The sequence below is a fragment of the Flavobacterium sp. 1 genome (genome assembly GCF_002797935.1).
In the GTDB taxonomy this organism is placed as follows: Bacteria; Bacteroidota; Bacteroidia; order Flavobacteriales; family Flavobacteriaceae; genus Flavobacterium.
Genome location: NZ_PGER01000001.1, coordinates 576714 through 807399 on the forward strand (window position 1 = coordinate 576714; position 230686 = coordinate 807399).

General features: G+C 33.8%; 205 protein-coding genes and 5 pseudogenes (2 of these 210 only partly in view). 109 read left to right on the forward strand and 101 right to left on the reverse strand.

Annotation, left to right across the window (positions count from 1 at the left end):
- The 3 genes in view from CLU83_RS02500 to CLU83_RS02510 are tightly spaced (at most 8 nt apart) and all read left to right on the forward strand, a layout consistent with a single transcriptional unit that may run on beyond the window.
- Positions 1-287 carry the 3' end of an ABC transporter permease gene (locus CLU83_RS02500; protein ID WP_100430160.1) on the forward strand. 496 nt of this gene lie to the left of the window's left edge, so 287 of the gene's 783 nt are visible here — the last part of the coding sequence; its start codon lies beyond the left edge, outside the window; it ends in the stop codon at positions 285-287.
- A 4-nt stretch (positions 288-291) separates the two neighbouring features.
- Positions 292-1044 carry an ABC transporter ATP-binding protein gene (locus CLU83_RS02505; protein ID WP_100433582.1) on the forward strand — a complete coding sequence of 251 codons (753 nt, stop codon included), beginning with the start codon at positions 292-294 and terminating at the stop codon, positions 1042-1044.
- An 8-nt stretch (positions 1045-1052) separates the two neighbouring features.
- Positions 1053-2024 (forward strand): MlaD family protein, encoded by a 972-nt coding sequence (locus CLU83_RS02510; protein ID WP_100430161.1) that lies wholly within the window; start codon positions 1053-1055, stop codon positions 2022-2024.
- Positions 2025-2026: 2 nt separating this feature from the next.
- On the opposite strand, the gene CLU83_RS02515 is transcribed toward CLU83_RS02510, so the two are convergent.
- Positions 2027-3148, reverse strand: coding sequence for a cysteine desulfurase family protein (locus CLU83_RS02515; protein ID WP_100430162.1), 1122 nt, complete (start codon positions 3146-3148; stop codon positions 2027-2029).
- Between the two features lies 1 nt (position 3149).
- Positions 3150-4073, reverse strand: coding sequence for an EamA family transporter (locus CLU83_RS02520; protein ID WP_100430163.1), 924 nt, complete (start codon positions 4071-4073; stop codon positions 3150-3152).
- Positions 4074-4275: 202 nt separating this feature from the next.
- Here CLU83_RS02520 and CLU83_RS02525 point away from each other — a divergent pair, with 202 nt between their 5' ends.
- Positions 4276-5241: a hypothetical protein gene (locus CLU83_RS02525; protein ID WP_100430164.1), complete on the forward strand. Its 966-nt coding sequence runs from the start codon at positions 4276-4278 to the stop codon at positions 5239-5241.
- 74 nt (positions 5242-5315) lie between these two features.
- On the opposite strand, the gene CLU83_RS02530 is transcribed toward CLU83_RS02525, so the two are convergent.
- The 9 genes from CLU83_RS02530 to CLU83_RS02570 form a co-directional block, all read right to left on the reverse strand.
- A complete protein-coding gene (locus tag CLU83_RS02530; protein ID WP_100430165.1) occupies positions 5316-5864 on the reverse strand; it encodes a Smr/MutS family protein in 549 nt (182 codons plus the stop codon).
- Complete coding sequence (locus CLU83_RS02535) at positions 5854-6060, reverse strand: hypothetical protein (RefSeq protein ID WP_232726946.1); 207 nt, start codon at positions 6058-6060, stop codon at positions 5854-5856. The genes CLU83_RS02530 and CLU83_RS02535 overlap by 11 nt, the downstream gene beginning before the upstream one ends.
- Positions 6061-6348: 288 nt before the next feature.
- The gene (creD, locus tag CLU83_RS02540) at positions 6349-7710 is read right to left on the reverse strand and encodes a cell envelope integrity protein CreD (RefSeq protein WP_100430166.1); all 1362 of its coding nucleotides are present in this window, start codon (positions 7708-7710) and stop codon (positions 6349-6351) included.
- 27 nt (positions 7711-7737) lie between these two features.
- A complete protein-coding gene (locus CLU83_RS02545; protein ID WP_100430167.1) occupies positions 7738-8058 on the reverse strand; it encodes a hypothetical protein in 321 nt (106 codons plus the stop codon).
- Between the two features lie 4 nt (positions 8059-8062).
- Positions 8063-8719: a DUF1361 domain-containing protein gene (locus CLU83_RS02550; RefSeq protein WP_100430168.1), complete on the reverse strand. Its 657-nt coding sequence runs from the start codon at positions 8717-8719 to the stop codon at positions 8063-8065.
- A 24-nt stretch (positions 8720-8743) separates the two neighbouring features.
- Entirely contained in the window at positions 8744-9157 is a 414-nt protein-coding gene (locus tag CLU83_RS02555) for a hypothetical protein (RefSeq protein ID WP_100433584.1), read from the reverse strand.
- A gap of 71 nt (positions 9158-9228) precedes the next feature.
- Complete coding sequence (locus CLU83_RS02560; RefSeq protein WP_100430169.1) at positions 9229-9525, reverse strand: transcriptional regulator; 297 nt, start codon at positions 9523-9525, stop codon at positions 9229-9231.
- A gap of 3 nt (positions 9526-9528) precedes the next feature.
- Entirely contained in the window at positions 9529-10200 is a 672-nt protein-coding gene (locus CLU83_RS02565; protein ID WP_100433585.1) for a YiiX family permuted papain-like enzyme, read from the reverse strand.
- A gap of 90 nt (positions 10201-10290) precedes the next feature.
- Positions 10291-10896, reverse strand: coding sequence for a hypothetical protein (locus tag CLU83_RS02570; protein WP_100430170.1), 606 nt, complete (start codon positions 10894-10896; stop codon positions 10291-10293).
- A 76-nt stretch (positions 10897-10972) separates the two neighbouring features.
- Here CLU83_RS02570 and CLU83_RS02575 point away from each other — a divergent pair, with 76 nt between their 5' ends.
- Positions 10973-11323, forward strand: coding sequence for a DUF1801 domain-containing protein (locus tag CLU83_RS02575; RefSeq protein WP_100433586.1), 351 nt, complete (start codon positions 10973-10975; stop codon positions 11321-11323).
- Between the two features lie 42 nt (positions 11324-11365).
- Here the strand turns inward: CLU83_RS02575 and CLU83_RS02580 are convergent, their stop codons facing one another.
- The 4 genes from CLU83_RS02580 to CLU83_RS02595 form a co-directional block, all read right to left on the reverse strand.
- Positions 11366-12226 (reverse strand): hypothetical protein, encoded by an 861-nt coding sequence (locus tag CLU83_RS02580; RefSeq protein WP_100430171.1) that lies wholly within the window; start codon positions 12224-12226, stop codon positions 11366-11368.
- Positions 12227-12325: 99 nt separating this feature from the next.
- Complete coding sequence (locus CLU83_RS02585; protein WP_100430172.1) at positions 12326-13240, reverse strand: hypothetical protein; 915 nt, start codon at positions 13238-13240, stop codon at positions 12326-12328.
- Between the two features lie 18 nt (positions 13241-13258).
- Positions 13259-14077, reverse strand: a complete 819-nt coding sequence (gene kdsA / locus CLU83_RS02590; protein WP_100430173.1) for a 3-deoxy-8-phosphooctulonate synthase — start codon at positions 14075-14077, stop codon at positions 13259-13261.
- Between the two features lie 259 nt (positions 14078-14336).
- Entirely contained in the window at positions 14337-14786 is a 450-nt protein-coding gene (locus CLU83_RS02595) for a 2-dehydro-3-deoxyphosphooctonate aldolase (protein ID WP_100430174.1), read from the reverse strand.
- Positions 14787-14951: 165 nt separating this feature from the next.
- Between CLU83_RS02595 and CLU83_RS02600 the strand changes: the two genes are divergently transcribed.
- Together CLU83_RS02600 and CLU83_RS02605 are read left to right on the forward strand one after the other, a co-directional pair.
- The gene (locus CLU83_RS02600; protein ID WP_100430175.1) at positions 14952-15509 is read left to right on the forward strand and encodes a YeeE/YedE family protein; all 558 of its coding nucleotides are present in this window, start codon (positions 14952-14954) and stop codon (positions 15507-15509) included.
- 3 nt (positions 15510-15512) lie between these two features.
- Positions 15513-15926: a DUF6691 family protein gene (locus CLU83_RS02605; protein WP_100430176.1), complete on the forward strand. Its 414-nt coding sequence runs from the start codon at positions 15513-15515 to the stop codon at positions 15924-15926.
- Positions 15927-16334: 408 nt separating this feature from the next.
- Here the strand turns inward: CLU83_RS02605 and CLU83_RS02610 are convergent, their stop codons facing one another.
- Both CLU83_RS02610 and prmA read right to left on the reverse strand, forming a co-directional pair.
- The gene (locus tag CLU83_RS02610; protein ID WP_100430177.1) at positions 16335-16610 is read right to left on the reverse strand and encodes an ATP-dependent Clp protease adaptor ClpS; all 276 of its coding nucleotides are present in this window, start codon (positions 16608-16610) and stop codon (positions 16335-16337) included.
- 40 nt (positions 16611-16650) lie between these two features.
- Positions 16651-17484: a 50S ribosomal protein L11 methyltransferase gene (gene prmA, locus CLU83_RS02615; RefSeq protein ID WP_100430178.1), complete on the reverse strand. Its 834-nt coding sequence runs from the start codon at positions 17482-17484 to the stop codon at positions 16651-16653.
- Positions 17485-18071: 587 nt separating this feature from the next.
- Between prmA and CLU83_RS02620 the strand changes: the two genes are divergently transcribed.
- The 3 genes from CLU83_RS02620 to CLU83_RS02630 all read left to right on the forward strand — a co-directional run bounded on the left by CLU83_RS02620 (position 18072) and on the right by CLU83_RS02630 (position 23516).
- Entirely contained in the window at positions 18072-19739 is a 1668-nt protein-coding gene (locus CLU83_RS02620) for a hypothetical protein (protein WP_100430179.1), read from the forward strand.
- Positions 19740-20071: 332 nt separating this feature from the next.
- A complete protein-coding gene (locus CLU83_RS02625) occupies positions 20072-21211 on the forward strand; it encodes a hypothetical protein (RefSeq protein WP_100430180.1) in 1140 nt (379 codons plus the stop codon).
- Positions 21171-23516 carry a hypothetical protein gene (locus CLU83_RS02630; RefSeq protein ID WP_100430181.1) on the forward strand — a complete coding sequence of 782 codons (2346 nt, stop codon included), beginning with the start codon at positions 21171-21173 and terminating at the stop codon, positions 23514-23516. Before CLU83_RS02625 ends, CLU83_RS02630 begins: the two co-directional genes overlap by 41 nt.
- Before the next feature lie 67 nt (positions 23517-23583).
- On the opposite strand, the gene tpiA is transcribed toward CLU83_RS02630, so the two are convergent.
- The 4 genes from tpiA to CLU83_RS02650 form a co-directional block, all read right to left on the reverse strand.
- Entirely contained in the window at positions 23584-24336 is a 753-nt protein-coding gene (tpiA, locus tag CLU83_RS02635; RefSeq protein WP_100430182.1) for a triose-phosphate isomerase, read from the reverse strand.
- A gap of 48 nt (positions 24337-24384) precedes the next feature.
- On the reverse strand, positions 24385-24888 hold the full coding sequence (locus CLU83_RS02640; RefSeq protein WP_100430183.1) for a TlpA disulfide reductase family protein: 504 nt from the start codon (positions 24886-24888) through the stop codon (positions 24385-24387).
- Positions 24889-25104: 216 nt separating this feature from the next.
- Complete coding sequence (locus CLU83_RS02645) at positions 25105-26205, reverse strand: BT_3928 family protein (protein WP_100430184.1); 1101 nt, start codon at positions 26203-26205, stop codon at positions 25105-25107.
- Positions 26206-26252: 47 nt separating this feature from the next.
- Positions 26253-26792: a DUF1599 domain-containing protein gene (locus tag CLU83_RS02650; RefSeq protein ID WP_100430185.1), complete on the reverse strand. Its 540-nt coding sequence runs from the start codon at positions 26790-26792 to the stop codon at positions 26253-26255.
- Positions 26793-26953: 161 nt separating this feature from the next.
- Between CLU83_RS02650 and folP the strand changes: the two genes are divergently transcribed.
- Positions 26954-27769, forward strand: coding sequence for a dihydropteroate synthase (folP, locus tag CLU83_RS02655; protein WP_232726948.1), 816 nt, complete (start codon positions 26954-26956; stop codon positions 27767-27769).
- 2 nt (positions 27770-27771) lie between these two features.
- Positions 27772-28392, forward strand: coding sequence for a hypothetical protein (locus CLU83_RS02660; protein WP_100430186.1), 621 nt, complete (start codon positions 27772-27774; stop codon positions 28390-28392).
- 56 nt (positions 28393-28448) lie between these two features.
- Here the strand turns inward: CLU83_RS02660 and CLU83_RS02665 are convergent, their stop codons facing one another.
- Both CLU83_RS02665 and rlmH read right to left on the reverse strand, forming a co-directional pair.
- Positions 28449-28916, reverse strand: a complete 468-nt coding sequence (locus tag CLU83_RS02665; RefSeq protein WP_100430187.1) for a CHRD domain-containing protein — start codon at positions 28914-28916, stop codon at positions 28449-28451.
- Between the two features lie 229 nt (positions 28917-29145).
- Positions 29146-29619 carry a 23S rRNA (pseudouridine(1915)-N(3))-methyltransferase RlmH gene (gene rlmH, locus CLU83_RS02670; RefSeq protein WP_100430188.1) on the reverse strand — a complete coding sequence of 158 codons (474 nt, stop codon included), beginning with the start codon at positions 29617-29619 and terminating at the stop codon, positions 29146-29148.
- Between the two features lie 443 nt (positions 29620-30062).
- Here rlmH and CLU83_RS02675 point away from each other — a divergent pair, with 443 nt between their 5' ends.
- Positions 30063-30917 (forward strand): sulfite exporter TauE/SafE family protein, encoded by an 855-nt coding sequence (locus tag CLU83_RS02675; RefSeq protein ID WP_232726949.1) that lies wholly within the window; start codon positions 30063-30065, stop codon positions 30915-30917.
- Positions 30918-31091: 174 nt separating this feature from the next.
- Here CLU83_RS02675 and CLU83_RS02680 read toward each other — a convergent pair whose 3' ends face one another.
- The 7 genes from CLU83_RS02680 to CLU83_RS02705 form a co-directional block, all read right to left on the reverse strand.
- Positions 31092-31547: a GNAT family N-acetyltransferase gene (locus CLU83_RS02680; RefSeq protein WP_100430189.1), complete on the reverse strand. Its 456-nt coding sequence runs from the start codon at positions 31545-31547 to the stop codon at positions 31092-31094.
- On the reverse strand, positions 31541-32254 hold the full coding sequence (locus tag CLU83_RS02685; RefSeq protein ID WP_100430190.1) for a DUF4386 domain-containing protein: 714 nt from the start codon (positions 32252-32254) through the stop codon (positions 31541-31543). Before CLU83_RS02685 ends, CLU83_RS02680 begins: the two co-directional genes overlap by 7 nt.
- A 250-nt stretch (positions 32255-32504) precedes the next feature.
- Positions 32505-33041, reverse strand: coding sequence for a hypothetical protein (locus CLU83_RS02690; RefSeq protein WP_100430191.1), 537 nt, complete (start codon positions 33039-33041; stop codon positions 32505-32507).
- 107 nt (positions 33042-33148) lie between these two features.
- Positions 33149-33289, reverse strand: a complete 141-nt coding sequence (locus tag CLU83_RS22000) for a hypothetical protein (RefSeq protein WP_157801973.1) — start codon at positions 33287-33289, stop codon at positions 33149-33151.
- Complete coding sequence (locus tag CLU83_RS02695; protein WP_157801974.1) at positions 33280-33780, reverse strand: hypothetical protein; 501 nt, start codon at positions 33778-33780, stop codon at positions 33280-33282. The genes CLU83_RS22000 and CLU83_RS02695 overlap by 10 nt, the downstream gene beginning before the upstream one ends.
- Before the next feature lie 191 nt (positions 33781-33971).
- On the reverse strand, positions 33972-34436 hold the full coding sequence (locus CLU83_RS02700; RefSeq protein WP_198512234.1) for a hypothetical protein: 465 nt from the start codon (positions 34434-34436) through the stop codon (positions 33972-33974).
- A 164-nt stretch (positions 34437-34600) separates the two neighbouring features.
- Positions 34601-35170: a hypothetical protein gene (locus tag CLU83_RS02705; protein ID WP_100430194.1), complete on the reverse strand. Its 570-nt coding sequence runs from the start codon at positions 35168-35170 to the stop codon at positions 34601-34603.
- Positions 35171-35431: 261 nt separating this feature from the next.
- On the opposite strand from CLU83_RS02705, the gene CLU83_RS02710 reads away from it, so the two are divergent.
- Complete coding sequence (locus CLU83_RS02710) at positions 35432-36433, forward strand: IS110 family transposase (protein ID WP_100430195.1); 1002 nt, start codon at positions 35432-35434, stop codon at positions 36431-36433.
- Positions 36434-36685: 252 nt separating this feature from the next.
- Here CLU83_RS02710 and CLU83_RS02715 read toward each other — a convergent pair whose 3' ends face one another.
- The 25 genes and pseudogenes from CLU83_RS02715 to CLU83_RS02830 form a co-directional block, all read right to left on the reverse strand.
- Positions 36686-38272 (reverse strand): ATP-dependent endonuclease, encoded by a 1587-nt coding sequence (locus tag CLU83_RS02715; RefSeq protein WP_100430196.1) that lies wholly within the window; start codon positions 38270-38272, stop codon positions 36686-36688.
- Positions 38273-38416: 144 nt separating this feature from the next.
- The gene (locus tag CLU83_RS02720; RefSeq protein WP_100430197.1) at positions 38417-39436 is read right to left on the reverse strand and encodes an XdhC family protein; all 1020 of its coding nucleotides are present in this window, start codon (positions 39434-39436) and stop codon (positions 38417-38419) included.
- A 30-nt stretch (positions 39437-39466) separates the two neighbouring features.
- Positions 39467-40993: an alkaline phosphatase family protein gene (locus tag CLU83_RS02725; protein ID WP_100430198.1), complete on the reverse strand. Its 1527-nt coding sequence runs from the start codon at positions 40991-40993 to the stop codon at positions 39467-39469.
- A gap of 47 nt (positions 40994-41040) precedes the next feature.
- Positions 41041-42090, reverse strand: coding sequence for a deoxyribonuclease II family protein (locus CLU83_RS02730; RefSeq protein WP_100430199.1), 1050 nt, complete (start codon positions 42088-42090; stop codon positions 41041-41043).
- Between the two features lie 109 nt (positions 42091-42199).
- Positions 42200-43630 (reverse strand): hypothetical protein, encoded by a 1431-nt coding sequence (locus CLU83_RS02735; RefSeq protein WP_100430200.1) that lies wholly within the window; start codon positions 43628-43630, stop codon positions 42200-42202.
- Positions 43631-43687: 57 nt separating this feature from the next.
- On the reverse strand, positions 43688-48280 hold the full coding sequence (locus tag CLU83_RS02740) for a molybdopterin cofactor-binding domain-containing protein (RefSeq protein ID WP_100430201.1): 4593 nt from the start codon (positions 48278-48280) through the stop codon (positions 43688-43690).
- A 730-nt stretch (positions 48281-49010) separates the two neighbouring features.
- Positions 49011-49507, reverse strand: a pseudogene (locus CLU83_RS02745) (low affinity iron permease family protein).
- 170 nt (positions 49508-49677) lie between these two features.
- Positions 49678-50712 carry a S41 family peptidase gene (locus CLU83_RS02750; protein WP_100430202.1) on the reverse strand — a complete coding sequence of 345 codons (1035 nt, stop codon included), beginning with the start codon at positions 50710-50712 and terminating at the stop codon, positions 49678-49680.
- Positions 50713-50715: 3 nt separating this feature from the next.
- Positions 50716-51153 (reverse strand): MarR family winged helix-turn-helix transcriptional regulator, encoded by a 438-nt coding sequence (locus CLU83_RS02755; RefSeq protein ID WP_100430203.1) that lies wholly within the window; start codon positions 51151-51153, stop codon positions 50716-50718.
- Positions 51154-51374: 221 nt separating this feature from the next.
- Positions 51375-52136, reverse strand: a complete 762-nt coding sequence (trpA, locus tag CLU83_RS02760; RefSeq protein ID WP_100430204.1) for a tryptophan synthase subunit alpha — start codon at positions 52134-52136, stop codon at positions 51375-51377.
- A gap of 34 nt (positions 52137-52170) precedes the next feature.
- Entirely contained in the window at positions 52171-52491 is a 321-nt protein-coding gene (locus tag CLU83_RS02765) for a gamma-glutamylcyclotransferase family protein (protein WP_100430205.1), read from the reverse strand.
- Between the two features lie 172 nt (positions 52492-52663).
- On the reverse strand, positions 52664-53845 hold the full coding sequence (gene trpB, locus CLU83_RS02770) for a tryptophan synthase subunit beta (RefSeq protein ID WP_369828794.1): 1182 nt from the start codon (positions 53843-53845) through the stop codon (positions 52664-52666).
- 39 nt (positions 53846-53884) lie between these two features.
- Positions 53885-54481 (reverse strand): annotated as a pseudogene (locus CLU83_RS22770) (phosphoribosylanthranilate isomerase); the annotation flags it as partial.
- A gap of 92 nt (positions 54482-54573) precedes the next feature.
- Positions 54574-55356: an indole-3-glycerol phosphate synthase TrpC gene (gene trpC, locus CLU83_RS02775; RefSeq protein WP_100430207.1), complete on the reverse strand. Its 783-nt coding sequence runs from the start codon at positions 55354-55356 to the stop codon at positions 54574-54576.
- Positions 55357-55358: 2 nt separating this feature from the next.
- Positions 55359-56039, reverse strand: a complete 681-nt coding sequence (locus CLU83_RS02780) for an SAM-dependent methyltransferase (protein ID WP_100430208.1) — start codon at positions 56037-56039, stop codon at positions 55359-55361.
- Positions 56040-56042: 3 nt separating this feature from the next.
- On the reverse strand, positions 56043-57038 hold the full coding sequence (trpD, locus tag CLU83_RS02785; protein WP_100430209.1) for an anthranilate phosphoribosyltransferase: 996 nt from the start codon (positions 57036-57038) through the stop codon (positions 56043-56045).
- 95 nt (positions 57039-57133) lie between these two features.
- Positions 57134-57964: a cytochrome c family protein gene (locus tag CLU83_RS02790; protein ID WP_100430210.1), complete on the reverse strand. Its 831-nt coding sequence runs from the start codon at positions 57962-57964 to the stop codon at positions 57134-57136.
- 76 nt (positions 57965-58040) lie between these two features.
- The gene (locus CLU83_RS02795) at positions 58041-58607 is read right to left on the reverse strand and encodes an aminodeoxychorismate/anthranilate synthase component II (RefSeq protein ID WP_100430211.1); all 567 of its coding nucleotides are present in this window, start codon (positions 58605-58607) and stop codon (positions 58041-58043) included.
- Positions 58608-58730: 123 nt separating this feature from the next.
- Positions 58731-60131 carry an anthranilate synthase component I family protein gene (locus CLU83_RS02800; RefSeq protein WP_100430212.1) on the reverse strand — a complete coding sequence of 467 codons (1401 nt, stop codon included), beginning with the start codon at positions 60129-60131 and terminating at the stop codon, positions 58731-58733.
- Between the two features lie 288 nt (positions 60132-60419).
- Positions 60420-60989, reverse strand: coding sequence for a YceI family protein (locus CLU83_RS02805; RefSeq protein WP_100430213.1), 570 nt, complete (start codon positions 60987-60989; stop codon positions 60420-60422).
- Between the two features lie 290 nt (positions 60990-61279).
- The gene (locus CLU83_RS02810) at positions 61280-62554 is read right to left on the reverse strand and encodes a hypothetical protein (protein WP_100430214.1); all 1275 of its coding nucleotides are present in this window, start codon (positions 62552-62554) and stop codon (positions 61280-61282) included.
- Between the two features lie 222 nt (positions 62555-62776).
- Positions 62777-63342 (reverse strand): annotated as a pseudogene (locus CLU83_RS02815) (YceI family protein).
- A 48-nt stretch (positions 63343-63390) separates the two neighbouring features.
- On the reverse strand, positions 63391-64023 hold the full coding sequence (locus CLU83_RS02820) for an NAD(P)H-dependent oxidoreductase (RefSeq protein WP_100430216.1): 633 nt from the start codon (positions 64021-64023) through the stop codon (positions 63391-63393).
- 16 nt (positions 64024-64039) lie between these two features.
- Complete coding sequence (locus tag CLU83_RS02825) at positions 64040-64495, reverse strand: MarR family winged helix-turn-helix transcriptional regulator (protein ID WP_100430217.1); 456 nt, start codon at positions 64493-64495, stop codon at positions 64040-64042.
- A 224-nt stretch (positions 64496-64719) separates the two neighbouring features.
- Entirely contained in the window at positions 64720-65181 is a 462-nt protein-coding gene (locus CLU83_RS02830; protein ID WP_100430218.1) for an SRPBCC family protein, read from the reverse strand.
- A gap of 494 nt (positions 65182-65675) precedes the next feature.
- Here CLU83_RS02830 and dnaK point away from each other — a divergent pair, with 494 nt between their 5' ends.
- Positions 65676-67559 (forward strand): molecular chaperone DnaK, encoded by a 1884-nt coding sequence (gene dnaK / locus CLU83_RS02835; protein ID WP_100430219.1) that lies wholly within the window; start codon positions 65676-65678, stop codon positions 67557-67559.
- Between the two features lie 123 nt (positions 67560-67682).
- Here the strand turns inward: dnaK and CLU83_RS02840 are convergent, their stop codons facing one another.
- Positions 67683-68321 carry a carboxypeptidase-like regulatory domain-containing protein gene (locus CLU83_RS02840; protein ID WP_157801975.1) on the reverse strand — a complete coding sequence of 213 codons (639 nt, stop codon included), beginning with the start codon at positions 68319-68321 and terminating at the stop codon, positions 67683-67685.
- Positions 68322-68452: 131 nt separating this feature from the next.
- Between CLU83_RS02840 and corA the strand changes: the two genes are divergently transcribed.
- The 16 genes from corA to priA all read left to right on the forward strand — a co-directional run bounded on the left by corA (position 68453) and on the right by priA (position 94863).
- Complete coding sequence (gene corA, locus CLU83_RS02845; protein WP_100430221.1) at positions 68453-69523, forward strand: magnesium/cobalt transporter CorA; 1071 nt, start codon at positions 68453-68455, stop codon at positions 69521-69523.
- A 91-nt stretch (positions 69524-69614) separates the two neighbouring features.
- Positions 69615-71708 (forward strand): phosphate acetyltransferase, encoded by a 2094-nt coding sequence (gene pta / locus CLU83_RS02850; RefSeq protein WP_100430222.1) that lies wholly within the window; start codon positions 69615-69617, stop codon positions 71706-71708.
- Positions 71709-71735: 27 nt separating this feature from the next.
- Positions 71736-72932, forward strand: a complete 1197-nt coding sequence (locus CLU83_RS02855) for an acetate/propionate family kinase (RefSeq protein WP_100430223.1) — start codon at positions 71736-71738, stop codon at positions 72930-72932.
- A gap of 102 nt (positions 72933-73034) precedes the next feature.
- Complete coding sequence (locus tag CLU83_RS02860; protein WP_100433589.1) at positions 73035-75776, forward strand: histidine kinase; 2742 nt, start codon at positions 73035-73037, stop codon at positions 75774-75776.
- Positions 75777-76018: 242 nt separating this feature from the next.
- Positions 76019-79036 (forward strand): SusC/RagA family TonB-linked outer membrane protein, encoded by a 3018-nt coding sequence (locus tag CLU83_RS02865; RefSeq protein WP_100430224.1) that lies wholly within the window; start codon positions 76019-76021, stop codon positions 79034-79036.
- A gap of 4 nt (positions 79037-79040) precedes the next feature.
- Positions 79041-80498 (forward strand): RagB/SusD family nutrient uptake outer membrane protein, encoded by a 1458-nt coding sequence (locus CLU83_RS02870; RefSeq protein WP_100430225.1) that lies wholly within the window; start codon positions 79041-79043, stop codon positions 80496-80498.
- A gap of 17 nt (positions 80499-80515) precedes the next feature.
- Positions 80516-81418, forward strand: coding sequence for a LamG domain-containing protein (locus CLU83_RS02875; RefSeq protein WP_100430226.1), 903 nt, complete (start codon positions 80516-80518; stop codon positions 81416-81418).
- Between the two features lie 72 nt (positions 81419-81490).
- Positions 81491-82876: a glucoamylase family protein gene (locus tag CLU83_RS02880; RefSeq protein ID WP_100430227.1), complete on the forward strand. Its 1386-nt coding sequence runs from the start codon at positions 81491-81493 to the stop codon at positions 82874-82876.
- 12 nt (positions 82877-82888) lie between these two features.
- Positions 82889-83596 carry a prolyl oligopeptidase family serine peptidase gene (locus CLU83_RS02885; RefSeq protein WP_100430228.1) on the forward strand — a complete coding sequence of 236 codons (708 nt, stop codon included), beginning with the start codon at positions 82889-82891 and terminating at the stop codon, positions 83594-83596.
- Positions 83593-85893 carry a beta-glucosidase BglX gene (gene bglX / locus CLU83_RS02890; RefSeq protein ID WP_100430229.1) on the forward strand — a complete coding sequence of 767 codons (2301 nt, stop codon included), beginning with the start codon at positions 83593-83595 and terminating at the stop codon, positions 85891-85893. Before CLU83_RS02885 ends, bglX begins: the two co-directional genes overlap by 4 nt.
- Before the next feature lie 201 nt (positions 85894-86094).
- A complete protein-coding gene (locus CLU83_RS02895; protein WP_100430230.1) occupies positions 86095-88002 on the forward strand; it encodes a discoidin domain-containing protein in 1908 nt (635 codons plus the stop codon).
- Positions 88003-88113: 111 nt separating this feature from the next.
- Positions 88114-89487, forward strand: coding sequence for a M20/M25/M40 family metallo-hydrolase (locus CLU83_RS02900; RefSeq protein ID WP_100430231.1), 1374 nt, complete (start codon positions 88114-88116; stop codon positions 89485-89487).
- Positions 89488-90006: 519 nt separating this feature from the next.
- Positions 90007-90864: a carboxylating nicotinate-nucleotide diphosphorylase gene (nadC, locus tag CLU83_RS02905; protein ID WP_100430232.1), complete on the forward strand. Its 858-nt coding sequence runs from the start codon at positions 90007-90009 to the stop codon at positions 90862-90864.
- Positions 90865-90868: 4 nt separating this feature from the next.
- Positions 90869-91795: a YihY/virulence factor BrkB family protein gene (locus CLU83_RS02910; protein WP_100430233.1), complete on the forward strand. Its 927-nt coding sequence runs from the start codon at positions 90869-90871 to the stop codon at positions 91793-91795.
- 122 nt (positions 91796-91917) lie between these two features.
- Positions 91918-92349, forward strand: a complete 432-nt coding sequence (locus CLU83_RS02915) for a DUF2147 domain-containing protein (protein WP_100430234.1) — start codon at positions 91918-91920, stop codon at positions 92347-92349.
- A gap of 63 nt (positions 92350-92412) precedes the next feature.
- Complete coding sequence (gene priA, locus CLU83_RS02920; protein WP_100430235.1) at positions 92413-94863, forward strand: primosomal protein N'; 2451 nt, start codon at positions 92413-92415, stop codon at positions 94861-94863.
- A 10-nt stretch (positions 94864-94873) separates the two neighbouring features.
- Here priA and CLU83_RS02925 read toward each other — a convergent pair whose 3' ends face one another.
- Entirely contained in the window at positions 94874-95569 is a 696-nt protein-coding gene (locus tag CLU83_RS02925) for a LytTR family DNA-binding domain-containing protein (protein WP_077370383.1), read from the reverse strand.
- 164 nt (positions 95570-95733) lie between these two features.
- On the opposite strand from CLU83_RS02925, the gene rpsF reads away from it, so the two are divergent.
- The 6 genes from rpsF to CLU83_RS02955 all read left to right on the forward strand — a co-directional run bounded on the left by rpsF (position 95734) and on the right by CLU83_RS02955 (position 100300).
- Positions 95734-96075: a 30S ribosomal protein S6 gene (gene rpsF, locus CLU83_RS02930; protein ID WP_077370382.1), complete on the forward strand. Its 342-nt coding sequence runs from the start codon at positions 95734-95736 to the stop codon at positions 96073-96075.
- Positions 96076-96080: 5 nt separating this feature from the next.
- Positions 96081-96377, forward strand: a complete 297-nt coding sequence (gene rpsR, locus CLU83_RS02935; RefSeq protein WP_007138295.1) for a 30S ribosomal protein S18 — start codon at positions 96081-96083, stop codon at positions 96375-96377.
- A 160-nt stretch (positions 96378-96537) separates the two neighbouring features.
- A complete protein-coding gene (gene rplI / locus CLU83_RS02940; RefSeq protein WP_100430236.1) occupies positions 96538-96981 on the forward strand; it encodes a 50S ribosomal protein L9 in 444 nt (147 codons plus the stop codon).
- Between the two features lie 85 nt (positions 96982-97066).
- Complete coding sequence (locus CLU83_RS02945) at positions 97067-97540, forward strand: DUF6495 family protein (RefSeq protein WP_100430237.1); 474 nt, start codon at positions 97067-97069, stop codon at positions 97538-97540.
- 74 nt (positions 97541-97614) lie between these two features.
- The gene (gene ligA / locus CLU83_RS02950; protein ID WP_100430238.1) at positions 97615-99618 is read left to right on the forward strand and encodes an NAD-dependent DNA ligase LigA; all 2004 of its coding nucleotides are present in this window, start codon (positions 97615-97617) and stop codon (positions 99616-99618) included.
- On the forward strand, positions 99608-100300 hold the full coding sequence (locus tag CLU83_RS02955; protein WP_100430239.1) for a hypothetical protein: 693 nt from the start codon (positions 99608-99610) through the stop codon (positions 100298-100300). Before ligA ends, CLU83_RS02955 begins: the two co-directional genes overlap by 11 nt.
- On the opposite strand, the gene CLU83_RS02960 is transcribed toward CLU83_RS02955, so the two are convergent.
- Positions 100286-101197, reverse strand: coding sequence for a bifunctional UDP-sugar hydrolase/5'-nucleotidase (locus tag CLU83_RS02960; protein ID WP_100430240.1), 912 nt, complete (start codon positions 101195-101197; stop codon positions 100286-100288). The two genes, CLU83_RS02955 and CLU83_RS02960, sit on opposite strands and share 15 nt — an antisense overlap.
- A gap of 68 nt (positions 101198-101265) precedes the next feature.
- Complete coding sequence (locus CLU83_RS02965) at positions 101266-102045, reverse strand: 5'-nucleotidase C-terminal domain-containing protein (protein WP_100430241.1); 780 nt, start codon at positions 102043-102045, stop codon at positions 101266-101268.
- 46 nt (positions 102046-102091) lie between these two features.
- Here CLU83_RS02965 and CLU83_RS02970 point away from each other — a divergent pair, with 46 nt between their 5' ends.
- The 13 genes from CLU83_RS02970 (at position 102092) to CLU83_RS03030 (ending at position 114811) form a co-directional block, all read left to right on the forward strand.
- A complete protein-coding gene (locus CLU83_RS02970) occupies positions 102092-102610 on the forward strand; it encodes a hypothetical protein (protein ID WP_100430242.1) in 519 nt (172 codons plus the stop codon).
- A gap of 8 nt (positions 102611-102618) precedes the next feature.
- On the forward strand, positions 102619-103506 hold the full coding sequence (gene dapA / locus CLU83_RS02975; protein WP_100430243.1) for a 4-hydroxy-tetrahydrodipicolinate synthase: 888 nt from the start codon (positions 102619-102621) through the stop codon (positions 103504-103506).
- Positions 103507-103636: 130 nt separating this feature from the next.
- Positions 103637-104431 carry an outer membrane protein assembly factor BamD gene (locus CLU83_RS02980; protein WP_100433590.1) on the forward strand — a complete coding sequence of 265 codons (795 nt, stop codon included), beginning with the start codon at positions 103637-103639 and terminating at the stop codon, positions 104429-104431.
- Between the two features lie 8 nt (positions 104432-104439).
- Complete coding sequence (locus CLU83_RS02985) at positions 104440-104757, forward strand: DNA-directed RNA polymerase subunit omega (protein WP_026709525.1); 318 nt, start codon at positions 104440-104442, stop codon at positions 104755-104757.
- A 9-nt stretch (positions 104758-104766) separates the two neighbouring features.
- Entirely contained in the window at positions 104767-105978 is a 1212-nt protein-coding gene (gene coaBC, locus CLU83_RS02990) for a bifunctional phosphopantothenoylcysteine decarboxylase/phosphopantothenate--cysteine ligase CoaBC (protein ID WP_100430244.1), read from the forward strand.
- Positions 105971-106852 (forward strand): DUF4835 family protein, encoded by an 882-nt coding sequence (locus CLU83_RS02995; protein WP_100430245.1) that lies wholly within the window; start codon positions 105971-105973, stop codon positions 106850-106852. Before coaBC ends, CLU83_RS02995 begins: the two co-directional genes overlap by 8 nt.
- Positions 106853-106904: 52 nt before the next feature.
- On the forward strand, positions 106905-108557 hold the full coding sequence (gene recN / locus CLU83_RS03000) for a DNA repair protein RecN (protein WP_100430246.1): 1653 nt from the start codon (positions 106905-106907) through the stop codon (positions 108555-108557).
- A 93-nt stretch (positions 108558-108650) separates the two neighbouring features.
- The gene (fabV, locus tag CLU83_RS03005) at positions 108651-109841 is read left to right on the forward strand and encodes an enoyl-ACP reductase FabV (RefSeq protein WP_100430247.1); all 1191 of its coding nucleotides are present in this window, start codon (positions 108651-108653) and stop codon (positions 109839-109841) included.
- 98 nt (positions 109842-109939) lie between these two features.
- Positions 109940-110746, forward strand: a complete 807-nt coding sequence (locus CLU83_RS03010) for an enoyl-ACP reductase (protein ID WP_100430248.1) — start codon at positions 109940-109942, stop codon at positions 110744-110746.
- Between the two features lie 114 nt (positions 110747-110860).
- Complete coding sequence (locus tag CLU83_RS03015; RefSeq protein ID WP_100430249.1) at positions 110861-111859, forward strand: glycosyltransferase family 2 protein; 999 nt, start codon at positions 110861-110863, stop codon at positions 111857-111859.
- Position 111860: 1 nt separating this feature from the next.
- Positions 111861-112457, forward strand: a complete 597-nt coding sequence (gene coaE, locus CLU83_RS03020) for a dephospho-CoA kinase (protein WP_100430250.1) — start codon at positions 111861-111863, stop codon at positions 112455-112457.
- Between the two features lie 59 nt (positions 112458-112516).
- Positions 112517-114100 (forward strand): sensor histidine kinase KdpD, encoded by a 1584-nt coding sequence (locus tag CLU83_RS03025; RefSeq protein WP_100430251.1) that lies wholly within the window; start codon positions 112517-112519, stop codon positions 114098-114100.
- 3 nt (positions 114101-114103) lie between these two features.
- The gene (locus CLU83_RS03030) at positions 114104-114811 is read left to right on the forward strand and encodes a response regulator transcription factor (RefSeq protein WP_100430252.1); all 708 of its coding nucleotides are present in this window, start codon (positions 114104-114106) and stop codon (positions 114809-114811) included.
- Between the two features lie 55 nt (positions 114812-114866).
- On the opposite strand, the gene CLU83_RS03035 is transcribed toward CLU83_RS03030, so the two are convergent.
- The 7 genes from CLU83_RS03035 to CLU83_RS03065 all read right to left on the reverse strand — a co-directional run bounded on the left by CLU83_RS03035 (position 114867) and on the right by CLU83_RS03065 (position 121278).
- Positions 114867-115607: an acyl-[acyl-carrier-protein] thioesterase gene (locus CLU83_RS03035; RefSeq protein WP_100430253.1), complete on the reverse strand. Its 741-nt coding sequence runs from the start codon at positions 115605-115607 to the stop codon at positions 114867-114869.
- A 26-nt stretch (positions 115608-115633) separates the two neighbouring features.
- The gene (gene miaA / locus CLU83_RS03040) at positions 115634-116566 is read right to left on the reverse strand and encodes a tRNA (adenosine(37)-N6)-dimethylallyltransferase MiaA (RefSeq protein ID WP_100430254.1); all 933 of its coding nucleotides are present in this window, start codon (positions 116564-116566) and stop codon (positions 115634-115636) included.
- A 219-nt stretch (positions 116567-116785) separates the two neighbouring features.
- Entirely contained in the window at positions 116786-118147 is a 1362-nt protein-coding gene (locus CLU83_RS03045; RefSeq protein WP_100430255.1) for an exonuclease domain-containing protein, read from the reverse strand.
- Positions 118148-118207: 60 nt separating this feature from the next.
- Positions 118208-118606: a four helix bundle protein gene (locus CLU83_RS03050; RefSeq protein ID WP_369828748.1), complete on the reverse strand. Its 399-nt coding sequence runs from the start codon at positions 118604-118606 to the stop codon at positions 118208-118210.
- A 29-nt stretch (positions 118607-118635) separates the two neighbouring features.
- Complete coding sequence (locus CLU83_RS03055) at positions 118636-119316, reverse strand: YggS family pyridoxal phosphate-dependent enzyme (RefSeq protein ID WP_100430257.1); 681 nt, start codon at positions 119314-119316, stop codon at positions 118636-118638.
- Between the two features lie 19 nt (positions 119317-119335).
- Entirely contained in the window at positions 119336-120223 is an 888-nt protein-coding gene (locus tag CLU83_RS03060; protein ID WP_100430258.1) for a 3-hydroxyacyl-CoA dehydrogenase family protein, read from the reverse strand.
- An 89-nt stretch (positions 120224-120312) separates the two neighbouring features.
- Positions 120313-121278 carry a Gfo/Idh/MocA family protein gene (locus CLU83_RS03065; protein ID WP_100430259.1) on the reverse strand — a complete coding sequence of 322 codons (966 nt, stop codon included), beginning with the start codon at positions 121276-121278 and terminating at the stop codon, positions 120313-120315.
- A gap of 167 nt (positions 121279-121445) precedes the next feature.
- On the opposite strand from CLU83_RS03065, the gene CLU83_RS03070 reads away from it, so the two are divergent.
- A complete protein-coding gene (locus CLU83_RS03070; RefSeq protein ID WP_100430260.1) occupies positions 121446-122087 on the forward strand; it encodes a protein-L-isoaspartate(D-aspartate) O-methyltransferase in 642 nt (213 codons plus the stop codon).
- Positions 122088-122111: 24 nt separating this feature from the next.
- Entirely contained in the window at positions 122112-125861 is a 3750-nt protein-coding gene (locus CLU83_RS03075; RefSeq protein ID WP_100430261.1) for a transglutaminase domain-containing protein, read from the forward strand.
- Between the two features lie 111 nt (positions 125862-125972).
- Here the strand turns inward: CLU83_RS03075 and CLU83_RS03080 are convergent, their stop codons facing one another.
- Both CLU83_RS03080 and fahA read right to left on the reverse strand, forming a co-directional pair.
- Positions 125973-127160: a hypothetical protein gene (locus tag CLU83_RS03080; RefSeq protein WP_100430262.1), complete on the reverse strand. Its 1188-nt coding sequence runs from the start codon at positions 127158-127160 to the stop codon at positions 125973-125975.
- A 141-nt stretch (positions 127161-127301) separates the two neighbouring features.
- Positions 127302-128585 carry a fumarylacetoacetase gene (fahA, locus tag CLU83_RS03085; protein WP_100430263.1) on the reverse strand — a complete coding sequence of 428 codons (1284 nt, stop codon included), beginning with the start codon at positions 128583-128585 and terminating at the stop codon, positions 127302-127304.
- A 107-nt stretch (positions 128586-128692) separates the two neighbouring features.
- Between fahA and glyA the strand changes: the two genes are divergently transcribed.
- The 8 genes from glyA (at position 128693) to CLU83_RS03125 (ending at position 136315) form a co-directional block, all read left to right on the forward strand.
- A complete protein-coding gene (gene glyA, locus CLU83_RS03090) occupies positions 128693-129967 on the forward strand; it encodes a serine hydroxymethyltransferase (RefSeq protein ID WP_100430264.1) in 1275 nt (424 codons plus the stop codon).
- A 137-nt stretch (positions 129968-130104) separates the two neighbouring features.
- Positions 130105-130698, forward strand: coding sequence for a tRNA-(ms[2]io[6]A)-hydroxylase (locus tag CLU83_RS03095; protein ID WP_100430265.1), 594 nt, complete (start codon positions 130105-130107; stop codon positions 130696-130698).
- A 112-nt stretch (positions 130699-130810) separates the two neighbouring features.
- Positions 130811-131851, forward strand: a complete 1041-nt coding sequence (locus CLU83_RS03100; RefSeq protein WP_100430266.1) for a GMP reductase — start codon at positions 130811-130813, stop codon at positions 131849-131851.
- A 28-nt stretch (positions 131852-131879) separates the two neighbouring features.
- Positions 131880-132377 (forward strand): GNAT family N-acetyltransferase, encoded by a 498-nt coding sequence (locus CLU83_RS03105; protein ID WP_100430267.1) that lies wholly within the window; start codon positions 131880-131882, stop codon positions 132375-132377.
- Positions 132378-132496: 119 nt separating this feature from the next.
- Entirely contained in the window at positions 132497-134188 is a 1692-nt protein-coding gene (locus CLU83_RS03110; RefSeq protein WP_100430268.1) for a sensor histidine kinase, read from the forward strand.
- Entirely contained in the window at positions 134181-134927 is a 747-nt protein-coding gene (locus tag CLU83_RS03115) for a LytTR family DNA-binding domain-containing protein (RefSeq protein WP_100430269.1), read from the forward strand. The genes CLU83_RS03110 and CLU83_RS03115 overlap by 8 nt, the downstream gene beginning before the upstream one ends.
- 275 nt (positions 134928-135202) lie before the next feature.
- Positions 135203-135661 (forward strand): VOC family protein, encoded by a 459-nt coding sequence (locus CLU83_RS03120; protein ID WP_100430270.1) that lies wholly within the window; start codon positions 135203-135205, stop codon positions 135659-135661.
- Between the two features lie 168 nt (positions 135662-135829).
- Complete coding sequence (locus CLU83_RS03125; RefSeq protein WP_100430271.1) at positions 135830-136315, forward strand: hypothetical protein; 486 nt, start codon at positions 135830-135832, stop codon at positions 136313-136315.
- Between the two features lie 67 nt (positions 136316-136382).
- Here CLU83_RS03125 and CLU83_RS03130 read toward each other — a convergent pair whose 3' ends face one another.
- A complete protein-coding gene (locus CLU83_RS03130) occupies positions 136383-136952 on the reverse strand; it encodes a pentapeptide repeat-containing protein (RefSeq protein ID WP_100430272.1) in 570 nt (189 codons plus the stop codon).
- Between the two features lie 322 nt (positions 136953-137274).
- Between CLU83_RS03130 and CLU83_RS03135 the strand changes: the two genes are divergently transcribed.
- The 4 genes from CLU83_RS03135 to CLU83_RS03150 all read left to right on the forward strand — a co-directional run bounded on the left by CLU83_RS03135 (position 137275) and on the right by CLU83_RS03150 (position 143567).
- On the forward strand, positions 137275-137658 hold the full coding sequence (locus CLU83_RS03135; protein WP_100430273.1) for a hypothetical protein: 384 nt from the start codon (positions 137275-137277) through the stop codon (positions 137656-137658).
- Positions 137659-137850: 192 nt separating this feature from the next.
- Complete coding sequence (locus CLU83_RS03140) at positions 137851-138933, forward strand: efflux RND transporter periplasmic adaptor subunit (RefSeq protein WP_100430274.1); 1083 nt, start codon at positions 137851-137853, stop codon at positions 138931-138933.
- A gap of 43 nt (positions 138934-138976) precedes the next feature.
- The gene (locus tag CLU83_RS03145; protein ID WP_100430275.1) at positions 138977-142147 is read left to right on the forward strand and encodes an efflux RND transporter permease subunit; all 3171 of its coding nucleotides are present in this window, start codon (positions 138977-138979) and stop codon (positions 142145-142147) included.
- Positions 142137-143567, forward strand: coding sequence for a TolC family protein (locus CLU83_RS03150; RefSeq protein ID WP_198512235.1), 1431 nt, complete (start codon positions 142137-142139; stop codon positions 143565-143567). Before CLU83_RS03145 ends, CLU83_RS03150 begins: the two co-directional genes overlap by 11 nt.
- 110 nt (positions 143568-143677) lie before the next feature.
- On the opposite strand, the gene CLU83_RS03155 is transcribed toward CLU83_RS03150, so the two are convergent.
- Positions 143678-144232 (reverse strand): DUF4142 domain-containing protein, encoded by a 555-nt coding sequence (locus tag CLU83_RS03155; RefSeq protein WP_100430276.1) that lies wholly within the window; start codon positions 144230-144232, stop codon positions 143678-143680.
- A gap of 146 nt (positions 144233-144378) precedes the next feature.
- On the opposite strand from CLU83_RS03155, the pseudogene CLU83_RS03160 reads away from it, so the two are divergent.
- Positions 144379-144534 (forward strand): annotated as a pseudogene (locus tag CLU83_RS03160) (TolC family protein); the annotation flags it as partial.
- A 160-nt stretch (positions 144535-144694) separates the two neighbouring features.
- Here CLU83_RS03160 and CLU83_RS03165 read toward each other — a convergent pair.
- Positions 144695-147793, reverse strand: coding sequence for a metallophosphoesterase (locus CLU83_RS03165; protein WP_100430277.1), 3099 nt, complete (start codon positions 147791-147793; stop codon positions 144695-144697).
- Positions 147794-148514: 721 nt separating this feature from the next.
- Here CLU83_RS03165 and CLU83_RS03170 point away from each other — a divergent pair.
- Positions 148515-149123 (forward strand): hypothetical protein, encoded by a 609-nt coding sequence (locus CLU83_RS03170; RefSeq protein WP_100430278.1) that lies wholly within the window; start codon positions 148515-148517, stop codon positions 149121-149123.
- 64 nt (positions 149124-149187) lie between these two features.
- Here CLU83_RS03170 and CLU83_RS03175 read toward each other — a convergent pair whose 3' ends face one another.
- Positions 149188-150450, reverse strand: coding sequence for an NAD(P)/FAD-dependent oxidoreductase (locus CLU83_RS03175; protein ID WP_100430279.1), 1263 nt, complete (start codon positions 150448-150450; stop codon positions 149188-149190).
- An 89-nt stretch (positions 150451-150539) separates the two neighbouring features.
- Positions 150540-151607, reverse strand: a complete 1068-nt coding sequence (locus CLU83_RS03180; RefSeq protein WP_100430280.1) for a class I SAM-dependent methyltransferase — start codon at positions 151605-151607, stop codon at positions 150540-150542.
- A 200-nt stretch (positions 151608-151807) separates the two neighbouring features.
- Here CLU83_RS03180 and hutH point away from each other — a divergent pair, with 200 nt between their 5' ends.
- From hutH to CLU83_RS03345, 33 genes and pseudogenes are all read left to right on the forward strand, one after another.
- Positions 151808-153328, forward strand: a complete 1521-nt coding sequence (gene hutH, locus CLU83_RS03185) for a histidine ammonia-lyase (RefSeq protein ID WP_100430281.1) — start codon at positions 151808-151810, stop codon at positions 153326-153328.
- A gap of 51 nt (positions 153329-153379) precedes the next feature.
- Positions 153380-154111 (forward strand): 3-oxoacyl-ACP reductase FabG, encoded by a 732-nt coding sequence (gene fabG / locus CLU83_RS03190; RefSeq protein ID WP_100430282.1) that lies wholly within the window; start codon positions 153380-153382, stop codon positions 154109-154111.
- A 15-nt stretch (positions 154112-154126) separates the two neighbouring features.
- A complete protein-coding gene (locus CLU83_RS03195) occupies positions 154127-155362 on the forward strand; it encodes a beta-ketoacyl synthase (protein WP_100430283.1) in 1236 nt (411 codons plus the stop codon).
- Positions 155355-155606, forward strand: a complete 252-nt coding sequence (locus tag CLU83_RS03200) for an acyl carrier protein (protein ID WP_100430284.1) — start codon at positions 155355-155357, stop codon at positions 155604-155606. Before CLU83_RS03195 ends, CLU83_RS03200 begins: the two co-directional genes overlap by 8 nt.
- Positions 155607-155610: 4 nt before the next feature.
- Positions 155611-156492: a lipid A biosynthesis acyltransferase gene (locus CLU83_RS03205; protein ID WP_100430285.1), complete on the forward strand. Its 882-nt coding sequence runs from the start codon at positions 155611-155613 to the stop codon at positions 156490-156492.
- A 168-nt stretch (positions 156493-156660) separates the two neighbouring features.
- Positions 156661-157566 (forward strand): dialkylrecorsinol condensing enzyme DarA, encoded by a 906-nt coding sequence (locus tag CLU83_RS03210; protein WP_100430286.1) that lies wholly within the window; start codon positions 156661-156663, stop codon positions 157564-157566.
- Between the two features lie 5 nt (positions 157567-157571).
- Positions 157572-158705 (forward strand): beta-ketoacyl-ACP synthase III, encoded by a 1134-nt coding sequence (locus CLU83_RS03215; RefSeq protein WP_100430287.1) that lies wholly within the window; start codon positions 157572-157574, stop codon positions 158703-158705.
- Positions 158705-159145, forward strand: coding sequence for a hypothetical protein (locus tag CLU83_RS03220; RefSeq protein WP_232726950.1), 441 nt, complete (start codon positions 158705-158707; stop codon positions 159143-159145). The genes CLU83_RS03215 and CLU83_RS03220 overlap by 1 nt, the downstream gene beginning before the upstream one ends.
- Before the next feature lie 9 nt (positions 159146-159154).
- A complete protein-coding gene (locus CLU83_RS03225) occupies positions 159155-159625 on the forward strand; it encodes an ABC transporter permease (protein WP_232726951.1) in 471 nt (156 codons plus the stop codon).
- Positions 159626-159630: 5 nt separating this feature from the next.
- The gene (locus CLU83_RS03230; RefSeq protein ID WP_100430289.1) at positions 159631-160035 is read left to right on the forward strand and encodes a hypothetical protein; all 405 of its coding nucleotides are present in this window, start codon (positions 159631-159633) and stop codon (positions 160033-160035) included.
- A complete protein-coding gene (locus CLU83_RS03235) occupies positions 160035-161033 on the forward strand; it encodes a BtrH N-terminal domain-containing protein (protein ID WP_100430290.1) in 999 nt (332 codons plus the stop codon). The genes CLU83_RS03230 and CLU83_RS03235 overlap by 1 nt, the downstream gene beginning before the upstream one ends.
- 66 nt (positions 161034-161099) lie before the next feature.
- Positions 161100-161798 carry an ABC transporter ATP-binding protein gene (locus CLU83_RS03240; protein WP_198512341.1) on the forward strand — a complete coding sequence of 233 codons (699 nt, stop codon included), beginning with the start codon at positions 161100-161102 and terminating at the stop codon, positions 161796-161798.
- Complete coding sequence (locus tag CLU83_RS03245) at positions 161788-163071, forward strand: ABC transporter permease (protein ID WP_198512236.1); 1284 nt, start codon at positions 161788-161790, stop codon at positions 163069-163071. The genes CLU83_RS03240 and CLU83_RS03245 overlap by 11 nt, the downstream gene beginning before the upstream one ends.
- Positions 163046-163495 carry a thioesterase family protein gene (locus tag CLU83_RS03250; RefSeq protein WP_100430292.1) on the forward strand — a complete coding sequence of 150 codons (450 nt, stop codon included), beginning with the start codon at positions 163046-163048 and terminating at the stop codon, positions 163493-163495. Before CLU83_RS03245 ends, CLU83_RS03250 begins: the two co-directional genes overlap by 26 nt.
- A gap of 1 nt (position 163496) precedes the next feature.
- Positions 163497-164627, forward strand: coding sequence for a beta-ketoacyl synthase (locus CLU83_RS03255; protein ID WP_100430293.1), 1131 nt, complete (start codon positions 163497-163499; stop codon positions 164625-164627).
- A gap of 2 nt (positions 164628-164629) precedes the next feature.
- Positions 164630-165247, forward strand: coding sequence for a 3-oxoacyl-ACP synthase (locus CLU83_RS03260; protein WP_100430294.1), 618 nt, complete (start codon positions 164630-164632; stop codon positions 165245-165247).
- 2 nt (positions 165248-165249) lie between these two features.
- Positions 165250-165507, forward strand: a complete 258-nt coding sequence (locus CLU83_RS03265) for a phosphopantetheine-binding protein (protein ID WP_100430295.1) — start codon at positions 165250-165252, stop codon at positions 165505-165507.
- 116 nt (positions 165508-165623) lie between these two features.
- Positions 165624-166826 carry a beta-ketoacyl synthase gene (locus CLU83_RS03270; RefSeq protein ID WP_100430296.1) on the forward strand — a complete coding sequence of 401 codons (1203 nt, stop codon included), beginning with the start codon at positions 165624-165626 and terminating at the stop codon, positions 166824-166826.
- A gap of 10 nt (positions 166827-166836) precedes the next feature.
- Entirely contained in the window at positions 166837-167901 is a 1065-nt protein-coding gene (locus tag CLU83_RS03275; RefSeq protein WP_100430297.1) for a beta-ketoacyl synthase N-terminal-like domain-containing protein, read from the forward strand.
- Positions 167898-168671: a polysaccharide deacetylase family protein gene (locus CLU83_RS03280; protein WP_232726952.1), complete on the forward strand. Its 774-nt coding sequence runs from the start codon at positions 167898-167900 to the stop codon at positions 168669-168671. The genes CLU83_RS03275 and CLU83_RS03280 overlap by 4 nt, the downstream gene beginning before the upstream one ends.
- On the forward strand, positions 168661-169296 hold the full coding sequence (locus tag CLU83_RS03285; RefSeq protein ID WP_100430299.1) for an outer membrane lipoprotein carrier protein LolA: 636 nt from the start codon (positions 168661-168663) through the stop codon (positions 169294-169296). Before CLU83_RS03280 ends, CLU83_RS03285 begins: the two co-directional genes overlap by 11 nt.
- The gene (locus CLU83_RS03290) at positions 169274-169900 is read left to right on the forward strand and encodes a hypothetical protein (RefSeq protein WP_232726953.1); all 627 of its coding nucleotides are present in this window, start codon (positions 169274-169276) and stop codon (positions 169898-169900) included. The genes CLU83_RS03285 and CLU83_RS03290 overlap by 23 nt, the downstream gene beginning before the upstream one ends.
- An 8-nt stretch (positions 169901-169908) precedes the next feature.
- A complete protein-coding gene (locus tag CLU83_RS03295) occupies positions 169909-170514 on the forward strand; it encodes an outer membrane beta-barrel protein (RefSeq protein ID WP_100430300.1) in 606 nt (201 codons plus the stop codon).
- A gap of 3 nt (positions 170515-170517) precedes the next feature.
- A complete protein-coding gene (locus CLU83_RS03300) occupies positions 170518-171159 on the forward strand; it encodes an outer membrane beta-barrel protein (RefSeq protein ID WP_100430301.1) in 642 nt (213 codons plus the stop codon).
- A gap of 4 nt (positions 171160-171163) precedes the next feature.
- Positions 171164-171535: a 3-hydroxyacyl-ACP dehydratase gene (locus CLU83_RS03305; protein ID WP_100430302.1), complete on the forward strand. Its 372-nt coding sequence runs from the start codon at positions 171164-171166 to the stop codon at positions 171533-171535.
- A gap of 34 nt (positions 171536-171569) precedes the next feature.
- Positions 171570-172052 carry a hypothetical protein gene (locus tag CLU83_RS03310; RefSeq protein WP_100430303.1) on the forward strand — a complete coding sequence of 161 codons (483 nt, stop codon included), beginning with the start codon at positions 171570-171572 and terminating at the stop codon, positions 172050-172052.
- Positions 172053-172067: 15 nt separating this feature from the next.
- A pseudogene (locus CLU83_RS03315) lies at positions 172068-173248 on the forward strand (DUF2062 domain-containing protein).
- A gap of 4 nt (positions 173249-173252) precedes the next feature.
- A complete protein-coding gene (locus CLU83_RS03320; protein WP_100430304.1) occupies positions 173253-176939 on the forward strand; it encodes a 1-acyl-sn-glycerol-3-phosphate acyltransferase in 3687 nt (1228 codons plus the stop codon).
- The gene (locus tag CLU83_RS03325) at positions 176939-178453 is read left to right on the forward strand and encodes an NAD(P)/FAD-dependent oxidoreductase (RefSeq protein ID WP_100430305.1); all 1515 of its coding nucleotides are present in this window, start codon (positions 176939-176941) and stop codon (positions 178451-178453) included. Before CLU83_RS03320 ends, CLU83_RS03325 begins: the two co-directional genes overlap by 1 nt.
- 63 nt (positions 178454-178516) lie before the next feature.
- Positions 178517-180190, forward strand: coding sequence for a C45 family peptidase (locus tag CLU83_RS03330; RefSeq protein ID WP_100430306.1), 1674 nt, complete (start codon positions 178517-178519; stop codon positions 180188-180190).
- Entirely contained in the window at positions 180190-181488 is a 1299-nt protein-coding gene (locus tag CLU83_RS03335; protein WP_100430307.1) for an AMP-binding protein, read from the forward strand. Before CLU83_RS03330 ends, CLU83_RS03335 begins: the two co-directional genes overlap by 1 nt.
- A 318-nt stretch (positions 181489-181806) precedes the next feature.
- Positions 181807-182571: a phosphatase PAP2 family protein gene (locus tag CLU83_RS03340; RefSeq protein ID WP_100430308.1), complete on the forward strand. Its 765-nt coding sequence runs from the start codon at positions 181807-181809 to the stop codon at positions 182569-182571.
- A gap of 36 nt (positions 182572-182607) precedes the next feature.
- Positions 182608-183357: a hypothetical protein gene (locus CLU83_RS03345; RefSeq protein WP_100430309.1), complete on the forward strand. Its 750-nt coding sequence runs from the start codon at positions 182608-182610 to the stop codon at positions 183355-183357.
- Positions 183358-183374: 17 nt separating this feature from the next.
- Here the strand turns inward: CLU83_RS03345 and CLU83_RS03350 are convergent, their stop codons facing one another.
- Positions 183375-184634 carry a HAMP domain-containing sensor histidine kinase gene (locus CLU83_RS03350; protein ID WP_100430310.1) on the reverse strand — a complete coding sequence of 420 codons (1260 nt, stop codon included), beginning with the start codon at positions 184632-184634 and terminating at the stop codon, positions 183375-183377.
- Entirely contained in the window at positions 184627-185304 is a 678-nt protein-coding gene (locus tag CLU83_RS03355) for a response regulator transcription factor (protein ID WP_100430311.1), read from the reverse strand. Before CLU83_RS03355 ends, CLU83_RS03350 begins: the two co-directional genes overlap by 8 nt.
- Positions 185305-185462: 158 nt before the next feature.
- Here CLU83_RS03355 and CLU83_RS03360 point away from each other — a divergent pair, with 158 nt between their 5' ends.
- The 8 genes from CLU83_RS03360 to CLU83_RS03395 all read left to right on the forward strand — a co-directional run bounded on the left by CLU83_RS03360 (position 185463) and on the right by CLU83_RS03395 (position 193486).
- Positions 185463-187919, forward strand: a complete 2457-nt coding sequence (locus CLU83_RS03360; RefSeq protein ID WP_100430312.1) for an outer membrane beta-barrel protein — start codon at positions 185463-185465, stop codon at positions 187917-187919.
- A 180-nt stretch (positions 187920-188099) separates the two neighbouring features.
- Positions 188100-190028 (forward strand): LTA synthase family protein, encoded by a 1929-nt coding sequence (locus CLU83_RS03365; RefSeq protein ID WP_100433595.1) that lies wholly within the window; start codon positions 188100-188102, stop codon positions 190026-190028.
- A gap of 145 nt (positions 190029-190173) precedes the next feature.
- Positions 190174-190494: a helix-turn-helix transcriptional regulator gene (locus tag CLU83_RS03370; protein ID WP_100430313.1), complete on the forward strand. Its 321-nt coding sequence runs from the start codon at positions 190174-190176 to the stop codon at positions 190492-190494.
- A complete protein-coding gene (locus CLU83_RS03375; RefSeq protein ID WP_232726954.1) occupies positions 190491-191012 on the forward strand; it encodes an SRPBCC domain-containing protein in 522 nt (173 codons plus the stop codon). Before CLU83_RS03370 ends, CLU83_RS03375 begins: the two co-directional genes overlap by 4 nt.
- A complete protein-coding gene (locus CLU83_RS03380) occupies positions 191002-191379 on the forward strand; it encodes a DoxX family protein (RefSeq protein ID WP_100430314.1) in 378 nt (125 codons plus the stop codon). Before CLU83_RS03375 ends, CLU83_RS03380 begins: the two co-directional genes overlap by 11 nt.
- Before the next feature lie 226 nt (positions 191380-191605).
- A complete protein-coding gene (locus tag CLU83_RS03385) occupies positions 191606-192028 on the forward strand; it encodes a hypothetical protein (RefSeq protein ID WP_100430315.1) in 423 nt (140 codons plus the stop codon).
- Between the two features lie 41 nt (positions 192029-192069).
- A complete protein-coding gene (locus tag CLU83_RS03390; RefSeq protein ID WP_100430316.1) occupies positions 192070-192267 on the forward strand; it encodes a hypothetical protein in 198 nt (65 codons plus the stop codon).
- A gap of 346 nt (positions 192268-192613) precedes the next feature.
- A complete protein-coding gene (locus tag CLU83_RS03395; RefSeq protein WP_100430317.1) occupies positions 192614-193486 on the forward strand; it encodes a hypothetical protein in 873 nt (290 codons plus the stop codon).
- Between the two features lie 497 nt (positions 193487-193983).
- On the opposite strand, the gene CLU83_RS03405 is transcribed toward CLU83_RS03395, so the two are convergent.
- From CLU83_RS03405 to CLU83_RS03440, 8 genes are all read right to left on the reverse strand, one after another.
- Complete coding sequence (locus tag CLU83_RS03405; protein WP_100430318.1) at positions 193984-194418, reverse strand: DUF6526 family protein; 435 nt, start codon at positions 194416-194418, stop codon at positions 193984-193986.
- Positions 194419-194454: 36 nt separating this feature from the next.
- Positions 194455-194640: a Thivi_2564 family membrane protein gene (locus CLU83_RS22720; protein ID WP_100430319.1), complete on the reverse strand. Its 186-nt coding sequence runs from the start codon at positions 194638-194640 to the stop codon at positions 194455-194457.
- 252 nt (positions 194641-194892) lie between these two features.
- Positions 194893-195999 carry an NADH:flavin oxidoreductase gene (locus tag CLU83_RS03415; RefSeq protein WP_100430320.1) on the reverse strand — a complete coding sequence of 369 codons (1107 nt, stop codon included), beginning with the start codon at positions 195997-195999 and terminating at the stop codon, positions 194893-194895.
- 288 nt (positions 196000-196287) lie between these two features.
- A complete protein-coding gene (locus tag CLU83_RS03420) occupies positions 196288-197706 on the reverse strand; it encodes a TolC family protein (RefSeq protein WP_100433597.1) in 1419 nt (472 codons plus the stop codon).
- Between the two features lie 280 nt (positions 197707-197986).
- A complete protein-coding gene (locus CLU83_RS03425) occupies positions 197987-201211 on the reverse strand; it encodes an efflux RND transporter permease subunit (protein WP_232726956.1) in 3225 nt (1074 codons plus the stop codon).
- 9 nt (positions 201212-201220) lie between these two features.
- The gene (locus tag CLU83_RS03430) at positions 201221-202429 is read right to left on the reverse strand and encodes an efflux RND transporter periplasmic adaptor subunit (protein WP_100430321.1); all 1209 of its coding nucleotides are present in this window, start codon (positions 202427-202429) and stop codon (positions 201221-201223) included.
- 148 nt (positions 202430-202577) lie between these two features.
- Positions 202578-203156, reverse strand: a complete 579-nt coding sequence (locus tag CLU83_RS03435) for a TetR/AcrR family transcriptional regulator (RefSeq protein WP_100430322.1) — start codon at positions 203154-203156, stop codon at positions 202578-202580.
- Between the two features lie 402 nt (positions 203157-203558).
- Complete coding sequence (locus CLU83_RS03440) at positions 203559-204515, reverse strand: IS1595 family transposase (protein WP_100430323.1); 957 nt, start codon at positions 204513-204515, stop codon at positions 203559-203561.
- Between the two features lie 1005 nt (positions 204516-205520).
- Here CLU83_RS03440 and CLU83_RS03445 point away from each other — a divergent pair.
- Positions 205521-206522, forward strand: a complete 1002-nt coding sequence (locus tag CLU83_RS03445) for an IS110 family transposase (RefSeq protein ID WP_100430324.1) — start codon at positions 205521-205523, stop codon at positions 206520-206522.
- A 281-nt stretch (positions 206523-206803) separates the two neighbouring features.
- Here the strand turns inward: CLU83_RS03445 and CLU83_RS03450 are convergent, their stop codons facing one another.
- A complete protein-coding gene (locus tag CLU83_RS03450) occupies positions 206804-207103 on the reverse strand; it encodes a type II toxin-antitoxin system RelE/ParE family toxin (RefSeq protein ID WP_100430325.1) in 300 nt (99 codons plus the stop codon).
- A complete protein-coding gene (locus CLU83_RS03455; protein ID WP_100433598.1) occupies positions 207103-207348 on the reverse strand; it encodes a type II toxin-antitoxin system ParD family antitoxin in 246 nt (81 codons plus the stop codon). Before CLU83_RS03455 ends, CLU83_RS03450 begins: the two co-directional genes overlap by 1 nt.
- A gap of 426 nt (positions 207349-207774) precedes the next feature.
- On the opposite strand from CLU83_RS03455, the gene CLU83_RS03460 reads away from it, so the two are divergent.
- On the forward strand, positions 207775-208776 hold the full coding sequence (locus tag CLU83_RS03460) for an IS110 family transposase (protein WP_100430195.1): 1002 nt from the start codon (positions 207775-207777) through the stop codon (positions 208774-208776).
- Between the two features lie 275 nt (positions 208777-209051).
- On the opposite strand, the gene CLU83_RS03465 is transcribed toward CLU83_RS03460, so the two are convergent.
- From CLU83_RS03465 to CLU83_RS03545, 16 genes are all read right to left on the reverse strand, one after another.
- Positions 209052-209615 (reverse strand): hypothetical protein, encoded by a 564-nt coding sequence (locus CLU83_RS03465; RefSeq protein ID WP_100430326.1) that lies wholly within the window; start codon positions 209613-209615, stop codon positions 209052-209054.
- 162 nt (positions 209616-209777) lie between these two features.
- Positions 209778-210152, reverse strand: coding sequence for an ASCH domain-containing protein (locus CLU83_RS03470; protein ID WP_100430327.1), 375 nt, complete (start codon positions 210150-210152; stop codon positions 209778-209780).
- Positions 210130-211638, reverse strand: a complete 1509-nt coding sequence (locus tag CLU83_RS03475; protein WP_100430328.1) for a PIN domain-containing protein — start codon at positions 211636-211638, stop codon at positions 210130-210132. The genes CLU83_RS03470 and CLU83_RS03475 overlap by 23 nt, the downstream gene beginning before the upstream one ends.
- Positions 211635-212153, reverse strand: a complete 519-nt coding sequence (locus tag CLU83_RS03480) for an ATP-binding protein (RefSeq protein WP_100430329.1) — start codon at positions 212151-212153, stop codon at positions 211635-211637. Before CLU83_RS03480 ends, CLU83_RS03475 begins: the two co-directional genes overlap by 4 nt.
- 188 nt (positions 212154-212341) lie before the next feature.
- Entirely contained in the window at positions 212342-212815 is a 474-nt protein-coding gene (locus CLU83_RS03485) for a DUF1851 domain-containing protein (RefSeq protein WP_100430330.1), read from the reverse strand.
- A 154-nt stretch (positions 212816-212969) separates the two neighbouring features.
- A complete protein-coding gene (xerA, locus tag CLU83_RS03490) occupies positions 212970-214013 on the reverse strand; it encodes a site-specific tyrosine recombinase/integron integrase (RefSeq protein ID WP_100430331.1) in 1044 nt (347 codons plus the stop codon).
- 468 nt (positions 214014-214481) lie between these two features.
- Complete coding sequence (locus tag CLU83_RS03495) at positions 214482-215909, reverse strand: rubredoxin (RefSeq protein ID WP_100430332.1); 1428 nt, start codon at positions 215907-215909, stop codon at positions 214482-214484.
- Between the two features lie 269 nt (positions 215910-216178).
- Complete coding sequence (locus CLU83_RS03500) at positions 216179-219694, reverse strand: nitrate reductase (RefSeq protein WP_100433599.1); 3516 nt, start codon at positions 219692-219694, stop codon at positions 216179-216181.
- 574 nt (positions 219695-220268) lie between these two features.
- Entirely contained in the window at positions 220269-221684 is a 1416-nt protein-coding gene (locus CLU83_RS03505; RefSeq protein ID WP_100430333.1) for a CmpA/NrtA family ABC transporter substrate-binding protein, read from the reverse strand.
- A 246-nt stretch (positions 221685-221930) separates the two neighbouring features.
- Positions 221931-223412: a nitrate/nitrite transporter gene (locus CLU83_RS03510; RefSeq protein ID WP_100430334.1), complete on the reverse strand. Its 1482-nt coding sequence runs from the start codon at positions 223410-223412 to the stop codon at positions 221931-221933.
- A gap of 210 nt (positions 223413-223622) precedes the next feature.
- Positions 223623-224282 carry a response regulator transcription factor gene (locus tag CLU83_RS03515; RefSeq protein WP_100430335.1) on the reverse strand — a complete coding sequence of 220 codons (660 nt, stop codon included), beginning with the start codon at positions 224280-224282 and terminating at the stop codon, positions 223623-223625.
- 144 nt (positions 224283-224426) lie between these two features.
- A complete protein-coding gene (locus CLU83_RS03520) occupies positions 224427-226178 on the reverse strand; it encodes an ATP-binding protein (protein WP_232726960.1) in 1752 nt (583 codons plus the stop codon).
- Positions 226179-226307: 129 nt separating this feature from the next.
- Positions 226308-226895: a DUF4202 domain-containing protein gene (locus CLU83_RS03525; protein WP_100430337.1), complete on the reverse strand. Its 588-nt coding sequence runs from the start codon at positions 226893-226895 to the stop codon at positions 226308-226310.
- A gap of 78 nt (positions 226896-226973) precedes the next feature.
- Positions 226974-227351, reverse strand: a complete 378-nt coding sequence (gene nirD, locus CLU83_RS03530) for a nitrite reductase small subunit NirD (RefSeq protein WP_100430338.1) — start codon at positions 227349-227351, stop codon at positions 226974-226976.
- Between the two features lie 100 nt (positions 227352-227451).
- On the reverse strand, positions 227452-229959 hold the full coding sequence (gene nirB, locus CLU83_RS03535) for a nitrite reductase large subunit NirB (RefSeq protein WP_100430339.1): 2508 nt from the start codon (positions 229957-229959) through the stop codon (positions 227452-227454).
- A gap of 392 nt (positions 229960-230351) precedes the next feature.
- Positions 230352-230686: the final stretch of a PhzF family phenazine biosynthesis protein gene (locus CLU83_RS03545; RefSeq protein ID WP_100430341.1), read on the reverse strand. The gene runs 463 nt beyond the window's last position; only the last 335 of its 798 coding nucleotides appear in the window; the start codon falls outside the window, past its right edge — the gene reads right to left on this strand; the stop codon is at positions 230352-230354.

Consider the following 230686-nt stretch of genomic DNA (forward strand, 5'->3'; position numbering starts at 1 on the left):
TGGGCTCTTTTTTGGTCGAAAATTTAAAAGGCGACGTTTCGTTATTACTGTATTTTACTCAGGTTTTTGACCATCTCGAATTTTTTGATGTTATCCCCTCAACCATTAAATCATTCTTTTTTGGTTTTGCCATTGGATTGGTAGGTTGTTTCAAAGGATATTATTGTAAAAAAGGAACGGCAGGAGTAGGGTTGGCGGCCAATTCGGCAGTGGTTTTTTCTTCGATGCTTCTTTTTATTATCGACTTTATAGCAGTTTTTGTTTCTAATGTTTTTTATGATGTCTAATGTTATGGAAACCAATATAGACAATACAAAATCCATTGTAGTCATCAAAGATTTGAAAAAAAGCTTTGGGAATAATTGTGTTTTGGATGGATTTAATTTGGAACTGTTTCAAGGAGAAAACTTGGTGGTTATGGGAAAATCAGGTTCGGGAAAGTCGGTGATGATTAAATGCCTCATCGGATTGGAAGAACCAGATGATGGTAGTATTGAAGTAATGGGAAAAGACATCAAACAACTTTCTCGAGAAGCTTTGGATGAACTGAGAACCGAGGTCGGTTTTCTTTTTCAGGGTAGCGCATTGTATGATTCAATGTCAGTTCGTGAAAATTTGGAATTTCCTTTGAGACGGCACACCAAAAAGTTTGGTATCATTCAAGATACCACTCCCTTGGTTATGGAAGCATTGGAAAGTGTAGGTTTAGCTAATACTATAGATTTGATGCCTAATGAACTTTCGGGAGGAATGAAGCGTAGAATTGCTTTGGCAAGAACGTTGATTTTGAAGCCAAAAATAATTCTGTACGATGAGCCCACAACGGGTTTAGATCCTATTACCTCGAAAGAAATTTTAATGCTGATGGTTTCTGTTCAAAAAAAATACAATACCTCATCCATAATTATAACGCATGATGTGGATTGTGCCAGAATGATTTCAAACCGTATGATTTTATTGATTGACGGAATAAATTATGCCGAAGGGACTTTTGAGACTTTATTAAGCACTAAAGACCCCAAAGTACAAGCTTTCTTTAAATAAGTATAAAAATGGAAAAAACTGCTTCAGAGAAAATCAAATTAGGACTTTTTGTTATTTCAGGACTGATACTTTTTGTTCTTGTCGTTTATTTTATTGGTAACAAGCAAAAAATGTTTGGGAGAACTGATCATCTCACGGCTGTTTTTAGTAATGTGAATGGATTGCAATTAGGAAATAATGTTCGGTATTCGGGCATCAATATAGGTACGGTTCGAGAGATAGAAATGATAAATGATACAACCATCAATGTGGATATGATTATCGATAAATCAATGTTTCAACACATCAAAAAAAATGCATTGGCAAGTATTGGATCTGATGGTTTGGTGGGAAGCATGGTCATAAATATCATTCCAGGAAAAGGAAACCAACCGCATATTGAACCGGGTGATGTTATCCAATCTTCGAGTCGGATCCGCACCGATGATCTATTGAATACATTAAGTGTGACCAATAAAAATGCCGCTTTACTCACAGCCGATCTGCTTAAAATCACAAAGGAAATCACTCAGGGGAAAGGAACTCTGGGAACATTAGTTAATGATACACTCATGGCGGCTGATTTGAAACAGACCATGAACTACTTAAAAATGACTAGCAAAGGAACAACTGAAACTGTAGAGAACTTAAACAAAATGGTAGTTGCTTTAGGGGATAAAAACAGTGTGATAGGAGTGTTAAATGATCCAACGGTTGCCCAAAAAATAAAAACTATTGTAGCTAATTTGGATCAATCCAGTCAGGAAATAAACAAAGTGGTGACTAATTTAAATGCAATAATTTCGAATGTAAAAAATGGTAATGGTGCAATCAATTATTTGTCCAATGACCCTAATTTGGTCAAAAAAATAGACTCCACTATGACAAATTTAAACAAAGCAACAATTCTCCTTAACGAAGATCTTGAAGCGATGAAACATAGTTTTTTATTACGTGGTTATTTCAAAAAACAAGAAAAGGTTAAAAAGAAAACCAATTGATTTTAAATACTTTTCAATCCTTCTATCAATAAATCAACGTCTTCTTTAGTATTAAAATGACTAAAAGAAATGCGGATATTTGGTTTTTTTAAATCATCTGGCGAGAGCATTTCTGTCAATACATGCGAAGGCCTGATGCTTCCTGACTGGCATGCGCTGCCACGGGAAACAGCAATCCCTTTCATATCCAAATGAAATAAGATCATGGATGTTTTGCTTTCATCCAGCGGTAAAGTAATATTGAGCAGATTGTAAAACGTATTTTCTCCGTTAATTTTAAAATCAGGAAAATTTGTTTTTAGTTTTCCAATAGTATATTCTTTCAATGAGGCAATATAAAGGCTTTCGGATTCAAGATTTTGACAGGAAAGTTCTAGAGCTTTTGCCATTCCTGCAATTTGATGTATGGCTTCGGTTCCTGGTCGAACTCCTTTTTCCTGTTCTCCTCCAAAAAACAAAGGTTGTAAACCCGCATTTTTTCGAACAAAAGCAAATCCAACCCCTTTTGGGCCATGAAATTTATGGGCGCTGGCAACGATAAAATCAATGGGAGTACGCTGTAAATCAATTTTGGTTTTTCCAATAGACTGCACGGTATCCGAATGAAATAAAGCATGATGTTCCTGACAAATTTGGCTTACTCTGTCAAGATCCAAAATTGTTCCTGTCTCATTATTGATATGCATCAATGAGACCAAGGTCTTTTTTTCTTCGGATAATAATTCGACTAAATGTGTCAAGTCCAGTTCGCCATTGGGTTTCACATTTACATAATCCACCTGAATTCCATATTCATTTTGAAGCGCTATTGCTGTATGAAGTACAGCGTGATGCTCTATTTTGCTGGTGATGATGCGTTCTGTTTTTAAATCTTTTACAGCAGATCGCAAAATCCAATTGTTTGCTTCGGTACCGCAAGAAGTAAAAATGATTTCAGATGCCGTAGCATTTAGCTGTTTGGCGATTGATTTTCGAGAAAGCTCCAGAATATTTTTGGCATTGCGCCCTAAACTATGAGTAGAGGATGGATTACCATAATCTTCCGTCAATATTTTGGTCATTTCTAGAATCACTTCCGGATGAAGTGCTGTTGTGGAGGCATTATCAAGATATGCTTTTTTCATGCTAGATAGATTTTGAATCCTGAACAATTACTTTGGATTTATTTTTTTTGCCAAATAATACTTTCTTATTAAAAATAATAATAGAGATTAAAATAAGGGAATAGGAAACCATCTGAAGCAGGCTTACTTCTTCCTTAAAATAAAAAACAGCCAAAGTAAAATTGATTATCGGATTGATATACATTAGGATTCCCACAGTGGATGAATCAAGTCCTTTTAACGCATACAAGTTTAAAAATAGCGGAATAATCGTAAAAAGTACTACAATACAAAATAAACACATATAAAATAAAGGAGCAGTTGGAACTGCTCCGCTGTAACTCGGATAAAAAGGCAAAATAAGCAAGGCAATAAAAAGCAGCTGAATGTTCAAAACCAGAAACTTATCAATTTCACTGTTTTTACGCTGACTAACCAAATATAAGGCATAGGTCGAAGCAACTACAAGACTGTAAAAAATATCCTGAAAATGATTTAGAGACAGTAAAACGCAGCTTATCGTACTGATGCAAACTGCTGTCCATTTCCATTTGTTTAATTTTTCATGAAGCAAAAAGAAAGCAAAAACGGTAGTCAGAATGGGGCAAATCAAGTATGCCAATGAGCCTGCTTTGACGTTTATATGATTAATCACATATATAAAAATTAGCCAGTTGGAAGCTAAAATTAAACTTCCAACCAAGGTTAGTATGATGATTTTTTGTCTCTTCTTTTTAGGCATTATTTTAAAATCTTCCCAGTTTTTTTTGAGATTTTTCCGTCTAAAGATGAGATTTATGGCTGTTAGTGTAAATACGCTAAAAAAAACACGATAAAACAGTATATCGAGGGAGGGATAAGAGGAAATAGGTTTTAAGGCCAGACTGAAAAATCCCCAGAGAAAAAAAGCTGAAAAAGCGGCAAAGTAGTAGTTGTATTTTTTCATTGCAAAGTAAAATTCGGTACAAAGATAGGAATTTCTAAAGCTAATGAAATGTATTTAATTAAGGGCTTTTTGTTCATTTTTAGTAGAAGCGTACGCTGCAGCAGCTTAAAAAAACATAAAGTGACAGCAAACCATACGTTTTTGGTGCGTAAAGTTTACGGAACAAATTAAATATTATATTTTTGTTCAAAATAAAAGAATAATGAAACGATTTATAGGGGTTTTATGTTGTGCAATTGCTTTTTCAGCCTGTGATGATGGAGATTTAGTAGTAGATACAATTAATTTTGATGAAATAGCTACAAGTACTTGTGGAGATGCAAACAATTTACTTTTTAAACTTAAAGACAGTGAATCTTTGATTTTGAATATACCTGATGATGTTTTTAAAGAAACTTTTAAGGAAGAACCTACTGAAGACAATGAGCCGATTAAATTAAATATCAGTTCGACAAACCAAGTGGTCTATAACTTTTATGATGGTAAAGTGACTTCTGATAATATCTGTGATTTGATTCCTCCAGCAACTCCTAAGGTAAAAACACAATGGAAGGCTTCCTCTGGTGTTATCGAAGTTAAAACTGAAGCTGTAAAAACATCAAATGTGATCGATAATAGTACTAAAATAACGGGTTATAAGCATAATGTTATTTTTAAAAACATCACATTTTCCAAAGGTGACGGTACTACTCAGTTTTATGAAAGCTTTATATTCGGCGATTATTTGAAAACGATAACTCCATTGCCATTGGCTTTTGATCAGCCATTATCTCTTTGTGATAACAGCGGTTTGGTTTATGAATCTAATGCCACCGAATCATTAACACTTAATATTGATCCGGCATTAATTCTTAATGAAGTTACACCTGCAGATAAGCCAAGAACAGGAACAATAGGATTGGTTAAGAATAAATTAGTTTACCGCTTGTTTAATAGCGTTGTGACTTCAGATTATTTTTGTGCAACAACGGAACCGATAGTGCCAACAGTTAAGCAAGAATGGTTAGGTAAAGCTGGAGCTATTATTGAAGTTACCACTACTACAGTAACTGCTAATACTTTTAAACATACTATAGTCCTAAAAAATGTTAGCCTTGAAAAAGGCAACAGCAATTTCTTATTGGGAGATAAATACTTATATGGAGAGCTGCAGACTATTAAACCATAAAGAGAAAAAAGTCTAAAAAAAACGTCAATGCTAAGATAAGTATTGACGTTTTTTTATGGAATATAAAGAAGGAGTTATTTGTTTTGCTTAAAGTAAACTTCGGTGGCACCTTGACCATATTTTTGATAATTGGCATCCTGAAAAACGATATTGTCATAACGTCCTAAAAGAAAATCCAATTCGGCTTTGAGGATTCCTTCGCCAACGCCGTGAATAAAAACAATTTTCGGAATTCGATTGCGGATCGCAAATTCGATATGGCGCTGGGCAGTTTCGGCCTGCAGCGTCAAAATATCATAATTGGACATGCCACGTTTATTGGGAACCAATTTTTCGATATGCAGATCAAATTCAGGAACAGGCAGTTCATTCTTGTCTTTTTTCTCTTTTACAAAACTGCGCGGTTTTGGGATTTCCTTTTCCTTTTTTATTTCATTGATATTAATGCCCTTGATTCCTTCCATCAAATTGCCCGATTCGCCAATTTTAATCAGTTCGCTGGAAGCATAATTCATCACAAAACCATCTGTCGTTTCTATAGTTACTATCTTGTCTTTGACGGATAAAACAACACCATCGACGGCATCATCCAGCACCGAAACTTTATCTCCTTTATTGAACATCGTCTTCGTTATTATCTTGGTTTTTACTTGGAGTTTTGCTGCTTAAACGCATCATTCCCATCATGAAGATGATTATGGCAACCACCATTACATACACATTTTTATCGGCACTTGTCTGTTCGTAGAAGGCAACGCCAATGGCTAAGATCATTATCAGAATTACAAATTTTTGCATCATTTCATTTTCAGGCTTCAAAAATACTAAACTTTAGGAGAGTATTGTTGAAAGTGGTATAGAAATAATGGCGTATCTCCTTGTGAAAAACTAAGTTCGTACCTCTCTTATTTTCACAAGGAGTCGAGCTTTTGGCTTTATCTTTATTTTTTTAAAGGAAAAAAAATAAAGGATATCGCCTCAATCCCTTACGCAAAAGGACTTCGAGAGAATAAATGCCCTAGCCCAGATAGAAGCGATATCCTTTTATGCCGGGGTTCGGCATAAAAGATATAGCGGATAGCTGGAATAGCTCCTAATTGTTTCACTTTATTTATTCCAATCAATTTTTCTTGAAAAGTACATTACTGCCGCCAATATGCAGAATAAACCGATGCTTCCTACTAATAAAGCGTAGTTTTCTAACTGGATAATGACGTAGATAAAAGTGTATAATCCCGTGAGTGAGGCTGCAATAAATAACGGAAATTTACGTCCTTTTAGGATTGAAACAGAGTACAATGATATCAATGTAATGACCGCTAGTGCTGCAATCAGGTATGCTTTCATGAAACTGCTGTGCTCTGTGATGGAAATAAGCAGGGTGTAAAATAAAATTAGTGCCAGACCAATCATGGAATATTGAAAAATGTGAATTCTGATTTTGCTGATCGATTGAATCAGAAAGAATATTAAAAATGTTAAGCCAATTACGAGAAAGCCATATTTAGCCGCTCTTTCGTTTTGTTGGTATTGGTTTACCGGAATTACAAAATCGACTCCAAAAGCATAGGTTCCTAAATCAGGCAGATTCTCGAAGAATTGCTGTGAAAAAGCTCTGTTGATGTGCAGGATTTTCCAGTTGGCTGTAAAACCGTTAGCATCGATTTTTTTTTTGGTTTTGTCATCTGGAAGAAAATTGCCTGTAAAACTTGGTGAGCTCCAGTTGGATTGCATGCTTAGCTGTGTGGTTTTGCCAATAGGCACCATTTTTATCTGTTTGCTTCCGTTATAAGTGATATCAAAACCAAAGTTGGTTTTAGCTGTTTTTAAAATGCTTTTCAGATCAATAAAACCAGTCTCTAGAGCTTGTGTGGAATCGTTTGGATTTGTACTGTAAACAGGTTCGAAAGTGAATTTTGTACCGCCAAGATTGATTTTCACTTCGTCTTTAATGCTTTTTAAATTGGTGGTTTTGATCAAAATTGTGGCTTTGTTCCATTGAATGACTTCGGCAGGAATATTTTTACTGCTAAAATCGGGCTGAATGTAATTACCTTCAAAATTCATTTTGGAACTATAAACGACCGATTCGTAATTGTTTCGGTTAAGCACTTTGGTCACTACAATGGATTTGGCTTTTAAATCTTCGGGAAAGAAATAAGCATATTTGGTAATTGCTTTTCGCTGTTTTACAGTTTCATTTGTTTTTTGGTTGATGGATAAGGTTTCGTCAAAAGTGGTGTAAGGAACTTTTAATATTGGTCCATAGAAATAGACGCTTTCTCCCCATTTATCATTGATTTCGGTAATGACTTCTTCCTGGCGAAACGAACGTTCGGTTATCAGGCTTTTGACAAATTCCAGCGGAATCAGCAATACTAAAGTTAATATCCCAACCATAATCATTTTGGCGGTATTGGATTGAAAAAATGGTGTTGGTGCTGGGTTTTGGTTTTCTGTTGTTTCCATGTTTTTTGTTGTTTATAGAGTTAAAGATTATAATAGTTTGAATGAATCTGCAATGATGTAATACAAGAATGCAACTGGGATATTGCTCAATAAAATCGAGATTCTTAACACAATGTATTTCCGCTGTTTCGGCAGAATGTAAAAATGATGAAGCAGGTTAGCGAGCATAATAATGTTGAGAAGAGCTGCCAGAACAATAAAGACAAATCCAATAATCAGAATAAATGAATTGTCTGTTAGCGTTAGAAAAAGAATAAAAAACAGGGTGCCAATTGTAAAGCATCCAAGCGCAAGTTCGGTAGAAGCACTGCCATCAAAAGGCTCTTCTTGAATTAAAACAGTTTTCATAATTTTATTGATTTATAGTTGAATAGATTTTTTTTAAGGATAAAAACAAATAGATATAGGTTCCAAAATAAAAGGAAAATAGCAACGCATGAGCAGATGACACAGCGAGAAATATGGCTCGGACTATTTCTAATGGATCACTGATGATATCCCAGCTGTTATACCGGAGAATTCTACCCAGATAGATTCCGACTCCGCATAAAAAACAGATTGCAGGCATTAATAAATTGGTGATTAGGGTCGAAGTGTAGGTTTTTATGATGTTTTCAAATTCTATCAGAGAAATGATGCCAAGCGTAAATCCAATTAATGCGTAGGAACTTATGACAACCAAATCAAACCAAAATAAATGACTGTTTGATTGTGATAAATGGATCAAATCGGTAAGAATGTAAAAGGAATTTGGCAGAAAAAGAAGCCAAAGAAAAAGAAGCGAGAGTGTTTTAACTTTACTTTTTTGAATAGTAATTTGAGTTTTTAAATAGCTGATAAAAAAGTAAGGAACGAAAGCAAGAAATAGATTCCAAACCAAGAAAAAGAGATAAATGGTATTAGTTAATTTGGCACGGATAACGAGCAAAATCAGGCAATAAATTGTAAATAAAAATAAAACGCTGTTAATCTTTTTGTTACTGTTGAATAGTCTGATGATGAGTTGCATAGTTTTTAGATTTTAAAAGTTTTTTTATGATTGCCTTTGGTTATTATATTTTTTTAGTTCTGAAGTAATTAATCCTGATGTATAAACAACTGTAGAAATAATAGCTGCGAAAATAAAACCTATTATAAATGAAAAATTTCTTCCTGTGTCACTGACTAATTTTTGCATTGCTTCACTTTGTTTAGGCGTTATTTCTTTTCCGCCAAACATTCCGTCTTTGTCTAGGTCATAACGATTTAAATCCCATTGATAATAAATATCGCGTAAGGCTGCATTTCCTACTATTAATAAGTAGAGTACAAAAAAAACTGTCACATTTGTCCATAGTAATTTGTTTTTACCGAATGTTAGTTTATTATAAAAAGCTATTATACAAAGTCCAATAATTGAAATAATTGTTGGTATTGCTAAGTGATATGGTATTGTTATTTCTTCCATTAAATCAATATTTTTTTGTTTAAAAATAAAAAGTACTTTGAATTTCAAAGTTTAAAATCAAAAAAAAGAGCTTAGCGTTTTTGTATTAATTTTTCAAGGGCATTGACATGATCTTGGAATGCTTTACGCCCTTCTTTGGTTGCCCTGTAGCTTGTATTTGGTTTTTTTCCTATGAATTGTTTTTCAATACCAATGTAGTTTTCTAGTTCTAAGGCTTTGGTATGACTGGCTAAGTTACCGTCGGTAACTCCTAATAACTCTTTCAAAGTACTAAAATCGGCAGATTCATTGACCATCAGAACGGACATGATTCCCAGTCGGATGCGATGGTCAAAAGCTTTATTGATATTTTGAATAATATTTTTCAAATCTTAGTAAGTATCTATTATCGTGGTTACTATTTTGGATTGTTCTAGGTTTGATGGCGCTACAACATTTTCCTCTAGCGGAGTTTTGGTACCATATCTTTCTGCTAATATTGCTTGAACCCGAATGTCTTTTAAATTAAAATCTTTCAATTTTTGTAATGGACACAATTCGATTCCAGCTCCGTTTTTGTATATTTTCCAGATCAATTCTGAGCAATATATTTTATCATCAGACCATTCAAAATAGAGGTCATAATCTTTGTTGTTTAATGATTTTCCATAGGCTTTCATTTTTTGCAGTGTTTCAGCATTGAGTATAGTTGACGCATTTTTTAATCGAGTTACTACAAAATGATTTTCTTTTCCGTGGGTAATCCAAGCTTCGAGAGGAGTATATTTTACAGGCTGTACCGCTTCAAAAACATACTTTTTCCCTTTCTCAATAAAAACAATGCCACAAAGAGAAAACTTAGAATTGGTTGCTATTCTAACCGCTTCACATTGTTTGGATTCTGAAGTCTGAAAAATCATGTCGCCTTCTTGAATTTTGTCTAACAAATTTTCAGGACGTTTGCCAAAAAGAATATTTCCAAACATGGAATTGGCAATGAACAAAGCACAGCCAAAACTCATCAGAAAGGTGATTATCGCAAAAAGATATTTCGTTTTTTTCATGCCTTTGCTTTTGGATTCCATATTATTCCTTAAAGATTCACTATTTTATTAATTTTGCAGTTATTATGTTTTTTATCTGAATACTGCTTTCTAATTCCTGTCGTACTTAAAGTGCATCATACTTCCATAAATAATGTGGCAGAGTCCGAAACCCAATGCCCAAAATTCTAATCCATATCCAGAAAATTCGGTAGCCAAAAGTCCTATTATGATAATCGTGATGCCTAAATAGCGCACATCTCTTAAGGTATATTTGCTTGCATTTACGCAGGATAATCCATAAAAAATAAGGGTTACAGGAGCTATTAAACCGTAGCTTCCGTTTCGCAGTAATAACAGTCCGAAAACTCCTCCGGTAATCAGCGGAATCAGGAAGTTGATTAACATTCTTTTGGAAGAAGAATTCCAAGCTGTTCCTCCTTCTTTTTTCGCTTTATTAATAGTAAGCATTAATGCTGTTCCGACAGATAAAAACAAAACGCTAAAAGCAGTTAAGACAAGCATTTTGAATGTATTGCTCTCCAAAGTGATAATGTTGCTGTCGTGATTTTGGATTAATTCATGACCAATATAGGCACCAATCAAAGCGTAAACACCAGCCAAAATTCCAGACAAACCACTCAATGAGATAAACTGTGTGGATCTGTTCATCATGTTTTTTATATCACTAATGTCTTGTAAATATTTCTCTTCCATATATAAAGTACTTTGAATTACAAAGTAAATGATAAAATTTATAATTTGCAATACTATTTTTAATTATTTTTATGGAATGAAGCTAACAGACGAATATATCTACCGCCAACCCGAAAAGTATCAAGCAATACTACTGCATTTGATTAGCGTATTTGAACAGCAAATTCCTGAATTAGTATTGCTTTTTAAATGGGGAATACCTTATTTCTATTACAATAAAAGACCATTTTGTTATTTGGCGCCCAATCACAAAAAAGGCTTTGTCGATGCTGGTTTTGCTAGAGGATTTGAACTGAGAGGAAACCAAGAGTGTCTTATTGGCGAAAAAAGGAATACTGTAAAATCATTGCGCTACTATAATTTAGAGGATATTGATAATGCTGTTCTGATTGATGTGATAAGCGAAGCTGTTACTTTGTATAAATAAAAAAATCTCCCGAAGGAGATTTTTATTATCTGATAAGAAGATTTACAATCTGAAGATACCACCAAAAGAAATAATAGTTTCTCCATACCAAAAGTGGTGCTGTGCATGGTCATCAGTATATGTAGTCCTTACATCGGTCATATTGATATAACCGCCTTTTAATTCCGTTTGCATATAAAAATGCTTGAAGAAAGTGAAATTCAAACCTGCATCTGCAGAGAATCCGTAACCCGAAATATGAAACTCATCATGTCTTTGTTTTCCCAGAACGGTAGCATCTGTTCTTGGCACCAATATCCCCATGCCAAGTCCTTGAGTGAAATTCAGCTGAAAAATATCAGTATTTCTGATGCCGAATAATGAAGAAATATCTACATAATGAGCAGCTTCGGTAAAAACATAATTTAATCCGTTGGTATGCTCAAACTTTAAAAACTTACCATCAGACAAATCTACTGATTCATTGTTGTAGGTTCCGTTGAATTGAGAACCAACTTCAGATGAAGGCAAATTAATACTTCCATTAATCATCGCTGTCTGATTTTGGGTCATTACATATTTCATGTGATCAATACCAATAGAAACATTAAACTTGTCGTGAAAGAAATATCCAACTTTCCAATTGGTCTGAGACGAGGTTAAACTTCCCGGTTTAATATAATCGATATTCCATCCTTTTGGCAAATCATGCGACTGTGCATTTTCTACAGTAAAATTATATCCTTCTCCCTCAAAATGAATATCAGAAGTAGTGTAATAAGCTCTGTTTCCTCCCCAGTGTGCAAAGAATTTCCCTTTGTTGTGAGCAGTGTACAATTCTGTAGCTGGAGCATTGTCTTGTGCGAAGGTATTAACAGTAAAGAAAAGAACTAAAAAAGCAGTATGTAAAATTTTTGTTTTCAATGTCTTTAAATTTGATTAATAATTTTTATTAAAGTAACTAAAATCTATCTTATAATAAAAAATCTCCCGAAGGAGATCTTGATTTTATGTGAGACTATTTTATAATCTAAAAATACCTCCAAAAGCAATAATTCTTTGGAAAAAGAAGAAATTTTGTGAAGCTTTATCATCACTATTTGTTGTTGTTCTAATATCTTGCATGTTGATGTAACCCGTTTTTAGCTCACCTTGTAGATAGAAATATTTGAAAAACGTAAAGTTAATTCCCGCTTTTGCAGATAAACCATATCCAGAAACGTGAAAATCATCATGACGAGGCATTCCTAACAAAGTAGTATTTGTTTTTGGATATAAAAGCCCGGCTCCTAAACCTTCAGTTAAGTTAATCTGAACTTTATCTGTATTTGGTAATTTAAATAATTTCGAAATATCGTCATGTCTGGAAACCTCAGTATTAATATAGTTCAAACCATCTGTATGTTCGTACATTAAAAAAGCAGTACCATTTGGCTGAACAACATTTTTCTCAAAACCACCTTCCTGAGCACCACCTTGAGACATATCTACAGGAGTATTATTATAAACTCCGTTGTAAATAGATCCAGATTGATCAGCAGGTAAATTAATATAACCAGTTACATTAGCCGTTTGAGCTTGGCTCATTACATATTTCATGTGATCCCAACCAATAGCAACACTGTAATGGTCGTTAATGAAATATCCCATTCTAAAGTTAGTTTGCGGAATTGTCATGTTAGCAGGATTCACGTAATCAACATGCCAACCTTTTGGTTTGTCGTGAGCAACCATATTATCAACTGTAAAGTTGTAATCTTTTCCTCTGAAGTTCACATCAGATTCAGTATAGCTTTCTCTGTTACCACCCCATGAAATGAAGAATTTACCTTTATTGTGTGCAGTAAATTTTTCAGTAATTTGCATGCTGTCTTGTGCAAAAGCACTAATTATAAGAAAAAAGGATAAAAAAGCCGAGTAGAATAATTTTGTTTTCAATCTGTAGGTTTTAAAATTTTAGAATTGGTTTATGGTTTTTCTAATGGCAACCAATTTATTCATCAATGGTTCAAAGTAATCTAGGTGTAACATATTAGCACCATCACTTTTAGCATTAGCTGGGTCAAAATGAGTTTCGATAAAAATACCATCTACGCCAACAGCGATACCGGCTTTGGCAACGGTTTCAATCATATCAGGTCTTCCCCCGGTAACTCCTGCAGTTTGATTTGGCTGTTGTAAAGAGTGCGTTACATCCAGAATTGTGCTGGCGTATTGCTGCATAGTTGGAATACCGCGGTAATCAACAATCATATCTTGGTAACCAAACATAGTCCCGCGGTCTGTAACCATTACATTTTGATTGTTGCAGTCCAATACTTTTTGTACAGCATGTTTCATGCTTTCAGGACTCATAAATTGCCCTTTTTTCAAGTTTACTACTTTTCCGGTATTGGCAGCAGCCACAACTAAATCAGTTTGACGAACAAGAAATGCAGGAATTTGCAAAACATCTACATATTCTGCAGCCATAACAGCATCTTCGTTAGTATGAATATCGGTTACAGTTGGCACACCAAAAGTTTTGGATACTTTTTCAAGTATTTTAAGTGCTTTTTCATCACCAATTCCAGAGAAACTGTCAATTCTGGAACGGTTCGCTTTCTTAAAAGATCCTTTGAAAACATAAGGAATTTGTAATTTATCAGTAATGCCAACCAATCGTTCGGCGATTCGCATTGCCATTTCTTCACCTTCTATAGCACATGGACCAGCAAGCAAAAAGAAGTTACCGCTCTCAGTATGTTTGATTTGAGGTATATTTTGTATGTTCATATTGTGTTTTTTTTGAAAGTGCAAAGGTAATCTGAATTTGCGGTTTCCGAATTAGATTTTGTATTTATTTTTAAAAGCATCAGCGCAATAATTAGGAGCTTAATCCAGCTATTCGTTACAAGTCCTCCTTCAAAAAACTTTTTTTCTAAAGTAATAAAAGGAGCTTCCTGCCGGTCGCTCTTTTATTACTAGAAAAAATAGTTTTTTTTCAGTCCGGGCTTTCCACTTCTATCTGGGCTAGGAGAATAAGTGTTTGTGATTATAATTTTTTCAGACTAAGACCTACTGGAACCATCAGCTGACCTCTTTCATAAATGTTCAGATACAAAATAATCGGAGTTTTTAAGCCTTTCCATTTTAACTCATATACATCAAGAAAACCGGCTCCCATGTCACTTGTTTTAGTTGGAAACGGGCAGCAGTTTTCTAATTTGGTAAAAGTTATTTTTTCTCCCTTTGGTCCCGCCAAAGCATTCAGGAAATATCGCTGGTTGATTGTGTCATTCTTTGTGTCTCCATAAAAGATGTTGATAGGGTAATCTTTATTATAGCCATATTTTTTGTCTTTGCTGTAGGCCGTAATTACAAATGCATTGTTTTTTACAACAGGAAATGGTGCAGAATTGTCTACATTTTTTATTGAAGATTTAATGCTTCCGCAAGAAGTCATAAGCAGGGCTAAGGTAATGAATAAGATTATTTTTTTCATTTTGACGGTTTAAAATTTTAGGTGATGCGATTCTACTACAAATATAAAAAGAACTTTACTCGATTATCAAAATCTAATCAGAAACCGCATAAAATTTTGTCAAAAAACAGATGAATAGATAGATATATCAAAATCTTTTATATTTGTAATCAAAACGGATAAACTATGAACGCAATTTTTCAAACATGGCCTTGGTATGTTTCGGGCTTTTTAATAGGAATGGTGATGCTCACACTAATCTATTTTGGAAAGAATTTTGGTATGTCTACCAATCTTCAATCGTTGTGTTCCATGACCGGGTTAGGAAAGCGTATTGCTTATTTTGATTTTGACTGGAAAGCAAACAGATGGAATTTTGTTGTAGTTCTTGGTGCTATGGCGGGAGGTTTTGTTGCCATGCATTTTATGAGTGATCCTTCTAATGTTTCAATTAACCCGCAGACAATTGTGCAGCTTTCCCAACTGGGAATTGATGCTCCTGATGGTCAGTTAATGCCAAAAGCTTTATTTGGAGAACAGATTTGGCAATCTCCCAAAAGTATTCTGATACTTCTTGGTGGCGGAATTTTGATTGGTTTTGGAACACGTTATGCTGGAGGATGTACTTCTGGACATGCAATTTCGGGATTGAGTAATCTGCAGTTGCCTTCTTTGAAAGCGGTAATTGGTTTCTTCATCGGCGGATTGATTATGGCTCATTTTTTATTACCCTTATTATTTTAGATTATGAACGTATTAAAATATTTTTTGGTAGGTTTCTTTTTTGGAATCGTGTTAACCAAGTCAGAAGCGGTTTCGTGGTACCGTATTTATGAAATGTTTCATTTCCAATCTTTCCACATGTACGGAATCATAGGAGTTGCTGTTATGACTGGAATCTTAGGAATCCAAATTATAAAAAGAAAAAACATCAAAGATATCAAAGGTTTACCTATTGAAATTCAGGAAAAAGAAAAAGGTACTGCCAGATATTTAATTGGAGGGATTTCGTTTGGTTTAGGCTGGGCATTGGTGGGTTCTTGTCCCGGACCAATTTTTATATTGATAGGTGCAGGATTTTTGCCTGTAATTATTGTGCTTATTGGAGCATTGATTGGAACTATTATCTATGGCGCTTTAAAAAGTAAATTGCCTCACTAGATACTGACTGGTACTGGATCTAAAGTTTAGGTTATTCGCGGTTAAGCAGCTGCAAATTAAAATGATTAAAACTTTGTAACCATTTTAATTTGCAGCTGTTTCTTTTTTTGTGCGAAGTTAATAACCTGAGTTCGATTAATACATCACAAAACTTGTTTACAAATAAATTATATCAGTTAATGTTCCTGCAAGGTCTTTTTCGAGACCTTGTAGGTATCTTATCATTAGTATTCATACCTACAAGGTTGAAAAAACCTTGCAGGATATCCAATAAATAACAAATTATTGAATAATCGAACTCAGGTTAATATCATTTAAATCTGGAATTTATTGTAATAAAAAAGCCTATTCAAGATTGTACTTCTTGAATAAGCTGATAAAAACTCATTTTTGGAATGGTATCGTAACTTAGATTATTTCAGCACTCAAACCTGCTTCTAATAATCCGGTGCATTGTATTTTTAATTTATCATATTCGCCAGTTTTTACAGTACATTTTCCGTTAAAATGGACTATAAGTGAACATTGTTCTGCTTGAATAGGAGTGTGGCCGCAAACACGAACTAAAGTTTTAATAACATGGTCAAAAGTATTTACATCGTCATTGTATACTATGATTTCGCTGTTTATAGAAGTAACTTCCTGCTCTCTTCTTTTTTCTTTTACTTTTTCTATTGTACTCATGCTTTTAGGTTTTTGTACATCGTTAATTTAAAGAATTGTACTAATTTACGTATTTTAATGATACCCAGTTATTTTTTTGGAACTTTTTTATATAAGTCAGTCCTTTTTCTGTGCAGGAAGAATCAATATAAGGAATGTCTTCTTCGTAGAAACCGCTAAATAATATAGTTCCCTTTGGGTTCAAACTGTCAACATAGCTTTGCATGTCATTCAGCAAAATATTTCTGTTTATGTTAGCTATGATTAAATCATATTTTTTGTCTTTCAATAAGGCAGCATCTCCTTCATAAACGGTTATATGTCTGCAATTATTGCGCTCGGCATTTTCGATAGAGTTCAAATAACACCAGTTGTCAATATCGATGGCATCAATAGGCTGAGCTCCTTTCATTTCGGCAAGTATTGCCAAAATCGCTGTTCCGCAGCCCATATCTAATGTTTTCATTCCCATAACGTCTATTTCCAGCAAATGCTGAATCATCATGTGCGTAGTCTCGTGGTGACCAGTCCCAAAACTCATTTTGGGTTCAATTACAATGTCATATTCGGCATCAGTTTTTGGGTGAAAAGGTGCTCGAACATGGCAGTTTCCTTCAACATCAATAGGTTCAAAGTTTTTTTCCCATTCTTCGTTCCAATTTACCTGCTCAATTTCTTCGTAGCTATAATCGATTTTAAATTCTTCTGAATGCAGTATTTGAATGTCATCCAGTATCATTTCATCCCAAAGATTTTTTTGTACGAAGGCCGAAATTCCAGTTTCGGTTTCGGTAAAGCTTTCAAATGCTTTTTCTCCTAATTCTGCGATTAATATCTCCGATCCCAGTTCTTTAGGTTCTATGGTAAAATGATATCCTATATAAATGTTTGACATGTTTAAATTTTTTGCAAATATAATGATATAAGATGCGCAGGGCAAACGCGGGAGTTATTTTTACCGCAGATTCGCAGATTTTAATAAAAAGGCTATACCAATCAACCCTTTTTTGAGAAATTTGCGCAAATTGAATTCTTTAAAAATTACAAAATTTAGCTTTTTTAAAATAAATCTGTGAATTTGCAGTTATTATTAAAACTTATGCGTTTGGTCTGATAAGATGTATTCCTTTTTTTGAAATTTAAAATATTTTAAGTTATTGCTTATTGACTTGATTTTGAAAAAGCTTTCTCCTAATTTTCTGTTTCAGCATATAGTTCACAATAATATTTTGTAAATGAATTAATTGTCTTTTTATTGATCCAAAGATGTTGGCCTAAAACTTTTTTTTGATCTGGTTTATACTTTTTTTGGATGATATAAAATATGATTTTTATCATGTTTTTAAAAATATAACTACCTGAATAACAGATAATTAATCGTTAAAATATCATGTTTTTGTTTTATATTTTTTTATATTTGTAGTACTGTTTTAAGAGAGTTTGAAGCAGTACTATTTTAATAATCAAATTAATAAATCTATTATGAAAAAAGTTTTTATTTATACCGTAGCAGCACTGTTTTTTGTTGTATTGGGGCATGCACAGGATATAAAGCAAGTAAAGAATGCTATCGATGCAGAACAATATGAAAAAGCAAAAAATATTTTAGAAACAATTACAGCATTAAAACCTACTGATGGCTATGCAAAATTTCTTTTAGGAAATGTTTGTTTGTTAATAGGCGATCAGGAAACAGCCAAAAAGCATTTTGATACAGGGATTACGTATTCTTCCAAAGGAAATTTCAATTATATAGGATTGGGAAATATTGCATTAGACAAGGGAGATACTGCCGAAGCTGAAAAATATTTTACGCTAGCAACTAAAAATAGCAGTAAAAGAGATTTAGATGAAAAAGTGTTCATAGGCAAAGCTTATACTTTTTCTGAACATCCAGATTATCAAAAAGCAATTGAGATTTTAAGCAAGTCCAGAGAGATTGATCCTGCTAATACTGATGTTTTATTGACTTTGGCAGATGTTTATAAGTTGAACAAAAAACAAAATGAGTCCTACGAATGCTATCGTGAAGCTTTTCGATTGGATAATACTTTGTTGAGAGCAAAAATGGGACTAGGGACATTGATCAAAAACGCTCACAATTTTCCAGCAGCGTTAACTTCCTTTGACGAAGTAATTGCATTAAATCCTAATTATGGACCTGTTTATCGTGAGCTTGCTGAGACAGAATATCTTTGGGCTTTAAATGATGCCAGAAGATATGATGAGCATATCTCAAAAGGATTGGCTTTCTATGAAAAATACATGTCTTTAACAGATTATTCTTTAGATTCCCGTATGCGTCATGCTGATTTCCTTATTTTGGCCACTGATTATAAATCCCTTGAAAAAGAAGCTAATGAAATGAGTAAACTGGATAATGTTAATCCAAGAATATATCGTTATTTAGGGTATTCAGCTTATTATAATAATAATTTTGATACCGCTATAAGTTCGTTATTATCGTTTGTATCAAATACTTCAAACCGTGTTATTGGCAGAGATTACTTTTATATTGGCGCTGCAAAATTGAGTAAAGGATTGATTGCGGTTCCTATTGATAATGCATTAATTAGTGATGCAATTTCAGATTTTAAAAAATCATTTGAAATGAGCCCAGCTGTTGCTGCCGAACTTCCGGAGCAGGCTAAAAAATTATATGAGAAAAAATTATATGCTGATGCTGCTTCTGTTTATGAAATCGCAATTGCAAATACAGAGACAAAATCCTATTTAATGGATAATTTCTTTTTTGCTTCATCAGTTTATTGGTCTTATTATAATGCCGAAAATTTAAATCCGCAACAGATTGAGCTATTAAAAAAAGCTGATGCTTCTTTGGATGTAATTATTCAGGCCTCACCATCAACTCAGGATGCTTATCTTTTTAAAGCGAGAATACAGGTCTTGCTTAAAAATGATATCCTAGTGGCAAAAAATTATGAAGATTTTATAGAGGCTGCTAAAAAGAAAAGTGTTGATGAATTGAGTACCAAAGGGATGAAATCTAAATTAATAGAAGCCTATAATAATTTGGGGGTTATTTATGCAGTCAATGATAAAATAAAAGCAAAAGATACTTTTAATAAAACATTAGGAATTGATCCTGCCAATCAATATGCAGTAGATCAGTTAAAGTTATTGCAGTAAAGGTTGATTTATTTGATTATTAAAAAACCAACGGCTGAATGCCGTTGGTTTTTTTATTGGTCATAGGTTAGCGTTTTAAGTCCTGCAGGTAATATTAAACTCTTTTAGATTAAAATATTAGATTCTTTTTGTTTGCTGCATTGACAAAAAACAGGAAGTTTTTTTCTTGTGAATAAATGAGTTCTAAGGCAATCGGGTTGTTTCCTAGCTGTTTATCTGCGCAGTAATTCAGATAATTTGATGTGTAAAAGATACTTTAATTTTAAAGTTTTTGTTTTAAAATATAAAGGGATTAGTATTAAATTTGGTGAGAAATAATAATTGTATAGGTAATGAAAAAAGCAATTTTAATTTTCTTTTTGTCTGTGGTTTTGGTTAGCAGCAGAGGGATAAAACCTGACGTGATACGTTCTTTTTGTTATTGGAAAACCAATCATGAAGCTAGCCAAACTGATGATTCGCTTGCAAAATCGATGCAGCTTAACCACATGTACGTCCGTTTTTTTGATGTGGATTGGAATCCTTATGCAAATGAGCCATTGCCTGTAGCTACTATACGTTCTGTGAATTGGGATATGGAGAAAATGGAGATTACACCCAGTATTTTCATCACCAATGAGGTATTGCTTTTGGCTAGTAAAAAGCAATTGGACTCACTGGCAAACAGAATTAGGAAAAGAGTCGGCAGCGTACTTGAGGAATACCAACTGGAGCAGGCTCGAGCAAAGGCATACCAAATTGTTCAAAAAACATATAATTCCAGCGCTCAAGATCATAAAATTTGGCTCAATACTGATTCTGTTGCCAAAATAGAGAAGCAAAAAATAAAGCTGAACTGCAAGGAGATTTTGATTGATTGCGATTGGACAGAAAAGTCAAAGAAGAATTATTTTTATTTTTTGCAAAAGCTCAAAATGAATTTTCCTCAATATGCTCTCTCGGCTACAATAAGGCTTTGGCAATATAAGTATAGGAATAAAGCGGGTATACCGCCAGTTGATAATGGGTTGCTGATGTGCTATAATTTAACAAGCCCTACGGATTATAAATCTAAGAATTCAATCGGAACCAGTAAAGAGGTTGAAGAGTATATTGTTCAGGACGGATATAAATTACCGTTGAATTTTGCTTTACCACTGTATAGCTGGTCAGTAGTTTTTAGAGGAAAAGTGTTTAAGGGAATTTTGTCAGATTATGAAGACTTTGTGAAAGATACGGTTCGTTTCAAGAAAGTTAATGTTGATCACTACGTATTTCAAGATGATGTTTTGATTGGAGATACTTACTTTAGAAATGGTGATGAGATTAGGACTGAGAAAATTTCGGATGCCGAAATTAAAAAGATAATTGGAATACTGAAATCTAAAATTGTGGTAACGGATCAAACTAGAGTTACCTTTTTTTCATTTGATAAAAAATACATAAACGATTATGGAATTGAGACAATATCCAGTTATTATTCCCTTTTTTAGCCTTTTATTCTTTTTGTTTGGATTTAACGGCGCTTTAGCCTGTGGCTGGTCCGAAAGTCCAGAGATTACCCGATTGGCTTTATTTCGTGCTGAGCGAAAGGATTTTTTGAAGCTTCGATTTTTGACATATTCAGCAGATAGTTATGCGTCTCCGAATGTTTTCTCAAATCAGGACGAACTGAAAAACTGTCTTGAATGGCAAAAGCAATTGAGTATGGATATCAATCCGAATGACGTGTACACCATTTTGTATGAAACGGATTCGGAGGTGTTTCAATCGGCTTATCAATCAAAAACATTGGGAAAAGTTTTTGCCAAAAACAGCTTTGTCGAGAGACTTTTGCTTCGCAAAAATAAAAAGTTTCTAGAGTATTTGATTTTTGCAAAAAAACTTGAGTACAACAATATTGGCGGAGGCAAATGGGAAACTTGGAATAACTTAAATTATGGTTATGATAATACAGCTAAATTATTTGCAGATATAGGTGATTACGACAAAATATTTAGCTCTGCCAAAGATGGATTCCTGAAAAGGCGTTATGCTTTTCTGCTGATACGAATGAATTATTATGATGGAAATCCGCAGGAAGCTGTTCGATTGTATGATGATTATTTTGCTTCCAAACCCGATACGATTTTAACTCCTTGGGCTTTGTATTTTAGAGCGCTATGTGCCGATGATCAGGCATTGCAAAATTATTATTTGAGCCAGGTTTTTGTTTCTTGCGATGAAAAAACTAATGCCGTAATGCAGCATTATGACCGATCATTGACTGCGGAGACTTTGGCTTTAGCCCAAAACGAAAGCGAAAAAGGAAATATTATGGCATTAGAATGTATGCGTAATCCTTCTCCGCAATTGGAAACATTAAAACAGATTTATGCATACTGTCCAAATTCAATTTATTTCAGTTTCTTGGTAGGCAGGGAGGTCAACAAACTCGAAGATTGGATTTTTACGCCAAAGTATACCCAAAACAGTCCTTCGGTAGTTTTTGATAATGAGGAATGGTATCAAGACTATGAGAAAGCCAAAGCTGAAAATTTGACTAAGGATATGCTCTATTTAAAAGACCTGGAGAAGTTTTTGATTGAAATTCTGAATTCGGCCAAAGGTGAACAAAAGGATTATCTGTGTTCGGCTATTGCACAGCTGTGTTTTATTGATGATCAAATAGGTTTGGGTAAAAAATATGTGGATTTGATTTCGGAAAATGCAAATGAGTCAATTGTTTTGCAGTCCAAAATTCAGTTAGCACTAGTGGCTTTGAAGCAAAAGAATATTGAGAGCGAAGCTACAAAGGAGCTGTTTTTTGAGTGTTTTAATTCGCTTGAAAAAGCGGTTGGACAGGATCATAGCCTTTTTAAAAGCATGTACAGTTTTTGCAGAATCACAGCTCAAAAATATGCCGAAAAAGGAGATCAAGCCACAGCGGGACTACTGTTTATGAAATCGAACATAAAGAAGAATAATGATTATTTTTGGGATTATAATCCTTATTTTTATGCTTACTTGGGGTATTTTGACCGCTTTGCCAAGGTGAAAGATATTAATAATTTAATGGCTCTTATTGTCAAAAAAGATAAAACAGCTTTTGAAAAATACATTTGCGCCGGCACAATAAATACTGATCTTAATGTTTACAAGGATTTGAAAGGAACGATTGCTTTTAGGGATAACAACTTGCAATTAGCCTATCAAACCTTTGCTGAAATGCCGAAGGATTTTTGGAAAAAAAATTATGAGTTTAAGAATTTTTTAAATGAGGATCCCTTTTTTCCAAAAATACTGATAAGTAGCAAGGAAAGAAAATTTGATTATGTTTTTAATAAAGCTGCATTTCTAAAAACACTTTTGGAACTTAAAGAGAAAAATACTGCCACAAGCAATTTGAAATTGGCTCACGCTTTTTTTAATGTTTCGTGTTGGGGGAATTCATGGATGATGGTTTCCTATGGCTGGAGCGGTTATTCGGGCGATGACTACTCTGATTATATTTATGGAGGGAATCGATCAGAGCGGGAAAAAAAGTTTCAAAGAGGAAATTATTACAATTGCAGTCTGGCCAAAATGTATTATCAAAAAGCGCTGTTTCTTTCCAAAAATAAAGAAGAAAAAGCATTGGCAAGTTTAATGATTTTTGAATGTGATTACGTTAGTTTTTCAGCAAAGGCTAATATATTGGGAGAAGAAAATCTGAGGTTTAAGCCAGGAGAGGAAATTTACACCTTTAATTCGGCGTACAAAAACACCCAAACTTTTAAGAAATACAATTGTCCATTGCTGCAGGACTTTATTCAATAGCAATTATTTGGTAAAAAAAAGCAGTGCATACTATTTTGCACTGCTTTAGGGTATTTAGGATTGTTTTTTAGATTGACGTTACAATTGTAATGAAATCTTTTGCATTCAGAGCAGCTCCGCCAATAAGACCACCGTCTACGTCTGGTTTAGAGAAGATTTCTTTAGCATTATCTGGTTTCACACTGCCTCCGTAAAGGATAGTTACATCTTCGGCGATGTCGCTTCCAAAGGCTTTGCGAACAGTTTCTCTGATGAATTCATGCATGTCCTGCGCTTGTTCCGGCGAAGCAGTTTCTCCAGTTCCAATAGCCCAAACCGGCTCATAAGCCAATACGATTTTTTCCCAGTCTTTAGTTTCAATATGAAATAAGCCGTCTTTCAATTGGTTTTCAACGATATTGAAATGGTTTCCAGACTGACGGTCTTTTAATTCTTCTCCGAAACAGAAAATTACTGTCAAATCATGTTTCAAAGCTGTATTTACTTTGCTTGCGATAATAGCATCAGTTTCGTGAAAAATCGCTCTGCGTTCAGAGTGACCCAAAATCACGGTGTTAACACCTATGCTTTTAATCATATCTGCAGATATTTCGCCTGTAAAAGCACCGCTTTCTGCTTGGTGTAAATTTTGCGCAGCAACTGCTATATTGGAGTGTGTTAAATTATCTACTGCTGAAGCTAAGTTTATAAACGTTGGTGCAACAATTACTTGTGCGGCAGTCTCAGCTGGAATTTGCGTTAATAATTCGTTTAATAATTCTTTTGTTTGTGCAGCATTTTTATGCATTTTCCAGTTTCCTGCAACAATCTTCTTTCTCATTTTTCTAGTATTTATGGTTTTGTGTAATATAATTTGTTCTGCAGTTTCTTATTGCAGTTTTTTTAGAGTTTCATTAATTTGTGCAAAGTCAGTTTCTATTGCTCTGTAAACACCGATTTTTCCGGTTTTGTCAATGATGATGTATCTTGGAATCCAATCTAAGTCTATTGCAGTTCCAAATGCTCCCTTCATACCATCGTTTGCCATAAAATGCAATCCTTTTAATTCGTGTTTTTCGATGCCTTGCTTCCATTTATCAGCGGTTTTATCCATAGAAAGAAATACATAGGAAACGTTTGGATTGCTGGATTGAAGTTCTTTTAGTTTTGGCATCGCTTTTACACAATCACCGCACCAAGAAGCCCAAACTTCTATTACAGTAGTTTTCCCCTTTTGTGCTTTTAAAATATCTTGAAATTTAATCTGATTTCCGTCTGAAGTTAATAAGGTTTCAGAAAGTGCTTTTTCAGAAAATTTTGTTTTCTGAACTTTTTGTGCTTGAGTGCAGGAAAAAGTTACAAAAGCAATAATTAAAAGAGCAATTTTTTTCATTTAAATTAAGTTTTTGCAAAGTTAACCAAAGAATTGTAAATTAAGTAGGCAGATTTTATAATTTTATGATAAAAAACTTCAAAAAAGCTTACAATATCGTTATAGTTAATACTTTTTCTCTCTGCATGATTTTAATTTATAACGTCAAGACCAAAAAAAAACCTTGCAGGAAAATGATATTTCTGCAAGGCTTATTTTGTATTGAAAAATAGAAATTTAGAATACTAAATCTTCGGTGTCGTTATAATGGACTTTTTGTTTTACGGTTCCTTTTTCAAGAATAACAAAACTTGGATTGGCTCTTTCGATTGTTTTTAAAGGAATAGCATCACAGAAATAAAAATCAAAAGTGATTCCATATTGTTTTTTGATTTTTGCAATTTCTTCTGGAGGTGAAGCTGTCATTCCAATTACTTTGTATCCTTTTGCAGCAGCTTTTTTATTGATAAGCTCTGCTTTAGAAAGTCCGTCAGTATTGGCTAGAGCCAAATCATAGGCGACAATCATTAATAATTTAGGTTCCTGCAGAAGCTCTTCCTTATAATCAGATCCGTCTTTTTCCATTACAAAATCATGGATAGGAGGAACGTAGCCTTCGGTGATTACCTTGTCTTTTCGGTCTACAAAAGTGGCACCGGCAGGGATATTTGCCAAATCTTTCTCTGTAAATTCTTTGTCAACACCGTTTACTTTGTAAATGAAAATCATTTCGACTACCGATTTTGGTGCGCCTTCTGGAATTTCCATTCCTTTCTGGATATTATTACCCACTTTGTATGCGCGAAAATCTTTTAGAGGCAGGTGATTTATGACCCAGTAGCCCATAAATCCGCATAAAATAACGGATAGTATAGCAAGACTATTTTGGATTTTATTACTGAATAAAGGTTTTACTAATTTCATATTGATAAATAAAACCAATATAAAAACTAATAAAATGACATCTTTTGTAAACGATTGCCAAGGTGTAAGATGTAATGCATCGCCAAAACAGCCGCAATCTTTTACCACATCAAAGTAAGCAGAATAAAAAGTCAGGAAAGTGAATTTAATAATCAAAAGCAATAACAGCCAGATCGTTAATTTTGATTTGAAACCAATGAGCAGCATTACGCCCAAAACCACTTCTAAGATTACTATAAATAAGGCTATAGTCAATGAAAACGGTACAAAAAACGGCATGTTGAAAACTGGTTCACTAAAGTATTCAGCAAGTTTGTAGGAGAAACCAATCGGGTCATTTAGTTTTATTAATCCTGAGATTATGAACAAGACTCCAACAAAAATTCGGGAGAATTGGGTGATGATGTTTTTCATTTTTGGGTTTGTTTTATCGTTTGGGGGCTTTTATAAAATATAATGAATTATTTTTTCTTCATCAAAATCAAGGCAAAAATTGAATAATTAATCATATCCTGATAATTTGCATCAATTCCTTCAGATACTATCGTTTTTCCTTTATTGTCTTCAATTTGTTTAACCCGCAGTAATTTTTGCAAAATTAGATCGGTTAATGAACTTATGCGCATTTCGCGCCAGGCTTCTCCGTAATCGTGGTTTTTGTTTTCCATCAATTCTTTGGTCAAAGCTACTTTGGCATCATACAATTGGGTTGCTCTTTCAGTTTCTAAGTCAGGCTGATCGACCACGCCCAATTCTAATTGAATCAAGGCCATAATAGAATAATTGATAATACCAATGAATTCACCAGTTTCATCTTCGTCTACTTTTCGAATTTCATTTTCTTGTAAACTTCTTATTCTTTGTGCTTTTATAAAAATTTGATCAGTTAGTGACGGAAGTCTCAAAATGCGCCAAGCACTGCCGTAATCTTTCATTTTATTGATAAAAAGTGTGCGACAAATGGCAATCACCTTGTCATATTCTTGTGAAGTATTCTTCATTATTGATGTATATTTGTATAAAATTGCTTCAAAAATAAGAAAAATAAAGTTTAAAAAATTAAAGGTTTAAGGGTTTAAAAGTTTAAGAGTTTAAAAATTTAAACAATTTTAAACAATTTTAAACTTTTTTGAGTTGCTTTAAACTAAAAAAAAACATATAAATGAATTGTAAAGGACAACTCATCGATTTATCTGCACCAAAAGTAATGGGGATTTTGAATATTACGCCCAATTCTTTTTTTGACGGAGGAAAATATAAAAATGAAAGTGAACTTTTGGAAAGGGTTCAAAAAATGCTCAATGAAGGAGCTGCTTTTATTGATGTTGGAGCATATTCAAGCAAACCGAATGCCGAGTTCGTTTCGGAGGAAGAGGAAATATCGAGAATTGTTCCTGTCGTGAATCTGCTTCAAAAACATTTTCCGGAGATTATATTGTCAATTGATACTTTTCGTGCTGAAGTTGCAAGGATTTGTATTGAAAACGGCGCTGCAATAATCAATGATATTTCGGCTGGAAAATTAGATGAGAAAATGCTGGAAACCATTGCGAAATATCAGGTTCCCTATATCATGATGCACATGAAAGGAACACCGAAAACGATGCAGACTTTTACTCAGTATGATGATATTGTCAAAGAGATGCTGTTCTATTTTTCGGAACGAATTGCTGTTGCGAGAACTCATGGAATAAATGACATAATTGTGGATCCAGGCTTTGGCTTTGCTAAAACATTGGAACAAAATTATACCGTAATGAAAAAAATGGAATTGTTTCAAATGCTTGAATTACCTTTACTGGTTGGAATTTCTAGAAAATCTATGATTTATAAAACATTGGAAACAAACGCCGAATCGGCATTAAACGGAACAACTTTCCTGAATACAATCGCTTTGACCAAAGGAGCAAAAATACTTCGTGTTCATGATGTGAAAGAAGCAGTTGAGTGTGTTACTTTATTTAATAAATTGAATTAAAGATGAAATATTTGTTTGGAATTGTATTGTTGTTTTGTTTTTCCTGCGGTAATAAAGAAGATATCTTATTGCCAAAAGCTGATAAGACTATTGTAAAAGAAGTTGTGGATTTGTCTCCTATTTACATTTTTTTTAGAGTAAACGGAAAAGATACTTTGGCAGAAGTAAACAGAAAAAACAGCATTAGCACAACCAATTGGATATTGAATATTGATAAGCGTTTGCCATTGTGGCTGGTCATTCCTGAAGTGATAAAACTGCAGGAGAAAAGGCGGGGAGACAGCGCTCATAAAAATGAAGCAGCCGAAAATTATTTTTCGTATGCAGATTCGATTGGCAAAAATCTAGCTTTTATGCCTTTTACGAAAGTGAATTATAAAATGGAGAAGCCAGCAGGGACAGTAATTTTTTTCAATAAAAAAAATGAAATTTTATTGGAGGATCAGCATATCACAAAAGAAAAATTGGGAGAGTTAATAAACGCAGCTCTTCCAGACGATACAGTGAAAAAGTTTTTGTTTAGGTTTGATAAAAACTTAGATTTTGGGAGTTATATTCAAGATAAAATTTTTATTGAAACTTTAGAAAAAAAAATAGAAACTAATGAAGAGTTCATTTATTGATTTTCTCAAAATAAAGCCTTCCAAATCGGAAGGCTTTATTTTGAGAAAAATTGAAGTCAATAACCTCCGCCTCCACCGCCTCCAGAGGAACCGATTTTGATAAGTGTTCCGCTTATTTCTCCTCCAGGAAAAGCCGTAGTATGTAAGTTTACATAATAATGATTAGCCATAAGTTCTGTAATTTGAGCATCATTTATGGAAAAAGACAAGATTATTGGAGAGGTTGAAACATTTGCATCAGGAAAAGGAAATACTATCGCGCCGTCGGCACCATGTATATGACCGTGTGTTGGCGTTATTCCTGTAAAGGTTACGGTAATTTCAAATGTTTTGGCTGTCTGGTTAAACTTTAGCGCTGCGTTGCCATAAGCCATTGAACCGGTGCCAGCTACAGGTGTTAAGCTAGCTGTAAAATCTACAATGACAGGAGTTGGAGTTGGAGAGGGATTGTCATCACTATTGGAACAAGAAACTCCAATAAAAAACAAAAATAAAACTGCTGTAAAACCAAGTAAAGATTTCATAATTTTATATTTTTTAGGGTTAAAAAAAGGTTAAAAAAACATAATTATTAAATTTTTGTAAGATTTAATAAGAATACAACAAATTTAATATTTTATTTTTAATTAGGTGATTTTTTTTGTATATAAATTCCTGATTATTAATGCTGTAGTAGTCTTTTGTGGTGGTTTTAAATTTGAATCCTGAAATTTCAATCGAGTATTGGCAAAGACGTATTAATAAAATTGAATTCTATTGATGATGATAAGGCTCATTTCTTAAAATAGTGAACCCTCTATACAATTGTTCGATAAAAAATAAACGTACCATCTGATGTGAAAAAGTCATTAGTGAAAGCGATATTTTACCATTTGCTTTGGCATAAACCGTTTCCGAAAAACCATAAGGACCACCAATTACAAATACTAATGTTTTAACACCCGAGTTCATTTTCTTTTGCAATTCAGATGAAAAAGCAACGCTCGAAAAAGTCTTTCCGTTTTCGTCTAATAAAATGAGCTGATCCGTGGGAGTTATTTTAGATAAAATAAGTTCCCCTTCTTTTTCTTTCTGCTGACTCTCAGATAAGTTTTTTACGTTTTTAATGTCTGGTATAATTTCCAAATCAAATTTGATATAAAAAGACAAGCGCTTGGTATAATCATCAATTAAGGTTTGCAGTGATTTATTGTCGGTTTTTCCGATTGCGATAAGCTTTATATTCATTTGGATTATTTTCAAAGCGCAAAGTTACAAAAAAGCGATTTGTATTTGAAATATCCAGATTGCTTCACATAAATTGAATTGATGGCTTCTTGTTCTTTTTTCTTCATCATAAAAGAAGATATATCTTATGTTTTAAAACATTATTTTACTCCTTTTTGAATTTCAGTCATAAGATTTGATTCTATTTGTATAGGAAAATACATTGATATTTATTTTTAAATGAACTTATTTTAATTTTTTTATAAATTCCATATAATCTATTAAGTCCATAGAGTAATTATTAAATTAACAGAAATAATTATCTAAATGAATGAATTTCTATGGTTTTAGTCGAATTTGAAATGATTTTGCTAATGGATTGCTGTTATGAGTGGCTGGTAGTTAATTTAAAGAAGCCTTTTTTTTGATTAAAGCAGTGAATTTGAAAGATTGAAGATGATATTATGAAGTGGCATAATGCCTATAATAAAGTAGATTTCTCTACTTTTGCAAAAAAAAAAATCATAGACTCTTTTATGGATTTACAAGCAGGTTTAATTGTTGCAGGATTATTAGTTGGTTTTATTGTTGGTATGACAGGAGTTGGAGGAGGATCTTTAATGACTCCTATTTTATTGTGGTTTGGCATTCCGCCATCTACAGCAGTTGGAACTGATTTATTGTACGCAGCGATTACTAAATCTGGAGGTGTTTTAGTGCATAATAAAAAAAAGAATATCAATTGGACAATAACAGGCTGGCTTTCGCTTGGAAGTGTGCCTGCTGCTTTATTAACTTTATGGATTCTTCATACTTTAAACGCCGATACAACAGCTTTAAATAATGTTATAAAGTATAGTTTAGGCTGGGCATTAGTTTTTACTTCAGTTGCAATTCTGTTCAAAAAGAAGCTGTTGGTTTTATCTCAAAAACATGCCGGCGATAAATTTCATAGTGAAAGCAAAACCCAAAATTTATTGACGGTTGCGATTGGTGTTATGCTGGGAGCAACAGTGACGCTTACCTCAATTGGTGCTGGAGCACTAGGAACAGTAACCTTATTTTTCTTATACCCGCTTTTGCCAACACCTCGTTTGGTTGGTACCGAAATTGCTCACGCAGTCCCATTAACGCTTGTTGCAGGATTAGGACACGCATCGATGGGAAATATAGATTTGACAATTTTAGGACAATTATTGTTAGGATCACTTCCTGGAATTTACATTGGCAGTATGCTAAGCGGGAAGCTTCCAGATTTGTTGCTTAGAAATGCAATTGCTATAATGCTGTTTTTTGTTGGATTTAAGCTGATTAGTTGATAATTATTTTTTTTTGAAGCAGAAAGATTTGGCTTCTTTGCAGGCATTGGTCCCGCTATCCGTTGCAATCTTTGTGGACTGAACCCCAGCCCACAAAGGATTTTCACTTCTATCGGGGATAGAGAGAAATATCGTGCTTTCCTGTAATTATTTAGAATCGCAATTGTATTTATCTTAAATTATCAAATGTTTTTTTAGACAAACACTGGTTTCAATATTTTCATATTGATCATAATTGGGTATTATTTCATAACCGGATTTTCGGTATAAGGCAATGGCGACCGGATTATTTTTTCCTGTTTCTAAAACACAATTTGTATAATGGAATTCAGTTGCCCAAGTTTCCAATGCGGTCAAAATTGTACTGGCAATTCCTTTGCTTCTAAAATCAGGATGAACAAACATCCTTTTTATTTCAACGGTATCGGAATCAAATTCCTTGAAAGCACCGCAGCCAATAGCTAAGGTATCCTGATAGATAACGACAACGTGTTTGATTTTTTCGAGCGTATTATGCTGACCATAAAAATTATGATCTTCACCATCTCTTATTGCTAAATCTTGATCCAGTAAAACGACTAATTCTTGAAAATCTTTGTTTTCGGTTGTTGTTCTTTTTATGTTTAGCATGTTTGATTATTATTTGGCAGGTTTAATTTTGAAGTGTCTATACCTTTTAGAATTAACCACAAACACAGCGATAATTCTCCAATAAAAATAGGAATAGCAAGATAAATAAACAATGGATTTGCAAAGCCTTTTGATAGAAACATGGCAAAACTATTTATAAGATATCCAAAACCCGAAATGGCGAGTAGTATTCCAAGAAATTTGGGAAGCATTTTCGAATTGTAAATTACATAAGCAACTATCAAACAATAAAAACCAAAAAACACCAATCCGATAGCATATCCTTGTGCTTGTATATTTAGCGACAATAAGGAAAGTGTCGCAAGCTGATTTGGCTGAAACGTATTAAGGTAAGTCTCGTTACTTAAATATAATAAAGGGTTTATTTGATTTAAAAGATTGACCGCTATTATAGCTGTTTGAATAATTACTAAAGCTAGAGCAATTTGAAATAAAAGTTTATTTACTCTCTTGAACAAAAAATACAGTATCAATACACAAGGTATTCCTATTACAAAATTAAAAAGATCAGCTACAAATCCCCAACGATAAAGCATTTCATTTGCTTGAATGTTTTGAGCAGTTGCTACCGCATCATTTGAAACTCTTAATGCTTGTCTAACAAAGACCTCAGAAAATAAACCTGTTGCTATTACAATTAAATAACAAAAGCCTGCTATGCGTGCTAAATTTTTATCTGAAATCATGTCTATGAAGGTAAGTTTATGTGTTACTATTTTCAATTAGGCGTAAAATTTCAAATTTGTTACATCATTGTAAAAACCAAATGTTTTGGATTTTACAATGAATAAATTTGTGTTTCAGGATTAGTTTTTTTATGAAGGGATTAGAATTATTATTCATAATTTACCAAATCTTCCTAAATACAAAACCAACTTTTCATTAAGCCAATTGCCCAAATCCGTTGTAGCCGTTATGTGACAGTTATTTACTTGTTTAGTTGAATAATTCCTTATCAATCCGGTCGCCCCAACCGCCATTTTCGAAAAACTTTGTGATAGTAAATTTATTCAAATCTGGCATTGTATTGATTTCTTTTTGAGCAAACTTATATACCACCATTGTTGATTTTAATGTGTTTTCACTGTATTTTCCTGTTGCTCCATATAAGTCTGTTGTACCAATGTCAATTACTAAGTTTATTAAATAAATTAATTTATCGTCAGCTTTCAAATAAAACTCTTTTAGACTTTCAAATTCAGATTCTGTTAGAGATTTATAATTTTCAGCAATATTTTTTGGATGAGTATCTAAAATACATTCAGGTGTTAAGTCTGAAATCTTTTTATTCCATTCCGATAGATTTTTGCTTGCGGTGAATTCCCATAAAGTATTTATTAATCTATTAGTCCAAACATTGCTTATTTTATTCTCAATCAAATATTCTTCTAAACATTTAATACCAAAAGCGATTCTTCCATTGATTGAAATTTTTTTAAAATGTCTTTCTATTTTATTTCTAAACAGTTTCATAATAATGTGTTCTAACTTTCAGCTTTTCACCTTTTGTATTCCATCCAAATCTTCAATCTGAAATTCTTATTTTAAATGTTGTCTTTAGCTCGATTTTATTCGTAGCGTCACATAACGTTCCAGCGGTACAAGCAGTTTGGGACTAAATTAAGCCTGTTTTCGGATTTCCCAAATACAAAACCAACTTTCCATTCGGTCAATTGCTCAAATCCGTTGTAGCTGTTGTGAGCTGTTTTTTTTACTTCCATAATTTCTCAGCCTCTTTTTTTGTCAATGCTTTTATTATATTTTTTGAGAATTCAACTCTTACAAGTGGAAATTTAATTTGATTTTCACCCGTCAAAATCAATTGTTTATTTAAAATTCGACTAATTTCATTCATAAAACTCAAGACCTTCTCATAATCCTCAATAGAGTTTATTTCTTTTGGTTCAATATCGAATTCAATTTCATTAACATTGAAAAAATGAGTATTTATAATTATGCAGTCAATTACTATTGAAACAGTTTTTAATTCCATTTTTCCGGTATCGTCCGTCAATAATTGAATTAAATAATCCTTATCAATTCTATTTACAATTTTATTGTCGTGAGACGGTCCATATTTTACAATATGGTTTGCATTTAAATAATCTATTAGAATTTTCCAATCTTCAATATCTACATTTTCTACATAAATATCTCGAAGTGTCCCATCAGATTCAAAAATCCATTTTATTTCTTCCCAATTATTTGCCATTCTTGATTTGGATTTTCGGAGTTCTTTTAACCGCATTTTCTGATAAACTAGCACACTACATTCTGGTACGACAGTGGGTTTGGGCTTAAATTAAGCCTATTTTCGGATTTGCCAAATATTTCCAAATACAAACCCAACTTTCCACTAAGTTAATTGCCCGAATCCGTTGTAGTTGTTATCGGCAGTTTTGCTTACACGATTTCGGCTTCTCCAATTTGCATTGGTCCTTCGTGAATAAACCATTTACGTCCTTTATTTAAATATTCTTCTATAGGCTGAGTAACGTGAAAATTTACAGTTACAACTTTTTCTTCGCCTGGCTCAATGGTTTCATAATTGTCAAAGATGATTTCACCCATATATGCATAAAGTTTTTCATCGATTCTGTATTCAAAAACATGATTTGGTCTGTAACCACTATTAATTCCTGTTTTTCTGCCACCATCAAATGTTGATTTCAACCTCAGTTTGGCTTTTATAGAAATTTTTTGCGCTTGATTTTCAAATTGTAAATCTTGAATACTTGTCAAAGTATATTTGTTGTAAGCAAATAAATCAAACACTTTTGAAACACCAGTTTTAATCCACCTTTTATAAATGAGTTTTCCATTCATGTATAGATAAAGCTCATCGCCTTTTATTTCCTTGTGAAGCATAATGTTGATTTAAATTGCTAGTAATGTCAGTCTGAGAAAAAACTACTTCAAATATAGTAAGTATTCTGAGTTTGGATTTGCCAAATTATCTCAAATGCAAAACCAAGTTTCCATTAAGCTACTGCCCAAATCCGTTGCAATACCAGAATGTTATACACGTTTTTTTATTTCTTATATACATTGACTTCACTACTTGTTGCTGTAATAAAGTAATCTCCATTATATGAGAAACCATAAGCTTTTAATTCGTAATCATGGTAGATTCTGAAACAGTCTTTAGCGTCATTTTCTTTATAAAGACTTTTGCAATGAGGTTGAAAAATCAAATCAATAATTGGCCATTGTGTTGCCATAAATTGAATCGAATCACCATACTTATTTAAAAAAGGAAGTCCTCCACCATGAATCCCGCCGACTAATATTTTTTCATCGGATAGTTTACCAATTCCCATTGTCCACAATTCGTACATGTCCATCCATTCCCAACTATCATCATAATCTCTTTCAATTAATTCAAATTTAGAGCAATCTATTACACCTCTTCCTTGACTCGATACAACTAAAAGCATTTCTGGGAATTTTTTGGAAAAACCAACGTTACTTAATCCACCAATTGCGAATGTTTCTTTTTCCCATCCAGTTGGTGTTTCTATTTTTTTAGTTTGATCGACTAACTTTTGAAGTCTTAATCTGTTTTCATCATCGGGATTACTTTTTTTACTAAAAAGATTCATTTGAATTTTGTTGTTTTAAAATGGTGTATCGTCCTGGTACTACCTTTAGATTTGCATAATAAATTATTCGTAAATTTAAATTAACAACCAAACTGACAAAGTACACCATTGGTACTACAAAGTTTTTAGACTTATCCGCTGATTAGGACTTTGTCAGTTTATATTGAACAAGCATCAAATAGTAATTCAGGTTTTAAGGCCTATTATCAAGGTTACGAGTGTGTTCAATAATTTGGTTGCTAATGCTTAAAATCTTTTCTTATGAGTAAATTTAAACATTTTTTAGGTATCGATGTGTCAAAAGAATATTTTGATGCCGTAGTAATTTTGGATAGAAATAAAGAAAAATCAATTCACAGCCAGTTTGTAAATGATTACAAAGGAATCAAGTCCCTTTGCAAATGGCTCAAGGAACAAGGTTCCACGTTTGAAAACACGCTTGTTTGTTTAGAACACACAGGAATGTACGGCAAGTTAATAATCAAATGTCTAATGATTGAAAAGTTCTCACTTTGGGTCGAAATGTCACTGAAAATTATTCGCAGCATTGGGGTTCAAAGAGGCAAAAACGACAAAGTTGATGCCCAAAGAATTGCTTTTTATGCCATGAAAAATGTGGAGGAAGCAGTTATTTTTAATGCTCCCAGAATGGAAATCAACAAAATGAGAAATCTTTTGTCCCTGCGGGAAAAATTAGTTGCAACAAAAGCTTCTTTGTTGCGAAATGTAAAAGAACTCAAAGCCTTTGATTTGGAAGTAGCCAGACTTTCTGAAAAACTACAGAAAAGCACCATCAAGGGAATTGATTTGGATCTAAAAAACATTGAAAAACAATTGGACAAAACAATAAATGACGATGAAAATATTTCTAGAATTTTCACTCTTGTCACATCTGTTATTGGCATCGGAAAAGTAACGGCTTTGTTTTTGATTTGTTTTACAAACGAATTTACAATGTATACAACTCCTCGCCAACTGGCTTGTTATGCAGGTGTTGTACCTTTTGAACATACCTCGGGGAAAAGTATTCGCTCAAAACCAAAAGTCCATTATGTGGCTAACAAAAAATTAAAAAAACAGCTTCATATGTGTGCCTTGTCAGCAATTACCAGTGATCCTGAATTAAAAAATTATTTTAATCGAAAGGTGGAAGAAGGTAAAAACAAGATGCTTATCATAAACAATGTTAGGAACAAACTTGTACATAGAGTATGTGCATGCATAAGAGAAAACAAAATGTTTGAAAAAAGACAAGTAGCGTAAAAAAAACATTAAATAAAATTTCTTTTGAAAGGAAAGAGAAAAAAATGCTCTTCCCCTTCGCAAGACTTTTTTGTTTTTCCTAAATCAAAGTTATTAATTATTCGCAAAAAATAGATGGCTTTTTTACGAATTTTTATTTGGTAATACCATAGTAATCAGCGGGTTTGGGACTAAATTAAACCCTATTTACGGATTTGCCAAATTTCTCAAATACAAAACCAATTTTTCATTAAGCTTAGGCAGTCAATATATCTAGTCGCTTAATCTTGAAAAATGGGTTACGACAGAAAGTAGAAATTCTGTTAAATCAACTTCAAGTTGAGTGTATTCTGGAGTCATTTCGAAAGCTTGCCAACATAGCAATCGAGCGTAAGATCTGTCAACCGCTAAACCTAAATTTACCATTTCTTGAAATAAGGCATGGTGATCGGAGTTTACTAGTGCAGTATATAATTGTGGGTTAGGATGTACGTTTAAATATGCACTAACTAAAAATTTTTCTGGAGCTGTATATGGATATAAAAAGAATGTGAATTCATCAGGATTTTGATGATACAATGAATAATGCGGATGGCTAACGTGATCACCATCAAAAATACAACAAAATCCTGTTTTTAATCTCATTGAGCGATAATTTCGTTTATGTCTCAAATAATCGTTTTTTACTTGATCGATTGGCCCTGAAATAATAATATTTACAAGCTTATCAAAATGCTTCTTGGTTTGGTTAATCTTGATAAGAAAATTTTTGATGATGAATTCTGCTTCTGTATCTTCACAATAAAGGTAGACAAGTGGGTATGCTTGTGAATCCATTTTTGAAAATGCGGCATTAACTGAAATCGATGAAATTACTTCGAAATCACCATTTATTTTTTTGTCAATGAATTTTCTAGATTTCTGGGGGAATGAAGATAGTAACGTTGGTGAATGAGTGGTAATAACGAACTGTTTTTTGTGATGCCATGATATGTATTGAATAATATCCGCAAGCCTTCTTTGTACATTTGGATGAATTCCTGCTTCAAGTTCATCGATCATAACTAACGAGTCATTAGGAGTTTCGAAAATATCTACTAAAATATTAATCAAAGATTCTTCACCTGAAGCGGCATTAAAACTTGAATATGGCTCACTTACTGCTGGAGGTACAGCTATCGGACTCAACAAATAGGCAGTTTTATTAATATGTGAGCCAATTCTGTGAATCTCAACAGCGGGTACATTTTCGAAAATATAATTGAAAGCCTGCTCTATCTCTTCATGTAATCTAGTACGGCCTGCAATATTTATTTTTGACTTTAAACTATTTGAGAAATTTCTAGCAGGTAATAATCTATCTAAATCTATAAGGCGAACTTGTTTATCTCTAATTTTAGCATTTATACGATTTACATCATTGCTCGCTTTTCCTAAACCAGTCCATGATTGGCTTGCTGCTGCTCTTCGACCTGTGCCTTGTCTATTGTCGTTTCCAACTCTCCAATGTAAAGTATAGGAATAGCTTCTCGTAGCAGATTCAAGTGAAGTAAATGTAAACACATCCCTCCATAGATGCCGACGTAAAGTTGTTATAGGTTTTGTAGAATCATATTTTTGAAAATTTTCGTGGCTACATGCAATTATTAAAAGTAAACTAGTTTTTCCAATTTTATTTGTACCACTGATTACGGTTATGGGATGATTAAATGTCAAATCCAAGTTATGTATATGCCTAAAATCATTTACAATAATTTGACTAAGAAAAAAACGATAGCTGTTAGCAGCGTTTCCAAATGTTGTAGGATCATAATTTTCTACACTCCTTTTAGCATTTTCCAAATTTTGTAATTGTAGCATATTTTAGATTTAAATGTTGTAAGTGATTTTTGATTGCCTGTAACTCGTTTATACATTTGACAAAACCACACAACGAACCCAAAATAGAGTGGTTATGTGTGGTTTTGTTACACATCATTTTAATTCAAATATATACAATTTTGATTACAAATCTTCCAAACCTTTTCCATTGAGAAAACAAGCATATTCTGCCTGCTTTTGGTTGGTATGCCAAGTGCTGGTGATTTCTGCCATTATCGATAATGCTATTTCTTCAGGAGTTTTACTTCCAATAGCCAAACCGGCTGGACCATGAATTTTATCAAAGACCTCATCATCAATCAGTAGATCCATATCAAGAATGGCGTTCAGTAATTTTTCCCTGCGATGCACTGGACCAAGAAGACCTATATACCGAACTTTAGAAGTAATGATAGTAAGCAGAAAGCGCAAATCTTTGGAGTAATTATGACTCATCACTACAACGGCAGTATTTTTGCAAAATAAATTGGGATCCAAATCTTCGGGTTTCAGGGTTACCACCGATTTCGCAAAGGGGAAATCAGTACTATTTACAGCACTGTATTCCGAACCTATCACGATGACTTCCCATCCTAAGAATGATGCCATTTGGCTTAGTTTCTCTGCATCATGTTCTATTCCAAAAATGCACAATCGGTTTAGAGGCTCAATTTTCTGTGTGAAAACCAGATTATTGGAACCTTTCTCATAATTGGAATGATAAATAGTAATGTCTTTGAATTCAAAAGAAGTTCCAAAGTTGGGTTTGCTTATTTCATCAGTAAGGAAAGAACACGACAAGGAAAATGGCTGTCTTTGCTGAATTGCATTTTCTATCAAATCGATTAATTCAGTATCGGGATGAAACAATTCTATTAAAATATAAATGCTTCCTTCACAGCCCAATCGAAAACGACCATCGTATTTAAACACCTTCGGACAATTGGAAGAAAACACACTACTAGATTGTCTGATTACTTCCTGTTCGACACAGCCACCGCTTAATGCTCCCGTAATATTTCCATATTCATCAATAAGCATCTGCGTTCCTTCCTTTCGATAGGAAGAACCTTCTACATGGACAATGGTAGCCAGAACGGTTCGTACATTCTTTTTACTCGCCCTTTTGTATGACGCTATTATTTTTAAAAATTCGTGGGTCATGTATGCTATGATTTAAATTTTCGGGAATGCTTAATTATTCCCGAAAAGATTTTTATAGTTCAATTGAATATATTCCAAAATTTCACTTGATGAAGGTTTTGGATTACCGGTCATATCTTCGAGAACATCAGCTATCAGGTGATGCAGGTCGTTTACATGTAATTCTCCAGCTTTCAGATTCCATTCCAATGGTTTTACAGTTGGAATATCATCCTTACGGGCATATTCCAGTTCCAGCAGGGACGAAAAATCAGGCGCATTTTTATCCCTTTCGGTAAGGGAGCCTTCAAGATTAAAACAATTCTGAACCGTTTTGATTATGGACGAATGATCAAATGGCGTATAACCATCTGGTCTTGCAATAAGTCCCTTTTTGATGTAGGGATTAATCACCACGCAGGGAACCCGCACACCAAAACGATTGAAAAGGAATCCGTCCTGACCCGCTCGTCCATCTTCGTAAGGATTTTTGGCACCCGTTGGAGGAGCAACGTGATCATAGGTTCCGCCATGTTCATCATAGGTAATAATAAACATTGTGCTGTCAAAAACAGGCGAAGATTTAATCATATTGTAGATATCGGCAATCAATTTTTCACCCGCCCGAATATCAGTAGGAGGGTGCTGGTCGTTTTGTCCTTCTCCGCCATAGTTGGGTTCTAAGAAAGAATAACTAGGAAGATTTCCTTCTTTGCATTTGGCTTCAAAATCGCTCAGCGTTCCAAAATTGTTATTGTATTTAGCATCATGCAATTGTGTCATGATTAATCGGGTAAGCGAGAAATGATTATCCCCGAATTCACCGTCTTTATCTTTTGAGCTGGCAAAATCATTATTGCCAAAAATGCCCCAGCTTAGATCTTGTCTGCCTCCATCAATAGCCTCCTGTATCTGGTTAAAGATCGTTTTGGCATCGCATTGAGCAACAGGATTGTTATTGACATGCCCCGTCGATGTGGCCGCATGTACAAAGTCACGATTGGGGATAGTCTGGCTTGGTACCGAACAGTGATAATGATCGCAAACCGCAAAACCCTTAGCTAGTTCACTCAACACAGGAGTTTGTTCAGGAGTATAGCATTTCATGATACTGCGAGGATTTGTAGGATCATCACCAAAGCTGAAAGCGCCATACAGCATGGCATTTTGATAATTCTGTACAAAGCCCATATTAATTGCTGGCGGTGCATATTGCTGCGCCACTTTATATTTTAGAAACAATTGATGATTAGTATCTTTAAAACCTTCCCCCGGATCGGGATTAGGAAGCGTAAAATCTACAGGGTTCGGAATAAGCTCTCCTCTGCGTTTTTTGGGCTGACCGTTTTTCTCAATCATTACTTTTTCAATGAAAGGGATACCATCAGAATCTATATTGTCCAGCGGATTCCATAGGTCTTTTGTCAGTCCTTCAAATTGCTGGTTATGAGGTGGTTTTTCATCACTATACAGCCAGCCTAATAGATTGTCGAAAGACCTGTTTTCCAACATGAGTACGACGATATGCTTAATTGTATTTTGTAATTTGTCTTTATTCGGTGTTAGATATTGGTCCATCTTACTGCATTTATTTACTTAGTTTTTTGTAATAAATCAAGGTTTGTTTAGTGTGTTGCTTTGATTAAGTTCTGAGCGTCAACTCTAGAATGTCCTGGTGGTGCGACAATAAGGTCTGTTTTTGATAAAGCGGCCCATAATGTATTGTCCTGAAAAGCGATTGTTCCACCTCCGCGTTTTTCCTGAGAAATCATACGATTGATATCGCCAACACAAACCCAGTCTGAATCTACACTAACAGCCCATTTGGCATGGTCGTGGGTTTCTGGCCAGTTCCATGGGATATTCAGTGGACTCAGGTCAATATATTTAACATCAAAGGTTTTGTGAATTCCATCACTGTCTAGTGTTGGCGGAATTTTTCCTCTAATCCAGGTTTCTACATCAATATCAGTTCCTAGGGCAGGACCAACCAGATCATTCCAGAAATCTTTGTTCCATTTTTCATTCTTAGCAATGACTTTAAAGTCAAATCCGCCTCGTGATTTATAAGCTAATACATCTGAATCTCCTGTAGGATTAGGGTTCAGTGGCTGACTGAGAATATAAAGAGGATCGTTTTTATCTAACGAATCAGGTATATGTGGCAAATAGACTTGCGGCACCTGATGGTTTGCCATTTGAGCAGCAATTTTACCCGCCGTTTCCATGTCTATGGAAATGCAAAGATAAGTCTGTCCGTACTCAGGTGTTGGCATTGAGGTGGCTGTGGCATCAGCATATTTTGGCCAGGAATGAAGCAGCCATAAAGCGGTTTTTGTATCGGTATCAAAAGCAAGGACACCTTTAGTATGGCCGTAAGTACTGCTGTCCGTTCTATTGGCATCGGCAGGCATTTCGTCATTGTACAGAATCCATCCGGTAGTGGGTGATGGAGTATCGAAGATTGCTTTTAATGTAAGGTCTAGCGCTCCTTTTCCATCTGTAAGCAGATTAGGAGACTGAACCACTTTTTTTATATTAGGGTCATAATAAACGTATTCATAACCTGTAGCAGTAGGCTCGTCTGCCGTTTTACCCAATTTTGGAACTTTATAAGCAAACCACCAATCTACTGGTTGACCGCTTTCATCTAATGCAGAAATTGTATTGGCCATTTTTATATTTTTTAAAGTTTAGTATAGCATTACCTATAGTTATACCGATTCAAATTTTTGAAGACTTGAATCGGTATTCTAATTATGAATTAATAATGTATGCTGTAAATTATTTATTAGGAGCTATATCTCCACGTCGAATAGGTACCTGAACAGCTTTATACTGGGAAGCAAAACTTCCTTTTTCTGCAGCTTCTTTTGCAGTGAAAAAGTTTTCTAAAGCAATGGCTACCTGAAAAGAGAAATCTGTTGAATATACGGTCTGATTCATAGAGGTGCCGCAGTCTATATTTTGGAACCATTTCATCCATTCATGACCACCACCGCCTACTGGAGGAGCCTGTCCGCCATCTGGTGCTGCATTAGGAGGGACAAGTGACGTAACTGCAGGATATTGTGCTGCATTATGACAGGACATACATGAAACGGTATTTAAATCGGCAGGGCCATCCAATCGGCCATTCCAGCCAAGATGCTGAGGAGGAAGATCTGCACTTTCGAAAATTACTGTTTCTTTCAGATCTTTGTTTACCTCAGTTTTGATTGGAGGATATGGAGAGGTTTTGTTGATTTTGTTTTCAGGATCATTACCCCATGTAAGTCCAACAGGGACAAGGTTCATCAATTTGTTTTTCTTATTCAGTTTTCCGTTGTAACAGAAAGTTCCAAATACCCATCCAGTCCCTTCAGGATTGCTTGGACTTCTGTCTGCTCTTGGATCACGAACAGAAATATCCATTTGCAAAAGATGTACATCTGAAACGACTCTTTTGCTTGATTTCCAGAAATTTTCAGTGATATACGCTTTCCATGTCAATGGATTTACAAGATAATCTACGAAGTCTGTTCCTTTAGGAGCATCTGTAAAAAGTAATTTTACAAAAACAGTTCCTGTTGGGAATCCGCCATTATCATAGCGTTTATCTAGTGTTTTTAGATTAGGATGCTGAGGATCTTTCCACATTTTACCCATGGCATAACCTGCTTTATCATTAATTAAAGTTATAGCATATACAGAGTAATCGCCATCAACTCCTTTAAGTCCGGGTCCTAACTGGTAAGGTCCTAGCGGGGCTTCTTTAATTAGACCATGAAAACCTTCTGTACCTCCGTTTGGAGGATAGGCTGCTGGTCCTTCAACACTTGGGTGCAGCCATGGAATATGATACCAGTCGCGGATTTTATTTTCGAAAGGATTCCAGTCTTCTGTATTTCCTTCAAAACCATAATCCCGAACGGCTTCAATGTATTTTAAAGGCTCTTTTTTGAAATCGATATCAAGAAATTTAGGCATTTCTTCAGGCATTTCTGTCGGGAAATCTGTTTTAAGGCGAAATATTGGCTGGTCAGCATATTTATCTCTGTATTCCTGAGGGGTTACCATATAACCGAAATCAGGGAAACCATTTTCTTCATAGTTTTGTTTCTCTAATGCTGTCAGGGCAATTGGTGTTTTTTCAGCAACTGGATTTTCATGTTTTTTGTCGCAGGAAGCGAAAAAGATGGAACTTGCAATAATAAGCGGTTTTAGCTGTTTCATTGGTAGATAATTTGGTTAGTATTTATTTTTTATTTATTGTCTTTTTAGAATGCTTTGTTATTCTCCGAGATTTTTTTCAATTACTTCACAAGCTCTGCGTACTTCCTGAACGGTTGCTGGTGCATCTAGTCGAAAAAGCGGTGATAGTTTACGCTCTGTTCTTGAGGCACGTATGGCATCTTTTATGGCGAAGAAAACGCTGTTGGCTAATACTAGGGGAGGTTCACCGACTTCCTTTGCCGAGAATATTTGATTTGTATCTTCTGGGATGCTTTTTACCGATTCTTCATCTCTAGGGAATAAGAAAGTATTCATTTCTAATGGAATGGTAGTAACAGCAGGAATCTTGTAACGCCAAGTGTTGGTTGAGTTTAATCTTCCTTTATTAACACCTTCAGTTTCTGATACTAATTTTTCGGTAAGCAGGTATCCGATACCCTGAACAAAAGCTCCTTCTACTTGTCCTATGTCGATGGCAGGATTCATACTCCATCCCATATCATAAATGATGTCTGAACTAATAATCTTAACTTCACCTGTTAGGATATCAACCTCGGTAACTGAACATGCTACCGAATAAGTAAAACCAACAAAGGAATCAACACCACCGCCAAGTTTGGCATCTTTAATACGAGCTATGCCCGGAATGTTAGGCTGATCTGCTTCGGTTTTGAAAGTCATGGTAGGGATTTGAACCTCACCGCCTTTTATTTTAGTATTAAAAGAAGCAATAAGATTTACTCTTTGTGAAGCGGCCAAATTGATGAGGTGCTGCCAAATCATTAATTCATTTCCTTCACTAACTTTGATTTTTTTAGCCCAGCCTTTATTTTCTCCTGCACCATAGTTCCAAAAGTCTATGTTTTTGTTTTTACACCAGTCTTCACCGTTTTCTTTCAGCATTTGGTAACCAAACTCCATAAGTCTGGCCCGCATTTCTTCGCAGGTTTGTTTTACGGCTTCGCAGGAATATGGTGTTCCAGTAGAACCTCCTGTACTTGTTGGATTTGGAGTGACACTTGTATTTACATTGTCAATAAATATCATTTCCATTGGGATTCCCAAGACATACGCTGCTACTTGCTGCGCCTGAGTAACTAAGCCTTGTCCAATTTCTACACCACCCTGATGGATGACAACAGTTCCGTCACTTGGATTTATAACCACGATAGCAGCAGATTGCTCTAGTGCAAGCAAATTGTATCCTGAGCCATATTTTACAGGTATCATAGAAATACCTCTTTTATGCCATTTGTTTTCTTTGTTGAATTTTTGAACATCTTGATATTTAGCTTCAAAATTTGAAACTTTCTTAGCATAAGCCCATACTTGTTTCATATAACAATACGAAAGTGCTTGCCCGAATGGGGTAACATCACCACGATCGTAGAGATTTTTTTCACGCAAATCTTCTGGTCTCATGTTTAATGAGATAGCCGCATCGTCAATGGCGTTTTCAACAATATTTTTTCCTTGGACATCGCCAAAGGCACGCATCGCTGTACTAGGAGCTGTATTGGTTCGGCATACATCGATTTGACTTTCAAAATTTTTGATATTGTAAGCATTGTCTGTTCGCAATTGAATACAGTTTGATACGATAAAAGAGCAGTCATAGAATGCGCCGCCGTCTCCCCACATTTTCAATTGGAATCCATGAATAATTCCTTTGTTCTTTTCATTATGCGAACCAGTATCCACTGCAATCTGGTATTCACCATAATAAGCATGACGTTTTCCGATCATTGCTGTATCCTCATCACGTGGAACTGCAAGACGAACAGGTCTTTTTGTTGCTTTTGCAGCAACGGCTGTTGGTCCGGCAATAAAGCGGGTTTGTTCCGTTTTTCCTCCAAATCCTCCTCCAACTGCTGGTACTTCAACTTCAATTTGATGATGATACATCCCTAATGCCGAAGCAACGGTGTCATGCATTCCTCCCGGACTCTGTACAGATGGCTGTACTTTCATACGGTGCTCATCCATCGGCGTTACGATACAGGCTTGAGGTTCCATATAAAAATGCGCTTGCCCGCCACAAAGCTGTGAAGAACTCACTACAGTACAAGGCACACTGTCTACAGTAATTTCTTGAGTATTTATTTTTTGCTCTCGCAAAAGAACTTTAGGAGCAATAGTATCATCATTGGTTGCCCAGTCAAATTGACTGCCAGGACGGGTTATTTTCCAAATATGGGATGCAAAAGAAGCAGAAACAGGAGCATCGGGAAAAATACTTCCTTTTTTAATAGCGTCAAGTAAATCTATAATCGGTTCACTCCATTGCTCAGTCCAAGGAGCTCCTGGTTTCGAATACTGAACGCATTCTGTAGATACAAACGCAGCAATCTTAATGGCATCCTGCTCGGTTGGAGCTAGAATCATAGCAATAGACTGTCCTACATAACTAACTAACTGCTCAGCAAAAAGCGGTTGGTCACTTCCCATTCCCTGAAGGTTACGACCTCCATTTTTAATATTTTCAGCGGTAATGATATCTGTAAAAGTTGGGAATTTATCTTTTATAAATACTCTTAATTCCGCTATTGTAATTGTATTTTTTTTCTCTGGATCTACAAAATAGTAGTTCATCAGTGCACTTTGACTTTGTACAAATGCACCGTTTAAAGTAAGTGGTGGTACAGCGAGTTCATGGGTGTAATTGGTTTGTCCAGATGTTTGGTACATCGCTGTAACCTTGATATAAGGCTGAGCAACTGGAGCTTTATAATCTTGAGTACTGTACTTTTGTATTCCATCACTTACAGGCCAGTTCCCCCATTTGACTTCAGCGGTTGAAATTAGGTTTTCAGGTATAGGAACACCTTTAACAACTAAAGCATTTACAATGGATTTGTAGAAAAAAGAAACAGTTAGCTGTGTACGGTATTCCGAAGTAAAGTCTTCGTTTGGAACCTCTTCCATTCTTTTTTTCTGAGCATCAAGTTCTTCGGAAACTTCTTTTGCTAATATTTTTGAAAGTTTTTCAGCATCCGCTAAGCTTAGTTTTTTATCCTTCATCGCCTTCTCGGTTGCTGCTGCTCTCCAAGGATATGGCGCTATACCTCCAAATACAAGGATAGCTGATTTTACGATGAGTTCATCATTAATGCTGAAATTGATAGTTGAATTCACGATACTATGAGCATTCACTTCGCGCAGCGCCACTTTTTGAGCCAATGCAACGTCATTTGCACCCTTCAAAGGAATAGTATAGGAAGTAAGCACAATCTCGTCAGCTAATTTTGGATCTTTTATGATAGCTTCAACAAGCGCTTCAGCTGTTTTTGTATGCTCTTTGAAACTGTCATTTTTGTCTAATAATAAATAGCTGATTTTTGTTTCTACAGCAAATAGGGCTGTAAAGAGATCTGAAGGAAATGGCTCTCCAGTACCTGCTGGAATATGCTTAAGTACTAACATGGTGTTACCGCCAATTGTCGCAGCATTACGAACAATACGGCCGGCGGTACGTCGTGCCATATAATCTAATGCTTCTAAAATAGAAATATCAGATATAGTTGTTTTTTTATTAATGTGTTTTAGCTTATCAATGCCCTTAGGCAGAATTTCGATTAGCTCGCTGTAAGTAGTACTGGCGGCTACTTTTAGATAGTTATCTGTTAATTCATGGCCAGTATTCAGTTCAGGTATAAACCGAATATCAGCATATAATGTAGTGTCTAAATACTCGTTTTTGTAAATTCCAAAAGAGGTATTAGCATGTACGAGTCGAACATTCTTATTTTTTTTGAAGATGTCGGCTAGTTCTGTTAGTGATTTTGGAGTCAGCCAACGGGTTGTCGAAACTCCCGAAGCAGGCTGTTGAGCTTCTTGAGGAAAAGGAATCTCAACATTTGCAGGAAGCTGGGCTTTAGTAACAGGATCCAGTTTACAAGGCATTCTGTTTTTTTCGTCAGCGGCACTCCAATCCGAAGCAAAGGTTTTCATACCAGTAAGGATGGAACGATAACCTGTACAACGGCATAAATTTCCATCAAAGGCATCTTCAATTTCTTTTTTAGTCGCCTCTGGTTTGTTATGTATAAATTCAGACATATTCATTACAAACCCTACACTGCAATACCCACATTGGCTTCCGTTGTTTAAAGCCAATTGGTAGGCCACAGGATTCATACCTAAATGCGACTGTTCCGAAGGATATTCAGAAACTTCGTCTATGATTTTTATCTCTGCTGAAACGATTCCATTTTGAAGACTTTCAGATATTTTTTCCTGAACAGCAATAAGTTTTTCTCCCGCTTCTTTCATTGCGGTATCTAATACTGGAGAGTTATCTTCGTCAATAGGAACATTAGAACGTGTAGAACTTGATTTTTGTAATAGAAATTTGGGATCAGGTTTACGGGCAGCACCAGTTCCTTCAATTGTAGTAACCGAAAGTCCGCCTACAGCACATATAGGTCTAAGACAAGAGTTTATAGCCAAATGTTTGGGTGTTTTTTCCTTATCATCCCATTCAGATACTATTACAGTACAACCACCGCAGCCTCCTTGGCCACATGGTTTTTTTGGACCAGAAAGACCTACTTCAGGAGACCGTAAATAATCAATTAAAAGTAAATCCGGAGAAGGGTTTTCTATGGTAACGGGCTTACCGTTTAGAAAGAAGTTAACTGAATTTTTCATAATTAGTATTTGAGATTTTGGTTATTTATGCCTTTTATTAGTTTATCAAAAACATGGTCATCAGTTAATTTGTTTTTTAAATAAATCTTTAACGCCAGGTTTATTAAAGCGACTCTACTTTATTTATTGGGAGTAGTTTCCTTTTGATTGTGGATTTTTCTGCCCGTAATAAATATTGTATCCTATTATTACATTTGATTCAGTTTCGAATCTTTTTTTAGAAACTAATAGAATAAGTATTTTTGTATGAATTTATCTAACATATTTAACTATTCAAAGTTGATAAATTGATTTGTTGATTTTAAAAAAAATAGCATTAACCCTAATTATTAAGTCATAAAGAGGGGAAATAGGGTTATGAGTTTTGAAGTACTATTTTTTTACCTTATGATGTAGAGGAATACTGAATTTTTAGATTTGATTGTCTGTGTCAAACACAATATCGAAAACTTATATTGTTGTTTTGTTACGTATTTATTGGTGTAAAATAAATGCTTATGAATTCCAGACTTAAGGGATTCATTTGGTTAGGTAAGCTTTCCATATTTGAGTTTTTATGGAATCAATATGTCTAATTGTGGAAGGATAAATTTAAATGTGTAAGTTATATTTCTATTTGTAGAACTTATAACATTATTTAAGGTTGAAATATATCTTACTGCGATTGTAATATTTGGATGGTTTAGAAGCTCACATGAGTAAAAAAATGAAATTACAAATTGTAAATCTGCTATTGAGGTTTATTTTTGGGACTATTTTTAGCATGTATTTTGCTTCTTTTTTTACCTTTTCTTTCGTGTTGTTGGTGTGCTTCTGCAATTGAATGTGATGTTCTTATGCTTTCTTCTTTTTTAGCGAGTTCACTAAGTCTGTGATAATATTTTGTACAATAATCATTTCTTCTTCAGTCATACTTTCAATATCAACAAGACTGTTGCTGGAATACTCATTTGAAGCTACCAAATCATTTAATTTCAATTGAATAGAAAGAGAGTCTTTGTTTTGGGCTTTCTGAATTAAAAACACCATTAAAAAAATAATAATGGTTGTTCCTGTATTGATAACTAATTGCCAAGTTTCAGAATAATTAAAAAAAGGTCCAGAAATTGCCCAAACGACAACAATTAAAAAGGCTGTGATGAATGCAGTTGTGCTCCCTGATGCTTTTGAAACATGTAAGGCAAATTTTTCGAATGCGCTATTTTGATTCTGTTTTTTACTTTTCATTTTCAACACCTTTTTTTGTTTAGTAATCTTATTTAAAATCGAAAATTAACTCAGTTATTTAAATGTCTTATTACACAACTTTGAAGAGTATTTATATAATTTGCATTAAATTTTCCTCAATAATAAAAACAGATTGTTGTCAATTGAGATTTTTTAAATAAAGAATTGATTTATAATTGCTGTTCTAATTTCAAAACCTTTTCTTTAATTTCATTTATAGTTAATTCCGTTGTAGTATTTGATTTTGATAAATTTTCAAGGGCTATAATTTGTGCTTTTATTAATGCTTTTTCAGAACTTATTTTAATATCACTATCGATACCTTTATGTTCCCAGTTTGTATTTGTGACTGAATTTTTTTCTATTGAAATTGGGATAAACAAATGATATTTGTTGCCAATAAAAAAAGCTTTTACTGGATTTGCTGCTCCGTAAGTTTTATCGCCAATTATAGTTGCAATTTTATTTTGCTGTAAATTATAGGCTAATGCTTCAGCGGCTGAAATAGTTTTGTTGTTTACAAGAATATATACTGGTTTATCTAAATACTTTTTGCCATTCACTTTTTGATTTGTGTATGATTTTGTATTTGTATTATTATACCTTGTGTAAGTCTCATTTAATTTTATTTTTTTATCAAAAAAGTAGCTTAAAAAGAGTTCTACCATTTTGCCATCTCCACCTTGATTGTTTCTTAAATCGATAATTAATGCATTTGTATTTGAAACAAAATTCATTGTTGCATCAAGAATATATTGAGCAGATTTGTTTCCTTCAGGAAATCCGGTATATTCGATGTAACCAATATTCCCATCTAATCGTGTAACTTTTTCAAAACCATAATTCCATTGTTTATTAATAGCGTCATATTTTTGTAATAATTCTTTTTCATTAATTGGTTTTTCTTCTTCTTGATTTGGACGATATAACACATTGAAATGTAAATCGTTTCCATTTTTAGTTAAATATAAAGAAAGAGATTTTGCGAATTCAGCATCCGTAAGATTATCAAAAGTTTTATTTTCTATTTCGGATTTTAGCTTTTTTGAAAGTTGATTTGCTACATCCTCAAAAATGTAATATTCATTAATTTTATTGGCAATTTCGAGTATTTGTTTATTTCGTTCTGTCAAATCTTGTGCATTTGCCTTAAAGCTGAAGCAGATTGTAATGTAAATTAATAATAGGTTAAATACTGTTTTCATTTTTTAAATTTTACAATTAGTAATTATTTTATTTAGAGTTTTATCTAGCAAATTAATTTCTTCCAATGACAAGCCATTAAGTGCAGTTTTTCTATTTATTTGGATAGCTGGCTCTATTAAATCTATAGTTTTTTTACCTTTTTCGGTTAACTCAAGATTAAATTTTCTTCTATCTTTTTCATGAATAGTTCTGTTTAAGTATTCTTTTTTTACCATTAACTCTACCATTCTTGTTATAGATGCATTGTCTTTAAATACAAGATTTGCCAATTCATTTTGTGAAATTTTCGTATTCTTATTAAGGATTATCAAGACTAAACATTGATCTACTGTAATGTCTTTTACAATTTTAGAAATATTTCTCTGTGATATTTTCCTGTACTCCTTGATGGCTTGCTCAATTAAATAGAGCACTGTACCTGTTGGGTTTTTTATTTCCATATAAGATTATTTGATACAAATATAATTGATATATCAATATGATTTCAAAAATTCTAATTATTGCATAAATTATTTTGTTGCGAAGTATAAGAAATTTTTAAAATTATAGATCAGAAGTATATCGATAATCTTATAAATATTGAAAATCATTCTTTTTAAAGCATAAAAAAACGGCACTTAAAAATTTTTAAGTGCCGTTTAATTTTAGGTAACAATATTATTTATCGAATCGCTTTCACAAAAGTATCAATCTTTCCAGTTCCATTATCTTTTAAATGCGTGATAAAAGCACTACCAATAATAGCTCCTTTGGCATATTGAGTAGCTTGATTGAAAGTTTCGGCATTATTGATTCCGAAGCCAATGATTTGAGGATTTTTTAGATTCATATCGGCAATGCGTTTGAAATAATCTTCTTGAGTGCTTCCAAAACCAGATTGTGAACCAGTAACACTTGCCGAGCTCACCATGTAAATGAATCCACTAGAAACACTGTCAATAAAACGAATGCGCTCGTCTGACGTTTGCGGTGTAATCAAGAATACATTGATTAATCCGTATTTATCGAAAGTTGCTTTGTATTGTTCAGCATATACATCTACAGGAAGGTCAGGAATGATTAAACCATCAATGCCAATTTCAGCACATTTTTTGCAGAAATTTTCGACACCGTATTGTAGCATTGGGTTGAAATACCCCATAATCACTAGTGGGATGCTTACGCTTTCGCGAATGTCTTTTAGCTGGTCAAATAAAATTTGAGTGGTCATTCCGTTTTGCAAAGCTTTTGTTGAACTCGCCTGAATCGTTGGTCCATCGGCTAAAGGATCACTAAATGGCAATCCTATTTCGATCATATCGACACCATTTTTTTCTAAATCCTGAATGATTTGTAAGGTGTCATTCAAGTTAGGATATCCTGCTGAAAAATAGATGGAAAGTATCTTTTTGTCTTCTTGTAGTTTTTGTTTTATTCGGTTCATTTTTCTTATTTCTTTAAAAGCTCTTTATTCGTTTCTAAATAGCAGCACTATAAGCCCATGCATTTTGATTGGACTGCAAATGTACTTCTACACGCTTGTAATGCAGTCCTTCATACAAATCTGCTTGACGGAGTTCACTTTGCGTTACTTCGTATAAGGTACCGCTAATGGTATCATTTGAGTTTTCGGTTTCCATTATAATAGGGTAGTGGACTATTCCAAATTCTTCTTCAATTTGTATTTCATTTAGTTCATAACCTACTAATATTTCTGGTGTTCCTTCAAGAATACGTCCAAAAAGGTCTTGTTGTACATCCTCATGCTGTAAGGTGCCGTAAGCGAATAATTTTTGCATAGAATCTATTTTGAAAATGTTAATAAACTTAAATTTGATACTTATCTCGAATGCGCGTTAGGGATGGTAGTGGAGCTTTTTTTATTAATTGCCACGGGTTTAAACCCGTGGCAATTAATAAAAAAAGCGGGAACGTACAGCCCGACCCTTGGGGAACGCACAAATTATTATATTACAATTTGAAATAATCGATGTAATTGTCTAAATCTTTGTCGCCGCGTCCTGAAAGACTGATTACTACAACATCTGTCGGCTTGAATTTTTTCTGGTCTAAGACAGCAAATGCATGCGCACTTTCGATGGCTGGAATAATTCCTTCTAATTTTGTAAGCTGTAAACCTGCGTTCATGGCTTCATCATCGGTTACGGAGAAGAATTCGCCACGGCCTGTTTGTGCCAAATGTGCGTGCATAGGACCAACTCCTGGGTAATCAAGTCCTGCAGAAATCGAGTACGGTTCAGTAATCTGGCCGTCTGGAGTCTGCATCAATAGGGTTTTACAGCCGTGAATAATCCCCACTTTTCCTAGTTTACTGGTTGCCGCGCTATGACCGCTGTTAACGCCTTTTCCGGCAGCTTCAACTGCAATAATTCCAACTTCGGGCTCGTGTAAAAAGTGATAATATGTTCCAGCAGCGTTACTTCCGCCACCAATGCAAGCCACTACATAATCGGGGTTTTCGCGTCCTTCTTTCTCTTTTAACTGCCATTTGATTTCCTCGGAAATGATGCTTTGAAAACGGGTTACCATATCCGGATAAGGATGCGGTCCAATGGCTGACCCAATGATATAATGGGTATCTACTGGATTGTTAATCCAATCGCGGATGGCTTCGTTAGTAGCGTCTTTCAGCGTTCGCGAACCCGAAAGTGCAGGACGAACTTCGGCACCCAGCATTTTCATTCGGGCAACATTTGGTGCTTGACGCGCAATGTCGATTTCGCCCATGTACACAATGCATTCCATGCCCATTAAGGCGCAGACAGTAGCTGTTGCCACTCCATGCTGACCTGCACCAGTTTCGGCAATGATTCGTTTTTTGCCCAAACGTTTTGCAACTAATATTTGCCCAATTGTGTTGTTAACTTTGTGCGCGCCTGTATGATTTAAATCTTCTCTTTTCAGATAGATTTTGGTATTGTATTTTTCTGATAATCTTTTGGCAAAATACAGCGGACTGGGACGGCCTACGTAATCTTTTAGCAGTTGATTAAACTCTGCTTTAAACTCGGGTTCGGCTGTGATTTCTAAATATTTCTGGCGTAATTCTTCTACATTTGGGTATAACATTTCGGGAATGTAGGCTCCTCCAAATTCTCCGTAATATCCTTTTTCGTTAACGTTGTATGACATTTTATATTTTTTAATTGTTGAGATGCACTGCAGTGCATCTTTACATAATGATGTATTTTTTAATCCTGATTCAATTTCAAATTTACTATTTATGTCAATGGCATAAATGGGTAAATCGGTTTTTAAAATTTCATTTATCAAATCCAATTCTTCAATCCCAATGCCGCCACTAAGGAAGAACGGTTTTGTCGAGGGATATTTTTCTAATATTTTCCAGTCGAAAGTGATTCCGTTGCCACCGGGCAGTTTTCCTTTGGTGTCAAAAAGAAAATAATCACAAACAGTTTCATAAGGCTCTAAAACGCTGAAATCAAAATTTTCGTCTGCCGAAAACACTTTGATGATTTCAACTGCTGTACCAAATTTAGTTTTTATTTCCTTACAAAATACAGCTGATTCCTGACCGTGCAGCTGAACAGCCTGCAAATCGTATTTTGTTATTTTCTCTTCAATTATGGAAATACTTTCATTGACAAAAACGCCCGTTTTCTTAATAGATTTTGGTAATTTGGGCATATCTCCGTCAAAATAGCGAGCCGATTTAGGCCAAAATATAAATCCCATATAATCGGGCAGGAGCGAGCCTACTTCGAGTATATTGTCGGGGTATTTCATGCCACAGATTTTGAGTTTCATAATGTACTTTTTTTATAACCACGAAGTTCGCAAAGAAGACGCAAAGTTCACAAAGCTTTGTGTTCTTAGTGATTTCTCTGTGTCTTTTGTGTTTAAATTAATTGATTAATAAATTCCGTTGCTGCTTTTCCTGCATCATCGGTTTTCATGAAGTTTTCTCCAATCAAAAATCCTTTGTAACCATAAGGCTTAAGTTCATTAATAGCTTCGATTGACGAAATACCGCTTTCTGAGACTTTCACGAATTCATCTGGAATTTTTGAAGCCAGTTCTTTACTGAAATCCAAACTTACTTCGAATGTTTTTAGGTTTCTGTTGTTTACCCCAATCATATCCAGCGTTGGCATGATTGATTTTTCTAATTCCACGAGATTATGCACTTCTAATAATACTTCTAATCTTAAACTTTTGGCAAATTCGGATAATGATTTGATTTCGTCTCTAGTTAAAACGGCTGCGATAAGCAAAATCAAATCGGCTCCGTGTGCTTTTGCTTCCAGGATTTGGTATTCATCTACAATAAATTCTTTTCTCAAAAGCGGAATATTTACTGAAGCTCTGGCTAAAAGCAAATCATCTAATGAACCTCCAAAATACTTTCCATCAGTCAATACTGAAATACCGCAGGCACCGGCACTTTCGTAACCTTTGACTACTTCTTCAACAGTAAAACTTTGATTGATAATTGACTTTGAAGGGGAACGGCGTTTGTGTTCTGCAATGATTCCAGAGTTGCTGTTTCTTAAATTTTGGCTTAAAGAAATAGTATTTTTTCCAAAGAAAATCGAAGCTTCCAATTGTGAAATAGGAATGATGGATTTTTTGAGTACGACTTCTCTTTTTTTGTCGATTATGATTTTATCTAGTATGTTCATTTTTATTTTCTTTTAATAACTAACATTTGGTTTCCGTCTTTCTGAAATTCATAGTCAGAAGATTCAATACTTACAACGAAATCAGAATTAAAATGATTAATGATATCATCCAAAACCTCCGATTTCGCTGTATTCAAATTCAATATCGGAAATATTCTTATTTCTTTACTAATTCGTAGCATTTCGGTAATGGATTGAATGTGGAAGTCCAATCCTAATTGCGAATACAGAATCAAAAAATGGGAACTTAAACCCAAATCAAATTCGAGAGTATCGTATTTTGTTGAATTTGGCAACTCGTGGTAAACATATCTTTGCTGTTCTTTCCCCAATTCAAAGTCATCAACAAAATTAGACATTGCTCCCATACGGATCTGTTCTAATTCCTCTACATTTTTAATATTTTTCCAAACGAATTTTTCCTGATTCGTTCTCATTTGTTCCATAACGGTTTCCTTTGTTTCGTTAATTCGCTGTTTTAATTCAGCTTTTGTGAATTGATAAATGGGATCTAATGAAACTACTTTTTTTCCAAGTTGTGTCATCTCTGAATTGAAACTTGCCGGCCCATCTCCAAAACTGATGATTTTGCTGTTCAAATCGAAATCCGTCAGTTTGAAAATTTTAATATACTCATCTAAATTTCTACCCCATGGAACTACATTTTTTAATTCAAAAGCCATGATTTAGTCTTTGCTTAATTCTTGTAATTTATTCAAAGCTAATAGCCCTTTTCCAGAAAACAAACTTTCTTTGGCTAATTCAAAACCTTTGAGTGGTGTGCATCCTGTAACCGTTGCAATTGCTATTCCGGCATTGGCACAAACCACATTGTTTTGAGCTTCGTTTCCTTTTCCAGAGATTATATTCATGAACATTTCTGCTGATTCTTCGATGGTTTTTCCGCCATCTATTTCGCTTTGTTCCAATAGGCGGACACCAAAATCAGCTGGATTCAACATTCCTTCTTTAGTGCTGGTTATAATTTTTGTAGGGCCAGTCAAAGAGACTTCATCATAACCGTCCAAGGAATGCAAAATTGTAAAATTCACATCGGTATTTTGGTATAAATAACTGTACATTCTGGCTAATTCGAGATTGAAAACTCCAACCAATTGGTTTTTTGGAAAAGATGGATTCACCATTGGTCCCAACATATTGAAGAAAGTTTTAACTCCCAATTCTTTTCGGATGGGGCCCACATTTTTCATGGCTGGGTGAAACAAAGGCGCATGCAAAATGGCAATTCCAGCTTTGTCGATGCATTTTTCTATAAAAGCATTGTCGTTGCTGAATTTCACTCCCAATTTCTCCATTACGTTACTGGACCCCGAAATAGAAGATACTCCGTAATTTCCATGTTTGGCCACTTTGATTCCTGCTCCAGCGGCCACAAAAGAAGCTAAAGTCGAAATATTGAAAGTGTCTTTTCCGTCACCACCAGTACCACACAAATCGATAGTGTTATAAGCTGATAAATCTATTCGAATGCACAATTCCAAAAGCGCTTCCCTGAATCCTGCCAATTCTTCGATACTGATGCTTCTCATCATATATACGGTCAAAAAGGCCGAAATCTGGCTTGGATTGTAACTCCCGCTTGAAATATTCACCAATACGTTTTTGGCTTCTTCTTTGGAAAGAATTTCGTGATTGATTAATCTGTTTAATATGTTTTTCATTTTTCTATAAAGATGCTAAGTTTCTAAGATACTGATTTTCTAAGTTTTTATTTTAAACTAAAAACAGAGACTTAGAACTATTCACTAATTACTATTCACTTTTTATGTTCTGACATGTATTTTAAATAATCAACAATTTCCTGAGATTCTTGTCTTGTGATTCCCAATGTCGGCATTTTTACTTTGTGTCTGAAAGAAGCTGGATCTACGATATAATCGACCAATTCGTTTTCTTTCCAATATTCAGTAATATTTTTGGGATAATTTAATTCAGGTCCCATTTCTCCCCCGATTCCGTTTATGGCGTGGCACGTAATGCATTGTTTCTGGAATAATGCAAATCCTTTCATTGCTTTCTCATCATCTTTTGGCTGTAAGGCTTTGATGTTTTTATTTTTCGATTCAAAGCGAAATTTGATAACGTTGTAAGGCCATTTGTATTCCTGATTATCTGCAGAAACTGATGTGTAAACCAAATAAAATGGGTCGGCATTCATCTCGTTTCCGTTTTTGATAATCTTTTCCCAATTGGAACCTTTAGGTGCATCAACATCTTTAAAAGCCAAAAAAGGGTTTGTTTTTAAAAATAATTCAAGAGGCATTTCAGGTTTATAGCCATCGATGCATTCGAAAATTATTAATGTGTTTTTTATGTCAACTTTTGATAAATCAATTTCATTTTTTAAAAGTTCTAATGCGTTTACGGCTTGGTATTTCTTTGTTTTATGATAAACGGGGTCATTTACAATAGTGACAACAGTGTCTTTTCCCAGTTTGTTTTTTGATTGCAAATCCACCAAATCCAAGACTATTTCAGGTTGGACATTAACTGTCTGCTCTATTTTTTGCTCCTTCTGTTGATTACAGGAAAGAAGGCTAAAAATAAAAAAGCATGAGAGTATAAGATGGATTTTGACTGTTTTCATTTATTTACCGCAAAGACGCAAAGGCGCATTTTTTTATTCTTATTTGAGACTTATTCTTAAATTGAATTTTCAAATATTAATTTTTCAACCAGTTTTCTAAAATCTTTTTCCCGTTTGGCGTCAATACGCTTTCGGGATGAAATTGGACACCTCTTACATCGTATGTTTTGTGTCTTAACGACATTACCTGACCGTTTTCGTCAAAAGAAGTGGCTTCCAATACATCGGGCAAGTTAGCATCAACTACCCAAGAATGGTAACGTCCCACTTCAAATTCATTTCCTAAGCCTTCGAATAAAAGCTCATCGTCAACTACTGTTTTTACTGGTGTTGCAACTCCATGATACACTTTATCTAAGTTAGAAAGTGTTCCTCCAAAAACTTCTCCGATGGCTTGTTGTCCAAGGCAAACGCCAAGAATACTTTTCGTTGGGGCATATTTACTAATTACAGCTTTCAATAAACCCGCTTCGTCTGGGATTCCTGGTCCCGGTGAAAGCAGAATTTTATCAAAAATAGCAATTTCGTCAATATCAAATTCATCATTTCTATAAACGGTTACTTCGCAATCTAAATCTTCGAGATAATGCACTAAATTATAAGTGAAACTATCGTAATTGTCTATGACTAGTATCTTTTTCATTTTTTCCTCCCCCAGCCCCTCCGAAGGAGGGGAGAACCTATTGGGGTGAATAGGGTTTTAATTATTTTTTGTTTTACAGCTTATCTCCGCACTGCGAAGTTCCCCCTTCGGGGGTTAGGGGGATTATATCGTTTCGGCTAAATCCAAAGCTTTATTCAAAGCGAGTAGTTTATTGTAAACCTCCTGCATTTCGCTTTCTTCGTCTGAACTAGCTACGATTCCGGCACCGGCTTGGGAATGTAATTGGTGGTTTTTGCTCAGGAAAGTTCGAATCATAATAGCGTGGTTAAAGTTACCTTCAAAATCCATAAAACCAATGGCACCTCCATAAAAATTACGGTTTGTTTTTTCGTAATCTTCAATCAACTGCATCGCTCTGTGTTTTGGTGCTCCGCTCAAAGTTCCTGCTGGAAAAGTATCGGCTACGACCTGCATAGTTGTTGCTTTTTCGTGTAAATGACCCGTTACTTTGGAAACCAAATGGATAACGTGAGAGAAAAACTGAATTTCTCTGTATTTTTCCACTTCTACACCATGTCCATGACGGCTTAAATCATTTCGAGCCAAATCTACTAACATCACATGCTCACTATTTTCTTTTTTGTCTTCTGATAATTTTTTGGCAAGTACGGCATCTTTTTCGTCATCACCGGTTCGTTTGAATGTTCCTGCAATTGGGTGAATTTCGGCCTTGCGGTTTTTGACTATAATTTGGGCTTCGGGTGACGAACCAAATATTTTGAAATCGCCATAATCAAAAAAGAATAGGTAAGGGGATGGATTGATGCTTCTTAAGGCTCTATAAACATTGAACTCGTCGCCTTTGAATCCTTGTGTAAATCTTCTGGATAATACTAATTGAAACACATCGCCACGGAAACAGTGCTTTTTGGCCAAAGCCACATTTTGTTTGAATTCTTCATCGGTTAGGTTCGAAAAACCTTCACCTTCTTTGGAGAATTTATAGGAAGCAATGTTTCTGGATTGTAACAGTTGTTCAATTTCGGAGATATTGTTTTTTCCGTCAAGGTTGTGGCAGAAAATATAGGCTTCGTTTTTGAAATGGTTGATGGCAATAATGTTTTGGTAAACTGCATAATACACATCGGGAATAGAATTGCTGTTTTCTTTTTTGGCTATGGTTACTTTTTCGAAATAACGAACAGCATCATACGAAATGTAACCAAATAAACCATTGTTAATGAATTTGAAATCGGTTTTGTCGGATTTAAACTGACCTGAAAAATTTTGGATGATTTGAGGAATATCAGTTTTTGCATCGATAGTAATAGTTTCAGATGTTCCGTCAGGGTAGTTTTTGGAGATGATTTCGTTTTCTATTTTTATTGAAGCAATCGGATTGCAGCAGATATAGGAAAAGCTATTGTCGTTTCCGTGATAATCGCTGCTTTCCAGTAATAGACTATTTGGGAATTTATCTCTTATTTTAAAATAAATGCTCACCGGAGTAATCGTATCGGCTAGGATTTGTTTGTAGTTAGTTTGTAATTTATAGGTTTTCATGCTTTATGTTGCTTTTTAGTCAATGGATTTTTTTTTAATTTTTCCTCATTTTGCTAAATGAAAAAAGACCTGTCGTGATGACAAGCCTTTTTATATTTATAGTTCAAATAATACTATAGGAGCTTAGTTCACGACGACTGACGTAAATTATTCCACCACCAAGTATTGTTTGTTATTGTTATCATGTTTTAATTTCTTATTTGCAAATATATAAATGATATTTGTTTTGACAAAAAATATGAAATAAAAAAAAAGATATTTTTTTGAATTTTTGTTAAATTTCAATGGTTAAAACACTAAAACTACGTTTAATTCAAAATCATCATAAATTGTTTTATCTCCTAAATCATCAAAATAACTGCCTGAACCATATTTAATGTCATATTTGGTTCTATTAATATTTAATGAAGCAGTAGCTTTGTTTTTTCCAACAATAACCAAATCAAATTGTATTGAGTTGATAATTCCTTTGATGGTTAAGTCTGCAGTCACGAGGTAGGTGTTGTTTCCTTTACTTGCAATATTTTTAAAGACTAATGTCGAAGTGGCGTAATTTGTAGTGTTGAAAAAATCTTCTGATTTTAAATGACCTTCCAGTTTTTGTTTAGAACTGCCTGTTTGATCAGTATTAGATAAGCTCGTCATATCTGCAGTAAAGCTTCCTCCTGCTAATTTATTGTCTTTAAAAACAAGATAACCATCCTTAAATTTGATGTTTCCTTCATGTTCACCCGTTATTTTTTTTCCTACCCAATTAATGCTGCTCTTTGCTGCATCAATTTTAGACGTTTGTGCACTTCCTTTGTGAAAGGAAAATAGAATCAGTAAAACAAGGCTAAGGGATTTTAATTTGCTCATATTTTATAAATTAAATTAATAAAAAAAATAAATAAACTGTAGGCTGATTATATTTTGATAAAAAACGAAATCCTTTGAATTGTGATTGTGGTATGCGGCAGATTATGAATGTTCTATAAAGTTAATTTAAAATTTTGTAATTCAGTTACTTTCAATCTATTATTTTGTAGCGGTATTTTTAATGTTATAAAATATTTAGACGTTGTTTTAAATCATGATTTTGCATTGTTAAGCAATAAAAAAAGTTCGATAAAATCAGGATTTGCAGGTTTTTAAAGTCAAAAAATCAATTATTTACTTACTATCGGATTTGTATTTTTAGTTCTAAAATCGGGTAAGTTTTTAACATCTGATTGAATGAATAATTCAGTATTGGTAAACTTTGTAATATCTAATGAGAAGGTGTCACTGTTGTACCAACTGCTTAATTCTGAATTATAGTTGGGACTTTCGCTTATAACTACACCGCCACATCGGTTAATCTGTATTCCTTGGATATTGATTTTTGCTAAATTAGCAGGTAATGCTGCTATTTTGTTTTCGAGTAAAACACAGCTGCTAAAGCCATCTATAATACTGTTAATGATATTAAAATAACTTTTTTCTTTGATATAAACCGCTTCTCTAACCAGTCCCTGATTGTTGTCTTCGGTATTTATCAATGTCATATTGCTGGCTGTAATTTTGGTTAGTTTTTTCGTTATATCAGCATTTTCAATTTTATCGTATGAATCAATCTCAAAACAGCGTGAACCTGATATGTCCGAAGAATAAGGATTACGGATAGCAATACTATTGGAAATGGTGCATTGAACACCTTGCGTAAAATCAAAATCATCATCGGTTGCTCTAAACGAAATCAGGTTACTGAAATTAACATCACCTCCATAAGATTCAAATGAATCATCATTTGAAAAACTAATTTGAATGAATTCAAATTTAGTGCCTCTTCCGACACCGCCCAATGATAATCCGTTCAATTCTTTAAGAGCATTGATTTTGTGGCCTGAATATTCGATACGCACATATTTTAAAATACCCGAATTGCTGTTTGGGTCTTGTCCTCCGTAATAACTGACAGCTGGATCTAGATTGAAATCTAAAAAACTAACACCTCCAATTTTATTGATAGGAGCTTCGCCTAATATAATAATGCCTCCCCAATCGCCTGGTTTTCTCATTAAATTAGAATTGTTTGAAGTAAAAACGATAGGTTCGGCAACGGTACCTTCGGCTATAAGTTTACAGCCTTTGGTAATTATAAGTGTTCCGCAAGATTCTTTATCGCCTCTAATGACTGTTCCGGGTTCTATTGTCAAAACAGCTTTATTGGTTACATAAACGGTTCCAATTAATTTATAAGTGTTGTTTTTTGTTAGTTTTAAATCGTGGTCTATAGTACCAGTTATAATTTGGTTAGGTTCTTTATAGACTGTAGTAGCTGGTTTGAAGTTTGTCCAATTGTCCATCCAGTTGGTATTGCCGGTAATTCCTTTTATTTGTTGAGCATTCAATGTGTTAATTGAAAAGAAAATGATAATGACTACGAGTAGTTTTGCTTTCATAATGCTAATAGTTGTGGTTTTTTTAATTTTTTAGTTTTGTTTTCAAAATTACCAGAACAATGTTTTAGACGTATTTTTTTAATGTTATCGATTCATGATTTTTGAGTTAATATTTTTCTGTGTATGTAGGCTGTCCATTATATTTTTTTGACTGATTTTAGCATAAAAAAAATACCCTCAGCATTTTTTGCTGAGGGTACTTTCCATTATTGAATTCTAAAATTAAAAGTTCAAGTTTACTGTTAATTCAAATTCGTCATAGATAGCTTTGTCTCCAATGCTTTCGAAAAATGATTTAGAATTGTATTTAATATCGTATTTAGTACGGTCTACATTGAAAGCTGTAGTAGCAGTGTTTCCTTTTACTGTGATATCAAAAGTTACAGGTTTAGTGATTCCTTTGATAGTCAAATCAGCAGTTACAGTGTATACGTCTTTTGCTTTTACAGCAATAGTTTTGAAAACTAAAGTTGAAGTTGGGAATTTTTCAGTTCCAAAGAAATCTTCTGATTTCAAGTGACCGTTTAATTTTCCTAAGTATTCACCTGTAAGATCTGTAGCTGTTAAAGAAGTCATGTCAACAGTAAAAGATCCTCCTGTTAATACATTTTTTTTGAATACTAGAGCACCGCTTTTAAAAGCTACAGTTCCAGAGTGCTGTCCTGTTACTTTTTTTCCAACCCAGTTAATGCTGCTTTTTGCTGCATCAATTTTTTTGTTTGTGCAGTTACTGCTAATGTAGACAATGCTACTACGAATGCTAAGGCAATAGTTTTTAAATTTCTCATGTTTTAATTTGTTTAAAATGATTTAATATGAATTAGTAATTATTAAGATTATAAAGTGATAAATAAGTCTTCTTGTGATTTTCTAACTTTTTTGTAAAATTGAGTAGTGTCTTCTTCATGACGGTATCCAATTGTTGCAATAAGAGAGGCATTAAGATTTAGTTTGTCTAAACCTAATATTTCGTTTACTTGAGCAGGTACAAAACCTTCCATTGGAGTTACGTCAATTTTTAGTTCGGCCGCGGCATTTAGTAAGTTTCCTAATGCTAAATACGTTTGTTTTGATGTCCAAACATTTTTGATTGCAGGTTCCAAAGTTGAGATTTTAGATTTCATAAAATCACCATATCCAGCCAATGCTTCAAGAGGAGTTTCTCTTTCAACGCTAATAGCATTTAAAAACTCGTCAATAGCTTCATCTCCAATATTTGTATCATTTGCAAAAATGAATAAATGCGAAGCATCTATTATTTGTGATTGTCCCCAAGCTGCTGGCTGTAGCTGTGCTCTTAATTCTGGATTTTCTACAATGATTACTTTATAAGGCTGTAATCCGTATGAAGAAGAACTCAATCGAATAGCTTCTTTCAATGTGTTTAAGTCTTCTGCTGAAACTTTTTTAGTGGCATCAAATTTCTTTGTTGCGTATCTCCAATTTTGATTGTTCAAAAAATTACTCATGATTATTTATTTTATTTTATTTGGTTCTGTATTTTTCTAGTAATGTGTTCAGTTGTTCTAATTCTTCGTTATTTAAATTTTTGGCAAAAAAATCTTCGTGTTCCTTTACTTTAGGATCTAGTTCGGCTAATAAATCTAGACCTTTTTGGGTAATTAAGACTTCAATTTTTCTTCGATTATCTGGGCAAACGTTGCGGGTAACTAAATCTTTCAATAATAATTTATCTACTAATCGCGTTGTGTTACTTGTTTTGGCCAACATTCTGTCTTGTATAATGCACATATTGGCAGGACAGCCTTTTTGGCCTCTTAATATACGTAATACATTAAATTGTTCTCCTGATATATCATAAGGTTTTATGATGTCATTAAAACGTTCTGTAATTACGTTTACAGTGTACATTATGTTCAAAACGATCTGTTTTGATTTGCTATATTCAACAGTGCTCTTTAATTCATCTTCAATCTTCATAGCGTGTCAATCTTTATTTGTTGATACAAATGTAACATGTTTTATATTTGTATATACAAATGTTAGAGTTAATTTTTTGTTAAGAAAAATAATCAAATAGTTTTTATGATAATTCAAAGACTAGTTTAATAGGAGGGAAAGCTAGTAAAATAAGGATTTTTAAAGATGTTTTTAGAAGCTTTTCAATTATAATAGAGCGCTTTTAAAACAATGAAGTATTTATTTTACTGGCACATTGCTTTTAATTCCTTTTCAAGTTTATCAAAGTTCTCTTCATTTTTATCAATTACAAATGGTTTCAACTTATTGCATTCTTCGCCTGAATTGAAAAGCATTTTAAAAACAATTTTTGTTTTTTCGTCGGAGACTTCTTCAAATGTCGCCAGTACTTGAAATAATGGTTTCGAATGGCGTTTCCATGCGATTAGGGAAGGTTTTTCTATTTTGATAAACTCACATTCATTTGGGTAATTTCCTTTTTCTGGGTCGTGCATGATGAAACTCCATTTTCCGCCTACCCGGAAATCAAACTCATTAAATGTGTTTGTAAAACCAGTGGGTCCCCACCAATTTTTCAGATGTTCTGGTTCAGACCATGCGCGAAAAACAAGTTTTTGAGGAGCATTTACAATTCTGGAACTAACTATTTCACTGTCTGGAGTAGTTACTATAATTTCTGTTGCCATTTGTAGTTGTCTTTAGTTATTACTGTCGGTTTAAAATTGTCTCTAAGATTGATACTTAGAAAAAGTTTTTATTGATGATACTAAGGTATAAAATAAGTAATTATTTTGCTAAAACCTGCTTGTTTTTGGATCATTATCAGTTTTGTTAAAGTCTCATGAAATGGAATAAATTATTCAGCTAAGGATTAATGGTGTTATGACTGCAAGAGGGATAGCGCCAAACTACCAAAGTAATGGCAATAGCCCGACCGCATTATGGAAAGGGGCGAATATGCGCATGCTGCAGGAGCCCCTTTCCATAATGGGGTCTTGCCCAGATAGACTTTGGCAAATTGATGAAGTAAATAAATTGCAAAATGTCAGTTTGTCATATTGTTTTATGACAATTGTATTATAAACTGACAATTTACTTCGTTTTTTATATTGGCATAGTGATTGCTTTTGAGTCTTCGAGTTATAAAATCAGTATATAATAAAAATTAAATATATTAAAAATGGGTAAAATAATCGGAATTGATTTAGGTACTACAAACTCTTGTGTTTCTGTAATGGAAGGTAATGAAGCAGTTGTTATTCCTAATGCGGAAGGAAAAAGAACTACACCATCTATCATCGCTTTTGTTGAAGGTGGAGAAATTAAAGTGGGAGATCCTGCTAAAAGACAAGCAGTAACTAATCCAACTAAGACTATTGCTTCTATCAAACGTTTTATGGGACATTCTTTTGCTGAAATCACTGAGGAAGCAAAAAGAGTTCCTTATTCAGTAGTAAAAGGGGACAACAATACTCCACGTGTGGATATTGATGGTCGTTTGTATACTGCACAAGAATTGTCAGCTATGACACTTCAAAAAATGAAAAAAACTGCTGAAGACTATTTAGGTCAAACAGTTACTGAAGCGGTTATTACTGTTCCTGCTTACTTTAATGATGCACAACGTCAAGCTACAAAAGAAGCTGGTGAGATTGCAGGTCTTAAAGTTATGCGTATCATCAACGAACCAACTGCTGCTGCTTTGGCTTACGGTTTGGATAAAAAAGGAACTGATCAAAAAATTGCTGTTTACGATTTAGGTGGAGGTACTTTTGATATCTCTGTTCTTGAATTAGGAGACGGAGTTTTCGAAGTATTGTCTACTGATGGAGACACTCACTTAGGAGGAGATGATTTTGACCACGAAATTATTGACTGGTTAGCTGACGAATTTAAAGCTGAAGAAGGTATAGATTTGCGTCTTGACCCAATGTCATTGCAACGTATCAAAGAAGCTGCTGAGAAAGCTAAAATTGAATTGTCATCTTCTGCAGAAACTGAAATCAACTTACCATACGTAACTGCTACAGCTTCTGGACCAAAACACTTAGTTAAAAAATTATCCAGAGCTCAATTTGAAAAATTAACTGATTCATTAGTGAAACGTTCTATGGCACCAGTTGCTAAAGCGTTGAAAAATGCTGGTTTATCTGTTTCTGATATTGACGAAGTTATCTTAGTTGGTGGTTCTACACGTATCCCAAGAATTGTTGAAGAAGTTGAAAAATTCTTTGGAAAAAAAGCATCTAAAGGAGTTAACCCTGATGAAGTTGTTGCAATTGGAGCAGCTATTCAAGGTGGAGTTCTTTCTGGAGATGTAAAAGATGTATTGTTACTTGACGTTACTCCTTTATCTTTAGGTATCGAAACTATGGGTGGTGTTATGACTATATTAATTGAGGCTAACACAACTATCCCAACTAAAAAATCTCAAGTATTCTCTACTGCTTCTGATTCTCAGCCATCTGTTGAACTACACGTTCTTCAAGGAGCCAGAGCAATGGCTGTTGATAACAAAACTATCGGTCGTTTCCACTTAGACGGTATCCCGCCAGCACCAAGAGGAGTTCCTCAAATCGAAGTTGCTTTTGACATAGATGCTAATGGTATCATCAAAGTGACTGCTACAGACAAAGGAACTGGTAAATCTCACGACATTCGTATCGAAGCTTCTTCTGGATTAACTTCTGAAGAAATCGAAAGAATGAAACAAGATGCTGAAGCTAACGCTGAATCTGACAAAATTGCAAGAGAAAGAGCTGAAAAATTGAACGAAGCTGATGGAATGATCTTCCAAACTGAGTCTCAATTGAAAGAACTTGGAGCTAAATTATCTGATGATAACAAAGTAGCTATCGAGTATGCATTGACTGAATTGAGAATGGCTCACCAATCTCAAGACATTCCTGCAATTCAAACTGCTCTTGACAACATCAACGCAGCTTGGAAAAAAGCTACTGAAGCAATGTACGCTCAAGGAGAACAAGGTCAACAAGCAGCTGAGCCACAAGCTCAATCGCAAGGAGATAATGTTGAAGACGTTGAATTCGAAGAGGTAAAATAATTCTAGCGATGCATTTGTAGAGAAGCACTGTTGTGCGTCTCTACAGGGCATTGCATGTTTTACAATATAATAAATGAAAACCGAGTCAGAAATGGCTCGGTTTTTTTGTTAACATGTATAAGCTTAATCCTCTTTTATTATGACGATTTCTCCCATCATTACAGAAGTTGCTTTTATTGTGACAGCAATTTTAGGATTATTTTTAAGCTTAAATTCTATAGTATTATAACCAATATAAGAGAATACTAAAATATCTCTTTTTTTTGCGCTTATTGAAAATTTTCCATCGAAGCCAGTTTGTGTTATAATTTTGGTTCCTTTAATCATCACATTAACTCCAGGTATTGGAATCTTGTTTTCATCATAAACAATTCCATGATAGGGTGATTCTCCTTTAAATTCAATAGCTGTAGAATCATTCAGTTGTTTTTTGTCTGTCTGTTCTGTTTTAATCGATTCTTGTGCTTTTGCGGTTTGGCTTCCTAATCCAAAAAAAGTAATTACGGATGTTGTAACCAACATCCAAATAGAACTTTTTTTTTGGGGAATAATCATATTTCTGTCTAATTGTGATTCCCTAAACTGACCGCATAAGTTTTTACTTTTATTATAAGCCGAAAGTATTTCTCTGTCTGTTGAATTTGTAAAATCAATAACATCTTTTTTGCAATTGGAACAAAATCTGCCTTTTTCTGTTACTGACATTTCAAGCCAGTTTTCACGGCAAGGTTTTGGTATTGAGATTTTTATTTTGTGAGTCATTATCAGAATAAATTTTAAAGCAGATTTATATTGATAAATGTAACTATTATTTTTAAAACCTTTCAATCAAAATGATAATTGCCACTTCCTTTTTGGAATCTTTTTCGTAATATTACTATACAAATTATTTTATGAGAAAGATTAAATACAAGAAAGGGAAGAGACTACAGCCTTATACGCTCGAATATACCGGACTGCACAAAAATAAAGAGATTGAAATGCAATTGTTTGTTTTTGATGATTGTACGGTTTCTGAATACGAAAATGGAACTATTGATAATTTAGAAAAACATATTGATTTAGCCAAAACCAATTGGCTGAATATTCATGGTTTAAACGATGTTGATCTACTTAAAGATGTAGCTGCTTATTTTAAAATCGACAATTTTATGCTGGCGGATATTTTGAATACTACCAAAAGAACCAAGCTGGAAGAGGAAAAAGATGTTTTGTTTTTTAATATAAAATCAATGTTGCCGTCGGAAAGTTCGGATGATATTAAGGTAGAGCAAATTAGTTTTTTGTTAAAAAAAGGAATTCTGATTTCTTTTCAGGAAAAAAGGAGTGATTTTTTTACTCACATTCGTGAACGCATTCGAACCAATTCCGGAATTGTAAGAACCAAGAAAGCTGACTATTTATTGTATATTCTGCTGGATGCCATTATAGGTAATTTTTATATTACGATTGAAGCCGAAGAGGATAAAATAGAAGATTTGATAGACTGTACCAAAAATAGTGCTGACCCCATTATTTTGGAAAAAATTGAAAAGCACAGAGATAATTTTAATTTTTTAAAGCGCTCTATTATACCGCTTCGGGATTCTTTGTATGATATTAAAAGTATTAAAGAGGATAATGTATTTGATGAAATTGAATCGGATAATTTTAGTTTTTTTACCCGTCTGCATCAAAAATGTTTAGAACTTTTGGAGCAAATAGAATCGGATATGGGTTCATTGGAAAGTGCGTCTAATTTCTTTTTTGCAGCGCAGACGCATAAAATGAATGAGATCATGAAAACGCTGACTATTATCTCGGTCATATTCATTCCGTTAACATTTATTGTAGGAGTTTATGGGATGAATTTTGATAATATGCCAGAACTGCGGGAACCAAATGGCTATTATTTTGTAATTGGCTTCATGTTTTTGACAGTGATTGGCATGGTTATTTACTTTAAGAAAAGAAATTGGTTTTAATTTTATATTTAAACTGATTTTGGTCATATTTATTAGGAAATTAAACTTCTAATTTTGTAATTAATATAAAAGGAAAAATAAAATTTACAATATGAAGAAAGCTATATATATCGCAACTATTGAAGAGAATTGTGGCAAGACAATAATTACTTTAGGGTTATTGAGAATGCTTTTGGGAAAGACCGCAAAAGTGGGCTATTTCAGACCTATTATTGAAGATTATGAAAAGGGAAAAAAAGATACGCATATCGAAATGGTTATTTCGCATTTTGATCTTGATATTGAATATGAGGATGCTTATGCCATTACCAAAAGTAAATTAATCAAGAAAAAAAACAATGGCAAATTAGGAGAAGTTGTTGATTTGATTATTGAAAAATATAAAAAACTGGAAGACCGTTTTGATTTTATTTTGGTCGAAGGAACCAGTTTTACAGGTGAAGGGACAGTCATTGAGCTGGATATGAATGTTTTGATTGCTAAAAATCTAGGTGTTCCTACTATTATTGTTGGCTCAGGAGAAGGAAAAACTCTAGATGAATTAATTGATAATTTAAATCTTGCTCATAATTCCTTTAAAATTAAGGAGGTTGAAGTATTGGCTGTAATTGCCAATAAAGTACAGCCGGAGAATTTGGATTTAGTTACTACCAGTCTGCAAAAAAGCCTGCCATCATCAGTTCTTGTAAATTCGATACCATTAATTGGAAGTTTAAACAATCCTACTATACATGAAATTGTCGAAGTATTGAATGCCGAAATACTATTTGGGCATGAATATCTGAATAATCAAATAGGAAGCTACAGTATTGGAGCAATGCAATTATGCAATTACTTACTGCATCTGAAAGAAAATGGGCTTATTATCACACCAGGTGACAGAGCCGATATTATTCTGGGAGCATTGCAGGCAAATGAGTCGGCCAATTATCCATCAGTTTCTGGAATTGTATTGACTGGAAATATTATTCCGGAGGACAGTATTATGAAACTGATAGAAGGACTTTCATCTGTAGTGCCAATTATTACCGTAGAAGGAGGTACTTATCATATTGCGAATAAAATAGGGAATATTAAATCTAAAATCTACCCTGATAACCTGCAAAAAATTGAGACATCGATCAATACGTTTGATAAATATGTAGATTTAGATGTTTTGATCGATAAGTTTAATGCTTTTGAAGCAGAAGGAATGACGCCAAAAATGTTTCAGTATAATTTGGTAAAAAGAGCCAAAGCACATAGAAAACATATCGTTTTGCCCGAAGGAAGCGATGAAAGAATTATCATAGCTGCTGCCCGTTTGCAAGCTATGGATGTTGTAGATCTTTCCATTATTGGAAACAAAAAACAAATTGAAAGCAAAGTAGCTGAATTAGGATTAGAGTTAGATTTTTCAAGAATACCAATTATAAATCCAATAGAATCAGAGCTGTATGAGGATTATGTAAATACTTATTATGAGCTGCGAAAAGCCAAAAATGTGACGCTTGGAATGGCAAGAGATTTAATGGAAGATGTCTCTTATTTTGGAACGATGATGGTGTACAAAGGCCATGCTGACGGAATGGTTTCTGGAGCGGCACATACTACGCAGCATACTATTTTGCCTGCATTACAATTTATTAAAACCAAACCAAACTCTTCTGTAGTGTCTTCTATATTTTTCATGTGCTTGGAAGATCGCGTTTCTATTTTTGGAGATTGTGCGATTAATCCAAATCCTACTGCTGAGCAATTGGCAGAAATCGCAATTTCATCTGCTGATTCCAGTATTGGTTTTGGAATAGAACCAAAAATAGCCATGTTATCGTATTCATCTGGCTCATCTGGAAAAGGTGATGAAGTGGATAAAGTAAGAGCAGCAACCGAAATTGTGAAACAAAAACGCCCAGATCTCAAAATTGAAGGTCCAATTCAATATGATGCTGCTGTCGATTTGGAAGTAGGACAAAGCAAAATGCCAAATTCTGAAGTGGCAGGTCACGCCAGTGTATTAATTTTCCCTGATCTAAACACTGGAAACAACACTTACAAAGCAGTACAGAGAGAAACTGGAGCATTAGCAATTGGGCCAATGCTGCAAGGATTAAATAAACCTGTAAATGATTTAAGCCGTGGCTGCACAATAGATGATATTATTAACACTGTCGTGATTACGGCAATTCAAGCGCAAGGATTGTAACTTTTTAATTATCAAATAAAATTTTAAATGAAAGTAGTAATAATAAACTCCGGAAGTTCCTCCATAAAATACCAATTAATCGAAATGCCTGCTGGTGAAGTCATCTGTTCAGGTATGATTGACAGAATAGGGTTGGAAACTTCTAATTTTAGTTATGTAACCAAAGCCGTTAAAGTTGAGGAAATTCTGCCAATCGCCAATCATAAAATTGGGCTTAATAAAATCGCTCAATTACTGATGGATGACGAAAAAGGAGTTATAAAAAGCACTAAAGAGATTGAAGCTGTAGGACATAGAGTGGTGCATGGCGGCAGCTCATTTTCAGATACAACTTTGATTACTCCAGAAGTAAAAGAAGAAATAAGAAAATTATGTGATATAGCTCCTCTGCATAATCCTGCTCATTTAGAAGGAATTATTGTTGCCGAAGAAATTTTTTCTGGAGCCAAACAAATCGTTGTTTTTGATACAGCTTTTCATCAGACTATGCCTGAAGTGGCTTATAAATATGCTATTCCTACTCATTTCTTAAAAGAGAATAAACTTAGAGTGTATGGATTTCATGGAACATCTCATAAATATGTTTCAGAAAAAGCAATTCAATATCTAAAATCAGAAAACAAACCGTACAAAAATATAATCACTGTGCATTTGGGTAATGGCTGCAGTATTACTGCTGTGAAAGATGGAAAATGTATCGATACCTCGATGGGCTTTACGCCAATTAGCGGGTTGATTATGGGAACCCGTAGTGGTGATATTGATCCATCTGTGTTGTTTTATATGATGAAAGCATTGAATTATACTGTAGATGAAGTTAGTACTTTATTGCAAAAACAAAGTGGAATGCTGGCTCTTACAGGTTACAGCGATTTAAGAGATATTGAAGCGAATGCCGAGCAGGGAAATAAAGAATGTCAATTGGCATTGGCAATGAATGCGTATCGAATCAAAAAATACATTGGTTCTTATACAGCAGCTTTGAATGGTTTAGATGCCATTGTTTTTACTGCTGGAATTGGTGAAAATTCATCTTACATCAGAAAATTAGTGTGTACCGATATGGAGTATTTTGGAATTGAATTAGATGTTCCTAAAAACGAAATCCGTTCCAAAGAAATCCGAGAAATCAATTTGCCTCAATCGAAAACTAAAATTTTGGTTGTCCCTACCAATGAAGAAATCGAAATTGCAAATCAGGTGTATAAATTACTGCTGAATTAAAAAATAAATAATAAAGGTTCAAAAAAGCTTCTGTATTCAGAGGCTTTTTTTGTGTTTTTAATTGAAGAATTGTAATTATATTTGATAAAAAATCACTGCATTTTGAAAGCTAAACTTCTTTATATACTCATTTTTGGTTTTATATCATTACATCTTAGAGCTCAGGAATTGCTCCCTTTTGTTGAAAATTACAGCAAATCAAATTATCAGGGAGATAACCAGATTTGGAGCGTAGCACAAGGAAAAGACAATGCAATGTATTTTGCAAATAATAACTATTTACTACGGTATGATGGCGTAAAATGGGAGAAATATAAATTACCCAACAAAACAATAATCCGGTCAATAATGGTTGATGGCGGTAAGGTGTATTCGGGTTCTTATAAAGAATTTGGGTATTGGTACCGAAAAAATTCAAAGATGCATTATGTTTCTGTTTCGAAAGAAAGAAAAGTCTTTGATGAAAATAATAATGAAGAAATATGGAAGATATTTAAGCTTAATAACAAAATTTACTTTCAGTCTTTTAATGGTATTTTTATTTTCGACGGAAAAGTTATTAAAGAAAAAAAGTTTCCTTTTTTAATATCCTATTGCTTTGCTGTCGGCAGTCAATTATTTATTGCTTCTGTAGAAAAAGGAATTTTTCGGTTAAATAATGGAAAAATAGAAAAAGTAAATGGTTTATCCCTTTTAGAGAATAATGTAATTCATGCTATCCAGAAATACCAAGACAAAACGTATTTTTTTACAAAAAAACATGGAGTTTATGTACTTGAAAATAATATTCTGAGTCCATGGAAAAGTGGTTTAAATGAGGTTTTGAAATCGGCAAATATTAATGTTGCCCAATTTATAAAAAGCGAGAAATTAATTATTGGTACTGCAAATAATGGCGTTTATATTCTGAATTTGATTGACGGCAGTTATAAAAACATTAATAGGAACAATGTCCTGATGAATAATTCTATTTTGAGTATTGGACAGGACAAAGAAAATGATTTGTGGCTCGGTCTTGATAATGGTATAGCACATATTGAGGTCAATTCTTTAATTTCAATATTTTACGACAGTTCAGGAATTTTAGGTTCAGTTTATTCAGTAGCGAGTACTCCGAAAGGTTATTTGATGGCTTCTAATCATGGTGTCTTTAAATATGAGGGCAAACAGCTTTCTTTGATTCCTAATACGCAGGGACAAGCTTGGAATATAAGTAAAATAAATGATCAGTATCTTATTGGTCATAATGAAGGGACATTTGTTTATAAGAATGGTTTATTCAGTAGATTGAGTGATATCAATGGAGGGTGGAATCTAGCCAAGAGCGCCATTAATAATTCCTATCTGCAGGCTACTTACAGTGGAATTGTAATTTATAATGATGCCAATAATTTAAAAGAAAAGACGGCTCTTAAAGGGTTGCAGAAGCCAATTAAATACCTTGCCCAAAACAGAAAGAATGAAATTTGGGCAGCAGATATCAATAGAGGCTTATATCGTATTTTATATAATGATGCTTATGAAATCAAAGTCGATAATGTGACTCAGCGCAGTAAAATAAGCAATGACTTTGGAGTGAAGATATTTGAATTTAGAAATGAAATCCTTTTTTTGATTAATAATTCTTGGTACACATTCAACTCCTTTACTAATCAATTGGAAACCAATCAATTGTTTAATAAAAACTTTAAAAATGTTTCCAATATTGTCTCCATTGATGAAAATCATTTTATGGTGCTGCAGGATGGTCTTTTGTATCATGTTTATGCTCAGGGATCTAAGTTTATCAAAAACAGTATTCAGGAGAAATATTATAAAGGAAAAATCATCAATGATAACTTGAAGATTTTTAAAGATAAAAATAATTATTTGCTCAATCTGGATGATGGCTTTATTTCTTTGGATTTAAAGTATAATAAGAAAGAAAAATCGAATGTAAAAATAGAAGCTTTCAACAATGATATTTTGGTCGAAAACAATTCGAAGATCAAGCACAATTCTGAGCTGAGAATCGATGTTATATCTGGAGTTTACGGAGCTTCGAAACCAGATTTATTTTACAGATTAAACGGCAAAAAAGAGCTGGTTCCAATAAAGGAAGGCTTGATACTGCTGAATAACCTTACCAGCGGTTCACATGATGTTACCATTTACAGTAATGATGGTCTGCGCTATAATAAAGCAGCAAATTTTCAATTTGTTGTAGCCAATGCATGGTATTTTTCAATTTGGATGATCTTAGTTTACCTTATTGTCGTTGGGCTTATCTTATATCTTTATTATAAATGGAATAAGATGAAATATATTCAGAAACTTAAACTGCAGAAAGAGGAACTAAAACATCAGAGAGAAATTCTGGAAATGGAACTTAAAGCCGAAAATGAGTTAAACATTCAAGAATATGAAAAACACATTCTGGAACTCGAACTGCAGTCAAAATCTTCGGAAGTAGCAGGCAAGTCGCTTTCTATTGCTAAGCAAAGTGAAATGATTGAAAACATTCAGAATATATTAGATTCAGAATCGGATTTCAATAAACTTAAAAGTGAAATTAAAAAAGCTATAAAAATTAATGCTGTTAATAAGCACGAATGGGAAATTTTTGAGACCAATCTGAATCAAATTAATAATGAATTTATTACTGCCCTTTCAAAGAAATATCCAAATCTGACTTCCAAGGATATTAAGCTGTGTGTTTACCTAAAAATGAACCTTTCTTCCAAAGAAATTGCTCCTATGATGAATATTTCTTTCAGAGGTGTGGAGCTGCATCGCTATCGTTTGAGGAAAAAATTGGGGCTAAATCAAGAAGAAGTACTTTCTAAATTTTTATTATCTGTATAAAAAGATGTGTTTTTTTAGTAATAATATATTTATTTTGTGTTTTTATTACAGAATAACAATACATCATTGCTACATCATTGCCCTTGGACGTGGTACTTGGTAATCTATCTTAACTCCTTTAATACAAGGGTTTAAAAACAAAAAAATACGATTTGATGTATTCGTGTAGTAGTGCCATTTCAGTTACTACAACGTTGTATTAGTCTAATTTAGCTGGACTAACTTAAACGTTTAATAAACCTATGAGAAATTTTATTTTTAGCTTTTTAGCACTCATTCTGCTTCCAGCCTATATGTCTGGTCAAGTAATCAAAGGAAAAGTATTGGATCTGAATGGAATGGGAGTTCCCGGAGCATTTATTGTTGCGGGAGATTCTAATGTTTCTGCCTATTCTGATTTCGATGGAACTTTTAATATTAATGCCAAAGTGGGGCAGATATTAAAAATAAGTTTAGTCGGTTTTGATGCAGTGTCTATAGCGGCAACTGCAGAACCGATGACTATAACTATGAAAGAATCCAAAGACACCGAACTAAAAGAGGTAGTAGTCATTGGGTATGGTACCAGAAAGAAAGTAGATAACACAACTGCGATTTCTTCTATAAAGACAGAAGAAATAACCAGAACTAAAGTATTGAATGCTTCTCAGGCAATTCAAGGTAAAGCGGCGGGTGTTCAAGTGATTTCATCTGATTTGCCGGGTAGTACACCTTCGGTAATAATTAGAGGTTTAGGTACTGCTTTAGGAGGCAGAACCCCATTGTATATTGTTGATGGAATGCAATCAGAAAATATCAATAATATTAATGCAAACGATATTACGTCTTATGAAATTTTGAAGGATGCTTCTGCACTTGCGATTTATGGTACCAGAGCGGCAAACGGAGTTATCATTATTACAACTAAAAAAGGTAAAGGAGACAAAGTTTCTGTTGAAATTGAAAGTTATGCCGGTATTAGAGAGCCGCTTAAAAAAGTAAAAATGGCGGGTAGTAATAAATATGCGTATTATTCAAATGCAGCATTGCAGTCAACTGTTTTTTCTCAGGATCAGCCTGTAAATACAGATTGGTTTGACGAAATTACAAGAACGGGTATTTATTATCAAAATAATTTATCTGTTTCTGGAGCTACAGAAAATATAAAATACTTTTTCAGTTTAGGAAACTACGAAGAAAAAGCGGTTTTAAATGGTTTAGATTATGGTCGAACAACTTTTAGAAATAATAATGAGTATAAAATTTCTAAAAAATTGACTTTAAATCAAAATTTCAGTTTTACATCTGCAAAATCTACACCTAAGCCATTAAGTGCTTTTACAAATGCATACAAACAATCACCAATTGTGCCAGTTTATTTTCCTGATGGCAAATATGGAGTTTCTCGAGTTGGTGATGATGGTTTTGCAAGCGAGACAGGATCTTCATTTAACAATGTAGGAAATCCAGCAGCTCAATTGAATTTTTTTGACGAACAGCAAAGAAGCATAACCTTGCAAGGAGGATTAAAATTGGATTATGAAATTATAAAATCATTAAAATTTACTTCACAATTTAATGGTGAGTATTATACATGGAAACAATACAATTATGATGACACTAAAAATATTTGGTTAGCAGCAAACCCTAATAAGGTGTCAACTGATTATGAAAAGGAATTTCCAAATGCTAATATAAATTTATTGACCAAAGGCAGAGAAGAATATTTTAATTGGAATTTATCTAATTACTTGACCTATAACAAAATTTTTAATGAAATTCATGATGTTGAGCTAACCGCTGGTATCGAGACTTCAGTAAGAGGTCCGAGAGAGAAACTGACAATTGCTAGAAAAAATGTAAATGCTAATTCTAATTATTGGTCTTTGAAAGGAGATAATGATTATGAAACAAATATTACAAGTTACCAAGATGAGGTTTTTAACGAAACAAAGCTGGCATCTTATTTTGGACGTTTCCAATACAAATTAATGGATAGATACTTGTTTACCGGAACTCTTAGACGTGACGGTTCTTCAAATTTTGGTAAAGATTACCGTTGGGGTAATTTCCCGGCTTTTGGTTTAGGCTGGGTTATAACCAAGGAAAGTTTTATGCAAGATGTGAAAGCAATCAACATGCTGAAATTAAGAGGTGGCTGGGGTAGATTAGGTAATCAAAACGTACCGCTTAACAATCAATCGTATACTTCTGGTCCAAATGCTTATTTAGGAGGTTCAATTTTAAATCAAGGAACAACTATCAGCTCTCAAATTGACCCTAGTCTATCTTGGGAAATAACTGAAGAATCTTCTATTGGTTTAGATTTTGAATTATTAGACAGCAGATTAAAAGGAACTTTTGATGTATATGATAAAAATACATCAAATGTAATTTTAAATACTAAGCCTTATTTTACTTCTGGAATTACAGCGGCTTCGCCAGCACACGTTGGAGAAGTTTCTAACAAAGGATATGAAATTTCTTTGCGTTGGGATGACAAAATCAATGATGATATTAGTTATTGGGTTGGAGGTAATTTTTCGAACAACAAAAATGAACTTACAGGTTTAAAAGATGTTATTTTAACTCAACTTGTTGGAGGAGGATTAGGTAACGGTCAAGATACTAAATTGCTTGATAATACTACAGTTGGTCAGCCGTTAGGAAGTTTTTATATTTATGAATATGCAGGTTTTGACAGCACCAATGGTAAAATGCTGTACTATAATGCAGCAGGCGAGAAAGTAACTCAAGATGCATTAAACGCAAATACAGATAAAAAATATGTTGGATCTAGTTTGACTAAATCAAACTACGGAGTAACATTAGGACTTACTTATAAAAACTTCGATTTTTCAGTTGATGGATATGGAACTAGCGGTGCTAAAGTTTATAATGGTAAAAAAGCACAGCGTTTTTCAGGAGAAAATATTGAAAATGGAGTCGCTACCGATTTCTGGACACCAAATAACTTAACAGCTTCAAACCCTGCACCATTCAACCAAGTACCAGTTGCTTCTACTTATTATTTAGAGTCTGGAGATTTCTTTAGAATCAACAATATTACATTAGGATACAAACTGCCAATTCAAAGTAATAATTTTATTAGCTCATGCAGATTTTATGTAAACGCTATTAATCCATTTATTACACAAAAATTCTCTGGTTTCTCTCCAGAACTAAACGGAGATGGAAATCCTTACGGAACCCAAGGTGTTGAGTTAGATGCTTATCCAACTTTAAGATCATTTGTAATTGGTGCTAATTTAAAATTTTAATACAATGAAAAAGATATATATAGCAGCGTTTGTATTTTCAACGTTCTTTTTTGCGGGATGTGCAGACGATTATTTAGATGTAGACCAAACAGAATCTATTTCTACAAAAGATACAGAATTATATAATAATGATGCGGGTGCAGCTCAGTTTGTTACAGCCATTTATAATAAATTCTTGAATTGGGATATGACTTCATTCGGATGGATAGGTCTTTCAAGTATTACCTCTGATGATGCAGACAAAGGTTCTTCACCTGGAGATACAGGTACAGATAAGGATGTACTGGATGCGTTGACTTATAATGCTTCAAACCCATCTGCGGAAAGTACTTTTATTGCAAATTATGATGGAATTAATAGATGTAATCAAGCCTTAAACATTATTCCAAAATTAGATAAGGCTGATCCAAATTTAAGAGCTAGATTAATTGGCGAAGCTAAATTTTTAAGAGCTTTTATGTATTTCACTTTGGTAAAATGCTACGGTGGAGTTCCAATTGTAGATCATTTACCGGTTCCTGGTTCAGATTCTGATAGAATCATGCAATTAACCCGAAAAACTTCTGCTGAAGTGTATGCATTTATCGAAAGTGATTTGAATGATGCAATTGCTGCATTGCCAGATAAATCTGCTTATTCAGTAAATGAAAGATCAAGAGCTTCAAAAGGTGCTGCTTATGCTTTATTAGCAAAAGTAAGTTTGTATCAAAAAAAATGGCAACAAGTGATTGATAATTGTAATAAGGTTACTGGTTACTCAATTGTAAGTGATTATGCGTCTATGTATAAAGCCACAGGAAAATTTGATTCAGAATCTATTTTCGAAATTTACGCTCAAGGTACTGCTCCTGCAAAAGGAATTGAGGGTTATTCTAATACACAAGGTGCTCGTGGTACTGGTGGCTGGGGTTGGGGTTTCAATACGCCATCTCAGAGTTTAGTAAATGCTTATGAGTCTGGAGATGTTAGGAAAAATGCTACAATTATTTTTAAAGGAACAACTTTGTATGATGGTAGAGTAGTGCCAACAACAGTTGAAAACGATAGATACAACTACAAAGCTTATTCTTCAGCTTACACTGATGCTTGGGAAACAGATGTTGATATTAAGTACCTAAGATACGCTGAAGTTTTATTAATGAAGGCCGAAGCTTTAAATGAATTGGGTCAAACCTCGACCGCTATTCCTTTGTTAAACCAAATTAGAAATAGAGCTGGATTAGCAAATACGACTTTTAGCTCTCAAGGAGATATCAGAACAGCGATATGGAGAGAAAGAAGAGTAGAGATGGCTTTTGAACATGATAGATTCTTCGATTTAGTAAGAACAGGTCAAGCCAAAGCTGCATTTGCGATAGATAATAAAGTTTTTACAGAAGGTAAAAACGAATTGTTTCCAATTCCAGCGATATTCATTAAACAGGCTGGTGGATTGTCTCAGCAAAATCCGGGTTATAATTAATTTTTAAAAAAAGTAAAATGAAAAAAAATAAATATATTTTCTTATTTTCTTCGGTTATAGCCATGCAGCTTTTTGTAAGCTGTAATGAGGATAGTATAGATAAAGATAACGTCCCAATTCCTTATGAATCGATTGGTGGCTATGAAAATTCAGATGAAATTGCTAAAGATCATTTAGTGACTAAATTTAGTTTTGATGGAAACATTGCGGATTCAAAAAATGGAATCACAGGCGGAGTAGCAACCGATGTAACTTATGAAGCTGGTATAAAAGGTGAGGCTTATAAAGGATCGCCAACAGCATTTATAGCTTACAATAACGTATCAAGTTCTGTAATAAATGTTAAGAGTATATCAGTTTCAATGTGGATAAAAACGGAAACTCATACAGGAGGTGCACAATCATTATTCATGTTGCCTAAAAAAACAGATTTTTGGGGAAATATTTTTTCTTTGATTGAACAGAGTAATTCAAATACTTCGATGTTTCTAAAAAATCATATTCAAAAAGATGTCACACCTAGTATTCCTTGGGCAGGACAATTTCCGGAGCATAATGGGGATAATATTTTGAAGAATATGTATGGAGCATGGAAACATGTGGTTTGGACTTACAACGGAACAAGTTCTACATATAGCATATATATAGATGGTGTAAAATTAGATTTACCAGCTACAATCTCGAAAAGATATGCGAGTGATCCTTTAACTGGTGGCGGACCTTATGGTGAGTTAGCTAATTCTGAAGTTTCAAAATTCATTATTGGCGGTTATCAGCAGCATTTAGGAGCTCCTTGGGGTAACGCCGATGGCTGGATGCTTCATTATACAGGTCTAATGGATGAATTTAGAATTTATGATGTGGCATTAGCTGACAATGAAGTTACAGCTCTTTATAAATTAGAAAAAGACAACAGATAGATATTCATTTACACACCTGATAAAGTTAATAAATCAGGTGTGTATTTTTTAGCCATTAATACATTTTATAAAATGAAAAGTCATCTATTCTTATTCGTTTTTTTGAGTTTTTTCAATTCCTGTTCTTCATCAACACCCGAGGGAAATAGTGAAGGCACTCCATTGCCAACAACTCCAACAACACCTGTAGCCGTTTTGACCGATGAACAAGCTATGGATCAGGTTCAAAAAGATGCTGTTAAATATTTTTGGGACTATGCCGAAACTAACTCCAAATTGGCAAGAGAGCGTTATCTTACTGAGGATCCTGGTTTTGAAGAAAATATCGTTACAACTGGCGGTTCTGGTTTTGGGCTAATGTCTATAATTGTTGGAGTAGAACGCGGTTTTGTAAATAGAAGTGAGGCAGTTTCCAGATTAACAACGGCTATGACTTTCCTTGAAAATGCTGATCGTTTTCATGGCGCTTGGCCACATTGGATAGATGGTAAAACAGGTCATGTTATTCCTTTTGGAACCAAAGATAATGGAGGTGATATTGTAGAAACTTCTTTTTTATGCCAAGGACTGCTAATTGTTAGAGAATATTTTAAAAACGGAAATACACCAGAGAAAGCATTGGCTTCAAAAGCCGATAATTTATGGAAAGGAGTTGAATGGAATTGGTATACCAAAGGCGAAAATGCAATGTATTGGCACTGGTCTCCTAATTATGGCTGGGAAATGAATTTCAAATTAGAAGGCTATAATGAATGTTTGATTACCTATATTTTGGGGGCTTCATCTATTGCACATGCCATTCCTGCTGTGGCTTATCATGAAGCTTGGGCTAGAAACGGAGCAATTGTAAACGGAGCTACTCAATATGGACTTCCGGTAATATTCAATTATAATGGAGCTACAGGTAATGTAGGCCCTTTGTTTTGGGCTCAGTATTCCTATTTAGGACTTGATCCAAGTCAGTTAACAGATAAGTATGCGAATTACTGGGAATTAACCCAAAATCATTCCAAAATCATTAATAAATATTGTATTGCAAATCCAAAGCAATGGAATGGATATTCTGAAAAATGTTGGGGGCTTACAGCGAGTTATACCAGAAATCCAGATGGTACAACAGGTTACACAGCTCACCAGCCTTTGAACGATACAGGGGTTATTACTCCAACCGCAGCTTTGTCTGCTTTTCCTTTTACTCCTGTGGAAAGCATGAAGTTTTTACATTATTTATACGATGAAAAGAAAAGCACTTATGTAGGAATTGCAGGTCCTTACGATGCTTTTTCTCCGCATTATAATTGGGTTACGCCTGGTTATCTCGCAATAGACCAAGGAACGATTGCGCCAATGATTGAAAATCATCGCACGGGTTTGTTATGGAAGTTATTTATGAATGCGCCTGAGGTAAAACAAGGTTTGCTGAATCTTGGTTTTCATTCTGGAAAGTATGGATTTTAATATAATCTGGATATGAAATATAAAATCATAATTCCATTTTTTTTGTTTTCACTATTGACTTTTGCACAAAAGGATATTGTTGGTAATGCTAAAATAGAGGTTGTGCAAAAACAGGAATTGGGGTATGCATTGCATATTCCTGCTGACATTAAAGAGAAAAAGCCATTGCTTGTTTTTTTGCATGGTTCTGGCGAGAATGGTTCTGATGTGGAGAAAGTGAAAATTCATGGTCCTTTCAAATATTTAAAAAACTATGAAATGGATACTTATGTTCTTGCGCCACAATGTCCGGAAGGTGAACAATGGAATCCAGATATTTTGTATGAACTGATTTTAAAAATTCAGAAAGAAAACAATATTGACTCTAACCGAATTTATCTAACCGGTTTAAGTTCTGGAGGATGGGGAACTTGGAGTCTGGCTTTAAAATATCCTGAAATGTTTGCTGCAGTAATGCCAGTTTCGGGTTTTGTCGACATCATTCAATTAGAAGAAATTTGTAAAATGGGAGCAATTCCCACTCGTATTTTTCACGGTTTGCTTGATGATGTAGTTCCTGTTGAAAATGATATTGCCATTTATAAAGAATTAAAAAAATGTAATAAAGATGTTGAGTTAAAGCTATTCAATGATTCAGGTCATGATTGTTGGACTCAAGTTTATGACAGCCCAGAAACATACGCTTGGATATTGAAGCAAAATAAAATAAATAAAAAATGAAAAAAATAGTAATTGTAATACTCCTAGGCTCTGTTTTTTTTGGCTACAGCCAAAAGAAAGAAAATAAAAAAGCCGTTAAAATAAAACCAAAAACCGAATTTGTAGCCGAGCTGTTATCCAAAATGACTTTGGAAGAAAAATTAGGGCAATTGAATTTACCTACTTCGGGAGATATAACCACCGGTCAGGCCAATAGTTCTGATGTTGCAAAAAAGATCGAAGAAGGCAAGGTCGGTGGATTATTTAATATCAAATCAGTTCAGAAAGTAAAAGAAGTACAGCGGATTGCAGTCGAAAAAAGCCGTTTGAAAATCCCTTTGATTTTCGGTATGGATGTAATTCACGGTTACGAAACTACCTTTCCTATTCCTCTTGGATTATCCTGTACTTGGGACATGAACTTAATTGAAAGAAGTGCTCAAATTGCGGCACAGGAAGCAAGTGCCGATGGGATAAACTGGACTTTTTCTCCTATGGTAGATATTTCACGTGACCCTCGCTGGGGAAGAATTTCTGAAGGTTCTGGGGAAGATCCATATCTGGGAAGCCAAATTGCCAAAGCAATGGTGAATGGATATCAACAGCATGACCTTTCTAAGAATAATACGATTTTGGCATGTGTTAAACATTTCGCTTTGTACGGAGCGCCAGAAGCAGGCCGTGATTACAATACGGTGGATATGAGCCATATCAGAATGTTCAATGATTATTTCCCTCCTTATAAAGCAGCTGTTGATGCTGGTGTAGGATCAGTTATGGCTTCGTTCAATGAAGTTGATGGTATTCCTGCCACTGGAAACAAATGGCTGATGACTGATGTTTTAAGAAAACAATGGGGATTCAAAGGTTTTGTAGTAACTGACTTTACGGGTATTCCCGAAATGATTGCGCATGGAATGGGCGATTTGCAGGCTGTAACGGCTTTGTCTTTGAATGCTGGAGTTGAAATGGATATGGTTGGAGAAGGTTTCTTAACCACTTTGAAAAAATCATTGGATGAAAAAAAAGTTACGATTGAGCAGATTGATAATGCGGTGACTCTTATTTTGAATGCCAAATATGATTTGGGATTATTCGAAGATCCATATAAATATTGTGATGAAAAAAGATCGAAAACTGAAATTTTTACAGCATCAAGCAGAGATGAAGCTAGAAAAACAGCTTCACAATCATTGGTTTTGCTAAAAAACAACAATCAGTTATTGCCTTTGAAAAAATCGGGAACAATTGCGCTTATTGGACCATTGGCGGATGCCAAAAACAATATGTCTGGGACTTGGAGCGTAGCTACCAATGGGGAAAAATGTATCTCATTATTGGCAGGAATTCAGAAAGTTGCAGGGAAATCAACCAAAGTGCTGTATGCCAAAGGTAGTAATTTGGATTATGATGAAACCTTTGAAACCAATGCAACGATGTTTGGTAAAACCTTAAACAGAGATAAACGCTCTAAAGAAGAAATGCTGGCCGAAGCTTTAAAAGTAGCCAATCAATCCGATGTTATTGTGGCAGCACTTGGCGAATCTGCTGAGATGAGCGGAGAGAGCAGCAGTCGTACCAATTTAGAAATTCCTCAAGCGCAAAAGGATTTATTGAATGAATTATTAAAAACAGGAAAACCTTTAGTACTCGTGTTATTTGACGGTCGTCCATTAGTGTTAAATGACGAAAATGCAACTGTTCCAGCTATTTTGAATGTTTGGTTTGCCGGTAGTGAAGCTGGTTACGCAATTGCCGATGTTTTGTTTGGCGATGTAAATCCTTCGGGGAAATTAACTACTACATTTCCAAGAAGCGTTGGGCAAGTGCCAATTTATTATGCTCATAAAAATACAGGAAGACCTTTATCGAACACAGAAGGTAAATTCGAAAAATTCAGATCTAATTATTTAGATGAAAGAAATGAACCCTTATTTCCTTTTGGCTATGGATTGAGCTATACCAATTTTGATTATTCTAACCTTAAAATTTCATCTGATAAAATGAATTTTAATGGAAAGGTAACTGTAACTGTTGAGGTTGCCAATACTGGAAATTATGATGGTAAAGAAACGGTTCAATTGTATATAAGAGATGTTGTTGGATCTGTAACTAGACCTGTTAGAGAACTTAAAGGTTTTCAAAAAATAACGCTTAAAAAAGGTGAAAAGAAAACAGTAACATTTGACATCACTGTAGAAGACCTGAAATTCTATAATTCGGATTTAAAATTTGTTGCTGAATCTGGACAGTTTGAAGTTTTTGTTGGTGGAAACTCAAGCGCAGACAAGAAAGTTAGTTTCAATTTAGTAGATTAAATTTGGTTAGTAGTTTTTTCAGCCCTTCGTTTTTTGGTTAGACGAAGGGCTTTTTATTAGTCAAGAAATTGATGAAAAACAAAGCACTTTAGCAAAATTTCTTTAGCCTTTAAAATATTTTCGCCACAGATTAAAAGCAATCAAATCAATGAGTTTTATGCTATCATGGTTTAGTTTAGTAACTTTTAAAAATTTAAAAAAATGAAAAATTTTCATTTAATAGCGCTATTGTTATTGGTACACCAAATTAATATAGCTCAAAATAATAGTGGAAAAACAGAATGGTTTGATCCTAATAAACCAGCAACAACGTATTGCAATCCAATAAATATAGGTTACAATTATACGACCCAAAATCATAATGGTATTCCCGAATCCCGCCGTTCAAGTGCAGATCCTGTGATTATTACTTATAAAGGAGAATATTATTTGTTTGCAACGAATCAGGCTGGATTTTTTTGGAGTAAGGATATGTCCGATTGGAAATTTGTGTATGGCAGTTTTCAAAGAAACCCAGGTGATGATGACCAATGTGCGCCTTCAGCTTGGGTTGTTAATGATACTTTATTTTACGTAGGTTCAACTTGGAAAAAAGATCATCCAATCTGGAAAACAGCCGACCCAAAATCAGGAAGATGGACAAGACATGTAAATACAGCAATGTTGCCCACTTGGGATCCTGCTATTTTTCAGGATGATGATAAAAAAGTCTATATGTATTATGGATCAAGCGGAAAATTACCTCTTGTTGGGGTTGAAGTAGATTATAAAACGTGGCTTCCAAAAGGGAATCAGGATGATTATGCAAAACTATATGCGGCAACTGAAGTTGAAGATATTCAGAAGCCGTATGGGGAAGCAAAAGCAGTTGTTGGCTTAGATCCTGCATCGCATGGTTGGGAACGTTTTGGTCCTAATAATGACATGGAGCCTGCACCTTGGGGAAATTTTATTGAAGGTGCGTGGATGACGAAACACAATGGGAAATATTATATGCAGTATGGTGCTCCTGCAACCGAATTTAAAGGCTATGCAAATGGTGTTCATGTTGGAAATAATCCTTTGGGTCCATTTGTATATCAAAAACACAATCCGATGTCCTATAAGCCTGGAGGTTTTGTAATCGGTGCCGGACATGGAAATACTTTTGCCGATAATTATGGCAATTATTGGAATACCGGAACGTGTAAAATCTCAATAAAAGACCGTTTTGAACGAAGAATTGATATGTTTCCCGCTGGATTTGACAAAGATGATGTCATGTATTCTATTACTTCTTATGGAGATTTTCCAATAGTGCTTCCAACAGGACAGCGAGATCAAACAAAAGGAGCATCATCAGGCTGGATGCTACTTTCTTATAAAAAGTCTGTGACAGTATCTTCTTCTGAGGAATGCAAGGATGTGGAAACACACAGAGTTGACAATGGAGGCAAAAAAGTGTTTGAAAAAATCTGTTATGACGCTTCGAATTTAACCGATGAAAATATTCAGACGTATTGGTCGGCAACGACAGATAAACCTGGTGAATGGCTACAGCTTGATTTAGGGAGAAAGATGGAAATTAAGGCGTTGCAAATTAATTATGCAGATCATAAAGCAACTCAGTACAATAAAGCGATGGATATTTATTATCAGTATAAAATCTATATGTCTGACGATGCCAAAAATTGGACTTTAGTAGTTGATAAATCAAACAATGATAAAGATGTGCCTCACGATTATGTTGAACTAACAAAATCAATTAAGGCTCGTTACATAAAAATGGTTAACATTCATAATGCTTCTGGTTTGTTTGCTGTTTGTGATTTTAGAGTTTTTGGAAATGGTTTATTAGAAAACCCAAAGGCTGTAACTGATATTAAAGTCAAAAGAAATGCATCTGATTCCCGTAATGCAATTATCTCCTGGAAAAAACAGAAAGAGGCCACCGGATACACTATTTACTACGGAATTGCACCTGATAAATTATACAACAGTATTATGGTTTATGGAGATAACTCTTATGATTTTAGAGGTTTAGATAAAGGAACAAAGTACTATTTTGCGATTGAGTCTTTTAATGAAAATGGGATTGGATCAAAAAATAAGATTATTGAGATAAAATAATTTTAGATTTTGAGAAAAGTCAGCAGATAAATTCCTTTTGGTTGTTTAGAATTTTGTTTCTTTGCTTTAGCCCAAAAAAGGGTTTTGATAACCAATAAAAGAATATTACTTATGAAAAAAACAATTCTTTTAACTGTTTTAGTTCTAAACGGATTGACATCTTTTGCACAGTCAAATGATGAAAATAGCATTAAGCTATTTTATAAAAAAGCTTTAACCGAATCTCAATGTTATTCTTGGTTAGAACATTTATCTAACAAGATCGGAAGCCGTCTGTCTGGATCTGCAAATGCAGAAGCTGCGGTTCAATACACAAAGTCACAGTTAGAAGGTCTTGGTCTTGATAAAGTATATCTGCAGGAAGTAATAGTTCCTCATTGGGTTCGCGGAGAAAAAGAAACTGCTTATATTTTAAACAACCGAACCAAAACTGTTGTGCCAATCTGCGCCTTAGGCGGATCAGTTGGAACTGCAAAAACTGGACTTACTGCTGAGGTAATTGAAGTTAAGGGAATAAAAGAATTAAATGAATTAGGGGATAAAGTAAAAGGGAAAATTGTGTTTTTCAATCGCCCAATGAATCCTGAAAACATTGAAACGTTTGTCTCTTATGGAGCTTGTGTTGACCAAAGATTTGCTGGTGCAAAAGAAGCAGCGAAATTTGGTGCTGTAGGAACTATTGTCCGCTCAATGAATTTACGTTTAGACGATTTTCCTCATACAGGAGCACAAAGTTATGGTGATCTTCCAAAAGAGAAATATATTCCGACTGCAGCAATAAGTACAAATGGAGCTGAATTATTGAGTGAATCCTTAAAAAAGAACCCAACACTGAAATTTTATTTCAAACTATCATGCCAGACAATGCCAGATGTGTTGTCTCATAACGTAATTGGTGAACTAACAGGAACAGAACGTCCCGATAATATTATGGTAGTTGGAGGACATCTTGATTCTTGGGATTTAGCTGATGGTTCTCAAGATGATGGAGCAGGAGTAGTACAAAGTATGGAAGTAATCCGTATTCTTAAAAATGTAAATTACAAGCCTAAAAATACGATTCGTGTGGTTTTATTCATGAATGAAGAAAATGGTGGAAAAGGCGGAGCAAAATATGAAGAAGAAGCAAAGCAAAAGAACGAAAATCATGTTTTTGCTTTAGAAAGTGATTCTGGCGGGTTTACTCCAAGAGGTTTCTCTATTGAAGCAGATGATGTTAGCTTCAAAAAGATACAAGGATTTAAAGATTTTTTTGAACCTTATTTAGTTCATAGTTTCACAATAGGTCATGCAGGATCAGATATTGAACATTTAACGTCTAAAAAGATTGTCAAAGCCGGTTTAAAACCAGATTCGCAGCGTTATTTTGACTATCATCATGCAGCGAATGATAAGTTTGATGCAATTAATAAAAGAGAGCTGGAACTTGGCGCAGCGACAATGACAGCCCTGATTTATTTGATAGATCAAAATGGCATAGAATAATTTTACCTGAACTCTATTATTATTTTTTGGAGCAGAAAGATTAGGCTTTTTCAGCCGGCATTAGTCCCGCTTTCCGTTTCAATCTTTGTGGGCTGAACCCCAGCCCACAAAGGATTTTCACTGCAATCGGGGCTAAAAGGGAATATTTTGCTTTTTTGCCATTATTCAAAAAAAACAATTCAAGGTTTAATTATAGTCCGCTGTTATTAAGTTAATAAAAAATGAAACGTTTATCCTAACAGTTTTTTTAATCTGTTAGGTATAGTTTCAACCGCTGGAGATAATAATCGAGTTTAGATTTTTCGTATTATCATTTATGATTCAACAATAACCTGCAGCGAATATAAATCCTGCAGGTTTTTTTTGCGAAAAAATCGAAGCTTTACATACTGAAACAGTTAGTAATTCAAATATTGATCTGTCATAAATAAATGTAAAAACTCAAACTTTTCAAACAGACTTGCTTTTTATTGCACAAAATAAATCCTACTTTAGCATTCTATATTAAAGAACAAAAAAATGATTACTGAAGAGCAGTTTCAAAACGAATTAAAGATATTAATTGCAAATGCTATTAGAGAGGATGTTGGCTCTGGAGATTACAGTTCCTTAGCTTGTATCCCTGAAAAGGCAATGGGTAAAGCAAAATTATTGGTAAAAGAAGACGGTATTATTGCTGGAGTAGCTTTGGCAAAAATGATATTTGAATATGTTGATCCTACTGTGCAGATAGAAACCTTTATTGAAGATGGTACGGCAGTCAAAAAAGGGGATGTTGTTTTTCATGTTTCGGCAAGTTCGCAGTCTATTCTAAAATCCGAAAGAGTGGTGTTGAACACTATGCAGCGTATGAGTGCGATAGCTACCAAAACAAACAGTTTTGTGCAATTGTTAAAAGGAACAAATACAAAAATATTGGATACCCGAAAAACCACTCCGGGATTTCGTGTTGCCGAAAAATGGGCTGTAACAATTGGAGGCGGAGAAAATCACCGTTTTGCATTGTACGATATGGTTATGCTAAAGGATAATCACATTGATTTTGCAGGAGGAATTACATTGGCAATAGCCAAAACACAAGCTTATCTGAAAGAAAATAATCTGGACTTAAAAATTATTGTTGAAGCCAGAAATCTTGCCGAAATTGAAGAAATTCTAAAAAGTGAAGGAGTACACAGAATTCTGATTGATAATTTCAATTATGAAGATACCCGTACTGCAGTTGCTTTAATCGGTAACAAATGCCAAACCGAATCTTCAGGAAACATCAATGAAGATACGATGAGGTTTTATGCAGAATGCGGTGTTAATTATATTTCTTCGGGAGCGTTAACGCATTCGGTTTATAACATGGATTTAAGCTTGAAAGCAATTTAAGGTTATGACATTTAAGATCGAGGCAAAAATCGAAAAAATCCCAGTTATAAGAAGCCTGATGCATAACTTGAAAAAGATTAAAATGCCAGGTTTGAGAGGCTTTTCGTTCTATGATTTATTGGAATTATATTTTGAGGGAATCATAGACGGAGCATTTTCCTATCATGCCAGTGCGGTTGCATTCAGCTTTTTTATGGCGCTGTTTCCTTTTGCGTTATTTATTTTAAACTTAATTCCTTACATACCAATTGAAGGATTTCAAGGGGATTTTCTTCAATTTGTTAAGGAAGGAGTACCGCCAAATACCTATGATGCAATTGCCAATATCATTAACGATATTCTTAATAATAGTCATACAGGATTAGTGTCTTCGGGATTTTTCCTGTCTATTTTCTTGATGGCAAATGGCATAAACGGAATCCTTGGTGGCTTTGAATCTTCCCGTCATGTTTTGGAAAAAAGAGGTTTTTTGAACCAATATTTCGTTGCTTTGGGAATTTCATTACTGCTTTCTGTTCTTTTACTTTTGACAGTTGCAATTATTGTTGTTTTTGAGGTCGTGATTCAAAGTACAGCGATACAAGATGTATTGAGTGACCGCATACCGTTGATTATTTTAGGAAGATATATTTTTGTAATATTGATGATTCTGATAACTTCTTCTGTTTTATTGCGATACGGGACTAAGCAGTCTCATAAACCGCCATTTATCAGTGTTGGTTCGGTTTTTACTACAGTACTTATAGTTATTTCATCCTATTTTTTTGGAATTTGGGTGTTGCGGTTTTCAAAGTATAATGAACTGTACGGTTCGATTGGGACATTATTGATTATGATGTTTTACATCTGGATTAACTGTATGATTTTATTATTGGGATTTGAATTGAATGCAACAATTCGTAAATTAAAAAAGGGCAAATTGGAGAATTAAAGTTTTATAATAAATGGTATTGTTTAAATGGAATTTTGTATTCTTGCCAAGAGTAATTCAAGTAGGAATTGAGGGATTTAATTTCGAATAATAAAATGTTTGCTTTAATAATTTAAGAAAAAATGAAAAAAAGTGTCCTATTTGGTTTGGTTATGTGTTTTTTGATGATTTTTAATGTTCAGGGACAGACGGTTTTAGGGAAATGGAAAACCATTGATGACGAGACAGGTCAGGCCAAATCAATTGTTGAAATTTATGAAAAATCAGGAAAAATTTACGGGAAAATTATTGACATAATAAATCCGAAAAAGAGAAAAGATCTTTGTGTAAAATGTTCGGATGAGGATAAAAATGCTCCAATTTTAGGATTAATAATTATTAAAGGTCTTGTGAAAGATGGTGATGAATATAATGGTGGAAAAATTTTGGATCCTTTAAAAGGGGAACAGTATAAATGTTTCATTACACTTGATGAAAAAGATAAACTAAAAGTTAGAGGCTTTATTGGTGTTTCTTTATTTGGAAGAACTCAATATTGGTATCGAGTGAAATAATGTTATTTTTGGGTTTGTAATACTAAAAAACTCAAAATAGACAATCTAAATCTAAAATTATTAATGCATTTTGTAGAAGTTGTTTTACCGCTTTCACTTACCAAGACTTTTACATACAGAGTTTCGGAGGCTGAATTTCTTTTTATAAAAAAAGGAATGAGGGTTACGGTACCTTTTGGGAAAAACAAAATCTATACGGCTTTAGTTATTGAAATTCATAATAACACGCCAACTTTATACGAGGCCAAGGAAATTCATCAAATTTTAGATACAGCTCCATTGGTAACAGAGTTTCAAATCAATCATTGGTTGTGGATTGCCGATTACTACATGTGTGCCATAGGTGATGTGTACCGCAATGCCATGCCAAGCGCTTTGTTGTTAGAAAGTGAAACGCTGATAACGAGAAAAAATGATTTATTTGTTGATGAAACTCAGCTTTCTGATGATGAGTACTTAATCTATGAAGCCTTACAGCAACAGAGTTCGTTAAAAATACAGGATATTATCTCAATTTTGAATAAGAAGAACATTTTTCCAGTTATTCAAAAATTGATAGATAAAAATATTTTGGTACTGCAGGAAGAACTTCAGGAAACATACAAGCCTAAATTAGTCAGATATGTTCGGCTGCATCCAAAATACGATTCGGATCAAGGCTTAAAGGATTTACTCGAAATTTTAAAAAGTGCCAATAAGCAAAAGGAAATAGTCTTGAATTATTTCCAATTGAGCGCGACTGAGAAAAAGCCGATTACAGTAAAAAAACTGGCTGAGACAGCTCAATCCACTCCTGCAATTATTAAAGCATTAATCGAAAAAGAAATTTTAGAAGAGTATTTTTTGCAGGAAGACCGAATCAATTTTGCAGGAAAAGCCAGAGAAGATGAACTCCAGTTGAGTTTAGATCAGCAAAAAGCTTTTGAATCGATAAAAGAAAGTTTTGAGCAAAAATCGGTGTGTCTTTTACACGGAATTACTTCAAGCGGAAAGACTGAAATTTACATTAAACTTATAGAAGAATATTTAGCAATAGGAAAACAAGTGCTGTACTTATTGCCGGAAATTGTTTTAACAGCTCAATTGGTTTCCAGAATCAGAGCGCACTTTGGAAATAAAGTAGCTGTTTTTCATTCTAAATACAGCAATAATGAAAGGGTGGAAGTTTGGAATCAGGTTTTATTAAATGCTGAAAAAGCTCAAATTATAATTGGTGCCAGATCGGCTTTGTTTTTGCCTTTTTACGATTTAGGTTTTATAATTATTGACGAAGAGCATGAGCAGACTTTTAAGCAGTCAGATCCCGCTCCTAGGTTTCATGCTCGTGATTCGGCTATTGTTTTGGCCCATGCTCATCAGGCTAAAGTGCTTTTAGGTTCGGCAACGCCAAGTATCGAGACATATTACAATGCAAAATCAGATAAATTTGGTTTTGTTGAAATTTCAAAGCGTTTTGGGAATGCAACGCTGCCTGAAGTTCTGTTGGTTGATTTGAAAGATAAGTACTTTCGAAAAAAAATGAACGGACATTTTAGTGATGTTTTAATAGAAGAAATCACTACGTCAATATCAGCTGGAGAACAAGTGATTTTGTTTCAAAACAGAAGAGGATATTCGCCAATTATAGAATGTATTACCTGCGGTCACGTTCCTCATTGTCAATCTTGCGATGTAAGTTTGACTTATCACAAGCATAAAAATCAATTGCGCTGTCATTACTGCGGTTATTCTATTGCTAATCCAACTCATTGTCATGCCTGTCACAGTGTAGATTTGACTACAAAAGGATTGGGAACAGAGCAGATTGAGCAAGAGCTGATAACCATTTTTCCAAATGCTAAAATTGGCAGAATGGATCAGGATACGACACGAGGAAAATTTGGTTTCGAAAAGATAATTGATAGTTTCAAGAATCGGGAGATTGATATTTTGGTAGGTACCCAGATGCTTGCCAAAGGATTGGATTTCGATAACGTCAATTTGGTTGGTATCATGAATGCCGATACGATGCTGTACCATCCTGATTTTAGAGCATTCGAGCGAAGCTTTCAAATGATGACCCAAGTTGCTGGACGTTCCGGACGATCGGATAAAAAAGGAAAAGTTATCATTCAAACTTATAATCCAAATCACAATACGATACAGCAAGTTACCCATTCAAACTATATAGGAATGTATAATGAGCAATTATACGACAGGCAAATATATAAGTATCCGCCATATTTCAGAATTATAAAACTGACCTTGAAGCAGCGTGATTTTGATAAACTAAAAGAAGGTGCTATGTGGCTGTATCAAGTGCTGAGCCAGAACCTTGCAATGCCCGTTTTAGGTCCTGAAGAACCAGCTATTAGTAGAATCCGAAATGAATATATCAGAACTATAATTATTAAAATTCCTCAAAACACTTCAATTATTGGCACAAAAAAAACTATTCAGAAGATACTAAATAGTTTTGAGGCTGTCTCTCAGTACAGATCCATTAAGGTTACTGTAAATGTAGATTTTTACTAAAATATTGTTTTTAAGAATAAGCAAGTGCTTTTACTAAATCTTCTTTTTTGTTTCTGCTCAAAGGGATTTTTGTTACTCCGATTTCGGCAAATTTGCTGTTAAAACGGTCAATCTTATCGATGTTTACTATGTAGGATTTGTGTACTCTAATAAACTTGTCTTTCGATAAATCATTTTCAAATGATTTCATTGTGGAAAGCACAAGATTGCTGTCATCTTCGGTTACTACTTTTACATAATCCCCAAAAGCTTCAATCCATTTAATTTTGGAAGTAAATATCTTTAGTTTTTTTAGATTGCTTTTAATGAAAATATGTTCTCCTTCGTCTTCTTTATTTTCTTTTTTAAGAAGAAAATGGTCAATCGCTCTGCGGACAGAAGCATTAAATCGTTCAATAGAAATTGGTTTTTGTAAATAATCGGTTGCATCATAATCAAATGCCTTCATCGCATATTCAGCTTTTGAAGTAATGAAAATGATTTGAGGCTTGGTTTTTAAACCGTCAAGAAAATCAAAACCGCTGATTACAGGCATTTCAATATCAAGAAATATTAAATCAACGGTATGGACAGTCATACAGCTTTTGGCCTCAATTGCATTTGAAAAATCTCCGATTAAATTTAAATTGGTATGATTATTAACCAGTTTTGCAATAATCATTCTTTGTATTGAACTATCATCAACAACAACACAGTTTAGTTTCATAGTATCAAATTTTTGATTTGGTAAAGTAAAAATAGTTTTTTTTTTTAATTAATTTTAAAAAATCATATTTTTTTCCACCGTTTGTCGATTATACTTAGATAGCACTTGTTTGTTTAAAAAAAAGATTACTTTTGCACCCAATTTAACAAATAAATAAAATTTTTATGAATCATTATGAAACTGTTTTCATTTTAAATCCCGTTTTATCTGAAGTTCAGGTAAAGGAAACAGTAAGCAAATTTGAAGATTTTCTTACTAGTAGAGGAGCAGAAATGGTATCTAAAGAAGACTGGGGTCTTAAAAAGATGGCTTACGAAATCCAAAACAAGAAAAGTGGTTTTTACCATTTGTTCGAATTCAAAGTATCAGGAGAAGTTCTTATTGCTTTTGAAACTGAATTCAGACGTGACGAAAGAGTTATGCGTTTCTTAACTGTAAGTCTTGACAAACATGCTATCTCTTGGGCTGAAAGAAGAAGAGCAAAACTTAAATCTCAAAAAGCTTAATTATCATGGCAACATTACAACAATCTGCTTCAGGAAAAAAAGACGGGGATATCAGATATCTTACGCCTTTGAACATAGAAACTAACAAAACTAAAAAGTATTGTCGTTTCAAAAAATCAGGTATCAAATATATCGATTATAAAGATGCTGATTTCTTATTGAAATTCGTGAATGAGCAAGGGAAAATTCTTCCTCGCCGTTTAACAGGAACTTCATTGAAATACCAAAGAAAAGTGTCTGTAGCTGTAAAAAGAGCTCGCCACTTAGCTTTAATGCCATACGTGGCCGATTTATTAAAATAATTAAAAATTAACAGTTGTTGGTTTTCTGAAATATGAAATCGCTATCAATAAAGAGTTTGTTGTAAACAAACACAAATAAAAATAAGCGATAACATATGTTACCTATAAAAAGTAACATCAAAACATATGAAACCTAACTTCTATAAAAAAGGACAACAACATGGAACTTATTTTAAGAAAAGATGTTCAAAATTTAGGATTTAAAGATGATGTAGTAACTGTAAAAAACGGTTATGGTCGTAACTTTTTAATCCCACAAGGATTTGCTCATTTAGCTACTTCTTCTGCAAAGAAAGTATTGGCTGAAAACCTAAAACAAAGAGCACACAAAGAAGCTAAAGTTGTAGCAGATGCAAAAGCATTGGCTGAAGCTTTGAAAGCAATCGAAATTAAAATTTCTGCTAAAGCAGGTGGTGAAAAATTATTCGGTTCTATTACAAACATTGATATCGCTGAAGCTTTAGCTAAAGGCGGTCAAGTAATTGATAGAAAATTCATCACTTCTGGTATCGTTAAACGTACTGGTAAATATACTGCTTCAGTAAGATTACACAGAGATGTAATCGTTGAATTAGCATACGAAATTGTTGCTGAAAAAGCATAATTTTTTAATTCTATAGATTAAAATCCCGTCTCGTTCTAAAAAACGAGATCGGGATTTTTTTTGTTTAAAATAATTATTGAAAAAAATGAAATATTCTAGGTTAACCAAAGAACAGTTTGAAGAATTAACGCAGGAGTTTACTAATTTTTTGGCAACTCAAACAATTGATAAAGCCGAATGGGATCAAATCAAAGCAGAAAAACCAGAAGTTGCCGAACAAGAGCTGGATGTTTTTTCAGATTTAGTTTGGGAAGGTGTTTTGACCAGAGCTGTTTATTTGGAATTTTTCTCCAAAAATCATATCTTTCTGTTTCATTGTTTTGATACATATATAAAATCAATCGTTTTGAAATCATTGGTTCCCGATGTTGATTTTTTATCAAAAGACGGACTGCAATGGCTGAGTGACAATATGTTTACGGAAACAATTGAAATGAAAACTGGTAAAAAAGAATTTACTGAGGAACGCAATCTTTCCATTTTTCAATTGATTCAGCAAGGTTCAATTTTGAGTGATGGACAATTATACAATCAAATTAATATGATTATAGAGTCTTAAATTTGATTTTTAAACTTTAAATTGGTTATTTTGGTAGATTATTTAATCGACTAGAATAGCCAATTTTTTGTTTTATGAATATACAGGAAACCATACAAACGCTTAGAGAAGAACTCAATCTTCACAATCATAATTATTATGTGTTGGATAAACCAACATTGTCTGATTATGAGTTTGATATGAAATTGAAGGAGCTTCAAGATTTAGAAAATAAACATCCCGAATTTTTTGATGCCAATTCGCCTACACAAAGAATAGGAGGTACGGTTACTAAAAATTTTAAAACTATTCCGCATGAATACCGTATGTATTCACTGGATAATTCCTATTCAAAGGAAGATTTGATTGATTGGGAAAACCGAATTCAGAAAGTTTTAGGGAACGTACCATTAGAATATACCTGTGAATTAAAATACGATGGAGCTTCTATAAGTATTACCTATGAAAATGGTAAATTGAAACGAGCCGTGACGCGTGGTGATGGTTTTCAAGGTGATGATGTGACGAATAATATAAAAACAATCAAATCCATTCCGTTGCAGTTGAAAGGCGATTATCCTGAGCAATTTGCTATTCGCGGAGAAATCATTTTGCCTTTTGCAGGTTTCGAAAAAATGAATCAAGATTTAATCGAAATTGGAGAAACGCCATATTCGAACCCTAGAAATACAGCATCGGGAAGTTTAAAATTGCAGGACAGTGCTGAAGTTGCCAAGCGTCCCTTGGATTGTTTGCTTTATTTTCTAATTGGTCCAAATTTGCCTTTTAAATCGCAGTATGAAGGACTTGATCAGGCAAGGAGCTGGGGATTTAAAGCGCCAACCGAAGCTAAATTGACCAAGAACTTAGAAGAAGTTTTTGAGTTTATCGAATATTGGGATACGCATCGTCATGAATTGCCTTATGAAACTGACGGCGTGGTAATAAAAGTAAATGATTTTCGTCATCAGGAAGAATTGGGTTATACCGCTAAGTCGCCACGCTGGGCCATCGCTTATAAATTTAAGTCGGAGCAGGTTTCGACCAAATTAAATTCAATTTCATATCAAGTAGGAAGAACAGGTTCTATTACACCAGTTGCTAATCTTGAACCAGTACAATTGGCTGGAACTATCGTCAAAAGAGCTTCATTGCATAACGCCGATCAAATAGAAAAACTAGATATTAGAATAAATGATACTGTTTTTGTAGAAAAAGGAGGGGAGATTATTCCTAAAATTATTGCTGTAGATTTAGAGAAGCGTCCTGAAAATTCAGAAGCTACAAAATACATCACCCATTGCCCGGAATGCGAGACCGAATTGGTTCGTAACGAAGGTGAAGCGAATCATTATTGTCCAAATTTTTATGGCTGTCCTCCGCAGATTATTGGCAGAATTCAGCATTACATTTCGAGAAAAGCAATGGATATTGAAGGGCTTGGAGGGGAAACGGTTGCTTTGCTTTTCAAAAATAATTTAGTTCATAATTATGCCGATTTGTATGAATTAAAAGTAGAAGATATTTTACACTTAGAAAGAATGGCGCAAAAATCAGCCGAAAATCTGGTAAATGGCGTTGAAAAATCTAAGGAAATTCCGTTTGAAAGCGTTTTGTTTGCATTAGGAATACGTTTTGTTGGAGAAACTGTTGCCAAGAAATTAGCCAAACATTACAAAAATGTTGATGCTTTAAGTCAGGCTTCTTTAATGGATTTGATTTTAGTTGATGAAATTGGAGAAAGAATTGCTCAAAGCGTAATTGAATTTTTTGAGAATGAAGAAAATAAGAAAATAATTGAACGATTAAAAAGTTATGGCGTTCAGTTTGAAATTGTCGAAAAAATAAATCCAAACGCAACAGAGAAATTCATCGGAAAAACATTTGTTGTTTCAGGGGTTTTTGCTCAATTTTCAAGAGATGATTTAAAAAAGGCTATTGAAGATAATGGCGGTAAAGTGGGTAGCTCCATATCCTCCAAAACGGATTTTGTTGTTGCTGGAGATAATATGGGACCTGCTAAGTTAGAAAAAGCAAATAAACTGAACGTGAAAATAATTTCAGAAGACCAATTTATAATAATGTTGAATGAAAGCTAGTACTCCATCCCTTATATTGTTTTTTGTAACTTCAGTATTGGTTATACTATTTAAGTTATTGGATTATGAAGGTTTAGTTCTGTGTGGTAAATCAATTATAGTTCCTTCGTTGTTTATTTATTATTTAGTATCCAATAATTACAGGATTACCTTTATTAAAGGATTGATTTTCTTGCTGCTTTTTCTGAGAGATGTCTTTACCACGCTTAATATTAGTGAATCTGCAATGGGGTCTTTCTTATCTGTCTTGATGGTTTATGTTTTGCTTTTGTATTTAGCGCAAAAAGAATTTAAATATTTGAAATTTAGTTATAAAGACAGTCTGTCTATTTTTATTTTGATTCTTGGAATTGGAGCTATTTGTTATTCCGTTTTAAACTTAGAACTCGAAAATTTAGAACTTGATTTTTCATTGTATGTGTTTTTTGGGATAATTTTGAGCGTTTTGAGTATCATTTCAATCATAAACTATATCAAAAGCGGGAGTTATGCTTTCTTTAATGGCATGTTAATGTGTATTTGTTTTATAATTACGGATATATTTTTTATTATATATAAATTTTATTTTTATAATTATGTCTTTACTTTTGTTAGTTTAATCACTCAATTTTTATCGTATTTCTTTATGGTAAGCTATTTATTAGAGAAAGATAAAGTAATTGAGGATTTAAACGACTATTAATTTTCCTTGAGTTTTTATTTGTTTATTGGAATCAAAATAAAAGTCAATTCGGCCTAAATTAATTCCATAGCATCCCACTTGGTTTACCAAAACTTCTTTTTGTTCAAGATTTTTTACAATAGTAGGTTTGTCTAAAAAAGTATGGGTATGTCCGCCAATAATCAGGTCAATATCCTTAGTTAAAGCGGCTAGTTTTAAATCGCAGATTTTATCAGGTTCTGTATTGTATTTATATCCTAAATGTGACAAACAAATGATTAGGTCACATTTTTTTTCTTGTTTTAGAATCCGAACCATGTCTTGTGCGGTTTCAACAGGGTTGTTATAAACAGTTTCTTTATAGTTCTTTTTGTCCACTAAGCCGGATAGTTCTATTCCAAGACCGAAAACGCCCACCTTGATTCCTTGCTTGTTGAAAATTTTGTACGGTTTAGTATATCCGTCCATTGGGGTGTTTTTTAAATCATAGTTTGAAGAAATAAATTCAAAGCTGGCATGTGGCATTTGCGCAGCAATACCTTCTAAGCCATTGTCAAAATCATGGTTTCCAATTGTTGCGGCATCGTATTTCATCATGCTCATTAACTTGAATTCGAGTTCTCCTCCATAGTAATTAAAATACGGAGTTCCCTGAAAAATATCGCCCGCATCAAGAAGCAGTACATTAGGGTTTTCGAGACGGATTTTTTCTATAATCGAAGCTCTTTTAGAAACACCTCCCATATTTGGGTTTCTTGGATGATCTGCTGGAAAAGGGTCTATGTAACTATGAACATCATTAGTGTGCAAAATGGTTAAATGCTCAACAGATTCTGATTTGAAACTGCTTAAAGATAATCCCAAGCTTAATAATGCAGTGCCGGCGGCCGTTTTTTCGATAAAATCTCTTCTTTTCATTGGGATTTTGCTTTGAAAATTTATTGAATTTATGAGTCGTTAAATTGTTTTTTATGTATATCTAGAAATTATTCTGCCAATATTCGGATGTCATTTTTGACAGTGATAGTGTCTGTTTCACTGAAGTAATCGATCAAAATATTTCTTAGTTTGTATTCTAAATCAAATTTTTGAATTTCTTTTTGGAAGAAAGCCATATTGTCTCCGCCATTAACTAAATAATCATTTGTTGCAACATAATAGACAGCATTAGTTTCTAAAGGCTTGCCTTGTACTAAAATATTTTTGGATTGATTGTTTTTATCAATGCTAAAGGTAAGGCCAGCGAGAGGATGCGGTTTTTTATCAGCAATAATAAAATCGGCTATTTCCTTAACCTGATCGCCTTTTAAAGAAACAACAAAAAGACTGTTTTCAAATGGCATTATTTCATAGGCTGTTCTTGAAGTAACATTTCCTTTGGGCAGGATAGAGCGTATGCCGCCATGATTAAGTAAACATATATCTACATTTTTGTTTTCCCTTTTATTAAAAACGAAGTTTGCTTTCTCTAAAGTGACATCTGCGATGAAATTACCAATAGTAGTTTGCCATTTTCCTTTGCTTTTATCCAAAGTTTCGGGATTATATGCAAGAACCTTGTCGAGATCGCTGTTTATTTTCGCACGGTATGGGGAGATAAAGTTTTCTATGTCAGTATTTTGATTTTCTTTGCCAGTAATCGAAATTTGTTTGCTTTCAATTTTTGTGACACTAAAACTTTTGTCACTGCAAGAAATAATAGAAACAAATGTTAAGAATATAACAAAAAGTTTTAAAAAGTGGTTGTAGTTTTTTAAATTTACCATCTTAAATTAACTTAAATAATTAAATTTGTAATCTTGTAAAAGTACTATGTTTTTAAATTATATAAAGCGCTTTTTATTAAAAAAAACCTTAAAAAAACAACTGCAGAACGTTAAGGAAGAGTCTTTAAGCAGTTCTGTTATGCGTATAGGTTTGATTATAGATGAAAGCCTTTTTTTAGAAACAAATGCATTAAAGCAAGAAATTATTCGGAATGGAATTGTAGAAGATAATATAAAAATTATTGCTTATCGTGATAATTTAAAAGACAAAGAAGTATATTCTCATCCAACATTCAGCTTGAAAAATTTAAACCTGAAATGCGAATTTACGGAACAGGGAATAAATGAATTTATTTCGGATGAGTTTGATTTATTAATTAATTATTACAATGAGGAGAAGCCAGTTTTGTTGCTTTTAACAAATAAATCTAAGGCAAAATTTAAAGCTGGTTTTTCAGCTGTAGATAAAAGACTGAATCATTTGTTGATAAACATAGATATAGAAGATTATAAAGGTTTTACTCATGAGTTATTTCGGTACTTAAAAATATTAAACAAAATATAATTTAAATTATGCAATCATTAATAGGAACAGGAGTTGCCCTAGTAACACCGTTTAATAACGATTTTACAATTGATGTTGAAGCTTTAAGAAGAATTGTGAATTTTTCGATAGACGGCGGGGTTGAATATCTTGTTGTGCTCGGCACTACAGCAGAAAATGCTACATTGTCAGCAGATGAAAAAGAACTGGTTATAGCTACGGTAATTGAAGTGAATGCGGGCAGACTGCCATTAGTTCTTGGAGTGGGAGGTAATAATACATTAAAAGTTGTAGAGGAGCTGCGCACAAGAGATTTGTCAGCGTTTGAAGCGATTTTATCTGTTTCGCCTTATTATAATAAGCCAAGTCAAGAAGGAATATACCAGCATTTTAAAGCAGTTTCTGAAGCCTCGCCGATTCCTGTAATTCTATACAATGTGCCAGGAAGAACATCCAGCAATATGCTGCCGTCAACCGTTATCAGATTGGCAAATGATTTTGAAAATGTTGTAGCTATAAAAGAAGCTGCTGGAGATTTAGTTCAGGCAATGCAGCTTATAAAAGATAAGCCTAAAGATTTCTTAGTGATTTCGGGTGATGATATGATTGCGCTTCCGATTGTTTTAGCGGGTGGATCAGGAGTTATATCTGTAATTGGTCAGGGTTTTCCAAAAGAATTTTCCGAAATGATCCGATTAGGATTAAATAGAAAAGTAGATGATGCTTATAAACTTCAGTATCTGTTATCCAATTGCATTGATATGATTTTTGAGCAAGGTAATCCGGCAGGAATCAAAGAAGTGTTTAAGATTCTTGGTATTTCAGAAAATGTATTGCGTTTACCATTGGTTTCTGTAGATGAATCACTATCCAATCGATTGGAAATTTTTGTAAAAAAAATGGTAAAAAATACTTAAAATTTGACCGTTTTTTTTAACTAAAGAAATATTTTGTAATAGCTAAATTAATAACTAAATTTGCCACCTAACTTTGGTGGCTTTTACTGCGTATATACACTAGGCAATAAAATTAAAATCAGTGAATGAAATGAAAAAAATAATATCTGTATTGCTTGTAGTTTTGTTTTTTAGTTCTTGTGGTGAATATCAAGAAGCATTAAAGAAAGAGGACGTAGCTTTTAAGTTTGAGGTTGGAACAAAATTATATGATGCAGGCAAGTATTCAAAAGCAATTCGTCTTTTTGAGCAATTGTCACCATCTTATAGAGGGAAGCCGCAAGGAGAAAAGTTATTTTATATGTATGCACAATCTTTATATAAAACAAAACAGTATTATTTAGCAGGATATCAATTTGATAATTTTAATTCTGGTTATCCAAAAAGTGAGAAAGCTGAAGAATGTTTGTATTTGGGGGCTAAGAGTTATGCTATGCTGTCTCCAGTTTACAGTATAGATCAGACAGATACTTTTAAAGCTATTGAAAAGGTTCAGGCATTTATTGATCGTTATCCAAATTCGAAATATATTGCTGAGGCTAATGCAACATCAAAAAAGCTGAATGATAAGATTGAGCGTAAAGTTTATGAAAATGCATTCGAGTATTATAAAATTTCAAATTACAAATCAGCATTAATAGCTTTTGATAATTTTATAGCAGATTACCCTGGGACTTCCTATAAAGAAAAAGCATTGTATTATAAATTAGATGCTGCATATTTATTAGCAATGAACAGTATTTTAATGAAAATGCAAGAAAGGTTGGTTACTGCTAAAACCTGTTACAATAATTTGGTTAAATTTAAACCAAACACAGAATTCAAAAGTGAAGCTGACGATAGGTTAGCTAAAATTGATATTGAATTACAAAAGTTTAATAAATAAAAAAAGTCATGGATTTAAAAAAGACAAATGCTCCGGTAAATACAATAACTTACAACAAAACAGTTATTGAAGAACCTACTGGAAATGTGTATGAGGCGATAACAATTATGGCTAAAAGAGCAAATCAGATCAATTCTGAAATCAAAAAAGAATTGACTGAGAAATTAGAAGAATTTGCTACTTACAATGATAGTTTAGAAGAAGTTTTCGAAAATAAAGAACAAATCGAAGTTTCTAAATTTTATGAAAAACTTCCAAAACCGCATGCCTTAGCTGTTCAAGAATGGTTAGATGGCAAAATTTACCATAGAGATTCAAATAAATAATCTATACTAATGTCAGTTTTAAGCGGAAAAAAAATTTTGCTGGGTATTACTGGTGGAATTGCTGCGTATAAAACGGCCTCATTAGTTAGACTCTTCATAAAAGCAGGTGCACATGTCCAAGTGATAATGACACCTGCTTCTAAGGATTTTATAACGCCGCTTACCTTATCTACACTGTCTAAAAACCCTGTTTTTTCTGAATTTTATAATAAAGACGAAAAAAATGAACAGTGGAATAGCCATGTAGAATTAGGGCTTTGGGCAGATATAATGCTCATTGCGCCAGCAACAGCCAACACCTTATCTAAAATGGCAAACGGATTATGTGATAATCTGTTAATTGCTTGTTACTTATCTGCAAAATGTCCAGTGTATTTTGCTCCAGCGATGGATTTAGACATGTATATACACCCTTCTACTATTGAAAGCCTTGCAATATTGAAGGCTTTTGGTAATACAATGATACCAGCTGAAAATGGTGAATTGGCCAGTGGTTTATCTGGAGAAGGCCGAATGGCAGAGCCTGAAAACATTGTTTCTTTTTTAGAATCAGATCTTGAAAGTAAATTGCCTTTAAAAGGAAAAAAAATACTGATTACTGCAGGTCCTACATACGAAGCAATTGATCCTGTGCGTTTTATTGGAAATCATTCTTCAGGAAAGATGGGATTTGATATAGCTCAAAGTGCAGCAAATTTAGGTGCTGCAGTAACACTGGTTTCTGGACCAACACATTGTAAAATAAATCATCCTTTGGTTCATGTCATTCCAGTAGTTTCTGCTCAGGAAATGTATGATGCCTGCCATCAATATTATAAGGATATGGATGTTGTAATAGCCGCTGCGGCCGTTGCAGATTACAGGCCTAAAAATGTTGCAAATCAGAAAATAAAAAAGAATGCTAATGATTTTACAATTGAGCTTGAAAAAACCAAGGATATTTTAGCTTCGTTTGGAGAATTCAAGCAAAATCAATTTCTTATTGGTTTTGCTTTAGAAACTGAAAATGAAATTGAGAATGCTAAAGCAAAAATTCAGAAAAAAAACTTAGATTTGATAGTTTTAAATTCGCTTCAGGATGAAGGGGCAGGTTTTGGTAAACCTACTAATAAAGTTACCTTTATTGATAATGCTTTTCATATTGAACCTTTGGATTTAAAATCTAAAGAAGCTGTAGCCGATGATATTTTGAATAAAGTAATAGCACATTTTTATGATTAAATTTATCTTATTTTTATTTTTAGGGTGTGGCTTTATTCAAGCCCAGCAGTTGAATTGTACTGTAACTTTAAATACTCAAAAAATAAGTAATGCAAATCAGCAGGTCTTTAAAACATTAGAAACTGCCATAAATGAATTTGTAAATAAAACCGATTGGACTGGGCAAATGCTTCCGCAAAAGGAAAGAATAAACTGTTCAATGTATATAACGATATCCAGTTACGGCTCAGATCAATTTGTTGCAAATATTCAAGTACAGTCTTCAAGAAATATTTATAATTCAACTTATTCCTCTCCAGTTTTGAATATAAATGATAAAGATTTTACTTTTAATTATACAGAATTTGAGAATCTAATATACATTCCAACCAGCTATGCTTCTAACTTGGTATCTGTTTTATCGTTTTATTCTTATGTGATTTTAGGAATGGATGCCGATACTTTTGTTCCATTCGTTGGAGATCGTTATTTTAAAGAAGCGCTTAATATTGCAAATTTGGCGCAGCAGGGAGGATATAAAGGATGGAATCAATCTGACGGAACATTGAGCAGGTATTTTTTAATCAATGATTTATTGTCTCCCACTTATGCAGAGATAAGACAATCAAGCCAGCAGTATTATTCAGGTCTTGATGTAATGAGCCAAGATCTTAAAAAGGCTAAAGAAACCATTAAAGGTTCTTTGATGAACTTAGCTAAACTGAATGAAACCAAACCCAATTCCTATTTATTGCGTGTTTTTATGGATTCAAAATCAGATGAAATTGTGTCTGTATTTACTGGTGGACCAAGTATTGCTATAAATGAGATGGTTGATAGTCTAAATAGAACTTCTCCGTCAAATTCAAGTAAATGGCAATCATTAAAATATTAGCCTTAAAAAATTTCTTTTCAATTAACCCAATCTATACTTATAAATTTAATTAATGATAACTTCACTAGCTATAAAAAACTATGCGTTAATTGAGAAATTAACAATCGATTTTTCGAAGGGTTTTTCGATAATTACTGGAGAAACTGGTGCTGGTAAATCGATAATACTAGGCGCTTTAGGTTTGGCTTTGGGAAAAAGAGCTGATTTAACTTCGCTTAAAAATAAAGAAAATAAATGTGTGATTGAAGCCCATTTTGAGATATCCAAATACAATCTTCGCCCTTTTTTTGAAGCAAATGATTTGGATTATGAAGATGATACCATTATCCGCAGAGAAATTTTACCTTCTGGAAAATCAAGAGCTTTTATAAATGACAGCCCTGTAAATTTACAAGAACTGCAAGAATTAGGTTTGTTTTTGATTGACATTCATTCGCAGCAGCAAACTCAAGAATTGTCTGATGAAGCGGTGCAGTTTAAAATTATTGACGCTATTGCAAATAATTTAGATGTAATCAATTCATATCAATCGGAATTAAAAAAGTATAAAGCTGATAAAAGCAAATTAAATGCTTTAATTAAAAGAAAAGCAGAAGCGTCTAAAGAGCAGGAATACAATACTTTTCTTTTGGAGGAATTGGTTGGAGCTAAATTAAAATCTGGCGAACAAGAAGTTCTTGAAGAAAATTATGAGCAATTGAATAATGTGGAGATTATCAAAGAATCCCTTGATAAGTCTTTAGCTATTGCAAATGAAGAACAAATAGGCGTAATGCATAATTTGAATGAAATTAAAAATGCTATTCAAAAAATTGCTCTTTTTTCATCTGATTATAATTTGTTATTTGAAAGGATTACAAGTTTAAAAATCGAGTTTGATGACATCGCAATTGAGTTAAACCGCTGTTCTGAAAAATTAATCAATGATCCGGAGCAGTTAAATTTGATTAATCAGAAATTGCAATTGATTTATAATCTGCAAAAGAAACATCAAGTGAGTACAGTTGATGAGTTAATTGCAATCCAGAATACTTTAGAAAATTCAGTATTAGAATTAGGAAATATTGATGAAGAGATTACCAAATTGACGGCATTAGTTGATGCTAATACAAAGCAGCTGGATCAAATTTGCGATGCCATACATAATAATAGACTGCAGGCAATTCCTTTGTTATCACAAAAATTAATTGCAATATTAGAAACTTTGGGAATGCCTAACGTTCGATTTAAAATGGAATTAAATGAATCTTCCGCTTATCTTGAAAATGGAAAAGATGAGTTGCAGTTTTTAATTTCTGCGAATAAAGGAACTGATTTTGGGTTGTTAAAGAAAGTAGCCTCAGGAGGTGAAATGTCCCGAATTATGCTTGCTGTAAAAGCTATTTTGGCACAATATTCAAAACTGCCGACTTTGATTTTTGATGAGATTGACACAGGAGTTTCTGGAGAAATTGCCAATAGAATGGGTGAGATTATGAAAGAAATGAGCACTCGGATGCAGATATTTGCAATAACGCATTTACCGCAAATTGCAGCTAAGGGAACAGAACATTTCAAAGTATTCAAATCTACTGTTGGCGAGGGCACTCAATCAGAATTAAAATTACTGACTGCCGAAGAAAGAGTGGTAGAAATTGCACAAATGCTGTCAGGAACCGTTATATCGGATTCAGCCTTAAATCATGCAAAAGCCTTGTTGAACTAAATAATTGGGCTATATTTGCCCATTCAATTTAAAAAAATAAGAACATTCAATTTAATTTAAAAAATTACAATATAAATTAACGTATAAAGGATTATGATTATAGAACCAAGAATGAGGGGATTTATTTGTTTGACTGCCCAGCCAAAAGGGAGTGAGCAAAGTGTTAAAAATCAAATTGAATATGTAAAATCAAAAGGAATTATAGCGGGGGCTAAAAAAGTATTGGTTATTGGAGCTTCAACTGGTTTTGGTTTGGCATCCAGAATAACCAGCGCTTTTGGTTCTGACGCTGCAACAATCGGAGTGTTTTTTGAAAAAGAACCTGCAGAAGGGAAAACAGCATCTCCAGGCTGGTACAATTCAGCTGCTTTTGAAAATGAAGCTCATAAAGCTGGTTTGTATGCAAAAAGCATCAATGGAGATGCTTTTTCGAATGAAGTAAAAAGACAAACATTAGATCTTATTAAAGCTGATTTAGGTCAAGTTGATTTAATCATATACAGTCTTGCTTCACCAGTACGTTTAAATCCAAATACAGGAGTTTTACACCGTTCAACTTTAAAACCAATTGGACAAACATTTAGCAATAAAACAGTAGATTTTCATACAGGAAAAGTTTCAGAGGTTTCTATTGAGCCTTCTACTGAAGAAGATATCACCAATACAGTTGCTGTAATGGGGGGCGAAGATTGGGCAATGTGGATTGATGCTTTGAAGGCTGAAAATCTATTGGCTCCAGGAGCAACAACAGTAGCTTATTCTTATATCGGTCCATCATTAACTGAAGCAGTTTATAGAAAAGGAACAATCGGCCGTGCCAAAGATCACTTAGAAGCAACTGCATTTACAATTTCAGATAGTTTAACTGATATTAATGGGAAGGCTTATGTTTCTGTAAATAAAGCGTTGGTAACTCAGGCTAGTTCTGCAATTCCGGTAATTCCATTGTATATTTCCTTATTGTATAAAATAATGAAAGAAAAAGGAATTCACGAAGGATGCATTGAGCAAATTCAAAGATTGTATCAGCAAAGATTGTATACAGGTGAGCCAATGATTACTGATGAAAAAGGCAGAATTCGTGTTGATGATTGGGAAATGCGTGAGGATGTTCAGTCACAAGTGGCGGCGCTTTGGAATCAGGCTACAACAGAAAATTTAGCTGAAATTGGAGATTTAGAAGGATACAGAAGTGATTTCTATAATTTATTTGGTTTTGGTTTTGATGGAGTAGATTACGAAGCCGATACAAACGAGTTAGTTAAAATTCCAAGTATATCTTAATTAGATAATCAATTTTATAATTTTTAAAAACACCTTATGGCTTGATAATTTAAAATCAAGGAAATAAGGTGTTTTTTTATAACTTTATTTTAAAAAATATGTATAATTTATTGAAAGGAAAAAGAGGAATTATTTTTGGTGCTTTGGATGAAAATTCTATTGCATGGAAGACTGCAGAGCGCATTCACGAAGAAGGAGGCACTTTTGTATTGACTAATGCTCCAGCGGCAATGCGATTGGGAAGTATTGATGCGTTGGCTGAAAAAATTGGTTGCCAGATTATTCCTGCTGATGCCACTTCGGTAACCGATTTGGAAGCGTTGGTTGAAAAAGCAGTTAAAATACTTGGAGGTAAAATCGATTTTGTGCTGCACTCTATCGGTATGTCAGTTAATGTCCGAAAAGGAAATCATTATACGAATCAGAATTATGAATACACAGAAAAAGGCTGGAATGTTTCTGCTGTTTCTTTTCATAAACTGATGCAGGTTTTGTACAAAAAAGATGCCATGAATGAGTGGGGAAGTATCATTGCTTTGTCTTATATGGCAGCACAGCGTGTATTTCCTGATTATAACGATATGGCCGATAATAAAGCATTTCTTGAATCAATCGCACGAAGTTTTGGATATTTCTTTGGCAGAGACAAAAAAGTGAGAGTCAATACGATTTCACAATCTCCGACTGCAACTAGAGCAGGTCAAGGTGTCAAAGGATTTGGAGGTTTTATTGCCTTTGCTGATAAAATGTCTCCATTAGGCAACGCTACCGCTGCCGAATGTGCAGATTATATTGTTGTCATGTTCTCCGATTTGACTCGAAAAGTAACACTCCAAAATTTATTACACGATGGAGGATTCTCCAATATGGGAGTCAGTCAAGAAGTAATGGAGATGTTTGAATAGAGAGATTTAGGTACTTGTTATATAAAACCATCATTGTTTATGATGGTTTTTTTGTTGATAAAGAAGTACCTTTGCCGAAATTTAAATAAAAAAAAATAATAACTCAATACTATTATGTTGTTTTCATTGATCATTCCTGTTTATAATCGTCCTGATGAAGTTGATGAATTATTAGAAAGTTTAGCAAAATCGACTTATAAGGAAATATTTGAAATTGTGCTGATAGAGGATGGTTCCACAATCCGATGTCAGGATGTTGCACAAAAGTACGGTGACCAACTGGATATTTCGTATTACTATAAAGAGAATTCTGGTCCTGGAGATTCCAGAAATTATGGAATGACTAAAGCCAGAGGAGATTATTTTATAATTTTTGACTCCGATTGTATTATTCCGTCTAATTATTTGAGCGAAGTTGAAAAAGCTTTACAAGAAGATTATGTAGACTGTTTTGGAGGTCCGGATAAAGCGTTAGACAGTTTTTCGGATATTCAAAAAGCTATTAATTTTACGATGACTTCTTTTTTGACTACAGGAGGAATTAGAGGGGGTTCTGAGAAAATTGGAAAGTTCCAGCCAAGGAGTTTTAATATGGGCTTATCTAATAAAGCATTTAAAGCTTCAGGCGGATTTGGAAATATTCATCCTGGTGAAGATCCTGATTTATCCATTCGGTTGTGGGAAATGGGATATGAAACCCGACTTATTAGAAATGCATTCGTGTATCACAAAAGAAGAATTGATTGGGATAAATTTACTGTACAAGTAAGTAAATTTGGTAAAGCAAGGCCAATACTCAATAGCTGGTATCCACAATACAGCAAATTAACTTTTTTCTTCCCAACGGTTTTTATAATAGGTTTTTTTGTATCTTTAGGATTACTGGTTTTTAATCAAGATATTCTTCTTAAAATTTATTTTTGCTATTTCTTGGCATTGTTTTTGTTATCCTCTATACAGAATAAGAGTATTAAAATTGGGTATTTATCATTAATTGCCGTTTGGAAACAATTTTATGGTTACGGATTGGGTTTTCTAAAATCTTATATTAAAGTAATTGTATTAAAGGAAGATCCTAAAAAAGCGTTCCCTGAATTATTTTTTAAAATATAGTATGACGAAGATAATTGGTTTAACGGGAGGAATTGGAAGCGGAAAAACTACTGTTGCCAATGAATTTGCTGCTCATGGAATACCAGTTTACATAACAGATCTGGAAGCAAAAAAATTAATGCAGACTGATTCTGTTTTAAGTCAGATTCGAGCAGAATTTGGAGATGATGTTTTTGAGAATGGTCTCCTAAACAGAGGGAAATTATCCGAAATTGTTTTTAATGACTCCGGTAGTTTGACCAAACTTAACAATATTGTCCACCCTGCTGTGAAGCAGGATTTCAAGCAATGGCTATTAGAGCATAAAAAAGATCCCTACATTATTTATGAAAGTGCAATTTTATTTGAAAGTGGCAGTTATAAAGAGTGTGATTTTATTATAAATGTAGTTGCTCCCCTCGAAATTAGGATTAAAAGAGTGATTGACAGGGATAAAACAACACGCGAAAAAGTTTTAGAAAGAATAAAAAACCAGTGGAATAATGAGGAAAAATCATCAAAAAGTGATTTTATTATTGAAAACACTACTAAGGAGGCTTTAAACTTAGGAATTGTTAAAATTCTTAAATTTTTAAGAATTAAACAAATGAACTCTTAAATGTTAATCTTTGGTTAATGTATTATTTATTATATTGTTAAAATATTAATTTTGCTTGAATGAATAAACTATTTTTTAGATTACTTGTAATGTTAATGAGTCTATCCCTGATCGGGATAATTCTTGTACAAGTGTATTGGTTTAATACCTCATTTAGGAATAATGACGAACAATTTAAGTTTCATGTTAAACAGGTTTTAGGAAATGTCGCTCAAAAACTCGAACAGCATGAGCTTTATAGTTTTTATAATAAAATTAACAAAAAAATAGACAGTACAGGAATAGCTCCGAAAGAGGAGGATTTAATGGAGTTTTATTATGTTCAAAAAAATCCAAAAACAAATAAAACTATTGTATATTCTAACAATGTTAAATCTAAAAATTACAATATTTCTTTACCCTCATTTGATAAAAAATTTGATAATAATAAATTTAAAAGCTTTAGTTCTAACCGGATAACAGAAATTTATAATAACAGTTCGATTGATAATTCTGCGGTTAATCAAAGCCTAGTACCCGATGTTAAGATTGAGAAAGTTGGGAATTTAGGGATTTTAGATAAGTTTATTTTTGAAATTTCAAATAAAGATATTTTATCGGCAATGCCTCTTGAAGATAGGGTTTCTAATGAGGCACTAGATAAATTAATCAAGAAAGAATTAGAAGAGTATGGAGTAAAAACCAGATTTGAATTTGGAATTTTAAGTAATGGAATAGTAACAAAAATAAAATCAAATAATTTTGTATACGATAAAGCTATTACTTATTCCATACCGGTATTTACAGATAATGAAGGTAATGAGAAGTATAAACTGTTTGTTGCTTTCCCGCATAAAAAGAAGTTCTTATTATCACAATTGGTGAGCATTACAATATTGTCTATTATTTTTACATTGATCATTATAATTGCTTATACATCAGCTTTAAATCAGTTAATACGTCAAAGACAGATTTCTGAAATCAAAAACGATTTTATTAATAATATGACGCATGAATTTAAAACTCCAATTGCAACAATAAATTTAGCTTTGGACGCCATCAGGAATCCTAAGATTATTGATGACAAAGAAAAAGTGTTTAAGTACCTAGAAATGATTAGGGACGAAAATAAACGAATGCATGCTCAAGTCGAAAATGTACTAAGGATTTCAAAATTAGAGAAGAAAGAACTGAATATTATTAAGGAATCCAGTGATATCGAAGAAGTCATCAATGATGCTATCGAACATGTAAGTTTGATTCTTGAAGATAGAGAAGGGACTATTGCAACCCATTTTGGAGCTATTAGAAAAGTAGTTTTATTGAATGATGTGCATTTTACAAATGTAATAGTTAATGTTTTGGAAAATGCAATAAAGTATACTCCTGAAATTCCTAAAATTGATATTTATACGGAGAACATTAAAGATATGGTTCTTATTAAAATAAAAGACAATGGGGTTGGTATGAGTAAAATTGCTCAAAAAAGAATTTTTGAAAAATTTTACAGAGAGCATACAGGAGATATACATAATGTAAAGGGCCACGGTTTGGGTCTGGCTTATGTAAAAAGAATTGTAGACGACCATAATGGTCAAATATATGTAGAAAGTGAAAAGGGAAAAGGAAGTACCTTCATTATAAAATTACCTTTAATAAATTAGAGTATGGAAAACGCAAATAAAAAAATACTATTAGTAGAAGATGACCTTAATTTTGGTGCAGTTCTAAAAGACTATTTAATGCTAAATGATTTTGAAGTTGTTTTGGCTAAAAATGGTATGGAAGGATTTGAAAAATTCAAAAAGGATACTTATGATTTATGCATTCTGGATGTAATGATGCCATACAAAGACGGTTATACTTTGGCAAAAGAAATAAGAGAAAAAAATAATGATGTGCCTATTATTTTCCTCACAGCAAAATCTATGAAAGAGGATGTTTTAAAAGGATATAAAGCTGGTGCTGATGATTATTTAAATAAACCTTTTGATTCTGAAGTTTTATTGATGAAAATTAAAGCCATCATTCAAAGAAAAGCATCTGATGTGAAAACAGAAGTTGTTCAATTTGAATTTAATGTTGGTAAATTTCACCTAAATTCAAAACTTCGCTTCTTGACATTCAGTGACGAAGAGCCTATTAAGTTATCTCCAAAAGAGAATGAATTGCTTAAAATGTTAATTCTGCATGAAAATGATTTGATGCCAAGAGAATTGGCTTTAACAAAAATATGGAGAGATGATAACTATTTTACCTCTAGAAGTATGGATGTTTATATTGCTAAACTAAGAAAATATCTGAAACAAGATGAGGATGTTGAGATTTTAAACATTCATGGTGAAGGGTTCAGATTAGTTGTAAAAGCAAAATAATCAATTGATTTCTCATAAAAAAGCAAAAAGCTTCGGTTTAGTTCCGAAGCTTTTTTTATTTCCAATTTACTTGTAATGCAAAACAGGTTTTGTCATCTTTGGTGATACTAAAAACTACGTCAGTTTCATTGACGCATTCGTGGATTATTACTTTATCTTTGAGAGAGAGTTCTTTTAAAAAGTTCATTTCAAAACTTTTTATTTGTTGAGACAGTATTTTATTTTCATCAACAAGATCCAAGCACCATTCTAAGTATTTTACATTATTAGCGTGGTTAACTATATCTAAATCGGATAGGGAAACGGTTCTTTCAAAAATTTCTTCTTTTTCCTGGGGTAGGTTTATTTTTGAAAATCCCATTTCAGTTGCTTTATCTTCTGGATACAATTCAAAATGTTCGTATGGCAGTGCCAAGGGTTCAGGTCTTCGGGCTTTGGTATTAAAAACAGCCCAAAAGGTTTCGGATCCTATTATTTTTTTGCCGTTTACATACATTTCAAGTGCACGTACAGAACGAGAATTTTCTAGAGAATTGATCCATGTTTTTACCGTTACAACGTCTCTCCATTTGGGTAACTCGGTAATTTCTACACGCATTCTGCTCAAAACCCAAGCTTGGTTGAATTCCTGCATATCGGTGAAGCTGATTCCTCCCACTTCGGAATGAGCAGCTGCCGTTAATTGCAGTAAATTGCATAAATCAGTATATTTTAGATAGCCATTTGGGGTGCATTGGGTAAAATTAATTTCCCAGTCTCTACTTAATATGGATGCAAAATTTGGATCTATTGGCATGGAGATTTATAATTTTAGATTGAAGATTAACGATTTTTGATTTCTGTTTGATTATTTATGTACTCAATTATTTCCGTTCGATTGGTCAAATAATCAAACCATTTGGTATTTTCATTTCGCTTGAACCAGGTAAGTTGCCGTTTTGAAAATCTTCGGGTGTTTTTTTTGATTTCTTCGATGGCAAATGGCAATGTAAAGTCCCCGTCAAAAAAACTGAATAATTCTCGATAGCCAACCGTTTGCAAGGCGTTTAGTTCTTTGTGTTGATATAATGATTGGGCTTCCGCCAAAAGTCCTTGATTGAGCATAATATCCACTCGCTGGTTTATTCTATCGTAAATTACGTTTCTGTCAGCTTCGAGACCAATGATGATTGGAGTGAAATTGCGGTTGTTTTTCTTTTGATTTAAAAATGATGAATACGGTTTGCCAGTTCCAAGACAGACTTCTACAAATCGCATCATCCGTTGCGGGTTTTGTAAGGTTTGCGGATTCTCTAAAGTTATTTTTTGGAAATATATGGGATCGAGTGTTTCTAACTGTTTTTGTAAATATTCGATTCCTTGATTTTCGTAATTTAAATTCACGCTATCCCGAACGTTAGAATCTATAGCAGGAAATTCGTCGAAGCCTTTTAAAATGGCGTCTACGTACAATCCCGAACCTCCAACAAGTATTGCGTAATCATTGTTTTCGAACAATTCTTCTATTTTTATAAGTGCTTCTTTTTCAAAATCACCTACGGTATAATTGTCAAAAATAGATTTGTTTTGGATGAAATGGTGTGTCGCCGAAGCCAATTCTTCAGGACTGGGTACTGCTGTTCCAATAGTCATTTCCTTGAAAAACTGTCGGCTGTCGCAGGAAACAATTTCGCAATTATAGTGATTGGCCAAGTCTATGCTTAAGGCAGTTTTCCCTATGGCTGTTGGTCCAACTACGGTAATCAAATATTTCATATTCTTTTTTAGCCCAGATGGTAACGAAAACCCCGGAATTATTCTAGTTAGTTTTTCTTGGTATAAAAGAGCGACTCCTCACCCCCCGACCCCTCTCCAAAAGAGAGGGTAGCTCAAATGGCTCCTTTTATGCCTTAGAAAAACTGCTGGAATAATGAGGAGTTGTAGTGTACAGCTGGATTAGCTCCTAATCTTTTTACTTTTGGAAATTTTTTGATGTTAAAAATTAATAATTTTCTGCACCCTGTTTTTTCTCAAATAGCCTTGAATGTAAGCTCTGGTGTTTCTATTATTTGGTATTGGAATTAAGATGTTTTTTAAGATTTCTGGGTTTATGATCTGGTAATTTAAATCGTAAAATGCGTATCCTTTGCAAATTCCTTTTTCGATTAATATAGCACTATGTTCCCCTGTTTTTCTTCCTCTGTCAATGATAATCATGTTTTTGTTATCGAAAAGGTTTTTATCGATGAAAACTTGAACTCTCGAATTGTATTCCTCAGCGGTTATTTGTCCTATGCAGGCGCCATCGCATTGATTGTTCTCATGCTGTGCGCAGGGAGTTTTTGATGCAGAAAGACCAGTGAGTTTTGGGCACAGCTGATAACTGGCTGTAATGTGATTGAGAGCATTTTTCCCTTCCTGCTGGTTTGCAAATGCTGTTATCTCTTTTTTACGGCCATCGGCTTTTTGAAGGTTTAAATTTAAATATCCGTTTTGGTCTTTTTCGGCATAAATAGCCCAAGACAAAGTGTTTTTGCGTGCCATTCGGTTGTAAATGGGGCGGTTTTTCTTTATTTCTTCGGCTTCTTTTAATAATGCGATTAATTCACTGCCTGTTTCCTCAAAAGTTACCGTAAAGACTTCGGATTGGATTTTCTTGGCACTGCTGGTTATTCCTGTAAAATGCTGATTGACTCTTTTTTTGATGTTTTTGCTTTGGCCAATAAATATAATAGTCCCATCTTCTCGATGGATGTAATAAATTCCTGTTCTGGAAGGCAGACTTTCGATTATGTCTAATAATTTTGGAGAAACTCCTTTGATAACTTCAAATTTGATGAGCTCTTTTGTGATAGTTTTCTCCAAATCTTTATCCAAAAGCATCTTAAAGAGTTTGACTGTTGCCAAGGCATCACCATTGGCTCTGTGCCTGTCGGCCATTGGGATTCCTAACGCTCTGACTAGTTTTCCTAAACTATGAGAGGGTTGTTCGGGTAATAAACGTTGGGATAATTCAACAGTACAAAGGGTTTTTATATTGAAATCATAACCCAAACGACGAAATTCCGTGCGGAGAATTCTATAATCAAAAGAGGCATTATGAGCGACAAGAACACAGTCGTTTGTCATTTCGATAATACGTTTGGCTACTTCAAAAAACTTTGGTGCGCCACGAAGCATTTCATTATTTATGCCTGTAAGTTTGACAACAAAGGGCTGAATGGGAATTTCAGGATTGATTAAACTGATGAATTGATCTACGATTTCGTGTCCATCAAATTTATAGATAGCAATCTCTGTTATCCCTTCTTCGTTGAATTGTCCTCCTGTGGTTTCTATGTCGAGTATTGCGTACATATTCAATATCAAAAATCAATTACAATATCAAAAATCAATTTTAAATTTTTCAATTGATTTTTATATTCTTTTATTATTCATCATTTTTGAAGAAATAGCTATTAATTCTTCAACTTCAGTTAATAAATCATTTCTTTCTTCTTCAATTCCAGCCTTTATATAATCAAGAATTTTTAAAGAATTTCTAGATTCTTTAAGTTCTTTTATACTCAATGAAATTTTAAAAATAAAATCTTTGTCAGTAATTGTACCTTGAGCTTCACCATAATTTAAAGAAGAACTACCTGATGATCTAATAAGTTGATTTTTATAGTAATCAGGTTCAAATGTTTTTTCTAATTTACGGCTAAAAATGATGCACTCTCCAGCAAATCTTACTAATCGGTCTTCAAAATTGAATATTTTTGCAAATTTTGGTTTATTGATATTCATTTTTATTTTTAAAATTGATTTTTGCAATTGCCATTGATTTTTGCAATTGAAATATTTTATCGTCCTCCAAAGATACTACTTCCAATCCGAATCATTGTGCTGCCGCATGCGATTGCTAATTGGTAATCACTTGACATTCCCATTGACAACGTGTTCAATGTTGTAGAGACGGACTGCAATCCGTCTCTACGTTGTGTGTTGTTATGTAATTCATCAAAAATTGATTTCAAATGCGTGAATTCCTTTTTGATTTGGTTTTGATTATCCGTAAAAGTAGCCATTCCCATCAAACCAACAATTCGGATGTTTTTCATCTCTTTAAAAGTCGGAGAGGCTAGGAGTGCTGACAGTTCATCTTCGTCAAGTCCGAATTTTGATTCTTCTTCGGCTAAGTATATTTGTAGCAAACAATCTATAATTCTATTGTTTTTTAAGGCTTGTTTGTTGATTTCTTCCAATAATTTCAAACTGTCCACTCCGTGAATCAAGCTCACGAAAGAAGCCATAAATTTGACCTTATTGGTTTGTACATGTCCAATCATGTGCCATTCGATATCTTTGGGCATTTGTTCCCATTTATCGACCATTTCCTGGATTTTGTTTTCGCCAAAAATGCGCTGACCAGCATTATAGGCTTCCATCAGATCAGGAACGGGTTTGGTTTTGGAAACCGCTACTAAAGTAACATGCTCCGGTAGAGTGGATTTTATATTGAGGAGGTTTTGTTGGATGGACATGACATTGATTAATTAAAGATTAAACAAACTGTTTCGAAATCTTCTCCGCTTTTTTACTTTGGCTATAATCGTAAAAACCTTCGCCTGATTTTACGCCTAATTTTCCTGCTCTCACCATATTTACCAATAAAGGGCAAGGGGCATATTTAGGGTTTTTGAAGCCGTCGTACATTACATTCAATATTGCAAGACATACATCAAGACCAATAAAATCGGCTAGTTGTAAAGGCCCCATCGGATGTCCCATTCCGAGTTTCATAACAGTATCAATTTCATAAACACCAGCTACTTTATTGTATAGTGTTTCGATAGCCTCATTAATCATAGGCATCAAAATTCTGTTTGCCACAAAACCAGGATAATCGTTTACTTCAACAGGAGTTTTACCCAGTTTTTCGGATAATTTCATGATAATGTTTGTCACTTCGTCGCTAGTGTTGTAACCACGAATGATTTCTACTAGTTTCATGATAGGCACAGGATTCATAAAGTGCATGCCTATAACACGTTCTGGATGCGCAACAACTGCTCCTATTTGAGTAATAGAAATGGAAGAAGTATTGGTCGCCAAAATAGTATTGTGTGAACATGCTTCGTTTAATTGCTTGAAAATATTTAGTTTTAAATCTACATTTTCAGTTGCTACTTCGACAACTAAATCTGCTCCTACAACGCCGTCTTTAATATCAGTATAAGTAATAATATTGGTAATTGTCTTAGCTTTGTCTTCTTCGGTTATAGTTCCTTTTGAAACCATTCGGTCTAAGTTAGCAAATATTGTTGTCATTCCTTTATCCAATGATTTTTCGGAAACATCGATTAATTTTACGGTAAAACCACTTTGCGCAAAAGTATGGGCAATTCCGTTACCCATAGTTCCAGCACCGATTACAGCAATAATTTTCATTTTTTAAATATTTATAAGTTAAAAAAGTTTAAAACTTAAAATCTAACAATAGACTTTAAACCTTAAACTTTAGTAGGATTTATTAATTTTTACTTATTAAAACAATCAATAATCTGATAGGCAACTCTCAATGCATCAGTTGCCTGTTCCAATGTTACAATTGGAGTTGTATCATTATTAATCGCATCAGCAAATGTTTCTAATTCGTCAAGAATAGCGTTGTTTTGCAGTACATCTGGATTAGAGAAATAGATTTGTCTTTTTACTCCTTCAGCATTTTGCAAAATCATATCGAAATCACCAGGAACTTCTGGTGCATCTTTCATTTTAACCACTTCACATTTTTTTTCTAAGAAATCAACTGAGATGTAAGCATCTTTTTGAAAAAATCTTGATTTGCGCATGTTTTTCATTGAAATTCTGCTAGCGGTCAAATTAGCCACACAGCCATTTTCGAATTCAATTCGGGCATTAGCAATATCAGGAGTATCACTTATAACAGAGACACCACTAGCGCTGATGTTTTTTACTTTTGATTTAACAACGCTCATAATGGCGTCAATATCGTGTATCATTAAATCCAAAACAACAGGAACATCAGTACCGCGGGGATTGAATTCGGCTAATCGATGCGTTTCAATAAACATTGGATTTTCGATCATGTTTTTGGTAGCGATGAAGGCTGGATTGAATCTTTCAACATGACCAACTTGACCTTTAACATTGAATTCTTTTGCTAATGCTATAATTTCTTCAGCTTCTTCAATGGTATTGGAAATGGGTTTTTCAATAAAAACATGTTTTCCTGATTTGATGGCTACTTTGGCACATTTATAGTGAGAAAGAGTAGGGGTAACGATGTCAATAACATCAACCGCATGGATTAATGTTGCAATTGTATTAAAATTTTTGTAACCAAATTCTTTGTTTATTTTTTCGGCGTTTTCTAGATTGGGGTCATAAAAACCAACTAATTCATACTTTTCAGATTGCTGTAATAAACGCAAATGTATTTTACCTAGATGTCCAGCACCTAATACTCCAATTTTCAGCATAATAATGATGTTTCCACAAAAATAGTAATAAAATAAGAAATTCCAATTTATAAAATTCTAAATTGTATGCTTAATTTTTATTATTTGGGAGCGGTAATTTGATTTTTATTTTGAAGAGGAAATTGATTTAGTTTTCTATTTTTGTTCTATAATAAAAACCTTAAATTTTGAAAGACACAGCCAAGCATCAAGGACTTCGTAATCAATTAGTGAATATATTAAAGCAAAAAGGGATTACGGATAAAAATGTGCTGGAAGCCATTAAAAAAATCCCGCGTCATTTATTTTTAAATTCTAGTTTTGAAGATTATGCCTATCAGGATAAGGCTTTTCCTATCGCAGCAGGCCAGACTATTTCACAGCCTTATACTGTAGCTTTTCAATCTCAATTATTAGAAATTCAAAAAGGGCATAAAGTATTGGAAATAGGAACCGGTTCTGGATATCAAACTGCGGTTTTGTGTTTAATGGGAGCTCAAGTTTTTTCTATCGAAAGACAAAATGAGCTGTTCAAGCAAACTTCTGCTTTATTGCCAAAACTTGGAATCCGCCCCAAACATCTTTCTTTTGGCGATGGCTATAAAGGACTTCCAAATCATGCGCCTTTTGATAGTGTTATTGTTACTGCTGGGGCTCCTTTCATCCCGCAGCCTTTAATGGCACAGCTCAAAGTGGGAGGGAGACTCGTTATTCCTTTAGGGGAGAATGTTCAAATTATGACAATGCTTATTCGTGTCAATGAGACTCAATTTGAAAAGCATGAATTTGGAGAATTTCGTTTTGTTCCTTTATTAGAAGATAAAAATTAAAAAGCTATTTAACCAACCAAAACTATGAGAAAAATTACTATTCTGTTTCTACTGTTTCTTACCAATTTTAGCTATTCCCAAGATTATACAAACGTTCTGAATTTATTGATTAATAATAAAAGAGATGAAGCCAGAATCTTATTTGATAAGCAATTTGGAAAAACTAAAACAACTAACATTGACTTGCTGTTTTTGGATGCTTTTATAGATGAACAGTCCGGTAGAATAAGTTTTGACGAAACGTTGCTTAAAAACTTAGAAAAACTGCCTAATTCACAATATTATATCGCTCCTTTTATTAACAGAGATATGGTACTCAGTGATATTTCGACGGATGCCTGCAATGATTTGACTTATAATAAAATCGATTATCTGGCTTCATCACCAAAGTTTAAAGATTTACCTATCGTAAAATACAGAAAGGCAATATTTGAGCGTAAAAGAATGCAGTTTGAAGCGGCTCAAAAATCTTTTTCTGATTTAGGAGCTATAACACAATGGCAGTTTTGCGGGGTTTTTGAGAATTTAAACGGAAGCGGTTTAGAAATAGAATATGAACCTGAAATTTATGCTAAAAACGATAAACTTTTTGATGCCAACAGCAATGGTAAAATTGGCTGGTATAATCCAAAAGATATTGAAAATGATGCGTATCAGTTTTTCACAAACGAAGGAGAATATGGAAGCGGAATTATATATGCCCAAACTTTTATTGATTCGCCGGAAAAGAAAAGTTTTTTATTGCGTTTTGGAGCCAGTCAGGGATTAAAAATATTTTTGAATGATAAGGAAATCTATTTTAACCAAGATATTAAGAGAACAAATCTTGATGCTTATACTCTGAAAATTGATTTAGAGAAAGGAGTTAACAGACTGCTTTTTAAATTATCTGCCTCAGGAGGCGGCGATTATTTTTCGGCACAAGTAAAAAATCTGGATTATACTATTGCTAATGATTTGAAATTTAGTAATACATATTTGCCATATACTGTTTCGAAAGCGGATACCGCCGAGGCCGAAGTTTTAAAATTGGATTATGAAGCGTATTTTGATGATCTGATAAAAAAATATCCGAACAATTTGCTGTACAAGCTGTTTCAATACACGGCTTATGAGTCAAACTGCAAATATGTTGAGGCTTATGATGCGATCGAAGGTTTGGATGAGAAATACCCAAACAGTTCTTTTGTTGCAAGTTATTTTCTTCGGTATTATGATTTAATTGGTGATGAAGAACAAAAGAAACAGGAAATTATTAAAAATATCGAAAAAAATGACATCGATTATTATTATGTAACATTCATAAAAATATTAGATGGAAAGTGGCTTCAAAATTCTTCTATTGCTGATTTGGAGATTTACAGAGATCGTTCCAAAAAATACAAACAGCGTTTTTGTGAGCTGATGTTTGATTTTTTAATCGCTTCCAAAAAAGAAGATGTTGAGGAGATGTTCCGATTATTGAAAGATATTGATAAAGATACTCACGGAAATGAAAAGTTCAAAATTGCATCTGCTACTTTGTACTTAAAACTGAAAAATGACAAAACAAAAACTATTGCTCTTTTGGAAGAATTATCGAAAGATAAAATAATTAATGAAGTAGATAATTTGTTGATTACATACTATAATGAGCTGAATGATAAGGCAGCAGTTGAGAGAATTGTAAAAAGAAGGATTAAGGAATATGCTAATATAAATGTCTTCAGAAATGATTACATTACTATTTTGGCAAACGCCAATAAATACGAAGAAGCATTAGCTGTAGTTGATGAAAATTTAAGCAATTTTCCTTATTCGTTTACAAATATGGAAAAGAAAGCTGCGATTTATAATTTGATGAAAAATAATAAGGAAGCAGAGAAATACATTCGCCAGTCTTTAACTCATAATTCTGGCAATGGAAAACTGAGAAAACAGCTGTATGATATTTCCAAAATCCCAGATGAAATTGACGAAGTAGCTACAAAGGATATTTATAAATTGGTTAAATCCAGAAGAAACTCTAATTTGAAGAGTGATTACGGACTAGTACTATTATTAGACGAATACATCGTAAATGTTTTTCCTGAAGGCGGCAGAAAATCCAGAGTATCGTATTTATACGAGATAACATCAGAAACGGGCATCGAAAAGATGAAAGAATATTCGATAAACTTGGATAGTAATACGGTTTTGAAATCTGAAATAATTAAACCAGATGGGACAATTGCCCCTGCCGAACAAGGAAATGATTTATTGGTGTTTTCTAATTTAAAAGTTGGAGATGTTATTTATATAGAATACGAACGCATAGAAAATGGAACAGGCCGTTTCTATAAAGATTTTAATCTGTCGTGTTATTTTGACAGCGAATATCCATCTTCGGAAGCTATTTTTGCATTGATAAGTCCAGAAGACTGCAAGTATTACACAGATTTTAGTAATGGGGATGTAGTAGCAGTTAACAAAAAAATAAATGGCAAGAACTGCAGTATTTGGAAAAGAAGCAATATCCCTGCTTTATCACTCAAAGAAGATTATGCACCAATTTCGAGCGATTTAACAAATGCTATTGAAGTGGGAACTATAAAATCATGGAGCGATATTTCGAATTGGTATTCGGATTTGGTAAAGAAAAATTTAAAATTAGATAAAATTACCAAAGATACTTTCAATACTATTTTCCCAAAAGGAGTTGCTAATTTGAGTGATGATGAAAAAGCAAAAGCAATCTACACTTATATAGAAAAAAACATTACTTATAGCTCTTTGGATTTTAGACAAAGCGGTTATGTTCCTCAAAAACCTTCTAAAACAATTACAACAAAATTAGGTGACTGCAAAGATGTTTCTACTTTGTTTGTAGCATTATCTGAATATGCAGGACTGAAATCTAATTTGGTTTTGGTTTCAACAAATGATAACGGTTTTAATTCAATGCGATTGCCTTCAAGGGATTTCAATCATTGTATTGTGCAAACAAAAATTGACAATAAAGTTGTTTTCTTGGAACTCACAGACAGATACTTACCTTACAGAATGCTTCCAAGTTCATTATACAATGCAAATGCATTAGTAATTTCGTTTGATAAAAAGGAGAACGAGACTTCGAAATTAATAAATATCCCTTTTGATGCTATAATTCAAAACAGCTTAAAAACGTCTTCTGTAGTAACTTTAGATGATAAAACCAAAACATTCGTAAATACGCATACCATTGAAGGAGCTACCAAATCATACTATAATGAACTGTTTTCGGATGCGACTACAAAAGAAATTAGAGAAAAAGAAATAGAGAAAGGATACAATAAGCAACTGCAAAAATTGGTTAGTCTCCAGTCTGTGAAGCTTTTGTCTAATGAAACATTTGATAAAGCACTTACTTACGAAACTAAATTTTCAATAAATGAAAATCTGCAAAAAGTCGGAGCACTTAAGATAACCGAAATTCCTTTCATTGATAAAGTATACACAAGAGATATTATTGCTGCCGAAAACAGGAAATTTGATATTAATTATTTCTTTTATGAAAATAATAATAAATATGAATCGGAAGTTATTTTGAATATACCAGAAGGAAAGAAATTCTCTGAAATACCAGAAAGCAAAACCTTTGCATTTAAGAATCAAAATTACACTTTGCAGTTTGAGCTTTTGAAAAATAATTCGCTGAAAGTAAAAAGAGAAGTGACTATTCTTTGGGATAATATTAAGCCAACGGATTATTTAGAGTACAAAAAATTTGTTGAAGAAGTTATTGCTGCCGAGGAACAGATTGTAGGCTTTAAATAATTTTAATTCCATAAAAAATCTGTCACAAATTAGTGCTGGGATCTTTTATAATCAGCTGTAAAAACAAAAAGCAACTCAAATCGAGTTGCTTTTTGTTTAATGTGGAAATGTTTATTTTCTAAATTGGTTGTTTGTAATAACGCCATTGATTTTAGCTTTTAAATTTTCCCCAGTATCATAAACCATTTGCTCGCTGGAAGGAAAAGGTACTGATTTGTTGTAGAAATTTGGACCGTAACCGTCATCGGCTGCACGAGAATCACCTTTGTAAGAAGCAAAAATATTTTCAAAAACAAATTCGCTAGTGATGGGGAATGATCCAAATGATTGGTTGGTTTTATTGTCGAAGTAATCTACTTTGGCGGTGATTTGACACGATTTAAATTGCTTGACTTCATTAATCTTTACAGTCGCATTAATCAAATTATCTATCATCACAGGTTTTCCTTGTCTGTCCAAAACGATTTTGCCATTAGCATCAACTTGTTTTCTTTGCCCATCAACGACTTGACGTTCTTTTGTGAATTCTCTTTCTTTTATTTGTTCAGGTGAAATTAAAATCGATCTGAAGCTGATGAGCATGCGGTAATCATAGGTAACATCTTTTTGTTTTTCGCTGTGATAAACTGTCCATTTGTCATTCAGATTATAGCTTTTGAAATCCAATAAGTCATTTTGAAGCTGAGCAGGAATAATCATACCGGTTTCATTTTTGGTAAGTACAATCACATAATCAGTTCCTTTCAGCTGCGCTTCGTCTATCATTTTGGAGATGTCTTTATAGCCATGATTTATTTTGTCCAAATAGATTAAATCATCATGCACTCTGCGGTAATTCATTTTGTTTTTGGTCAGCATCAAGGTTTTTGCATTGGTATACAAATAATTCGATAAAGCATTTTTACTGCTTATGATTCCGTCGTCATAATTATCAAATGGGAAAATAGCATTTCGTCCTTCTTTGATTAATTTTAGAGGAAGCAAAGGCTTAATCTTCTCTTGGCGGTCATGTAATGCTAAATAGGTATTGTATATTTTTTCCAGATTAGTAGGATTGTTTTCTTTGCTTAAAAAACTGATAGTATTTAGATCTCGTTCTTTGGCTTTAGCGAAAGCCTCTTCGAGCAAATAGATATAATCCTGTTTGCCTTTTTTGTCTTTATTGGAACGTAAATTGTAGAGTGCAATATCAATTGCGGCATCATAATTCCCAGAGGTTAAATTGTTTTGGGTTTGTTTTACGCCAGTACATGATGTAAGCAGCACAAAGAATGTAATTATAAAAGTAATTTTTTTCATTTTTTGGGGATAATGAATTATTTGAATTTGAAGCTTTTATTTTTTTTGCAAACTTACTATTCCTTAGGGTATTCTGCTTAAAATATTTTAAAAAAAAACCGACAATTATAAAATTGCCGGTTAGTATAAAAAAGTTTTTAATTATTGTCTTACAAATGGAGGAAGCAGCTTGCTGGAACATTCGCCAAAACCAATACGAACCTGCCCATTTTGACTATAACCTTTCATAATTACAGTATCCCCGTCGTTTATAAATTTACGTTCACTGCCATCATTTAGAGTTATAGGATTTTTTCCGCCCCATGATAATTCCAGCATTGATCCATAACTGTCTGGTGTAGGTCCTGAAATTGTTCCTGAACCCATCATATCTCCTGAATTAACACGGCAGCCATTTGAGGTGTGATGCGCTAATTGCTGGCTCATGGTCCAATACATGTATTTAAAATTGGTTCTGGATACAACTGTTGGCTCCGTATTTTCGGGAGCAATAGCTACTTCAAGATTAATATCGAATGTGTGTTTTCCTTTTTGCTGTAAATAAGGGAAAGGAGTCGGCTCTTGTTTTGGTCCTTTGGTTCTAAATGGTTCTAAGGCATCCATAGTGATAATCCAAGGAGAAATTGAAGTGGCAAAGTTTTTAGCCAAGAATGGACCTAGTGGGACGTATTCCCATTTTTGAATATCACGAGCACTCCAGTCATTCATTAAAACCATCCCAAAAATATAATCTTCTGTTTCCGCAATGGGAATAGTTTCTCCCATAATATTGCAGTCTGTAGTAATGAAAGCGGTTTCCAATTCGAAATCAACTGATCGGGATGGCCCAAAAACAGGTGAGGTTTCACCATTTGGAAGAATTTGTCCCATCGGTCTGTGAACAGGAATTCCAGATGGGATAATAGAGGAACTTCTACCATGGTATCCTACTGGAACGTGAAGCCAGTTTGGCAATAATGCATTTTCGGGATCACGGAACATTTTGCCTACATTGGTTGCATGTTCTCTGCTGGAATAAAAATCAGTATAATCGCCTATTAAAACAGGAAGCTGCATTTCTACATCTTCCATTTTAAAGATTACGATATCTCTATGCTTGGTATTGTCTCTTAATTCGGGATTTGTCGTGTCAAAAATTTCTGCAATTCTGTTTCGAACCAAACGCCATGTTTTTTGGCCGTCCGAAATGAAATCATTCAAGGTATCCTGCATGAACATATCATCTGTCAGTTCGATTCCTTCAAAATAATTTAACTGTTGTAAAGCACCTAAATCGATTGCAAAATCACCAATTCGAGTCCCTACTGTAACGATGTTTTCCTTTGTAAGAAAAACTCCAAACGGTATATTTTGGATAGGGAAGTCACTGTCCGATAGTACTTCTAACCATGATTTTCTTGTAGTATCGTTGGCTGTTATTGGCATGATAATGTTAATTGTTTGTTGAAAATTACTTGTCAAATATATTATAATCTTACAGTTAAACAAACGTTTTTTTGTATTTTTGCGGGAAATTAACGAAAATCAAAGAAATGCAACGCGACAAACAAATTTTTGACCTTATTTTAGAAGAACAAGACAGACAGATTCACGGGCTAGAACTTATTGCTTCAGAGAATTTTGTAAGTGACGAAGTAATAGAAGCAGCCGGTTCTATTTTAACAAACAAATATGCTGAAGGATATCCTGGCAAAAGATATTACGGAGGTTGCGAAGTAGTTGATGTTGTTGAGCAGATTGCTATTGACAGAGCAAAAGAATTGTTTGGTGCAGCTTATGCAAACGTACAGCCGCACTCAGGTTCTCAAGCAAACGCTTCTGTTTACCATGCTTGTTTGACTCCTGGAGATAAAATATTAGGATTCGATTTGTCTCACGGTGGTCACTTGACTCACGGTTCTCCTGTAAACTTTTCAGGACGTGTTTACAATCCTGTTTTCTACGGTGTAGATAAAGAAACTGGAAGATTAGATTATGATAAAATTCAAGAAATAGCTACTAAAGAACAGCCAAAATTAATCGTTGCAGGTGCTTCGGCATATTCTCGTGATATGGATTTTGAGCGTTTTAGAGTAATCGCTGACAGCATTGGAGCAATTTTGATGGCTGATATTTCTCATCCAGCCGGGCTTATCGCAAAAGGGTTGATGAATGACCCAATTCCTCATTGTCATATTGTAACAACTACAACTCACAAAACATTACGCGGACCAAGAGGAGGTTTGATCTTGATGGGTAAAGATTTTGAAAATCCTTGGGGTTTGAAAACTCCAAAAGGCGAAATCAGAATGATGTCTTCTTTATTAGATCTTGCTGTTTTCCCTGGAAATCAAGGAGGTCCTTTAATGCATATTATTGCAGCAAAAGCAGTAGCTTTTGGAGAAGCTTTGCAAGATGAGTTCTTTACTTATGCTTTGCAATTGCAAAAAAATGCAAAAGCAATGGCCGATGCTTTCGTAAAAAGAGGATACAATATCATTTCTGGAGGAACAGACAATCACATGATGTTAATTGATCTTAGAAATAAAAACATTTCTGGTAAAGATGCTGAAAATGCATTGGTAAAAGCAGAAATCACTGTAAATAAAAACATGGTTCCATTTGATGATAAATCACCATTTGTAACTTCAGGTATTCGTGTGGGAACTGCAGCAGTTACTACTCGTGGTCTTGTGGAAGAAGATATGGAAACTATTGTTGATTTAATCGACAGAGTATTGTCAGATCATACTAACGAAGATGTTATTGAAGCTGTTGCCAGCGAAGTGGACGAAATGATGAGCGAAAGAGCTATTTTCGTATTCTAAAAAAGTTTAATCGTTTAAAGGTTTAAAAGTTTAAAGTTTTGTGTTTGCCAAAAGCATTCCAAAACTTTAAACTTTTTCGGTTTTATTGATTAAGTCTGAATTCTAAAATCTGCATTCTAAAATCTAAAATTTTAAATATGGGCGTATTACGATTACAGCTGCCAACCGATCCTAGATGGGTAAATATTGTAGAAAAAAATATAGAAGAGATTCTTACCGATCATGCTTGGTGTGAGCAAAAAGCAGCTACCAATGCTATTACAATTATAACGAATAATTCGGAGCATCAGGATTTGGTAAAGGATTTATTGGCTTTGGCCAAAGAAGAAATCGATCATTTTGAGCAAGTTCATAACATTATCATCAAACGCGGATTGAAATTAGGCCGCGAGCGCAAAGATGATTATGTAAATGAATTGTATTTGTACATGAAAAAAAGCGGCGACGGAAGCAGAGTTTCGGGTTTGGTGGAGCGTTTGCTGTTTTCGGCTATGATTGAAGCCAGAAGCTGTGAGCGTTTCAAAGTTTTATCCGAAAATATAAAAGACGAAGAATTAGCTGTTTTTTACAGAGAATTGATGGAAAGTGAAGCAGGACATTATACAACATTTATAACTTATGCCAGAAAATATGGCGTTGGAATCGATGTAGAAAAACGCTGGAGAGAATGGCTTGCTTATGAAGAATCTATCATTGCCAATTACGGTAAAGGAGAGACAATTCACGGATAATTTCATTGTTTTTAAACTAAGATTGTTGATAAATGGATAATTAGTTTTCACATGTCTTTCATTAGTTCGCTGTCAAAAACGCTATATTTGAGAGTCACCAAAATGTAACGCCATGAGAATAGAAACTGATTTAAAATTAGGGTTTAAAGACGTAATGATTAGACCAAAAAGGTCCACTTTAAAAAGCAGATCTGAAGTCTCTTTGGAACGGAATTTTAATTTTTTGCACAGTACAAGTGCTTGGACAGGAATTCCAATTATGGCTGCCAATATGGATACGGTTGGAACATTTGAAATGGCAGCAGTTTTGGCCAAAGAAAAGTTGTTTACAGCCATTCACAAGCATTATTCGCCGCAGGAATGGAATGATTTTCTGCAAAAAGTTTCTCCAGATTTCTATAATTATATTGCAATAAGCACAGGGACAGGAAAAGAAGATTCTGTAAAAATAGGTGCTATTATAAAAACAAATCCACTGCTAAGATTTATTTGCATTGATGTTGCCAATGGTTATTCCGAGCACTTCGTTCAGTTTTTAAAGCAGACACGAAAACAATACCCAGATAAAGTTATTATTGCCGGCAATGTCGTTACTGGCGAAATGGTTGAAGAACTGTTGCTGGCTGGAGCCGATATTGTAAAAGTCGGAATTGGCCCTGGTTCTGTATGCACAACTCGTGTAAAAACGGGCGTTGGATATCCGCAGCTTTCGGCAATTATAGAATGTGCTGATGCAGCGCACGGTTTAGGCGGACACATTATCAGCGATGGGGGATGTGCTATTCCCGGTGATGTTGCTAAAGCTTTTGGAGCGGGTTCTGATTTTGTAATGCTGGGTGGTATGCTGGCCGGACATGAAGAAAGCGGAGGCGAACTAATTGAAATCAGTGGACAAAAATTCAAACAATTTTACGGGATGAGTTCTACCACCGCAATGGATAAACATGTTGGCGGCGTAGCAGAATACAGAGCTAGCGAAGGAAAAACAGTTCAAGTGCCTTTTAAAGGTCAGGTTATAAATACAGTGCTGGATATTCTGGGAGGCCTGCGAAGTACTTGTACTTATGTTGGTGCTTCAAGATTAAAAGAACTTACCAAACGAACTACATTTATAAGAGTAAGCGAGCAGGAAAATCAGGTTTTTACCAATTAATTTCAAGAAAAATATTTCTTAACTAAATATGATTGCAATTTCAGAAGCGGCTAAAAACGATATAAAAACAATTCAGAATATTGTTTATAAAACCTGGCCAATAACTTATGGCGAAATTCTATCTGAAGAACAATTACAATACATGCTGGATTTGTTTTATTCGGAAGAAGCTCTAACAGCTCAATTTGATAAAAAAGAGCAATTGTTTTATTTGATTACCGAAGAAAAATCAACTTTGGGATTTATTGGAATTGAACACAATTATCAAGATGAAAACATTACCAAAATTCATAAAATTTATATTCTGCCAGAAACCCAAGGCAAAGGAATAGGGAAATTTGCTATTGAAGCCATCGAAAAATTTGCTTTAGAAAATAGTTCGGCTTCAGTTATATTAAACGTAAACCGCTTTAATAAAGCTTTAAATTTCTATGAGAAAATTGGCTTTAAAATTATTGATGAAGTCAATATCGAAATCGGGAAAGGTTATCTCATGGAAGATTATGTGATGATTAAAAAACTCTAATTTGCTTTTTTGCCTGATTCAAGACCAATCTGACCCAATTCAAAAACCCCGGATTTCTTAGCAATAGTGCATTTACATTTGCTTCATAAAAATGTATTATTCACTAAAAAATCAAACTCATGAAGAATTTCCTTTACTTATTATTGTTCGTTTCTTCACTAAGTATTGCTCAATCAAAAGAGATAATTGAGGATCCTGCAGCTAATGGCTATTTTATTTTAAACAAAACATCTGTTCGATTTGAAAATAATTTCATCCTTAATAAATTTGTCTCGCCTAATCAAGGCAGAGGGATTTATAATAATTTATCACTTTTTACTAATTTATCGCATAATGAATTTTATTTTACGGTATTTGGAGAAAAAATAAACCTTAAGATAGCTGATTTTAAGGGAAATATTATAGGGAATATATACATTGATACTCTCAAAGCGAATAAAGATTTATATAGAATTGAAAATCTTGAAGTTCAGGTTTTAAAAAATAATAAAATCGTAAAAAATTGGACTTCAGTTCAACAATCAATAAGTTATAGCGAAGATATTGTTTTTGATAGGAAAACATATTTTGAAAAAGGCTACCTTCCTTACACAGATTCACTAGTTAACGGAGATAAACTGGTAATTTTATTTAGAAAAAAAGGACAGGACAGTTTTTTAAAACTGAACCTTGAGAAGAAAGAAAGTGCCAGAAAACCTTTTATTATAAATACAATTTCGGAAGATTTTAAAAAACCGAAAAGTTTTGAAAATTTTATTCAGGAATCTATTGATAAGTTACATAAAGACAGATTTTTAGATAAATCTAATTTTTATGATTCCTGGCCTGAAGATTATGCTCCAAGAATTTTAGGAAATACAAACAGACATTTTAAAAACGAAAAGTTTTGTTTAGTTTTTAGAAAGCCAAATGGTAAAAAAAGAACTTATGACAGCTTTGAATACCGTACCAGTATAAATTCAAAAACAGGTGAATGGATAAACTCGAATGGCATCATTTTCTTGGAATTGAAAGAATCTGGAGCCCAATATAAGCTTGAAGTTCGTTACAAAGACAATCCACAAGATGTTGCTGTCTATAAATTTGACACTGAACCCGATTGGTACCAAGCATTATGGTTTAAGATTGTTATTGGAATGCTTTCTCTCTTGATTTTTTCGGTCATTTATATTTTTTGGATCAGGAAAATAGAAGAAAGAAAACGATTGGAACAAAAAGCCAAAATAAAAATGCTGTATGCCCAACTTAATCCACATTTTGTATTCAATGCTTTAGGTTCTATTCAAGGTTTGCTTAACGATAATCAGATAGAAAAAGCAAATCAATATTTGGTAGGTTTTGGTTCACTGCTTAGAAATACGCTTACTTCTAGTGAAAAAGAAACACAGAGTCTTGAAATAGAAATAAAAAGCATCAACAATTATATTGAGTTAGAACAGTTGCGAAATCTTTTTTCGTATCGTTTAACAATCGATGAGGAAATCAATGTTCATGAAGTACAAACGCTTCCTCTTTTGATGCAGCCTTTAATAGAAAATGCCATAAAACATGGTATTTCAAATAAAGAAAACATCGAAATAACGCTCACTATTTCAAAAAAAGGAGATGATTTGATTTTTGAATTAGCCGATAACGGAAAAGGATTTGATACATTAGCGGAGCAGAAAGGTTTTGGTTTAAAACTAGTAAAAGATAGAATTACGTTATTTAATCAATCGTCTAAAAAAATGAAAATTGATATGAAGATCCAAAGTAATTTATCAGGAACACAAATTACTGTTTATTATAAAAACTGGCTTAAAAATGATTAAAGGAATCATCATTGACGACGAACCGCACAACGTTACCAATCTGAAGCGATTGTTGGAAAAATATTGTCCGGAGGTGATGATTGTTGGTTCGTCGACAGATGCTAACGAAGGGATGTCACTAATTAAAAACAGTCAGCCCGATTTGGTTTTTTTGGATATTCAAATGCCTGAAAAGGACGGTTTTCAGGTTTTGCAAGAACTTAATTCGTATGATTTTGAAGTAATATTTGTGACCGCTTTTAGTCAATATGGAATTCAGGCTATTAAATTTTCTGCAATTGATTATCTTTTGAAACCTATTGATATTGAAGAGTTAAAAAAAGCGGTTACTAAAACAAGCAACAGATTAAAACACAAAAATCAAAATCTGCAATTGCAAAATTTGCTTCATCACTTAAAAGAAAGTAATAATAGTTCCGATCATAGAATAGCCATTTCATCGCTCAAAGAAACCCGTTTTGTATATGTGAAAAATATTGTTCGTTGCGAAAGCGAAAATAGCTATACATTATTTTTTACAGATGAAGGCGAAACTATTATTTCTACAGTGCCGCTTTATGAATATGATGAAATGTTGAGTGTCTATGGGTTTATTCGCTGTCATCAATCGCATTTGGTAAATAAAAAACATGTAAAAAGTTTGCTTAAAGAAGATGGATATACTTTGTTGCTTTATGATCAAATTAGAATTCCTGTTTCACGTAATAAGAAAGATTTGGTTAAAAAATCGTTAGTTTGATTTTAAAGAATTCCGATCTAAAATTCGGGTTTGTAATTATTGAAGTTACCAATATCGAATGTATATATTTAAAAGAAACAAATGACCGAAGCCGATAAGCTTCGGTTTTTTTGTGCCGTTATATTTTTTTAAAATAGAATAATAATATTTAAATAATCTGATTTTTTAAAATTAATTAAGCTGTAATATTCTGTATGTCAGAAAAATGAGTAATTTTAATGTACTGTTTATGACAGTATTTTATTAGCCAAATAAAAACTTAAAAATAGAAACACATGGAAACTTCACACATTTACCCAGGAGCATATACATTGAATGCCTATATAGCAATCAAAGGCTGCGATGAAGCTATAGAATTTTACAAAAAAGCATTTGGAGCAACAGAAAGAGGCAGATTATTGATGCCTGATGGAAAAATAGGTCACGCAGAAATTGTAATCGAAGGATCATTACTGATGATGTCTGAAGAAAACAGTGATTGGGGAAATGTAAGTCCTCAAACCATTGGTGGCAATCCTTTAACTTTTGGATTATATGTTAGAGATGTGGATGCCGTATTTCAGAAGGCAATTGATGCAGGAGCAACAGTTTTGATGCCCCTCAAAGATGAATTTTATGGAGACCGTACAGGACAGGTGCTGGATCCTTTTGGCTATAAATGGATGATAGCTACTCACAAGGAAGATGTCAGTTTTGAAGAAATGCAAAAGAGGTTTGACAAAATGTGTGAATAAAGTGCGATTGATTATTAATTGAATTAATCTTCTGAAAATGAACTAAAAAGAAAGAATTTTTGTATGTTCATAAAGTTAATTATTACTATATATACAGCTTTAAATGGTAACTTTACTAAGAGTAATATGACATAGATTTATCGTTTAAGTAACTTAAAAATAGATATCATGAAATCACAAATTGCAGTTTACGATACTCACGACAAAGCCGTCAATGCTATAAAACGATTGAATCAGGAGCATTTTGCTATGGATCATGTTTCACTGTTAGGCAAAGCAGAAGTAGTGGAAGACCACATTCAAATTAAATCACTAGATACTATAAGCAAAACGCCTGCAATTGTTGGAATGAGTGCAGGAACATTAGTAGGATTGCTTAGCGGTATAGGTGTTTTTGCTATTCCTGGTTTTGGCTTTTTGTATGGAGCAGGTGCCCTTGTAGGGATTATCGGGGGGCTTGATATAGGTTTAGTTGCGGGTGGCTTAGTTTCACTTTTAGCTTTTACCGGGTTAAGAGAAGAAGAAATGGTTAAATGCCAAGAACATGTAAAAGAAGGTAAATTTGTTGTAATTGTAAAAGGGGCCATTGATGAAATTGAAAGAGCAAAACACATTTTGCATAACGAAGGAAATCATTTGGAACTTATTAGTTAGGACATTCTTGCAAGTCCATATTTGTGATGGCTACCAGCTATCTGGTATTTTTTGTGCTTTTAAAGCATTACTTCACTATAATATCGTGTTTATAAAGCAACCCTTTTAAGCCCTCTAATGAAAAGATAGCGTGCTTCAATTTGGTGGTTTTCGGGTCAATAGTGTAATTGTAACTGGTCTTAAAGTTAGCTTTGCTGGCAATTGCTTTAGCAAATTCGGCGCGGTATAAATCACAATTTTCAAAAAGGACTTCGGTCAAATCGCTGGCCATAAAATCTACGGCAATCAAACTGCAGTTAATAAAAGGCGTTCCCTTTATTTTTAAGGTATAAAATTTAGAAAAATCCAATATGCAATCGTAAAAACGCACTTCAAAAATGAGTTTGCTGCACATTGCAAAATTTACTTCCTTGATTTTGCAACGATTGAATACTACGGTTCTCAAACCAACATGATTGATTTTGGCTTCATTAAAAATACAGTCATTAAAAACGCAGTCGATAAACGTAACATCCATAAAGTTACAGGCTGAAAACGTGCAATGATTAAAAGTACAGCGTTCAAATTCTTTGAAGCTGACTTCATTCACATCATAAGTACGGCTGTTATATTCTAAATCGAAAAAATATTCCGGCATGAAATAATTTAAGTTATATATTCATTTCGCAAAGAAACGATTTCTATTACTTAAAAATAGCACCGATATTAATATATTTATTGACTAAAATGCAAGAATTTCGCTTGACATCCTATTGTTTTACGTACTGTAATTTTGTAAAATTGATGATTAAAAACAATATTTGTAAATTTTTAACTACTAAAATAATGAGGAATAGTGTTAATTAAATATAAAGTATTGTAAAATATGAGTGAAAGAAAACGATTTCGCTGGCTTTTTTGAATTACAGTGTTTAAAAAATAGTTTTTTTATTTTAATCTTTTATTACTTTTGGGGCATTATGAGAGGAGTTACTTTATATTTTATGTATTTGTTTTTTCTGCTGTTAGGCGGAGGGCAATATTTGCATGCAGAAATAGCTCCTAAAATGATTGTAGCTGAATCGCCTTCTTTTGATTTAGTAAAAAAACACCACGTAAAAGTAAAAAAAGCGGAATCAGGCAATGTTTTAATTGAGGAAGCTGATACCGATTTGGATGAAGAGCTGCATAACGGCAATTTAAATAAAGCATTAGCCGTTAATAAAAATGTATTAGCAAATTGGTATTTGACATACTCAAGTCATTTACATTACAAGGATAACTCCAAAAAGCTTAATTTTTTTGCGCCATATTATGGCCATGACAATCCTATTTATCTTGAAATAGGAGTTCTAAGAATTTGATTCAATTTCACATCAATTACTAAAGGTGTGATTTATGAAGTCCAATGTTTATAATCTTGTATAATGTTGGTTTATTAAGTTTTTTTCATTCTGGACAGCTTAGTCTCGCCTTGGTAACTGATGATCATTTCTTGATCTGAGGAATTTCTGTATTCCCAAAATTTCCATTCGCTTAATTACCAATTTTATACTATGAAGAGAATTATCGTTTTCACGGGCTTAATTGCCGTGTTGTCCCTTGCTAGCTGTACTAGCAAGAAAGAAGAGAAAGAAGAAGTCGAAACATTTGCAGTTACTAATCCTGTAAAGATTGATACTTCGTTTACCAAGCAGTATGTTGCACAAATTAAGTCTTTCCGCAATATTGAGATTCGTGCTCAGGAAAAAGGATTTCTGCAGAATATTTATGTTGATGAAGGCCAGTTTGTAAAAGCAGGTCAGGTATTGTTCCGAATTATGCCAAAAGTCTATGAAGCTGAATTATTGGGAGCTCAGGCAGAAGAAAAAGCTGCCGAAATTGAGCTAAAAAATGCTAAAACATTAGCAGACAAAAATATAGTTTCAAAAAATGAGCAGGCAGTTGCTCAAGCTAAATTAGATCAGGCAAAAGCCGAAGTTGCTCTTGCAAAAGTTCATTTGTCATTTACCGAAATCAGAGCTCCGTTTGATGGAACTATTGACAGAATCCCAAAGAAACTAGGAAGCCTTATCGATGAAGGGGAGCTGCTTACCAGTCTTTCTGATAACAGCCAGATGTTTGCTTATTTCAATGTTTCTGAACCTGAATATTTGGATTATGAAACCAATGTCAAAGGCAGGGCTGGAACTAAAGTAGGACTGCTTTTGGCTAACAGCACCACTTTTAAAGAAAAAGGAAATGTTGAAGTTATCGAAAGTGAATTTGATAATGAAACTGGAAATATTGCCTTTAGAGCACGATTCCCTAATCCAGGTAAATTACTGAAACATGGAGAAACCGGAAAAGTATTGATGGATGCCCCGCTTCATAATGTTATTGTGATTCCGCAAAAAGCTACTTATGAAATTCAAGATAAAAAATATGTTTTTGTTGTGGATAAAAATGATGTAGTAAGCTCTAAAGAAATTATAATCAAAGGAGAAATTCCAGATTTGTATATGATTGAAAGCGGGATTACTGTAAACGACAAAATCTTATTGGAAGGTGTTCAGAAGGTTAAAGACAATGATAAAATCCACTATAAATACGAAGCCCCTCAAGAAGTTATTACTCATTTGCGGTTAAAAGCAGAATAGAGTTAGTTTCCAGTTTGGTTTAATCATAAAAAAATAGAAACAAATGTTTGATAAATTTATCCAAAGACCTGTTATGTCGATAGTAATATCGCTTATAATTGTCTTTTTAGGGGTGTTGTCGGTGATGAATCTGCCAATCACCCAATTTCCGTCCATATCACCGCCAATGGTGAATATTACTGCCGATTATCCTGGTTCTAACGGGGAATTGATGATCAAATCTGTTGTTATTCCTTTGGAAAGAGCTTTGAATGGAGTTCCGGGAATGAAATACATGACCTCCGATGCAGGAAATGATGGTGAGGCAAGTATTCAGGTTGTGTTTAACTTGGGTACAGATCCAAACCAAGCCGCTATTAACGTTCAAAACCGTGTGGCTTCGGTGACGAATAAATTACCGCCATTAGTAGTAAGAGAGGGTGTCAAAATTACCCGTGAGGTTCCTAGTATGCTGATGTACGTGAACCTTTTTAGTACCGATAAAAATACCGACCAAAAGTTTTTATACAATTATGCCGATATCAATGTATTGTCAGAATTAAAAAGGGTAAATGGTATTGGTTCTGGAGATATTTTAGGAACACGTGAATATGCGATGCGTATTTGGCTGAAACCAGATCGTATGTTAGCTTATAAAATTTCTGCAGATGAGGTAATGGAAGCTTTATCCAGTCAAAGTTTGGAAGCTTCGCCAGGAAAAACCGGAGAAGCCTCTGGAAAACGTTCTCAAGCATTCGAGTACGTATTGAAATATTCGGGAAGGTTTACCACCAAAGAGCAGTATGGTAATATAATATTGAAATCCAATCCAAATGGAGAAATTCTGCGTCTGAAGGATGTTGCCAATATAGAATTTGGCAGTTCGATGTATGATATTTATTCGAATTTGAATGGGAGACCATCTGCAGCAATCGTTCTAAAACAATCTTTTGGAAGTAATGCAAATCAAGTTATTGAAGATTTAAAAGCCAAATTAGAAACCATCAAGAAAAAATTCCCAAAAGGAATGGATTATGAAATTTCGTATGACGTTTCTAAATTCTTGGATGCTTCTATCGAAAAAGTAATCCATACTTTGATTGAAGCTTTTATTTTGGTAGGATTGGTTGTATTCCTTTTCTTGGGCGATTGGCGTTCTACAGTTATCCCCGCCATTGCTGTACCAGTTTCATTAATTGGAACTTTTGCGTTCATGCAGTTTTTCGATATTTCGCTAAACTTAATTACGTTGTTTGCATTGGTTTTGGCTATCGGAATCGTAGTAGATGACGCCATTGTGGTTATCGAAGCCGTCCATGCTAAGATGGAGGAAGAACATCTTTCGGCTTTAAAAGCGACTAAAAAAGCAATGCATGAGATTTCGGGTGCTATTATTGCTATTACATTCCTGATGGTAGCTGTATTTATTCCTGTTACCTTTATGTCTGGTCCAGTTGGGATGTTTTATAGACAGTTCTCCATTACAATGGTAACTGCAATTATACTTTCGGGAGTTGTGGCATTGACATTAACGCCGGCACTTTGTGCAATGATGCTGACTAATAATCATGGAGTGCCTAAAAAGAAAACACCTATAAATAAATTTGTAGATGGTTTTAATAACATGTTTAACCTTACGCAGACTAAATACCAGCATCTTCTTGGAAAAATTGTAAACAGAAGAGCAGTTACTATTATTGTGCTTTTAGGATTTTGTGCAGGAACTTGGTTTATAAGCAGTACTGTTCCTTCTGGATTTATACCAAATGAGGATCAAGGGATGTTTTATGCTATTATTCAAACGCCTCCAGGTTCATCATTAGAAAGAACAAATGATATTTCGGTGAAACTGCAAAAAATTGCCGAAACTGTAGAAGGAGTAAAATCCGTTTCTTCATTGGCAGGTTATGAAATTTTGACCGAAGGTACAGGATCTAATTCAGGAACTTGTTTGATAAATCTTAAAGATTGGAGCGATAGAAAGCAATCTGTTCAAGAGATTATGACAGAACTGGAAGAAAAGTCAAAAGATATTCCAGGTGCAAATATCGAATTTTTCCAACCGCCAGCGGTACCGGGATATGGAGCTGCAGGAGGATTTGAGCTTCGTTTATTAGACAAAACGGGTTCAGGCGATTACAAAAAGATGGAAAAAATTAACAGTGATTTTGTAAAAGAACTCAATAAACGTCCTGAATTATCGAATGTATTCAGTTTCTATAGCGCCAGTTTTCCTCAGTATATGATGAAAGTGGATAATGACTTGGCACAGCAAAAAGGAGTATCTATTGAAAATGCCATGAATACTTTGTCTACGTTAGTGGGAAGTAACTACGAAATCAGTTTTATTAAATACGGAATTAATTACAAGGTAATTGTACAGGCATCTCCAGAATATCGTGCCAAACCAGACGACATCTTGAAGCTCTACGTGAAAAATAGCCGAGATGAAATGGTGCCTTTTTCTGCTTTTATGAAATTAGAAAAAGTATATGGACTTTCGGAAATTACCAGACATAACATGTATACTTCTACAGAGATTAGCGGTGCAGCTGCTCCAGGATACAGCAGTGGAACAGCTATTAAAGTTATTCAGGAAGTTGCTGCCGAAAAATTGCCGAGAGGATATGATATTGACTGGGCAGGTATTTCTGCTGATGAGGTTGCGCAAGGAAATCAGGCCATTTGGGTTTTCCTTATCTGTTTAGGATTCGTTTACTTGGTTTTAGCCGCTCAATACGAAAGTTTTATATTGCCTTTGTCAGTAATTTTATCATTGCCGGCAGGTATATTTGGTGCTTTCCTTTTACTGAAATTTACAGGTTTGGAGAACAACATCTATGCTCAGGTTGCGATGGTAATGCTTATTGGTTTATTAGGTAAAAATGCCGTATTGATTGTAGAGTTTGCGATTCAGAGGCATGCTGCAGGCCGAACAGTTTTAGAAGCTGCAATGGAAGGAGCAAAAGCAAGGTTCCGTCCTATTTTGATGACTTCGTTTGCTTTTATTGCCGGTCTACTTCCGTTAGCGTTTGCAACAGGACCAGGTAAAATTGGCAACAGAACTATTGGTACTGCTGCAGCAGGAGGAATGCTTATAGGAACAATATGCGGTGTATTTATAATTCCCGGACTGTATTATATTTTCGGTAAAATAGCGGAAAGATTCACCTATGTTAAAAATCAAAAAGAAAATCCATTAACCGAAGAATTTGATGATAATCATGCAATATAATAAGTCATTTAAATATATTATCCCGCTGGGCATCTGCCTGGCGGTGGTAAGCTGTACGCCGGCTCTCGCGCCCTTGGCAGAAACTAAAGCTGTTCCGGAATCTTTCGGTAAGAGTACTGATACAGTCAATACATCAGCTATTCCTTGGAGAACTTATTTTAAGGATCCAAACTTGGTGAATTTGATTGATACTGCCTTGAAAAACAATCAGGAACTGCAAATCACTTTGCAGGAAATCGAAATTGCCAAAAATGATATCCGCGTAAAAAAAGGACTGTTGCTGCCACAAGTTGGAATAGGAGCAGGAGCAGGAATTGAAAAAGTAGGGCGTTATACCAGTCAAGGTGCTGGTGATGCTTCTACCGAAATCATGCCTGGCAAGGAAACGCCGGATCCATTGGGAGATTTTAAAATAGGCGCTTATGCAAACTGGGAAGTGGATGTTTGGAAAAAATTGCGCAATTCCAAGAAAGCAGCTGTTAGCCGTTATCTATCAACGGTTGAAGGGAAAAACTTTGTGATTACCAATCTTATTGCCGAGGTTGCCGAATCGTATTACGAGTTATTAGCCTTGGATAATCAGTTAGAGATTGTAAAACAGAATATCACTTTGCAGAGCAATGCTTTGGAAATAGTTAAAATTCAGAAAGAAGCGGCTAGAGCGACTGAATTGGCTGTTCAAAAATTTCAGGCCGAGGTTATGGCTTCCAAAAGCATGGAGTTTGATATTCTTCAGAACATAAAAGAAACGGAGAATAAAATCAACTTTTTGTTAGGACAGTATCCGCAGGAAATCAAGAGAGACAAAACTAATTTTGCAGATTTATTACCTTCTGAGGTTAAATCAGGTATTCCATCTCAATTGCTGGCCAATCGTCCCGATATCAAACAAGCCGAATTGGAACTTCAAGCAGCAAAACTAGATGTAAAAACGGCTCGTGCCGAGTTTTATCCTTCACTTGATATTTCGGCAGCAATTGGTTTTAATGCTTTTAAACCGTCTCTATTGTTTACGCTTCCTGAGTCGTTACTGTATTCATTGGCAGGAGATATCGCAGCGCCTTTGATTAACAGAAATGCCCTTAAAGCAGAATACAGCTCAGCCAATGCCAGACAAATTCAGGCTTTGTATAATTATGAGCGCACGATTCTAAATGCCTACATCGAAGTGGCCAATCAGCTTTCTAAAATCAGTAATTTAGAAAAAAGCTATGATTTAAAATCACAGCAAGTCGATGCGCTGAACCGTTCAATTGATGTAGCAGGCGATTTGTTCAAGTCTGCGAGAGTCGATTATTTTGAAGTTTTAATGACGCAGCGTGATGCTTTGGAATCCAAACTCGAATTGATTGAAACCAAAAAAGAACAGCTCAATGCTTCAGTTTATGTCTATAGAGACTTAGGCGGAGGCTGGAAATAATACCGTTCATCGATATTGCAGTACAACTTTATAATACCATTTTTTTAGTTGCCAAAAAGCCCTAAACATCTCAAAGTGTTTGGGGCTTTTTTATTTTTGTAATCAAATATCTAGGTATTTGAATCCATTTTTTGTTGCAGTTTTTTCGCTTCTTTATAATGATTTGTTAATAAAACAATTTGTTCTGAAGCCCATTCTTTAATATCATCATCAGTTGCTTCTTTAGAAATTTGAGTCATTTTATCAATTGCTTCGTTATGCCCTTCGGTCATCATATCAATAAATTTCTTATCAAAATCTGCACCAGATACTTTATTTAAACTATCATATTCTTTACGTCCCTCATCATTTATTGAAGTAGGAATCGTAATTGTTTTGTCGATTGCCAACATCTTTAAATCATTTAATGATTTTTTGTGATCTGCAAGTAAAGTCTCTGCGAATTTTTTTACGTCTTCACTTGATCCATTCATTAATTCCAGTTTTCCAATTTGGATTTCGGATAGTTTTATAGAAGTTGCATCGTGCAATAAAGTAGAATCTTTTTTTACTTTATTTTTAGCAACGTCTTTAGAGTTTTTAGTTTCATTTTTGCATGAATTCATTGTCAATAATAATAATCCAGCGCTTAAAATTATTTTACTTAAATTGAATATCTTTTTCATCTTTTCTATTTTTTAAAATTTAATAATAATCTTTTAAACAAAGTTATAGTAAGAAGATGCTTAAAGTTTTATAGTTTTTAGCTGAAATATTACATTATTAACAGTTTAAATTTAAAATGAAGAGTATTATAAAGGTGTACGCCCAAAGCGATTTGTTCAAGTCTGCCAGAGTCGATTATTTTGAAGTTTTAATGATACAGCGTGATGCTTTGGAGTCTAAACTCGAATTGATAGAAACCAAAAAAGAACAGCTCAATGCTTCAGTCTATGTCTATAGAGATTTAGGCGGAGGCTGGAAATAATACCGTTCATCGATATTGCAGTACAACTTTATAATACCATTTTTTTAGTTGCCAAAAGCCCTAAACATCTCAAAGTGTTTGGGGCTTTTTTTATGAAATCTAGTGTGATTTGATTTTTTTGGAGCAATATGTTTTGTAATCAACAATTTAGTTCTACTGTTTATGATCTGCGTTTATTTAATTTCCCAACATTTGATATACCTTGTTCTATCAGCCCAATATTTTTTGAACCGTCAATTTTAAGCTCTTGATTTTTTATGCTAGCTTTAATTTTTTCTTCCAAGATTTTGTTTCCATTAACTTTTAGAGCTAAATAAATATATAATTTAATCAAAGATGTTTGTTTCAATATACCCATGCTTAATATATCAATTACTTCATCAATATATTTATGATTTTGTTTCAGATTTAGGTCAATAAGAGAAAAGTAGAGTACTAACAATTTAAATTGATTTTCTTTTGATTTAGTTTTTAATATTTCTATTTTTTCAATTAATATTGTTTCTAAGTTATTTTGAACTAATGCATCATAAAAAAATGTTTGAACAACAATAGGTACAAATTGAGTGAGTAATTTCATTAAATCCTCTTCTGTAGTTTTTTCATTAATGTAGTTTAATTTATTTTCTTCTATTTCATCCATTAATTGAAACCCTAAAACACAAGAAGAATTAAGAATATAATCGAAAATTTCATCCTCAAGTTTTAAGTCTTTGAATTTGGAGTTTCTGAAAACTCTTGCTAAAATAAATAGCGATTTCTCCAAGTTTTCTGAGTTAGGCTCAATTTTTTCATAATATTTTTTTTGTTGCACTTCAGCAATCTTATTGTTGTCACCTAATATTTCTTCAAAAATTACATCTTGATTTTCTATAGATATTGGTTTAATATTATCTTTTAATAGTTTAGGTAATCTAAGATCAACACCAAGTTTATCTTGAATTATTAATTTAAAATGGTCATCAATTTTGTCTAAATTGTATTGATAGTTAACAGGATAGAAGATTTCTTTTGTCTTATTGTATATTTTTTTTACAAATTCAATGTCTCTACTATTAAAACCTGCACATATTTCAAATTCATTTCCGAAAGACAAGTAAAAGTGACCATCATCTATTACTTCGTCTCGAAAATCAATATTGTCTTTCATATAAAGTGCCAAAAAATATTCAAAAACACCATTAAGCCTGAATGTATATGAATCGGAATCAAGTTTTTTTAAAACTCCTTTTTCAATAATAATATCAACAATATTTTGGACCTCTATTACAAATTTTCTATTCTTCTTTTTGTATTCAGCTGTAAAATTTATGATGTCAACATAAGAAATTACATAGTTATCTGAATTATATTTAGCAACTAAATGATGAGCTAATTCACTTAAATAGCTTTTAAAGTCTTCAAAATCAATTTTATAAATGGACTCTTTTAAGGCAAAACTTTCCTTGTCTAATAGATTATCAATATATAATTCGATTAATTGAAAATTATTACGAAATGTTGCATCAGCATTTTTTTCAAAAATCCATATGAAAAGGGAAACTGTCCAATAATTTGAAGGAATATTTAATTGGGTAAAAACAGTATGAATTTTTTCAAGAAGTATTTCCCTGCTTTCTTCTGTCAGGTTAGGCCATTTATTCGTTAATGTTCTAATTTGAGTTCTACCTATGTCCCATATAAATTTATTATTAAAAAAAGTTCCATTGATTGTTTTGTTTGAAAAACCATTAAGTAAAGTTTCTTCAGCAGTAGCAATTATTGATGCGTTTTTATATTTAAATATATATTCATTTAAAGGGCTTAATATGAAATTTTCATTTTCATTAAAATTATCCAAAAGAATTTTTATATGATAATTTTCGGTTAGTTTCTCAGTATCACCAATACTTAATTCATAAAAATCTCTAATAGCTTTTATTACATCAATTTTGGATTCAGATTTTATTAATTCTTTACAATTTATATATATCGGAAGAACGTTGTTTATACTGAAATCGTTTAAACTTTCTAATAATATTTTATATAAAATAGCAGTTTTACCACTTTTATCTTTACCAAACAATATTTGATTATTTCTTGAATTAATTAAATCTAAAAGTGAATTTTTTTTAGATTTTGAAGTATTTTTCCCAATATGTGTCATTGAATTTGAGTCAATAATTGGATCAGTAAATAAATCTAAAAAGTTACTTTTATCTTTTTTGTCTGAATATGATAAAAATAAATCATTTGCTTTTTCAAGTTCTCGATTAAATTTTTTTCTTATTGTTTCTCTAAATTTATTTTCGTTTTGTTTTCTATCACTTACTGGAATTTGCCCATTCAGTGTTGTAGACGAATAGAAAACATCTTCATCTGATAGGTATAATTTGTTATTTATTTTCAATTTATAATTCTCTAAATCAATTTCAATAATCGAATATCCAATCTTTGATTTTCCATCTGAAGACAATGTGGCGGGTGAAGTACAGCTATACATCCCAATTTCAGGTACTACATGTATTGTATCTCTTTTTTTATGAGTATGCCCCGAAAACATAAGGTGATAATCTTTGAAAATAATATCCTCTAAAGATTGGGAATTCCAATATTTAAAATCAGACAAAGGATGATGTAATAATATAATGTTAAACCCATTTTCTTTTTTAATTAATTCATAAGCTGATTTTAGGAAATGAATCGGATATAAAAGATTCCCAGAGTCAGTATCTGAATTTATTGCTCTCCAAGCAGTGTTTATTGTTGTAATATTAATTGGTAAATTATTTTTACTTCTTTTATGAACAGTGAAAAGGGGTGTTAATACATCCTTATTCTCGTCTTTATAAAATTCACTCTGAAATTTCAAATAATTGTCAAAATTTTCTAAGCTAGCAATAAGTGACTTACTATCTTGTTTTAATACATATTGGTCCAATTCTTTGTTTTCTTTAATTTTATTTATCGAATCTTTTATATCATCAAGTTCTCTACCTCTATTTACATCATGATTTCCAGCACATATAATTATGTTTGATTTTCCTATATTTAAGAATTCAGATACTCTATCGATTAAGATTGTTTTTGCATCAATAAAGTCATTGTATGATTTTCCGCTATTAACCAAATCACCTGTAAAAAAAAGAAAATCAATTTCCCCTTTTTCCTTTTCAAGAGATTTAATCATAGCATCGACTAATCTATTTTGTATAGGTATAGCTCTTTTTTCATTTGAAAAATGAAAATCAGTTAGATGTAATATTTTAATTTTTTTCATGAGAATCTTATAATTTTTATTTGTAATATATTCTTTATGATAAACTATGCTTAAAACTATTTTTTTTTATAGTTTCAAGTGTTAATATTTATCAAATAATGATATATAAGGTGCTTTGTTAATATTGAAATTAATATAAATAATTGGTTAATATGCTTTTAGCTATTTTTAATTTAGTATAAAAATATTTTCAATCTGCTAAATGTAGCCATTATTTGATAAACACTAATGCATAAAACCGAAAAAAAATGTAGGGTTTTTATTTTGAATTAAATTTTGTTCATAAAATATAACTTTAGGTTTTTAAAATTAATTTTTAATTTAAACTCATGTAAATTCAATTCACATGAATTATCATTTAAAAGTCATTAAAAAATAATTTATACTATGTATTTATTTTAAAATCAAATTGTTGTGATAAAAGAAGAAGAGTTTGAAAAAGAATTTAGCGCGAGGTAAAGTATATCGTCGGTCTGATTTGTTGAAATGATCAAAATCGGTAGATCGTCATTTGGATGTGCTTTTAAAAGAGGGAACCGCATTTGGTAAAACACCGCCGGAGGAAGAGGTGTTAGTGCGCAGTTTTTTTAATGATGACCGTTTAATTTGGACGATAATTAAATGTTTTTATTTGTGTAAATTTTTGTAATAAATGAAAACATAAAGCAAAATTTCTTACATTTGAAATCTATTGATTATTAATGCTAACATAAATTATTAAATGAAAAAAATTGTTTTTGCACTATTGCTTGTTTCTTCAATTATGACAGCTCAAGATATGGATGTTGTAAAAGGAGATTTTGGATTCATAAAGGATCAAAAAGAGGTGAATGTTGAATTTGATTATTCTAAATTAACTTTATTAAAAGAGAAACTTACCGAAGAGAAGTATGTTGCTAATAGAGTTAAGGAGTTAAATGAAAAGTCAAAAAATAATGGTGATATTTGGAAAAAGAAATGGGTTGGCAGTAAAGACCAGATCTGGAATCCAAAATTTTTGGAATTAATGAATGTTATTTTTAACAAAGAAGGTAAGGATGTTACTTTTCAAGAGGGATTAACGGCCGCAAAATATACTTTAATTGTTGAAGCTGTTTGGGTATACCCAGGTTGGGATGCTGGAGTAATGAAGCAGGCTGCAAAAGTAAGTACTAATTTGAAGTTTGTTGAAACGGCTAATAAATCGAATGTTTTGCTAGAAATAGCAAGTGAAGAGGCACCTGGAGATCAATGGGGAAATAATTATAGTAATGAATCCAGAATTGGAGAAGGTTTTGCAAAAACGGCTAAATCACTAGCAAAATTGCTTGTAAAAAAAGCTTATAAATAATGAACATATAAATTGAAGTTTTACAAAGACTTTTATTAAATAGTAATTAACACATAAAAAAAACCTAGTCAATACTAGGTTTTTTTGTGTTTTGACTTTCCATTTCGAGTATATGTGCCATGTTTTTGATAAGATTGTCGTGCTTTTTTACAAAAGGATTTTCTTCATCCCAAACATAACCCGCCAGCACAGCACATATTTTTCTTTTTACATCTGGATTTTCGGGCTGATGAAAAAATAAATTTTGTAGGTTTCCAGTGTACCATTCTTTTACATAAGTAGTGAACACTGCAATTCCGCGTTTCATATAAGCTGTAAACTCTTCTTCCCAATCTACTGCAATGCCTTGTGATTCTTTTAGAAATAATTTAGCGGCAAGCATACCCGACTCAGTTGCAAACGCAACACCCGATGAAAACACAGGATCCAAAAACTCCGAGCTATTTCCAGTTAGAGCAAAACCATCTCCATACATTTTTTTGACAGAGCGCGAGTAATTTTCTAATTTGATAGGCTCAAATAAAAAGTCAGCACCGGCAAAGCGCTTGATATAATAGTCAGAAAGCTGAATAGCATTTTTTAAGGCTTCGGCATTGTTTTTATTAGCGGAAAGCGAATTGATAAAATCAGTTGGGCCTACAACGCCTAAACTAGTATTTCCATTCGAAAAAGGAATAACCCATAACCAAACTTGAGTTTCGAGAATGTCGAATGAAATCATTGTTCCTTCCTCACCTTCTGGACGGTTTTTGTCGACAACATGGGTAAAAATAGAGGAGTGTGGATCTAGTTTTGAAGGCGTATCCAAATCTAATAGTCTTGGTAAAACTCTTCCGTAGCCACTAGAATCTATTATGAACTTGGCGTGAATTTCTTTTAGCGTTCCCTCTTTGTCTTTAACAACTGTAGTTGAATTTTTTCCTTCAAAAGCAACCGAAATTACTTCTGACTCAAATTCCAAATCAATGCCTTTTCGAATTACTTCTTGAGCCATGGTGTTATCGAAATCGGCTCTAGGGACTTGCCAAGTCCAATCCCAGCCTTCGGAAAATTTATTGCTGAAATCGAAAACACAAATTTCTTCCCCTCTAATGAATCGGGCTCCCAGCTTTTTCTCAAAGTTCATGGCATCCAGACTTTCAAATAATTCGGCTTCGGCAAAATGATCCATTACTCTGGGAATAAGACTTTCGCCTACAACAATTCGAGGGAATTTTGTTTTTTCGACAACCTTAATTTTGATTCCTTTTTTATGAAGATAAGAAGCAGAAACGCATCCAGATGGTCCGGCTCCAATGATTAAAACATCTACGAATTCTTGTAACATTTATTGTTTGGAATTAAAATTTTAAAAAAAAGATAACCATTTTAACTAATAGCATCTGTTGGATTATGCAAATTTAAATATTTATCATTCTATGCTATTCTTTTTTTACATTTAATCAAGGTATGGCTCATTCCAATGATTTCATGTATTTCGTCTACCTCAAAACCTACTTTTTCAATTATTTTTAAAATATCTTTTGAATGAAACATTTGACTGTTTCCGTTGGCAACCGCTGTAAAATATAATGAAGTGGCGTGTAAACTGTATGTGGAAGATTGGAATCTTTGTAAATCCCAAAAGGTTTCCAAGATATAAAAACTGGTGTTATCGTTCATAGCATCATAAGCTTTGCTGAAAATTTTTTCTATTTCCTCCAAAGAGAAACAATCTATAAACTGGCTCATCCAAATAACATCAAAATCTTTTGGTAAAATACTGGAGTCGTCTAGTAAATTTATGTCTTTGGTAAATATTCTATCTTCGAGATTATTTTCAGCGATATTTTTTTGAGCCATTTTGGTTTGCCCGGGTAAATCCAAAATAGTAATTTTTACCGTGGGATTGTATTTGGCACATAGTAATGCAAATTTTCCGGTGTTGCCCCCAACATCCATAATAGTTTTGGGACTGGAATTAAATAGAATGGGCAGAACATCTGGAAACGTATAATCTGAATAAAAATGATCAAAATCGAACCAGCTTTTTTTAACTTTTTCTGGCAATTCGGATAATCCTATATAGACGGTATCCCAATTTCCTAATTCTTTTAATCCTTTTGGCTTGCCTTGTACTATTGATTCCTCCAGATGATTCATGGCAAAATAATTAACATCCTGAGTGAAGTCCATATTAATATTGGTTGCTTCGTCTCTCAGAATAAAGTAGCCTGTTTTTGTTAATATAAATTCGTTGCCCCTTAGATAGACCAATTCTAAGCTTAGACCGGCTTCGAGTAATACTTTTACGCCATAAACAGATAAGTTTAATGATTTTGCAATGGTATCAATATTTGCTTTTGTGTGGTTAAACAGATATTCTAAAATCCCTAGATTTCGAAGTGATTTTGCAGCTTGAAACATTATTGGTGCAAAAGCAATTTTTTGAGCATCTAAGTTAGCTTGAATAACAGTTTTTTTATCAGAACCAAAATCTTTCATTTATTTTGATTTAAAATTGTTTGTATGTGTTTGTTTATATTGCAGTTAGATATTGTTTTGAGTGATGATTGTAAAATAAAACATCGTTTTACAAATTTTAGCGATATTATGCTACATTTGCTCATTCAAATTAACCACATTAAATTCTAAATAAAAACAAAATTTTAATATATTTAGTTTTAAAAAAAAATACTTGTTGAATGAATGCTATAAAGGAATATTTAAGTTTAAAAGAGTTTGAATCTGTAATTTTTGAGAATAATAAAATAGATATCAGTCAGAATGTTTTAGATAGGGTTAATGAAAGTTTTGATTTTTTAAAGGAATTTTCGGTAAACAAAATTATTTATGGTGTGAATACTGGTTTTGGCCCTATGGCTCAGTATCGTATTAAAGATGAAGATCGTATACAGCTACAGTATAATTTGATTCGCAGCCATGCTTCTGGTACAGGAAAACCATTAAACGCTGTTTGTGTAAAAGCGGCAATATTGGCACGATTAAATACACTATCTTTAGGTAATTCAGGTGTTCATCCTTCATTAATTCATTTGATGAAAGAGCTGATTAACAGAGATATTACCCCTTTAATTTTTGAACATGGCGGAGTAGGAGCGAGTGGAGATTTAGTGCAGTTGGCTCATTTGGCTTTGGTTCTTATTGGTGAAGGAGAGGTTTTTTATAAAGGAGAAAGAAGACCTACAGCAGCCGTTTTTGCATTAGAGAAACTAGAACCTATTCAAGTAGAAATTAGAGAAGGCTTGGCATTAATGAACGGAACTTCGGTAATGACAGGAATAGGAGTTGTAAATGTTCACCATGCTAATAAGCTATTGGATTGGTCTATAAAGTTCTCGGGTACCATTAATGAAATTGTGCAAGCGTATGATGATCATTTTTCTGAGGAGCTAAACAATACAAAACGTCATAAAGGGCAGCGCGAAGTAGCTTCCAGAATGCGTTCGAATCTTAGTGACAGTGCTTTAATTAGAAAAAGAGAAGACCATTTATATTCTGGTGATAATACTGAGGATGTTTTTAAAGAAAAAGTGCAGGAATATTATTCTTTGCGTTGTGTGCCTCAAATATTGGGACCAGTATTGGAAACTATAAATAATGTGGCTTCTATACTCGAAGAGGAGTTTAACTCCGCTAATGACAATCCTATTATAGATGTGAAAAATCAGCATGTATATCATGGAGGAAATTTTCACGGAGATTATATTTCGTTGGAAATGGATAAATTGAAAATTGTTATTACCAAATTAACGATGCTTGCCGAAAGACAGTTGAATTATTTATTGAATTCCAAAATCAATGAAATTTTGCCGCCATTTGTCAATTTGGGTACCTTAGGATTTAATTTTGGAATGCAGGGAGTACAATTTACAGCAACTTCTACTACTGCAGAGAATCAAATGTTATCAAATCCGATGTATGTTCACAGTATTCCAAATAATAATGACAATCAGGATATTGTAAGTATGGGGACAAATGCAGCTGTGATAACCTCTAAAGTTATAGAAAATGCTTTTGAAGTTTTGGCAATCGAACTGATAACTATTGTTCAGGCAATTGATTGTTTAGAACAAAAAGATCAGATTTCATCTGTAGCCAGAAAAATATATGATGATGTTAGGGTAATAATCCCAAGGTTCGAAAAGGATCAGGTTATGTATCCTTTTGTACAAAAGGTAAAAGACTATCTGATTAATAATTAATTTAGAATGGAGACAGTTTTCAATCAGCAATCTAAAATTTAAAAAATACGTATGAAATGTGCATTGGTTACAGGAGGTTCAAGAGGAATTGGTAGTGCTATTTGCGAAAAATTAGCGCAGGATAGTGACTATCATATTTTAATTAATTACCATTCCAATAAAAAAGCCGCTGAAGAAACCTTAGAAGCAGTAATTGCAAACGGTGCTACTGGAGAAATTTTGCAATTTGATGTTGCTAATTTTACCGAAGTTCAATCGGTATTAACACAATGGCAGGAGGCAAATCCAAAAGCGGTTGTTGAGGTTATTGTAAATAATGCAGGAATTACAAAAGACGGTTTGTTTATGTGGATGAGCCAAGAGGATTGGTCAAGTGTTGTAAACACCAGTTTAAATGGTTTTTTTAATGTGACTAATTTTTTTATGCAAAAAATGCTGCGAAATAAATATGGACGAATTGTAAATATGGTGTCTTTATCAGGAGTAAAAGGTACAGCAGGACAAACCAATTATTCGGCGGCTAAGGGTGCTGTTATAGGTGCAACCAAAGCTTTGGCACAAGAAATTGCCAAAAGAAATATTACCGTAAATGCTGTTGCTCCAGGTTTTATAAAAACGGATATGACTAGTGAGCTTGATGAAACAGAATTAATAAAAATGATACCATTAAATCGTTTTGGTGAAGCTGATGAAGTAGCAGATTTAGTTAGTTTTCTTGTTTCTAAGAAAGCCAGTTACATTACGGGTGAAGTTATTAATATCAATGGTGGAATTTATTCATAAAAATAAAAGTTGTCAATGAATAATAGAGTAGTCATAACAGGAATGGGAATTTATTCCTGTATAGGAACATCGTTAGACGAAGTAAAAGATTCTTTATTTGAAGGAAAATCAGGAATTGTATTTGATCCAGAACGCAAGGAGTTTGGTTTTAGGTCAGCTTTAACAGGCACAGTTCCTAAACCAGATTTAAAAAATTTACTTTCCAGAAGACAAAGAATAAGTCTTGGAGAGGAAACCGAATTTGCATATATGGCAACTATTGAAGCCTTAAAAAATGCAAATATAGATGATGCTTTTTTTGACAAAAATGAAGTCGGTATTATATATGGCAATGATAGTGTGTCCAAAGCTATTATTGAGGCAACAGACATTATTCGGGAGAAAAAAGATACTACTTTAATTGGTTCAGGGGCTATTTTTAAGTCTATGAATTCGACAGTTACGATGAATCTTTCTACAATATTTAAGTTAAGAGGGATTAATTTAACAATCAGTGCAGCCTGTGCCAGTGGCTCTCATTCTATCGGAATGGCCTATTTTTTGATAAAAAACGGCTTTCAAGATTTAATTATCTGTGGAGGAGCACAAGAAATTAATAAGTATGCTATGAGTAGTTTTGATGGTTTGGGCGTTTTTTCTGCCAGAGAAGAAGAGCCTACCAAAGCTTCTAGACCTTTTGATATTAACCGCGATGGATTAATTCCAAGTGGTGGTGGTGCTACTTTGATTTTAGAGTCTTATGATTCGGCAATAAAAAGAGGCGCTACTATTTTGGCCGAAGTAATTGGATATGGATTTTCATCCAATGGAGGCCATATTTCTACCCCAAATGTTGAAGGGCCGTCTATAGCGATGCAGAGAGCTTTGGATGAGGCAGGAATAAAATCAAATGAAGTAGATTATATTAATGCCCATGCAACATCAACTCCAGTAGGAGACGATAATGAAGCAAAGGCTATTTTTGAAGTTTTCGGAGAAAGTAACCCTTATGTCAGTTCTACAAAATCAATGACAGGGCATGAATGTTGGATGGCTGGAGCTAGTGAGGTTATTTATTCTGTTTTGATGATGCAGAATGATTTTATTGCACCAAATATTAATTTGGAAACCCCAGATGCAGATGCAGCAAAATTAAATTTAGTTAAAACCACATTAAATAAAAAAATTGATATATTTTTGTCGAATTCCTTCGGTTTTGGAGGTACAAATTCAGCATTAGTAGTTAAAAAGTATAAGAAAAGTAATGAATAAAGAAGCAATTATTGAGAGGGTAAATGGGTTTTTAATTGATGAATTTGAGGTGGATAGCGATGATATTCAGTTTGAAGCAAATTTAAAAGATACTTTGGGACTGGATAGTTTAGACTATGTAGATCTTGTTGTTTCTATCGAATCAAACTTTGGCGTAAAATTAGTTGAATCAGATTTTGTAGGAATAGATACGTTCCAAAGTTTTTATGACCTGATAGAAAATAAAATAAAATCAAAGGCTTAATTTAATGAGTCAATGGGATGGGAAATCCAAAGGCACAGTTCTTGGGTATAAGATTTTTGTTTTCTTCATAAATAAAATTGGAGTAAAATCAGCATATTTCGTACTTTATTTTGTAGCAGCGTATTATTTTATTTTCCTTAAAAAAAGCAATGCCTCAATCTTTTATTATTTTAGAAAAAGATTGGGGTATTCGTATTTAAAATCTAAAACGATGGTTTTTAGAAGTTATTATACTTTTGGACAAACTATTATTGATAAAATTGCAATTGGTGCTGGTCTAAAAGATAAGTTTACTTATGAACATGACGGTAAAGAGTTTATTATTAAGTTGTTAGAAGAAAAAAAAGGAGGCATATTAATTAGTGCGCATGTAGGGAATTTTGAGATAGCCGAACATTTTTTTAGTGAAGTTGATTTTAATTTACAAATAAATTTAGTTACTACCGATTTAGAGCATTCGACAATAAAAAAATATCTTGAAAGTATTACTCAAAAACCTAGAATCAATTTTATATTAATCAGTGATGATTTGTCGCATATTTTTGAAATTAATTCTGCTTTAGCCAGAAATGAATTAGTTTGTTTTACTGGCGACCGGTATTTTGAGGGTGTAAAATCGTTGAGTGAAAATTTACTGAATCAAGAAGCACTTTTTCCTGCAGGTCCATTTCTTATTGCATCCAGATTAAAGGTTCCTGTTCTTTTTGTATATGTAATGAAAGAACCAAATTTACATTATCATTTGTACACGAGAGAAGCCAAAGTTAAGCACCGTGATGAAAAAGGATTGTTAAAAGAATATACCGAAAGTGTTGAAGGTATGATGAAAAAGTATCCGCTGCAATGGTTTAATTATTTCGATTTTTGGAATCAGCTTGACAAATAAAAATAGTACTGATTTTTAAATAATTTAAAGTGTTTTTTTAATCTGTTGATTATTAATAATTTGTCGATAATTTAAAAATATAAGTTGCTTTTTTTTAGAAAGATGTAAGTAGCGATTGGTTTTAATTAGAATTTTGGTTTAAATTCGTTTTCTGTAAAAAAGACTTCAATGAAAAATGTCCTAGTAATCTATTATTCTCAATCGGGACAATTAGCGACTATTGCTAGAAATATAGCAAAACCATTTTTAAATTCGGAAAGCATAAATGTAGTGTTTCATGAAATTAAAATGGAGCAGCCATTTCTATTTCCTTGGAATAATGATGCATTTTTTAATGCTTTTCCAGAATCTTTTTTACAAATTCCTGCTCGTATTAAACCAGTTCCAGATGAGATAATGGAAATGAAGTTTGATTTGATTCTTTTGAATTATCAAGTTTGGTATTTGACGCCTTCCATTCCCATAAATTCTTTTTTGAAAAGTCCTGAAGCTAAAATTTTATTTCAAGATACACCAGTTGTAACAATAAACGGCTCCAGAAATATGTGGTTTATGGCGCAGGAAAAAATTAAGATTTTGTTGAAGCAGAATAATGCTTTATTAAAAGGAAATATTGCATTGGTAGATAGAGTGGGGAATTTAATAAGTGTTATAACAATTGTGGAGTGGATGTTTTCTGGAGTGAAAAAAAGATACCTTGGAATTTTTCCATTACCTGGTGTTTCCGATAAAGATATAAACGAATCTACAAAATTTGGCAAAGTGATACTTTCCAGTTTTGAGGAGAATGATTTTGATAATTTGCAATCAAAATTAGTTAAGATTGATGCCGTCAAAGTCAGTTCCTATTTGGTTAAAGTGGATAAAACAGCCAATAAGATTTTTTCAAAATGGTCTAATTTTATTATAACAAAGGGGGAATCCAGAAAATTTTGGACAAAGATATTTAAAGTGTATTTAATAGTAGCAATATGGCTAGTTTCGCCAATAGTTTATATATTACACATTCTTACGTATCCGTTAAAAATAAAAAAAATAAGACAAGAACTAGAATATTATAAAGGAGTAAATTAGATTATATGTTTGATGTATATATTACAAAAGCGGCTAAGTATTTACCAAATAAAGCTGTTTCTAATGATGAAATGGAAGATTATTTGGGTTTGATAAATGAAACGGCATCCAAAGGCAGAAGATTAATATTAAGAAATAATAAGATTGTAAGCCGTTATTATGCACGAGATAAAAATGGAAATAGCACTCATAATAATGCTGAATTAACTCATATAGCTATTCAAGGATTATTTGATAATCGTTTTACAGATCAAGATATGGAATTGTTATCTTGTGGAACTACTACTCCCGATGTACTTGTCCCATCTCATGCATCAATGGTGCATGGCTTATTGAAAAATAAAAATCTGGAGCTTAACTCATCGGCAGGCGTGTGTTGTTCGGGGATGAATGCTTTGAAATTTGGTTTTCTTTCAGTGAAATCCGGAAATACAAATAATGCGGTTTGTGTTGGTTCTGAAAAAGCTTCTTCGTGGTTATCTTCTAATAAATTTGAAAATGAAGTTGTTAATCTAAAAAAACTTAAAGAACAGCCCATATTAGCTTTTAGAAAAGATTTTCTTAGGTGGATGCTATCTGATGGTGCTGGTGCTTTTTTATTAGAAAATAAACCAATCGGAGCTATTTCTTTAAAAATTGAATGGATGGAAGCCTACTCTTACGCACATGAAATAGAGACATGTATGTATGCTGGCGGAGACAAATTAGAGAATGGGAAAATAAAAGCATGGAATGACTTTGATCCCAGCGAATGGCTCAACGAATCTATATTTGCAGTTAAACAAGACATTAAATTGCTCGATGAACATATTTTGGTTAAGGGTGCTGAAAGCATGAGTGAAGCTTTGGCAAAAAACAATATTTCCGCTGATCAAATTGATTTCTTTTTGCCGCACGTTTCTTCCCATTATTTTGTGGAAGGTTTGAGTAAAGCATTAGCAGAAAAAGGAATGGTGATACCAATGGAAAAATGGTTTATGAATTTAGCATATGTTGGCAATGTAGGTTCAGCTTCAATTTATCTGGCTTTAGAAGAATTAATGAATTCAGGTAAACTGCAAAAAGGCAATAAAATTCTTTTATCTGTGCCAGAAAGCGGTCGTTTTTCTTATGCTTATGCTTATTTAACGGTTTGTTAATGACAATGGCAGATAGTAATCCATTAGGTGATAAAGATTTTGTGGAGACTTTAATTCCTCAAAAAAAACCGTTTGTAATGGTTGATACTTTGTATTTTTATTCTGAAAATGAGCTGGTTGCGGGGTTTACCATTCATAACGATGCAGTTTTTTTAAAAGATAATTCTTTTGTAGAATCAGGAATTATAGAGCACATGGCACAGTCTGTAGCATTACATACAGGGTATCAGTTTTATTTAAGAAATGAACAAGCTCCTACAGGTTATATTGGTTCTATAAATAAATTGCAAATAAAAGGACTTCCCAAACTTCATGACGAAATAAGGACAACAGTTTCTATTATACAGGAATTTGGTGGAGTTACTTTGGTAGATATTGTTAGCAAATTAAACAATGTTGAAATAGCTAATGGTCAGATGAAAACTGTTTTGGCTAAATAATTAAAAATAGTGAGTAAGAAAGAAACATCAAAACTTGTAAATAGTAATCATTATCTGCCTCATCGTGCTCCCATGCTGATGGTGGATTTTATTTTGGAGATTGATGATGAGAAGGTAGAAACTGTATTTGAAGTTAAAACAGAAAATATATTTCTTAAAAATGATTTTTTCACAGAATCGGGTTTGGTCGAAAATATGGCACAAACCTGTTCGATGATTGTTGCCAAAGATTACTTTATTGATGAAAATAATAATGATAAGCCGGGAGCGAATGTGATTGGTTTTATTAGCGGAATTAAAATTTTAAAAATATATTCTTTGCCTAAAGCAGGTACAACAATTGTTACTAAAGCAATCTTAGTTTCAAAATTTATTACCGATTCCTATAGCTTATGTACTATAAAATGTAAAACTTTAAAAGCAGAAGAAATACTATTAGAAGGAGAGATTACATTGTTTATTCAAAATAATAAACCCTAGAGAGAATGAAAAAAGATGAAGTACCTCAAGACAAAGGCAATCTTTCTAAAACAAATATGAAAGAGCTGGTTTATGCTACAGATGAAAACGGTAATTATACAACTGCTTTAAGTTCAGGTTGGGAACCTAAAAGTATTGCTCTTTCTAATTCGATTGAAGAAATTAGTGAACGGATTGCTATTGCCGAAGCTCAGGTAGCAAATAATGAAGTAAGCCCGATTTGTTATTATATGGAATTGTGCAGAATGGATATCGGAGTACTTTCCAGTTACGTAGGAATGTGGCAATGGCGCGTTAAAAGACATTTTAAGCCTAAAGTTTTTGCAGGGTTAAGTGATAAAATTTTAAAAAAATATTCAGATGCATTTAATATAACTGTAGAAGAATTAAAAAACTTTAAAGCAAATTAATGGAGACGAATTTCACACATCATCAATCAGCTCATTGTGAGAATGGAGTTGCTTCCAATTTGTTAAAACATAATGGATTGAATATTAGCGAGCCAATGGTTTTTGGGATTGGTTCGGGACTTTTCTTTGTTTATCTTCCATTTTTAAAAGTAAATTACGCCCCAGCAATAAGTTATAGACCTATGCCGGGACAAATTTTTAATAAATTGGCGAAACGATTAGGCTTGAAAATTAAAAGGCAAAAATTTTCCAGCGAAGCGAATGCCATTAAAGCATTGGACGAAAATTTAAAAAATAATATTCCTTCAGGATTGCAGGTTGGCGTATATAACCTAACGTATTTTCCTGATGAGTATCGTTTTCATTTTAATGCACATAATTTGGTAGTTTATGGGAAAACAGAAACTGATTATTTAATTAGTGATCCTGTTATGGAAAACGTGACTACCTTAACACATGAGGAGTTAAATAAAGTACGTTTTGCCAAAGGAGCTTTTGCGCCAAGAGGCCAAATGTATTACCCTATTCAAGTTCCTCTAAATGTAGATTTGAAAGGGGCAATTATAAAAGGTATAAAGAATACTTGTCGGGATATGCTAGCACCAATGCCAATAATAGGTGTTCGCGGTATTCGGCTTGTAGCTAAGCTAATTAAAAAATGGCCAGTTAAAGAAGGGACAAAAAAAGCAAATCATTATTTGGCTCAAATAGTTCGAATGCAGGAAGAAATTGGGACTGGCGGTGGTGGTTTTAGATTTATATATGCTGCCTTTTTGCAAGAAGCTGCAGTTGTATTACAGAATGACGAGTTGCAAAATTTGTCACTGGAAATGACTGCTATTGGTGATTTATGGAGAGATTTTGCTGTCGAAGCTTCGCGAGTTTATAAAAATAGAAGTACCAAAGTGGATGTTTACAATCTGCTTTCTGACGAACTTTTAGCAATTGCTGATAAAGAGGAGGAATTTTTTAAGAAATTGAAGAAAGCAATAAGCTAAATAAAAATCATATTGAAATCAATTATCCAAATATCCCATCTGTCTAAATTATATAAAGATGCCGAAATGTATTCCTTGAATGATTTTTCTATGGATATAAATAAAGGAGAGATTTTTGGACTGCTTGGGCCAAACGGGGCAGGGAAAACAACATTAATTTCGATTCTTTGCGGTTTAGTAAAGCCTAGTTCAGGTTCATTCACGATTGATGGATTAAATTATACAGCTAATGCCAATGAAATTAAAAATAGAATTGGTGTTGTTCCTCAAGAATATGCTTTATATCCAACCTTGACAGCCAGAGAAAATTTGCTGTATTTTGGAAGTATGTATGGTTTGAAAGGAAATGATCTTAAAGAAAAAGTAATAGACAGTCTGGATTTGCTGGGATTATTGAAATTTGCAGATAAACGGATCGAGACTTTTTCGGGTGGAATGAAACGTCGAGTTAATTTGATTGCTGGGATATTACATAATCCTAAAGTTCTTTTTCTTGACGAACCTACTGTAGGGGTTGATGTACATTCAAAGAATGTTATTATTGATTATCTTAAAGAGCTCAATAAAAATGGTACAACTATAATTTATACATCACATCATTTGTCTGAAGCACAAGATTTTTGTACCCATATCGCTATAGTTGACAGAGGAATAATTTATACTCATGGAACACCTAAGGATTTAATTGCTGCTACTGCCAATGCTAGAAATCTTGAAGATGTTTTTATTTCATTAACAGGAAAAGAACTGAGAGATGCTATATAAACTTTGGATGTCTGTTTACAAAGAATTCTTGTTGTTAAAGCGGGATATGGGAGGTGTTGTGACCCTTTTTCTAATGCCGTTAGTGCTAATTATAACGGTTACGCTCATTCAGGATAGTTCCTATAAAAAAGGACAAGAAGTTAAGATTCCAATTCTTTTGGTTGATTATGATAAAGGGAAAGTTTCTAAAACGCTTTTTGATAATTTAAAAAAGAGTGATGTTTTTAGTGTTATTACCACTTTTGATAATAAACAAATTACTGAAGCTGAAGCTAAAGAAGCCGTTTTTAGAGGAAAATATCAAATGGCAATTATTATTCCGTCGCATTTGAGTATTGATTTGCAAACTAAAATTGATCAAAATGTTCAAAAAATCGTAAGTAGTTTAGGTTTTTCAGATTCATTGGCAATAAAACCAAATGCAAAAGTTGTCAATCAAAAAGAGGTAAAACTTTATTTTGACCCAGCAGTGCAGCTGAGTTTTAGAAGAGGCGTGATGAGTGGCATCGACAAAATGATTTCTCAAATAGAAACCAAATCGATTTATACTTCTTTTCAAGATGAATTGGGCGGAGAAGATGCTCAATTTGAACAAAAAAGTTTTATTACATTCAAAGAGATTATTCCAAAAATAAACAACAAAGAGATACTTCCAAATTCGGTACAGCATAATGTTCCTGCCTGGACGCTTTTTGCTATATTTTTTATAGTAATTCCGTTGTCAATCAATATGGTAAAAGAAAAGACACAAGGAACTTTTGTGCGATTGCGAACCAATCCTGTTTCTAATCGAATTGTATTGGCGGGTAAAACGGTGATGTATTTAATTATTTGTTTGATACAGTTTTACATGATGATTGCGGTTGCTGTATTTTTATTTCCGCATTTGGGATTACCAGCTTTAAACGTTGAAGGGAATTTAATTTTGATGAGTATTGTGGCGCTGTTTTCGGGTTTAGCAGCGATTGGTTTCGGAATATTATTGGGGACTATTGCCAAGACCCAAGAACAATCGGCTCCATTTGGAGCTACTGCTGTAATTATTTTGGCAGCAATTGGCGGTGTTTGGGTTCCTGTTTTTGCCATGCCGAAAGTTATGCAGGTTATTGCACAGTCCTCACCAATGAATTGGGGCTTAGAAGCCTTTTATGATGTACTTTTGCGTAACGCATCCATATTGGATTTGTTGCCAGAATTATTTTTATTATTTTTATTTTTTATAGTTACCACAACTTTAGCATTGCTGTATGATAAGAAGAAAAGAGCTGTATAAGGAAGCGGCTGCTTTGACCGTTTCACATGATATTCGTGTTCGATTTAACGAAACAGATTCCCTTGGAATAGTTTGGCATGGTCATTATATTACTTATTTTGAAGATGGAAGAGAAGCTTTTGGACGCCAACACGGACTTGCATACTTAGATGTTTTTGCTAATGAATTTACAACTCCGATTGTGAAAACAACTCTTGAGCATAAACTATCATTGCGTTATGGCGAAGTGGCTCGAATAGAAACAACTATTGTAGATACACCAGCGGCAAAAATGATTTTCAGGTTTACAATTTATAATATAAAAAATGAAGTAGTTTGTACGGGGGAAACCGTTCAGGTTTTTCTAGATAAACAAGGAGAACTAATGTTGACAAATCCTCCTTTTTACACGGAATGGAAAAGAAAAGCAGGCTTAGTAAAATAGCATGATGAAAGAAGTTTATATAACCGAAACGAATTGCATTACACCTATTGGGTTTGATGTGGCTGCCAATATAAAAAATATTGGTAATGTAGTTTCCGGTATTCAGCTGCAGGATAATCCAAAGTTGTTAAATACGCCTTTTTATGCAGCTGTTATTAATGATTCAGCATTAGATTTGGCTTTTGCCAAAGTAACTTCTGTGGACGGTTATTCGAGATTAGAAAAAATGATGATTTTGGCTTTGGAACCGATTATTAAAAGGGCAAAAGTTGAATTAAACGGGCGTACAGCTTTTATCCTTTCGACAACAAAAGGAAACGTAAATGCTTTAGATGATGCGAGTGATATTGAATCCGCTTATTTGAATGTATTAGCCAAAAAGATTGCTGATTTTTTTGAATTTAAAAGGGAACCAATTGTGGTTTCTAATGCTTGTATTTCGGGAATATTAGCTGTTACAGTAGCCAAAAGATTAATTCAGGCTAATTTGTACGATAATATATTTGTTGTTGCGGGTGATGAAGTTTCAAAATTTGTTATATCAGGATTTAACTCCTTTCAGGCGATGAGTAATTTACCATGCAAGCCTTATTCGATTAATAGAACAGGAGTAAGTTTAGGAGAAGCAGCAGCAGCTGTTTTGGTTTCTTCAAATAAAGAAAATGCCAAAATAAAAATTATAGGTGACGGTTCCATCAATGATGCAAACCACATCTCGGGGCCTTCCAGAACTGGGGAAGGTCTTTTTAGGAGTATTCAAAGTGCTTTGGCGGAAGCCAAAATAAACAGCGGTCAAATCGATTATATTTCAGCTCATGGTACAGCGACTCCTTTTAATGACGAAATGGAAGCTATTGCGTTAAATAGATTAGGACTTGAAAATGTGCCAGTAAATAGTCTTAAAGGTTATTATGGTCATACATTAGGTGCTTCGGGATTACTGGAGACAGTTATTGGAATACAATCGGTTGAAGAAAATAAGCTGTATGCTTCATTAGGATTTGATGCCATTGGAGTGAGTCAGCCCATTAGAGTTATTGAAAAAAATGAAGATGCAGCCATTCGTTATTTTTTAAAAACAGCTTCAGGTTTTGGAGGATGCAATACAGCCGTTTTATTTGAAAAAGTATAATAATGACAGTAAATAAGAATTATATTCACTCTTTTTGTTCTATTCAGAAAAATACAATTTTTTTGAATGGAGAAATGGTTTTTAATACTGAAGATGATTTGTTTGCTGGTTTTTCAAAGAAAGCCTATCAGCATTTTGAAATGAATTATCCGAAGTTTTTTAAAATGGACAATTTGAGTAAGCTGGCACTTTTAGGAGCCGAATTACTTTTAGAGACAGCTGATGAAAACTCAGAGGAGAACAATACAGCATTGGTATTTGCTAATAGATCGTCGAGTTTAGATACCGACTTAAAATATCAAAATTCTATTTCAGATTCAGAGAATTATTTTCCTAGCCCAGCAGTTTTTGTTTACACATTGCCTAATATTTGCTTAGGAGAAATAAGTATTAAACATCAATTGAAAAGCGAAAATTCTTTTTTTATATTTGCGGATTATGACCCAGTATTTATGGAAAACTACTGTAATATACTTTTGGAAACCCAAAAGGCAAATAAAGTTTTATGCGGATGGGTTGAATATTTTAATGAAGAATACAAAGCCTTTCTTTATTTGGTAGATAAACAAGGTAAAATGGAACACAATCATAAACAATTAAAAAAACTATACAATCAATAATTATGGAAGCATTAAAACAAGAATTAAAAAGTAAAATAATAGAAGTTTTAAACCTTGAAGATATTACTGTTGCAGATATTAATGATGATGATGCTTTATTTGGAGATGGTTTAGGGCTTGATTCTATTGATGCATTAGAACTTATTGTGATGTTAGATAAAGATTACGGTATCAAATTAGTGGACCCAAAAGAGGGAAAAACTATTTTTAAATCTATTGAAGTTATGGCTGCTTATATTGCAGAAAATAGAGTTAAGTAATTTTAGGCTTTTTGGATTGTCTGATATTTAGATGCTAATAGCTTTCTGAAAGAAGAGAATTTAGGGAATCCAATAATCTAATAATCCAACGGTCTAAAAATCTAAGAAATCTAAAAATGAGTATAGGTGTCGCCATTACAGGGATGGGTATTATTTCTTCAATTGGAAATTCAGTTGAGGAAAATTATAGCGCATTGCTGAATAGTCATGCGGGGATTACAACTATCGAAAATATTGCGACGGTTCATGCTGATGTGATTAAGGTTGGCGAAATTAAAAAGACCAATCAAGAGTTAATCGACGAATTGCAATTAGCAAAAGACAATAATTTTTCCAGAACTGCCATGCTTGGAACTATTGCTGCCAAGCAAGCAGTAAAAAACGCTGGAATTACTTCTATTAACGAATATAGAACTGGATTGATCTCTGCGACAAGTGTGGGAGGAATGGATATGACGGAGCGCTATTATCATGAATATTTTGAAAATCCCAATGTTGTAAAATACATCAGCAGTCATAACGCAGGAGATAATACCAATAAAATTGCAGCGGAATTAGGTTTAATAGGTATGATAACTACCATTAGTACGGCTTGTTCTTCTTCTGCTAATGCTATAATGTTAGGAGCGCGAATGATAAAATCCGGTAAATTAGACCGTGTTATAGTAGGAGGAACTGATGCGATGTCTAAGTTTACTATCAATGGATTTAAAACTCTTATGATTTTATCTGATGGTTATAATAAGCCATTTGATAATGATAGAAAAGGACTAAATCTAGGAGAAGCTGCAGCCTTTTTAGTTTTAGAATCAGAAGAATTGGTTAAAAAAGAAAACAAAAAAGTGTTAGCGAGAGTTTCGGGTTATGCCAATGCTAATGATGCCTTTCATCAAACTGCTTCTTCAGAAAATGGGGACGGTGCTTTTTTGGCAATGAAAAAAGCGTTTAAAATAGCCCAATTACAACCTAACCAAATTGATTATGTCAATGTTCATGGTACAGCAACTCCTAACAATGACTTATCCGAAGGGAGAGCGATGGTGCGATTGTTTGGTGAAAATAAAGTGCCAGACTTTAGTTCCACAAAGCCTTTTACTGGACATACTTTGGCCGCCGCCGCCGCTATTGAAGCAGTATATAGTGTGTTGGCCATTCAAAATAACGTGGTTTTCCCAAATTTGAATTTTGAATCTCCAATGGAAGAATTTAATCTGATACCTCAAAGGACTTTAAAACATGCAACTATAGAGCATGTGCTTTCTAATTCTTTTGGATTTGGGGGAAATTGTTCTACATTGATATTTTCTAAAAGCGAATAATACATTCATAATGAGCAAGATTTATATAAATGGATTAGGTTGCATTTCGACCCAAAAGACTTTTGATACTCTTTTTCTTGAAGAAGCGGTGGTAAATGAGGCAGATACTGTTTTTCCAATCCATCAGCCGGTTTATAAGGATTTTATATCTCCAGTAGCAAGCAGAAGAATGGCAAAAGGAGTCAAAAATGGAATAGTTGCTTCGACTCTTGCTTTGCGAGAAGCCCAGTTGGAAACCGTTGATGCTATCATCACTGGAACAGGAATGGGATGTATCGAAGATTCGGAGAAGTTTTTGAAAGCGATTTTGGATAATAACGAAGAGTTTTTAACACCTACTTCTTTTATTCAATCGACACATAATACCGTTGGTGGTCAAATTGCTTTAGGACTGCAGTGCAAAGCCTATAATCTGACGTATGTAAATGGTTCAGTTTCTTTTGAATCGGCACTTTTTGATGCCAAAATGATGATTGAAGAAGGCGAAGCCTCTTCTATATTAGTGGGCGGAATTGATGAAACTTCCGATTATACCATGTCTTTGTTTAAGTTAGCAGGTTTTGTTAAAAATGAGAATCAAGGAGTTCATTCATTTTTAGAATCTACTTCTAAAGGAGCTGTTCTTGGAGAAGGAGCTACTTTTTTTGTTGTAGAAAACGAAGTGAAAGAAACAACAATAGCTTCCGTTTTGGATATTGAAATTCTGAATAAATTAGAAATTGATGAGGTGGAAAAGAAAGTTGTTACTTTTCTTGCTTCCAATAATTTAAAACTAACAGATATTGACGCTGTAGTTTTGGGATATAATGGAGATGTAGATTCGGATTTGTATTATAGAAAACTTTCACAAGTTACTTTTAAAAATACACCACAGGTATATTATAAGCATTTAAGCGGCGAGTTTGATACCGCTTCAGCATTTGGATTGTGGGTTGGAACTAAAATTATTCAGACCCAAAATATACCTGCAATTGTGAAGATAAATACAATCAATAATGAGGTTTATAAAACGATTTTGTTGTATAATCAACGCAATGGAATAGATCATAGTTTTACCTTAATTTCAAGCTGTTGAAGCATATCTTAACAAATATGTTTTTTATTTTACTGCTTTTGCTGCTCGCTTTAGCAAGCTTTTATGCAGTGATCGATATCAAATATTTTATACTCGTTGGGTGTTTATGGCTTTTGATTGTATTTATCGGATCCTCATTTATTGGCTCTAATTACCATGTAAAAACATATTGCAGTAATCCATTAGTAAAAGACAAAAAAATTGCAATAACATTTGACGATGGTCCCAATGAAATGACAATTGCTGTTTTGGAAGTATTGAAAAAGTATAATGCCAAAGCTGCTTTTTTTTGCATTGGTAAAAATATTGAAACTCATCCTGATATTTTAAAAAAAACAATAAATCATGGACATACGATAGGAAATCATTCGTATAGCCATGCTCCTTTTTTTGATTTTTACAATAAAAATCAAGTAATTGCCGAAATTGAAAAGACAGATGCTTTGATAGAGAGTGTCTTAGGGAAGAAAACTACTTTATTCAGACCGCCTTATGGGGTTACAAATCCTTCCATTCGCAAAGCTTTATCAGTAACGAAACACAAAACAATTGGTTGGAATATTCGGTCATTGGATGGAGTTATTAAAAATGAAAAATTTTTATTAGACAGAATAATTAAAAGAATTAAACCTGGAGGAATTGTACTTTTGCATGACACATCTGTTGAAACGGTTAATGTGTTAGAGCAATTGCTCTCTTTTTTAGAAAAAAACAATTACAGTGTTGTTCCTTTGGAAGAACTCTTGAACATAAAAACGTATGAAGACTAAAATATTTATAGTATTGATTTTTTTGAATGTTTATCAATTCCAATCTTGGGCACAGGATCAGAAAATGACTGACAATGAGATTACTGCTTTTAAGCAATCAGTGGCGTTGGTGTCTAAAAAAATAAAGACTTTAAGTACTGATTTTGTACAATACAAGCACCTTGATTTTCTATCAAAAGATATTGAAACTTCGGGGAAAATGATTTTCAAAGAACCAAATTCTTTGCTTTGGCAATATAAAAAGCCATACAGCTATACAATCGTTTTTAAGAATGGAAAAATACTTATTAATGATGAAGGAAAGAAAAGTGCTGTAGACATTGGAAGCAGTAAATTGTTTGGAAAAATCAATAAACTGATTGTTGGAAGCGTGAGTGGAGATTTATTTGATGATAAAGAATTCACGATTTCGTATTTTAAAAATAAAGATCAAAACATAGCCAAGTTTATTCCCAAAGATGCCACTCTTAAAAAATATATTAAGCAAATAGATTTAACTTTTGATAAAGAAGATGCGACTGTGATTCAGGTTAAATTATTAGAATCTTCAGCTGACTATACTCGAATTGTCTTAAAAAATAAAGTAATCAATGCCAAAGTAGATGAAGCTTCTTTTTCGAATTAGTAGTATTGCTATCTTTTTATTTGCATCATGTGCCAGTAATAAAGTAGTAAAGGATTACAAAGCTGTCCCTTTAGAAACAAGCGCTTTTGAAGTTCCATATTTTTCAAATCAAGCAATAGATTATGTGTATAAAGCCAATGTTTCGGTTTATGGTAATGAATTAACTGGCATTTTTATTGCCAAAAAAGTAAACGACACCACACATAGAGTTGTTTTTACTACTGAATTTGGTAATAAATTACTCGATTTTGAAATTTCTGAAACAGATTATAAAATCAATTTTATTCTGGAAGAATTGGATAGAAAATTATTGATAAATACTTTGGTAACTGATTTTAGATTGCTTTTGCGAAGTCATTATACCACAAGCAATCAATTTGATAACAGTGGGGAAAGAATTTATGCGACTTTGGATAAAAATAAAATGAATTATCTTTTTGTTTCAAAAGCAACAAATAAATTAAGTAAAATTGTACATAGCACTAAAAGAAAAGCAATAATTAACCTCTATTATACTTCTAAAAATGATATTTTTGCCGATAAGATTATCATCGAACATAAAAATATAAAATTAAAAATTGAATTAAATTATTTTAACCAATAACTGAAATTATGAATAAAAAAAATCAAATAAACAAAGGTATACTGGTTCTACTCTTTATTTTTTTTGGAATGTATAATGCTCAAGCTCAGGTAAGTTTTCAGCCTGGATTTAGAGGAGGAGCTAATTTTTCTCACTTTACAAAAGGAGATTACTATTATTATAATGATCCTATGGATACTAGGAGTGATGATAATTATTCTTCAATAACAAATTTTTATATTGGTTTTTATGGTGCTTTGAAATTAACAAGACATTATACTTTACAGCCTGAGATTAATTATTCAGCTCAAGGTTCTGATTACAGGTCAGCAACAGTTAACAAGAATTTTAAAGTCGATTATTTGTGTTTTCAGATGATGAATAAATTTACATTTACGGATAAGTTTAATGTACATTTTGGACCAACACTTGAATTTGTTGTTGATAAAAACTTTGATGTAGATGCTGATGTTGATTTGGCGTTTGTACTTGGTACAGGTATTAATATTACTCGTAATTTAGGAATTGAATTAAGAGTCAAAAAAGGAATTGTGCCAGTAATTGATTTTAGTGATAATAGTCACACAAATGTTGTGTTTTCTGTAGGAGGTACGTATACATTTGATGTAAAATAAGACATGAAAATAAGAGTAATTACTATTATTTGTTTTGTATTAATTGGAATTGTACAATCAAATGCGCAAGTAACATTTAGGCCAGGTATAAATGTTGGTTTGAATATTTCAAATATACAAAATACAAATTTTGAATCAAAAGAGGGTCTTTACATTGGAGCTTTTGGAGCATTAAAACTTTCTAAATTTTATACTTTACAAGAAGAACTTACGTATTCAGGTCAAGGCGGTAAAGCGACAATATATGGTTTTTATTACAATCAGAGTTCTCCAACTGAAATTAATACAGTATATGAAGCTAGAGATGTTGAAATTTCATTGCAATACTTGTCTTTTGTAACCATGAATAAATTTAATGTTAGTGAAAGTTTTTACTTTCTTGCAGGTACTTTTTTTGATATATTAGTTGAGAGTAATTTTAAAATTGATTCAGATAATAATTTTGTTGCAAACATATCAAAAGGGGAAGATGTTGATTTTGGAATAATTGGTGGTCTCGGATTTAGTTTGCCAAAAGGGTTCTCAATTGAAGGAAGGATTAAAAAAGGGGTTAGGGATGTTTTTGACGATCATAATGGGAGTTCAATTGTAAATACCAATTTAGTTTATCAAATAGGAGGAACTTATACATTTAACATAAAATAAAGCTATGCTTTTAAAAGATTTTTATACAGTAAAAGTGTTGGAAAACACTGTTGATTCTAAATATAATGCACAAATCACAATCAATGAGAATCATGATGTTTTTCAAGGACATTTTCCAGGAAATCCTATTATGCCGGGTGTTTGTATGATGCAGATTATAAAAGAGTTAACGGAGCAGATTACTGCATGCTCTTTATTCATGGAATCTTTGAGTAATGTTAAATTTATGGCTTTAATTAATCCATTTATAAATCCTGATTTGCTTTTAGAATTGGATATAATTACAACAGATGATAATTTGGTTAAGGTTAAAAATGTTAGTTATTTTGACCAAACAGTTGCTTTGAAATTAAGTTGTATTTATAAGAAAGTATAATTAAAATGCTGTAAATAATTTTAATTTTAGTGTCATGAAAACTACCTTTCTTTTTATTTTATTTTATTTCGCTAATCCTTCTGTGACAGAAATCAGAAAGTTATATATGACTGCAGCTACAACTGAAAGCGTTGCAAAAGAGATGGCCGCAAAACTGTCAGATATTACCAAAGAGGACAATAATAAAGTTTTAGTTGCCTATAAAGGAGCGTCAATAATTATTCTTTCCAAACTGGAAAAAAAAGTAGGAGACAAGTCCAAAAAATTCAAAGAAGGAGCAGCCTTATTGGAATATGCCGTAACTGCTGAACCCAACTCGGTGGAGATCCGGATGATTCGCTTGAGCATTCAGGAAAATGTACCCAAAATAGTCAATTATAGAGGAAATAAGAAAGAGGATAAAAAGTTTTTAATGGATCATTATAAAGAACAAACGGGGGCGTTAAAAGCTTATGTAGGTGAATTTATAACACAGTCCAATAGTTTTACTGCTATTGAAAAACAATTGGTTGAATAGTTTAAGAATTTAAAAATGAATACTAGTTTTTCAGAAGCAAAACGTATGGATCAACATAAAGTTTGTGTTATTATTCCAACATATAATAATCATAAAACTTTAAAACGTGTTATAGATTCGGTTTTGCAATATACTGCTGCTATTATTATTGTAAATGATGGTGCTACAGATAGTACTGTTCAAATTCTGAAAGAATATTCAAACTTGATTCAAATTCACCATTCTAAAAATTCAGGAAAAGGATTAGCGCTTCGCAATGGTTTTAAAAAAGCTTTAGCATTAGATTATAATTACGCCATTACAATTGATTCTGATGGACAGCATTTTGCTTCCGATATTCCAGTTTTTTTAACGGCTTTAGATATGAGCTCAGAAACACTTTTGATTGGAAGCCGCAATATGGTTCAGGAAAATGTTCCTAAAAAAAGCAGTTTCGGAAATAAATTTTCAAATTTTTGGTTTTGGTTCGAAACTGGAAATAAATTGGAAGACACACAATCAGGTTTTAGATTGTATCCTTTGCGAAAAATTCCAGTTCATTATTTCACAACCAAGTTTGAGTTCGAAATCGAAGTTATTGTTCGTTCGGCTTGGAAAAATATACCAGTAAAAAATATTCCGATTCAGGTTTTGTACGATCCAAAAGAGCGGGTTTCCCATTTTAGACCCTTCAAAGATTTTACCCGAATCAGTATACTTAATACTGTTCTGGTTATTATTGCTTTGATTTATATTAAGCCGAGAGATTTTTTTAGAAAACTAAAAAAAAAAGGACTTAAACAATTTTTTCTAGAAAATGTGCTTGAAAGTAATGATTCGAATATTCGAAAAGCGGCTTCAATTGCATTAGGAGTTTTTATTGGAATTTGTCCTTTTTGGGGATTTCAAACCATTTTGGTATTATTTTTGGCTGTTTTGCTAAAGCTTAATAAAGTCATTGCTTTCGCATTTTCTAATATAAGTTTCCCCCCTTTTATTCCGTTTATTATTTATGGTTCACTCAAGTTAGGAAGCTATTTTATTACCAGCAGCAAATCATTGGTATTAAACACGAACATGCCATTTGAGGATATTCAAAAAATATTGCTCAATATCTTGTTGGAAGTTTTATTTTAGCGACTTTTATGGCTGTACTTTTTGGACTTACAAGTTATTTGCTATTGACTTTGGTTGCTAATTTAAAATATAAAAAATAGCTGCATGCAAAAAAAACTATTCGACTTATATACATTCATAACTTCCAGAAAATTACTTTCGTTTGGTATGGCAATTGTCATGGTCTTAGTTTTAGGATTCTTAGCTTTCAGAATCTCTTTTCAGGAAAATATAAATCAATTAATACCTTCTAATGATCAGTCTGGAATAACTTCAAAAGTATTAGATCAGGTTAATTTTGCTGATAAAATTACAATTATAATTTCCACTAAAGAAAACGGCTCATCAGAGAATCTGACTGAGTATGCCAATGTTTTTTTAGATAGTCTTGATTCTGCTTGCAAACCCTATATTTCCAAAGTACAGGGTAAAATTGAAGAAGAAAATATTCAGGAAACTTTTGATTTTGTATATGATAATTTGCCGCTTTTTTTGGATCAAAAGGATTATGAACATATTCAGAATAAACTGCACAAAGACAGTATTGCCAATAGTGTTGCGGCCGATTATAAATCCATAATTTCTCCTGCTGGACTAGTATCTAAAGATTTTATTCTTAAAGATCCGCTTGGTGTTTCTTTTATTGCTTTAAAAAAAATGGAGCAATTAAGCGTGGGTGATGACTTTGCTATCGAAAACGGATTTGTTTTGACCAAAGACAAAAATAATTTATTGCTTTTTATTACTCCCAAATTAGCGACGAATGAAACGGACAAAAACACTTTTTTTATAAGTAATTTGGATAAAATCAAAGCGAATTTAAATCAACAGTTTAAAGGCAAAGCTGAGATGACTTATTTTGGAGCTACGCCTGTGGCTGTTGCCAATGCTACACAAATTAAATCGGATGTTCAAAGCACTTCTATATTTGCGGGAGTTGCCTTGATTTTAATACTTGCTTTTTTTTACAGAAGTATCACTACTCCAATAATTATTTTTATTCCTTCCTTGCTGGGCGCTTTGTTTGCTTTGGCGGTTTTGTATATCTGCAAAGGGAGCATATCGGCTATTTCTTTAGGAATAAGTTCTATTTTATTGGGAGAAACTACAGATTATTCGATATATGTTTTAACCCATTTGAGAAATAACAAGAATGTTAAACTGCTTTTCAAAGATATTACACGGCCATTGTTGCTTTGTGGGATAACTACATCAATTACGTTTTTGTGTTTGTTTTTTATTAAGTCAGAAGCGTTACAGGATTTGGGTATTTTTGCTGGATTGAGCGTAGTTGCTACTACTGTTTTTTCTTTAATTTTAATTCCGGTTTTGTACAATTTTAATTCCAAAGTTCTTATTCAAAAACCAAATGTGATTGACAATTTGGGTGCTTATTCGTACCATAAAAATAAATTTTTGATAGGTTTGGTGTTGGCATTATTTGTAGTCTCACTTTTTACGTATTCAAAAGTTACTTTTAACAATGATCTTTCAGATTTGAATTTTATGACTCCCGAACTGAGGCTGAATGAGAAGAAACTAGATCAAATTGCAAATAACAATGATTCTAAATCTATTTATTTGGCTACTTACGGTAAAAGTTATGATGAAGTTGTAGCCAATAATAATACTCTTTTTAAAGTATTAGAGAAGGATAAAGCAGGTAAGGATATTTTAAATTTCAGTTCTATTGGTGGAATTGTTTTTTCTGCAGAAGTTCAAAATCAAAAAATCAAGGAATGGAATTCTTTTTGGGATTCACAGAAAAAAGAAAATTTGAATAAGACTTTAATTAGCGAAGGAAATCGCTATGGTTTTAAAGCTGATGCTTTTTCTGGTTTTTTTGAATTGCTTGATAAAGACTTTAAGCCAGTAACTATTGATGACTATTTTAAAATGAAATCTTTTTTTCTTGATGAATTTGCAGCTCAAAAAAATGGATTTTTTACTATTTCAACTTTAGTAAAAGTTACTAATGGAAAAAGAGATGTTTTTGTAAATCTAATAAAAAAACAGCCCTATTTGGTTGTAATTGACAGACAGGAAACAAATAAGACGTTTTTAGGAACATTAAAAATGAATTTCGAAAACCTTGTTGATTATTCTTTTATTGCGGTTTTTTTAGTCCTGATATTAGCTTTCAGAAAAATTGAATTGGCTATTATCAGTATTATTCCAATCCTTATAAGCTGGATTTTTACAACTGGACTTATGGGACTGTTTGGATTGCAGTTTAATGTAGTTAACATTATAGTTTGTACTTTGATTTTTGGAATTGGAGTTGATTACAGCATTTTTATGACTACCGCTTTACAAAAGGAATTTACATACGGGAAAATTGAATTGCCAAGTTACAGGACTTCAATTATACTATCGGTAGCTACAACAATTTTAGGAATGGGGGTGCTTGTTTTTGCCAAACATCCTGCACTAAAATCTATATCATTAATTGCTATTATAGGGATATTTTCGGCACTGATGATAACATTTATTATTCAGCCGCTAATTTTCCATTTTTTTATAACCAATAGAGTGAAAAAGGGGAAAGCTCCTTATGAAATTAAGAGACTATTGCATTCCGTTATTTCGTTTACCTATTTTGGATTAGGATGTATAGTATTGTCATTAGGAAGTGCCATTTTGATGGTAATTTTGCCTTTCTCAAAAAAATCAAAACTAAGAGGATTTCATTTTTTGATGTCTAAGTTTATGCATTCAGTCTTGGCAAGTTATCCTTCCGTAAAAAGGAAAATAAATAATACTTCACAAGAAACCTTTGATAAACCTGCCGTAATTATTGCTAATCATAGTTCGTTCCTCGATATTTTGGCTATTGGAATGTTGAGTCCAAAGATTATTTTCTTAGTTAGTGATTGGGTATATAATTCTCCAGTTTTTGGAAAAGGAGTTCGTCTAGCTGGATTTTATCCAGTGTCGAGTGGTATGGATAATGGTGTAGAACATTTGCGTTCCAAAGTAGAGGAAGGTTTTTCTATAATGGTTTTTCCAGAGGGAACACGATCTGAGGATAATGCGATTAAACGATTTCATAAAGGTGCTTTTTATTTGGCTGAACAATTACAATTGGATATAATTCCAGTGCTCATTCACGGATATTCTGAAGTTTTGCCCAAAGGAGATTTTGTTATCAATGGAGGAAATACGACGGTGACAATTCTAGATAGAATTTTGTATGACGATACCTCTTTTGGCACTAATGCTGCCGAGAGAACTAAAAAAATAAGCAGTTTCTTTAAACTGCAATATAAAAAGCTGCGTTTAGATTTAGAAGGCGTCGATTATTTTAAAGCTAAGCTTATGAATAGTTATGCTTTCAAGGAAATGCAGATATTGAATGCAGTAAAAGTTAATCTAGAGCAAAATTTGCAGCTATATTATGATTTGAATAAATGGATAGATTCTAAAGCTCGAATACTTCATTTTGGAAGTGACTATAGGCAATTGGATATATTATTGGCATTACAAGAACCACTAAGAAAAATTGATTCGGTTATTCTTTTGGAAGAGAATAGAGAAATTGCCAAAACCAATTATATACTAAAGAAAAGAGCGATTCATTATTTGGATCAAAATGAATTGAATACTCTCAAAAAATATGATGTAGTATTGCTTTCGAATGAAAATGGAGTAAGCAATTTGGATGCAGTATGCAATTTAGCGAGCACTGTAATTGTATTAAATAATAAAAAATTAAAAGAAACAATAGCGTCATTTGGTTTTCAAACTGTGCATGAAACAGAAGAAATGATTGTACTAAAGAAAGGGATATGATGAAAAAGCATTATGATGTTGTTGTAATCGGAAGTGGATTGGGCGGACTCGTTTCGTCTATAATTTTAGCCAAAGAAGGTTATAGCGTTTGTGTGCTGGAAAAAAATAATCAGTTTGGAGGCAATTTGCAAACGTTTGTTCGGGATAAAACAATTTTCGACACGGGAATTCATTACATTGGAGGATTAGGTGAAGGCCAAAATCTATATCGATATTTCAAATACATTGGTATTATGGATAGTTTGAATCTCAAAAAAATGGATGAGGATGGATATGATATAATTTCTTTTGAAGATGTAGACGTGGAATTTCCGCATGCTCAAGGATATGATAATTTTGTGAATCAATTGGTTAAATTTTTTCCTGACGAAAGAGAGGCTATAAATAAATATTGTGAAGCAATTATTACCACCTGCGATACATTTCCCCTTTATAATTTAAGAGCAGAAGGACGCTATGACAACGACATTCTATCTGTAAATGCAAAGAATTTTATTGCAGGATTGACTGATAATAAAATGCTGCAGGCTGTTTTTGCTGGAAGCAATTTTTTATATGCTGGAAGCGGAGCTAAATCCCCTTTTTATGTACACGCCCTCACGGTTAATACTTACATGCAAAGTTCATGGCGTTGTATAAATGGAGGCAGCCAAATTACTAAACAGTTAATTAAACAACTCAAAAAATATGGAGGAGTTGTTTTTAAGTATAAAGATGTTGACCAGTTAATTGTTGAAAATAATGTTATTACCACTGCCAAAATGAAAGACGGCACGAGTGTTACTGGAAAATACTTCATTTCGAATATAGACCCTAAAGCTACTTTGAAATTAGTGGGAGAGAACCATTTTAGGAAAGCCTTTGTAAATAGGATTTCGAGTTTAGAAGGCAGTATTTCTGCTTTTAGTTTATATATCGTTTTTAAGCCAAAAACGTTTAGGTATTTAAATAAGAATTATTACCATTGTAAAAATAGTAGCGAAGTATGGGAAGCTCAAGATTATAACGAGCAAACTTGGCCAAAAGCATTTATGGCATCTATGAATGCTTCTAAAAAAGAGGATGGTTGGGCAGAAGGAATGACTTTTATTACTTATATGAAGTATTCCGATTTAGAACCATGGAAAGATACATTCAATACTGTGGCCGATGTTAATAATAGAGGCGAAAGTTATGAGGATTTTAAAGCTCGTAAAACTAATCGTTTTCTAGAAGTAGTAGAAAAAAAATTCCCTGGAATAAAAGATTGTATTAAATCAGTCCACACTTCTACACCATTGTCGTATAGAGATTATATTGGAGGTTATAATGGTAATATGTATGGTTATGAAAAAGATTCTGATAATCCAATGAAGACATTTATTCCTTCAAAAACAAAGTTAGATAATCTATACTTAACAGGGCAAAGTGTCAATATGCATGGCGTTTTGGGCGTTACCATTGGAGCAGTTGTTACTTGTTCTGAAATTTTAGGGAAAGATTATTTGATAAACAAAATTAACCAGACAGCATAGTGGAAATAAACTAAGCATTACTAAAATGTTTATAGATCAATAGGGAACCAGAAATAGTTGCATATGAAAAAACAGATTTTATATATTTTTTTCTTTTTCTTTGCTTTATTCATAGCTTCTTGCGGTATCTCAAAATCAATGCGTCATCAGCCAGAAATTGCTGCATATAATAATATAAAACCTGTTGTTCAAAAGCAATCTGATACCATTTTTTATACCAGAAATAATTTTTTACTTAGAAATAAACAACATTTATGGGAACTATATGCCGAGGGTGATCCATTGGAAAGGGGATTAGCTATTGGTAGTTTGACAGACTCCTTATTAAAAAAACAAGAACATATTTTGTTTGATAAAGTAAATGAATTGATTCCTTCGGATTTTAAGAGATCGATACTTCGAAATTTCCTAAAATGGTTCAATCGAAAATTATATCTGAATGTTGATAATGAGTTTCAAACTGAAATTTATGGAGTTTCTCAATATGCACCAAAGGATTTAAGCTATATTGCGCCCTCTTTTTTGAGAGATTTATACCTGCATGGTGCTCATGATATTGGTCATGCAGTTCAAGATTTAGCAATGGTAGGATGTACGTCATTTGCGGTTTGGGGCAATAAATCGGATGACGGAAGTTTGATTTTAGGTAGAAATTTTGATTTTTACGCTGGTGATGATTTTGCAAAAGAAAAAATAATCGCTTTTATTAATCCAAAAGATGGGCATCCATTTATGATGGTAACCTGGCCAGGAATGATAGGTGTTTGCTCAGGGATGAATGCCGAAGGATTGACAGTAACTATCAATGCTGGTAAATCTAAAATTCCATTAATTGCCAAAACGCCAATTTCTATTGTAACCCGCGAAATTTTACAGTATGCCAAAACTATTGATGAAGCTATAGCAATCGCAAAAAAAAGAAAAGTATTTGTTTCCGAATCAATTATGGTTGGCAGTGCCAATGATAATAAAGCTGTTTTGATTGAAATTGCACCAGACAATTTAGATATTTTTGAAGCCCCCAATGGTAATGAATTAATTTGTTCCAATCATTTTCAAAGTGAGGCTTTAAAAGATAATAAAAGAAATTTGAATCAAATAAAGAATAGTCATTCCCAATATCGTTTTGATCGAATGACAGAATTACTTAATGAAAACCAAAAAATAACACCGCAAATTGCTGTGGATATCCTTAGGAATAAAGATGGAATTAATAATGTGTCATTGGGGTATGGTAATGAAAAAGCTATTAACCAACTATTAGCCCACCACGGAATCGTTTTTAAGCCAGCTCAGCGGCTGGTTTGGGTATCTGCAAGTCCTTATCAATTAGGTGAGTTTGTCTGCTACGATTTGAATGCAATTTTTAAAAACAAAAAAGAGAATACTGCCAGTTTTGTTTCATTAGAAAATGAAACAATGAATATTCCGCCCGATCCGTTTTTAAAATCAGCGGCTTATCAAAACTACATTCAATTTCGCATCGAAGACAAAAAGATGGATGCTGTTTTATCGAATAAAACCAATTTGCCTTCGGGAAATTATATTGGTTATTATCAATCTTTAAATCCTGATTATTGGGTTGTTTATTATAAAGCAGGATTGTACTTTTATCGAAATAAAAAATATGATTTAGCTCAAGATCAATTTGAGAAAGCATTGACTAAAGAAGTTACTTCACTTATTGAAAGAGAAAAGATTAGCAGTTACTTAAAAAAAATAAAAAGAAAACGATAATGATTCCAAAAATAGAATTAGATGCCAAAGCCGAAATAAAATCGTTTCAGGAACAAAAGCTGCAGGAAGTGTTACATTATGTTAATACAAATTCACCCTTTTATAGTTCCTTCTTTGCTAAAAATAATATTGATATTGCCAGTATAAAAACAATTGAGGATTTAACTTTATTACCAGTTACTTCAAAGGAAGATTTACAAAAGCATAATGATGATTTTTTATGTGTTCCAAAGAATAAAATTATTGATTATGCTACTACATCAGGCACTTTGGGAGAACCCGTTACATTTGGACTGACAGATGATGATTTAGATCGTTTGGCTTACAATGAAGCCATTTCATTTGATTGTGCAGGAATAAAAGAAGGCGATGTCGTACAATTAATGACTACAATTGACCGTCGTTTCATGGCGGGATTGGCCTATTTTTTGGGGCTTCGAAAAATGAAAGTTGGAGTGATTCGTGTAGGCGCAGGAATTCCCGAATTACAATGGGATTCAATTATGAAGTACAAACCAACGTATTTAATTACTGTTCCATCTTTTTTATTAAAAATGATTGAATATGCTGAACAGCACAATATTGATATTAATAATTCGAGTGTAAAAGGCGCTATTTGTATTGGAGAGCCTATTCGAAATCAAGATTTTACTAGTAATACTTTGTGTAAAAAGATAACGGATAAATGGAAAATTAAGTTGTTTTCTACTTATGCTTCGACCGAAATGAGTACTGCTTTTACCGAATGCAGCCATGGAGTAGGAGGGCATCATCATCCGGAATTAATTATTGTCGAAGTATTGGATGAAAATAATAATCCTGTTTCAAATGGCGAATCAGGAGAATTGACCTTTACTACATTGGGAATAGAAGCGATGCCTTTAATTCGCTTTAAAACTGGCGATGTTGTGCAGTTACATACTGATTCTTGTTTATGCGGGCGAAATACATTGCGGGTCGGACCAGTAATTGGAAGAAAACAGCACATGATTAAATATAAAGGAACCACATTGTATCCGCCGGCGATGAATGATGTTCTAAATGATTTTACAGCTATCGAAAACTATATTATCGAAATTACGACTAATGATTTGGGTACCGATGAGATTTTGATAAAAATTGCAACTCAAAATCCAACAGCCGTGTTTTTGCAAGAATTAAAAGATCATTTTAGAGCCAAGTTGCGTGTTACTCCAAAAATTGAATTTACTGCCAATGAAGTTTTAATTCCATTAATTTTTAATCCAAACAGCAGAAAGCCAATTCGGTTTTATGATAATAGAAAAAACATACTTTAAACAGAAATTCAATTTAAATGCCTATTTTGTTGCTGTTGATTTTTGAACTTTTAAAATAAACTTCAACATGTCAGCTTTGAGATTAATCATGGAAGAACAAGCTTAGATGAAAGGCAGGTATTGCATATAGGAACAGATACGAAGCCAGACAACTTTGCGTGGCGTCCAGATAAGATCATTAGCTTGTTCGAGAAGACTTTGAGAAGCTGGCAGCAGGAATCAGCGTGCTAAGTTTAAATAATGTTTTAAAATCAATACAAAATACAGAATTAATTCAGAATTGAATTCGTACTTTGTATTGATTTTAAAACAGTTATAATGAAATGTTTCCGGATATTTGTTGTATTGCTGTCAACTCATTTTTTGACAGCACAAAACAGTGTTACAGCTACTCTTGTGGTAAAAGATACTGTGCAGAATTTAAAGTTTAACTATAAACAATTAATAATTCCCAGTGTATTAATTGGTTATGGTTTTATTGGTCTTAACAGCGATCAGCTTAAGAGTTTTAATTCTGAGATTCAGGAAGAAGTGAATGAGCATATTGACGAAAAGCTTACGATTGATGACTTTGCGCAATACGCACCAGCTGCTTCGGTTTATGTTTTGAATGCATTTGGCGATAAAGGGAAAAATAATCTCAAAGACCGATCCATTATTTTGACCAGTTCCTATCTTATGATGAGTGTTGCGGTTCTTGCTTTAAAAGACATAACAAAAGAGGAAAGACCTGATGGTTCTTCCAATAATTCATTTCCTTCGGGGCATACTGCAACTGCTTTTGCCGGAGCGGAGTTTCTTTGGCAGGAATACAAAGATAGGTCCATTTGGTACGGAGTAAGCGGTTATATTATCGCTACTGGAACAGGTGTTTTTAGAATTATCAATAACAGGCACTGGCTTACCGATGTAGCGGCTGGAGCAGGGATTGGAATTTTAAGCACCAAGGTTGCTTATTGGATTTATCCTTATGTCAATAGAAAACTTTTCAGCACCAAAGCTAAGGAAAACAAAGTTTCTTCGATGATAATGCCATATTATAATGGAAAACAATTGGGTTGCGGTTTAGTGATGCAATTCTAATTTTTTTGAGACACTATAAAATCTAAAGTTTAATAGATGAAACATTTACCCCAAATAAATCTTTTTTATTGGGCATTAATTATTAGTGCCAATACGATGGGAGAAACGGCAGGAGATTTGATTTCCCAAACATTTAATTTAGGTTATGACGGTGGGACAATTGCATTAATTGCACTCTTTTTAATTGCGTTGGCAATTTCAATTTGTTCAAAAACCCAAAAACCGCTTTTGTATTGGATCGTAATAACTTTGGCAAGTACAGCTGGAACAACAATTTCAGATTTCATAAGCAGGTCATTCTTTCATCTGCAGTTGGGGTTTACAGAAAATCAAGGATATACTTTCGAAACAATGATATTGATTGTTGCATTGCTATTTACATTTAGTATTTGGAAATACCATTCAACAGCAAACACAATAGAAAATGGATTAAACAAACGAACTGAATTTTTATATTGGATCGCAATTTTAACATCAAGCACCTTAGGAACTGCCTTTGGAGATTTATTAGCACACAACACATCATTGGGTTTTGACGGCGGAACTCTGCTCTTATTACTATTCCTTGCTGTTGTTGTCGGATTGGTTTATTTGACCAAAACATCAAGAGAACTTTTGTATTGGTTAGCCATTATTCTCACACACCCGATTGGTGCAACAATGGGTGACTATCTGACCAAACCCGAAGGGATGAATTTTGGAAACATAAAGGCAAGTTTGCTATTAGCTGCTGTATTTATAGTGGTTATTGCAACTGGACAATTGACCAAAAAACAGATAGCTTAAATAAAAAAACTAAATTTTTAAAATGTAATGCTAAAGCAGTGCAATTGGTCATTAAAAGTATAATTGATTTTCCATTGATTGATTTCAGTTATTTTTTTAATGATAGCCAGACCAAGTCCGTTGCCTTGTGAAGCTGAATTTATTTTGGAAAAACGGTTGAATAACTTTTCGATTGCTAATGCAGTCTGTCCGGTATTGGAAAAGGACAATTGATTGTTTTGTATGCGGATGATTATTTTTCCGTTTTTTTCATTGTGGCGAATAGCATTCAAAAACAAATTATTGATTAATACTTCTGTTAAGGCTGGATTTCCTGTAATGGAAAGGGCAGAGGAGAATTCGGTTATAATGCTGCTATTTTTAGCTTCAGCCTGTTCTGTAAAAAAGTCAAGATGTTTTTCGATGTAGTCATTTAAAACAATAGTGCTTTTCTCAAGATAGCTTTCGTTATCAATTTTAGAAAGCAGTAAAAGATTTTTATTGAGTCTGTTAAGTCTGGAAACATCATTATTTAGTGAACTTACGATAGAAAGTTGTTCTTTATTGAGTTCCAACTGCAGTAAAGTATCAATTTTAGTTTGAAACAAAGCCAGCGGAGTCTGTAATTCGTGCGCAGCATTTTCTACAAATTCTCTTTGGTTTTTATAAATGGCTGTATTTTTTTCGATAAGCTGTTCCAGACTTTTGTTTAGCTGGTTGAATTCATCTATTTCGGTTGGAATGAAATGAGGAGGCTTATTTTTATCGATTTCAAAATCATGTATTTGTTGAAGTGTATTGTAAAAAGGCTTCCATATTTTAGCTGCCGATGTTTTTGATATCCAAATGATTCCGATAAGCAGCATAATGATGATAAACAGAAACATAATGGCAATATTTATTACCATTCCTTCCATTTCTACAAGACTAATCTTTTCAGTGTAGGTATATCTCTTGCCATTGATATCAACTGGTGCATAAAGTATGCGGAACGGTTCTTTTTCATTAGCAATAGAATCAAATGACATTTTGCCAACAATGGAATCTTTGGTTACTCCCATATCGGCAGCAATCATTACATTAAGGTTGTATTTGTTCCAAACTGCAATGTTTTTTTCGGTGAAATTTTTATGGCTTTCCTTTACAAATGCGCCTTTATGAAAATGTAAAACTTCATCCGTTTCATAAATGTAGAGCCACTCACTAATGTAATAAAACACAGGAGCTGACACTAACAATATGATAATGGCAAACATAAGAAAGCTGCTTGTGGTTTTATATAATAATTTTTTACTCATTTTCCCATTTGTATCCTAAACCGTAAATCGTTTTGATGTAATCACCGCTTCCTGCTGCGTGGAGTTTCTTTTTTAAATTTTTTATATGAGCGTAGATAAAATCGTGATTGTCGAGCATATCGGCCATATCGCCGGAAAGATGCTCAGCAATTGCACCTTTGGACAAGACTTTATTATTGTTGCCAATTAGAAAAAGCAGTAAATCTATTTCTTTTTTGGTTAGGTCCAGTTTTTGGTTATTGACAGTTATTGTTTTGGATAAAAGATCAACACTGATTTCATTGAAAACAATAGTATTATTTCCTTGAAAATTCTTGCGTCGGATAAGTGCCTGCATACGCACTAAGAGCTCCGAAAGATGAAATGGTTTCGTCAGGAAATCATCTGCGCCAAGATTAAAACCTTCAATGCGGGTATCCAAAGTTTCTTTGGCCGAAATAATGATAACGCCTTCGGATTTGTTTTTGCTTTTTAATTTTTTCAAAATATCAAATCCGTCGCCATCAGGAAGCATTAAATCCAAAATGATACAATCGTAATCGTAATTATCAATTTTAGTGCGTGCCAATGCATAATTGCCAGCCGTTTCACATTGAATGCCGTTGGTCTTGAAATAACTTACAATGCTTTGGGCAATTTCCTGCTCGTCTTCTATAATTAAAATTTTCATAACGCAATTTACTAATTCAAATTTGAATGAATTTTGAATTTTTTTATTATGAGTAAAAAAAAACAGAATTCAAGCTCCGTAAATTTTTATCTTTTAATTGTTGTTTCTTCAGGTTTTCTTCAGATTTAAAATTTAGTTTTACCTCAATAAATTTAATTATGCGCCATACTATTTTATTTTTCGTATTCTTTTTATCTCTTATTTCAGTTGCACAAACTGCCAAAAACAAAGGAAGTATAACTGCTAAAATTGCTGATTCAGAGACAAAATCACCTATCGAGATGGCGATAGTTTCTGTTTTCAAAACAGGTGAAATTAAGCCTTTTGAAGAAGTAACCACCAATCAAAAAGGTGTTTTTATCTTTAGTAATCTTCCAGTTGGGACTTATACAATCAATGTTGATTTTATAAGTTATAAAGTGAAAACTATAGAAAAAAGTACTATTACTGTTTCTTCGAATATTATAAATTTAGGAGAGATTTTGCTGGTTCCGGCATCGAATGAACTTAACGAAGTAAAAATCACTACAAAATCGGCTTCGGTACAAAATAAAATTGATAAAATTATATACAACCCTGTCAATGACCTTAGTGCTCAAGGTGGTGCAGCTATCGATGTTTTAAAGAATGTTCCAATGGTAAGCATTGATATTGATGGTAAAGTTGAATTGCAGGGAAATTCAAGTGTTCGTTTTTTAATTAATGGAAAACCTTCGAGTATTTTTGGAGCCAGTGTTTCTGATGCTTTGCAGTCTATACCGGCCAGCCAAATTAAGAACATAGAGGTTATCACCAGCCCGGGAGCTAAGTACGACGCCGCAGGAACGGGAGGAATTATAAATATCATTTTAAAAGATAATAAGCTTGAAGGAATTAACAGCAGTATTAATCTATCGCTGGGAACACGTTTGGAGAATGGCGGTTTTACGTTAAATGTCAAAAAAGGAAATTTTGGGGCAGGTATTTATTTTAATGCCAACAAGCAGTTAAATACGGTTACTAAAACCAGCAGTGAACGCCAGTCCTATAATACAGCCAGAGATACAGTCAGCATTCTTCATCAAACAGGGGAGAGTCCTTTTGCAAGAAGCGGGTATCAAACTGGAATAAATTTAAATTGGAGTATTACTGAAAAAGACGATTTGACAGCCACTTTAGGGTTTAATCATTTTCAAAATGATGCCACTGGTACAACTTTTCAAAATCAGAAGTCATTTTTATCAGATGGAACAGCTTTGTCCATGATTAATAGTGATCGAAATTCGACCAATAATTTTAAAGAAGAAGCTATAGATTGGAGTGTTCTGTATAAAAAAACGTTCGATAAAAAAGACGAAGAGTTAAATATACTGCTTACTTCGAGTTCAGGGAAAAGCACCAATAATTCATCTCAGAAAACGGTAATTGAAGATGACAATTCTTTATCAGGAAATCGAAATCATAATCCAGGGCAGGATCACCAAGTAGATGTATCAGTAGATTATACTTATCCACTAGCCGAAGGTTTTACTCTTGAAACCGGAACGAAAGCGAGTTTTGAGAATATTGACAGTCAGGTGGTTTCTGATACCTTATCAGATGATAATGCGTATCATAATGATTTAGGACAGAGTTACAGTTTTAAATATAAAAGGAATATTTATGCAGCCTATTTATCAAGTTCGTTTACATTATTTAATAATTATTTAGAAGGAAAGGCAGGGCTTCGTTATGAAAGAACCATTACTACAGCTGATTTTGCTGGTGTAAGTATTCCAGATTATGACACTTTTGCGCCTTCTTTTATTTTGCAGCATAAAATTTCGGATAGTCAATCTGTGAAATTTGCTTATACTTTTCGTATCGAAAGACCAGATTTTGAAGATTTAAATCCTTTTTTCAATATAAGTGATCCACATAATATCAGTACGGGCAACCCCTTTTTGAAACCAGAGAAAGGCAACCGGTATGAACTTGGTTACAGTAAAAAATATGAGAATGATGCTAATTTCTTTTTCTCGGGGTATTACCGCTATAATACAGAAGATATTCAAAGCCTTACGACTTTTTATAATGAGTTTACTATTGGAGACACCTCATATACCGATGTTACTTTAACCCGACGTTACAATATTGGTACAGAAACTACTATTGGAGCAAGTGTTTTTGGTTTACTTCCAATAAATAAAAGTTGTACTGTCAAGGGGACATTTGATTTTGGAGAACGAAAAAATTCGACTCCCGGTTTTGAAAGCGTAAGCAGTTTTATTTATAGAGCAAATTTAAATGTAACGTATAAATTCAGCTCTAATATGATGGGTGAAATCGTTGGGAACTATCGTTCTTCTCAGAAAATTATTCAGGGAATCCGTCCTGAGCAATTCTTCTATAACATTGCTTTTAGAAAACTGTTTTTAAATAAAAAGGCAAGTGTCGGAATCACGATGGCTAATCCTTTTAATAAATATATGAACCAAAAAGCAGCCAGTTATGGAGAAAGTTTTGATCAGGTAAACTTAAAACAGATACCCGTTCAGTCTTTTGGTATTTCGTTTAGTTATAAATTTGGAAAACTTGACTTCAAAAAAGGAGAATCAGATAAGCATGATGATCCTGTTCAGCCTGATATTCAATAAAAAACGAAGGACGAAATCTGGATTTTGAATAATAAAGTCTAAGAGAAAATGATTTTTTGTAAAAAAAAACAAGACCTTTCTACCATTTTAATCATTTATTCAACAATATTCAGAAATAATTCAAAATTGAATTGTTATTTTTGCCCAAATAATAAAATATTGCCTAGCATTCCCCCAAATATGAAAAAAATTCAGTTCTCAAAACCTCTTATTAATTTTCTTTTAATTGGTTTAATAATTCTTACTGTCAGCCGTTTTGTACTGTTTTTACTTTTTAGAAGCCGTATTACTGAAACCCCAAATTACGGTTATATTTTTCCCATCGGATTACGGATGGATCTGATAGTTTTGTGCTACCTTCTTTTTTTGCCGTTGGCTTTAATTGCTTTGGTACCCGATTCTTTTTTGAAGAAAATTCAAAGCTTTTTGACCGTATATTTCATTTTATTTTTGACGCTGATTCTGTTTATGGAGCTATCAACGCTCGATTTTATTAAAGAGTATGATACCAGACCCAATAAACTGTTTATAGATTATCTGATTTATCCAAAAGAGGTTGTAGGGACTTTACTGAAAAGCTATCTTTTGTCCATTTTCGTAACTGTGATTATTTTATCGGGATTTGTATATACGCTGATCCGCTACAGAAAACAGCTTTTTGAAATTAAAATGACCAGTTATAAAACGAAGTTATTATTCTTTCCTTTGGTTGCTTTTTTTGTTTTTTTCGGTGCAAGGTCTAGCCTGACTTCAAAAAGGCCAATTAATGCCAGTAATGCAATTTTTTCTACAGATCATCTTACCAATTCGCTTGGGCTTAATTCGTTTTATACTGTAACATTTGCATTGTATTCAATGAAAAATGAGAGCAACCCAGAGAAAATGTACGGGAAAATGGATTATAGCGAAGCCATTTCGAGGGTGAAAAAATATATGGATGTAAAACCAAATGCTTTCTCAGACGATTCTATTCCGTTACTGCATATTCAAAAAACGGACAGCATTATCAAAAGACCTTATAATATTGTGATTATTCTGGAAGAAAGTCTGGGAGCTGAATATGTGGGCTCGCTTGGCGGACTGCCATTGACTCCCGAATTTGATAAACTGACGAAAGAAGGAACTTTATTTACTAATTTATATTCCACTGGAACTCGAAGCGTGCGCGGTATCGAGGCTGTTGTTACCGGTTTTCTGCCGTCTCCGTCAGAAAGTGTGGTAAAACTGAATAATTCGCAAACCAATTTCTACACCATAGCATCGCTATTGAAGCAAAAAGGATATGACACCAGTTTCATTTATGGCGGCATGGCCAATTTTGATAATATGGGATCTTTTTTTAGCGGAAATGGTTTTGACAAAATTATTGATGAGGATGACTTTGATTCTAAGAAATCTGCTTTTCACGGCACTTGGGGCTGGTCTGACGAAGATGTAATGGCAAAAGCGAATACTTATTTTAAAAATCTTGGCAGCAAACCTTTTGTTTCATTGGTGTTTTCTTCTTCTAATCACGAGCCTTTTGAATTCCCTGACGGAAGAATTTCCCTTTATAGTAAGGAAAAGAATTCAGTTGACAATGCTATGAAATATGCGGATTATTCGATTGGCCAGTTTTTTAAGCAAGCCAAAAAAGAAGCCTATTATAAAAACACCATTTTTCTTGTAATTGCCGATCATAATACAAGAACTTATGGAAAACACCTTGTGCCAATAAACAAATTTCATATCCCGGCACTGATTATTGGACCGGGTGTTGCAAAAGGAGGAAAATACAATAAACTGTGCAGTCAGATTGATATACAGCCTACTGTGCTGGGCAAAATCGGAATGGATATTGAAACGCCAATGGCAGGAAGAAATTTGTTTGATTTACCTGATTCGTTTCAGGGGCGTGCAATGATGCAGTTTAATGATATCAACGCTTTCCGTGTGGGAAATGAAGTGGTTATTATGCAACCTAATAAGGATCCTTTGCAGTTTCATGTTCAAAATGACACTATTTTTACTCCTCAAAAACTTAATGAAAATTTAGCCAAAGATGCCCTTGCTCATGTAATTTGCCCTTTCTATTTATACAATCAGCAAAAATATAAGGTAAAAAAATAACAGAGTAAATGTTAAACAATAGGAACCTAAACATGTTAAGTGTTTAGGTTTTTTTATGTCTTCATCTTAAAAAAAAGTAAAAACATTTGCGAAACTGATTGGTTGCATGTATATTTGCAACCAATTGGTTTCTTAATTTTGAAAAATGAGAAGAGATATATTTCAGGCGATAGCAGATCCAACAAGAAGATCCATTATTACGCTCATTGCTTTGCAGGCTATGACGCCTAATGCCATTGCAGAACATTTTGACACCACACGACAGGCAGTTTCAAAACATTTGAAAATATTGGCAGAATGTGAGTTAGTGAAGCAAGAACAGCAGGGACGGGAAATTTATTACAGTCTTGAAATTGACAAAATGAAAGAAATTGACAAATGGCTGGAGCAGTTCAAAAAGATTTGGGAAACCCGTTTTAGCCAATTGGATGATTTATTATTAACAATTAAAAATACAAAAAAATGATGAACAGCAATTTGCAATTTGATTTCCTTGTAGACAAGGAAAAGAATACGATTACAGTAAGAAGAGAATTCCTTGGCAATCAGCAATTGGTTTGGGATTGTTATACAAAAAAAGAATTATTAGACCAATGGTTTGCACCAAAACCACTATCGACTAAGACCAAATCAATGGATTTCAGTAATGGCGGTCATTGGCATTATGCAATGGTAGAGCCTAATGGAACTGAATATTGGGGATGGACAACATTTCTGGAAATTAAACCTATTGATTATTACACCTCTACCGATGCTTTTAGTGATGAAGACGGCAACATAAATACCGATTTGCCGCAAGCGGTATGGCTGGTAAATTTTGGAACTAAAGAGGAGAATACTGTAGTAGAAACAATTGTTACTTATAAATCCCTTGAAGATTTGGAAGCAGTCATTCAAATGGGAATGAAAGAAGGATTGACTTCAACATTAGAAAGATTAGATGAATTGTTAGTAACGCTAAAATTAATTAATAATGAAAAATAAAATCATATTCGTTTTAAGCCTTTTATTTGGTTTGATGTTTATCAACGCAGGCCTGAACAAGTTTTTTTATTATATGCCAATGCCTGAAAATCTGCCCGAAAAAATGCAGAAAGCGATGAACGCTTTTACCGAAATTGGCTGGATCATGCCACTTGTAGGTGCAGTCGAGGTTTTGGGCGGTGTATTAATAATCCTGCCAAGATTTAGAGCATTAGGAGCTTTAATCATTTTGCCTGTTATGGTTGGAATTGTCTTGACAAATATTGTGCAGGATACCAGCGGATTGCCTTTTGCTTTAGTTTTAAGCGCCATTTTGATTTCGATAATGCATCAGAATAAAGAAAAGTACTTGCCGTTGCTTAAATAAGAATCAGAATTTTTATAAAAAAACTGAAGCCCTAAACATTTTTAAGTGTTTAGGGCTTTTTATGGTTAATTGTCTTAAAATGTGAAAATTATGTAATCAATTGCTGAAGTGATGTAAATGTTTTAGCCTGCTGCTGTTATACATTTGGAACATTAAAAAAATGAAATTTTGAAAGTAAAGTCACATTCCTAATTTCAAATAGTATAACCTGTTAAAATAAAAGAAGATGAAAAAAATTGTATTAATGCTGCTTCTTGCAGCAAGTTCTGCCAGCATTTGGGCACAGACTCCCAAAGTGGTTATCAATGATAAAAGCGGATGGCACAAAATTGGAGAAACTATTGTAAGTCTTGATAAAGAGACTGATAAAATTTTAATTGTTGGAGCCAACCGTTTCGCAGCTGTTAAGATTAAAGTGACAGAGGCACCAATCCGTTTGGAATCATTTGATATTTTTTATAACAATGGCCAAAAGAAAAGTGTTAAGATAGGTCAGGAAATTAAGCATGAAGGCGAAACTTCGGTAGTAGATCTTGGCGGTGAAAAAAACATTAAAAAAGTAGAGTTCTATTACCATACAATTGGTCAGGAAAAAGACAAAAAAGCGCATGTTGAACTTTGGGGTTTGAAAACAAACACAAATAAATAATGGGATAGTCTGTTGATGCTGATAATTTAAAACGAAGTATTATGCCTTGGACTAAAAAAGATTATCCGCCTGCAATGAAAAATCTTCCTGTCAAAGTACGCAATAAGGCAGTCGAAATTGCCAATGCAATATTGGAAGAAGGAAAAATGGACGAAGGCGGGGTTATTGCTATCAGTATCAGTAAAGCCAAAGATGCGGTGGATGGCAGCACTAAGAAAAAAGCCGATTCAAAAAAGTAAGTCTTAACTGTTGATATAAAAGGTAGGGGGTATCTATAAAAATGATCAGTGAAGAATTTATTGGAAAGGCTAATTCCTCCTCTAATTTAAGCAAGTAACATTGTTTTAACAAAGAATGGAATTTGGCTTGATAAAATCAAGTCAGTAAAAGGTTCAGGATACTATTCTGAACCTTTTTGCTGTTTAGGTGTTTTGGTCTGACCGTTATTTAGGATTAGAGTAATAAAAATTATGAAACTTTATGCAGTAATTATATAACGCTTTTAATCAGTAGATTACGAAATTTGAGTATGCCAATCAGATAGTGAAGCAGTATAAATTGAGATTATTCTAAAACCATTAAAAAATGAAAAATATTTACTTAAAAGCTGGGAAAACAGAAGATGTTTTTAATGATTTGAAAGATAATTTCAAAGGAACATTAGTAACCAATAATGATGAATTCAATTTGACTTTATCATCCGCCTTTGCCAGAGGAAACATCATTGGGATAACATTTCCAGAAGGAATGACGTATATGCAGTTTGACTTGGTTTTCCATGATGATGTAAGACTCAGCATGGAATCATTAAAGACATCGCCTATCTTCTTTGCTTATTGTTCTCATGGAAGCATGCAGCATAGTTTTGGAGAACTGGGGGAACGAAAAATCATTAAAAAAAAGCATTCAGGAATTCTAAAAAGTGCTTCGAGTGTGAACAGTATCCTGCATTTTGAAAAACACGTTCCGATTAAATTTTATGTAATCGAAATAGGAACCGATACAGCCGCAGCCAATGAATACAACAGTAATCTCATTAAGAAATTAAAAAATACATTTTTCCATATAAAAGAAGACTATCTTAATATTAGTTATCAAAATTCTGAAATTGCTCAGAAAATTGAGGAACTCAGCACAATTACGCATAAAGGCATTGTTCGTAATTTATTAATAAACTGTATTCTGGAAAATATTCTGGAATTGGAAATCGAACAGCATACCGACGGTTTTTCGGCAATAGCCGAAACGGTTAGCTCTTTTACATTAAAACAGATAAATGAAATAAAAACAATGTCAAATTTTGTTATGAATCTTTCTTTGGAATTATTCACTACAGACTTTATAGCTCAAAAAACTGTTCTGTTCGCAAACAGACTTCAGAAAGAATTCAAACTAACATATAGCAGATCGATACAGGATTTACTGGTCTTTATGCGAATAGAGAGAGGCAGAATCTAAATTTTAGTTAGCTGATACAGCATGCAATATATAAAGAGGCTGTCTGAAATGTAATTTTCGGACAGCCTCTTTTTTATTTGCAGTGATTAGAAAATCATACTTCTATTTCAGCAGATTTTTCCATTTCGGCAATTACTGTTTTTTCCTTTTTTATGGTCTGTCTCAGTAATGCTAATAAACTAATGTAAATATTAGCAATAAATACCAGCGCAAAACCAGCAATCAGATAACCTCTCCAATCCGGCTACAATAATGTATAGTTGCAGACAGCGACAAAAAAAATAGTGACGTAATGACTGAAACAGTATTCGCAGGTAAAAAGATAAAAGAATTTGCGGGCAATAACGTTACGTTTATTTTGGGAACATTTAAGGCACCAATCTCTTGGCTCCCTAAATATTTCTTCGTGTGTAACAGTCCAGCTGATACAGGCAATAGGGATTGCAAGCGTAAAAAGCCATATAAGCTGTGAATGTATGTCCATCTCTTGATTTTATTTAAACTCTTGCATAATCTCCCTTCCAGTGTTCAATCGCTTTTTTTATTTCAATGCTTGACAGTTTTTTATAAAGTGTTTTTTTGATGAGCCCCTCCAGTTCATCATCGGGAGCAAAACGTAGAGCATACAATTGTTCATCTTTTAACCGATGTTCAAAATTCTCCAGTCTTTTTCCCGTAAGAGAAAAATAGCGGTATCGAAGTTCCAGACGCACAATACGGTTCTGTAAAATCAGTGCATAATGCTGACGCATTATAAAAGCAAGAAAAAACAAAACAATAAAAACGGCACTGATAAAACTCCAAATCAATTGGTCTTGGGATGTGAAAATAAAACACACACTAAAAACCAGCAATGTCATTATAATCGGATAATAAATAAAATGATGAGGTGTATAATATCGAATGTGATTTTTAAAGGATTGTTTTTTCATGCTTCAGTTTTTTTATAACGTGCTAAGAGATTTACTTTACACATGTACACTCATCAGATTATCAAAAATCCCGAATACTTTGAGCAGCCAGATAATTACAAAGATTACAACAACGATGTTAAAGATATTTTTGATTTTAGAATCCATAGGGATATAGGTGTTAACAAGCCAAAGAAGGACGCCTATAACAATTAATACTAGCAATACGGTAACTAACGGCATAAAATGAAGTTTTAGAGTTATGCTCAAATATATTTCACTTTTTATGGAATTGCTTTACATAATTCTTTAAAACAGTTACATAATTCAAGCCTTTGCTATTTATGTTTTTTGATAATTATTTCTAAAAACTAAATGAAAAAAAAACGCTGTAAAACCGAAGTCTTACAGCGTCCATCAAATTAAATAATAAAAAAAGGGTATTTTTAGCCAGCTCCCACTAAGATGCTGAAACAGTTTGTTTGTCTGTAAAATTTATTCTAAAATCAATTCACTCAAAGCTTCTTTACTGAATCCTACAAGCTGATCAGTTTTTCCGGATTTTATTTTTGCAGTCCAATTTGGGTCAGAAAGTAAAGGTCTTCCGACGGCAACTAAATCAAAATCGCCTCTATCGAAACGTCTTGTCAGTTCATCCAAAGAGGCAGGCTCTGAACTTTCGCCGGCAAAAGCACCAAAGAAATCACCAGAAAGTCCAACAGAACCAACGGTAATGGTCGGAGTTCCAGTTACTTTTTTTGCCCATCCCGCAAAATTTAAATCCGATTTTTCAAATTCGGGTTCCCAGAAACGGCGCTGTGAACAATGCAGAATATCAACTCCGGCATCCACAAGAGGCGTAAGCCAGGCATCTAATTCCTGAGGTGTTTTCGCTAGTTTATAATTGTAATCAGAAGGTTTGAATTGAGAGAAACGCATAATCACAGCAAAATCGTTTCCTACTTGTTTTCTGATTTCTTTCACTACTTCAATTGCAAAACGACTGCGTTCCTTCAATGTTTTTCCGCCATAAATATCCGTGCGTAAATTGGTTTCAGGATTAAAGAACTGGTCAATTAAATAACCGTGCGCACCGTGAATTTCGATAGTATCAAAACCTAATCTTTTAGCGTCAGCAGCTGCTTTTCCGAAAGCAATAATAGTGTCTTCAATAGCTTTTTCAGACATTGTATTACCGTTATTGAAATCAGATTTGTATAATCCAGATGGGCCTTCAAAAGGAACTGGAGGAACCCAGCCCGAATGATGATTAGCCATAATTCCCATGTGCCAGATTTGCGGTCCCATTTGACCTCCGCCAGTATGAACTTCATCGATTACTTTTTTCCACCCTTTTAGTGCTTCATCGCCATAAAAGTGAGGAACATTGGCATCATTGGATGATGAAGGCCTGTCTATAACAGTCCCTTCAGATAATATTAAGCCAACTTCACCTTCGGCTCTTTTTTGATAGTAAGAAGCTACTTCATCAGTAGGAATTCCGTTTGGAGAAAAGGAACGCGTCATAGGCGCCATTACAATTCTATTTTTAAGATTTAGCGTCTTAAGGTGGAAAGGCGTAAATAAATTAGTTGTACTCATAACTGTTTATATTTTAGATTGTTAATTTGTTTCGTGAATTTAAAATCTGAACTTTATTATTAATTTTTAGGAGCAGAAACATTTGATATTTTATCAACAGTTGTCCCGCTTTCCGTTACAAACGAAGTTCACTGAACTCATATGAAAATAAAAGTATAGTGAAGTAATCTTTGTGGGCTGAACTCCAGCCCACAAAGGATTTTCACTTCTATCGGGGCTAAAAGGAAACATTTTGCTTTTTTGCCATCATTCAAAAAATAATAATAAACGAGTTTATGTTTAGAAATATTATCTCCAGCCTCCGCCCAATGCACGATATAATTCGGTATTGGCAGAAAGTTGTTCTCTTTTTATGTTGGCCAGTTCTAATTCGCTTTGCAGTAAATTGGCCTGTGCAGACAGCACTTCCAAATACTCTGCCATTCCGTTTTTGAATAGCATTTTAGCATTTTTAATGGCTAGTTGCAAAGTCTTTACACGTTCCTGTAAAAACGATTCTTGTTGCTGCAGTTTTTCTACTTTTACCAATGCATCAGATACTTCACTAACTGCTACTAAAACCGATTGTCTGAAATTTAAAACTGCTTTTTCTCTTTCGGCTACAGCAATATTGTATTGCGTTTTTAGCTTTTTATTATTCAATAAAGGCTGTGTTAAACCTCCCGCAACAGTTCCGAATAAGGAAGCAGGAATATTGAACCAATTGCTTGTTTCAAACGAATTTAAACCGCCTTGAGCTGTTATTCTTAATGCAGGATACAAATCGGCTTTTGTAATTCCAACATTTGCATTCGCAGTTTTCAGAGCCAATTCAGCGCTTTTCACATCAGGTCTTCTGCTTACTATTGAAGAAGGAATTCCAATTGAAGCATTATTTTTCACTTCAACTGCACTAAGAGCAATGTTTCTTTTTTTCGAATTTGGGAATGAACCCGTTAATACGCTCAAAGCATTCTCCTGAATTGCAATGTTTTGTTCCAATAAAGGAACCAACTGAGCCGCATTTAATTTCTGCGCCTCCGATTGCTGAATTGCTAATGAAGTTACCTGTCCGGCATCAAATTTCAATTTGATGATAGTGGTGGTACTGTCAATTAACTGCACGTTTTTCTTGGCGATTTCTAATTGAGCGTCCAGCATCAAAAGATTGTAATAGCCATTTGAAACATTCGCCACAACAGTCGTCTGCAATGCTTTTTTCACTTCTTCCGATTGAAGATAACTAGCGAAAGCTCCTTTTTTCTGGCTTCTGATTTTACCCCAGATATCAGCTTCCCAGGAAAGTGAAACTCCTGTTGAATAATCTTCAATATGTTTTTGGCCTAAAGCCTGATTCAGGTTCATTCCGGTAAAACTATTGTCTGACGGATTGCTCGTACTGGCATTCACAAATAAATTAGCTTGCGGTACATTTCCCCATTTGGATTGTGTGAATCTGTATTGCGCAATTTCAATGTTTTTAGTAGCGATCTGCAAATCGTTATTTCTGACCACAGCGCTGTCAATCAGCTGAATAATATCTTTTTCTGTAAAGAAATTTTTCCACTCCAAATCACCGATGCTTGCAGTATCTTTTGAAACCGATGCATTCCTGAAATTCTCAGGAAATGCATCTTTTGGTGTTTCAATATCCTTAGAAACAGTACAGGATATTATTGTGGTGATCAAAATGGCGATCATCACGATTTTGGTTATATAATTTTTCATTTTTACTTTTTCGTAATTAAATTTATTTTTAAACACATAGAAACATAGAATTTATAGGGATTAAAAAGAGTCTAATAGACGCTCCACTTCTCACATAGTCCGTCTATGTGAAAAATAGTGCTATTTCTATTCATTCTTTATGCTCGTCATTAAATCTATGTGTCTATGTGGTTCATTTTTCATTTGTATAGAATCATACTCAACGGGTTAGTTGTAATCTTGATTTTATTATTAAATTTCTGGACAGGTATCTTTTTTACTTTCAAGATCTTTTGACACTTTATACGCTATGTACGTGAGGCTGATGATTATTGTCACCAGAATTGTTGTGATGTAATTTTCCATTTTTATTTTCGTAGTTATGAGTCACAGCTACTGGTTTTCCAGTAACTTTTTCTTGTAAATATTGGAATACGATGAATAAAACCGGGATGATTAACAATCCTAGAATTACTCCCGAAACCATTCCTCCGGCGGCACCAATACTAATAGAGTGGTTACCCTGAGCCGATGGACCTGTGGCGTACATCATTGGAATTAATCCAACTACGAAAGCCAGTGATGTCATGATAATTGGTCGTAAACGCAGTTTTGCAGCGTCTATTGATGCTTTGACTAATGGCTGTCCTGATTTTCTTTTTTGAACTGCAAACTCTACAATCAGAATCGCATTCTTGGCGAGCAGTCCGATAAGCATTACCAAGGCAACCTGCACATAAATGTTATTTTCGATTCCAGTCAAGCCAATGGCTACAAATACTCCAAAGATTCCAGCTGGAATGGAGAAGATTACTGCCAAAGGCAAAATGTAACTCTCGTACTGTGCGGCAAGCAGGAAGTAAATGAATATCAAACACAATAGGAAAATCGTAGTTGATTGTCCTCCTGAAGAAATCTCTTCGCGGGTTTGTCCTGAGAATTCATAACTGTAACCTGCAGGTAGTTGCTGTTTTGCAACTTCCTCGATCGCTTTGATGGCGTCTCCAGAACTAAATCCAGGTTTCGGAATCGCATTCACCGAAATAGAATTGAACAAATTGTATCTTGAAGCGGTTTCAGAGCCATAAATACGGCTTAGTTTTACCAAAGTATTTATCGGAACCATTTCGCCGTTTTTGTTTTTTACAAATACGCGGTCAATAGCTGTCGGATCTGCTCTGTCGGCAATATCTGCCTGGACAACCACTCTGTAATATTTCCCAAATCGGTTAAAGTCGGATGCTTGAGCACTACCAAAATAAGCCTGCATAGTCTGCAGTATGTCTTTTACTTTTACGCCCAATTGATCAGCTTTCTCGTCATTAATGTCTAATTGCAATTGTGGATAATCAGCTTTGAAACTGGTAAAGGCGACAGCAATTTCTGGGCGTTTCATTAATTCTCCGATGAATGTCTGCGAAATTCCGCTGAACTTATCCAGTTTACCGCCTGTTTTATCCTGTAATACTAAATCCAATGCCTCAACATTACTAAAACCGGGTACTGTTGGGAAACTAAATACAAAGAAACTGCCTTCAGAAATCGCGCCTAATTTGCCACGAACCTGATTCATTATTTCATCAATATTTTTAATGCTGCCGCGTTCTTCATTTGGTTTAAGCAATACAAAAACCACTGCCGATGACGGGCTTGTAGAATTTGTCAATAAGTTGAAACCTGAAATAGCAGTCACAAATCTTGAAGATTCCAAACCTCTTAAAGTATTTTCAGCTTTAGTCATTACTTTTTGAGTTCCGTCTAGAGAAGTTCCCGAAGGAGTGTTCACTGCAATGGCAATAAATCCTTGATCTTCTGTTGGGATAAATCCTGAAGGAGTTGTTTTTACCATTACAATAGTTGCAATTGTAATTAAAGCCAATCCACCTAAACTAACCCATTTATTACGAATTAAGAATTTTAGTCCGCCAACGTAACGGTTGGTTAACGATTCAAAACTATTATTGAATCCGGTAAAGAATTTTTCTTTAAATCCTTTTTTCTCATAAAGAGTTTCCCCGTTAGCGTGATTGTCTTTCAAAAACAAAGCGGCTAGGGCAGGACTCAATGTCAAAGCGTTTACAGCTGAAATTACAATCGCAATTGCCATAGTGAACGCAAACTGACGATAGAAAACCCCTGTTGAACCTTCCATAAAACCAACCGGCAGGAATACCGCAGCCATTACGAGCGTAATCGAAATAATCGCTCCGGTAATTTCGTGCATCGCCTCGTGTGTTGCTATTTTTGGAGACAGATGTTTATGTTCCATTTTGGCATGTACGGCTTCGACGACGACAATGGCATCATCGACCACAATACCAATGGCCAAGATTAAAGCGAAAAGCGTTAAAAGGTTTATCGAAAATCCGAATAACTGCATGAAGAAGAACGTTCCTAGAATCGCTACCGGAACAGCAATTGCAGGGATTAAAGTCGATCTAAAATCCTGAAGAAAGATAAATACAACGATAAATACCAATATAAAAGCTTCAAGCAAAGTATGCTCCACCTGTTCAATGGACTGATCCAGAGAAACTTTTGTGCTGTAGAAAATATTGTGTTTTATTCCAGCAGGAAAATCTTTGGAGGCTTTAACCATCAATTTGTTAATCGCAATCTGAATATCATTCGAATTAGAACCCGCCAGCTGAATCACACCAATTACGATTCCTTTTTTACCATTTAAACGCGTTAAACTGTTGTAGGAGTAGGCGCCAAGTTCAACTCTTGCGACATCTTTTAATCGAAGTATAGAACCGTCAGCATTGGAACGGATGGCAATATTCTGATAATCTTCAGGTTTGGTCAGTTTTCCTTTGTATTTAATTACATATTCGAAAACTTCGGTACTTCTTTCTCCAAATTTACCAGGAGCAGCTTCCAAACTTTTGTCCTGAATCGCTGCCATAACTTCATTTGGCGTCACATTATGAGTGGACATTTGAGTTGGATTCAGCCAAACGCGCATAGAGTAATCTTTTACACCTCCAAAAATACTGGCAGCACCAACACCCGGAATACGCTTGATTTCTGGAATAATATTAATTTGGGCATAATTGGCAACAAACGTCTGGTCGTATTTGGACTCATCTTCGGTAAACATACCGATTGCCATGATAAAACTGTTTTGCTGTTTGGCAGTAATAACACCTTGCTGTATCACTTCGGCAGGCAATTGGCTTGTTGCCTGAGCCACTCTGTTCTGCACATTAACAGCTGCCTGATCGGCATCAGTTCCCAATTTAAAGAAAACTGTAATCGCTAAAGTTCCGTCATTACTGGCCGTGGAGCTCATGTAAGTCATATTCTCCACACCATTTATAGATTCTTCCAGCGATGGTGCAACAGAACGCAAAACCGTTTCTGCGTTGGCTCCCGGATAAACCGCCGTGACCAAAACCGATGGAGGCGCAATATCGGGAAACTGTTGTAAAGGCAATTTCGTAAGTCCAAGTACACCTAATATCACCAGCAGAATGGAGATAACGGTTGCCAGTACGGGTCTTTGTATAAATATTTTGAACATCTGTGAAAATTATTTTTTGTTAATGATTTGAGCAATTTTAGTTGCTGATTTTTCAGGCTGAATTAATTGCCCTTCCTGAAGTTTGTCGATACCGCTTAATACGATTTGGTCTCCCGATTTTACGCCGTCTTTGATGAGGTAGTTAGCACCGCTTTTACCAATAACTGTGATAGGCATTTTGGTAACCTTGTTTTCTTTGCTAACGGTAAAGACAAAAACTTTATCCTGCATTTCTATGGTAGCCGATTGCGGAACCAAAATCGCATCATCATGCTCCAATCCTAAACGGATTTTCCCTGTATTTCCCGAACGCAAAGTTTTGTATGGATTGGAGAATTTTGCTCTTACAGTAATAGCTCCAGTGGTTTTGTCAAATTGTCCATCCACCATATCGATTTTCCCTGTTTGCGGATAAGCGCTGTTATCAGCTAATATCAAAGTAACCGGAGGCAGTTTTTTTATTTTGTCGCCAATGCTGTTTCCTGCATATTTTGATTTAAATTGGATGAAGTCAGTTTCACTCAGCGAAAAATAAGCATACACTTCCTGAACATCCGAAAGGGTTGTTAGTGCGTCAATATCTGTTGCAGAAACCAAGCTTCCTTGTTTTTTCGGCAATCTTCCGATGTAGCCATTTACGGGAGCTGTAATATTGGTATATCCTAAATTGATTTTTGCTGATGCAGCAATTGCTTTGGCCTGTTCGATATTGGCAGCAGCAATTTTTTGAGAAGCTTTAGCCGATTTCAACTGATAATCAGAAACCACTTTGTTTTGAACCAAAGGAGTAAGTTTATCAACCTCAAGCTGTGCGTTGATATAAGACGCTTCGGCCGCATGAAGACTGGCCAAAGCATTGTTTAATTGCTCAAGGTAAGGACGTTCGTTTATTTTGAATAAAGTCTGCCCTTTAGCAACATAAGCACCTTCATCAACCAAAACGCGGTCTAAATTTCCGCTTACCTGCGGACGGATTTCCACATCCACAGTTCCTTGTATAGCGGCAGGATATTCGGTATCGGTAGTAGTGGTTTCGGTAGTTATTGCCATAACAGGCAGGAGGGGAGCGGGTGCAGCAGCAGGTGCCTGCTGTTTATCGGCACAGCTGATTAAAAATACAGCCATTAAGCTTAAAAGTGTGATTTTTTTCATGGTTATAATTTGATTTAAATTGGTCTTGGATATTGCGCTTTTTGGAATAATCGTTTCAGAATTCATCGTGTTTTTTATTAAAAGGTTATTGTTTTAGCGAAGCATTAATTCTGGAATAATCGTTTCAGAATCAATGCTGTAATTTAAAAATAGGTATGCTTATTGTGTATTGTTTTCTGAAATAAACGTTTCAGAATTTAGGTAAAAAAAAGCGTTATTTAAATATATTTTTAATCAGGAATTCTGACATTTTTTTAATTTTTATAGGATTTCCATGAAGAATATACGATTGCTTCCAGCCAGTAAAAGAGGTTGCAATGTATTCAGCCATTAATGAAGCATCTTCTGTATCGTCCATTTCGCCGTCATCCATTACTTTTTGAACTATGGAAGCCATATATTCAATGAAAATATCATTGTTTTTGCTCATTACGTTTCGGACAATGCAGTCATCAGGAGCAATTTCAAAAATCGTTTTCATACCCAAACAGCCTTTGTCGCAGGAAATGATCCAATCCGCTTTATCAGTAATAACTTTGATAAGTGCTGCTTTGGCAGATGTTTCCTTGGCTACTTTTTCTTTTATTTCCTGCATCGCATTATCAAAATAATTGCCAATGCATTTCATAAATAATTGGTGTTTGTCGCCAATGGTATTGTATAAACTGCTTCTGTTGATCTGCATAGCATCCACTAAGTCCTGCATTGAAGTAGCATTATATCCTTTTTCCCAAAAGACATTCATTGCTTTTTCAATTTTTTCGACCTCGTTAAATTCTACACAGCGAGCCATAAGACTTAAATATTATTTTGCAAATGTAAAACTATTTTTGAAACAAGCGTTTCAGAATCGATGTTTTTTTAATTTTTTTTTAAAAGAGCCATTTTTTGAACATGTTTTAATCCAAATTAGTATTCTATTTGGTGCAGAATTGGTGGAGTTTATATGTTTGTCAACCATTAGAAGCTCCTAATTTAGTTAACCGCGTTGCAAACGCTGCAATTTGGTTTCTAATTTAAGTAGGTCTGGAAAAAAACCGAGAGAAAGAGAAAGAATCTCATACGATTGGACGTTAACCAAGACCATGCCTATGCTTGGAGCAGAACGAGGAAAGGCGGTTGGGCAGTTGCATAGAGTACTATTTTAAGCACAACCATTACCTTGAAACGCTTAAAACAACATGACTATCCGTAACTAATACCAAGTTGTTTCTAAGGCAGCAATCATAAGCCTCTGAGATAGTCTATCTCCAAAATATCTTCTGTTAAATTTGTAACAGAACTCGTCGAGATAATTTTGTACATATTGTTGATTTATACAATTGTGGTGGATTCCTAAAATCACTTTCTTTGCATTACTGATTGTTCTATTTACCCAAGGAAAAACTTTTGCAGATTTCTTCTTGTCAGGCTCTACAACAACCTGATGTTTTGCTATTACTTCTTTTAGTTTAGAATATCCTGTATAGCCATCGGAGAGTACAGAAGCTGTTTTTTCTACTGACTTCTGAACCTCTTTATTAATTGTTTCGGACTTCAAATCCTCCATGACAACCATTTTCAAGTAGCCTACTTTCCTGTTTGGTTTTCCTTTTTTTGGCGCAGAAATACTAGGTTCAGATTCTACCATCACTAGCACTTTTGCTTGTCTTTCACTCCCACGACCTCTTTTGCCTTGTTTAGGATTGTCACCATTGTTATCATCTTTGTCGTCTATAACATCTTTGTTGTCAACTCTTTCAAAGAATCCTTCGTCAAATTCAATGCAACCCTCCAATTTATATTTCTCATCACGTTTACTCATTACTCTGCGTATTTTGTGCATCATTAACCAAATTGGTTCATAACGCTTGTGCCCCAAGATACGTTGCATTTCTAATGCTGAAAAACTCTTTTTTGAGAGCGTCATAAGTTCAATGCAAAGCATCCAATATTGGAAAGGTAAATTCGAATTTTCCATTACCGTTCCTGAGCGAAGACTAATTCGGCTACCACACTTTTTACATTGAAATTTTAAATCAGTTTTACGAAAAGAATGCTCTGTGTGTTGGCATTTTTTGCAGACAATACCCATTTCAAGACGTTTTTTCTTGAAGCCTTCAATACAAGAAGCTTCATCAGGATATTTTTCAAAGAATTTACGCAAATTCATAACTGTTTAGTTTTTATTCTGCCACGAATATAAGGTAATTAAACAAAAGGTACAAGTTGCGGATAGTCATATAAAACAAGAGGCTATCAATCATCAACCGATGTTTACATCGAACTTAATCCATCTTTTTGCGAACCGCCGAGTACGTGACCCGTACGCTCGGTGGTGTGAGAGGCGCACTCCGTTCCGTTGGGAGCGGAGCCGTCTACTCGATTACCAGTCGTTGATTTACATTCACTTATTTGGTTTTTATCATTTTGGATTTCATTTGTTTCCCATCACCTTTAGCAAAGTACGTTATAGTATCGTTTTGAATATTGGTAATTGTGACTTCAACTTTTTTTCCAATCATATTCTGTAATTTGGGATGACTAGTTTTAATGTAAATTAATTCATATTCACAATCAGATTTCCATTTGACAGAACCTACTACTGTTATTCCATTTGTAATGTTGGTTTCTATTTGTAAAGTATCATTTCTAGTAACTTTCCAATCTGAAATTTTTTTTTGTCAACATATGTGAAGTTACCTGTTTTGAAATCTAAACATTTTTTGTCTGGTTTACAGCTCAGAAATGATGTGATAGCGATTATTGTGCAAATTATAGTTTTCATTCAATGTTGTTATTTTGCTTTGTGGGTGTTTTCAATGACTGGTAACGTCAGTCTGTGAAAAAACTAAAATCTGCCTCCTGAGAATCTCATATTTGAGTTTTTTCTTTGGTAGCCCTCCGAATACTTTCTAAATTTGAAGAGGTTTTTTCACAGACTGACGTTCTGGTACTACCTTTAGATTTGCATAATAAATTATTCGTAAATTTAAATTAACAGCCAAACTGACAAAGTACACCATTGGTACTACAAAGTTTTTAGACTTATCCGCTGATTAGGACTTTGTCAGTTTATATTGAACAAGCATCAAATAGTAATTCAGGTTTTAAGGCCTATTATCAAGGTTACGAGTGTGTTCAATAATTTGGTTGCTAATCCTTAAAATCTTTTCTTATGAGCAAATTTAAACATTTTTTAGGTGTTGATGTGTCAAAAGAATATTTTGATGCCGTAGTAATTTTGGATAGAAATAAAGAAAAATCAATTCACAGCCAGTTTGTAAATGATTACAAAGGAATCAAGTCCCTTTGCAAATGGCTCAAGGAACAAGGTTCCACGTTTGAAAACACGCTTGTTTGTTTAGAACACACAGGAATGTACGGCAAGTTAATAATCAAATGTCTAATGATTGAAAAGTTCTCACTTTGGGTCGAAATGTCACTGAAAATTATTCGCAGCATTGGGGTTCAAAGAGGCAAAAACGACAAAGTTGATGCCCAAAGAATTGCTTTTTATGCCATGAAAAATGTGGAGGAAGCAGTTATTTTTAATGCTCCGAGAATGGAAATCAACAAAATGAGAAATCTTTTGTCCCTGCGGGAAAAATTAGTTGCAACAAAAGCTTCTTTGTTGCGAAATGTAAAAGAACTCAAAGCCTTTGATTTGGAAGTAGCCAGACTTTCTGAAAAACTACAGAAAAGCACCATCAAGGGAATTGATTTGGGTCTAAAAAACATTGAAAAACAATTGGACAAAACAATAAATGACGATGAAAATATTTCTAGAATTTTCACTCTTGTCACATCTGTTATTGGCATCGGAAAAGTAACGGCTTTGTTTTTGATTTGTTTTACAAACGAATTTACAATGTATAGAACTCCTCGCCAACTGGCTTGTTATGCAGGTGTTGTACCTTTTGAACATACCTCGGGGAAAAGTATTCGCTCAAAACCAAAAGTCCATTATGTGGCTAACAAAAAATTAAAAAAACAGCTTCATATGTGTGCCTTGTCAGCAATTACCAGTGATCCTGAATTAAAAAATTATTTTAATCGAAAGGTGGAAGAAGGTAAAAACAAGATGCTTATCATAAACAATGTTAGGAACAAACTTGTACATAGAGTATGTGCATGCATAAGAGAAAACAAAATGTTTGAAAAAAGACAAGTAGCGTAAAAAAAACATTAAATAAAATTTCTTTTGAAAGGAAAGAGAAAAAAATGCTCTTCCCCTTCGCAAGACTTTTTTGTTTTTCCTAAACCAAAGTTATTAATTATTCGCAAAAAATAGATGGCTTTTTTACGAATTTTTATTTGGTAATGCCATAGTAATCAGTGGGTTTGGGGTTAAATTAAGCCCATTCTTCGGATTTGCCAAATCATCCCAAATACAAAACCATCTTTCTATTAAGCCAATTGCTCAAATCCGTTGTACCTGTTAGCAGTAGCTTTTTTTATTTATTCCGCTAATCGGTTTTCAATATCCATTCTTTCGTGTAAAACTCTAACGACTTCAATTTCATTTGTTTTATCTTTTTTAAAGAAAATTAAATGTGATTTTACTTTTGAGTATCGATATGATTTTCTAACTTTTCCAAAGTCATGAGCCATATCTAAATTATCGACAATATATTCAATTTCGTCAATGATTAAGTTATAATATCGATCTGCTTGTTCAACAGACCAATTTTCCGCCGTATAAATCCAAATGTTATTAATATCTTCTAATGCCTTTTCACTAATTATATACTTTGGCATTATTTTTGAAAATTAGCTTTTAGCATTTCAAGATTTTTATTACGGTCAAAATTTCTGATTTTACTACTCTTTTCACCAATTTTTAGTTCATTGATTAGAGATTTTGTTTTAGTTTCTTCTTGCTCAAAAACTCTTAAAGCAGTTCTAACAACTTCACTTACTGAACTATATTTCCCTGTAGATATTTGTTCATTAATAAAGTTTTCAAAATAGTCTCCTAATAATATTGATGTATTACGTGCCATGATTTTTATTTTTACCAAAGATACCAATAATTGGTATTAAATTCAAATTTTTTCGATTTTTTGAGCAAAAGTTACTGCTAACGTCAGTCTGTGAAAAAACTAAAATCTGCCTCCTGAGAATCTCATATTTGAGTTTTTTCTTTGACAGCCCTCCGAATACTTTCTAAATTTAAAGTAGTTTTTTCACAGCCTGACGTTCTGATACTACCTTTAGATTTGCATAATAAATTATTCGTAAATTTAAATTAACAGCCAAACTGACAAAGTACACCATTGGTACTACAAAGTTTTTAGACTTATCCGCTGATTAGGACTTTGTCAGTTTATATTGAACAAGCATCAAATAGTAATTCAGGTTTTAAGGCCTATTATCAAGGTTACGAGTGTGTTCAATAATTTGGTTGCTAATCCTTAAAATCTTTTCTTATGAGCAAATTTAAACATTTTTTAGGTATCGATGTGTCAAAAGAATATTTTGATGCCGTAGTAATTTTGGATAGAAATAAAGAAAAATCAATTCACAGCCAGTTTGTAAATGATTACAAAGGAATCAAGTCCCTTTGCAAATGGCTCAAGGAACAAGGTTCCACGTTTGAAAACACGCTTGTTTGTTTAGAACACACAGGAATGTACGGCAAGTTAATAATCAAATGTCTAATGATTGAAAAGTTCTCACTTTGGGTCGAAATGTCACTGAAAATTATTCGCAGCATTGGGGTTCAAAGAGGCAAAAACGACAAAGTTGATGCCCAAAGAATTGCTTTTTATGCCATGAAAAATGTGGAGGAAGCAGTTATTTTTAATGCTCCCAGAATGGAAATCAACAAAATGAGAAATCTTTTGTCCCTGCGGGAAAAATTAGTTGCAACAAAAGCTTCTTTGTTGCGAAATGTAAAAGAACTCAAAGCCTTTGATTTGGAAGTAGCCAGACTTTCTGAAAAACTACAGAAAAGCACCATCAAGGGAATTGATTTGGATCTAAAAAACATTGAAAAACAATTGGACAAAACAATAAATGACGATGAAAATATTTCTAGAATTTTCACTCTTGTCACATCTGTTATTGGCATCGGAAAAGTAACGGCTTTGTTTTTGATTTGTTTTACAAACGAATTTACAATGTATACAACTCCTCGCCAACTGGCTTGTTATGCAGGTGTTGTACCTTTTGAACATACCTCGGGGAAAAGTATTCGCTCAAAACCAAAAGTCCATTATGTGGCTAACAAAAAATTAAAAAAACAGCTTCATATGTGTGCCTTGTCAGCAATTACCAGTGATCCTGAATTAAAAAATTATTTTAATCGAAAGGTGGAAGAAGGTAAAAACAAGATGCTTATCATAAACAATGTTAGGAACAAACTTGTACATAGAGTATGTGCATGCATAAGAGAAAACAAAATGTTTGAAAAAAGACAAGTAGCGTAAAAAAAACATTAAATAAAATTTCTTTTGAAAGGAAAGAGAAAAAAATGCTCTTCCCCTTCGCAAGACTTTTTTGTTTTTCCTAAATCAAAGTTATTAATTATTCGCAAAAAATAGATGGCTTTTTTACGAATTTTTATTTGGTAATGCCATAGTAATCAGCGGGTTTGGGACTAAATTAAGCCCATTCTTCGGATTTGCCAAATCATCACAAATACAAAACCAACTTTCCATTAAGACAATTGCCCAAATCCGTTGTAGTAGCTGTTGTATGCTGTTTATTTTCGCCCAATAGTTTTATGTCTCCAAACTTCATATAGATAACAATCTGCGTGATGTTCTTCGGGATTATTTTTAATCAGTTCAATTTGAACTTTTTTTGCTTTATTGTAATCTGAAATTAGTCCGTATTGATTTAGTTCTTGAGGTAAAAATGTTTCATCAAAACCTCCACAATTTGTCAACGCACTAACATCTCCATCTTTTTCGACCAAATCATAACCTATAAAATCATATTCAGAATTCAAATTAGCATTCTCGCTTTTAGGCTCTTTAATGACCGCCAATAAATTAAAATATTTTAAGTCTTTTACTTTTTCCAAAACGTAATCAACAGAATTGAAAAATACAGTAACCACATTTTGGTCAGTAACAATATATTTCCATTCAGTTTCAGAATCAAAATCTGGCATAAAGGATAAATCATTTAAAATCCCATCTAATGAAACTAATTCTTTCAGTTGATAAAGTTTAGACCATTCCAAATAGTTTTGCCAACTGAATCCTGAATTATATTCTGAATCGTATGTATTTCTTGCTGTAAATAAAATTTCTCTTTCCATTCAGGTTCTTATAAATAGCATACAACGTCCCCGCGCTACAAGAAGTTTGGGGCTAAATCAGCGTAATCTTTCGGATTTGCCAAATCTTTCAAATACAAACCAATTTTTCCATTAATCCAAATGCCCAAATTGCTTGTAGCGTGTGTTATGCCTAGTGCTTTTTTATTTATCGGTATATGAAAATGATTGTGGAGCTGTTAAACCATATTTTTCCATAATATTATAGGTTTTATTATATCGTTTAAAGTTCTTAATCTTTATAGCGTACCCTTTTTCTTTATTTGCAAAATATTCATCAAAAAAACTTTTATCAACAGCATTAAATTCTTTTGTTTTTTTCCAAAGTGTTGTAATTTCTTCGTGAATTATTCCATCAATTTCAAATTCTCCAATTATTCTACTAATTGGAGAAGACGCATATATAATCACGGTTTTTATATTGGGAACTTTAAATATTGATTTTCTAAGTTCATATGTCTTTTCTCCATTTAGGATTTTTTCTGCATAGTAAGGTTTAATCGACAATATAACTTTCATTTGCTTTTGCTTCTTTTAAAAATTCTTCAAATTTAATCTTTTCAATTTGAACGAAACCTCTTGGTACATCATTAATTGATTTTATGATCCCTAATTCAATTAGTTTATCTAAATTAATTTTTGGTTTTGGAAATGAATCAACGTAGAGAAAATTTACAATAAAAGGTCTGCTATATCTATTATAATTCCACCATTTTTTTAATTCATTATCATCAAATACGCTTCTCTTTCTACATAATCTGATGAAATCTTCTTCATTCGATATATTTAATATCACATTTTCAACAACACCAATTGTAGATAGAACCCCTGCATATCTACCACCAGTTCTATAAAATAAAATTATATCTCCGGGTTTCAAATCTCTAGTATAAGACCGAGATATATAAACTTTTTTTAAAGCATTTCTATGTGGTTCATTTTCTATATAATCCTGTGGGGATTCATTATTAAGTATCGAATCGGGAAATAATTCTGTATGATAATCAGGCCATATCGGATTTATAAATACTCGTGATTTTCGGTCAATAAAAGGAAAACATTCTCTTGGATTTTCTAATATGGTTTTTGAAAAATCCCTGACATAAACATTTTCAATTCCATTTGTTGTATCTTTTGTTCCCCAATATTTGAAGCCCCATTCCTCTAAAAGACTAACCAGTCTTTGTTGTTCTTCTCTTTTGTCAAAAATTGTAACATATATTTCATCAACTTTATTTACTAGCGCATTATCAAAAATTACCTTTAAGAATCTTTCACCTAACTTATAACCAGTAGATGTAACTTTGAATGTTCCGATTTTTAATCTTTTCTTTGATGAGAAAGCAGGAATTATATCTCTGTAGTTTTCATCTGAATTTTCTATTTTTAAAAACAAAAATGCTTTTACTTCGTTTTCTACTAGACAAATATAGGATTCCTTATCAGCTTTTGAATTAAACCACTTCTCAAATTCAGCATAATCTTCTTTAAAAGAATTGAAAAAATCATCTTTAAGATTTATATTTCCAAAGTATTCTTTCTTAACTGAAAGTACTTTGTAGTCGGAAAGACCTGGATTTTCAAAAACTAATTTTTCAATGAAAGAGTCTATTTTGTAAACTTTATCAGAAATACCTAGTTCTTTTGCCTTTCTATGAAGGCCTTTATCTTCTGTTATTAGGTAATTTACCCGATTATTTACTAATTCATTTAAAATTGAGGTGTCGTTCGTGTCATTAATTGATTTGTCACTTAACCTTAATTGTGTAATTACTTCTGAATCTGGAGAAATAGTTTTTAAAACATTATAGTTTTCAATTTTAACTTTCATTGTATTGACTACATCCTCATCTTTATAAGTTGAAATTTCATCAATAGATACTGGATGAACGCATTTTTCAAAGTGCATTTTGTCAAGCCAATTAAATAGTAATCCAATATCTTGATTATATATTTTACTGGCTTCTCTATGTACAATAATATTAGTATCTAAAAGTATTCTCATTTCAAAAAATATAAAAGGGTTTCTATTTCTAATTGTTCACTATTTATTATATGAAGTGGGATTTCTAAAATCTCGCTTATATCTGTTGCAAAGTTTATTTCTAGATTTTGAAACTCCTCAATTATATCAATGTCATATGTCTTTGCATCTCTTTTTTCAAGACGTTTTTTAATTGTTTCTGGATTAGCAATAACAAGAATTAATTTTTTTGGATTAATATCTTTAAAAGTTTGGATAGGAATTTTTTCGGGTTTTCCATGATTGTTTAATAAGCAATAATGACCGTCTAATAAATATGTTTTATTTTCTTCAACTATTTTATTTAAGTTGATTACAAGTCGATTTTGAGTTTCATTAATATTTGTTACTAATTTTTCTTCTTTGGTACTTAATTCATTCCACTTTAAAACTTCGCTAGCCGTTAAATGTATTAAATCTATTTTGTTTTTCAGAGTTTCGCAGATTGTTCCTTTTCCACTTCCGTGAATTCCTCCTATGAATATAATATTTTTCATTTGTTACGATAGGTTATTGAATCCTCTGATTTTTTTTAGCATTAGGCATAACGTTCTGGCACTACAGCGGGTTTGGGACTAAATTAAGCCCTATTTTCGGATTTGCCAAATCATCCCAAATACAAAACCAACTTTCCATTAAGCCTAATGCCCAAATCCGTTGTAGTGGCTGTTGGCGGTTCGGTTTTTTATTCAGTTACTATTTTCACGTTTGTTCCGTCTGGTAGATCTTTAATTTGCTTGTGAATTTGTCCGCTTAATTCAAAATGGACTTCTATATCAGTTAATTCAAAATTTTCAGGTTCATATTCTCCGCCTAAAACAGGAAGTTTTTTATAGCCATAAAGATTATTTTCGGTTAATTCCATTCCCGCTTTTTTTAGCTCCGCGACAAGTTCAACTAAAAACCATTCATTTACAATTTCGTTATCGGTTAGTTTCTCTTTAAATTCAGTTTTGTTTTCAGCAACTTTTTCAAGTATTCCCTCTCCAACATTTAACCAATAACACTTTTCATTTCTGTCTTCGAGAAATATATCTCCAATACTCGAAACTAAAATTGGAGTTTTGTCATTTCCAATTAGCCAATCCCAACTTTCTATTAATCTTTTTAAATCGATATGTGTAAAATCAACTTTTAAATCGTTCCAAGTAATTTTCATATTTGATATATTATGTTTGGTTATCGTTGTGTTCGGTAAACTGACCGCCAACTAGTATATATGTGTGACTCCGTCACACATATCCACCCAAAATCGGGTGTATGAGTGTGATAAAATACACACTTTTCTCAAAACCAAATATACATATTAATCCTTACAAATCATCAAAGGGACTTTTTATTAGTTGGATGCTTTTCGTACTAACGTGAGTGTAGATTTCTGTTGTTTTGCTGCTGTTGTGTCCCAATAGTTCTTGAATGTAGCGCAAATCGGTGCCGTTTTCCAGTAAGTGTGTGGCAAAACTGTGACGTAGCCAATGTAGTGTGACAGGTTTGGTTATTCCTACTTTATCTAGGGCTTGTTTCAAAACACTTTGTAAGCTGTATTCTGAGTATGGCTCACCACCAAATTTCCCTTCAAATAAATAGGTAGTAGGTTTGTGGGCAACATAATAGTCCCGAAGCATGGCTAAGATTTTATTTGATAGCGGCGCAATCCGGTCTTTCTTTCCCTTGCTTTGTCTTATAATTACGATCCCTCTTTTGGAGTCAATATCTGTGGGTTTTAAATGTAAGAGTTCGCTTCGGCGCAATCCACAAGCATAAATTAAACTCAACATCGTTTTGTGTTTGAGGTTGCTGTGTGCATTCAATATCAGTTTTACTTCCTCTTTGCTCAAAACATTGGGGAGTAATTTTTCTCGTTTCGGACGGTGAATTTTGTCTATTTCTATTTTTGTTTCCCTAATGGTAGAGAAAAATAATTTTATGGAATTGACGATTTGGTTTTGATAGGAACCAGATAATTTATTGCTTAAAATATATTCGTTATTGTATCGAATGACATCGTTATTGTTAATTTCGGCAACTGCTTTGTCGTTGTAAAAAGTCAGAAAGGTTTTTAAAGCTTCGGTATAGGTAGTTATGGTGCTATTGCTGTAACGTCTTGATAATAGCCAGTGCTTGAATTTTTCTATTTGTGCAATTCCTTCTGCCGAAGGACGCTTGATTGGTGCTTCGGTAATTTGAAATAATATTCTGTTTTCAAAGGTGTCCGGCAAATGCCAAACTCCTAATGTTTGACTCCATCTTGAGCCTTCTTGTTGTTTGATGCGATCAATCCAATCGTAGTTTTTTTCAAAATAAATGGCAATTCGGCTCTCTCCATTGCGTTTGATGAGTTGTGCTTTCCAGTTCATAAGGCGTATAATTATTGTAAAGGCATATAGTTGAATTATAAAGATAAGGAAAAGATTTGAGATTGTAGAAAACAGAAAGTTCAAGGGATAAGTTTAATTTAAAGAATTGACATAAAGTTTCAATATAAAGAATTCTTCAATTTTTGTCTTCCTGAGAGAGGAAGGATCTTTGCAAGAATATCGAGAGGAATTGGATTGAAGAAATAGATTTTTTATTGATTTTTGCCATTGAAATTGCCATTGAAATTACTATTGAAATTGCTATTGAATTTTGCTCTTGAAATCTAAGAAATACTGTTGTGAAGCAGTCATATTTGCGTGAGGGGGAGGAGTAAGCTACCGAAGTAGCACGGATCACCCGACAGCATAGAGGAAAGGAGCCGACTCACCGTTGCTGATGAATTGGCTCCTTTTCTTTATGGTGTCACGCCCAAATGATCTTTAGTGAACTGGCGAGGTGAATTTTGGTTATACTTTGGCTTCTGTCAATGTGATAAAACTGCTTTTTGGTGCTTCGCATAATGAACAGCAGTAATCGGCTGGGAGATTCTCGAATAGTGTGCCTTTTTCGATTCCCTGTATCACATCGCCGTAATCCGAATTATAGACTGTTAAACATTCTTGGCATTGATGAATGTCGAGTGCTTTTTTCTCTTTTTTCGTAGCGGTGTTTTGGAATTCGAGTACGCTGGTACCCAATTCTTCAAAGTATTTTTTACTCAACTCGATAAGGATATTGGGTAATTCCAGTTTATCGACATCTTGTGTGTGTACAATGTATTCGCGCGTATTTGGGTCGAAATTTTTGGCATGCAGTACATTAAAGGTATCTCGTATTTTAATCGATTCGAGATCTTTTGGCGGATCATTTTTTTCGATTACTATCGAAGTGAAATAATGCCCTTCACGATTATAGTCGGATAACCCGAAGGTAAGCCCGTAAGTGCTGATGTCGAACTGGTCGAGGGTGCGCACGAGAAAGGTTTTGAGGTTCAAAGCCCATTCCATCGCTACCGGCAAGTGCCAGTTGAGTTCGAGCAGTGAGTGGCGTACGTTGATTCCTTTTTTGCCTAGAAATTTTTCCCAATCGAGTTTGCGCGCTTTTGGGATTCCTTTTACGATAAAGGATTTCCAAGGGGTGATGCATATTTTTCCGATTTTGCAGTCAAAACACAAATCACACATTTCTTTTAGAAACTGCAGGTCGTACAGGTTGTTGCGCCAGTAGAGTCCGAGCCAGTATTGGTCGATTCCGAGCCTGTTCATTCCTTCATAATACGGGAATGGATAAAATGAAATGTTTAGTGGCTGATCGATAGTTCTGTTATTGGTGTCCAAATCACTAATGAGCTGGAAAATCATGTCAATTGTATCGGGTTCTTCCTGAAGTATTTTTTCTATTTCGTAATAGATTTTGCCAATGTCCCAGCTGTAAATTAATACAGGGAAAAGTTCCATTTTGTCCCATTTTGGCAAGCGTATGTACAAAAACCAATAGTCTTCGTGGTGTGAGGCTATAAAGTTGATGTGTCCCGTGAACAGGGGAACGATTTGCTGTTTAGGATCTGTTATATTAACCTTGAGTTTAGGATTTTCTTTGAATTGCTCGAGGATATAAAGGAATTTATTTCCGGTAAGCCAAGGCGTATTGCTAAAAATATCGGTCGCTACGTAGGAAGAAACGATATTGTTGCCGCTTTTTTCGTTGGGATATACAAAATGATGCTTGCCAATTTTTTCGGCAGTATTACTTTGGAATCCTTTTGGGAATATAATGTCTTGTCTGGAACCAAAAGAGATGGCGTCTAGACCTTGCTCCAATGCCATATTTACAATTTCTCGTAATTCCCCAGGAGATATTACTCCGCCTTTTACTATGAGTCTTGTTAATTCCATTTTTTTTGAATTATAAATTATCTGTTTTCTGCTAGCTGAAATCTGTTATCTAATTGGATTTCTCTATAAAAATTGTATCGTTGAATTCTTCGTTGTTGTAACAGAGATTGCACTGCAACGTTTCTTTGATTGTAGAGATGCACTGCAGTGTATCTCTACGGTTATGCGTATTTGATTTATCTTAAATTTCTAATGCTCGATAAAAATCAATTTCTGTTTTTTAAATCTTTACTATTGCAATCTGAATTCTAAAACCTGCCATCTGCAGCCTACTTGACTTTCGCCAATATTTCTTTCACTTCGGTTTTGCAGCTGCCGCAACCGAGTCCGGCTCCGGTAGTTTTACAAAGTTCGGTAAAGTTGGTAACGCCGCTTTTGATGCAGTCTTCAATATTTCCGCTTCCTACCTGACTGCAGGAACAAACGAGTTTTCCTAGTACTGGTTTGGCTTCAGATCCGCTTCCTCTTAATAAAGTGTTGCGTTTGTCGGCCAATTCGATTTTGCTTTCGATCATAGTTTTGAATTCGGCAAACTCATTTTTATCGCCCATCAGGATAGCGCCTATGAGCAGGTCGTTCTTGACGATGCATTTTTTATAATAGCGTTTTCCTAAATCGGCAAAAACAATTTCTTCGTAGGAATCATCGTTTTCCGGCACTTCGATTTCACCAATAGAACAAAGATTGATGTCTTCTAGTTTTAGGATATTCATTAGCACTGATCCTTTGTAAAAACTGCTGATGTCACCGGCTATAAAGTTAGCCAGCACATCGGCCTGTTCTTCGGCTGCAGAAGTGATTCCGAATAACATATTGTTGAATTCGGCAATTTCACCTATCGCAAAAATATCCGGGTTGGATGTCTGCAGGTACTGATTTACTTTTACACCGCGTCCACAAGCCAATCCTGTTTCTTTTGCTAATTCTATGTTCGGAATAGTTCCAATGGTGTAAACAATAGCATTGGCAGTAATGATTCTGCCACTTTTAAGAGCGATTTCCAGTTCGTTTGCATTTTCAGTTTCGAATACGGTACTTACTTCATTATCAAAATAGATCTGAATATCTCTCAGCTGTACTTCTTCGGCCAATAATTTGCTGGAAATACGATCCAGCTGTCGCTCCATCAATCGGGAAGCTCGTTGTATGATTGTTATTTTTACTTTTTTGTGTTTAAGCGCGGCAGCTAGTTCAAGTCCCAATAAACCGCCGCCAACAATTACTACGTGCTGTTCTTCGGCTGGCAGATTGGTTCCTTCTAAGTAGTCTTTTAATCGGTCAGCATCATTTTTCTTTCTTATGGTAAAACGCCCTGGCAAATGCAGCTGAGCATTTTCGGGTATGAAAGGACGGCTTCCGGTAGCCATAATCAAGGTGTCAAATTGATGGGTTTTACCTTGGCTGTCGGTTATGATTTTATCAGTTGCGTTGACGTTTTCAATAGCTACACCCGATTTCATTGTGATGTTCAATTGTCTCAAAGCGTCATCTTTTATTTTTAAAAGACTTTCCCATGACAGTTCGGCTGTAACATATTCAGGTAATAAAACACGGTTGTAAAATGGGTTTTCCTCGTTTGAGAATACAATGATTTCATCGAGAGTATTGATTTCACGATAATTCTGAATGAAACGGAAAGCCGCTGCTCCAGCGCCAATTACAGCAATTTTTTGGAACGGCTTGACATACTTTGTTACTGAAACAGTGGTGTATTTAAAATCTGGTTCTTTGGAGGTCGGGTCTACAATGGTATTGGTCAGATTATTAGTTCTATTCAAATCATTGTCCAATTGTTTTCCCCAGTGCATTGGCAAAAACAAAACACTTTCTTTGATCGTATCTGTTACTTTGGCTTTGACGCGCACTTCACCGTTTTTACTGGCTACTACAACAATATCCCCATTTTTGATTTTTGCTTTGTAAGCATCAATAGGGTTTATTTCAAGGACTGGGCTGGGAGTATGCGTCATTAATCGGGACACTTTCCCTGTTTTGGTCATCGTGTGCCATTGATCGCGAATACGACCGGTGGTCAATATAAATGGATATTGCTGCGAAGGTTCTTCCGAAGTGTTTTTGATGCTCGTCGGAATATTGAAAATTGCTTTTTGCGAAGGCGTAAAGAATTTTTTATCCGAAAATAAACGGGGTGTTCCCGGATGTCCGTAATCAGGAACTGGCCATTGAAAAGTTCCTTCGTTTTTTAGTCTGGAATAATTTAAATACGAAACATCGATGTTAGTGCCTTTTGTCATTAGGCAATATTCTTTATAAATAGCTTCGGTATTGTTGAAGTTGAAACCAGAGAATTTCATTTTTTTAGCAAAATTCAGCAAAATTTCAACATCCGATAAAGCTTCTCCAGGAGGGTTGATTCCTTTTGGCAGATACGATATGCGACGTTCCGAGTTGGTCATTGTACCTTCTTTTTCTAACCAGCCGGCTGCGGGCAATAATAAATCGGCAAATTTTGCGGTATCTGCATTATGAGAAATGTCCTGAACGACAACAAATTTGGCATTTTGCAATGCTTTCTCTACTCTGCGGGAATCAGGTAAGCTTACCATTGGATTGGTGCAGATAATCCAAACCGCTTTCATTTTGCCGGATTCTAAAGCATCAAACATTTCGGTTGCAGTAAGTCCCGGTTTTTCCGAAATAGATTCTACTCCCCAAAAATCAGCTACTTCTTTACGATGCTCAGGGTTATTTAATTCTTTATGAACCGCCAATAAGTTTGCCATTCCGCCCACTTCACGGCCTCCCATGGCATTGGGCTGTCCAGTTAAGGAGAAAGGTCCAGATCCAGGTTTTCCTATTTGGCCTGTGACTAGTGAAAGGTTCAATAAAGCGGTATTTTTGTCAACACCAATAGCGCTTTGGTTCAGTCCCATAGCCCACATAGAAATAAATCCTTTGGCTCTGCCAATCATTTCTGCAGCTAAGTGAATATCATTTACCGAAACACCGCATACTTTGGATGCATTTTCGTAGGAACTATTAGAAACCAAGTCTTTGTATGACTTATAGTTTTCGGTATGGTTTTTTACGAAATCCGAATCAACATACCCTTTCTCGATTAATCGTTTTGCAATGGCATGGTATAAAACAATATCAGTCCCGGGAAGAATCTGCAAGTGCAAATCGGCTGCAATGGCTGAGTCAGTTCTTCTTGGATCGACAACTATTATTTTTACTTTTGGATTTTTTTCTTTGTGCTGCTCCAATCTTCTAAAAAGAATTGGATGGCAAAAAGCTGGGTTTGCACCGGTTATCATGAAAGTGTCAGCCAGTTCAATATCAGCATAAGCAATTGGAACTGAGTCTTCACCAAATGTTTTCTTGTAGCCAGCCACCGCCGAACTCATGCAGAGTCTGGAGTTGGTATCTATATTGTTAGTTTTTAGAAAGCCTTTTACTAATTTGTTAACCAGATAATATTCCTCGGTCAAGCATTGTCCTGAGATATAGAAGCCTACACTGTCTGGTCCGTGTTTTTTTATGATGGAAGAAAAAACAGCGGCCGCGCGATCCAAAGCCGCATCCCAGCTTACTCTTTCTTTTGGATGTGATTTACTCCATCTCATTTCGGGATACAAAATCCTGTCCGAAGTGTCATTGACTACATAATGTAAGTTCATCCCTTTAGAACAAAGCATTCCTTTGTTTACGGGATGATCTTTGTCGCCGGTAACCGTCACTCCATTTTTAGAATCATTTTTTACAATAATTCCGCATCCTACTCCACAATAGGAACACGTAGTTTTGATTTCTGTATTTTGCATTATGTATATCTTTGTTTTGAAAGTAGTCATGTAAGGATCGTATGTACGCTGTACATAGACAAAAGTAAGTAATAATTAAGTATTAATACGTATAAAATGGATTTTATTTTGATGTTTGTATTCAATATAATTAGAATGCTAAAAATAGGTTCAATATTTTGAATTATTAGAAGAATTGGGTACTGTTTTACGCAGTATTTTTGATTACTATAAAAATCAACGTTTTTTTAGGCTGAAAACTAAATGAAAACTCCAATCTGCAACCTTCAATCTAAAATCTTCAATTTTATTTTGGGCGTGCCCCTACGTAAAAACTTCGGGTCGTGCTGTACGTTTCCGCTTTTTTTCTGTTCAATTACCCCGGATTTGGACCCGAGGTAATTGAACAGAAAAAAGAGCTCCACTGCCATCACTCACGCAAATTTTAACCAATTCAGTTAATCTGTGTAATTTTAGGAAAATAACCACAAAAAAACCTGAAGCATCAGTAAAGACACATCAGGCATTTTAAAGAATAAAAATTTGTTTTTGGTGGTATTGTTTTCTTTGTATTTGTAAAGGGAGAGAAACAGAATTAATTTTTTAAGCCAATTTTAAATCCGTTAATATATTCAACAGGTTTTCTTCCATCATAATACATTTCGTCAATGAATTCATTTGTTGCTGGCTTGAATCCATCTGTAGTTGGAATGTCAGATTCAGTAATAAAACCTTCTTCCAGTAATAATTTTGCAGCTTGGAACCAAATTTCAGGTTTGTAAACTTCTTTGATTTTGCTGATGTACCAATCGTTAGTTTTTGGTTCAGCTATTTGCCCCCAGCGTTTCATTTGGGTCATGAACCAAATTCCATCCGAATAATAAGGGTAGGTTGCATTATATCTGAAGAAAACATTAAAATCTGGTACTAACCGCACATCACCTTTTTCAAATTCAAAAGTACCTAACATCGAATTGTCAATTACTCGTTTACTGCCGTCTACATAAGCTGATTTGGATAAAATGCGGGTAGCTTCTTTTCGGTTTTCGGGATTATCCAGCCATTTTCCAGCTTTTATTAATGCTTTTGTGATTGCAGTGGCTGTGTTAGGGTATTTGGTAACAAATTCTTTAGTCATTACAAACACTTTTTCGGGATGATTTTTCCAAATCTCTTTGCTGGTTACTATTGGAACGCCTATGCTTTCTTCAACAGCCTGCTGGTTCCAAGGCTCTCCAACGCAATACCCATTGATGGTGCCTGCTCTTAGTGTTTCGGGCATTTGCGGAGGCGCTGTAATATTCAACTGTACATCAGCACCAGCATTTCCTTTGCTTCCCTGAATATTGTTGTTGCTGTAAAATCCAGGATTTATGCCGCCTGCAGCAAGCCAGTACCGCAACTGATAATTGTGTGTTGAATAAGTACCAACAATACCAAATGTAAAAGGTTTGTTTGCATGTTTATAGAAATTCAAAATAGGTTTCAAAGCTTGAGCAGGAATCGGGTGAACTGGTTTTCCGTATTCTACAGGGATGCTGTCTTTCATTTTTGCCCAAGCTTCATTTGATACTGTAATGGCATTTCCATTCAAATCCATAGAATAGGAAGTAACAAGTTGCGCTTGCCGTCCGCATCCTACTGCGGCTGCTATTGGCTGTCCAGCCAGCATTTGTGCACCATCGAGCTGATTGTCTATTACTTTGTCTAAAATATCTCTCCAATTGGCTTGAGCTTCCAAGTTTACAGTAAGTCCTTCTTCTTCAAAATAACCTAAGAATTTTGCAATAGCTAACGGAGCCATATCGGTAAGCTTTATAAAACCAATGGTAAGAATGGCTTTTTCAACAGGCAGTTTTTTTGTTTTTGGAGGATTTACCTCGTCAGTTCGTTTACGCTCGGATGTAATTCTATTTTTTAAAATAGGTTTGATTGGATTCGGGCTTTTAAAAGCGGTAACAGTAAAGACTATTATCAAAAGCGCAATTAAGTTTGAGGTTAGTTTTCTCATGGTCTTTTGGTTTGGCGGTTAATAGTTTGGTTCGATTAAGTATGCTCAATAATTTTTAAAATTTAATTTGGTTACGTATTTTGATTGTTTCTTTTTGAAGAGATTAAATGATTTCTGCTTTTGTCAGACATTTAATTTTATTTTTCTGCTCCAAAATTTATAATCAAGAAGTATTGGTTAAAATAAAAACTGCTCTCCAGATTAGAGGTAAGGAGAGCAGTTATACAACAAGTTATTAAAAAGGCATTATTTTTTTCTATCCATTTCTTTGGATAGAACAGGCTGTTTTTCGTTCATGATTTTGGTTACTGTAATGTGCATCCAAATTAAACAGGCAGCGGATAACAGTAAAATGAAAATCCAAGAGCTTGACCATATTCCTGTGGTAGTCAATAAATATCCAAAGATGATTGGTCCGAAGAATCCTCCAAGACCTCCTATCATTCCTACCATTCCGCCTACAACTCCTACTTCGGTTGGGAAGTATTCCGGGATGTGTTTGTAAACTGCAGCTTTGCCAATTCCCCATGAAATCCCAATAAGGATTACCAGTATTAGATATACCCACATGTTGGCGCTAAAATGAATAGCTGTAACTCCTTTTGCAATAAGTTCTTTTTTCTTTACTTCCTGATTTTGGTTTACAACCACTTCCTGCCATGAATTTCGGGTTGGGAATACTGTATTTTTGAGTGGTTTATTAACTTTTAAATTGATTGGAAATTCTTTTTCCCCAACTTTTACAAGTGTATTGGAAACAGCGGTGATGATTCCTTTTTTAGTTGCCATAACACCAGGTCCTGAAGTAGTAATATCCATTTTCGGAATCATTAATAGTGAGCTTAAGATTACTGATGATCCCAGTACCCAATACATTACTTTTCTAGCTCCAAATTTATCTGATAAATAGCCACCAAAAGCTCGGATTACACCTGATGGCAAGCTGAACATAGTGGCAAACATGCCGCCCATTACTAAACTCGTTTGATAAACGTTCATAAAATTGGGTAATAACCATTGTGAATACGCCACAAAACATCCAAATACCAAGAAATAATAGGCTCCAAATCTCCAAACTCTAGTGTTTTTTAGGGACTGCAGCATTTGAGGAACGCTTTTGGTTTGATTTTCTATTTTTTTGTTTTTTGTGAATAGTAAAAATACAATGCCTATTACAACTAATGCAGTTCCATATATAATTGGCAACAGTTTCCAGCCATTTTGGGGATCATCTATTGAGAATTCATTTAATAAGGATGGAGCCATAAATGTTGTTATGGCAGCACCTGCGTTGCCCATTCCAAAAATTCCTAAAGCTCTTCCTTGCCATTCTTTTGGATACCAAATAGAAGTAAAACCAATACCAACCGCAAAACTGGTTCCAACCATGCCAAAGAAAAAACTTAGTAATGCAAACATAAAGAAACTGTCTGCATACGGCAATAGAAACAATGGAATAGAGCAGAGGAGGAGTAAAAGCGAAAATACATATTTTCCTCCAAATTTATCGGTTAACATGCCTATTGGCAAGCGCATAACAGATCCTGTTAGAATTGGAATTCCTAAAAGCCATCCTACTTGGACAACATCCCATTTGAAGATTCCGTTATCTACTAAAAAGGTTACCAGAACTCCATTAAGAGTCCAACAGGCAAAACACACGGTGAAAGCTAAAGTATTTAAAAATAGAATTCGGTGTGATAGTGAAAGGGAGTTTGTTGCTGACATAATACTTGTTATTTTTTTATACAAAACTAAGTAGTATATCGTATTTAAAAACTGCGTTTTCGCAGTTTTTAAAAAATAATTAAGTATTTATACGTATTTTTTAAAATAAGTTGCTAAGTTTCTGGGATTCTAAGGCACTAAGCTTCTAGAAGTTTGGTAATTTAAAAATCTTAGAAGCTTAGAATTTAAGGAAGTTAGTGTTTCAAAGTGCTACAAAAGAGCGTATTCTGTTGCCTTATTTGAAAGCTCCATCAGGTTTTTAACTTTTAGTTTTTTCATCAGATTAAAGCGGTGTACTTCGGCAGTTCTTTTGCTAATGTCTAATGCTTCGGCGATTTCTTTGTTTCCTTTTCCGCTAAGAAGTAGTTTCAGGATCTCTTTTTCCCTTTTGGTAATTACTTGTTCTTCTCCCAATGATTGTTTAGGTTCGGAAATATGTGAAGGATTGGTAAGCTGTCCAATCAATATTGAGGAGATGTCGCCACTGAAATATTTTCCGCCATTTGAAACCGTATGAACTGCTTTTAAAAATTCTTCTTTGCTTGATCCTTTAAGTAGGTATCCGTCAGCTCCTGCCTGGATAGATTTTAATACGTATTCCTCAGATTCGTGCATTGAAAGCATTACAATTTTTACAAAATTGTTTTTGCTTCTCAGTTGTTCTACGACTTCTATACCGGTCATATTCGGCATCCTGATGTCAAGAATTAATAAATCTGGTTTTAGTTCGTCTATTAATGTTAGTGCCTCAAGACCGTCTGTAGCTTCTCCTACGACAGTAATGTTGACTTCGTTTTCCAATAATGATTTTATGCCATCTCTCACAAATACATGGTCGTCTGCAAGAACTACTCGAATTTTATCACTCATAATGTACTTATTATTCTTTAAGTATATTCATCTAATTTATTGGCTAAGATACGTAATTTTTGAATTTCTATCGAAAATAATTTCAATGACAAAAAACAATAGCAAATATCAATTACAATATTAAATTCCACTGACATTAAAATTTTAAATAGGAATATTAAACGTAATTCTCGTTCCTTCATTTGGAATGGAATTAAAGAAAACGCGGCCATTAATGTATTGGATTCGCTCTTTCATAAAAAGCATGCCCATTCCGGATTCGCTGTTTCTCTTTTTCTCTACTGCATTGATGTCAAATCCTTTTCCATTATCATCAACGGTGATGCTTAAAAGGGTAGCGCTGTGAGAAAGCTGTACGATAATATGAGTAGAATCGGCATATTTAATGGCATTATTGATAGCTTCCTGTGTTAACCGATAAATGTTTATTTCTATTAAAGAGTCCAGTCGGGCATTGAAATCGGTTTTGTTGTAAAACAAAATGTTTTTTCCTGTGAGTTTGGAAAGTTCCAAAGTGAGTTTGGAAAGTGCTGGATTTATTCCGTGATCGCTTAACTCCGGTGGCATCAAGTTGAAAGTGGCTGTACGTACACCTTTTATGATATCGAGAGATAACTTCTTTAGGTAATCTATTTTTATGGCAGCTTTTTCTTTATCGTCTAAGTTTATGCTTTCGAGGCTGAATTTTAATCCCGTCAGCATTTGTCCTATTCCGTCATGTATTTCTCTGGCAATCCTGTTTTGTTCGTTTTCTTGGTTTTCGACAATTTTACTCGAAATTATTTTTTGCTGGTTTAATTTGTTTTCAATATTAGCTGTGTTCAAGCGCTCTACTTCCTGAACTGCTTTTTTGCGTTCGGTAATATCAAAACAAATTATTAAAAGTTCCGATTCATCTTTTTTTATCGTTACAGGAATCATTGATAAATCCAGCCAGAGTGACTGCTCGGCCCGAGTGGTAATGTTTAGTTCTCCCTGCCAGCCTCTGCGGTTATTTTGGAGTACAATGCGGTCAATTATCAGTTGTTCTTTTTCAATAGGAGTAAGGACTTCGCCAAATTTCGTTTCGGTATTGAAAGGATTGTACTGTAATAGTTTTGAGAATTTTTCGCCAATATGAATAATGGTTCCATCGGTTGCGATTCGGCAATAGAGCAGGGTATTCTCCATCGCATAATTGAGCGATTTTAATTCTTTGACTGAGTTTTCTTTGGCCTCGCTGATAATTTCAGTATCCTGTGCCAGTTTTAATGCTTTTTTTTCTGAATATAGCAGGTTGGAAATAAGTGATTCGATTTTTTTGGTGGTAGGCTTGAAAATGAATAAAAATTCCAGCAGTAAAACGAATAAAGTAAAAGCTAGAATAATGTACTCTGTTTTGCGCTGCAGTGTTACCTTTTCCAGTGCTTCGTTGTCGTATTCACTAACAATTTGATTCATTTCCGAAAGAAATATCTTTTCGTTGACCAGTAAAGTCTGCACGAGTTTTATATTTTCGTGTTCATTTTTATTTTCTTTTTTGTTAGCCAAAAAAGTATTTGTAACCTTAATTATGGTATCAAAATTAGGTTTTATGTTTTTGAAATATCGGGTAAGAATCGAGTTTTTTTCTTTAGGAAAACCAAGCTGGGCACTGCCATTCACTAAGGAATAATGGTTTAATTCCCAAAGAGAAATGGTTTTGGAAATCTTCTCGATTTGCTCTTTCTTCTGCAGGGAATCAGTTATGAAATTGAGTACCAAAATTTCTTTTGTCAATTTCTGGCTGAGCATTCTTTGCTTTCCGGATATGTTTATGATTCTGGAATCACTGAGTTGACTGTAGAGATTGTATTGAATAAGAAGCTGACTCAGAATTACAGTTATAGCAATAGTAATTAAGGCGAAGATGTACATTCGCCTTAATTTTTTAAAAGAAATTTTATCAAAAGATACCTTGGATTTTTTTTTCATAGAAGAAAAGTATCACCAATTTATAACTGATTTTTCAGGTTAGGGATGTGTAATCAAAATCATTAAATCGATTTATAATCCCAAAGCGTCTTTTATCAATTGAAGATTTTCTGGAGTGTAGTCAATTTTTAACGCTTCCTGATGTCCTTTGTCAGACATTTTATTCCAAGTTTTCAGAATAATATTTTTTAATTTTTCCTCATCGTGTTTGTGTACGAATGGATCCAGATAAAATTCTAAGAAAACCAGACAGATTACATCTTCTAAAAGTTGTGTTTCTTCGTCTTTTTTAAGTAACTTTTTTTCAATCAAAAAAGATACACGATCTATAAACTTGTCTTCATAGCCTGCTTTTTTTAAGATTTCGGCTGTTGTTTTGGCGTGGAATTTTTTTAAATCTTCCCTCCATTTTAAATATCCCACACGATCCATTGGATACGATTCTCTGGCTACTTTCCAACGGCAGATGTGCTGTGCTTTGGCTGCTATCTGAACAGCTTCGGAAGCGTTGGGTTCAAAAATCATTAGCCTTTCGTACATTCTGTCCGAATATAATAATTCCTTTGGATAGGTTATGTCTTGGAATATTTCACTGTTTGGATCGGCTTCGTTTTCGGCATCAATCCACGCGCTTGCGTTTAAAAAAGGCATTGTTTTCATTTGAAAAAAGTATAGATTCAGTAGATACTTAAAAGGCAGTACCGCATTTATGTTATGCTAATTTCAAAGATACATACATTATTCTAAAAACCCAACGAATACTTCATTCCCTTCTACTTTTACTGGGTAAGTAGCAATTTTAAAATCATCACCATTTAAATTAGAGCCATCAACAAGTGAAAAAGTTTTTTTATGCATCGGACAGGCGATTTTTGGAATACCATCTGTAGAACCAGTCATTCCTCTGGATAAAACCATTTCCATTTTGTGCGGGCAGGCATTTTGGCAGGCATACCATTCGTTTCTTCTTTCGAAGTTAAAAACAGCGATCTGTTTGTTTTTATATTTAATGCATCCACCTCTATTACTAGGGAAATCTTTGATATCTCCTGCTTTGAACCAAACTTTTACATCACTTAAGTTTACGGTTTCGTATTGGTTTAATAGTCCTTCCATGGGATTTAGTTTTGTTTTCTGATCCCAGCCCCACTTATGAGGATAGCGGAGCCAAGATTAGAAAGGTTGTATGTTTTTATAATTTAAGATTCAGTTTGGATTACCAAGGTCTTGGCATTTTTTGATCTCTTAGCGGTACATATTCGATGTTATCATCTTTTTCATCTGAATTAACGAAGTGGCTGAAACGTTTCATCAATCTTGGTTTTTCAAGTACTTGTTTCCATTCACATTCAAAAGTTCCTACCAATTTTTCCATTTCAGCTTCCAATGTTTCGCAGATTCCGATGCGGTCATGGATGATTACTTCTTTTAAATAATCCAATCCGCCGTCTAATTTTTCCAGCCAGGTAGAAGTTCGAACCAATGGTCCAGCGGTACGGATATAATACATAAGGAAACGATCCATATATTTGAAAACAGTTTCTTTGTTTATTTGCTCAGCTAAAAGTACAGCGTGTTTCGGATTAGCACCGCCATTTCCGCAGATGTAAAGATTCCAACCGCCTTCTACAGCAATTACTCCAAAATCTTTTCCTCTTGCTTCGGCACATTCTCTAATACAGGCTGAAACTCCTCCTTTTAATTTATGCGGAGAGCGAATCCCTCTGTAACGGTTCTCTAATTCGATGGCAAAGGTTGTACTGTCATCCATTCCATAGCGACACCAAGTATTACCCACACAGCTTTTTACGGCTCTTAAAGATTTTCCGTAAGCGTGTCCGCTTTCAAAACCATTATCGATTAATATTTTCCAGATTTTTGGTAAGTCATCTAATTGAGCACCAAATAAATCGACACGCTGTGCTCCGGTTATTTTGGTGTATAAATCAAATTGTTTGGCAACTTCTCCAATTACAATTAATTTTTCAGGAGTGATTTCACCGCCAGCAATTCTTGGTACAACAGAATAAGTTCCGTTTCTTTGAATATTAGCTAGGTATCTGTCATTTGTATCCTGTGTAGTTACGTGTTTATTGGCAGTGTCATTATAAATACTGGAGAAAATAGAAGCAACAACTGGTTTGCAGATTTCGCAGCCATCTCCGTTTCCGTGATGGTCGATTACTTCATAGTAGTTTGTGTATTTATTGATTTTTACGAGATCAAATAATTCTTGTCTTGTATAATTAAAGTGCTCACAAATACTTTCTTTTACTTCTTTACCAATAGATTTTTGAGCTGCTTTTACTAAGTCAGCTACCATTGGTTTACAGCCTCCGCAACCTGAAGTTGCTTTGGTAAGTTTTACTACATCGCCAAATGTATTTGCAGTTCCGTCAAGAATCGAACAGCAGATAGCGCCTTTGGTAACGTTCTCACAAGAACAGATTACGGCAGTATCCGGCAAATCGGAGGCACTTCCTAAAGTTGATGATTCGCCACCGCGGGAACCTAGAATTAAATCTTCTGGATTTGCAGGCAATGCCATTGCGTTGGCGTAAATTTGAAATAATCCGTTGTAATCAGATGAATCCCCTACAAGGATTCCTCCCAATAATGTTTTTCCGTCTTTGGTGACATTAATTCTTTTATAAATACCGCTGAATTTGTTTTCGTAAACAATTGCAGTAACATTTTCATTTTCAATAAAAGGATCACCAAAACTTGCAACTTCAACTCCAATCAATTTCAATTGAGTAGACATATCGATGGTTTCTCTCATCGTTTTATCTCCTTTTAGGATTTGCTCGGCGGCAACATCGGCCATTTCGTAACCAGGAGCTACAAGTCCGTATATCATTTGATTGTATAAGGCAACCTCACCAATGGCAAAAATATTAGGATCTGATGTCTGCATTTTATTGTTTACCACGATGCCGCCTCTAACGCCTACTTCAAGTCCGGAAACTCTTCCTAGTTCGTCGCGGGGCTTTATCCCAGCCGATATAACCAACATATCTACTTTTAACAGCTCATCATTTGCAAACATCATTCCTTTTATGCTGTCTTCGCCATCTATGAATTGTGTCGCTTTATTCAGGTGTATTCCTATATTCAATTCCTCTATTTTAGATTGAAGCATATCACTAGCGCCCTGATCTAACTGTCTTGGCATCAAGCGGGGTGCAAATTCAACCACATGTGCATTCAAGTCCAAATCACGTACTGCTTTGGCAGCTTCAAGTCCTAATAAACCACCTCCAAGAACAGCAGCTTCGGTAGCACCGTTAGCTTTTATTTTTTTGGCGTAAGTCATAATGGCATCTAAGTCCTCTATGGTTCTGTAAACAAAAACACCTTCTTTTTCCACCCCGTCAATTGGCGGTACAAAAGCAGCAGATCCTGTAGCCAAAACTAAGTAATCATACTCGTATGTTTTCTCTAAGTGAGTGTGTATTGTTTTTTGTTCTCTGTTAATATCTGTAATTAACTCCGAAGTGTTTAATATAATATTGTTTTCTTCATACCAATTAGCTGTTGACATAGATAAGTCATCAGCCGTCTTTCCTGCAAAGTATTCACTAAGGTGAACTCTGTCATAAGCGCGTCTTGGTTCTTCCCCAAATACTGTAATTTGATAATTTTCCTGCCCAGATTTCGAAATGAATTTCTCGCAAAATTTATAACCTACCATGCCGTTTCCGACTACTATTACATTAATCATAATCTGTTAATTAAGTATTACTACGCAAACATACGTATAAATACTTAATTTAAGTACTTATTTTTTTGTTTTTTTTCTAAATTAGAATGATTTTTAATAATGAGTAATGCGATTCTGAATAAATACATAGCCAAATTTGGGCGTGCCCTCGTTGCACAACATTCTGGTTTTTAAGGATATTGTGATAGCAACGAGGTCAGGCTGTCCGCTGTATTCCCGATTAACAAAAACTACGGCAAAAAAGCCTTGTTTTTCTAAATCGGGAGATGCCACTTCCATCCTTCACGCAAGAAAGTGCATAAAAGTAGATTTTGGAATTAAAATAGTGTGGAATACTTATAAGTAACTAAGTAGAAAGTAATGGGAGTAAGAAGTTTTGCCTTCGAACATACTTATAAAATAAATTGTCCTTCTAATACTGTTACGGCTTCGCCATAAATGAAAACTTTATCCTGAATGATTTCTGTGCTCATTATTCCAGTTCTTGATGAAGATTGATAAGCGTTTAATTTTGTTTTATTCAATTTTGCAGCCCAGTATTTTGTCAAAAAAGTTTGAATCCCGCCTGTTACAGGATCTTCATTAGTTCCTGCCCAAGGCCAAAAATATCTGTAATGGAAATCAAAATTTTCGCTGTCTGAAATAGCAGTCACCAAAACGCCATTGATTCCGGTATGCGAATTAATTAATGCCGTAAAATCAGGTTTTAAATTAGCTAACTCAAGCG

Coding starts and splice junctions, on each gene's coding strand:
- CLU83_RS03420 (WP_100433597.1), bottom strand. CDS start 197,706: ATGAAAAATTATATAACCAAAATCGTGATGATCGCCATTTTGATCACC.
- CLU83_RS02700 (WP_198512234.1), bottom strand. CDS start 34,436: ATGCTTCACAAGGAAATAAAAGGCGATGAGCTTTATCTATACATGAAT.
- CLU83_RS03360 (WP_100430312.1), top strand. CDS start 185,463: ATGCGCCATACTATTTTATTTTTCGTATTCTTTTTATCTCTTATTTCA.
- trpB (WP_369828794.1), bottom strand. CDS start 53,845: ATGTCATACAACGTTAACGAAAAAGGATATTACGGAGAATTTGGAGGA.
- CLU83_RS02665 (WP_100430187.1), bottom strand. CDS start 28,916: ATGAAATCTTTACTTGGTTTTACAGCAGTTTTATTTTTGTTTTTTATT.
- CLU83_RS02550 (WP_100430168.1), bottom strand. CDS start 8,719: ATGCAACTCATCATCAGACTATTCAACAGTAACAAAAAGATTAACAGC.
- CLU83_RS02985 (WP_026709525.1), top strand. CDS start 104,440: ATGGATTTAAAAAAGACAAATGCTCCGGTAAATACAATAACTTACAAC.
- rlmH (WP_100430188.1), bottom strand. CDS start 29,619: ATGAATATAAAGCTTATCGCAATCGGAAAAACCGACAATAAATCACTG.
- CLU83_RS02545 (WP_100430167.1), bottom strand. CDS start 8,058: ATGAAAACTGTTTTAATTCAAGAAGAGCCTTTTGATGGCAGTGCTTCT.
- CLU83_RS02730 (WP_100430199.1), bottom strand. CDS start 42,090: ATGGCCAATACAATTTCTGCATTAGATGAAAGCGGTCAACCAGTAGAT.
- CLU83_RS03310 (WP_100430303.1), top strand. CDS start 171,570: ATGAAAACTACCTTTCTTTTTATTTTATTTTATTTCGCTAATCCTTCT.
- corA (WP_100430221.1), top strand. CDS start 68,453: ATGAGAAAGATTAAATACAAGAAAGGGAAGAGACTACAGCCTTATACG.
- CLU83_RS03055 (WP_100430257.1), bottom strand. CDS start 119,316: ATGTCCATCCAACAAAACCTCCTCAATATAAAATCCACTCTACCGGAG.
- glyA (WP_100430264.1), top strand. CDS start 128,693: ATGCAACGCGACAAACAAATTTTTGACCTTATTTTAGAAGAACAAGAC.
- CLU83_RS03460 (WP_100430195.1), top strand. CDS start 207,775: ATGAGCAAATTTAAACATTTTTTAGGTATCGATGTGTCAAAAGAATAT.
- CLU83_RS03210 (WP_100430286.1), top strand. CDS start 156,661: ATGAAAAATGTCCTAGTAATCTATTATTCTCAATCGGGACAATTAGCG.
- CLU83_RS02600 (WP_100430175.1), top strand. CDS start 14,952: ATGAACGCAATTTTTCAAACATGGCCTTGGTATGTTTCGGGCTTTTTA.
- CLU83_RS02660 (WP_100430186.1), top strand. CDS start 27,772: ATGAAATATTTGTTTGGAATTGTATTGTTGTTTTGTTTTTCCTGCGGT.
- CLU83_RS03010 (WP_100430248.1), top strand. CDS start 109,940: ATGTATAATTTATTGAAAGGAAAAAGAGGAATTATTTTTGGTGCTTTG.
- CLU83_RS03285 (WP_100430299.1), top strand. CDS start 168,661: ATGAAGACTAAAATATTTATAGTATTGATTTTTTTGAATGTTTATCAA.
- dnaK (WP_100430219.1), top strand. CDS start 65,676: ATGGGTAAAATAATCGGAATTGATTTAGGTACTACAAACTCTTGTGTT.
- priA (WP_100430235.1), top strand. CDS start 92,413: ATGCATTTTGTAGAAGTTGTTTTACCGCTTTCACTTACCAAGACTTTT.
- CLU83_RS03290 (WP_232726953.1), top strand. CDS start 169,274: ATGAAGCTTCTTTTTCGAATTAGTAGTATTGCTATCTTTTTATTTGCA.
- CLU83_RS03105 (WP_100430267.1), top strand. CDS start 131,880: ATGATTGCAATTTCAGAAGCGGCTAAAAACGATATAAAAACAATTCAG.
- hutH (WP_100430281.1), top strand. CDS start 151,808: ATGAATGCTATAAAGGAATATTTAAGTTTAAAAGAGTTTGAATCTGTA.
- dapA (WP_100430243.1), top strand. CDS start 102,619: ATGCAATCATTAATAGGAACAGGAGTTGCCCTAGTAACACCGTTTAAT.
- CLU83_RS03175 (WP_100430279.1), bottom strand. CDS start 150,450: ATGTTACAAGAATTCGTAGATGTTTTAATCATTGGAGCCGGACCATCT.
- rpsF (WP_077370382.1), top strand. CDS start 95,734: ATGAATCATTATGAAACTGTTTTCATTTTAAATCCCGTTTTATCTGAA.
- CLU83_RS02750 (WP_100430202.1), bottom strand. CDS start 50,712: ATGAAAACAGTATTTAACCTATTATTAATTTACATTACAATCTGCTTC.
- CLU83_RS03435 (WP_100430322.1), bottom strand. CDS start 203,156: ATGGCTCGCTGTGTAGAATTTAACGAGGTCGAAAAAATTGAAAAAGCA.
- CLU83_RS22720 (WP_100430319.1), bottom strand. CDS start 194,640: ATGCCGTTAGTTACCGTATTGCTAGTATTAATTGTTATAGGCGTCCTT.
- creD (WP_100430166.1), bottom strand. CDS start 7,710: ATGGAAACAACAGAAAACCAAAACCCAGCACCAACACCATTTTTTCAA.
- CLU83_RS02505 (WP_100433582.1), top strand. CDS start 292: ATGGAAACCAATATAGACAATACAAAATCCATTGTAGTCATCAAAGAT.
- CLU83_RS02530 (WP_100430165.1), bottom strand. CDS start 5,864: ATGTTCAATAAAGGAGATAAAGTTTCGGTGCTGGATGATGCCGTCGAT.
- CLU83_RS02865 (WP_100430224.1), top strand. CDS start 76,019: ATGAGAAATTTTATTTTTAGCTTTTTAGCACTCATTCTGCTTCCAGCC.
- CLU83_RS02875 (WP_100430226.1), top strand. CDS start 80,516: ATGAAAAAAAATAAATATATTTTCTTATTTTCTTCGGTTATAGCCATG.
- CLU83_RS02765 (WP_100430205.1), bottom strand. CDS start 52,491: ATGCAAAAATTATTCGCTTACGGCACCTTACAGCATGAGGATGTACAA.
- CLU83_RS03450 (WP_100430325.1), bottom strand. CDS start 207,103: ATGCCAAAGTATATAATTAGTGAAAAGGCATTAGAAGATATTAATAAC.
- CLU83_RS03075 (WP_100430261.1), top strand. CDS start 122,112: ATGAGAAAAATTACTATTCTGTTTCTACTGTTTCTTACCAATTTTAGC.
- CLU83_RS03425 (WP_232726956.1), bottom strand. CDS start 201,211: ATGTTCAAAATATTTATACAAAGACCCGTACTGGCAACCGTTATCTCC.
- CLU83_RS03025 (WP_100430251.1), top strand. CDS start 112,517: ATGAATAAACTATTTTTTAGATTACTTGTAATGTTAATGAGTCTATCC.
- CLU83_RS03365 (WP_100433595.1), top strand. CDS start 188,100: ATGAAAAAAATTCAGTTCTCAAAACCTCTTATTAATTTTCTTTTAATT.
- CLU83_RS02895 (WP_100430230.1), top strand. CDS start 86,095: ATGAAAAATTTTCATTTAATAGCGCTATTGTTATTGGTACACCAAATT.
- tpiA (WP_100430182.1), bottom strand. CDS start 24,336: ATGAGAAAGAAGATTGTTGCAGGAAACTGGAAAATGCATAAAAATGCT.
- CLU83_RS03395 (WP_100430317.1), top strand. CDS start 192,614: ATGAAAAATATTTACTTAAAAGCTGGGAAAACAGAAGATGTTTTTAAT.
- CLU83_RS02755 (WP_100430203.1), bottom strand. CDS start 51,153: ATGGAAATAAAAAACCCAACAGGTACAGTGCTCTATTTAATTGAGCAA.
- CLU83_RS03065 (WP_100430259.1), bottom strand. CDS start 121,278: ATGCTGAAAATTGGAGTATTAGGTGCTGGACATCTAGGTAAAATACAT.
- CLU83_RS02825 (WP_100430217.1), bottom strand. CDS start 64,495: ATGAAGATTGAAGATGAATTAAAGAGCACTGTTGAATATAGCAAATCA.
- CLU83_RS03180 (WP_100430280.1), bottom strand. CDS start 151,607: ATGAAAGATTTTGGTTCTGATAAAAAAACTGTTATTCAAGCTAACTTA.
- CLU83_RS02955 (WP_100430239.1), top strand. CDS start 99,608: ATGAAAGCTAGTACTCCATCCCTTATATTGTTTTTTGTAACTTCAGTA.
- CLU83_RS03345 (WP_100430309.1), top strand. CDS start 182,608: ATGAAACATTTACCCCAAATAAATCTTTTTTATTGGGCATTAATTATT.
- CLU83_RS03120 (WP_100430270.1), top strand. CDS start 135,203: ATGGAAACTTCACACATTTACCCAGGAGCATATACATTGAATGCCTAT.
- CLU83_RS02695 (WP_157801974.1), bottom strand. CDS start 33,780: ATGGCAAATAATTGGGAAGAAATAAAATGGATTTTTGAATCTGATGGG.
- CLU83_RS03140 (WP_100430274.1), top strand. CDS start 137,851: ATGAAGAGAATTATCGTTTTCACGGGCTTAATTGCCGTGTTGTCCCTT.
- CLU83_RS03035 (WP_100430253.1), bottom strand. CDS start 115,607: ATGCCAATAGATCCAAATTTTGCATCCATATTAAGTAGAGACTGGGAA.
- CLU83_RS03470 (WP_100430327.1), bottom strand. CDS start 210,152: ATGAAAGTTATATTGTCGATTAAACCTTACTATGCAGAAAAAATCCTA.
- CLU83_RS03465 (WP_100430326.1), bottom strand. CDS start 209,615: ATGGAAAGAGAAATTTTATTTACAGCAAGAAATACATACGATTCAGAA.
- CLU83_RS03245 (WP_198512236.1), top strand. CDS start 161,788: ATGCTATATAAACTTTGGATGTCTGTTTACAAAGAATTCTTGTTGTTA.
- folP (WP_232726948.1), top strand. CDS start 26,954: ATGAATTGTAAAGGACAACTCATCGATTTATCTGCACCAAAAGTAATG.
- CLU83_RS03115 (WP_100430269.1), top strand. CDS start 134,181: ATGATTAAAGGAATCATCATTGACGACGAACCGCACAACGTTACCAAT.
- CLU83_RS03385 (WP_100430315.1), top strand. CDS start 191,606: ATGAAAAAAATTGTATTAATGCTGCTTCTTGCAGCAAGTTCTGCCAGC.
- CLU83_RS02805 (WP_100430213.1), bottom strand. CDS start 60,989: ATGAGCAAATTAAAATCCCTTAGCCTTGTTTTACTGATTCTATTTTCC.
- CLU83_RS03370 (WP_100430313.1), top strand. CDS start 190,174: ATGAGAAGAGATATATTTCAGGCGATAGCAGATCCAACAAGAAGATCC.
- CLU83_RS03455 (WP_100433598.1), bottom strand. CDS start 207,348: ATGGCACGTAATACATCAATATTATTAGGAGACTATTTTGAAAACTTT.
- CLU83_RS03325 (WP_100430305.1), top strand. CDS start 176,939: ATGAAAAAGCATTATGATGTTGTTGTAATCGGAAGTGGATTGGGCGGA.
- CLU83_RS03340 (WP_100430308.1), top strand. CDS start 181,807: ATGAAATGTTTCCGGATATTTGTTGTATTGCTGTCAACTCATTTTTTG.
- CLU83_RS02915 (WP_100430234.1), top strand. CDS start 91,918: ATGAAAAAAAGTGTCCTATTTGGTTTGGTTATGTGTTTTTTGATGATT.
- CLU83_RS02885 (WP_100430228.1), top strand. CDS start 82,889: ATGAAATATAAAATCATAATTCCATTTTTTTTGTTTTCACTATTGACT.
- CLU83_RS03255 (WP_100430293.1), top strand. CDS start 163,497: ATGATGAAAGAAGTTTATATAACCGAAACGAATTGCATTACACCTATT.
- CLU83_RS02970 (WP_100430242.1), top strand. CDS start 102,092: ATGTTTTTAAATTATATAAAGCGCTTTTTATTAAAAAAAACCTTAAAA.
- pta (WP_100430222.1), top strand. CDS start 69,615: ATGAAGAAAGCTATATATATCGCAACTATTGAAGAGAATTGTGGCAAG.
- CLU83_RS02595 (WP_100430174.1), bottom strand. CDS start 14,786: ATGAAAAAAATAATCTTATTCATTACCTTAGCCCTGCTTATGACTTCT.
- CLU83_RS02800 (WP_100430212.1), bottom strand. CDS start 60,131: ATGAAAACCTATAAATTACAAACTAACTACAAACAAATCCTAGCCGAT.
- nirB (WP_100430339.1), bottom strand. CDS start 229,959: ATGATTAATGTAATAGTAGTCGGAAACGGCATGGTAGGTTATAAATTT.
- CLU83_RS03110 (WP_100430268.1), top strand. CDS start 132,497: ATGAAGAATTTCCTTTACTTATTATTGTTCGTTTCTTCACTAAGTATT.
- CLU83_RS03130 (WP_100430272.1), bottom strand. CDS start 136,952: ATGCCGGAATATTTTTTCGATTTAGAATATAACAGCCGTACTTATGAT.
- CLU83_RS02645 (WP_100430184.1), bottom strand. CDS start 26,205: ATGAAAAACATCATCACCCAATTCTCCCGAATTTTTGTTGGAGTCTTG.
- CLU83_RS02810 (WP_100430214.1), bottom strand. CDS start 62,554: ATGAAAGCAAAACTACTCGTAGTCATTATCATTTTCTTTTCAATTAAC.
- CLU83_RS03430 (WP_100430321.1), bottom strand. CDS start 202,429: ATGAATTCTGAAACGATTATTCCAAAAAGCGCAATATCCAAGACCAAT.
- CLU83_RS03300 (WP_100430301.1), top strand. CDS start 170,518: ATGAAAATAAGAGTAATTACTATTATTTGTTTTGTATTAATTGGAATT.
- recN (WP_100430246.1), top strand. CDS start 106,905: ATGATAACTTCACTAGCTATAAAAAACTATGCGTTAATTGAGAAATTA.
- CLU83_RS02960 (WP_100430240.1), bottom strand. CDS start 101,197: ATGAAAAGAAGAGATTTTATCGAAAAAACGGCCGCCGGCACTGCATTA.
- CLU83_RS02795 (WP_100430211.1), bottom strand. CDS start 58,607: ATGAAAAAGATACTAGTCATAGACAATTACGATAGTTTCACTTATAAT.
- trpA (WP_100430204.1), bottom strand. CDS start 52,136: ATGAACCGAATAAAACAAAAACTACAAGAAGACAAAAAGATACTTTCC.
- CLU83_RS02675 (WP_232726949.1), top strand. CDS start 30,063: ATGAAGTGGCATAATGCCTATAATAAAGTAGATTTCTCTACTTTTGCA.
- CLU83_RS03480 (WP_100430329.1), bottom strand. CDS start 212,153: ATGAAAAATATTATATTCATAGGAGGAATTCACGGAAGTGGAAAAGGA.
- CLU83_RS03335 (WP_100430307.1), top strand. CDS start 180,190: ATGATTCCAAAAATAGAATTAGATGCCAAAGCCGAAATAAAATCGTTT.
- CLU83_RS02965 (WP_100430241.1), bottom strand. CDS start 102,045: ATGGTAAATTTAAAAAACTACAACCACTTTTTAAAACTTTTTGTTATA.
- CLU83_RS03445 (WP_100430324.1), top strand. CDS start 205,521: ATGAGCAAATTTAAACATTTTTTAGGTGTTGATGTGTCAAAAGAATAT.
- CLU83_RS03230 (WP_100430289.1), top strand. CDS start 159,631: ATGAAAAAAGATGAAGTACCTCAAGACAAAGGCAATCTTTCTAAAACA.
- CLU83_RS03350 (WP_100430310.1), bottom strand. CDS start 184,634: ATGAGTAAAAAATTATTATATAAAACCACAAGCAGCTTTCTTATGTTT.
- CLU83_RS03135 (WP_100430273.1), top strand. CDS start 137,275: ATGAGAGGAGTTACTTTATATTTTATGTATTTGTTTTTTCTGCTGTTA.
- CLU83_RS03330 (WP_100430306.1), top strand. CDS start 178,517: ATGAAAAAACAGATTTTATATATTTTTTTCTTTTTCTTTGCTTTATTC.
- coaE (WP_100430250.1), top strand. CDS start 111,861: ATGACGAAGATAATTGGTTTAACGGGAGGAATTGGAAGCGGAAAAACT.
- CLU83_RS03525 (WP_100430337.1), bottom strand. CDS start 226,895: ATGAAAACAATGCCTTTTTTAAACGCAAGCGCGTGGATTGATGCCGAA.
- CLU83_RS03355 (WP_100430311.1), bottom strand. CDS start 185,304: ATGAAAATTTTAATTATAGAAGACGAGCAGGAAATTGCCCAAAGCATT.
- CLU83_RS03045 (WP_100430255.1), bottom strand. CDS start 118,147: ATGTACGCAATACTCGACATAGAAACCACAGGAGGACAATTCAACGAA.
- CLU83_RS03205 (WP_100430285.1), top strand. CDS start 155,611: ATGAGTCAATGGGATGGGAAATCCAAAGGCACAGTTCTTGGGTATAAG.
- bglX (WP_100430229.1), top strand. CDS start 83,593: ATGAAAAAAATAGTAATTGTAATACTCCTAGGCTCTGTTTTTTTTGGC.
- CLU83_RS02725 (WP_100430198.1), bottom strand. CDS start 40,993: ATGGACCAATATCTAACACCGAATAAAGACAAATTACAAAATACAATT.
- CLU83_RS03220 (WP_232726950.1), top strand. CDS start 158,705: ATGACAATGGCAGATAGTAATCCATTAGGTGATAAAGATTTTGTGGAG.
- CLU83_RS03475 (WP_100430328.1), bottom strand. CDS start 211,638: ATGAGAATACTTTTAGATACTAATATTATTGTACATAGAGAAGCCAGT.
- trpD (WP_100430209.1), bottom strand. CDS start 57,038: ATGAAAAACATATTAAACAGATTAATCAATCACGAAATTCTTTCCAAA.
- CLU83_RS02855 (WP_100430223.1), top strand. CDS start 71,736: ATGAAAGTAGTAATAATAAACTCCGGAAGTTCCTCCATAAAATACCAA.
- CLU83_RS03375 (WP_232726954.1), top strand. CDS start 190,491: ATGATGAACAGCAATTTGCAATTTGATTTCCTTGTAGACAAGGAAAAG.
- CLU83_RS02945 (WP_100430237.1), top strand. CDS start 97,067: ATGAAATATTCTAGGTTAACCAAAGAACAGTTTGAAGAATTAACGCAG.
- CLU83_RS02705 (WP_100430194.1), bottom strand. CDS start 35,170: ATGAATCTTTTTAGTAAAAAAAGTAATCCCGATGATGAAAACAGATTA.
- CLU83_RS02790 (WP_100430210.1), bottom strand. CDS start 57,964: ATGAAAACAGTCAAAATCCATCTTATACTCTCATGCTTTTTTATTTTT.
- CLU83_RS03515 (WP_100430335.1), bottom strand. CDS start 224,282: ATGAGTGATAAAATTCGAGTAGTTCTTGCAGACGACCATGTATTTGTG.
- CLU83_RS02575 (WP_100433586.1), top strand. CDS start 10,973: ATGAAGCTAACAGACGAATATATCTACCGCCAACCCGAAAAGTATCAA.
- CLU83_RS02620 (WP_100430179.1), top strand. CDS start 18,072: ATGAAAAAAGTTTTTATTTATACCGTAGCAGCACTGTTTTTTGTTGTA.
- CLU83_RS03215 (WP_100430287.1), top strand. CDS start 157,572: ATGTTTGATGTATATATTACAAAAGCGGCTAAGTATTTACCAAATAAA.
- CLU83_RS03235 (WP_100430290.1), top strand. CDS start 160,035: ATGGAGACGAATTTCACACATCATCAATCAGCTCATTGTGAGAATGGA.
- CLU83_RS03125 (WP_100430271.1), top strand. CDS start 135,830: ATGAAATCACAAATTGCAGTTTACGATACTCACGACAAAGCCGTCAAT.
- CLU83_RS02680 (WP_100430189.1), bottom strand. CDS start 31,547: ATGCTAAACATAAAAAGAACAACAACCGAAAACAAAGATTTTCAAGAA.
- CLU83_RS02740 (WP_100430201.1), bottom strand. CDS start 48,280: ATGAAAAATTCAGTTAACTTCTTTCTAAACGGTAAGCCCGTTACCATA.
- CLU83_RS02555 (WP_100433584.1), bottom strand. CDS start 9,157: ATGGAAGAAATAACAATACCATATCACTTAGCAATACCAACAATTATT.
- CLU83_RS03320 (WP_100430304.1), top strand. CDS start 173,253: ATGCAAAAAAAACTATTCGACTTATATACATTCATAACTTCCAGAAAA.
- CLU83_RS03200 (WP_100430284.1), top strand. CDS start 155,355: ATGAATAAAGAAGCAATTATTGAGAGGGTAAATGGGTTTTTAATTGAT.
- coaBC (WP_100430244.1), top strand. CDS start 104,767: ATGTCAGTTTTAAGCGGAAAAAAAATTTTGCTGGGTATTACTGGTGGA.
- CLU83_RS03295 (WP_100430300.1), top strand. CDS start 169,909: ATGAATAAAAAAAATCAAATAAACAAAGGTATACTGGTTCTACTCTTT.
- CLU83_RS02570 (WP_100430170.1), bottom strand. CDS start 10,896: ATGGAAGAGAAATATTTACAAGACATTAGTGATATAAAAAACATGATG.
- CLU83_RS22000 (WP_157801973.1), bottom strand. CDS start 33,289: ATGGAAGTAAAAAAAACAGCTCACAACAGCTACAACGGATTTGAGCAA.
- CLU83_RS03505 (WP_100430333.1), bottom strand. CDS start 221,684: ATGAGAAAACTAACCTCAAACTTAATTGCGCTTTTGATAATAGTCTTT.
- CLU83_RS02910 (WP_100430233.1), top strand. CDS start 90,869: ATGACATTTAAGATCGAGGCAAAAATCGAAAAAATCCCAGTTATAAGA.
- CLU83_RS02520 (WP_100430163.1), bottom strand. CDS start 4,073: ATGAAAAAATACAACTACTACTTTGCCGCTTTTTCAGCTTTTTTTCTC.
- CLU83_RS03390 (WP_100430316.1), top strand. CDS start 192,070: ATGCCTTGGACTAAAAAAGATTATCCGCCTGCAATGAAAAATCTTCCT.
- CLU83_RS02980 (WP_100433590.1), top strand. CDS start 103,637: ATGAAAAAAATAATATCTGTATTGCTTGTAGTTTTGTTTTTTAGTTCT.
- CLU83_RS03250 (WP_100430292.1), top strand. CDS start 163,046: ATGATAAGAAGAAAAGAGCTGTATAAGGAAGCGGCTGCTTTGACCGTT.
- CLU83_RS02900 (WP_100430231.1), top strand. CDS start 88,114: ATGAAAAAAACAATTCTTTTAACTGTTTTAGTTCTAAACGGATTGACA.
- CLU83_RS03150 (WP_198512235.1), top strand. CDS start 142,137: ATGCAATATAATAAGTCATTTAAATATATTATCCCGCTGGGCATCTGC.
- fabG (WP_100430282.1), top strand. CDS start 153,380: ATGAAATGTGCATTGGTTACAGGAGGTTCAAGAGGAATTGGTAGTGCT.
- CLU83_RS02780 (WP_100430208.1), bottom strand. CDS start 56,039: ATGGCTTTTGAATTAAAAAATGTAGTTCCATGGGGTAGAAATTTAGAT.
- CLU83_RS03485 (WP_100430330.1), bottom strand. CDS start 212,815: ATGAAAATTACTTGGAACGATTTAAAAGTTGATTTTACACATATCGAT.
- rplI (WP_100430236.1), top strand. CDS start 96,538: ATGGAACTTATTTTAAGAAAAGATGTTCAAAATTTAGGATTTAAAGAT.
- CLU83_RS02640 (WP_100430183.1), bottom strand. CDS start 24,888: ATGAAAAAAATTGCTCTTTTAATTATTGCTTTTGTAACTTTTTCCTGC.
- CLU83_RS02515 (WP_100430162.1), bottom strand. CDS start 3,148: ATGAAAAAAGCATATCTTGATAATGCCTCCACAACAGCACTTCATCCG.
- CLU83_RS02880 (WP_100430227.1), top strand. CDS start 81,491: ATGAAAAGTCATCTATTCTTATTCGTTTTTTTGAGTTTTTTCAATTCC.
- CLU83_RS03060 (WP_100430258.1), bottom strand. CDS start 120,223: ATGAAAATTATTGCTGTAATCGGTGCTGGAACTATGGGTAACGGAATT.
- ligA (WP_100430238.1), top strand. CDS start 97,615: ATGAATATACAGGAAACCATACAAACGCTTAGAGAAGAACTCAATCTT.
- nirD (WP_100430338.1), bottom strand. CDS start 227,351: ATGGAAGGACTATTAAACCAATACGAAACCGTAAACTTAAGTGATGTA.
- CLU83_RS02565 (WP_100433585.1), bottom strand. CDS start 10,200: ATGAAAAAAACGAAATATCTTTTTGCGATAATCACCTTTCTGATGAGT.
- CLU83_RS03240 (WP_198512341.1), top strand. CDS start 161,100: ATGTATTCCTTGAATGATTTTTCTATGGATATAAATAAAGGAGAGATT.
- CLU83_RS02830 (WP_100430218.1), bottom strand. CDS start 65,181: ATGGCAACAGAAATTATAGTAACTACTCCAGACAGTGAAATAGTTAGT.
- CLU83_RS03100 (WP_100430266.1), top strand. CDS start 130,811: ATGAGAATAGAAACTGATTTAAAATTAGGGTTTAAAGACGTAATGATT.
- CLU83_RS03095 (WP_100430265.1), top strand. CDS start 130,105: ATGGGCGTATTACGATTACAGCTGCCAACCGATCCTAGATGGGTAAAT.
- kdsA (WP_100430173.1), bottom strand. CDS start 14,077: ATGAACATACAAAATATACCTCAAATCAAACATACTGAGAGCGGTAAC.
- nadC (WP_100430232.1), top strand. CDS start 90,007: ATGATTACTGAAGAGCAGTTTCAAAACGAATTAAAGATATTAATTGCA.
- CLU83_RS02925 (WP_077370383.1), bottom strand. CDS start 95,569: ATGAAACTAAACTGTGTTGTTGTTGATGATAGTTCAATACAAAGAATG.
- CLU83_RS03275 (WP_100430297.1), top strand. CDS start 166,837: ATGAGCAAGATTTATATAAATGGATTAGGTTGCATTTCGACCCAAAAG.
- CLU83_RS02840 (WP_157801975.1), bottom strand. CDS start 68,321: ATGACTCACAAAATAAAAATCTCAATACCAAAACCTTGCCGTGAAAAC.
- CLU83_RS02685 (WP_100430190.1), bottom strand. CDS start 32,254: ATGATTTCAGATAAAAATTTAGCACGCATAGCAGGCTTTTGTTATTTA.
- xerA (WP_100430331.1), bottom strand. CDS start 214,013: ATGAACTGGAAAGCACAACTCATCAAACGCAATGGAGAGAGCCGAATT.
- CLU83_RS02630 (WP_100430181.1), top strand. CDS start 21,171: ATGGAATTGAGACAATATCCAGTTATTATTCCCTTTTTTAGCCTTTTA.
- CLU83_RS03415 (WP_100430320.1), bottom strand. CDS start 195,999: ATGAGTACAACTAATTTATTTACGCCTTTCCACCTTAAGACGCTAAAT.
- CLU83_RS02735 (WP_100430200.1), bottom strand. CDS start 43,630: ATGAAACAGCTAAAACCGCTTATTATTGCAAGTTCCATCTTTTTCGCT.
- CLU83_RS03170 (WP_100430278.1), top strand. CDS start 148,515: ATGAAAAAAATTGTTTTTGCACTATTGCTTGTTTCTTCAATTATGACA.
- CLU83_RS02720 (WP_100430197.1), bottom strand. CDS start 39,436: ATGACCCACGAATTTTTAAAAATAATAGCGTCATACAAAAGGGCGAGT.
- CLU83_RS02820 (WP_100430216.1), bottom strand. CDS start 64,023: ATGAGTAATTTTTTGAACAATCAAAATTGGAGATACGCAACAAAGAAA.
- CLU83_RS03015 (WP_100430249.1), top strand. CDS start 110,861: ATGTTGTTTTCATTGATCATTCCTGTTTATAATCGTCCTGATGAAGTT.
- fahA (WP_100430263.1), bottom strand. CDS start 128,585: ATGCCAATAACAGCCAACGATACTACAAGAAAATCATGGTTAGAAGTA.
- CLU83_RS03195 (WP_100430283.1), top strand. CDS start 154,127: ATGAATAATAGAGTAGTCATAACAGGAATGGGAATTTATTCCTGTATA.
- CLU83_RS03495 (WP_100430332.1), bottom strand. CDS start 215,909: ATGGAATTAACAAGACTCATAGTAAAAGGCGGAGTAATATCTCCTGGG.
- CLU83_RS03520 (WP_232726960.1), bottom strand. CDS start 226,178: ATGTACATCTTCGCCTTAATTACTATTGCTATAACTGTAATTCTGAGT.
- CLU83_RS02605 (WP_100430176.1), top strand. CDS start 15,513: ATGAACGTATTAAAATATTTTTTGGTAGGTTTCTTTTTTGGAATCGTG.
- CLU83_RS02510 (WP_100430161.1), top strand. CDS start 1,053: ATGGAAAAAACTGCTTCAGAGAAAATCAAATTAGGACTTTTTGTTATT.
- CLU83_RS03265 (WP_100430295.1), top strand. CDS start 165,250: ATGGAAGCATTAAAACAAGAATTAAAAAGTAAAATAATAGAAGTTTTA.
- CLU83_RS03305 (WP_100430302.1), top strand. CDS start 171,164: ATGCTTTTAAAAGATTTTTATACAGTAAAAGTGTTGGAAAACACTGTT.
- rpsR (WP_007138295.1), top strand. CDS start 96,081: ATGGCAACATTACAACAATCTGCTTCAGGAAAAAAAGACGGGGATATC.
- CLU83_RS03510 (WP_100430334.1), bottom strand. CDS start 223,412: ATGTCAGCAACAAACTCCCTTTCACTATCACACCGAATTCTATTTTTA.
- miaA (WP_100430254.1), bottom strand. CDS start 116,566: ATGAAATATTTGATTACCGTAGTTGGACCAACAGCCATAGGGAAAACT.
- CLU83_RS03165 (WP_100430277.1), bottom strand. CDS start 147,793: ATGAAAAAAATTAAAATATTACATCTAACTGATTTTCATTTTTCAAAT.
- CLU83_RS02525 (WP_100430164.1), top strand. CDS start 4,276: ATGAAACGATTTATAGGGGTTTTATGTTGTGCAATTGCTTTTTCAGCC.
- CLU83_RS03145 (WP_100430275.1), top strand. CDS start 138,977: ATGTTTGATAAATTTATCCAAAGACCTGTTATGTCGATAGTAATATCG.
- CLU83_RS03500 (WP_100433599.1), bottom strand. CDS start 219,694: ATGCAAAATACAGAAATCAAAACTACGTGTTCCTATTGTGGAGTAGGA.
- CLU83_RS02710 (WP_100430195.1), top strand. CDS start 35,432: ATGAGTAAATTTAAACATTTTTTAGGTATCGATGTGTCAAAAGAATAT.
- CLU83_RS03380 (WP_100430314.1), top strand. CDS start 191,002: ATGAAAAATAAAATCATATTCGTTTTAAGCCTTTTATTTGGTTTGATG.
- CLU83_RS03080 (WP_100430262.1), bottom strand. CDS start 127,160: ATGAAAAAAATTACTTTTATAATTACATTCTTTGTGCTGCTTACATCA.
- CLU83_RS02870 (WP_100430225.1), top strand. CDS start 79,041: ATGAAAAAGATATATATAGCAGCGTTTGTATTTTCAACGTTCTTTTTT.
- CLU83_RS02690 (WP_100430191.1), bottom strand. CDS start 33,041: ATGAAACTGTTTAGAAATAAAATAGAAAGACATTTTAAAAAAATTTCA.
- CLU83_RS03440 (WP_100430323.1), bottom strand. CDS start 204,515: ATGAATTTGCGTAAATTCTTTGAAAAATATCCTGATGAAGCTTCTTGT.
- prmA (WP_100430178.1), bottom strand. CDS start 17,484: ATGTCAAACATTTATATAGGATATCATTTTACCATAGAACCTAAAGAA.
- CLU83_RS02715 (WP_100430196.1), bottom strand. CDS start 38,272: ATGCTACAATTACAAAATTTGGAAAATGCTAAAAGGAGTGTAGAAAAT.
- CLU83_RS03270 (WP_100430296.1), top strand. CDS start 165,624: ATGAGTATAGGTGTCGCCATTACAGGGATGGGTATTATTTCTTCAATT.
- fabV (WP_100430247.1), top strand. CDS start 108,651: ATGATTATAGAACCAAGAATGAGGGGATTTATTTGTTTGACTGCCCAG.
- CLU83_RS03155 (WP_100430276.1), bottom strand. CDS start 144,232: ATGAAAAAGATATTCAATTTAAGTAAAATAATTTTAAGCGCTGGATTA.
- CLU83_RS02650 (WP_100430185.1), bottom strand. CDS start 26,792: ATGAAGAATACTTCACAAGAATATGACAAGGTGATTGCCATTTGTCGC.
- CLU83_RS02995 (WP_100430245.1), top strand. CDS start 105,971: ATGATTAAATTTATCTTATTTTTATTTTTAGGGTGTGGCTTTATTCAA.
- CLU83_RS02625 (WP_100430180.1), top strand. CDS start 20,072: ATGAAAAAAGCAATTTTAATTTTCTTTTTGTCTGTGGTTTTGGTTAGC.
- CLU83_RS03260 (WP_100430294.1), top strand. CDS start 164,630: ATGACAGTAAATAAGAATTATATTCACTCTTTTTGTTCTATTCAGAAA.
- CLU83_RS03405 (WP_100430318.1), bottom strand. CDS start 194,418: ATGAAAAAACAATCCTTTAAAAATCACATTCGATATTATACACCTCAT.
- CLU83_RS02610 (WP_100430177.1), bottom strand. CDS start 16,610: ATGAGTACAATAGAAAAAGTAAAAGAAAAAAGAAGAGAGCAGGAAGTT.
- CLU83_RS03030 (WP_100430252.1), top strand. CDS start 114,104: ATGGAAAACGCAAATAAAAAAATACTATTAGTAGAAGATGACCTTAAT.
- trpC (WP_100430207.1), bottom strand. CDS start 55,356: ATGAACATACTAGATAAAATCATAATCGACAAAAAAAGAGAAGTCGTA.